Origin of the sequence: Streptococcus sp. FDAARGOS_192 (genome assembly GCF_002073815.2) — a bacterium.
In the GTDB taxonomy this organism is placed as follows: Bacteria; Bacillota; Bacilli; order Lactobacillales; family Streptococcaceae; genus Streptococcus; species Streptococcus salivarius_H.
In genome coordinates, this window is sequence record NZ_CP020431.2 from 1151260 (window position 1) to 1381945 (window position 230686).

Annotated in this window: 185 protein-coding genes, 3 tRNA genes and 1 riboswitch (2 of these 189 running past the window's edge); of the genes, 29 read left to right on the forward strand and 159 right to left on the reverse strand. The window is 40.6% G+C overall.

The features are described from left to right. The 7 genes from A6J31_RS06165 to A6J31_RS06205 all read right to left on the reverse strand — a co-directional run. Positions 1-2374, reverse strand: the 5' portion of a protein-coding gene (locus tag A6J31_RS06165) for an AAA family ATPase (RefSeq protein ID WP_080610714.1). 806 nt of this gene lie to the left of the window's left edge; the window shows 2374 of its 3180 coding nt (coding positions 1-2374); it begins with the start codon at positions 2372-2374; its stop codon lies off the left edge, out of view. Then, positions 2371-3579, reverse strand: coding sequence for an exonuclease SbcCD subunit D (locus A6J31_RS06170; protein ID WP_080610715.1), 1209 nt, complete (start codon positions 3577-3579; stop codon positions 2371-2373). Before A6J31_RS06170 ends, A6J31_RS06165 begins: the two co-directional genes overlap by 4 nt. Positions 3580-3762: 183 nt before the next feature. Beyond that, the gene (locus A6J31_RS06175) at positions 3763-7404 is read right to left on the reverse strand and encodes a mucin-binding protein (protein WP_080610716.1); all 3642 of its coding nucleotides are present in this window, start codon (positions 7402-7404) and stop codon (positions 3763-3765) included. A 457-nt stretch (positions 7405-7861) separates the two neighbouring features. Further along, positions 7862-14017, reverse strand: a complete 6156-nt coding sequence (locus A6J31_RS06180) for a ZmpA/ZmpB/ZmpC family metallo-endopeptidase (RefSeq protein ID WP_080610717.1) — start codon at positions 14015-14017, stop codon at positions 7862-7864. 459 nt (positions 14018-14476) lie between these two features. Continuing rightward, entirely contained in the window at positions 14477-22276 is a 7800-nt protein-coding gene (locus A6J31_RS06185) for a Rib/alpha-like domain-containing protein (protein ID WP_080610718.1), read from the reverse strand. A gap of 416 nt (positions 22277-22692) precedes the next feature. Further along, positions 22693-38919: an SspB-related isopeptide-forming adhesin gene (locus tag A6J31_RS06200; RefSeq protein WP_080610719.1), complete on the reverse strand. Its 16227-nt coding sequence runs from the start codon at positions 38917-38919 to the stop codon at positions 22693-22695. A 528-nt stretch (positions 38920-39447) separates the two neighbouring features. Then, entirely contained in the window at positions 39448-40536 is a 1089-nt protein-coding gene (locus A6J31_RS06205) for a hypothetical protein (protein ID WP_105291378.1), read from the reverse strand. A 432-nt stretch (positions 40537-40968) separates the two neighbouring features. On the opposite strand from A6J31_RS06205, the gene A6J31_RS06210 reads away from it, so the two are divergent. Then, entirely contained in the window at positions 40969-42492 is a 1524-nt protein-coding gene (locus tag A6J31_RS06210; RefSeq protein WP_080610720.1) for an ATP-binding cassette domain-containing protein, read from the forward strand. A gap of 91 nt (positions 42493-42583) precedes the next feature. On the opposite strand, the gene A6J31_RS06215 is transcribed toward A6J31_RS06210, so the two are convergent. From A6J31_RS06215 to A6J31_RS11520, 3 genes are all read right to left on the reverse strand, one after another. Continuing rightward, positions 42584-44452 (reverse strand): ABC transporter ATP-binding protein, encoded by a 1869-nt coding sequence (locus tag A6J31_RS06215; RefSeq protein ID WP_014634796.1) that lies wholly within the window; start codon positions 44450-44452, stop codon positions 42584-42586. Beyond that, positions 44442-46187 (reverse strand): ABC transporter ATP-binding protein, encoded by a 1746-nt coding sequence (locus A6J31_RS06220; protein WP_080610721.1) that lies wholly within the window; start codon positions 46185-46187, stop codon positions 44442-44444. Before A6J31_RS06220 ends, A6J31_RS06215 begins: the two co-directional genes overlap by 11 nt. A 108-nt stretch (positions 46188-46295) precedes the next feature. Next, complete coding sequence (locus A6J31_RS11520) at positions 46296-46451, reverse strand: hypothetical protein (protein WP_192573923.1); 156 nt, start codon at positions 46449-46451, stop codon at positions 46296-46298. Between the two features lie 708 nt (positions 46452-47159). Here A6J31_RS11520 and gshAB point away from each other — a divergent pair. Beyond that, a complete protein-coding gene (gene gshAB, locus A6J31_RS06225; protein ID WP_080610722.1) occupies positions 47160-49424 on the forward strand; it encodes a bifunctional glutamate--cysteine ligase GshA/glutathione synthetase GshB in 2265 nt (754 codons plus the stop codon). A gap of 61 nt (positions 49425-49485) precedes the next feature. Here gshAB and A6J31_RS06230 read toward each other — a convergent pair whose 3' ends face one another. The 29 genes from A6J31_RS06230 to A6J31_RS06370 all read right to left on the reverse strand — a co-directional run bounded on the left by A6J31_RS06230 (position 49486) and on the right by A6J31_RS06370 (position 84033). Then, positions 49486-50082, reverse strand: a complete 597-nt coding sequence (locus A6J31_RS06230) for a hypothetical protein (RefSeq protein WP_070656597.1) — start codon at positions 50080-50082, stop codon at positions 49486-49488. Continuing rightward, positions 50063-51592, reverse strand: coding sequence for a DUF1310 family protein (locus A6J31_RS06235; RefSeq protein WP_080610723.1), 1530 nt, complete (start codon positions 51590-51592; stop codon positions 50063-50065). The genes A6J31_RS06230 and A6J31_RS06235 overlap by 20 nt, the downstream gene beginning before the upstream one ends. A 106-nt stretch (positions 51593-51698) precedes the next feature. Then, positions 51699-52259, reverse strand: a complete 561-nt coding sequence (locus A6J31_RS06240) for a GNAT family N-acetyltransferase (RefSeq protein ID WP_080610724.1) — start codon at positions 52257-52259, stop codon at positions 51699-51701. A gap of 213 nt (positions 52260-52472) precedes the next feature. Then, positions 52473-54878 (reverse strand): glycogen/starch/alpha-glucan phosphorylase, encoded by a 2406-nt coding sequence (locus A6J31_RS06245; RefSeq protein WP_080610725.1) that lies wholly within the window; start codon positions 54876-54878, stop codon positions 52473-52475. A 324-nt stretch (positions 54879-55202) separates the two neighbouring features. Beyond that, a complete protein-coding gene (gene glgA / locus A6J31_RS06250; RefSeq protein WP_060971510.1) occupies positions 55203-56633 on the reverse strand; it encodes a glycogen synthase GlgA in 1431 nt (476 codons plus the stop codon). After that, a complete protein-coding gene (gene glgD, locus A6J31_RS06255) occupies positions 56630-57766 on the reverse strand; it encodes a glucose-1-phosphate adenylyltransferase subunit GlgD (protein WP_014634804.1) in 1137 nt (378 codons plus the stop codon). The genes glgA and glgD overlap by 4 nt, the downstream gene beginning before the upstream one ends. Continuing rightward, positions 57756-58898 (reverse strand): glucose-1-phosphate adenylyltransferase, encoded by a 1143-nt coding sequence (locus A6J31_RS06260; RefSeq protein WP_014634805.1) that lies wholly within the window; start codon positions 58896-58898, stop codon positions 57756-57758. Before A6J31_RS06260 ends, glgD begins: the two co-directional genes overlap by 11 nt. A 190-nt stretch (positions 58899-59088) precedes the next feature. Next, entirely contained in the window at positions 59089-60969 is a 1881-nt protein-coding gene (glgB, locus tag A6J31_RS06265; protein WP_080610726.1) for a 1,4-alpha-glucan branching protein GlgB, read from the reverse strand. Positions 60970-61138: 169 nt separating this feature from the next. After that, entirely contained in the window at positions 61139-63334 is a 2196-nt protein-coding gene (gene pulA / locus A6J31_RS06270) for a type I pullulanase (protein WP_080610727.1), read from the reverse strand. 213 nt (positions 63335-63547) lie between these two features. Then, positions 63548-65962, reverse strand: coding sequence for an FtsK/SpoIIIE family DNA translocase (locus A6J31_RS06275; protein WP_080610728.1), 2415 nt, complete (start codon positions 65960-65962; stop codon positions 63548-63550). A gap of 82 nt (positions 65963-66044) precedes the next feature. Beyond that, the gene (locus tag A6J31_RS06280) at positions 66045-67043 is read right to left on the reverse strand and encodes an NAD(P)/FAD-dependent oxidoreductase (RefSeq protein ID WP_080610729.1); all 999 of its coding nucleotides are present in this window, start codon (positions 67041-67043) and stop codon (positions 66045-66047) included. A 1-nt stretch (position 67044) separates the two neighbouring features. Beyond that, positions 67045-67764 (reverse strand): tRNA (guanosine(37)-N1)-methyltransferase TrmD, encoded by a 720-nt coding sequence (gene trmD / locus A6J31_RS06285; protein ID WP_002886864.1) that lies wholly within the window; start codon positions 67762-67764, stop codon positions 67045-67047. Further along, positions 67754-68272 (reverse strand): ribosome maturation factor RimM, encoded by a 519-nt coding sequence (gene rimM, locus A6J31_RS06290; RefSeq protein WP_070656576.1) that lies wholly within the window; start codon positions 68270-68272, stop codon positions 67754-67756. The genes trmD and rimM overlap by 11 nt, the downstream gene beginning before the upstream one ends. 220 nt (positions 68273-68492) lie before the next feature. Beyond that, positions 68493-68564: transfer RNA gene (locus A6J31_RS06295), tRNA-Glu, on the reverse strand. Positions 68565-68593: 29 nt separating this feature from the next. Further along, positions 68594-68665, reverse strand: a tRNA-Gln gene (locus tag A6J31_RS06300). A 301-nt stretch (positions 68666-68966) separates the two neighbouring features. Further along, the gene (locus A6J31_RS06305; protein ID WP_002884791.1) at positions 68967-69611 is read right to left on the reverse strand and encodes a response regulator transcription factor; all 645 of its coding nucleotides are present in this window, start codon (positions 69609-69611) and stop codon (positions 68967-68969) included. Next, on the reverse strand, positions 69601-70611 hold the full coding sequence (locus A6J31_RS06310) for a sensor histidine kinase (RefSeq protein ID WP_045768527.1): 1011 nt from the start codon (positions 70609-70611) through the stop codon (positions 69601-69603). Before A6J31_RS06310 ends, A6J31_RS06305 begins: the two co-directional genes overlap by 11 nt. Then, positions 70608-71306, reverse strand: a complete 699-nt coding sequence (gene liaF / locus A6J31_RS06315) for a cell wall-active antibiotics response protein LiaF (RefSeq protein ID WP_013990238.1) — start codon at positions 71304-71306, stop codon at positions 70608-70610. Before liaF ends, A6J31_RS06310 begins: the two co-directional genes overlap by 4 nt. A gap of 163 nt (positions 71307-71469) precedes the next feature. Then, entirely contained in the window at positions 71470-72228 is a 759-nt protein-coding gene (locus tag A6J31_RS06320; protein ID WP_080610730.1) for a potassium channel family protein, read from the reverse strand. Between the two features lie 148 nt (positions 72229-72376). Beyond that, positions 72377-74248, reverse strand: coding sequence for a Stk1 family PASTA domain-containing Ser/Thr kinase (gene pknB, locus A6J31_RS06325; protein ID WP_080610731.1), 1872 nt, complete (start codon positions 74246-74248; stop codon positions 72377-72379). Further along, complete coding sequence (locus A6J31_RS06330; RefSeq protein WP_037604753.1) at positions 74248-74985, reverse strand: Stp1/IreP family PP2C-type Ser/Thr phosphatase; 738 nt, start codon at positions 74983-74985, stop codon at positions 74248-74250. The genes pknB and A6J31_RS06330 overlap by 1 nt, the downstream gene beginning before the upstream one ends. 43 nt (positions 74986-75028) lie before the next feature. Further along, the gene (gene rsmB, locus A6J31_RS06335) at positions 75029-76351 is read right to left on the reverse strand and encodes a 16S rRNA (cytosine(967)-C(5))-methyltransferase RsmB (protein ID WP_080610732.1); all 1323 of its coding nucleotides are present in this window, start codon (positions 76349-76351) and stop codon (positions 75029-75031) included. Beyond that, entirely contained in the window at positions 76341-77276 is a 936-nt protein-coding gene (gene fmt, locus A6J31_RS06340; RefSeq protein ID WP_080610733.1) for a methionyl-tRNA formyltransferase, read from the reverse strand. The genes rsmB and fmt overlap by 11 nt, the downstream gene beginning before the upstream one ends. Before the next feature lie 17 nt (positions 77277-77293). After that, positions 77294-79690: a primosomal protein N' gene (locus tag A6J31_RS06345; protein WP_080610734.1), complete on the reverse strand. Its 2397-nt coding sequence runs from the start codon at positions 79688-79690 to the stop codon at positions 77294-77296. Positions 79691-79832: 142 nt separating this feature from the next. After that, on the reverse strand, positions 79833-80147 hold the full coding sequence (rpoZ, locus tag A6J31_RS06350; RefSeq protein WP_080610735.1) for a DNA-directed RNA polymerase subunit omega: 315 nt from the start codon (positions 80145-80147) through the stop codon (positions 79833-79835). Between the two features lie 21 nt (positions 80148-80168). Next, positions 80169-80798, reverse strand: coding sequence for a guanylate kinase (gene gmk, locus A6J31_RS06355; RefSeq protein ID WP_002884259.1), 630 nt, complete (start codon positions 80796-80798; stop codon positions 80169-80171). Between the two features lie 233 nt (positions 80799-81031). Then, positions 81032-82417, reverse strand: a complete 1386-nt coding sequence (gene ftsY / locus A6J31_RS06360; protein ID WP_080610736.1) for a signal recognition particle-docking protein FtsY — start codon at positions 82415-82417, stop codon at positions 81032-81034. Between the two features lie 10 nt (positions 82418-82427). Then, entirely contained in the window at positions 82428-83246 is an 819-nt protein-coding gene (locus A6J31_RS06365) for a Cof-type HAD-IIB family hydrolase (protein ID WP_037603016.1), read from the reverse strand. After that, positions 83239-84033: an HAD-IIB family hydrolase gene (locus A6J31_RS06370; protein ID WP_080610737.1), complete on the reverse strand. Its 795-nt coding sequence runs from the start codon at positions 84031-84033 to the stop codon at positions 83239-83241. The genes A6J31_RS06365 and A6J31_RS06370 overlap by 8 nt, the downstream gene beginning before the upstream one ends. Positions 84034-84214: 181 nt before the next feature. On the opposite strand from A6J31_RS06370, the gene A6J31_RS06375 reads away from it, so the two are divergent. From A6J31_RS06375 to A6J31_RS06385, 3 genes are read left to right on the forward strand one after another with little or no spacing between them, the layout of a single operon-like run. After that, complete coding sequence (locus tag A6J31_RS06375; protein ID WP_060971837.1) at positions 84215-84592, forward strand: GntR family transcriptional regulator; 378 nt, start codon at positions 84215-84217, stop codon at positions 84590-84592. A 4-nt stretch (positions 84593-84596) separates the two neighbouring features. Then, entirely contained in the window at positions 84597-85295 is a 699-nt protein-coding gene (locus A6J31_RS06380; RefSeq protein WP_080610738.1) for an ABC transporter ATP-binding protein, read from the forward strand. An 11-nt stretch (positions 85296-85306) separates the two neighbouring features. After that, positions 85307-86092, forward strand: coding sequence for a hypothetical protein (locus A6J31_RS06385; RefSeq protein ID WP_021143813.1), 786 nt, complete (start codon positions 85307-85309; stop codon positions 86090-86092). A 51-nt stretch (positions 86093-86143) separates the two neighbouring features. Here A6J31_RS06385 and A6J31_RS06390 read toward each other — a convergent pair whose 3' ends face one another. The 10 genes from A6J31_RS06390 to A6J31_RS06435 form a co-directional block, all read right to left on the reverse strand. After that, complete coding sequence (locus A6J31_RS06390; protein ID WP_080610739.1) at positions 86144-87073, reverse strand: ATP-binding cassette domain-containing protein; 930 nt, start codon at positions 87071-87073, stop codon at positions 86144-86146. Beyond that, entirely contained in the window at positions 87066-88151 is a 1086-nt protein-coding gene (locus A6J31_RS06395; RefSeq protein WP_080610740.1) for an ABC transporter ATP-binding protein, read from the reverse strand. The genes A6J31_RS06390 and A6J31_RS06395 overlap by 8 nt, the downstream gene beginning before the upstream one ends. A 9-nt stretch (positions 88152-88160) precedes the next feature. After that, positions 88161-89087, reverse strand: coding sequence for an oligopeptide ABC transporter permease OppC (gene oppC, locus A6J31_RS06400; RefSeq protein ID WP_002886846.1), 927 nt, complete (start codon positions 89085-89087; stop codon positions 88161-88163). Beyond that, positions 89087-90580 (reverse strand): ABC transporter permease, encoded by a 1494-nt coding sequence (locus A6J31_RS06405; RefSeq protein ID WP_080610741.1) that lies wholly within the window; start codon positions 90578-90580, stop codon positions 89087-89089. Before A6J31_RS06405 ends, oppC begins: the two co-directional genes overlap by 1 nt. Before the next feature lie 60 nt (positions 90581-90640). Continuing rightward, positions 90641-92611, reverse strand: coding sequence for a peptide ABC transporter substrate-binding protein (locus A6J31_RS06410; protein WP_080610742.1), 1971 nt, complete (start codon positions 92609-92611; stop codon positions 90641-90643). Between the two features lie 180 nt (positions 92612-92791). Further along, on the reverse strand, positions 92792-94762 hold the full coding sequence (locus A6J31_RS06415) for a peptide ABC transporter substrate-binding protein (protein ID WP_080610743.1): 1971 nt from the start codon (positions 94760-94762) through the stop codon (positions 92792-92794). A 236-nt stretch (positions 94763-94998) separates the two neighbouring features. Next, positions 94999-95982: a phosphate acetyltransferase gene (gene pta, locus A6J31_RS06420; RefSeq protein ID WP_021143808.1), complete on the reverse strand. Its 984-nt coding sequence runs from the start codon at positions 95980-95982 to the stop codon at positions 94999-95001. A 14-nt stretch (positions 95983-95996) separates the two neighbouring features. Next, complete coding sequence (locus A6J31_RS06425; RefSeq protein WP_080610744.1) at positions 95997-96893, reverse strand: RluA family pseudouridine synthase; 897 nt, start codon at positions 96891-96893, stop codon at positions 95997-95999. Continuing rightward, positions 96890-97726 carry an NAD kinase gene (locus A6J31_RS06430; protein ID WP_002884507.1) on the reverse strand — a complete coding sequence of 279 codons (837 nt, stop codon included), beginning with the start codon at positions 97724-97726 and terminating at the stop codon, positions 96890-96892. The genes A6J31_RS06425 and A6J31_RS06430 overlap by 4 nt, the downstream gene beginning before the upstream one ends. Continuing rightward, entirely contained in the window at positions 97698-98372 is a 675-nt protein-coding gene (locus A6J31_RS06435; protein WP_014634828.1) for a GTP pyrophosphokinase family protein, read from the reverse strand. The genes A6J31_RS06430 and A6J31_RS06435 overlap by 29 nt, the downstream gene beginning before the upstream one ends. 95 nt (positions 98373-98467) lie before the next feature. On the opposite strand from A6J31_RS06435, the gene A6J31_RS06440 reads away from it, so the two are divergent. From A6J31_RS06440 to A6J31_RS06465, 6 genes are all read left to right on the forward strand, one after another. Then, positions 98468-99043 (forward strand): CYTH domain-containing protein, encoded by a 576-nt coding sequence (locus A6J31_RS06440; protein WP_002886838.1) that lies wholly within the window; start codon positions 98468-98470, stop codon positions 99041-99043. Positions 99044-99317: 274 nt separating this feature from the next. Continuing rightward, positions 99318-100289, forward strand: a complete 972-nt coding sequence (locus tag A6J31_RS06445) for a ribose-phosphate diphosphokinase (protein WP_002886837.1) — start codon at positions 99318-99320, stop codon at positions 100287-100289. Positions 100290-100292: 3 nt separating this feature from the next. Further along, positions 100293-101405, forward strand: a complete 1113-nt coding sequence (locus A6J31_RS06450) for a cysteine desulfurase family protein (RefSeq protein ID WP_080610745.1) — start codon at positions 100293-100295, stop codon at positions 101403-101405. A gap of 1 nt (position 101406) precedes the next feature. Further along, a complete protein-coding gene (locus tag A6J31_RS06455; protein ID WP_002884733.1) occupies positions 101407-101754 on the forward strand; it encodes a DUF1831 domain-containing protein in 348 nt (115 codons plus the stop codon). 141 nt (positions 101755-101895) lie between these two features. Then, positions 101896-102555, forward strand: a complete 660-nt coding sequence (locus A6J31_RS06460; protein WP_002884205.1) for a redox-sensing transcriptional repressor Rex — start codon at positions 101896-101898, stop codon at positions 102553-102555. Beyond that, positions 102548-103243 (forward strand): gamma-glutamyl-gamma-aminobutyrate hydrolase family protein, encoded by a 696-nt coding sequence (locus A6J31_RS06465; RefSeq protein WP_014634832.1) that lies wholly within the window; start codon positions 102548-102550, stop codon positions 103241-103243. Before A6J31_RS06460 ends, A6J31_RS06465 begins: the two co-directional genes overlap by 8 nt. Positions 103244-103299: 56 nt before the next feature. Here the strand turns inward: A6J31_RS06465 and radC are convergent, their stop codons facing one another. From radC to dnaG, 22 genes are all read right to left on the reverse strand, one after another. Then, positions 103300-103986, reverse strand: a complete 687-nt coding sequence (radC, locus tag A6J31_RS06470) for a RadC family protein (RefSeq protein WP_049554136.1) — start codon at positions 103984-103986, stop codon at positions 103300-103302. A gap of 43 nt (positions 103987-104029) precedes the next feature. After that, entirely contained in the window at positions 104030-105673 is a 1644-nt protein-coding gene (locus A6J31_RS06475; RefSeq protein WP_049554135.1) for a rhamnan synthesis F family protein, read from the reverse strand. Then, a complete protein-coding gene (locus A6J31_RS06480; protein ID WP_060971826.1) occupies positions 105674-106876 on the reverse strand; it encodes a polysaccharide ABC transporter ATP-binding protein in 1203 nt (400 codons plus the stop codon). Further along, a complete protein-coding gene (locus A6J31_RS06485) occupies positions 106876-107682 on the reverse strand; it encodes an ABC transporter permease (RefSeq protein ID WP_049554133.1) in 807 nt (268 codons plus the stop codon). The genes A6J31_RS06480 and A6J31_RS06485 overlap by 1 nt, the downstream gene beginning before the upstream one ends. Next, positions 107683-108621 carry a glycosyltransferase family 2 protein gene (locus tag A6J31_RS06490; RefSeq protein WP_049554132.1) on the reverse strand — a complete coding sequence of 313 codons (939 nt, stop codon included), beginning with the start codon at positions 108619-108621 and terminating at the stop codon, positions 107683-107685. After that, the gene (gene cps2T / locus A6J31_RS06495; protein WP_080610746.1) at positions 108618-109766 is read right to left on the reverse strand and encodes a beta 1-4 rhamnosyltransferase Cps2T; all 1149 of its coding nucleotides are present in this window, start codon (positions 109764-109766) and stop codon (positions 108618-108620) included. Before cps2T ends, A6J31_RS06490 begins: the two co-directional genes overlap by 4 nt. 166 nt (positions 109767-109932) lie before the next feature. Further along, a complete protein-coding gene (locus A6J31_RS06500) occupies positions 109933-111180 on the reverse strand; it encodes a glycosyltransferase family 4 protein (protein WP_080610747.1) in 1248 nt (415 codons plus the stop codon). A 3-nt stretch (positions 111181-111183) separates the two neighbouring features. Further along, positions 111184-112491, reverse strand: a complete 1308-nt coding sequence (locus A6J31_RS06505; RefSeq protein ID WP_080610748.1) for a DUF2142 domain-containing protein — start codon at positions 112489-112491, stop codon at positions 111184-111186. Then, positions 112478-115429 (reverse strand): rhamnan synthesis F family protein, encoded by a 2952-nt coding sequence (locus tag A6J31_RS06510; protein WP_080610749.1) that lies wholly within the window; start codon positions 115427-115429, stop codon positions 112478-112480. Before A6J31_RS06510 ends, A6J31_RS06505 begins: the two co-directional genes overlap by 14 nt. Before the next feature lie 180 nt (positions 115430-115609). Then, the gene (locus A6J31_RS06515) at positions 115610-116830 is read right to left on the reverse strand and encodes a beta-carotene 15,15'-monooxygenase (RefSeq protein ID WP_080611241.1); all 1221 of its coding nucleotides are present in this window, start codon (positions 116828-116830) and stop codon (positions 115610-115612) included. A gap of 29 nt (positions 116831-116859) precedes the next feature. Continuing rightward, positions 116860-117636 carry a glycosyltransferase family 2 protein gene (locus A6J31_RS06520; protein WP_080610751.1) on the reverse strand — a complete coding sequence of 259 codons (777 nt, stop codon included), beginning with the start codon at positions 117634-117636 and terminating at the stop codon, positions 116860-116862. After that, complete coding sequence (locus A6J31_RS06525; RefSeq protein WP_002884228.1) at positions 117626-117982, reverse strand: DUF2304 domain-containing protein; 357 nt, start codon at positions 117980-117982, stop codon at positions 117626-117628. Before A6J31_RS06525 ends, A6J31_RS06520 begins: the two co-directional genes overlap by 11 nt. Beyond that, on the reverse strand, positions 117982-118698 hold the full coding sequence (locus A6J31_RS06530) for a glycosyltransferase family 2 protein (protein ID WP_002884333.1): 717 nt from the start codon (positions 118696-118698) through the stop codon (positions 117982-117984). The genes A6J31_RS06525 and A6J31_RS06530 overlap by 1 nt, the downstream gene beginning before the upstream one ends. After that, on the reverse strand, positions 118699-119667 hold the full coding sequence (locus A6J31_RS06535) for a glycosyltransferase family 2 protein (protein WP_080610752.1): 969 nt from the start codon (positions 119665-119667) through the stop codon (positions 118699-118701). Positions 119668-119684: 17 nt separating this feature from the next. Beyond that, on the reverse strand, positions 119685-120629 hold the full coding sequence (locus A6J31_RS06540; protein ID WP_080610754.1) for a glycosyltransferase family 2 protein: 945 nt from the start codon (positions 120627-120629) through the stop codon (positions 119685-119687). A gap of 5 nt (positions 120630-120634) precedes the next feature. Then, positions 120635-121921, reverse strand: coding sequence for a polysaccharide biosynthesis C-terminal domain-containing protein (locus A6J31_RS06545; protein ID WP_192573924.1), 1287 nt, complete (start codon positions 121919-121921; stop codon positions 120635-120637). A gap of 85 nt (positions 121922-122006) precedes the next feature. Continuing rightward, positions 122007-122858, reverse strand: coding sequence for a dTDP-4-dehydrorhamnose reductase (gene rfbD, locus A6J31_RS06550; RefSeq protein WP_002884247.1), 852 nt, complete (start codon positions 122856-122858; stop codon positions 122007-122009). A gap of 85 nt (positions 122859-122943) precedes the next feature. Further along, a complete protein-coding gene (locus A6J31_RS06555; protein ID WP_002884376.1) occupies positions 122944-124419 on the reverse strand; it encodes a glucosyltransferase domain-containing protein in 1476 nt (491 codons plus the stop codon). 3 nt (positions 124420-124422) lie between these two features. After that, positions 124423-125349, reverse strand: coding sequence for a glycosyltransferase family 2 protein (locus A6J31_RS06560; RefSeq protein ID WP_080610756.1), 927 nt, complete (start codon positions 125347-125349; stop codon positions 124423-124425). Between the two features lie 10 nt (positions 125350-125359). Then, the gene (locus tag A6J31_RS06565) at positions 125360-125695 is read right to left on the reverse strand and encodes a metal-sulfur cluster assembly factor (protein WP_002891474.1); all 336 of its coding nucleotides are present in this window, start codon (positions 125693-125695) and stop codon (positions 125360-125362) included. Between the two features lie 53 nt (positions 125696-125748). Next, positions 125749-126858 carry an RNA polymerase sigma factor RpoD gene (rpoD, locus tag A6J31_RS06570; protein ID WP_105291380.1) on the reverse strand — a complete coding sequence of 370 codons (1110 nt, stop codon included), beginning with the start codon at positions 126856-126858 and terminating at the stop codon, positions 125749-125751. A 3-nt stretch (positions 126859-126861) separates the two neighbouring features. Next, entirely contained in the window at positions 126862-128673 is a 1812-nt protein-coding gene (gene dnaG, locus A6J31_RS06575; RefSeq protein ID WP_105291381.1) for a DNA primase, read from the reverse strand. Positions 128674-128835: 162 nt separating this feature from the next. Here dnaG and mscL point away from each other — a divergent pair, with 162 nt between their 5' ends. Continuing rightward, on the forward strand, positions 128836-129216 hold the full coding sequence (mscL, locus tag A6J31_RS06580; RefSeq protein WP_037611854.1) for a large conductance mechanosensitive channel protein MscL: 381 nt from the start codon (positions 128836-128838) through the stop codon (positions 129214-129216). 156 nt (positions 129217-129372) lie between these two features. Here the strand turns inward: mscL and rpsU are convergent, their stop codons facing one another. The 9 genes from rpsU to A6J31_RS06625 form a co-directional block, all read right to left on the reverse strand. Then, on the reverse strand, positions 129373-129549 hold the full coding sequence (gene rpsU / locus A6J31_RS06585; RefSeq protein WP_002884573.1) for a 30S ribosomal protein S21: 177 nt from the start codon (positions 129547-129549) through the stop codon (positions 129373-129375). 192 nt (positions 129550-129741) lie between these two features. After that, positions 129742-130536 (reverse strand): transporter substrate-binding domain-containing protein, encoded by a 795-nt coding sequence (locus A6J31_RS06590; protein WP_037601831.1) that lies wholly within the window; start codon positions 130534-130536, stop codon positions 129742-129744. 67 nt (positions 130537-130603) lie between these two features. Continuing rightward, positions 130604-131713: an aminotransferase gene (locus tag A6J31_RS06595; protein ID WP_014634848.1), complete on the reverse strand. Its 1110-nt coding sequence runs from the start codon at positions 131711-131713 to the stop codon at positions 130604-130606. Positions 131714-131958: 245 nt separating this feature from the next. Beyond that, entirely contained in the window at positions 131959-132756 is a 798-nt protein-coding gene (locus A6J31_RS06600) for a transporter substrate-binding domain-containing protein (RefSeq protein ID WP_070656491.1), read from the reverse strand. 11 nt (positions 132757-132767) lie between these two features. Beyond that, positions 132768-133580, reverse strand: coding sequence for a transporter substrate-binding domain-containing protein (locus A6J31_RS06605; protein WP_070656488.1), 813 nt, complete (start codon positions 133578-133580; stop codon positions 132768-132770). A 215-nt stretch (positions 133581-133795) separates the two neighbouring features. Continuing rightward, positions 133796-134260: an 8-oxo-dGTP diphosphatase gene (locus tag A6J31_RS06610; RefSeq protein WP_002884748.1), complete on the reverse strand. Its 465-nt coding sequence runs from the start codon at positions 134258-134260 to the stop codon at positions 133796-133798. A gap of 44 nt (positions 134261-134304) precedes the next feature. Next, positions 134305-136296 carry an excinuclease ABC subunit UvrB gene (uvrB, locus tag A6J31_RS06615; protein ID WP_041826694.1) on the reverse strand — a complete coding sequence of 664 codons (1992 nt, stop codon included), beginning with the start codon at positions 136294-136296 and terminating at the stop codon, positions 134305-134307. After that, positions 136286-136906: a hypothetical protein gene (locus A6J31_RS06620; RefSeq protein ID WP_080610757.1), complete on the reverse strand. Its 621-nt coding sequence runs from the start codon at positions 136904-136906 to the stop codon at positions 136286-136288. Before A6J31_RS06620 ends, uvrB begins: the two co-directional genes overlap by 11 nt. A 70-nt stretch (positions 136907-136976) precedes the next feature. Then, complete coding sequence (locus A6J31_RS06625) at positions 136977-137912, reverse strand: CPBP family intramembrane glutamic endopeptidase (RefSeq protein WP_070576784.1); 936 nt, start codon at positions 137910-137912, stop codon at positions 136977-136979. A 198-nt stretch (positions 137913-138110) separates the two neighbouring features. Here A6J31_RS06625 and A6J31_RS06630 point away from each other — a divergent pair, with 198 nt between their 5' ends. Both A6J31_RS06630 and A6J31_RS06635 read left to right on the forward strand, forming a co-directional pair. Continuing rightward, complete coding sequence (locus A6J31_RS06630) at positions 138111-140309, forward strand: ABC transporter substrate-binding protein/permease (protein WP_080610759.1); 2199 nt, start codon at positions 138111-138113, stop codon at positions 140307-140309. Then, entirely contained in the window at positions 140309-141049 is a 741-nt protein-coding gene (locus A6J31_RS06635) for an amino acid ABC transporter ATP-binding protein (protein ID WP_037601657.1), read from the forward strand. Before A6J31_RS06630 ends, A6J31_RS06635 begins: the two co-directional genes overlap by 1 nt. A gap of 73 nt (positions 141050-141122) precedes the next feature. On the opposite strand, the gene A6J31_RS06640 is transcribed toward A6J31_RS06635, so the two are convergent. The 7 genes from A6J31_RS06640 to A6J31_RS06670 all read right to left on the reverse strand — a co-directional run bounded on the left by A6J31_RS06640 (position 141123) and on the right by A6J31_RS06670 (position 145680). Then, complete coding sequence (locus A6J31_RS06640; RefSeq protein WP_002884415.1) at positions 141123-141320, reverse strand: hypothetical protein; 198 nt, start codon at positions 141318-141320, stop codon at positions 141123-141125. A 179-nt stretch (positions 141321-141499) separates the two neighbouring features. Further along, positions 141500-142813 (reverse strand): GTPase ObgE, encoded by a 1314-nt coding sequence (obgE, locus tag A6J31_RS06645; protein WP_002884694.1) that lies wholly within the window; start codon positions 142811-142813, stop codon positions 141500-141502. Positions 142814-142907: 94 nt separating this feature from the next. Further along, positions 142908-143036, reverse strand: a complete 129-nt coding sequence (locus A6J31_RS06650; protein WP_002884629.1) for a DUF4044 domain-containing protein — start codon at positions 143034-143036, stop codon at positions 142908-142910. Between the two features lie 81 nt (positions 143037-143117). Continuing rightward, positions 143118-143849 (reverse strand): pseudouridine synthase, encoded by a 732-nt coding sequence (locus A6J31_RS06655; RefSeq protein ID WP_080610760.1) that lies wholly within the window; start codon positions 143847-143849, stop codon positions 143118-143120. Continuing rightward, positions 143850-144824, reverse strand: coding sequence for a GyrI-like domain-containing protein (locus A6J31_RS06660; RefSeq protein ID WP_080610762.1), 975 nt, complete (start codon positions 144822-144824; stop codon positions 143850-143852). A 13-nt stretch (positions 144825-144837) separates the two neighbouring features. Beyond that, entirely contained in the window at positions 144838-145221 is a 384-nt protein-coding gene (locus A6J31_RS06665; protein WP_080610763.1) for a PaaI family thioesterase, read from the reverse strand. A 93-nt stretch (positions 145222-145314) separates the two neighbouring features. Then, positions 145315-145680 carry an OsmC family protein gene (locus A6J31_RS06670; protein ID WP_080610765.1) on the reverse strand — a complete coding sequence of 122 codons (366 nt, stop codon included), beginning with the start codon at positions 145678-145680 and terminating at the stop codon, positions 145315-145317. A gap of 246 nt (positions 145681-145926) precedes the next feature. On the opposite strand from A6J31_RS06670, the gene A6J31_RS06675 reads away from it, so the two are divergent. Continuing rightward, positions 145927-146292 (forward strand): histidine kinase, encoded by a 366-nt coding sequence (locus A6J31_RS06675; RefSeq protein WP_080610766.1) that lies wholly within the window; start codon positions 145927-145929, stop codon positions 146290-146292. A gap of 115 nt (positions 146293-146407) precedes the next feature. Further along, entirely contained in the window at positions 146408-147298 is an 891-nt protein-coding gene (locus tag A6J31_RS06680; RefSeq protein WP_080610768.1) for a DMT family transporter, read from the forward strand. A 37-nt stretch (positions 147299-147335) separates the two neighbouring features. Here the strand turns inward: A6J31_RS06680 and A6J31_RS06685 are convergent, their stop codons facing one another. The 14 genes from A6J31_RS06685 to A6J31_RS06750 form a co-directional block, all read right to left on the reverse strand. Then, positions 147336-147575, reverse strand: a complete 240-nt coding sequence (locus A6J31_RS06685; RefSeq protein ID WP_014634861.1) for a hypothetical protein — start codon at positions 147573-147575, stop codon at positions 147336-147338. Between the two features lie 223 nt (positions 147576-147798). Then, positions 147799-148446 (reverse strand): phosphoserine phosphatase SerB, encoded by a 648-nt coding sequence (serB, locus tag A6J31_RS06690; RefSeq protein WP_080610769.1) that lies wholly within the window; start codon positions 148444-148446, stop codon positions 147799-147801. 111 nt (positions 148447-148557) lie between these two features. Further along, positions 148558-150282, reverse strand: a complete 1725-nt coding sequence (gene ezrA, locus A6J31_RS06695) for a septation ring formation regulator EzrA (RefSeq protein WP_080610770.1) — start codon at positions 150280-150282, stop codon at positions 148558-148560. 96 nt (positions 150283-150378) lie between these two features. Continuing rightward, entirely contained in the window at positions 150379-152331 is a 1953-nt protein-coding gene (gene gyrB / locus A6J31_RS06700; protein WP_037601635.1) for a DNA topoisomerase (ATP-hydrolyzing) subunit B, read from the reverse strand. Next, positions 152332-152892: an HAD-IA family hydrolase gene (locus A6J31_RS06705; protein WP_037611867.1), complete on the reverse strand. Its 561-nt coding sequence runs from the start codon at positions 152890-152892 to the stop codon at positions 152332-152334. It abuts the gene before it with no gap. An 85-nt stretch (positions 152893-152977) separates the two neighbouring features. Continuing rightward, positions 152978-153673, reverse strand: a complete 696-nt coding sequence (locus A6J31_RS06710) for an LrgB family protein (RefSeq protein ID WP_002886784.1) — start codon at positions 153671-153673, stop codon at positions 152978-152980. Continuing rightward, positions 153666-154040, reverse strand: coding sequence for a CidA/LrgA family protein (locus tag A6J31_RS06715; RefSeq protein ID WP_002884266.1), 375 nt, complete (start codon positions 154038-154040; stop codon positions 153666-153668). Before A6J31_RS06715 ends, A6J31_RS06710 begins: the two co-directional genes overlap by 8 nt. 152 nt (positions 154041-154192) lie before the next feature. Next, positions 154193-154263: transfer RNA gene (locus tag A6J31_RS06720), tRNA-Thr, on the reverse strand. Positions 154264-154320: 57 nt separating this feature from the next. Next, complete coding sequence (locus A6J31_RS06725; protein WP_014634868.1) at positions 154321-154674, reverse strand: arsenate reductase family protein; 354 nt, start codon at positions 154672-154674, stop codon at positions 154321-154323. 34 nt (positions 154675-154708) lie between these two features. Further along, positions 154709-155203: a methylated-DNA--[protein]-cysteine S-methyltransferase gene (locus A6J31_RS06730; RefSeq protein WP_014634869.1), complete on the reverse strand. Its 495-nt coding sequence runs from the start codon at positions 155201-155203 to the stop codon at positions 154709-154711. A 54-nt stretch (positions 155204-155257) separates the two neighbouring features. Further along, positions 155258-156436: a 3-phosphoglycerate dehydrogenase family protein gene (locus A6J31_RS06735; protein ID WP_080610771.1), complete on the reverse strand. Its 1179-nt coding sequence runs from the start codon at positions 156434-156436 to the stop codon at positions 155258-155260. A gap of 18 nt (positions 156437-156454) precedes the next feature. Continuing rightward, positions 156455-157012 (reverse strand): GNAT family N-acetyltransferase, encoded by a 558-nt coding sequence (locus tag A6J31_RS06740; protein WP_080610772.1) that lies wholly within the window; start codon positions 157010-157012, stop codon positions 156455-156457. 12 nt (positions 157013-157024) lie between these two features. Next, entirely contained in the window at positions 157025-158119 is a 1095-nt protein-coding gene (gene serC / locus A6J31_RS06745; protein WP_080610773.1) for a 3-phosphoserine/phosphohydroxythreonine transaminase, read from the reverse strand. A 154-nt stretch (positions 158120-158273) separates the two neighbouring features. Next, positions 158274-159167 carry an ROK family protein gene (locus tag A6J31_RS06750; protein WP_048790227.1) on the reverse strand — a complete coding sequence of 298 codons (894 nt, stop codon included), beginning with the start codon at positions 159165-159167 and terminating at the stop codon, positions 158274-158276. A 115-nt stretch (positions 159168-159282) separates the two neighbouring features. Here A6J31_RS06750 and A6J31_RS06755 point away from each other — a divergent pair, with 115 nt between their 5' ends. Further along, on the forward strand, positions 159283-159678 hold the full coding sequence (locus A6J31_RS06755) for a VOC family protein (RefSeq protein WP_002884456.1): 396 nt from the start codon (positions 159283-159285) through the stop codon (positions 159676-159678). A gap of 43 nt (positions 159679-159721) precedes the next feature. On the opposite strand, the gene A6J31_RS06760 is transcribed toward A6J31_RS06755, so the two are convergent. The 8 genes from A6J31_RS06760 to folB form a co-directional block, all read right to left on the reverse strand. Then, positions 159722-160621 (reverse strand): SPFH domain-containing protein, encoded by a 900-nt coding sequence (locus tag A6J31_RS06760; RefSeq protein ID WP_004183097.1) that lies wholly within the window; start codon positions 160619-160621, stop codon positions 159722-159724. Positions 160622-160930: 309 nt separating this feature from the next. After that, positions 160931-161998, reverse strand: coding sequence for an ABC transporter substrate-binding protein (locus tag A6J31_RS06765; RefSeq protein WP_080610774.1), 1068 nt, complete (start codon positions 161996-161998; stop codon positions 160931-160933). After that, entirely contained in the window at positions 161991-162767 is a 777-nt protein-coding gene (locus A6J31_RS06770; RefSeq protein WP_002884421.1) for an ABC transporter permease, read from the reverse strand. Before A6J31_RS06770 ends, A6J31_RS06765 begins: the two co-directional genes overlap by 8 nt. Then, positions 162764-163558: an ABC transporter permease gene (locus A6J31_RS06775; protein WP_021143764.1), complete on the reverse strand. Its 795-nt coding sequence runs from the start codon at positions 163556-163558 to the stop codon at positions 162764-162766. Before A6J31_RS06775 ends, A6J31_RS06770 begins: the two co-directional genes overlap by 4 nt. Next, on the reverse strand, positions 163542-164696 hold the full coding sequence (locus A6J31_RS06780; protein WP_002884517.1) for an ABC transporter ATP-binding protein: 1155 nt from the start codon (positions 164694-164696) through the stop codon (positions 163542-163544). The genes A6J31_RS06775 and A6J31_RS06780 overlap by 17 nt, the downstream gene beginning before the upstream one ends. 46 nt (positions 164697-164742) lie before the next feature. Next, positions 164743-165645: a UDP-N-acetylmuramate dehydrogenase gene (gene murB, locus A6J31_RS06785; RefSeq protein WP_021143763.1), complete on the reverse strand. Its 903-nt coding sequence runs from the start codon at positions 165643-165645 to the stop codon at positions 164743-164745. 189 nt (positions 165646-165834) lie between these two features. Then, the gene (gene folK, locus A6J31_RS06790) at positions 165835-166326 is read right to left on the reverse strand and encodes a 2-amino-4-hydroxy-6-hydroxymethyldihydropteridine diphosphokinase (RefSeq protein ID WP_014634876.1); all 492 of its coding nucleotides are present in this window, start codon (positions 166324-166326) and stop codon (positions 165835-165837) included. Next, positions 166323-166682 carry a dihydroneopterin aldolase gene (gene folB, locus A6J31_RS06795; protein WP_014634877.1) on the reverse strand — a complete coding sequence of 120 codons (360 nt, stop codon included), beginning with the start codon at positions 166680-166682 and terminating at the stop codon, positions 166323-166325. Before folB ends, folK begins: the two co-directional genes overlap by 4 nt. A 220-nt stretch (positions 166683-166902) precedes the next feature. Between folB and A6J31_RS06800 the strand changes: the two genes are divergently transcribed. Further along, positions 166903-168354, forward strand: coding sequence for an alpha-amylase (locus A6J31_RS06800; protein WP_080610775.1), 1452 nt, complete (start codon positions 166903-166905; stop codon positions 168352-168354). A 141-nt stretch (positions 168355-168495) separates the two neighbouring features. Here A6J31_RS06800 and tnpA (A6J31_RS06805) read toward each other — a convergent pair whose 3' ends face one another. The 10 genes from tnpA (A6J31_RS06805) to A6J31_RS06850 form a co-directional block, all read right to left on the reverse strand. Continuing rightward, positions 168496-168969 (reverse strand): IS200/IS605 family transposase, encoded by a 474-nt coding sequence (tnpA, locus tag A6J31_RS06805; protein WP_013990678.1) that lies wholly within the window; start codon positions 168967-168969, stop codon positions 168496-168498. Positions 168970-169132: 163 nt separating this feature from the next. Then, positions 169133-169933, reverse strand: coding sequence for a dihydropteroate synthase (gene folP, locus A6J31_RS06810; RefSeq protein ID WP_080610776.1), 801 nt, complete (start codon positions 169931-169933; stop codon positions 169133-169135). Between the two features lie 8 nt (positions 169934-169941). Beyond that, positions 169942-170505 (reverse strand): GTP cyclohydrolase I FolE, encoded by a 564-nt coding sequence (gene folE, locus A6J31_RS06815; RefSeq protein WP_002884345.1) that lies wholly within the window; start codon positions 170503-170505, stop codon positions 169942-169944. A 145-nt stretch (positions 170506-170650) separates the two neighbouring features. Further along, positions 170651-172495 carry an APC family permease gene (locus A6J31_RS06820; RefSeq protein WP_004183113.1) on the reverse strand — a complete coding sequence of 615 codons (1845 nt, stop codon included), beginning with the start codon at positions 172493-172495 and terminating at the stop codon, positions 170651-170653. Positions 172496-172561: 66 nt separating this feature from the next. Further along, positions 172562-173824, reverse strand: coding sequence for a bifunctional folylpolyglutamate synthase/dihydrofolate synthase (locus A6J31_RS06825; RefSeq protein ID WP_080610777.1), 1263 nt, complete (start codon positions 173822-173824; stop codon positions 172562-172564). 162 nt (positions 173825-173986) lie between these two features. Next, positions 173987-174235: a KH domain-containing protein gene (locus tag A6J31_RS06830; RefSeq protein ID WP_002884680.1), complete on the reverse strand. Its 249-nt coding sequence runs from the start codon at positions 174233-174235 to the stop codon at positions 173987-173989. Between the two features lie 11 nt (positions 174236-174246). After that, entirely contained in the window at positions 174247-174519 is a 273-nt protein-coding gene (gene rpsP, locus A6J31_RS06835) for a 30S ribosomal protein S16 (RefSeq protein WP_002884675.1), read from the reverse strand. A 162-nt stretch (positions 174520-174681) separates the two neighbouring features. Next, positions 174682-176061 (reverse strand): hypothetical protein, encoded by a 1380-nt coding sequence (locus A6J31_RS06840; protein ID WP_080610778.1) that lies wholly within the window; start codon positions 176059-176061, stop codon positions 174682-174684. A 111-nt stretch (positions 176062-176172) separates the two neighbouring features. Then, positions 176173-177351 (reverse strand): sensor histidine kinase, encoded by a 1179-nt coding sequence (locus tag A6J31_RS06845; RefSeq protein ID WP_002884300.1) that lies wholly within the window; start codon positions 177349-177351, stop codon positions 176173-176175. A gap of 310 nt (positions 177352-177661) precedes the next feature. Then, a complete protein-coding gene (locus A6J31_RS06850; protein ID WP_073689053.1) occupies positions 177662-178399 on the reverse strand; it encodes a LytR/AlgR family response regulator transcription factor in 738 nt (245 codons plus the stop codon). A 213-nt stretch (positions 178400-178612) separates the two neighbouring features. Here A6J31_RS06850 and A6J31_RS06855 point away from each other — a divergent pair, with 213 nt between their 5' ends. Together A6J31_RS06855 and tehB are read left to right on the forward strand one after the other, a co-directional pair. Beyond that, positions 178613-179917 carry a matrixin family metalloprotease gene (locus A6J31_RS06855; RefSeq protein WP_080610779.1) on the forward strand — a complete coding sequence of 435 codons (1305 nt, stop codon included), beginning with the start codon at positions 178613-178615 and terminating at the stop codon, positions 179915-179917. Between the two features lie 779 nt (positions 179918-180696). Continuing rightward, complete coding sequence (gene tehB / locus A6J31_RS06860; protein ID WP_002884191.1) at positions 180697-181575, forward strand: SAM-dependent methyltransferase TehB; 879 nt, start codon at positions 180697-180699, stop codon at positions 181573-181575. An 83-nt stretch (positions 181576-181658) separates the two neighbouring features. On the opposite strand, the gene A6J31_RS06865 is transcribed toward tehB, so the two are convergent. From A6J31_RS06865 to A6J31_RS06875, 3 genes are all read right to left on the reverse strand, one after another. Beyond that, a complete protein-coding gene (locus A6J31_RS06865) occupies positions 181659-182411 on the reverse strand; it encodes a DUF4767 domain-containing protein (protein ID WP_021143756.1) in 753 nt (250 codons plus the stop codon). 95 nt (positions 182412-182506) lie between these two features. After that, positions 182507-183556 carry an LLM class flavin-dependent oxidoreductase gene (locus A6J31_RS06870; RefSeq protein WP_080610780.1) on the reverse strand — a complete coding sequence of 350 codons (1050 nt, stop codon included), beginning with the start codon at positions 183554-183556 and terminating at the stop codon, positions 182507-182509. An 88-nt stretch (positions 183557-183644) separates the two neighbouring features. Continuing rightward, entirely contained in the window at positions 183645-183977 is a 333-nt protein-coding gene (locus A6J31_RS06875) for a hypothetical protein (protein WP_080610781.1), read from the reverse strand. Between the two features lie 127 nt (positions 183978-184104). On the opposite strand from A6J31_RS06875, the gene A6J31_RS06880 reads away from it, so the two are divergent. Both A6J31_RS06880 and A6J31_RS06885 read left to right on the forward strand, forming a co-directional pair. Next, positions 184105-184932 carry an exodeoxyribonuclease III gene (locus A6J31_RS06880; protein WP_002884246.1) on the forward strand — a complete coding sequence of 276 codons (828 nt, stop codon included), beginning with the start codon at positions 184105-184107 and terminating at the stop codon, positions 184930-184932. Positions 184933-185004: 72 nt separating this feature from the next. Next, positions 185005-185484 carry a QueT transporter family protein gene (locus tag A6J31_RS06885; RefSeq protein WP_080610782.1) on the forward strand — a complete coding sequence of 160 codons (480 nt, stop codon included), beginning with the start codon at positions 185005-185007 and terminating at the stop codon, positions 185482-185484. Positions 185485-185523: 39 nt separating this feature from the next. Here the strand turns inward: A6J31_RS06885 and A6J31_RS06890 are convergent, their stop codons facing one another. The 14 genes from A6J31_RS06890 to A6J31_RS06955 all read right to left on the reverse strand — a co-directional run bounded on the left by A6J31_RS06890 (position 185524) and on the right by A6J31_RS06955 (position 201992). Then, the gene (locus tag A6J31_RS06890; RefSeq protein ID WP_080610783.1) at positions 185524-187152 is read right to left on the reverse strand and encodes a hypothetical protein; all 1629 of its coding nucleotides are present in this window, start codon (positions 187150-187152) and stop codon (positions 185524-185526) included. A gap of 106 nt (positions 187153-187258) precedes the next feature. After that, on the reverse strand, positions 187259-188248 hold the full coding sequence (locus A6J31_RS06895; RefSeq protein ID WP_080610784.1) for a helix-turn-helix transcriptional regulator: 990 nt from the start codon (positions 188246-188248) through the stop codon (positions 187259-187261). A 77-nt stretch (positions 188249-188325) separates the two neighbouring features. Further along, complete coding sequence (locus tag A6J31_RS06900) at positions 188326-189351, reverse strand: hypothetical protein (RefSeq protein WP_080610785.1); 1026 nt, start codon at positions 189349-189351, stop codon at positions 188326-188328. Positions 189352-189473: 122 nt separating this feature from the next. Continuing rightward, a complete protein-coding gene (locus A6J31_RS06905) occupies positions 189474-190487 on the reverse strand; it encodes a diacylglycerol kinase (RefSeq protein ID WP_004183144.1) in 1014 nt (337 codons plus the stop codon). Positions 190488-190496: 9 nt separating this feature from the next. Next, positions 190497-192455, reverse strand: coding sequence for an NAD-dependent DNA ligase LigA (gene ligA / locus A6J31_RS06910; protein ID WP_080610786.1), 1959 nt, complete (start codon positions 192453-192455; stop codon positions 190497-190499). 50 nt (positions 192456-192505) lie between these two features. Further along, the gene (locus A6J31_RS06915) at positions 192506-193015 is read right to left on the reverse strand and encodes a QueT transporter family protein (RefSeq protein ID WP_002891556.1); all 510 of its coding nucleotides are present in this window, start codon (positions 193013-193015) and stop codon (positions 192506-192508) included. 90 nt (positions 193016-193105) lie between these two features. Then, positions 193106-194065: a YihY/virulence factor BrkB family protein gene (locus A6J31_RS06920; protein ID WP_013991030.1), complete on the reverse strand. Its 960-nt coding sequence runs from the start codon at positions 194063-194065 to the stop codon at positions 193106-193108. 1 nt (position 194066) lies between these two features. Beyond that, entirely contained in the window at positions 194067-194927 is an 861-nt protein-coding gene (locus A6J31_RS06925) for a methionyl aminopeptidase (protein WP_002884335.1), read from the reverse strand. A gap of 43 nt (positions 194928-194970) precedes the next feature. Beyond that, positions 194971-196251 (reverse strand): CBS-HotDog domain-containing transcription factor SpxR, encoded by a 1281-nt coding sequence (gene spxR / locus A6J31_RS06930; RefSeq protein WP_002884454.1) that lies wholly within the window; start codon positions 196249-196251, stop codon positions 194971-194973. After that, entirely contained in the window at positions 196244-196789 is a 546-nt protein-coding gene (locus A6J31_RS06935; protein ID WP_013991031.1) for a GNAT family N-acetyltransferase, read from the reverse strand. The genes spxR and A6J31_RS06935 overlap by 8 nt, the downstream gene beginning before the upstream one ends. A 65-nt stretch (positions 196790-196854) precedes the next feature. Next, positions 196855-198117 carry a UDP-N-acetylglucosamine 1-carboxyvinyltransferase gene (locus tag A6J31_RS06940; RefSeq protein WP_021143745.1) on the reverse strand — a complete coding sequence of 421 codons (1263 nt, stop codon included), beginning with the start codon at positions 198115-198117 and terminating at the stop codon, positions 196855-196857. Positions 198118-198202: 85 nt separating this feature from the next. Continuing rightward, the gene (locus A6J31_RS06945) at positions 198203-200443 is read right to left on the reverse strand and encodes a DNA internalization-related competence protein ComEC/Rec2 (protein WP_080610787.1); all 2241 of its coding nucleotides are present in this window, start codon (positions 200441-200443) and stop codon (positions 198203-198205) included. Beyond that, positions 200433-201128, reverse strand: coding sequence for a helix-hairpin-helix domain-containing protein (locus A6J31_RS06950; RefSeq protein WP_080610788.1), 696 nt, complete (start codon positions 201126-201128; stop codon positions 200433-200435). The genes A6J31_RS06945 and A6J31_RS06950 overlap by 11 nt, the downstream gene beginning before the upstream one ends. A 108-nt stretch (positions 201129-201236) precedes the next feature. Continuing rightward, positions 201237-201992 carry a lysophospholipid acyltransferase family protein gene (locus tag A6J31_RS06955; RefSeq protein WP_002948862.1) on the reverse strand — a complete coding sequence of 252 codons (756 nt, stop codon included), beginning with the start codon at positions 201990-201992 and terminating at the stop codon, positions 201237-201239. Positions 201993-202121: 129 nt separating this feature from the next. On the opposite strand from A6J31_RS06955, the gene A6J31_RS06960 reads away from it, so the two are divergent. Genes A6J31_RS06960 through A6J31_RS06970 form a run of 3 tightly spaced genes read left to right on the forward strand, consistent with a single transcriptional unit; the run spans position 202122 to position 204144 of the window. After that, entirely contained in the window at positions 202122-203057 is a 936-nt protein-coding gene (locus A6J31_RS06960; protein WP_080610789.1) for a polysaccharide deacetylase family protein, read from the forward strand. 49 nt (positions 203058-203106) lie between these two features. Further along, a complete protein-coding gene (locus A6J31_RS06965; RefSeq protein ID WP_037599202.1) occupies positions 203107-203871 on the forward strand; it encodes a tRNA1(Val) (adenine(37)-N6)-methyltransferase in 765 nt (254 codons plus the stop codon). A gap of 3 nt (positions 203872-203874) precedes the next feature. Next, positions 203875-204144 (forward strand): GIY-YIG nuclease family protein, encoded by a 270-nt coding sequence (locus A6J31_RS06970; RefSeq protein ID WP_080610790.1) that lies wholly within the window; start codon positions 203875-203877, stop codon positions 204142-204144. Between the two features lie 60 nt (positions 204145-204204). On the opposite strand, the gene A6J31_RS06975 is transcribed toward A6J31_RS06970, so the two are convergent. The 3 genes from A6J31_RS06975 to A6J31_RS06985 all read right to left on the reverse strand — a co-directional run bounded on the left by A6J31_RS06975 (position 204205) and on the right by A6J31_RS06985 (position 207284). Continuing rightward, positions 204205-205791 carry a DEAD/DEAH box helicase gene (locus A6J31_RS06975; RefSeq protein WP_004183188.1) on the reverse strand — a complete coding sequence of 529 codons (1587 nt, stop codon included), beginning with the start codon at positions 205789-205791 and terminating at the stop codon, positions 204205-204207. 194 nt (positions 205792-205985) lie between these two features. Further along, complete coding sequence (locus A6J31_RS06980) at positions 205986-206891, reverse strand: magnesium transporter CorA family protein (protein ID WP_049528608.1); 906 nt, start codon at positions 206889-206891, stop codon at positions 205986-205988. 12 nt (positions 206892-206903) lie between these two features. Beyond that, positions 206904-207284 (reverse strand): PH domain-containing protein, encoded by a 381-nt coding sequence (locus A6J31_RS06985; RefSeq protein ID WP_021152428.1) that lies wholly within the window; start codon positions 207282-207284, stop codon positions 206904-206906. A gap of 103 nt (positions 207285-207387) precedes the next feature. Next, a riboswitch (TPP riboswitch) is annotated at positions 207388-207506 on the forward strand. A gap of 79 nt (positions 207507-207585) precedes the next feature. Here A6J31_RS06985 and thiT point away from each other — a divergent pair. After that, the gene (gene thiT / locus A6J31_RS06990) at positions 207586-208164 is read left to right on the forward strand and encodes an energy-coupled thiamine transporter ThiT (protein WP_049528600.1); all 579 of its coding nucleotides are present in this window, start codon (positions 207586-207588) and stop codon (positions 208162-208164) included. A gap of 135 nt (positions 208165-208299) precedes the next feature. Here the strand turns inward: thiT and tnpA (A6J31_RS06995) are convergent, their stop codons facing one another. The 4 genes from tnpA (A6J31_RS06995) to A6J31_RS07010 all read right to left on the reverse strand — a co-directional run bounded on the left by tnpA (A6J31_RS06995) (position 208300) and on the right by A6J31_RS07010 (position 213361). Next, positions 208300-208764: an IS200/IS605 family transposase gene (gene tnpA / locus A6J31_RS06995; protein ID WP_080610535.1), complete on the reverse strand. Its 465-nt coding sequence runs from the start codon at positions 208762-208764 to the stop codon at positions 208300-208302. Positions 208765-209339: 575 nt separating this feature from the next. Next, the gene (locus tag A6J31_RS07000; RefSeq protein WP_002884210.1) at positions 209340-210884 is read right to left on the reverse strand and encodes a peptide chain release factor 3; all 1545 of its coding nucleotides are present in this window, start codon (positions 210882-210884) and stop codon (positions 209340-209342) included. A 349-nt stretch (positions 210885-211233) separates the two neighbouring features. Continuing rightward, positions 211234-211899, reverse strand: coding sequence for a TIGR02206 family membrane protein (locus A6J31_RS07005; protein ID WP_048673838.1), 666 nt, complete (start codon positions 211897-211899; stop codon positions 211234-211236). Positions 211900-211987: 88 nt separating this feature from the next. Next, positions 211988-213361 (reverse strand): UDP-N-acetylmuramoyl-tripeptide--D-alanyl-D-alanine ligase, encoded by a 1374-nt coding sequence (locus tag A6J31_RS07010; RefSeq protein ID WP_080610791.1) that lies wholly within the window; start codon positions 213359-213361, stop codon positions 211988-211990. Between the two features lie 142 nt (positions 213362-213503). Here A6J31_RS07010 and A6J31_RS07015 point away from each other — a divergent pair, with 142 nt between their 5' ends. From A6J31_RS07015 to A6J31_RS07025, 3 genes are all read left to right on the forward strand, one after another. After that, entirely contained in the window at positions 213504-214199 is a 696-nt protein-coding gene (locus tag A6J31_RS07015; RefSeq protein WP_225791563.1) for a hypothetical protein, read from the forward strand. Then, a complete protein-coding gene (locus A6J31_RS07020) occupies positions 214168-214893 on the forward strand; it encodes a hypothetical protein (RefSeq protein WP_080610792.1) in 726 nt (241 codons plus the stop codon). The genes A6J31_RS07015 and A6J31_RS07020 overlap by 32 nt, the downstream gene beginning before the upstream one ends. A gap of 139 nt (positions 214894-215032) precedes the next feature. Continuing rightward, the gene (locus tag A6J31_RS07025) at positions 215033-215548 is read left to right on the forward strand and encodes a hypothetical protein (RefSeq protein ID WP_398584219.1); all 516 of its coding nucleotides are present in this window, start codon (positions 215033-215035) and stop codon (positions 215546-215548) included. A gap of 118 nt (positions 215549-215666) precedes the next feature. On the opposite strand, the gene A6J31_RS07030 is transcribed toward A6J31_RS07025, so the two are convergent. From A6J31_RS07030 to trpD, 16 genes are all read right to left on the reverse strand, one after another. Beyond that, the gene (locus A6J31_RS07030) at positions 215667-216521 is read right to left on the reverse strand and encodes a cysteine ABC transporter substrate-binding protein (protein WP_002884332.1); all 855 of its coding nucleotides are present in this window, start codon (positions 216519-216521) and stop codon (positions 215667-215669) included. A gap of 42 nt (positions 216522-216563) precedes the next feature. Beyond that, positions 216564-217322 (reverse strand): amino acid ABC transporter ATP-binding protein, encoded by a 759-nt coding sequence (locus A6J31_RS07035; protein WP_014632733.1) that lies wholly within the window; start codon positions 217320-217322, stop codon positions 216564-216566. A gap of 1 nt (position 217323) precedes the next feature. Next, entirely contained in the window at positions 217324-218001 is a 678-nt protein-coding gene (locus A6J31_RS07040) for an amino acid ABC transporter permease (RefSeq protein WP_080610793.1), read from the reverse strand. Next, entirely contained in the window at positions 217961-218641 is a 681-nt protein-coding gene (locus tag A6J31_RS07045) for an amino acid ABC transporter permease (RefSeq protein ID WP_002884251.1), read from the reverse strand. The genes A6J31_RS07040 and A6J31_RS07045 overlap by 41 nt, the downstream gene beginning before the upstream one ends. Positions 218642-219196: 555 nt before the next feature. Next, a complete protein-coding gene (locus tag A6J31_RS07050; RefSeq protein ID WP_048674672.1) occupies positions 219197-220243 on the reverse strand; it encodes a D-alanine--D-alanine ligase in 1047 nt (348 codons plus the stop codon). A gap of 138 nt (positions 220244-220381) precedes the next feature. Next, positions 220382-220585 (reverse strand): copper chaperone CopZ, encoded by a 204-nt coding sequence (copZ, locus tag A6J31_RS07055; protein ID WP_004183213.1) that lies wholly within the window; start codon positions 220583-220585, stop codon positions 220382-220384. 69 nt (positions 220586-220654) lie between these two features. Continuing rightward, positions 220655-222883, reverse strand: a complete 2229-nt coding sequence (locus A6J31_RS07060; RefSeq protein WP_080610794.1) for a heavy metal translocating P-type ATPase — start codon at positions 222881-222883, stop codon at positions 220655-220657. A 3-nt stretch (positions 222884-222886) separates the two neighbouring features. Beyond that, positions 222887-223318, reverse strand: a complete 432-nt coding sequence (locus A6J31_RS07065) for a CopY/TcrY family copper transport repressor (RefSeq protein WP_008535337.1) — start codon at positions 223316-223318, stop codon at positions 222887-222889. A 232-nt stretch (positions 223319-223550) separates the two neighbouring features. Beyond that, positions 223551-224498, reverse strand: a complete 948-nt coding sequence (locus A6J31_RS07070; protein WP_080610795.1) for a hypothetical protein — start codon at positions 224496-224498, stop codon at positions 223551-223553. Between the two features lie 2 nt (positions 224499-224500). Next, positions 224501-225943, reverse strand: a complete 1443-nt coding sequence (locus tag A6J31_RS07075) for an AAA family ATPase (RefSeq protein WP_080610796.1) — start codon at positions 225941-225943, stop codon at positions 224501-224503. A 116-nt stretch (positions 225944-226059) separates the two neighbouring features. Further along, on the reverse strand, positions 226060-226287 hold the full coding sequence (locus tag A6J31_RS07080; protein WP_080610797.1) for a hypothetical protein: 228 nt from the start codon (positions 226285-226287) through the stop codon (positions 226060-226062). Between the two features lie 142 nt (positions 226288-226429). Then, the gene (gene trpA, locus A6J31_RS07085; protein WP_080610798.1) at positions 226430-227212 is read right to left on the reverse strand and encodes a tryptophan synthase subunit alpha; all 783 of its coding nucleotides are present in this window, start codon (positions 227210-227212) and stop codon (positions 226430-226432) included. Between the two features lie 3 nt (positions 227213-227215). After that, complete coding sequence (gene trpB / locus A6J31_RS07090) at positions 227216-228424, reverse strand: tryptophan synthase subunit beta (protein WP_002891598.1); 1209 nt, start codon at positions 228422-228424, stop codon at positions 227216-227218. Continuing rightward, positions 228421-229002, reverse strand: coding sequence for a phosphoribosylanthranilate isomerase (locus tag A6J31_RS07095; RefSeq protein ID WP_080610799.1), 582 nt, complete (start codon positions 229000-229002; stop codon positions 228421-228423). The genes trpB and A6J31_RS07095 overlap by 4 nt, the downstream gene beginning before the upstream one ends. Next, entirely contained in the window at positions 228989-229756 is a 768-nt protein-coding gene (trpC, locus tag A6J31_RS07100) for an indole-3-glycerol phosphate synthase TrpC (protein ID WP_037604059.1), read from the reverse strand. Before trpC ends, A6J31_RS07095 begins: the two co-directional genes overlap by 14 nt. Further along, a protein-coding gene (gene trpD, locus A6J31_RS07105) for an anthranilate phosphoribosyltransferase (RefSeq protein WP_080610800.1) crosses the window boundary here: on the reverse strand, positions 229753-230686 show its 3' portion. The gene runs 71 nt beyond the window's last position; only the last 934 of its 1005 coding nucleotides appear in the window; its start codon lies beyond the right edge, outside the window; it ends in the stop codon at positions 229753-229755. Before trpD ends, trpC begins: the two co-directional genes overlap by 4 nt.

Sequence of the window (230686 nt, forward strand, 5' to 3'; positions counted from 1 at the left end):
CCTGAAGCTTAGGAATAGCTTGCTTGTTCACTTCAAGCAGCCAAAGCTGGATTTGTTCTAGGTCATTGGTGAGCGCCCCTTCAGCCTTAAGACTTTGATTTAATTCAGCCAATAGACGCTTCGTTTCTTGGCTGGTCTTTTCTTTAGACTTGGTCAAGCTCTCAAGTTGCCCCTTGATGCCTTGAATGTCGGCATGAAGTTGGTTGTAGGCTTCACTATTTTCCTTAATCTGCTTATTGTAGAGGTCCAACTCCTGCTTCGCAAGGGAAATCCGTTCTTGATAAACCTCTACAGACTCCAGTTCCGGATGAGCTACCTGCAAATCTTTTAAGCGCTCCTTAGCTTGGTCGAGAGCTGCCTTGGCCTCTTGATAGCTCTTAGCCAAATCTGTCGCTTTTTCCTGAGCTCGTCCTAACTCATTTTGATAATGGACACGGTCTGCCTCTTCCTTCTCATAGCGTTTTTGGAGTTCTTGATAATGCTTCTCAACAGCACTCAACAAGGCTTGTCCACGGTCAGCTCCATAGTCCTCTGAAAAATCAAAATCAAACTGTCCCTTAACTTGCTCTTCGAGTTCTTGATAGTGTTTTTCAAGAGTTAACTTAACTTTAGCCACTTGCTCAAGCATATCTTGGCGCTTAGTCTCAACTTCACTCAAGGTAGCCTGGCGATTTGACAAGGTAGCGACTTGCTTTTCTTTTTGAGCTTGAAGTTCCTCCACCTGGTCCATGAGATCCTTCAAGGCCGCTTCATCAACCTGTGTCCCATCGACCTTAGGATGTTCCAAGGAACCACAGACCATACAGGGCTGTCCATCCTCTAATTCTGCCTGCAACTGGGCAATCATGAGCTGACGACGTGAAGCCAAAGTCGTTCTTAACTTCTCTTCCAATTCATTTAAGATTTCTTGAGCTTGGTCACTATCCAAAGATAAGGTTTGATGACGCTTTTCGGTCTTTGCCAACTCCTGATTCAAGCCCTCTATTTCTTTAAGATCCTGAGCCAGTTGCTTATCCACACTGTAGCCCACAGACTGGAGGAGTTTTTCAGCCTCATGCAAACTCTCTAAACCAAGACGATTGGCCTCCAAATCTGACAAGGACTTGTTAAGAGTCTCAATCTCTTTCGAAGCCTGCTGATAGTTTTCCTCCAACTGCTTGTAGTTAGCACTGGACCGTTTGATTTTTTCCTGCTCTTGAGCAAGACTCTGGGCATAGATAATAGCCTCTTTCCATGCTTCCATTTTCTCTTCTTTTTGAAGAAAATCCTCAGATTGGGTTGCAAACGCCTCTTTTTGAGCCTGGACTTCCTTAAAAGCCTGCTCCTGATCACTTAGTGCTTCCTGAGCAATCACAAGGTCCTGTTCTAATTGCAACAACTGCTTCTGATACTGCTTCAAGCTGCTGATGGTTTCCTGCAACCCTTGGGCAAACTGTAATTCCTCCAGATGCGATTTCGCTTCTGCCTGTTCCTGAGCCCCTTCCTCAATTTCTAGACGGTAACGCTCCTTGGCTTGCTCCAATTCTTGGAAAATCTTTGCCACATCTTGAGCACTTTGCAAGCTCTTTTGTAGCTTAGCCAAGTCCTCATGGGCATCCTTCAAGATACTTTTCTGCTCTTTAAGATTATCTTGACGTTGTGCCAAAAGGTCTTCAAGACGTGCCAATTTTTCAGAGGCCGGTGTTTGGGCTAAGACAGCTAATTCTTCCTCAGACCAAACCCGACTGGTAAAATGGCCATCTAGCTGAGCTTGACGCTTCTCCATATCTTTGTTGCTCTGGCGAAGACGCTCTTCCAAACTCTTTTGAAAACGGTCAAAGATACCCGTTCCAAAGATTTTCTTCAAAATTTGAGTCTTGGTCTTGGAATCTTCTTTCAAGAAACGACTGAAATCATTTTGCGGAAGGAGAATAATCTGTTTGAACTGCTCGGCATTGAGACCCAAAATCTGCTCAATCTGGTCACTCACTTCCTTGATTTTATCCCCAAGCTTTTCAATTTCCTGACCACCAATTTTATCCACAATAACCAGTGAAGCCGTTGCTTTTTGAATGGTCGTACCACCACCCCGCTTGGCTCTCTCCTGCTGGAGAACTCGCTCAATGCGATAAAGGTGGTTGCCTTGTTGGAAGTAAAAAGTCACCTTGGTCAAATCATCCTCTGGACCAGCAAAGGTCGACCGCATCTCCTCAACATTACGATCACCACTGGTCGTCGCAAATAAAGCCACTGTCATAGCGTCAAAGAGAGTACTCTTACCAGCCCCTGTGTCACCACCAATCAAAAAGAGGGGAGCATGGTCAAACTGGGTGAAATTGATGACTTCCTTACGATAAGGTCCAAAATTGGTCAATTCTAACTGGACTGGTCTCATTGTCGACTCCTCTCAATCTCCTCAAAAATGCTTTCCACAAGGGCTGTTTGTCTCTCAGATAAGACGTCGCCCCCAGTCACTGTCTGGTAAAAATCAGAGACAATTTCCTGTGGCGACTGCATTTCCAAATCTTTTAAGTGCTGATCGACGGTCAGGCTTTCTTCCCTGACATCACCCAAACGACTGAAAGTGATTTCTACAATATCTGTCCCATAAATCTCTTCCAGACGGGCACGCACATTGATGCCCTCTAATTCCTTACGGCTGGACAATTGAATATCAAAGGCAAACCAGGCCTTTTGACAAGGTTGCTCCTTATAAAATTCAGGTGACATCAAGGTTTCAAAAGGCGCCTGTAAAACCACAATCGGCCGTCTGACCTCTAGAGGATGGAAGGTCTGAGACAAATCACCAGACGCATCCAATTCAAGAATATAGACACCCTTTTCTTCCTTACGCTTGGCTTCCTTGACATTAAAGGCGATTGGACTGCCTGAATATTGCACGCGCTTGGTCGGACTGGCAAAACGCGTATGGATATGCCCTAAGGCCACATAATCGAAAGCCTTGAAAAGGTCACTGGTCACATTGGTAAGGCCACCTACCGTATTGCTAGTTTCAGACAACATCAATTCCCGTAGACTTTGACCATCGCTATCATCCTTCTTAGAAACCGCAAAATGCGTCACCAAAATATGGGCTTTTTCAGGATCAAATGCTTTTTCCATATCTTCAATAATGTAGCCCAAGGCATCACAAATCCCCTGAATTTCCTTATCCTCATCGTCCTTATAGTAAATACGAGCATCAATAGGATCGATAAAAGGCAGCAGGAAAATCTGGCAATCCTCCAACTCAATAGGCTCAAAAGCCTCCTCCAAACGTGTGCTTAAATGAAGGCCCTGAGGTTGAAAGAAGTCACGCCCAAAATGCAAACGTTCAGCTCCATCATGATTACCACTGATAGCATAGACAGGAATCTGTTTCTCCAGTACTAAGCGGGCCAAGGTCTTATTAAAAAGCTTAATCGCATCCACAGGGGGCACCGCACGGTCATAGAGGTCTCCCGCAATGATAACCCCATCCACTTTTTCGCTAATAGCCAAATCCACAATCTGTTGAAAGGCCCACGCCTGCTCCTCCAACAAAGACCAGCCATTGAGGGTTCGCCCCACATGCCAATCTGACGTATGTAAAAACTTCATGACAGTCTCCTCATTCGTTTTGTCTTACTCTATTGTACCTTATCAAGCTAAATACTGCTTAAAAGATTCACAAACCTTGGGAGATTCCGTGAATTTTATCCACAAACAAAAAATCTCTCCCGAGCAATCACACTCGAGAGAGATTTTATTTTTGGATTTTATGAGAGATAAGGTGTGGAAATCTTAGTCTTGGTTTTTACGACGATTCATAGCCGCAAGTCCTGACATGAGTCCCATGACAACAACACCCATTGCTGCAAGGTTATTATCTGACTCACCTGTTACTGGCAATTGTTCATCGCCTTCTTTAGCTTTATCAGAACCATCTGCCTTCTTACCATCTTTATTTCCAGATTTCTTCTTATCTGAACCTTTACCGTCTGAAGCGCCATCAGCTGCTGATCCAGATCCAGAACCCTTAGATCCTTTAGAACCGTTTGAAGTTGCTTTTACAGCTTTAGAAGTTGAGCTTCCAGATTGACCACCATTGCCATTTGAAGGTGTTGAGCCATCTTCGACCTTACGGTAGATGTAAGTTACGACTGTTTGACCTTCTGTCATCTTGTCTGTAGATTTACCTTCTTGACGGATCAATTCATATTTCACACCGTTACGGTAGATGTAACGATCACCATGAACATTAACTTCTGAACCAACAGAGTTAGTGATCACAAGTGGCATCTTGATTTGGTTACCATACTCGTCACGGTAGATAACAACGATAGTACCAACTTCTTTGTTAACTGCCGGTTTAGCAGGTTCTGCATTAACCACCTTGTAAACAACCTTTGTATCTTCACCAGGGTTGCTTGGTGTCACACCAGTCTTATCAGCCTTGTAACCTTTCACTTCAGGAACAAGAGTCATAGCAGCCTTAGTTGGATCGTTAGGATCATTTGTGTAAGTAACTGCTTCAACACCTGGAATTGGATTACCTTTTTCATCAACGGCAATAATCTTACCGAATTTAGTGTAAGTAACAGTCTCAACCTTGCTGTCCATAGTGACATCTTGAGAAGCCACACGACCTTTATCTGCGAAGTAACCGTTTACCATTGGTGTAATCACGATATCAAACTTAGTCTTATCTGCCTTCCATTCACCTGCAGTAAGAATATCACCTGTTACAGAGTCAAGCGTCAATGAACGTTTCCATTGTGCTTTCTGAACACTGTCTGCTGGCAATTTAGCATTGCTATCTTTGCTTGCATAGTGAACAGTGTATGTCACATCTTTAAGGTAAGCATCCTTAGCTGGCCATTTTGGACCGTTTGGTTGGTTAGGATAGATTGGTGTTCCTGGTTCGTGAGCATTGTCTGGATTAAAGTCAAGTGCTACACGTTTGAAGCTTACTGTCCAAGCTTGGTCAACTGTGCTGTCCAAGTCGAATGTTGCACCAGCTGGGTAACCATCTGTTACAAGGACATAGCCAAGGTCTTGATAATGTTTGATACGTTCAGCAGTTGAATAGTTAACCGCTTCGCCAGACTTACCAGCCACAGCAACAGTTTCAAGGGTTGAACCACTTGTTTCATCACGGTATACAACACTTGCTTTTTGGTCATTCTTAACGTAAACGACCTTAGTATCGCTAGACAAGTCACCTGGTGTTGCAGGGACTACCTTAGCAGTGTAACCTGGGATAGTTGGCAAGTTCTTGTCAACTGCAATCATCTTAGTTGGATCGTTAGGATCATTGATGTAGGCAGTATCAGACACACCTGCAATTGGGTTACCATTTTCATCAACAATGACGAATTTACCAAAGGCTTTGTAGGTTACTGTATCAGTTGCTTCTGGAGCATCTGGAGTAACTGTCTTACCACCTGCTACGGCTTTATCGGCAAAGTAGCCATTCACAACAGGAACCTTAACTGTACCGTAAGTATGGCTAGTTTCGTTCCAAGTCACCTTACCAGTCGCTTGGTTATCCTTACCTGCAAAGGTATAGTCAGATTTCACATCTGCAGCTGGTGTTTTATCGCCAGCACCTTGGAAAGTTACAGTTTGTTTGGTCGCCTTAGTCACATCGTTAACGATTGCTACGTAAACGACACGAGTGTCTTCACCTGGATTTGATGGTGATGCAGGGATAACTTTAACAGTGTAGCCAGGAATGCTTGGAAGCGTCTTGTCGATGGCAATCATCTTAGTCGCATCATTAGGATCGTTAGTGTAGGCAGTTGTTGATACACCTGGAATTGGATTTCCATTTTCATCCACAGCGATAAATTTACCAAAGGCTTTGTATGTCACTGTGTCTGTTGCATTTGGTGCATCTGGAGTAACTGTCTTACCACCTGCTACAGCTTTATCAGCATAGTAACCAGTAACAACTGGAGTCTTAACTGTTCCATAAGTGTGAGTCGTTTCAGTCCAAGTTGTTGTATTAGTTGTAGGATCTTCTTTACCATTGAAGCTAAAGTCATTTTGAGTGTTGGCAGCTGGTGTCTTCGTATCAGCACCAGTGTATGTCACTGTTTGACTTGTTGCTTTAGTAACATCTTTAGTGTCTTTTTCCACGATAATGTGGTAACGGTAACCTGGAGCTAGGTATTGACCACCACCATTGGCATCAATTGAAGCGTCCAATCCTTGCGAACCGTTGGCAAATTGAACAAGGTCAACGACACGGCTTTGGTTACGGTCCCAAGTACGTTCTGAACGGATAGTTGCAATACCGTTGTTATAGTCGTATTGACGTTCTGACTTCAAGACATCTACGTAAGCATTAGCTTTAGATTTGTCAGCAGATGCATACTTGATGCGGTATCCTGCTGGTACTGGTGGAAGTTCTGTTACACCAGCATCGTAGATTTTATTGTAAGTCTTACCGTTTGCTGTGATTGTTTCAGTTGAGTTATTGATACGGTAGGTTGAAGATCCAGGGATCTTGTTTCCTGCTTCATCAACATAGTCAATAATACCAAGGTTAGCGTAGTTAACGACAACCATGTAATTACCGTTTGTAATGTAGTCATAAGGTCTCATTACTCCACGGTTATCACGACCAACTTTGAGGTGGTTGATGTAATCAATATTAACAAAGTATTGTTGACGCTCTGGCAAAAAGGCAAGTTTGTAGCCAAGGTTTGTCAAGTCAGGGTTTGTTGAGCCTGCTCCAGCATTTGTCAAAACAGCAACCGCATCTGCTGTACGAAGGCTACGGTTTGATACCGCAAGTCCCATAGCGTTGATGAGATTTTCAGAGTTAAGACTTGCTTCAGCAGCATTCAATTCACTGCTTGTCACGGCCAACTCGCTAGTCGCTACTTTAAGGACGCTATTTACAGCGTTAGTTGTAGACTCTGCACTTGCAGTTTCTGCTGCAGTCGCAACTGAAGCAGCCGCACTTGTTTGTGCTGATACTTGACCAGCAACAGGAGTTTCTGCTACAGCTGTTGAGCTAAGAGCTTGGGCACTTGTAGCTACAGATGAAGCAGTCGCTGTTGCAGACTCAGAGCTCGCTTGTGATGCAGCCTGAGAAGCTACTTCTGAACTAGCTGCTGTTTGACTAGTTGTTGAAGCTGCTTGGCTGTCTTGAGCTGCTGATTGTGGTTGTTCACTAGCCAAGGCCACAGTAGAGACTGAACTTGGTGCGTTTTCTGTTGTTGCTGGAGCTACTGATGTTGTTGGCGTTGATTGCTCCACGACGACATCTGGCTCAGCAGTTGTTTCCATACCTGCGGTAGTTGGTGCTACCGTTTCATCAGCTTGGGCACCCTGTGCATTTGAGAAGATTGAAACTCCCAAAAGTACAGAGGCTACACCAAAGCTGTATTTTCTTAATGAAAAACGTTGGCGTTTATTAAACATATCTCTCATAATAATAAATTTCCTCAATATCCAAATTACTTTATATACAGTTTCCATTTTATACTATAATTATTAAATTGTCAAATATATACTAATAATTGTGTAAAAGTTTAACTTTTATTAGAAAATATTAATTTAAAACTTTTATCTAAGTCCTTTGAAACTTCAAAACGTTCGTGCTTTTATTTAGCACAATTCCCTATTTTGTCAGTTTTATAATTTTTAAAATACTTTTATATCAAAGTGCCTTTTATTAAAAACCTTCGTCACTCTAACGCTATTTTTTAGTTTTGGTGATATTTATTAAAATACAAAATTTTCTCCCTTCAAAAAGAAAATGTTTTAACAGCTTACCCCACATCTCTCTCAATCCCTTGCCAATACTGACCTAGAGGCTCCTACTACCCGCATTCCCAACAGATTCAAAAATCCCTTTGGCATTTACCAAAAGGGATTCTTTCATCTATTATTTGAAAATAGAACTTGTGAAACTATCTGTCTCTTGTAGGAGTTTCTTATAGACAGCTTCTTTGAGTTTTGTCGTATGGCTTGTAGATACAGATTTATTGCCATTATTATCTGTTTTAAGACTTGCAGCGTCTTTGGCGACTGCCGCTTTAAACAAGGCTAACAAATCATCGTAAGAACTTACTGATGTACCATCAATCGTAACTGTCGTCAAACCATGTGACGCTTTTGCTTTCACTTCTTTGAAGTAGGCCTTCTTGAAGTCTTCTAGGGTATTGAACTGACCATCAGAAATCTTGTTAATGATAAAGTCATCACCAAGGGTGTTCTTACCAGCCGCTTTAGCTTCTTGTTTATACTTGTTGGTCGCATAACCTAGGAAGCCTTTTTCATAGCCATAGTAACCCCAAAGTCTGAAGGTGTTGTGCTTGAAGGACATAGCACCTGGAGAGCCCTCGCTGGTATTACCACCATAAATCGCAGACATCATAGGCACATTAACATAGGCAGAAGAGAAGTCCTCAGGTTTATAAACACCATTGCCAGGGCCACGATTGGTCATGAAGTTATTATCCACAAGGTCATCAATAGAGGTCAAGCTAATAGCCTTTTCGCTATCACTTAGAGCACGCACCTTGTCGTATTGGTTTTTACTATTGCCTCGTAGCTGTTTATCGACCTTCTTGAACCATGCGTTATTGAGCTCTTGCTTGCCTTGACTGAGAACTGCTTCTCCTTCAAGTGAATCAAGAAGCATAAGGGTATCATTGTAGCCCTTCATGTAACGGTCAATGGCTTCACGAGAGTTCAACTTGTTTGGATTGGTGTTGTACCACTGGTTACCATCGTTTTCTCTTTCGAAGGCCATGTTAAGTCCCAAAGCACCGTATTCACCCTGGTGACCTTGAGTAGCTGGTGATTGCAACATTCCTTGAGCATAGGCTTCGACGTCTGTTCCTTCACGACGACCAAACCCTCCAAAGTAGGCAATACGGTCATTGATATGAGTCGTTTCATGGGTAAAGGCTGAAGCACCATACTCACTAATCATGTTAGACATGACGTAAGTAACCTTGGCACGATTATCATATGGATTGTCGTAGATGGCAGCATAAGCACCAGCCATAGCTCCATTATCACCGTAGTACTCACCGACTGGTCCATAGATTTCACGGATTGGCGCATAGACTTCTGTACTGTTCTTGAATTGGCCGTAGCGCTCTGGCCAACCTGGCCAACCATGACCCCAGACATAGAAACCTTCCCAGATTGGATTGACAATGTCTTTGAACAATTTGTTTTTAACATTATCTGCTGCCAATCTTTGCCAGAAATCAAGATAGTTAATCTGACGTTGGGCCGCTAGATCAATCTCAGGTTTCAACTTCTCTAGAGTTGTGTTGTACTTGTTAGCTGTTCCATAAGACATGGTGTCATAGGTAGAAATCAAGAACATTTCTGTCTTATCAAGGTTCAACAAAGGCAAAATCATCTTGCGGTGGAGACCACGACTAAGGTTGTCATAAACACGATACTTATGCTCACCAACACCTTCATTTTGAGACGCCTTCTCTACAACGTAGACCTTATCCTTAGCAGCATCGATGAACCAATCATTCATATTGTCGATAGTCGTAAAGAGTTTTCGGTTGTAGTTGAGGAAGTCGGTGAGATCACTAGAAAGGGTACTTTTGGCGAGAACTTCACCGAAGGCATCGTAGGTTCTTGAACCACTGATATTATTTTCTTTAGAGCCAATCTCAATCAAACGGTCAAGGACATCCACATTTTTACCATAGAAATCTGGTTTGAAGAGCATGATTTCTTTGATATTAACATCATCAAACTTCACACCGTAATAACGATTCAAGTAGGTCAAACCTAGCAAGAGGGCCGCTTTATTTTTCTCAACCTTGTCAAGAATCATCTGTTGGGCAGCAGGCGATTGGTTAAGCTGGTGATCTTCATTTTGAACCAGCTTACTCACAAGGTTCGTCAAATTAGCCTTAACAGCCTCAAAGCTTTCTTCCAAGAAGAGGTTCTTGATAGCATTGACCTTATTTGGACCTGTACGACCAAGTTTTTGGTAAATTGGATCAGACTGCAACTCAATCGGTTTCAGGATATCAACGATGCCATTGATAAGGCTTGAGTGGTCTTTTTGAACGATGTTAGGAGTATACTTGATTCCTAAATCAGTGACAGTATATTCCTTAACGTTGCTCAAGCCTTCTGAACTCTCTGAAAGCTTGAAGTAGTCTTTGGTACCATCAGCGTAGTGAACAATAATCTTGTTAGCAGTGCTTAGGTCAGTGACAAAATTACTGTCATTCATTGGTGTCACTGAGAGCACCTCTTTGGTATTCAAGTTATGGTCTTTAGCCAGTTTGTTGGCTTGGTAGACAATATAATCCTTGTTGTAGAATGGCTGGAATTTCTCAATATTCTTGTATGCCTGCTTGTATTCTGGATTATAGTCTTGAATATTGGCAAACTCTACTTGACTAGAAGCGTTATTAAGCGTATTCAACGCGTATGGCTCGCTGACAAAGGTATCAGCTGTAATCTTGTAACCTTCAACACGCTTGTCAGCTTCTTCCTTGGTCAAATGTTTGAGTTTTTTAGGACTCTTAGTATCTTTACCAGTACCATCTTCGGCTGAACTATAGCCAACAACACCAAAGAGATCTTTGATATAAGGACCACCATCTTCATCATTGACATCATTCGAAGCAAAGATTTCTTGGCCCTTGATAACCTTGGCGTAGGTCACGTTGTCTTGAACAGCACCGTATGGCCATGTCTTAGCGACAATACCACCGACATTTCGTGTGTTTTTGACATCAAGCACACCCTTGGCTACCGAATTGGTCACCTTGGCCTTAGTTCCTGACTTCCAACTGTTAAGCATGTAAGTGACAAATGGCACCAGCATACTTGCATTGGCATTTTGAGCTGTAATAGTCGCATCCACATAGGCTCTGTTGACGAATCCCATGTAGTTTGAACCAGCAATCCCACCAACTGTCGAGTTATTACCGACAGAGTCAATCTTACCGATAAAGGCGACATTCTCAATTTTGCCATCTTCATCAATCTTATTGACGATACCAGCCACGTCATTGTTACCAGTAACCGAACCAGTCACCTTAACATCTTCAATCAGACCTTTATTTTTAAGGTTAAATCCAAGAGTCGCGATTTGATTTTGACCAGAGCGATTGATATCTACATTTTCAAAGTTGATGTTCTTGATAGTTCCGCCATTGATAACATTAAACAATGGGTGCTCTAAATCATAGATGGCATAGCGTTTGTCACCATCACTGAGCAACTTACCAGTAAATTCTGTTGTAATGTATGATTTGCCGTTTGGAACGACGTGGCGAGCACTCATGCTTTGGCCAAGTCTAAATTCACCAGATGGATTCGCTTGAATGGCATTGACCAACTCAGCAAAATCATAGTAAACATTGGCTTGACTGGCCTTAGGTTTCTCAATGTAATAGCTATAGGTTTGGGCAAAATGATTTTGGGCATCACGTTGAACCAAATTGTCCGCTTCTGCAGTTACCTTATAAACCGCCTTGCCATCAACCGTTGTTTCTTCGATGGCTTTCACTGCCAAGTAAGTCGTCTTTTGATCTGCAGAAGTCAGCTTCAAGTAGTAATTCGTGAGATCTTGAGGAACAGCTGTCAGACGAGTCTCATCCACTTCTGTTTGATTGTCATACTTGATTAAATCTGTACGTGCAAAATCTTTAAGTTCAACCTTCTTGAGATCAAGTTGGATAGCTTGGTCTGCCAAGACCTGACTCTCCTCACCATTGCCACGATCAAAGGTCATGGTTGTTGTAAGAGTATAAGGCTTGTAATAGGCTAAGTTGGTTAGGTCAGCAGTCAAGGTCGTGCTAGGAATATCAAGCGTTTGAACAACCTGTCCATCTTGCTTAAGGACCGCTTTAATAGTCGTGATAGCTGCTGCACCTGGATTCGTCAAATTATAGCTAAGTTTAGCACTACGACCCAAATCATCCTTATCAATCTGTGTCAGCGTAAGCACTGGTTTTTCAGATACCTTAGTTCCTTTGCGAACGATACGATCTTGGACAGGAACTAGCACTGTTTCAGTGACAGTTGGTTCTTCAGCAGTCTTGTTACCCTTAAAGGTCTTATAAACCTTGGTAATTTTATTTTGCCCTTTTTGTCCTTCTTGGACAACCTGCAAGGTCCCCTTCTCAAGACTATCATCTTCTTGGACAATTTCTTTAAACGGAAGCTCTACAATAGACTCTTCCGTCGTTGTGCCATCTAGAGGTTTACTACCACGACGGATTTTTCTAGGTTGTGGCACCTCAATAACCTTACCTGACACAATAGTCGGCTCACCAACCTTAACACCATCAATGGTTTGGTAAATTTTCTGGATTTCTTGGCTACCTTTTTTACCCTCTTGCTCGACCACTTCTTCATCCACATACTTGCTATCATCAGTGATAACCTCGATAGGATAGTCGATAGCTTGCGTTTCAGTCTCTGTGATACTTCCGACAACTGGAGTATGAACAGGATTCTCAGGTTGGACAAGTGCCTCGCCTTCATGACCGGATTCCTGTGTCCCCTTGGCTTCCAGTTTGCCTGTATACTCTGGATTGGCGGGTTGAACAGCTGCTTCACCTTCGTGACCAACCTCTTGCGTGCCATTAGCACTGATTGGGCCCGTATATTCTGGAGTGGCAGGTTGAACCCATGCTTCACCCTCATGACCAACTTCCTGAGTACCATTGGCACTTGTAGTATCGCTACTGATTGAACCAGTGTACTCTGGATTGGCGGGCTGAACTAGAGCTTCGCCTTCGTGACCAACTTCCTGGGTACCATTGGCACTGATAACACCGGTGTACTCTGGATTGGCGGGTTGAACTAGAGCCTCACCTTCGTGACCTGATTCTTGTGTGCCGTTAGCACTGATTGGGCCCGTATACTCTGGGTTGGCTGGTTGAACGACAGCCTCGCCTTCACGACCAGCCTCTTGCGTACCATTAGCACTGATTGGGCCAGTATATTCTGGGGCGGCTGGTTGAACAAGGGCTTCACCTTCGTGACCGGATTCTTGTGTGCCGTTTGCACTGATTGGGCCGGTATACTCTGGATTGGCGGGTTGAACTAGAGCCTTGCCTTCGTGACCGACTTCTTGAGTACCATTAGCACTGATAACACCAGTATATTCTGGATTGGCGGGTTGAACCAATGCTTCACCCTCATGGCCAACTTCTTGTGTGCCGTTAGCACTGATTGGGCCCGTATACTCTGGATTAGCAGGTTGAACAGCTGCTTCACCTTCATGACCTGATTCTTGCGTACCTTTAGCGCTAATTGGTCCAGTGTTCTCTGGGGTAGCAGGTTGAACTAGAGCTTCGCCCTCATGACCTGGCTCCTGAGTTCCTTTTTTCCAACTGATTCCCTTACTATCCTTATCAGCTGTCCCCTGACTAACTGTATTATCTTCTTTTATTGAAGACTCAAGTCCTTTGATAGTATTCTCCAAAGGTTGTTCAAGCTCTGGCTTAGCTGAGTAACGCAGATAACCGACATACTCATAACCATCAATTGTAATAACACCCTTGGCCAAATCTGCTTCATTTGAAACAGTAAGAGTCTGATTATAGGCCTGCAACTCCTTGTTTTGCAAGGCAAGAACCTCTATGGGAACAAGGAGACTTTGCCCTGCAGCCCCAATCAAGACCAAACCAATAATTTTTTTACGATGTTTTTTTGAAAATAGAAGGACAGCCATGGTCGCTGTTGCCAGTCCTAAACCTGTCGCTGCCCAGTCAGAACTTCCTGTCTGTGGAAGAGTAGCTTGACTGTCTCCTTTTCGTTTATAGACCAGATAAAAAGTATCATCATTTTGATATTCCTTAGGGATAGCATGGACCACTTGCTTCTTCTCTTCAGCTGTCAATTCATTTTCAGTGACATAGGCCATGTGTACCGACGCATCCGAAGTAACCTGGTCCGCCGAAACTGGTTTAGACACGAAAAGACCACCTGCTAACAAGAATGTCCCGATAGCAACTGGCCCTACACCTACTGACAACTTACGAATAGCGTACTTTGTCACTTTTTCAAAAACATGATTTGCTTGTTTCATTCAAAATCTTCCTATATGTTAATCCTTGTACCCCAAGGCACGTCAAAAAAACGAAGACGTTATTGAAAAAACACGCACTCTATACATTTATTAACCTTCTTCCGAAGTCTATCATATCCTTTTTTTAATCTTTAAGCAAGCATTTTCTCTAATTTTTAATCAATATAAAAAAACAGTTATGATGGGTAACTATGCTCTTATGAAAATCAACAAACCTTTTCATATAAGTGTTTTCATTCATATCGCTATTTATAGGAATCTTTCCCTAAAATCTAAGTCACTAATGTCTTTTTGAAGAAGGCCCATCACCTTTCAATTTTTATCTAATTTTTTAATATAAATAAAAAACAGTCTCAAAACAGACACAAAAGAGACCCACCCCTATCGGGATGAGTCTCTTTTTTCGAAAACTGAGATAGTCTAACTAACTATGTTGAGGGATTTAACCTAAGAACTATCTTAGTCTTCTTTTTTACGTTTTCCTGCTAAACCAAGTCCAGCCACTGTCATCAAACCACCTAATAGAGTAGCCAATAATGATGTGTTTTCACCTGTCTCAGGCAAAGCTTGCTTAGTATCAGTTGCAGCTGGTGTTGCTTTTGAAGCGACATGAACTGTATCTGATGCAGGAGCAGGCTTATGCACTGTTGGTGCTGGAGTTGCTTTAGTCTCTTGATTGTCAACCGTTGGTGTATTCTTATCCGCATCTGTACGTGGGGCTTTAACGATGACCTTAACTGGAACTTCGTCCTTAGAACCGTCTGGATAAGTGACAATGACTGTTGCATCTTTTTCGCCCTCAGTTGTTGTGTCAACTGGTGTCTTGTACTCGAATTTAGTGCCTTCTGGAAGATCACCTACGTTGCCAATTGAATCCTTAGCATTTGGTTGATCACCTGGTTTAACCGTTTGATCCTTAGCTACAGGTGTGTTCTTGTCTGCATCTGTGCGTGGATCTTTGACGATTACCTTAACTGGAACTTCATCTTTAGAACCATCTGGGTAAGTCACAACCACTGTTGCATCTTTTTCGCCTTCAGTTGTAGTATCAACTGGTGTCTTGTATTCGAACTTAGTGCCTTCTGGAAGATCACCTACGTTGCCAATTGAATCCTTAGCATTTGGTTGATCGCCTGGTTTAACTGTTTGATCCTTAGCTACAGGTGTGTTCTTGTCTGCATCTGTGCGTGGATCTTTGACGATTACCTTAACTGGAACTTCATCTTTAGAACCATCTGGGTAAGTCACAACCACTGTTGCATCTTTTTCGCCTTCAGTTGTAGTATCAACTGGTGTCTTGTATTCGAACTTAGTGCCTTCTGGAAGATCACCTACGTTGCCAATTGAATCCTTAGCATTTGGTTGATCGCCTGGTTTAACTGTTTGATCCTTAGCTACAGGTGTGTTCTTGTCTGCATCTGTGCGTGGATCTTTGACGATTACCTTAACTGGGACTTCATCTTTTGAACCGTCTGGGTATGTGACGATGACTGTTGCGTCTTTTTCACCCTCAGTTGTAGTATCAACTGGTGTCTTGTACTCGAACTTAGTACCACTTGGAAGATCACCTACGTTGCCAATTGAATCCTTAGCATTTGGTTGATCACCTGGTTTAACCGTTTGATCTTTCGCTACAGGTGTGTTCTTGTCTGCATCTGTGCTTGGATCTTTGACGATTACCTTAACTGGAACTTCATCTTTAGAACCATCTGGGTATGTCACGACAACGGTAGCGTCTTTTTCACCCTCAGTTGTTGTGTCAACTGGTGTCTTGTAATCGAATTTAGTGCCTTCTGGAAGGTCGCCGACGTTGCCAATTGAATCCTTAGCGTTTGGTTGATCACCTGGTTTAACTGTTTGATCTTTAGCTACAGGTGTGTTCTTATCCGCATCTGTGCGTGGGTCTTTGACGATTACCTTAACTGGGACTTCATCTTTTGAACCGTCTGGGTATGTGACGATGACTGTTGCGTCTTTTTCACCCTCAGTTGTAGTATCAACTGGTGTCTTGTACTCGAACTTAGTACCACTTGGAAGATCACCTACGTTGCCAATTGAATCCTTAGCATTTGGTTGATCACCTGGTTTAACCGTTTGATCTTTCGCTACAGGTGTGTTCTTGTCTGCATCTGTGCTTGGATCTTTGACGATTACCTTAACTGGAACTTCATCTTTAGAACCATCTGGGTATGTCACGACAACGGTAGCGTCTTTTTCACCCTCAGTTGTTGTGTCAACCGGTGTCTTGTACTCAAACTTAGTGCCTTCTGGAAGGTCACCTACGTTGCCAATTGAATCCTTAGCGTTTGGTTGATCACCTGGTTTAACCGTTTGATCTTTAGCTACAGGTGTGTTCTTATCCGCATCTGTGCGTGGGTCTTTAACGATGACCTTAACTGGAACTTCATCCTTAGATCCATCTGGATAAGTCACAACGACTACAGCGTCTTTTTCACCCACAGTTGTAGTATCAACTGGTGTCTTATACTCGAACTTAGTTCCTTCTGGTAGATTATTTGGGTTTTCAATCGATTTGATTGGTTCTGGAGTCTCAAGAATAATTACTGTTTGAGTATTGGCAGCAGGTGTGTTCTTGTCTGCATCTGTGCGTGGATCTTTGACGATTACCTTAACTGGGACTTCATCTTTTGAACCGTCTGGGTATGTGACGATGACTGTTGCGTCTTTTTCACCCACAGTTGTAGTATCAACTGGTGTCTTGTACTCGAACTTAGTACCACTTGGAAGATCACCTACGTTGCCAATTGAATCCTTAGCATTTGGTTGATCGCCTGGTTTAACTGTTTGATCCTTAGCTACAGGTGTGTTCTTGTCTGCATCTGTGCTTGGATCTTTGACGATTACCTTAACTGGAACTTCATCTTTAGAACCATCTGGGTATGTCACGACAACGGTAGCGTCTTTTTCACCCTCAGTTGTTGTGTCAACTGGTGTCTTGTAATCGAACTTAGTGCCTTCTGGAAGGTCGCCTACGTTGCCAATTGAATCCTTAGCGTTTGGTTGATCACCTGGTTTAACTGTTTGATCTTTAGCTACAGGTGTGTTCTTATCCGCATCTGTGCGTGGATCTTTAACAATTACCTTAACTGGTACTTCATCTTTAGAACCATCTGGGTATGTCACGACAACGGTAGCGTCTTTTTCGCCTTCTGTTGTTGTGTCAACCGGTGTCTTGTACTCGAACTTAGTGCCTTCTGGAAGGTCACCTACGTTGCCAATTGAATCCTTAGCGTTTGGTTGATCACCTGGTTTAACCGTTTGATCTTTAGCTACAGGTGTGTTCTTATCCGCATCTGTGCGTGGGTCTTTAACGATGACCTTAACTGGAACTTCGTCTTTTGAACCGTCTGGGTATGTCACAACAACTGTTGCGTCTTTTTCACCCTCAGTTGTTGTGTCAACTGGTGTCTTGTACTCAAATTTAGTGCCTTCTGGAAGGTCGCCTACGTTGCCAATTGAATCCTTAGCGTTTGGTTGATCACCTGGTTTAATCGTTTGGTCTTTAGCAGTTGGATCGTTCTTATCCGCATCCGTACGTGGATCTTTGACGATTACCTTAACTGGAACTTCATCTTTAGAGCCATCTGGGTATGTGACTACGACTGTCGCATCTTTTTCACCCTCAGTTGTTGTGTCAACTGGTGTCTTGTACTCAAATTTAGTGCCTTCTGGAAGGTCGCCTACGTTGCCAATTGAATCTTTGGCATTTGGTTGATCCCCTGGTTTAACCGTTTGGTCTTTAGCAGTTGGATCGTTCTTATCCGCATCCGTGCGTGGATCTTTAACAGTCACCTTAACTGGGACTTCATCTTTAGAACCATCTGGGTAAGTCACAACAACAGTAGCGTCTTTTTCACCTTCTGTAGTTGTATCTACTGGTGTCTTGTACTCAAATGTAGTACCACTTGGAAGATCTGAAACATTACCGATAGAGTTCTTAGCATCTGGAGTTTCTCCGATATTTACCGTTTGATCCTTAGCTACAGGAGTATTTACATCAGCCTGAGTTGGATTTGCGGCTACAGTAACCTTAACTGGTACTTCATCCTTAGAACCGTCTGGGTAAGTGACGATGACTGTTGCATCTTTCTCACCTGCAGTTGTTGTATCAACCGGTGTCTTGTATTCAAATGTAGTACCACTTGGAAGATCTGAAACGTTACCAATTGAGTTCTTGGCATCTGGTGTGTCTCCAACTTTAACAGTTTGATCTTTAGCTGTTGGCGTGTTCTTATCCGCATCCGTACGTGGATCTTTAACGGTTACCTTAACTGGGACTTCGTCCTTAGAACCATCTGGGTAAGTCACGACAACAGTTGCGTCCTTCTCACCTGTAGTCGTTGTATCTACTGGTGTCTTGTATTCGAATGTAGTACCACTTGGAAGGTCTGAGACGTTACCAATTGAACCTTTAGCATCTGGTGTTTCGCCGACGTTAACGGTTTGATTTTTAGCTGTTGGTGTATTCTTATCTGCGTCTGTTCGTGAGTCTTTAACAGTTACCTTAACTGGAACCTCGTCCTTAGAACCATCTGGATAAGTTACAACAACTGTCGCATCCTTCTCACCTGCAGTTGTTGTGTCAACTGGTGTCTTGTATTCAAATGTAGTACCACTTGGAAGATCTGAAACGTTACCAATTGAACCTTTAGCATCTGGTGTTTCTCCGATATTAACCGTTTGATCTTTAGCTGTTGGCGTGTTCTTATCCGCATCCGTACGTGGATCTTTAACGGTTACCTTAACTGGTACTTCATCTTTAGATCCGTCTGGGTAAGTGACAACAACAGTGGCATCTTTCTCACCTGCAGTTGTTGTATCAACTGGTGTCTTGTACTCGAAAGTTGTTCCACTTGGTAGATCTGAAACGTTGCCAATTGAACCTTTAGCGTCTGGAGTTTCTCCGATATTAACCGTTTGATCTTTAGCTGTTGGGGTGTTCTTGTCTGCATCTGTACGTGGATCTTTAACGGTTACCTTAACTGGTACTTCATCCTTAGATCCGTCTGGGTAAGTTACAACAACTGTTGCATCCTTCTCACCAGCTGTTGTTGTATCAACCGGTGTCTTGTATTCGAACTTAGTACCACTTGGAAGATCTGAAACGTTACCAATTGAACCTTTGGCATCTGGTGTTTCTCCGATATTAACCGTTTGATCCTTAGCTGTTGGGGTGTTCTTATCCGCATCGGTACGTGGATCTTTAACGGTTACCTTAACTGGAACCTCGTCCTTAGAACCATCTGGATAAGTTACAACTACTGTTGCATCCTTCTCACCTGCAGTTGTTGTATCAACTGGTGTCTTGTACTCGAAAGTTGTTCCACTTGGAAGATCTGAAACGTTGCCAATTGAACCTTTAGCGTCTGGAGTTTCTCCGATATTAACCGTTTGATCCTTAGCTGTTGGGGTGTTCTTGTCTGCATCTGTACGTGGATCTTTAACGGTTACCTTAACTGGTACTTCATCCTTAGAACCATCTGGATAAGTTACAACAACTGTTGCATCCTTCTCACCAGCTGTTGTTGTATCAACCGGTGTCTTGTACTCGAAAGTTGTTCCACTTGGAAGATCTGAAACGTTACCAATTGAACCTTTGGCATCTGGTGTTTCTCCGATATTAACCGTTTGATCCTTAGCTGTTGGGGTGTTCTTATCCGCATCGGTACGTGGATCTTTAACGGTTACCTTAACTGGAACTTCATCCTTAGATCCGTCTGGGTAAGTTACAACTACTGTTGCGTCTTTTTCACCAGCTGTTGTTGTATCAACTGGTGTCTTGTACTCAAACTTAGTACCACTTGGAAGATCTGAAACGTTGCCAATTGAACCTTTAGCGTCTGGTGTTTCTCCGATATTAACCGTTTGATCTTTAGCTGTTGGTTCATACTTATCAGCATCTGTTTGTTTAGCCTTGATTTCAATTGGAACATCAACTGTTTCAGTTGTTCCATCTGGATATGTCACAAGCATTGGCACATTTACCAAACCAGGAGTTGCATTTGCAGAAGTCTTACTTGTGATAGCCCCTGTATTTTCATCAACAGAAACAGACTCAATACCAGCTGGAAGCGTACCAGCTTTGAAAGTTGTACCAGAAGGTACAGACACTTCCTTACCTTCAACATCACGGATAAGCGGAATTTGTGGCTGAGTTGTGTCGCCAGCAGTTACCTCAGATTTGCTGTAAGTAACATCATAAGTTTGATTCTTAGGTGCATTGACAATCAAAAGGTTAGTATCAAGGAAAGCATTGGCATATGAACCCTGATGAACCCCTTCGGTATTACCTTTCCAGCTACGTTGAATAGCATTCAAGTTTGGTTTAACACCACGTTCCATCCATTGCTCAAAGAGGAGCATGCCATTATTTTTCTTGATTTCAGCATTCAATTTCTTAGCCAATTCGACTGAATCAACTGTGTCCTTAATCTTGTAAGAAATTGTATATGAACCAAGTTGCCCTGAAGCTGTTCCAAGGATATTTTTGTCAATATAATTACGAACCTTATCAACATCACTTTGTGATGGGTTAGATTTTGTCGCAATACTAATGGCATCTGTATTACGTGTATCAAGTTTCCCTGATGCATCCATGACAACCTTAGTTTTTTGAACACCACTTACAGCAGAGCCGTCCGCATCAGATTTGTAAATATAAGTTTCATTCAAATCAAGATATGGCAAGAGACTCTTAGGTAATTCTTGTTCAATATAAGGCACAGATTGGAAGGTGTTTGAACTTAAGTTTACGACACCCATAGCCGCAGAAACTTTCATGGTATAAACCAACTCGATAGAGTCTGCCTTCCCATCACTTGTAAAGCGTGGAAGCACTTTTAGAGTTGGTTGTGTATTAACACCAGTACCAGGAGTACCTGTGAAAGCATTTGTCAAACCATTATCTGATGCAGTCTTCTTATCATTGCCTGAGGCAATAAACCATGAGTTATCAATACTTTCACGAACGAGTTTATTCGGAATAACTTTACCGTAGTCCTTACCTGTAATCCATGCAGATGAGAATGACAAAGGTGTATTGGCAAGTCCAAGATCGTTTAGGGTCTTGCCATTTTTCAAGGTAATTGTGATTGGGTGATCATAAGCTGCCCCAATACCACCAGAAGCTACCGTATCATTTTGAATCGGAACAGACCAAACTGAACCATTTTCGTAACTTGTAAATGTTTTTTCCTTACCTTGGTAAGTTGGTTTAATTGTGATTTTTTCAATATTTTCATAGAAGGTTGGATTTTGGAAGTTCAAAATCATATGAGCTCCAAGAGGGAAAGCTTTATCCTTAGCCCATCCACCCGCAAGACGCGTCCATGATGTACCAGTAAGAGAGATGGTACCATCATCATTGACTTTATTAAACTCAACACCAGCGTTCTTAACAACGTAAGGAGGCTCCTTATCAGTTGTGATACCAGTAGTGTCAAACTTATTAGTAATTGTAAGTGATGAATCACTAGGTTTAATAACACCATTTACAGTACTTGGTGATACAATCAACTGTTTCGTAGCGTTTTTACCAGACGCATCTGTAGCTGTTGCTACGACAGTACCACCTGCTGATGGACGTTTGAAGGTGTAAACACCATCTGCCCCGTTAATTGAAACTTCTTGACCATCTACCGTTACTTTAACAGTTGAAGCTGAGTCTGTACGAATAGTGACATACTCGTCACCAGCTTCAATCGAAGTTGATACATTCTTAGTAGATGCTTCTGTTGCAGATGTAGGCGCTGCAGAAGGAACCGCACGACGTGAACGAACGCGTGGTTTTTCTGCTTCAGAAGAATTAGTTGCTGGTGCAGCCTCTGAAGTCGATGCTTGTGCAGTTTCAGAAGCAGTTGCAGACGTTTTACTTGCTGCTTCTGATGTTGCTGCAGCTTGTGATGTAGCGCTCTCCGTAGTTGTTGCAGGCGCTGTTGATGTCGCAGGCGTTTCAACAGCAGCTGGTGCTTCAGCACTTGTTGCAGCTGCCGTAGTTGAAACTGTATTTGTCGCTGCAGGAGTTGTCTCTGCGACTGTTCTAGTCTCGACTAAAGACGCCGTCGTTTCACCCGCTTCTGCTACTGGCGTAATCGGTGCAGCTGTCGTTTCAGTGTTTTCATCCGCTTGTGCAGTTCCACCAATCATAATAAGTGTTCCTAGCAATACCGAACAAACACCGATATTTAATTTACGAAGAGAAAAGCGACTTTTCTTCTCGTTGAATAAATCTTTACCCATAGTTCTCCAAAACAATTGGAATTCTTACTATCCAATTGCCCTTCCTAAAAATTTATTCTAATCCCCTTTCCATTATATTATCAAAAAAATGTAAAATTTCAATATAAAATGTCATCATTTTATTATTTTCTTTTTTTATAATCTTTTCTAATGTAAATATCTACTCACATAAGTTTAGCCATTACAATATTTTTATAACCCGTTATAACTACTTTTTATAAGTTATCCCCTGATTTTAAAATAATTCTATAAGTTTATCCATACTTATTCCTATAACTGATTTAATAATCAGAAAAATATATTTGTCAGATTATTTTTAGACACAAAAGAGACTCACCCCTTATGGGATGAGTCTCTTTTTCGAAAACTGAAATAGTCTAACTAACTATGTTGAGGGATTTAACCTATGAACTATCTTAGTCTTCTTTTTTGCGTTTTCCTGCCAAACCAAGTCCAGCTGCCGCAAGGATTCCTCCGAGAGCCATAGCTGCCATAGACGCATCATCACCTGTTTCAGGGAGTGCTGGTCCTTTAGGAGCTTCTGGTGTAGTTGGTGGTGTCACTGGTGGAACCACTGGAGTTGGAGGAGTCGGTGGTGTTGGTGGTGTTGGAGGAGTTGGTGGAGTCGGTGGTGTTGGTGGTGTTGGAGGAGTCGGTGGTGTCACAATATTGTTGAACTCAGTATCTTCTGGCAATTGAGAAGTTACTGTCAAGACTTTACCGTCTTTAGTTACTGAAACAACGACTGTAGCAACCATCTTATCGTAGGTAACAGTTGCATCGTTACCTTGTACTTCTTCTACTGTGTAGACGTGAGTACCTTCTTCACCACGTTTGTACTCAAGAGCTGAGAACTTGATCTTACCGTTAGCATCATTGCTTACAGTTTCGATCACATTACCCTTGCTGTCTTTAAGTACGAAGCTAAACTCACCAGCTTTAAGTTCACGACCTTCAAGTTTCTTAGTGAATTCAAACTCAACCTTAGTTGGGATATTGACTACACGTTTTTCTGTTGGTTTTTCTGGTTTTTCAACAGATTTCTTAGTTGGGTCGTATTGGTGAACGATTTGTGACGCAGTATTTTCGATGTCTACACCATCTTTAGCAGTGCCTTTGATAGTTGCAGGAATATCGAACTTGTAGTAGCGTCCGAATGCCAATTTGGCAGTATCGATCACTTGTGTGTTTTCTGCATCGCCAAGTGACTTAGTAAGGTCAACTTTAGATGTTGCAGTAATCACACCGTCAACGATTTGGATATCGAACTTAGCTGTCACATCTTCTCCTGTTACAGAGTCGTATGCTTTAATATCTTTAACGTTAACAGTCAAGTTTTCGCTGTCATATTTATCTGTAACACCTACAGATTGGATATTGTGAGCGTCAGTGAAGTTAGTTGTGTCGAGCCATACTTGGTAGACAAACTTATCACCTTTCTTGAGTGTCTTAGTATTGATATTTTCAGCTTCGTTGTTAGCTGTGTTGTCAGCGTAAGGATCCTTATTAGTATCGCCTACTTTATCTTTCAACTCAGCATCATCGTCAACAAGTTTCATACCAGTGATATCGAATTTCTCTTTAGAAACAACGTATTTCTCTGGTTGGAACTTAGGTTTTTCTGGTGGACGAACAGTGTTGTTAAATTCTTTGTCTGCTGGGTCGTTCACTTTAGTGATAAGAGCTTTCGCTTTACCATCATGTGAGACTTCAACAGTAACAAGAGCTTTCATTGAATCGTAAGAAACAGTTCCGTCAGTACCCTTAACTTCTTCTACAGTGTAGTTGTGAGTACCTTCTTGGCCTTTCTTGTACTCAATAGGTGAGAATTTAACGTTACCTTTAGCATCATTGCTTACAGTTTCAAGAGTCTTACCTTCTGAATCTTTAAGCACGAAGCTGAATTCGTTAGCTTTAAGTTCACGGCCTTCCAAACGTTTAGTGAAGTTGAATTCTACTGAAATTGGAACACTGTTAACACGTTTTTCAGTTGGTACGTTTGGTTTTTCAACTTTCTTAGTTGTTGGGTTGTAGTAGTTAACAACTTGAGTTGCTGTATTTTCGATATCCACACCAGCTTTAATATCTTTCTTAACTGTTGCAGGAATATCAAATTTATAGTAGCGACCAAACTCGAACTTAGTAGTGTCGATAACTTGAGTGTTTTCAGCATCGCCAAGTGACTTAGTGAAGCCATCTTTAAGGTTAGCTGTAACAACACCATTTTCAACCTTAATGTCGAATTTAGATGTTACATCCGCACCTGATACTGAATCGTAAGCCTTGATTGCTGATGCATCGACATCCAACTTAGTTTCATCGTAGTCATCAGTGATACCAACAGTTTGGATATGATCCTTGTTGTTAGCGTCAAATTGAGTTGTATCAAGCCATACTTGGTAATAAAGTTTTTGACCTGGTTTAACTGACTTAGTATTCAAGTTTTCAGCTTCGTTGTTTGATGCGTCATCAGCATATGGGTTCGCATTTGTATCTGCGTACTTGTCTGCCAATTCTTTATCATCATCAACGAGTTTAGTACCTGTTACGTCGAATTTCGCTTCAGAAACAACATATTTTTCTGGTTGGAACTTAGGTTTTTCAGGTGGACGAACAGCATTGTTGAATTCTTTATCAGCAATTTCACCGACAGTTGCTACAAGAGCTTTAGCAGTACCATCATGAGAAACAGTGATTGTTACATTCGCTTTCATTGTATCGTATGTAACAGTTGCATCAGTTCCTTTGACTTCTTCTACTGTGTACTCGTGAACGCCTTCTTGGCCTTTCTTGAATTCAAGTTTAGAGAATTTAACGTTACCTGCCGCATCATTGCTTACTGTTTCAACAACTTTACCTGCTGCATCCTTCAACTCAAATGTAAATTCGTTAGCTTTAAGTTCACGACCTTCCAAACGTTTAGTGAAGTTGAATCCGACTTCAACTGGAACGCTGTTTACACGTTTTTCAGTTGGTTTAGTAGGAATTTCTGTCTTCTTAGTTTGTGGGTTGTAGAAGTGAACAACTTGTCCAGCTGTATTTTCAATATCTACACCGCCAGGAACAGAGTCTTTAACAGTGGTTGGGATATCGAATTTATAGTAACGACCAAAGGCAAACTTAGTTGTGTCGATGATTTGAGTATTTGCATCATCTCCAAGTGACTTAGTGAAGCCATCTTTAAGGTTAGCTGTAATCATACCATTTTCAACTTTGATATCGAATTTAGCTGTTACATCTTCGCCTGTAACTGAGTCGTAAGCTTTAATAGCTGAAGCATCAAGATCCAATTTAGTTTCATCGTAGTCATCAGAGATACCAACTGTTTGGATGTAATCCTTGTTGTTAGCGTCGAATTTAGTTGTATCGAGCCATACTTGGTAAACAAGTTTTTCACCACGTTTAACAGACTTAGTATTCATGTTTTCAGCTTCGTTGTTTGATGCGTCATCAGCATATGGGTTCGCATTTGTATCTGCGTACTTGTCTGCCAATTCTTTATCATCATCAACGAGTGAATCACCAGTGATGTCAAATTTCTCTTTGTTCACAACATATTTCTCTGGTTGGAATTTAGGTGTTTCTGGTGGAACCACCTTGTTGTTGAACTCTTTATCGTTAGCGCTTGAAGCGAATCCGCCTGTTGAAGCGTGGTTAACGACTGTTGTGAGAACTTTGCCTTCCTTAGTAACTTCCACTGTTACAGTCGCTTTCATAGCATCGTAAGTGATTGAAGCATCTTTACCAGCTACTTCTTCAACTGTGTAAGTGAATGTCTTACCAAGATCATCTTTGTTGAACAAGAGTTTTTCAAACTTGATGTGACCATCTTTATCGTTGGTTACTGTTTGAAGAACCTTATTGTCTTTGTCTTTCAATACGAAGCTGAACTCACCTGCAGTCAACTCACGTCCTTCAAGTCGTTTAGTATAGTTGAACTCGAGTGGAACTGGAACGTTGTTTTCACGTGTTTGAGTTGGTTTTTCAGGAGTTGTAACTTTCTTATTGAATGGGTTGTATTGGTGAATTGTTTGGTTGGCTGTATTTTCAATATCTACACCGTCGTTAGAATCAATATCTTTAACAACAGCTGGAATATCAAATTTATAGTAACGGCCAAACTCAAATTTAGTTGTATCGATGACTGGAGTAGCATCTGTTGCACTAATAGCTTTAGTCAAGCTTGCTTTAGATGTACCGTAGAGAACACCGTTTTCAACTTTGATATCGAACTTGTCAGTAACATCAGCACCAGTGATACCATCGTAAACCTTGATATCAGCAGCGTTGACGTCAAGCTTATCTTCTTCGTAGTTATCTGTGATACCAACTGTTTGAAGATTGCTTTCTGCTGTGAAGTCACGAGTATCAAGCCATACTTGATAGTAGATCTTTTGACCACGTTTGAGGGTCTTACCATTCAAGTTTTGGATTTCAACTTTATCAGCTGAATCGTCGTCATCAGCAAGTTTGTTACCAATGATGTCGAAGCTTGGTTCTGAAACAACGTATTTCTCTGGTTTGAAGTTAGGAGTTACGTTGTTATCGAAGACACGATCGTCACCACCATAAGCATCTCCACCTACTGTAGCGTAAGAGATAACTGTTGACAATTGATCTCCTACTGAAGGTTGGATAACTTGAACAGTAACATTGACTTTCATGTTATCGTAAGTAACAGTTGTATCAGTTCCTTTAACTTCTTCTACCGTGTAGTTGAATGTCTTACCAAGATCTGCTTTACCGTAGTTGATAGTAGAGAATTTAACTTTACCTTCGGCATCATTCTTAACAGTTTCAAGAACATTACCTTTTTCATCTTTCAATTCAAAAGTAAATTCTTTGTCTTGCAACTTACGTCCGTTAAGTGTCTTACCAAAAATCAACTCGATAGCAGTTGGAACGTTGTTAACACGTTTTTCAGTTGGTTTGTTTGGTTTTTCAACAGTCTTAGTAGTTGGGTTGTAGTAGTTTACAACTTGAGCTGCTGTATTTTCAATTTCAGCACCATCGTAAGCACCGTCAGTAACCTTAGCTGGGATGACAAACTTGTAGTAACGTCCAAATTCGAACTTAGTAGTATCGATAATTTGAGTGTTTTCTGCATCGCCAAGTGACTTAGTGAAGCCAGGTTTAAGGTTAGCAGTAATCACACCGTTAGCGATAGAGATGTCAAACTTGTCAGTAACATCAGCACCAGTCTTACCATCGTAAGCCTTGATATCTGAAGCATTTACTTCCAATTTAGCTTCATCATAATCATCAGTGATACCAACAGTTTGGATGTTATCCTTGTTGTTTGCATCAAATTGATTTGTATCAAGCCATACTTGGTAGTTAATAGTGTCGCCACGTTTAACGGCTTTAGTATTGATGTTTTCTGCTTCGTTGTTTGTTGGATCGTCGGCATATGGGTTCGCATTTGTTTCTGCGTATTTGTTTGTCAACTCTTTATCATCATCAAGAAGCTTAGTACCAGTGATATCAAACTTACCTTTATCTTCCTCAACGAGTTTACCTGTTACGTCAAATTTCGCTCCAGAAAGAACGTATTTCTCTGGTTGGAACTTAGGTTCTTCTGGAGGAGTTACACGGTTGTTAAACTCTTTATCCGCAATGTCGCCTACAGTCGCGATAAGAACTTTAGCTGTTCCATCGTGTTTAACTGTGACTGTTACATTCGCTTTCATAGTATCGTATGTAACGGTTGCGTCGCTTCCTTTAACTTCTTCTACTGTGTAGTTGTGTACGCCTTCGTCACCCTTCTTGAAGCTGAGTGGTGAGAATGAAACGTTACCAGCCGCATCATTACTTACAGTTTCAAGAGTCTTACCTTCTGAATCTTTAAGAACGAAGCTGAATTCGTTAGCTTTAAGCTCACGACCTTCCAAACGTTTAGTGAAGTTGAATCCTACTTCAACTGGAACGTTGTTAACACGTTTTTCAGTTGGTTTAGTTGGTTTTTCAACTTTCTTAGTTGTTGGGTTGTAGTAGTTTACTACTTGAGCCGCAGTATTTTCAATATCTACACCACCAGGTACATCAGCTTTAACTGTTGTTGGGATGTCGAACTTGTAGTAACGTCCGAAGGCGAATTTAGTTGTATCGATAACTTGTGTGTTTTCCGCATCGCCAAGTGACTTAGTGAAGCCATCTTTAAGTGTTGCAGTAATCACACCGTTGTTAACTGTGATATCAAATTTGTCTGTGACTTCTGCGCCTGTTACTGAATCGTAAGCTTTAATCTTAGTAGCATCAAGCTCCAATTTAGCTTCATCGTAGTCATCTGAGATTCCTACTGATTGGATGTTGTCTTTGTTAGCTGCGTCAAATTTAGTTGTATCCAACCAAACTTGGTAAACCAACTTGTCGCCACGTTTCACAGTCTTAGTGTTCAAGTTTTCTTTTTCGTTGTTTGAGGCATCGTCAGCGTATGGGTTCGCATTTGTGTCTGCGTACTTGTCTGCCAACTCTTTATCATCATCAACGAGTTTGTCACCAGTGATATCGAATTTTTCTTTAGAAACAACGTATTTCTCTGGTTGGAACTTAGGTTCTTCTGGAGGTGTGACACGGTTGTTAAATTCTTTGTCCGCAATGTCGCCTACAGTCGCGATAAGAACTTTAGCTGTTCCATCGTGTTTAACTGTGACTGTTACATTCGCTTTCATTGTGTCGTATGTAACGGTTGCGTCGCTTCCTTTAACTTCTTCTACTGTGTAGTTGTGTACGCCTTCTTGGCCTTTCTTGAATTCAAGTTTAGAGAACTTAACGTTACCTGAAGCATCATTGCTTACAGTTTCAAGAGTCTTACCTTCTGAATCTTTAAGAACGAAGCTGAATTCGTTAGCTTTAAGCTCACGACCTTCCAAACGTTTAGTGAAGTTGAATCCTACTTCAACTGGAACGTTGTTAACACGTTTTTCAGTTGGTTTAGTTGGTTTTTCAACTTTCTTAGTTGTTGGGTTGTAGTAGTTTACTACTTGAGCCGCAGTATTTTCAATATCTACACCACCAGGTACATCAGCTTTAACTGTTGTTGGGATGTCGAACTTGTAGTAACGTCCGAAGGCGAATTTAGTTGTATCGATAACTTGTGTGTTTTCCGCATCGCCAAGTGACTTAGTGAAGCCATCTTTAAGTGTTGCAGTAATCACACCGTTGTTAACTGTGATATCAAATTTGTCTGTGACTTCTGCGCCTGTTACTGAATCGTAAGCTTTAATCTTAGTAGCATCAAGCTCCAATTTAGCTTCATCGTAGTCATCTGAGATTCCTACTGATTGGATGTTGTCTTTGTTAGCTGCGTCAAATTTAGTTGTATCCAACCAAACTTGGTAAACCAACTTGTCGCCACGTTTCACAGTCTTAGTGTTCAAGTTTTCTTTTTCGTTGTTTGAGGCATCGTCAGCGTATGGGTTCGCATTTGTGTCTGCGTACTTGTCTGCCAACTCTTTATCATCATCAACGAGTTTGTCACCAGTGATATCGAATTTTTCTTTAGAAACAACGTATTTCTCTGGTTGGAACTTAGGTTCTTCTGGAGGTGTGACACGGTTGTTAAATTCTTTGTCCGCAATGTCGCCTACAGTCGCGATAAGAACTTTAGCTGTTCCATCGTGTTTAACTGTGACTGTTACATTCGCTTTCATTGTGTCGTATGTAACGGTTGCGTCAGTTCCTTTAACTTCTTCTACAGTGTAGTTGTGAACACCTTCGTCACCCTTCTTGAATGACATAGCTGAGAACTTAACGTTACCAGATGCATCGTTGCTTACAGTTTCAAGAGTCTTACCTTCTGAATCTTTAAGCACGAAGCTGAATTCGTTAGCTTTAAGCTCACGGCCTTCCAAACGTTTAGTGAAGTTGAATTCCACTTCAACTGGTACGTTGTTAACACGTTTTTCAGTTGGTTTGTTTGGTTTTTCAACCTTCTTAGTTGTTGGGTTGTAGTAGTTAACTACTTGAGCCGCTGTATTTTCAATATCTGCACCGCCAGGAACATCAGCTTTAACTGTTGTTGGGATGTCGAACTTGTAGTAACGTCCAAAGGCGAACTTAGTTGTATCAATGATTTGAGTGTTTTCAGCGTCGCCTAGTGACTTAGTGAAGCCATCTTTAAGGTTAGCTGTGATCACACCATTGTTAACAGTGATATCAAATTTAGAAGTTACATCGTCTCCTGTTACAGAGTCATACGCTTTAATCTTAGTAGCGTCAAGTTCCAACTTAGTTTCGTCGAAGTCATCTGAGATACCAACTGTTTGGATGTTATCTTTGTTGTTTGCGTCAAATTTAGTTGTATCCAACCATACTTGGTAAACTAATTTTTGACCACGTTTAACAGTCTTAGTATTCAAGTTTTGAGCTTCGTTGTTTGAGGCATCGTCCGCGTATGGGTTCGCATTTGTGTCTGCGTACTTGTCTGCCAATTCTTTATCATCATCAACGAGTTTGTCTCCAGTGATATCGAATTTCTCTTCAGAAACAACGTATTTCTCTGGTTGGAACTTAGGTTCTTCTGGAGGTGTTACACGGTTGTTAAATTCTTTATCCGCAATGTCGCCTACAGTCGCGATAAGAACTTTAGCTGTTCCATCGTGTTTAACTGTAACTGTTACATTCGCTTTCATTGTGTCGTATGTAACGGTTGCGTCGCTTCCTTTAACTTCTTCTACTGTGTAGTTGTGTACGCCTTCTTGGCCTTTCTTGAACTCAAGTTTAGAGAACTTAACGTTACCTGATGCATCGTTGCTTACAGTTTCAAGAGTCTTACCTTCTGAATCTTTAAGGACGAAGCTGAATTCGTTAGCTTTAAGCTCACGGCCTTCCAAACGTTTAGTGAAGTTGAATTCCACTTCAACTGGTACGTTGTTAACACGTTTTTCAGTTGGTTTGTTTGGTTTTTCAACCTTCTTAGTTGTTGGGTTGTAGTAGTTAACTACTTGAGCCGCAGTATTTTCGATATCTGCACCGCCAGGAACATCAGCTTTCACTGTTGTTGGGATGTCGAACTTGTAGTAACGTCCAAAGGCGAACTTAGTTGTATCAATGATTTGAGTGTTTTCAGCGTCGCCTAGTGACTTAGTGAAGCCATCTTTAAGGTTAGCTGTGATCACACCATTGTTAACAGTGATATCAAATTTAGAAGTTACATCGTCTCCTGTTACAGAGTCATACGCTTTAATCTTAGTAGCGTCAAGTTCCAACTTAGTTTCGTCGAAGTCATCTGAGATACCAACTGTTTGGATGTTATCTTTGTTGTTTGCGTCAAATTTAGTTGTATCCAACCATACTTGGTAAACTAATTTTTGACCACGTTTAACAGTCTTCGTATTCAAGTTTTGAGCTTCGTTATTTGAGGCATCGTCCGCGTATGGGTTCGCATTGGTGTCTGCGTACTTGTCTGCCAACTCTTTATCATCATCAACGAGCTTGTCACCTGTGATATCGAATTTCTCTTCAGAAACAACGTATTTCTCTGGTTGGAACTTAGGTTCTTCTGGAGGAGTCACACGGTTGTTAAATTCTTTATCCGCAATGTCGCCTACAGTCGCGATAAGAACTTTAGCTGTTCCATCGTGTTTAACTGTGACTGTTACATTCGCTTTCATTGTATCGTATGTAACGGTTGCGTCTGAGCCTTTAACTTCTTCTACTGTGTAGTTGTGTACGCCTTCTTGGCCTTTCTTGAACTCAAGTTTAGAGAACTTAACATTACCTGATGCATCGTTGCTTACAGTTTCAAGAGTCTTACCTTCTGAATCTTTAAGAACGAAGCTGAATTCGTTAGCTTTAAGCTCACGGCCTTCCAAACGTTTAGTGAAGTTGAATTCCACTTCAACTGGTACGTTGTTAACACGTTTTTCAGTTGGTTTGTTTGGTTTTTCAACCTTCTTAGTTGTTGGGTTGTAGTAGTTAACTACTTGAGCCGCTGTATTTTCAATATCTGCACCGCCAGGAACATCAGCTTTCACTGTTGTTGGGATGTCGAACTTGTAGTAACGTCCAAAGGCGAACTTAGTTGTATCAATGATTTGAGTGTTTTCAGCATCGCCAAGTGACTTAGTGAAGCCATCTTTAAGTGTTGCAGTGATTACACCGTTTTCAACTTTGATATCGAATTTAGCTGTAACATCATCACCTGTCACTGAATCGTAAGCTTTGATCTTAGTAGAATCAAGTTCCAATTTAGTTTCATCGTAGTCATCTGAGATTCCTACTGATTGGATGTTGTCCTTGTTAGATGCGTCGAATTTAGTTGTATCCAACCATACTTGGTAAACTAATTTTTGACCACGTTTAACAGTCTTAGTATTCAAGTTTTGAGCTTCGTTGTTTGAGGCATCGTCAGCGTATGGGTTCGCATTTGTGTCTGCGTACTTGTCTGCCAACTCTTTATCATCATCAACGAGCTTGTCACCTGTGATATCGAATTTCTCTTCAGAAACAACGTATTTCTCTGGTTGGAACTTAGGTTCTTCTGGTGGAGTTACACGGTTGTTAAATTCTTTATCAGCAGGGTCTGTCACGTTTGTGATCAAGGCTTTCGCTGTACCATCATGAGATACAGTAACGGTTACAACAGCAGCCATTTCATCGTAAGTGACAGTTGCATCTGTACCCTTAACCTCTGTTACAGTGTACTTGTAAGTACCTTCTTGACCCTTCTGGTATTTAAGGGCTGTAACAGTTTTACCAGCTTTATTTGTGTACTCTACTGGAGAGAATTTAATCTTACCAGCTGCATCGTTGGTTGCAGTTGCAATCACAACATTGTCGCTATCTTTCAACTCGAATGTGAATTCGCCAGCTTTAAGGTCACGACCTTCCAATTTCTTAGTGAAGTTGAATTCTACTGAGATTGGAACACTATTTACACGTTTTTCAGTTGGTTTGTTTGGTTTTTCAACAGTCTTGCTTACTGGGTTGTAGTAGTTAACAACTTGGGCTGCTTTGTTTTCGATATCTGCACCAGCTACGACATCGTCTTTAACTGTTGCTGGGATATCAAATTTATAGTAGCGTCCAAATTCAAACTTAGTTGTATCAATGATTTGAGTATTTTCAGCGTCGCCAAGTGACTTAGTGAAGCCAGCTTTAAGGTTAGCTGTAAGAACACCGTTGTTATCAGTGATATCGAACTTGTTAGTAACATCTGCACCAGTTACTGAATCATAAACCTTGATATCTGAAGCATTAACAGTCAATTTATCCTTGTCGTAGTTATCTGTGATTCCTACTGTTTGGATGTTGTCTTTGTTAGCTGCATCAAATTTAGTTGTATCCAACCATACTTGGTAGTAAAGTTTAGATCCACGTTCAACTGACTTAGTATTTAAGTTTTCATCTTCGTTGTTGTTTGTATTATCAACATATGGGTTTGTGTTTGTTTCACCATATTTATCTGTCAATTCAGAATCATCATCAACGAGTTTAGTACCAGTGATATCGAATTTCGCTTTAGAAACAACGTATTTCTCTGGTTGGAACTTAGGTTCTTCTGGAGGTGTTACACGGTTGTTGAACTCTTTATCAGCAGCATCTGTTACGTTGGCAACGATTGCTTTAGCTGTACCGTCGTGTGAAACAACAACTTTAACAGTGGCAACCATTGTGTCGTATTTGACAGTTGTATCTGTACCAGGAGTTTCTTCAACTGTGTAGTTGTAAGTCTTACCAAGATCATCGCGACCAAATTTAAGAGTCTTGAAGACAATCTTACCAGCAGCGTCGTTCTTCACGCGTTCAACTTCAACGCCGTCTTTCTTCAATACGAATTCGAATTCGCTAGCTTGAAGTTCACGACCTTCCAAACGTTTAGTGAAGTTCATTTCCACTGGAACTGGAACGCTGTTAACACGTTTTTGTGTTGGTTTTTCAGGTTTTTCAACTGTCTTGCTTACTGGGTTGTAAACGTGAACTGTTTGGTTGGCTGTATTTTCAATATCAGCACCAGCTTTAACAGATTCTTTAACAGTTGCTGGGATATCAAATTTATAGTAACGTCCAAATGCGAATTTAGTAGTATCGATAACAGGGTTGTTTACTTTATCTTTGATAAATTCATCTTTAGAAGTTGCAGTGATTGTACCATTTTCAACTTTGATGTCGAATTTAGCAGTCACGTCTGCACCAGTTACTGAATCGTATGCTTTGATGTCAGCAGCGTTAACGTCCAATTTTTCTGCATCGTATTTATCAGATACACCAACGTATTGGATGTTGTTAGCTTCTGTGAATTTAGTAGTATCAAGCCATACTTGGTATACCAATTTAGAACCGCGTTCAACAGTCTTAGTATTCAAGTTTTCTGGTTCGTTGTTTTTAACACCATCAACATATGGATTTGCATTTGTTGCTGTGTACTCGTTACCAGGTACATCATCGTCGTCATCCATCAACTTGTCACCAGTAATGTCATATTTCTCTTTAGAAACGACAAATTTTTCTGGTTGGAATTCAGGAGGTGTTGGAGGAGTTACTTTGTTGTTGAATTCTTTATCGGCAGTACCGTCAGTAGCATTACCGTTGGCATCAACCCCACCAGTTGAAGATACGTTTGTAACCGTAGTCAATGAATGACCGTTCTTAGCAACTTCAACTGTAACAGTAGCTTTCATCTTATCGTAAGTCATACCAAACTCTTTGTTGGCTGGGATAACTTCTTCTACTGTATAAGTATGAGTACCTACTTTAGTGTTGTCGAATGACAAGTTAGAGAATGAAACATTACCAGCAGCATCATTTTTAACAGTTTCAACGACGTTACCAGCAGCATCTTTCAATACGAAGCTAAATTCACCAGCTTTAAGTTCACGACCCGCCAATTTCTTAGTAAAGTCGAACTTAGTCACAACTGGAGCAACCACATAGTTGTTGAACTCAGTGTCTTCAGGCATTGTAACTGCCGCGTTCAGAAGACCTGTTTGAGCGTCTTTTGTGACATTTACAGTCACAACTGCGTTCATTGAATCATAATCAATGTTTGTATCTGTTCCAGCTACTTCACGTACAGTGTAAGTGTGTGTACCTTCAGTTGCATATGAGATTGAATCAAATTGGATTGAACCATCAGCCGCATTCTTCTTAGTTTGGATCACATTGCCATTTTCAAGCAATTCGAAGGTGAAGGCATTTGCTTCAAGAGTCTTACCTTCCAAACGTTTTGTGAAGCGGAATTGTGCTTGTGTTGGAGATGAAGTGAATGTATTGTTGAATTCTTTGTCGGCTGGAAGTGTATTAACAGCTTTAAGAACATGACCATCTTTAGTAACAGTAATTGTTACTTCAGCTTTCATTGTGTCATATTGAATGCCAGCTTCAGAACCTTGAACTTCTTCAACAGTGTACTTGTGAGTACCAACTTGTGCGTTTGTGAATGTCAAATCGTCAAAGGCGATAACACCATTAGCATTGTTAGTCTTAGTTTGAAGAACAGTTCCGTTGGCATCTTTCAATACGAAGCTAAATTCACCATCTTTAAGAGCACGACCTGCAAGAGCTTTAGTGAAGTCAAAACGAGTCTTAACTGGTGCAACAGCAAAGTTATTGAACTCAGTATCAGCTGGCATTGTAACTGCAGCGTTCAAAAGACCTGTTTGAGCGTCTTTTGTGACATTTACAGTTACAACTGCATTCATATCATCGTAATCAATGTTGGTATCTGTTCCAGCTACTTCACGTACAGTGTAAGTGTGTGTACCTACAGTTGCATATGAGATTGGATCAAATTGGATTGAACCATCAGCCGCATTCTTCTTAGTTTGGATCACATTGCCGTTTTCAAGCAATTCGAAGGTGAAGGCATTTGCTTCAAGAGTCTTACCTTCCAAACGTTTTGTGAAGCGGAATTGTGCTTGTGTTGCAGCAGGTGTGAATGTATTGTTGAACTCTGTATCTGATGGAAGAGTGTTTGTTGCTTTAAGAACGTGACCTTCCTTAGTAACAGTGATTGTTACTTCAGCTTTCATTGTATCGTAAGTCATACCAGCTTCTTTGTTTTCTGGGATAACTTCTTCTACAGTGTACTTGTGAGTACCAACTTGAGTATTGTCAAAGGTCAAATCATCAAAGGCTACAACACCTGCTTTAGTATTTGTTTTAGTTTGAAGAACTTTACCAGTTGAATCTTTCAATACGAAGCTAAATTCACCGGCTTTCAACTCACGACCTGCGAGAGCCTTGCTAAAGTCAAACTTAGTCTTAACAGGAGCTACAACGTAGTTGTTAAAGACTTTGTCATCTGCGCTTGAAGCAAAACCGCCAGCACCACTGTATTTAACAGAAGCTTGCAAATCACCTGTTGCATTTTCAGTAACCGTAACAGTCATGGTTACTTTCATAGCATCATAGTCGACATCCTTATCTGCACCTGGTAATTCGGTAATAGTATAAGTATAAGTACCTACTTTATTAAATGTTAATTTAGAGAAGGTTGCCTTACCATTTTTATTTGTGACAGTTTCTTCCACACCAGGTGCAGAAGAGTTTTCCTTAATCTTAAAGCTGAATTCACCATCTACAAGGGTACGTCCTGCCAATTGTTTTTCAACTTCTGGAGTGACTGTTACTGGTTCTTGCTTCACGTAGTAGTAAACAGGTTGTTTATACGGCGTCAAAGTGTTGAGCAAGTCAACGTTGGTACCTATTTTTATATATGCACCATTTTCTAATTGACTATTTGGTGAAAGGTGTCCGATACCATCTCCTAAGAATGGTACGAATACTGTTTTCTTAGGTGTATATCCCGCTGCTGTTTGGAAGTCAAATGGAACTTCTACTCCATTAGGATGGTTTACACCTTTATTATCTGTGAAAGCAATTGTGTTAAGAGGTGATTTCTTAACATTTAATTCTTGTTTGTTATAATCACCAGGTTTAATAGGTTTAGTTTCTGCTAGCAACATGTAGCCATCAGTGCTCAATGTACCATCAGAACGTTTGCTTTGTTGTTTTGGATCTAGAAGATAAACGCGAACAACTACAGTTCCATCTTCACCTACGATTTCTTTAATACGTTTAATTCCTGCACGCTCAGCGTCCATGAATTTAGTTCCAACTTTGTAAGGACGGCTTACATAACCTGATTGATCGTTTGCATCAGCTGCTTGATAAAGTTTGTATCCATCAAATTGACGCTCTCCAGATGCTGTGAAGTTTTGACCTTCCATAGCTTTAAGAGTGTATCTAGCTAACTCAACTTCATTACCATTTGCTTTATAATCTTGAACAGTTACATCAGTTTTATTGGCGTTAAATGTTGGATTATTTTTATCAACTACTTTATAGTAAGTTGTTTTATTAACTGATACTGGAATCTTGGCATTAGTATCCGTAATCGGACGACCGTTATAAGCTGGTTCTACAACATTGATAATATCTGTTGATGTACGAGCGTTATAAACATCTTGATATAACTTTTGTTCAGCTTCGTTCTTTGGATTTACTAAAGCTTGAATACTTGCACCAACTTCATACCCTAATTGGATGAATGGTTGGTCCGTTTTACCAGGGCCAGCTCCTGTACCTGGATCGTAATCAACTTGCCAAGTCAATTCACCTCTAGATGCAGCTGTAGTTGTCGTGAATTTTTGAATACCACTTGACGCTGTAATCGTTCTAGTTTCTACTACATTACCAGTCGTTTTATCGACCAATTCAACAGTTGTATCTGTTGAAGCATCAAATCTCTTGTATGCTCGAGTATAGTAGTTTGTATTGTAGCGTTCATTGAAACGAGTAAGGTCTACAATACTATAGGTGTAGACATCGCCTTCTTTAGCAGCATATCCTGATGGTACTGTTTGTGAACGAACACTTGCACCATTTGGATCCGTCATCTCAGGTGTAGCAACTTCACCGTCTTTTAAGAAAGTTGCTACAGCAACCGGCTCGTTATTGTGGTCTGTAACAGCACGGCGGTTACGACTACGACTACGACGGCTTGTTTCCAAAGCACCTGCACTTGTCACTTCACTAGCAGCGCGATCAAGTGTTGCACTGCGATCTTCAGCTGCTGCTCTAACTGAGTAAGCACGTGCTGTGACATTTGGCTTAACACTTGTTGCTGCTGCCGCAGTTTCGGCTGCGGCTGTTTCTTCAGCTACTGGAGTGGCTGTTGCAGCAGTACGGTTAGCCGCTGTTGCAGCTGGAGTTGCTGCAGCGGTTGTCGCTGAAGCTGTTGTTTCAACGTTGTTGCTAGCTGCATTTGTAGATGCCGCTGTAGCTGGTTTAGCTGCTTCTGAAGTAGCTTTCTCAGTTGGTTTTGCAGCCTCTGAAGCTGGTTTTGCTGCTTCAGGTTTTGCAGTTTCTGTAGCTTGTTTGTCAGTTGTCTCTGCGGCAGCCTTATCTGTTGAAGCTTCTGGCGTCAAGTTAAATGTTGACGCAGTTGCCTCAGTTGAAGATACAGCTGCAGTAGGATCTGCTTGAGCTGTTGATGCTGTAGACGTCTCAACCAGGTCTGACGAACTTTCGCCCTCAACTGATGAACCAGGGGTTGATGAAGAAGCGTCAGGCGCTGTTACTTCATCAGCCTGTGCAGTATGAGCAGCAAAGAGTGCCGTTCCTAGCAAGACTGAAGCGACACCAAACGAATATTTACGCAATGAAAATCGTTGGCGTCTGTTAAAAATGTCTTTCATTTCAAGTCTCCCTCTGTATGAAATAGTTAGTTATAGGTCACGAGTATACAAGAATCCTATACTTGAACTCATGATTCTATTACATTCTAACATTCTGACAATTCATGGTCAAGTGATTAAGTCAACTTTTTTAAAAAAAAATCAAGTTGTCTGACAATTCAACCGACAACTTTTGCTCGTTTTTTACCCTTACAAGTGTAAAACACTTGATTTTATTTGCTTTATACCGCTTTCATATTTGTGTTTTATTTTCCTTTCATTCCTAACTTTCTCATGAATTTCACGGAAGATGTTAGACTTATGAGAGGATTTAACTAATTTTATTGGCTGATTTCCTCACTTTGATTCTAATTTTCACCTTCTTATTACAAACCATCCGATTCTGTAACACCCTCGATAAACCATTGATATACAATTTAATAATTGTCTTTCACGACCACAGTCACCCACTACATTTTCAATAAAATAAAAAACCCAAGCATCATATACTTGGGTTAATCATCTTATTAGTTTCAGAGGTAAGTTCCTCTATTTTTTTCTGATATGGTTGTCATTCCAAGACTGCAATTCTTGATAGGACTTGACTTTCCCTTCTTCCTGAGTCGGTCTAAATGCCCTAACAGGTAACTCGTAGGCATCCTGCCCCTCAGGTACCATCCAATGGAGCAAGGTATTGAACCAGGTTTCGTTATTGATTTTACTTGGAAGGGTATAGATTCTAGCATGTTTGGTCTTAATCGCTTCATAAGCATCCTTATGCTCTTTGGCAAAGTTGGTACTATCCATATTGAGGCTTCTGTCTTTTTCAGAAATGTAATAAAGAGCAGGCAGACTCGCAATTGGTGTTTCTCTTGGATGATCTAAATCCCTACCATTAGTTGCACCTGTCCACATTTCAAGACCAAAAGGCTCTAAAGTCTTACGCATATCAACATTGGCGTAATCCAATTCCGAGTCCAAAGTATTAGAGTTAGCTGGAATATTCATTTCCTCGATCTTTTGTGTCTTAAGATTGAGGTATTTTTTATTAGAAGCAAAATCAGCTGATGACGCACCAAAAGGCATTTGTAAGTAAGCTTGCTCATTAAGCATGAAAAGCCTTAGACTTGCCTGATTTAAATAATCTTCATCCCCAGCTTTTTTAGCCAATTTCAAAAGGTCAATTTGTTTAGGTTTCTGATTTGGTTTTTCCGTGTCATACATATAGATATTAAAGTAGTCATACTTATAAAGTGTCTCACCCTTGGCATTTTTCTTACCAGATTCACCCCCCTTGTACTCTTGAGTGACTAAGTATTGACCAGCTACCCCCACAATGTTAAACATGTTTCTATCATGACCAGGATTTGGTGTCACTAGTAAAAATTCTTTATTATCCCCGAAGGTTTTCAGGGTGATTTTGAACAAGGGGTCTTCTGCATTGCTGCCGGAATAGACAGTCGTACTCGACTTACTGGATGCAGCTGAACCTTTGGTAGCCTTACTGCTACTATTCACAGCAAAGAAGATAGCCGTCCCTGCGATTATAAAAAGCAATGACACTAAGAGACCTATAAAAACAATTTTTGTTGTCTTATCCCCCTTAGGGGTTGGTTTCTTTACAAACTTATTTTCCATAATAATCTCCATTTTCAGTATTACTTCTAGTATAGCATAGGTGGGGACTATTGATAAGGTGCATCGGCGGTCTAAGAAGGCTGGATTCTTGATTTTCATTTGACAAAAACTCTTTGACAGCGTACAATCGAGACAAGTAACATTCGGAGGTAAATGGAGACATGAACAACTAAGTCTATTCACAATAAACCTGCTTTATTTGATAGATTGTTTTCATGTCTTTTTTGCGCTCTTTTTCTGTAGAAAACTTGTTGATGGTATCCGCGCTTTTTTGCGTCCACACCATCACTATCTCCTAGAGAGCTTTTTAGCTAGATTCAAGACAGTTCTATCTTATAAGGTAGGACTGTTTTTTGACCTTTGATATTGTTTGAAGTAAAAACCTACTTTCCATGAAACAATATCCACAAGCGCTCTGACCTAGGAGGTCCTATGATACAGATTCAACACCTAACCATAACACATACCAAGGATTTGCGTGAACTTGTTCATGATCTAAATCTAACGATAGCTCTAGGCGAAAAAGTTGCCATTATTGGGGAGGAAGGCAATGGAAAATCTAGTCTCCTTGCCCTTCTGGTCCATCCTAAAGCGCATTTTGACCATCTGGCTTACGAGGGAACTATTAATAAAACAGATAGCCCACAGGTCTATATTCCCCAACAGATTTCGGATAGCTTGCAATCTCTAACCCTTAACGACTACTTCTTTGCGGACACTTATGACCTAGACTATGCCACCCTCTATCGTCTGGCTGATGAACTTCATTTTGATAGTGAGCGTTTTGCTAGCAGTCAGCTTATCGCCACTCTGTCAGGTGGTGAGAAACTCAAAATTCAACTCATCCGAGAATTAGCTCGTCCCCACGACATCATTTTTCTTGATGAGCCCTCAAACGATATGGACTTGACTACTATAACTTGGTTAAAAAACTTTATCAAGCACTCTGATAAAACGATTGTCTACATCTCACATGACGAGGACCTACTAAGCCAGACAGCAGATACCATTATCCATCTGGAACTCCTTAAACGTCGTCGACAGGCAAGGACCAGTGTGGAGCACCTCGATTATGATAACTATAGCCAACAACGCACTGATAGCTACCAACAACAGATGCAGCAAGCCAAAACCGAGAAAAAAGCCTATGACAAAGCCATGGCCAAGCATCGCCGTATCAAACAAAATGTCCAAACCACCCTACGCAATACGCATGATAGTACACAAGGACGATTGCTTGCTAAAAAGATGAAAGCAGTCCTCTCACAAGAAAAACGCTACGACCGCCTTGCCCAAGACATGACACAAATGCCTGAAAAAGAAGATAGCATTGAACTATTCTTCTCTCATATTGACCATCTACCTCAAGGAAAATACCTCTTAAACCTGGATGAAAACCAACTAAACATCGCTCCTCACCTGACCATTGACCATCTCAAACTTTCTTTGAAAGGGCAGGAAAAAATTGGTATTGTTGGAGATAACGGCTGTGGTAAATCCACTCTCTTACACTATCTCTACCAAGAACTTAGCCAGAAGACAGACCTGACTATTGGCTATATGCCCCAACATTATGACACTACATTGCCACTGGATTTGTCTCCAATAGCGTTTTTAAGTAAGACTGGCGACAAGTCTGAACGAGAAGTTATAAGCTCCCATCTCGCTAACCTCAACTTTAGTCATGATGAAATGAACCATGCAATCTCTGATTTATCTGGAGGACAGAAAGGAAAACTACTTCTGCTACACCTGGTCTTAGAAAGCCCTCAGCTCCTTATCTTAGATGAACCAACCAGAAACTTTTCACCCACCTCACAGCCCCAAGTTCGACAGCTTTTCGAGAACTATCCAGGGGCGATTCTGACAGTATCACATGATGTCAACTATCTCAGACAAGTCTGCCAAAAGATCTATCACCTAGACTCAAACGGTTTAGAAGAAGTTGAGATTTAAGATATCGAATCTATCGTTTTTGCAAGAAAAGTCTCAAAAGAAACCTTTTCATCACTAAAAAAACTCAGGCAAAACCTGAGTTTTTTTAGTATTAATCAATTTCAAGACCACCAGTATAGAGTCGGTAATAAGTACCACCTTGCTCCATAAGGCTGTCGTGGTCACCACGTTCAATGATACGTCCGTGGTCCATAACCATGATAACGTCAGAGTTAACAATGGTTGAAAGACGGTGGGCAATAACGAAGACCGTACGTCCTTCCATAAGTCGGTCCATCCCCTCTTGCACCATTTTTTCGGTACGAGAGTCAATAGAGGATGTCGCCTCGTCAAGGATAAGAACCGGTGCATTGGCAAGGGCAGCACGCGCAATGGCGATAAGCTGACGTTGCCCATTAGACAAGCCTGCACCGTCATCTGTAAGAACAGTGTCATACCCATTATCCAAGTGTTGCACAAAGGAATCCACGTTAGCAATACGGGCAGCTTCAAGAATTTCCTCGCGTGTCGCATCAGCACGACCATAGGCAATATTTTCAGCGATAGTCCCTGTGAAGAGATGGGTATCTTGAAGCACGATACCAAGCGAGCGACGAAGAGAATCTTTCTCAATCAGCTTGACATCAATACCATCATAAGTAATCACACCAGATTGGATATCGTAGAAACGGTTAATCAAGTTGGTAATCGTCGTCTTACCAGCACCTGTCGCACCGACAAAGGCAACCTTTTGCCCCTTGTCTGCATAGAGGTTAACGTCATGAAGGATTTGTTTCTTACCATCGTAAGAGAAATCAACGTCTTGGAAGACCACATTTCCGACCAACTCGACCAATTCGTAATCGCCATTTGGACGTGGGTGTTTCCAAGCCCAGAGGTTGGTTTTCTTGTCTGTCACAACCATTTGACCATCTACCAATTCGTAATTGACCAAAGTGACCTTACCTTGGTCAACTTCTTCTGGTTCGTCCAGAAGGTCAAAGATACGGTCAGCACCGGCAAGCGCCATAAGAACAAAGTTCAGTTGTTGAGAGACCTGAGTAATAGGTCCGTTGAAAGAACGGTTCAATTGTAGGAAGGCCATGAGACCACCGATAGTCAAGCCACCGACACCATTAAGGGCAAAGAGTCCACCAACCAAGGCTGTCAAAACAAAGGAAACATTTCCTAAGTTCCCAAGAATTGGCATGAGAACATTGGCATAGCGATTGGCCAAGTAAGACGATTCAAAGAGTTGCTCGTTAATCTTATCAAAATCAGCCATACTTTCTTCTTCGTGTACAAAGGCCTTGACCACTTTTTGACCTGACATCATTTCTTCAATGAAGCCATTTTCAATCCCCAAATTCTTTTGTTGCTCACCAAAGTAACGGCCTGATTTGGCTGATACATTTTTGATGACCATAAACATGATGCCTACCATGACTAGGACCACGATAAAGAGGAGAGGACTAACCGTAAGCATTGTCACTGTTACCCCGATAAGGGTAATGGCCGTTTGTAGCAACTGTGGAATGGATTGCTCAACAGCCTGACGAAGGGCATCAATATCGTTGGTATAGATAGACATGATGTCACCGTGTTGGTGAGTGTCAAAGTAGCGAACAGGGAGCTTTTGCATACGAGCAAAGAGCTGATTACGAAGGGAACGCAGAGAATCTTGTGAAATTGTCGCCATGAGGAGTGATGACACGTAGTTGGCAATCACACCAATAAGACAGAAGACACCGACTGAGGTCAAGAAACGCAACAGTGGTCCAAAGTCATGGCTACCAGATTTGAGCATGGGTTGAACATAAACATCAACCAAGGACTGAATAGAAGCCGTCAAATTGACCGTTGCCAAAGAAGCGACCACAATGAGGACAAAGGCGATAGAGAGCGAAAGTTTGTAGTCTTGCCACAAAAAGCGTAGAAGACGTGCTAGAGAGCCCCAATTAGCTTTTTTCTTATTCTGCATCTGCTACTCCTTTCCCTTGTGTTTGCATCTTGTAGACGTCACGATAAATGGCATTGTTAGCCACCAATTCATCGTGGGTACCAATAGCATCGATACGGCCATCATCCATAACAACGATGCGATCTGCATCTTGGATGGATGAAATACGTTGACCAATGATAATCTTAGTGGTGTCCTTAAGACTTGATGCCAAACCTTGACGAATCAAACTATCTGTCTTGGTATCAACCGCTGATGTTGAATCATCCAGAATCAAGATTTTTGGTTTCATGAGGAGGGCACGTGCGATACAGAGACGTTGACGTTGTCCCCCTGAGACATTGGCTCCACCACGTTCAATCTTGGTGTCATAGCCATCCTTAAACTCTTGGATAAATTCATCAGCTTGGGCAATCTTACAAGCTTCAATGATTTCTTCATCTGTTGCCTGTTTATTTCCCCAACGCATATTTTCCTTAATAGTTCCTGAGAAAAGGACATTGGTTTGAAGCACCATGGCAACTTGCTTACGTAAGCTATCCAAATCATAGTCCTTAACATCGTGACCGGCAACCTTAACTTGACCGGCTTCCACATCATAAAGACGAGGAATGAGCTGAACCAAACTTGATTTACCAGAACCTGTTCCACCAAGAATACCGATAACCTCACCAGACTTAATATCTAGAGTGATATCTTTGAGAACATGGGTCTTGTCACCATTTTCATCAGTATATGAGAAATCCACATGATCAAAGCTGATAGAACCATCTGCAACTTCTGTCAAGCCATTTTCAGGTGAAACAATGGTTGATTCAGTATTAAGCACTTCATTGATACGCTCTACAGAGGCCATAGAGATAGACAGCATGACAAAGATCATCATGAACATCATAAGTGAGATTAGGATAGTCATGGTGTAACTGAACATGGAAGTCAATTCACCTGTAGATAGTTTGCCGACAACGATAAGATGAGCACCAAACCAAGAAATCATGAGGAATGATGCGTACATAGACAACATCATGGCTGGGTTAGACATGACAACCACACGAATGGCACGCATGAACATCTTGTAAATACGACGTGAGGCCTTCTTGAATTTGTCCGTCTCTTCCTGCTCTTTAACGTAGGATTTCACCACACGCATGTTAGTGATATTTTCCTTGATACTGTTATTTAGGTTGTCATAAGCCTCAAACACTTGAGTAAAGAGAGGGTATACGATTTTGGTAATAACAGCCAAAACCAGACCAAGGAAGAGTGTTACACCAACGAAAATCCAAGCCATTTCGCCATTAATCAGGAAACTTGCTGCAATGGCAAAAATCAGGTTAAGTGGTGCACGTACACAGATGCGGATAATCATCTGGTAAGAGTTCTGCACGTTGGTCACATCAGTCATCATACGTGTTACCAAACCACCAGCTGAGAACTTATCGATGTTTTCAAAAGAGAAGGTTTGAACCTTTTTGAAAATGGCTTGACGTAGATTCTTTGCAAATCCAGCAGAGGCAAAGGCTGCATATCGTGCCGACTGCATACCGCAGAAAAGCGACAGGAAGGCGCAGACCAACATGAGGCCACCATAGAGCCAAATGTTAGACATGTTAGATTGCTGGACACCTTTGTCCAAAAGATTAGCCATGACAAAGGGAATAGAAATCTCAAACATGACTTCTAGCGTCATGAAGAGGGACGCTAGGATTGAGGGTTTCTTGTATTCCTTTATCTGGGCGATCAGGGTTTGAAACATAATTACCTCCGTTTTTTATTCTTTTTTCTTTTTTTGATATTTTTCTTTTTTGATGCTTTCTTAAGTGATGGCGGACGTCAGCGACCGACTCAGTCGTTCCATGACTAGTTATCGAGCCAAAGTCTCGATAACTCCGCTTCCTATAACTGCTTCTGCAGTTATAGGAATATCATCACGGCGAAAGCATCGCTGTTGGGCAGAGAGAACTGTCGAATCGTGAGCAATTCGAACAAGTGCAAATAGATTCAGGATGAGCCCTACCACGACGAAAAATATCGCCTGCTCTGTGCAGAGCGTGTTTCATGCATCGATAGATATACACCATTTTTGTAATCTATCACGGCGAAAGCATCGCTGTTGGGCAGAGCGAACCGTCGAATTGTGAGCAACTTCGAACAAGTGCAAATAGATTCAGGATGAGCCCTACCACGACGAAAAATATCGCCTGCTCTAGGCAGAGCGTGTTTCATGCATTGATAGATATACACCAATTTTGTAATCTATCACGCTGAAAGCATCGCTGTTGGGCAGAGCGAACTGTTAGTATCTTACTCTGTTTTCAGCAAGACTGAGCAGATTTAGATAACTGTTACCACGGCGAAAAATATCGTCTACTCTAGGCAGAGCAAAGCTTAAAACTAACAGTCTTATGCTTATCATTTATCTATAAAAGAACGGTCATACCCTTTTGAGAGCATACAAAAGCCCCTGAGGGCAGACCCTAGGGATTTTTTCGTTCTCATATATATGTCATTAGTATAGGTTAAATTGAGTAAAATTGCAAGCACAATATCATTTCACTAACATTTGTAAGTATTTTATGATATTTGATAAAAAGATCGCTCTAAAACCTGCTCATTTTTCACAAACTTATCACAAATGTTCGTAAATTACAACTAAACGTAGCAGAAATTTGTTTTCTGTCCCTATTTATAATAGACTAACACTAACATTAGATGAAAAGGTGACTCTATGACTATAAATCAACTGCTTCAAAAGCTGGAGCCTACCAGCCCTATCCTTCAAGCTAACTTTGGAATTGAACGCGAAAGTCTTCGTGTCGATAGACAGGGAAAATTAGCACATACGCCTCACCCTTCTTGCCTAGGAGCTCGAAGTTTCCACCCTTATATTCAAACAGATTTTTGTGAGTTTCAAATGGAGCTCATCACACCAGTTGCTAAATCCACCACTGAGGCTCGTCGTTTTCTTGGAGCCATTACCGATGTAGCTGGACGTTCCATCAGTAAAGATGAACTTCTCTGGCCCTTGTCCATGCCACCTCGTATCAAGGCCCAAGAAATCCAAGTTGCCCAACTGGAAAATGAATTCGAACGCCATTATCGCAACTACTTGGCCGAAAAATACGGAACCAAACTTCAAGCTATCTCAGGTATCCACTATAATATGGAACTTGGGAAAGATTTGGTTGAGGCTTTATTCAAAGAAAGCGACCAGACTGATATGATTGCTTTCAAGAACGCCCTCTATCTTAAGCTGGCTCAGAACTATTTGCGCTACCGTTGGGTGATTACCTATCTCTTTGGTGCTGCACCTGTTGCTGAGCAAGGTTTCTTCGACCAAGAAGTGCCAGAACCCGTGCGTTCCTTCCGTAACAGTGACCATGGTTATGTCAATAAGGAAGAAATCCAAGTATCCTTTGCAAGCCTCGAAGGTTATGTCTCTGCCATCGAAAACTATATCGAACAAGGAGATTTGATTGCGGAGAAGGAATTTTACTCGGCTGTTCGTTTCCGTGGACAAAAGGTTAATCGCTCCTTCCTCGACAAGGGAATCACCTATCTGGAATTCCGTAACTTCGACCTCAACCCCTTTGAGCGTATCGGTATTAGCCAAACTACCATGGATACCGTACACCTACTCCTGCTAGCCTTCCTCTGGATGGATGCCCCTGAAAATGTCGATCAGGCTCTGGCTCAAGGTCACGCGCTGAATGAAAAAATCGCCCTCTCTCATCCTTTAGAGCCTCTACCATCTGAAGCTGAAACTCAAAACATTACGACGGCTCTGGACCAACTGGTGCAACATTTTGGGCTTGGTGACTATCATCAAGGTCTGGTCAAACAAGTCAAAGATGCCTTTGCTGATCCTAGCCAGACACTAGCTGCTCAACTTCTGCCTCATATCAAAGACAAGTCCCTTGCTGACTTTGCCCTTGACAAGGCTCTTGCCTATCATGATTACGACTGGACTGCCCACTATGCTCTTAAGGGTTATGAGGAGATGGAACTTTCTACTCAGATGCTACTCTTTGATGCCATTCAAAAAGGAATCCATTTTGAAATCCTAGATGAGCAGGATCAATTCCTTAAACTCTGGCATAAAGATCATGTTGAGTACGTCAAAAATGGTAACATGACCTCAAAAGACAACTATGTAGTACCTCTTGCCATGGCTAATAAAACCGTGACCAAAAAAATCCTGGCTGACGCTGGTTTCCCTGTTCCCGCAGGCGACGAATTTACCAGTCTAGAACAAGGTCTAGCCTACTATCCTCTTATCAAGGACAAGCAAATTGTGGTTAAACCAAAATCAACCAACTTCGGTCTGGGTATTTCCATTTTCCAAGAGCCTGCCAGCCTTGATAACTATAAGAAATCCCTCGAGATTGCCTTTGCAGAAGATACAGCTGTTCTTGTTGAAGAATTTATCCCAGGAACCGAATATCGTTTCTTTATCTTGGATGGACGTTGTGAGGCTGTCCTCCTTCGTGTCGCTGCCAATGTTGTCGGTGATGGCAAACACACCATTCGTGAATTGGTCGCTCAGAAAAATGCCAATCCATTGCGAGGACGTGATCACCGCTCACCACTTGAAATCATTGCGCTAGGAGACATCGAACAATTGATGTTAACGCAACAGGGTTATACCCCTGATGATATTCTCCCAGAAGGGAAAAAGGTCAATCTACGTCGTAACTCAAACATTTCTACGGGTGGTGACTCTATTGATGTCACTGAGACCATGGATTCCTCTTACCAAGAATTAGCTGCAGCTATGGCAACTAGTATGGGCGCTTGGGCTTGTGGGGTTGACCTCATTATTCCAGATGAAACCCAACCTGCTAGCAAGGAAAACCCTCATTGCACCTGCATCGAGCTCAACTTTAACCCCTCTATGTATATGCACACCTACTGTGCTGAAGGACCTGGACAAGCTATCACTCCTAAAATCTTAGACAAGCTTTTTCCAGAAGTTGCCACAAATCACAACTAAAACTTAAATCTTAGGAGCAAACAAATCACCTTTATCTCGAGATAAAGGTGATTTTGCTTTATTAACCAAACTCTCCTGCTTCTTCCTCAGGATGAGTTTCCATGTACTGGATGTGTTGTATATAGGCATCTTGAGCCTGATTGAAGGCTTCCTGATCACTATAAGGATAATCTATGTAAAAGAGGTCCCGCCAGCCATTAAAGGTCTGACTATTGTAAAAACCTTGAATCTTTGTAGGAAGAAACTCTTTGTTGTAGCTAATCCGCAACTTGAGTAGAGTCTTATCCTGAAACTGAGTGATGATACTGTTGGAGGTTTCTTGGCCTTCCAAACTAGTCCAAACTTTGTTCAGAACAATGTCCTGACTATAGTGGTTAGCCTTGATGCGATTTTTGTCCACTGGGAGCTTCTGGGTAGCCTCTAAAAGGTAGGACACCTCTCCTTGAAAATAAGCCTCAATGGTTAAATCCCCAAGACTTGAGCCATATAATAGGCCATCCTTAATAGCAATGTTTGATCCAAAAAGTCTTTGGCCAGCCACATCAAAGGACATCCCCTCATCCTGCCCGTAGAGCTTGATGGCATAGGCATCCCTTACACGATAGAAATTTTTAGCGACAAGAACACTATCAAGGGTTTCAGTCTTTTTTGTCTCCACCTTGGGGATTGTAGGTTTCTTGGTAAAAGCTGTCAAACCCATTAAGCACAAGATGAGAGCGAATATAATCAAGGTAAGCATTGTAGACCTGGAGCCGGTCTTCAGCTTTAACTTGTTTCCATGTTTCAAGGTCTTTCAAGCCTCCTTTTTTAACAATATCAGCATAGCGCCCACCGTTTAAGACATTCTTGGGATTTTTCCACTTCCTAACCATCTTGCGTCTAATCGCATTGTCAGCAGGATGACGAACGTCAAGATAGGTATGGCTATTATTGAGATAGGCTGGTAGGTCAGCATTCAAGCCCTTAGACAGCCCATAGTTAGCAGAGTCCGTATCGGCAATGTCAGCACCGTCTTCAATCTTATAATGCTTAGGATTAGAGTCGATGCTACCGTCTTTCCTTTTCTTGTAGACATTCCACTCAGAAACAAATCTCCCCGTATCCATATTGACAATAAACTCAATAAAACGGGAATTGCTAACTCCGTAAGGACCCATGACACTGGTCTGAGGTAGCTGAATTTTCATGTTCTGCGGATAGGTAAAGTCTCCCAAGCTTCGATTATGGTAGGAGGCACCTGTCGTGAAATCCAGATGAATCTTCTTGTCCTTACTATAGGCCAGAAGTTTGTCTAAATCTGTCTTGCCCTTGTAGTTGGTCCTAATATAGTCCATAGACTGCTTATCAATCCAAGACCTAAAAAGATGAAGCTTGATACCTAAGTCATCCACCCCAAGCCCTAGATCCGTCTGATAGGTCTCCATAATAGCCTCACGGAAGTAACTATAAAAAGGACTGGTTGGCTCTAGCTTCTTAGAAAATTTATAACCTGACTTCCCTAACTGGAGGAACTGGTACTTGTCCACATATACCTGCATGTGCTCCATAACCAAATTGAGCTTGTCATGATTAGGGAGTTGAGAAGCTTGGAAAAAGGCCGTATAGGTATCTGAGCCCACTTCCTTACTTTCTTGGTCAATGTCCTGTAAAACCTTATCTAACTGGGTCAAGGAAGTCTTTTTCATCTTGCTTCTGACCTGAGCCACATAGGCCGGTTTAATGCCCTGATCCCAGTGATCACGAGCCATAATAGCATCTGCCTTTTGCGAAATCAAGGTTAAGCGTTTCTGATAAGACTCGTCCTCCAAGGCCAGCTTTAAAGCCTTTGATGGCGTCGCTTGAACCACAGATAAATCACCGTAGATATCTGCCTTTAGGACAAGATTTACCTGCATATCATAGGAATGATTGATATGGAGAACGAGATGAATCTTCCCGTCTTCCTTTCTAACAGATAAAGCATCGAGTTGATAGGATTGGATAACCCCAGCCTGACTAAGTGCCAGTCTATCTATATTTTCCAAAGAATCCTGATAAATATAGGAAATCTCAGGGTCTTTGACCTTCTTTACCAAAGAGTGATTTCGCTGTCGATTGAAAACCACAAGACCAAGTATGAGGATTACAGCCAGGGCACTTGCCAGATACTGTAAAATTACTTTCTTCATAGTACTTCCATTATAGCATAGGAGGACAAAATATTCTGAAAACAATTGGCAAACGTTGAAAACAAATGAAAAAACAGGCCGACTAAGACCTGTTTGAATGGATTGTTTATAAATCGCTCAAGCGACGATGTTTGATACTAAAATCAAAATAAGCATTTTCCTGAAGTTTGTGGAATATGTCTCTGTAGGCTTTTTCGTCAAAGTGATCGCCACGATAGAGAATCTCAAAGCTCAAGCCCTCATATTCCAAAAAGGCATTGGAAGTCTTAAAACCATTACGCTTATAGAAATCCCAACGCGCTGCACGTTGGTCAGGATTATCGTTAGGTTCATCCAAGCGCTCTACCTCCAAGACCATAGAACGAGATGGTCCATAAAAGTCTACCAGTTTATCAATAATCTCACTTCCGTAGCCATGACTCCGCATCTGAGGTACGATGGCGAAGAAACTCACATAAAAAACTTTGGCATTGTAGAGAACTGAGGCAAATCCAACAAAATCATCCTCGTCATAAAAGGCAAAGAAATGATAATCATCACGACCATCCAATTTTAAGAAGTCACTTAATGGAATACGTTCTTCTTCTGGAAAAGCCTCGTTATTTAAGCGCTCTACTCTATCTAATTCTGGAAACTCTTTGGTAATTAATTGGCTGCGTAAAGCCATAAATTTCCCCCCTTTTTGATGCTTATACCTATAGGTCATTATAACATCTTGATAAGCAAGTGCAAGTTTCAAGGGCAAAGATAGATCTGCGGGTAAACTCCTACTGCCATGTATAAATGCTACTTGGATTTCTACGTCACCTCTCTTCGTAAGAAATAAAAGACAACGACCATTTCTAGTCGTTATCTTTTTTTGTGATTCATAAGCTATCGCCTATTTTTTCAATTCCCAAATTTCTTTAGCATACTCTGTAATCGTATCATCTGAAGTGAATTTATGAGATTTAGCAATATTAGCCAAGCTCATACGTGCCCACTTGTCATGATCACGATAAAGCGCATCGATTTTCTCTTGAGCTTCTACATAAGCAGCGAAGTCTTCCAAGAGGAAGTACTCATCGTTGTGGGTGATGAGGGCTTCGTAAATTTCAGTACCTTCAGCTTGAGCATTTGGAATCGTACCGTTAACAAAGGTATCAACGACACGACGAATGACTGGGTTATTTTCATAAACTGCACGAGAGTAGTAATCGTGACGTGCATAGTGTTCATAAACTTCGTCCTTGTCCATACCAAAGATGACAACATTCTCATCGCCTACTTCGTCCTTGATTTCAATGTTGGCACCGTCAAGTGTTGCCAAGGTAATAGCACCAGTCATCATGAATTTCATGTTTGATGTACCAGATGCCTCTTTAGAAGCCAATGAGATTTGCTCAGAGACATCTGCTGCTGGAATGATAAGTTCCGCAAGGCTGACACGGTAGTTTTCAAGGAAGACCACTTTAAGTTTTCCTTGAAGGCTTTCATCATTGTTAACAAGGTTGGCAACTTCGTTGATGAGTTTGATAACAGATTTAGCAAAGTGATAACCAGGGGCAGCTTTGGCACCAAAGATGAAGACACGAGGTACCATGTCTTTATCTGGATTATCTTTAAGATCCCAATAAAGTTTGATAATGTGAAGAAGGTTAAGCAATTGACGTTTGTAAGCGTGAAGACGTTTCACTTGAACATCAAAGATAGCATCTGTAGACACTTCTACGCCTGTTGTTTCCTTGATGTAGTCTACCAAACGTTGTTTAGCAGTCTTCTTAACTTGATAGAACTGGTTCAAGACTTCCTTGTCATCCAAGTAAGTTGTAAGATTTTCAAGCTCATGGATGTCGTTACGCCAACCGTCACCAATCACGTCATCAATGGCTGCTGAAAGTTCTGGAGCTGCAATTTGTGTCCAACGACGTTGAACGATACCATTTGTCTTGTTATTGAATTTTTCAGGATAAATAGTATAGAAATCGTGAAGGGTATCTTCTTTAAGTAGTTCTGTATGGAGTTTGGCAACCCCGTTGACTGAGTGACCACCAATGATAGCCAAGTTAGCCATGTGGACTTGGTTATCCTTAACGATACGTGTGCGTTCGATAACATCTGCAGCAACGCCACGTCCAGCCATTTCAGCGATGTAACGGTTGTCGATTTCCAAGATGATTTGGTAAACACGTGGAAGGACACGTTTGAAGAGCTGTTGATCCCATTTTTCAAGGGCTTCTTGAAGAATAGTATGGTTAGTGTAGCTCATAGTCTTAACAGTCGCATTCCAAGCATCTTCCCATGAAAGACCATACTCATCAAGGAGGAGACGCATGAATTCAGCTGGTGCAACCGCAGGGTGCGTATCATTGATGTGAACAGATACTTTTTCGTGGATATCTTTCAATGGCAAGCCCATCTTGAGGTAAGATTTGATGATTGTTTGGAGACCGGCACTTGTCATGAAGTACTCTTGAACCAAACGCAATTCTTTACCTTCAATTGTCGAATCATCTGGATAAAGAATAGCAGTAATATCTTTCACACGACGGCGTGCTTCCAAAGTTGGGTAATCCAACTCGTATTCTTCAGGAATTTCAACATCCCAAAGGCGAAGGTTGTTAATCACACCATTTTGGTAACCAATTTGTGGCACATCGTAAGGTACGGCACGAAGGACTTGAGCGTTCTTATAAGTTGGAACAAAACGACCATCTTCATTGCTTTCAAGGACAACATCACCGAAGAGTTTTACATCGACAATATCGTGGTCCTTACGTGTTTCCCAAACATTTCCTGTTGAACCAAACCAACCATCTGGTAGTTCCACTTGGTAACCATCCACAATACGTTGTTTGAAAAGTCCGTAACGGTAACGAAGACCATTACCAAAACCTGGATAACCAGTAGTCGCAAGTGAATCCATGAAGGCAGCAGCCAAACGACCAAGACCACCATTACCAAGTGCCATGTCATGCTCAGCTTCTACAACTTCACGGAAGTCAATATCAAGTTCTGCGAATCCCTCTTTAACAAGGTCAAGAATCCCAAGGTTGAGAAGGTTAGTTTCCAACATACGACCTGGAAGAAATTCAATCGAGAAGTAGTAAGCAATCTTTTCTTGATTGTCTGAAAGTGCATGGTTACGTTCAATCCATGTATTTGTGTAATATTTACGGATCAAACCAGCCAAGGCAGTAAAAATCTCCGTTGGTGTGGCCTTGGCAACTTTAATCAACTGCTCTTGATGGAGAGTATCCTTAAAGTCACGGATGAATTGTTCTTTTGTTAAATTTTCGAGTTGCATAGAAATCCTTTCTTACTACTTCCTTATCTTCAATACACTTCTTACAGGTATCTTTCAGATAAGAGGGAACTGGAAATTTTACTCAAACTTCCAAACCTTGCCAGACAAGATTCGAAACAGACATTTCAAAATCTTTATTTACAAAACTGTCAAAACAGTCAATTATATTATAACATGATTAGAGTTATTCTTCTATTCAGACTTTTAGATGCTTTCTCTATAATCTCTACCAAGCAAAACTTAGGGGCTAAATAATTTTAGAAGCGTTTTCAAACGCTTTACACGAAGATAACTTTTCCCTCGCGAGAAAAGTTATCTTTGGAATTATACTAATTGTTTGTACAAATCAACATATGCCAAACTTGCTGTATCCCATGAGAAGTCACGTGTCATCGCATTGTGTTGGAGTTGTTTCCAAGCATCAGCGTTGTTTTCATAAACATCGAGAGCTTTTTCAAGGGTTTGAACCATCCAGTAACCTGAGAAGTTACCAAATGAGAAGCCTGTACCTGAGCCCGTTACAGGATTGTAAGGTTCAACGGTGTCACGAAGACCACCAACCTCACTAACCACTGGCAAAGTACCATAACGCATAGACATCATTTGTGAGAGCCCACATGGTTCAAAGGCTGAAGGCATAAGGAAAATGTCACAACCAGCATAAATTTGTTGAGCCAACTCTAGGTTGAAAGTAATGTTGGCAGACATTTTTTCTGGGTAAGCATGACCAAACCAAGAGAAAGAATTCTCATAGTCGCTATAACCAGTACCCAAAAGAACAATCTGAACATCATGTTGCAAGATATTGTGAAGTTCGTTAACCACCAAATCGAAACCTTTTTGGTCTGTCAAACGTGACACAATACCAATCAATGGAACGTCTTCTCGAACTGGAAGACCAACACGCTCTTGAAGCGCTGCCTTGTCTTTGGCTTTACCTGACAAATCATCCACTGAGAAATGATAAGGAATGTGAGTATCTGTTTCTGGATCAAGGAGGTCCGTATCGATACCATTAACAATACCAGATAACTTACCAGATTCCATGCGCATGATTTGATCAAGGCCTTTACCAAATTCAGGTGTTTGGATTTCACCAGCATATGATGGTGAAACTGTTGTGACACGGTCTGCGTAAAGAACAGCTGCTTTCATCCAGTTGAGGCAATCATTCCAACGAAGGGTACCATCAGCATAACGCTCGTAACCAACACCGAAAATTTCCCAAAGCATACCACTGTCAAATTGACCTTGGAATTCAATATTATGGATAGTGAAGACTGTCTTAATACCTTGGTAAGCTTGGATCCAATGGTATTTTTCCTTGAGAAGGAATGGAATCATGGCTGTGTGGTAGTCATGAACATGAAGAATATCTGGAATAAAGTCCACTTTTTCCATCAACTCAAGGGCAGCCATTTGGAAGAAACCAAAACGCTCACCATCATCCCACTCACCGTATACCGTACCACGGTTGAAATACTGCTCATTATCAATGAAGAAGAAGGTCACACCATCACGGACAATTTTCTTGATGCCGACATATTGACGACGCCAACCAACATTTGTATAGAAGAAGCCAAGGTCTTCAACCTGATCGCCAAATTTAGCCGAAACCACATCATAATAAGGGAGAATTACGGCAACTTCGTGACCATTTTTAACAAGAGATTTAGGAAGGGCACCGATAACGTCACCTAGGCCACCTGTTTTAGCGAAAGGCGCACCTTCAGCTGCTACAAATAAAATTTTCATCGTACAATATCCTCTGTTACAACGCTACCTTTTTTGATGACAACTGGGTTGTTTTCTGTACCGCGAATAGTAACACCTTCAGCAATTTCAACACCTTTATCCACAATCGCATACTCAACTGTAGCGCCTTTAGCAACTTTAACACGTGGGAAGAGAACTGAGTGGCTCACGCTTGAACCCTCTGCCAAATCTACATTACGTGAAACCACTGAGTGTTCCACTTTACCACGTACAATAGAACCAGATGCAAACTGAGACACTTTAACTTCAGAAGAAGTTGCATAGTATGTTGGCTCTTCATTTTTTACTTTTGTATAAACTTTTTGGTTTGGTGCAAAAAGTGAATAGAATTTTTGTGATTCCAACATATCCAAGTTAGCATCAAAGTACGCTTTCACTGAGTGGATATTTGAAAGGTAACCAGTGTACTCGTAAGCAAAAGCATTTTCAGCAACTGCCAAATCACGAAGTACATAACGAAGCTTACGTGGTTCTTCTTTAGCTGCTTCTTCTTCCAATTTTTCAATCAAGAATGGTGTATCCACAACAAAGATATCTGTAGACATATTGTAAACTTCTTTATCTCCACCCTGGAAGAGTTCATGGCCAAGCACTTTGTCAGATTCATCAATTTCCAAAATGCTGTTTACATCTGAAATGAGTTCTTTCGGAAGTTTTTTGTAGACAACAGTAACTTTTCGCTCTGTTGTATTGTGAAGGTGGAAAACTTGGTTAAGATCAATATTGACCAAAACATCACTGTTAAGCGCTACCGTTTGGTCTGACCCTGAACGTTTAAGGTAAGTCAAAATTTGACGATAGTATTCTTCATCAACCGTTGAACTTTCAACTGGAGTGTTATAAATACCAAGGTAGTAGTGGCTGAGGAGTGTTGACAAGCCCCACTCACGACCTGAACGAATGTGGTCGAAAACAGAACTGATGTTTTCATTTTGGAAGATACCAAAGACGCTACGGATACCAGCGTTAGCCAAGTTAGACAATGGGAAGTCGATGAGGCGATATTTTCCACCAAATGGTAGGCTGGCAATAGGACGGTGCTCAGTCAAACCATCCATGTCATGGAATCCTACGGTATTTCCTAGAATTGCAGAATATTTATCAATCTTCATCTTTTGGTACCCCCACTACTTCATTGTATCCTACGACTTGCACTTCTTCTGTACCGTCAATTTCCACGCCATCAGAAATGTGTGCCCCTTCACCGATAATCGCACGTTTAATTTTTGCACCTTTACCGATAACTGCACCACTCATAATCACTGAATCTTCAACGACCGCACCTTCACGGATTTGGGCACTTGTTGAGAGCACTGAATGTTTAACAGTTCCATCAACCAAACAGCCATCAACAACGAGTGAGTCTTCAATTTCAGCATGTTCACCAAAGAAGTTTGGTGGAGCAATCATGTTACGTGAATAAATTTTCCATTGACGGTTACGGCTATCCAAGGCATTTTCAGGAGAGATATACTCCATATTTGCTTCCCAAAGGGATTCGATAGTACCTACGTCTTTCCAGTAGCCTTCAAATTCATAAGCATAGACGCTTTCACCTGTTTCAAGATAGGCAGGAATAACGTTCTTACCAAAGTCAGACATATCAACGGCACTCTTTTCAGCTGAAACCAACATATTGCGAAGACGTTTCCAGTCAAAGATGTAAATACCCATTGATGCCTTAGTAGATTTAGGATTTTCAGGTTTTTCTTCGAACTCGACAATACGGTTATTAGCGTCTGTGTTCATGATACCGAAACGGCTAGCTTCCTTAAGTGGCACATCAAGAACTGCTACAGTAAGACTCGCGTTGTTGTCTTTGTGTGCTTGGAGCATGTCATCATAGTCCATCTTATAAATATGGTCACCAGACAAGATTAAAACGTATTCAGGATTGATGCTGTCGATATAGTCAATGTTTTGGTAAATAGCGTGGCTGGTACCTTCGAACCAACGATTACCTTCACTAGCTGAGTAAGGTTGAAGAATTGATACACCAGAGTTAACACCATCCAAGCCCCAACTTGAACCATTTCCGATATGGTTGTTCAAAGCAAGTGGTTGATACTGTGTAATGACACCAACATTGTTAATCCCTGAATTGGCACAGTTTGACAAACCAAAGTCAATGATACGGTAGCGTCCACCAAACTGAACGGCTGGTTTGGCAATACTTTGGGTCAATTTTCCAAGACGAGTTCCTTGCCCACCAGCAAGGATCAAAGCCAACATTTCATTTTTCATGAATAGTCCCCCTCATGATTTTTAGTTTCATCCCAAAAAGGATGACGAGATAATCAGTCGAAACTGATTATGACAATTAAAGTAAGTTTTTCACTAATAGTAACAGTTCGAAAATCAAAAGCATCTTAGAATTGTGATTTTCTATCTATCACCCCGAAAAACAAATCGTGTACACGTTTAAGTCTACCCTTTATTTCAAACGACGTTTTACACGCCAGATACTTGCTCCTAGAGCAGGTAGGGTGAAGCTAAGGGTATTTTCATAGTCCTTCCACTTCGCTTTTTGGGTACGGGTTTCAGGATTTCCTTCTTTCCAAACGCCACCGAATTCTTCCATCTCAGTGTTAAGCACTTCTTGGTAGATACCAGCTACTGGCAATCCAATAGTGAAGTTTTGACGTTCCACTGGAGCTAGGTTGAAGACACAGACGAGGAAGTCACCCTTATCGCCTTTATCATCTTTACGAATGAAGGAAAGAACACTTTCAGCACGGTTATCCGCATCGATAATCTCAATACCATCGTAAGAATCATCAATCTGCCAGAGAGATTTATGGTCCTTGTAGAAAGCATTCATATGGCTAGTAAAGGCCTGCATCTTCTGGTTCATCTCATCTTCAAGATTACCCCATTCGAGTTGATAATCAAACTTCCACTCCAAGAATTGACCAAACTCAGAACCCATAAAGAGCAATTTCTTACCTGGGTGACAGAGTTGGTAAGCATAGAGGTTACGAAGACCAGCAAATTGATTATAGCGGTCACCCCACATCTTATGCATCATACTCTTCTTACCATGAACCACTTCATCATGTGAGAAAGGTAGAACATAGTTTTCATTGAAGCAATACATGAAACTGAAGGTCATCAGATTGAAGTCATACTGACGGTAAACTGGATCTTCTGCGTAGAATTTGAGGATATCGTTCATCCAACCCATATTCCATTTGAAGTCGAAACCTAGACCACCTTCTTCAATCGGTTGTGTGATTGGCGTTGCCGCAGTTGATTCTTCCGCAATCATCATGACATCTGGATAACGGTTTTTAATTTCACGATTGAGCTTTTGAAGGAAGCCGTAACCTTCCAAGTTACGATTACCACCATCCTTATTAGGCATCCATGGACCCTCATCATAGTCCAAATAGAGCATGTTAGATACCGCATCCACTCGGATACCATCGATATGATAATTTTCAATCCAGTAAAGAGCACTTGAGATAAGGAAAGACTGAACTTGATTTTTTCCTAAGTCAAAGTTAAGTGCGCCCCAACGATAGTTATGAGCTCGATCATGATCCTGATATTCGAAAGTTGGTGTACCATCGAAGTAGGCCAAAGCATCGTCATTCTGTGTATAGTGACCTGGGACCCAGTCTACCAAGACACCGATATTATTCTGGTGACATGCTTCTACGAAATCTTGAAATTCTTCTGGTGTGCCATAGGTATGCTCAAAAGCAAAGTAACCCATAAGCTGGTAACCCCAACTCATCCCAAGAGGATGAGCCATGAGTGGCATGAATTCCACGTGGGTATAGTTCATCTCAACCAAATATGGAATCAACTCTTCTTTCAATTCTTTGAAAGTATAAGGTTGACCATCCTCTTTTAGTTTCCAAGATGATGCATGAGCTTCATAGATATTAACCGGACGTTTTTGGAAACCAAAGCGTTTACGACGACCCATCCAAAGGCCATCCTTCCACTTCTTAGTTTTCTTCTTACGAATCACAGCTCCTGTTCCAGGACGAGGCTCTAAGTAAGTCGCAAAAGGATCCATCTTTTCGACGACTTGACCTCCCTTACGTTTCACCAAGAACTTATAGAGTTGTCCTTCTTGAGGGAGAGCTGAAGTCGCCTCCCAAACACCGATATGGTTTTTGGTCATATCCAGAGGTTCATCAAACCAACCTGTGAAATCTCCAATTACCTGAATCTGCTCAGCATGAGGGGCCCACACACGGAAGACAAATCCTTCTTCTCCCTCTAATTCATGCACACCCAGATAATTCTGAAGGTGGAAGTTCTCACCTGTTCCAAACGTGTACATGGCTTCATCGAGATTCATACCATCACTCCTTCCTTAAATTAGCCTTGATAGATTTAACTATCAAGAAATTAAAACATTGAAATATATGTAAATACACTAGAAAACCCTTCAGACCGATAGGGCTTACAAGTAAACAAAACCACTTATGTAAGCGTTTACTGTATTATAACATTTTTTGCTATTCTTGTCAGTAAATCTCCAAATCTTTTTTCATATTGTTGAATACCAAAGTTTCACGTAATTTTCCTGAGATGTGCAATTCAACAATACCTGAATCGTACTCCGCTTTTGCGACATAGAGATTATCGTAAATATCTGCATAAGAACGATATGACAATTCTGGTACGGTTTGCTTACGCTCAATTAATTTAGCAACTTTAGCAACCAAGTCTTTCTTAAGAGTCACTTGATTCCAATCCACCCTATTAACCTCATCAGGGGCATTGTAGCTATTCATAGCACGCTTGACATCCGCTTCCGTGTAATTGCCATCTTCGCCTGTGGCAACCATCTTAGTGCGCTGGAATTCTTGTCCCAATTGCATGAAACACATCCCCTGCATAGTCAGATTGAGGGCATTTGCCAAGTAGATACGTTTCTCAATATCCTCTGGCGAATCATGTGGATGCAAATGGTGCATCAAATCATTCAAATTGTAGTTGTCATGCGCTTCGATATAGTTAAGGACCTGACCTGGCATGAGGTAGTTTACAAAACCACGGCTACCAAGCAGACTCTTGGCAATCTGGTCTTCCAATGGTGCTCCAGACACATAGCCATTGCTGATATGTCCATAGACCTCTGCTCCCTTAACCGCATCACGCGCATTGTCATTGAAAAATCCGATTCTAGGCATCAAGGCTGCATTATCCTTCTTGGCCTTTTGGTCTACAGGAAGTCCAATTCCCATATCCCATCCTTCACCATAAAGAAGAATCCTAGGATCAATATCATCCATGGCTGAACGAATAGCATTCATCGTAGCAACATCATGTAAGCCCATAAGGTCAAAACGGAAACCATCCACTCCAAATTCTTCAGCCCAATAGGTCAAAGAATCAATCATATACTTACGGTACATTTCCTTTTCACTGGCTGTCTCATTTCCACAGCCTGATCCATCTTGGAAAGACCCATTGTCATGCATACGGTAGTAATAAGCCGGCACAGATAGTTGGAAAGGAGAGCTGTAAGATGAGTAAGTATGGTTATAAACCACATCCATGATAACCCCTATTCCTGCCTCATGGTAGGCCTGAATCATTTTCTTAAGCTCTAAAATTGGTGCCACGGGATTCTTTTGATCAGCAGCAAACTGACGATCCGGAACATTGTAATTTTCAGGATCGTACCCCCAGTTGCAGAGAAGCTTCCCACCTTTATCGTAGGTTTTATGGTGATCAAAGACCGGTTGCAGTTGGACATAGTTGTAGCCCATACGTTTGAGGTAATCAAAACAAGTCACATCTCCATGGGCATTTCTAGTCCCTTTCTGACAAGCACCTAGATAGGTTCCTCTATAGGACTTCTTAACCCCAGACGTCTCTGAAATCGAGAAGTCACGGAGGTGCATTTCACAGATTACGGATGAGCAAGCATTTGCCTTACGCCAGCTCGCTTTTTGCTTAGTAACCTTTTCATACCCTCTTGGGACAAGTCTCTTAGGATTGACCACCAAACTTTTTTTATTATCTAAGCTAAGGGCAATACTGTAGGGGTCTCTCGTATCCTGATAGAAGCTCTCCTCATGGTACACACGAAATTGGTAGGCTACCCCATCTAAGTCCTTTTTGACAGTGGCACTCCAAACACCGTGAGTATTCATCTCATGACGGTCCTTATTGATACTGGTTCCTCGGCTCATCTTAATGATCTTAGGGTTTTTACTGCCCTTTTTAAAAAGCAAGAGCTGCACACGACGAGCTATAGGTGACCAAAGGCGAAACTCTGTAGCCCCTTTTTCATACTTATGACCTAACCATCCTTGAAAGCCCCACTTCTGGTCAAATTCCTGTCTTCGGAGAGCCATATCAAAGGCATGCTGGTCGCGACCTTCGAAACTATGGCTAGTCAAGGCTGCCTGTTTAGAATAATAAACAGTTGGATCACCTTCAACTATCCAAATAGCATTGGGAGCATCCCCTAGGAAGCGTCGGACACGGTAATCATGTGTTTGCCTCGACCAGTCTTCCGTTTTGACCAAAAGATTGACAGAATCAATAAAACGATTGGAGGGAGAAGTAACCTGACCAACAAGGCCAAAATCATCTTCACGTGAAAAATGGGCTTCTTCGCCCCAATAACCATCTAGCCACTTCCACATACTGTATCTGGAATAGTCGCCATGCATACTATGAAAATGAACGGTTAATAAATTGTCCATTTTTTACTCCTTAGTTTTTATTACTCACTTTTTCTCCTATTATAGCAGAAAATGTTCGTTTTGTAAGCGTTCTTATGGAATATTTTGCAATTTTTTGGTCTATTTTGAACATAAAAAAAGAATGAGAAAATAAATGGCAAAACACTCATTTTTCTCATTTCTTTTGTCGATTTTAATTCCTTTAGAACTAGGCTTGAGACTCTTTCCAGTCCATTATTCTTGAGTCATCAAAACCTTACGTGGTTTGGTACCTTCAGCTGGTCCGATAACGCCTGCTTCTTCCAACTCTTCCATCAAACGAGTGGCTCGGTTGAAACCAACTGACAGACGACGTTGAATCATGGAAGCACTTGCTTTTTGTGTTTCAAGGACCAAAGCCTTGGCCTCTTCAAAGAGTGGGTCACCTTCTGAGCTACCACCATTGGCAGAGGAACCTCCACCAAAATCATTTTCAGAAACTTCACCAGGATCAAAGCTCTCATCATAGTCAGCTGAAGCCTGATCCTTGATAAAGGTCACAATACGTTCCACGTCATCATCAGAGATGAAGGAACCTTGTAGACGAACAGGGTGGTTCTCATCAATCGGTTTGAAAAGCATATCCCCACGTCCGAGTAGCTTTTCTGCCCCATTTTCATCTAAAATGGTACGACTATCTGTTCCTGAAGACACCGCAAAGGCCACACGAGATGGCACATTGGCCTTAATCAAACCAGAGATAACATCAACCGACGGACGTTGAGTGGCGAGAATCATGTGAATTCCCGCAGCACGCGCTTTTTGTCCCAGACGAATGATGGCATCTTCCACTTCCTTACTGGCTACCATCATCAAGTCAGCCAACTCATCAACGATAACCACAATTAAAGGCAAGGGAATCTGTTTTTCTTGCGACTGGGCATTCCAGTCTTCAACCTTGGCATTGTAGCCAGCAATGTTACGCACACCAAACTTACTAAAGAGTTCGTAACGATTTTCCATCTCATCTACCACTTTTTGAAGAGCCTTAGCGGCCTTACGTGGGTTAGTCACTACAGGGATAAGGAGATGAGGAATATCATTGTAAACCGAAAGTTCAACCATCTTCGGATCGACCATGAGGAACTTAACCTGATCTGGACGAGCCTTCATAAGAATACTAGAGATGATACCGTTAACCGCAACCGATTTACCAGAACCTGTTGATCCAGCGACTAGCAAGTGAGGCATCCGACCCAAATCAAAGCTACGAGCCGAACCGTCAACCGCCTTACCGAGAGGAACTTCCAAGAGCTTATTAGGATCCGTCTTGGACTGTTCCCAAAGTTCACGGAAAGAAACCGTCGCAATCTCTGAGTTAGGCACTTCGATACCAACCAAAGATTTTCCAGGAATGGGTGCCTCAATACGAACATCTTTCGCAGCTAGAGCCAGAGCTAAGTCATCAGCTAAATTTGAAATGCGATTGACACGGACCCCAACAGCAGGCTTGACCTCATACTTGGTCACTGACGGCCCAATTTCAGCCCGCTCAACCTTGACATCAATATTGAAACTCTTGAAGGTATCTTCTAAGATTCGAATATTCTTACGAACGATGTTCTTCTCTTTAGATTGACTCTTAGGCTTATCAGGTGCAAAGAGATCTATATGAGGTAATTTATACTGCAGGAGTTCCTTAGGCGTGAAATCAACCTCGACAGGAGCATCATCTCCCTCAACCACCATAGATGGCGGAAACTCCTCGCTTGGCACATCCTCTGGATAAGGTGCATAATCTTCTTGGAAATCCTCATAATCCTCTGGAGGCAGATTATCATAGTAGTCCTCAGAGGCATAATCACTGATTTCAGGTTCAGGTGCAAAAATCTCAGCTTCTTGTGGCAAGGCCTCTGCGGCATCATCTAAGATTTCTCCCGTCTCCTCGTCGACAGTTAAATCAGCCAGACGCTCGGCTTCGGCACGTTCTTCTGCTTCACGTTCTTTCTGAGCCTGACGTTCTGCCTTCTTCTCCTGACGCTGAGCCGTCCGTTCCAAACGCTTTTCAGCCCCTTTCTGCCAAGCTTCCTTAGCATACTCCATGATATCCAAGACATCCCAAGGGCTAAGAATGAAAGCACCCAGGAGAATGATCAATACACCAATCATGAAGCTACCGATATTTGAAAAGAGGAAAGAAATAGGCTGATACAAAAGAGCCCCTAGCATACCACCACCCGCAAAACGAGCGACTTGCACACTCACAAGTTCCCCAAAAAGCAAGTCCTTGGTACCAGGGAAAATATCCAGACCACTCATGCGTTCTAGACTAAAGAGATAGGCGTGAAACTCCAACAAGAGCCCCGCAAAGACCATCCAAAATCCTGTGACATAGTTACTGTGTTTACGTAACCATTTAAAGCCAAAGAGATAAACATAGATAGCAAAAATTAAAGGGTAAGCCATACTCCCCACAAATACTCGAAAGATATTATAGAGGGTAACCCCAAAGAAACCCAATCGAAAGACTGGGAAAATTAAGACAAAGGCAAAAAAGAAGGTCCATAGCATTCGCTTAATCGCCTTCTGTCTGTCTAATTCTGCTTTTGTAAGACGCTTCTTACCGTTCTTAGAAGCCGCCCCTTTTTTCGTTTTTTTCGTTGTAGCCATAGGTGTATTATACCACGTTTTTAGACATGAAAAAAGAGAGACAAGTCTCTCCTTAGATTAAAGACAAAGTCTTCTTTTGACATTATTCTTCAATTAACGATGTTGAGTGAACCGGACGATTCTTACCATCTGGATCAATATATTGAATAGCTTGGTTGATAGCGATAGGAGCTTCACCCATTCCCACAGCAATCAAGTCAATCTTACCTTCATATTCTGCTGCATCACCAATAGCATAAACACCTTCTTGTGAAGTTTCAAACTGTGCATTAACCGTAACGCTAGAGCGTTTGAAGTCAATATTCCAGTTACGAAGGTTTTTATTGTTGGTTGAGAAGCCAAAGCTAACAATAAGGGCATCAAGCGGCAATTCCACAACTTCATCTGACTTCACTTTTTGAACAGTCAAACTTTTGGCAAAACCATTTTCACCCTTGATTTCAAGGGGTACATAAGGCGTCATCACATTAACTGATGATTGATGAAGAAGCTCTACACTATGCTCATGGGCACGAAAAGCATCACGGCGGTGAATCAAGGTCACACTTTCAGCAATGCCATCCAAGTGATTGGCCCAGTCAACAGCTGAATCGCCACCCCCAGCAATCACAACCTTCTTGCCAGCAAACTGGTCCAGGCTATGCACATTATAGAACAAGTTATTATCCGCATAATCTTCTTCATTGTCCACACCTAAAGGACGTGGAGCGAAGGCACCATTTCCACAGGCAATGACGATAGCCTTAGACAAGTGTTGGCCCTTGCTAGTAGTAATTGTGAAAATACCATCTGTCTTTTCAAAGGTTTGAACTTCCTCTTTCAAATGAATGCTGACACGGTCTTCAAAACGCTTAAGCTGAGTCAAGAGGTTTTCTGTCAATTCCGCACCTGTTGTTTGAGGAAAGGCAGGGATATCATAGATTTTCTTCTCAGGGTAGAGAATGGCAGGCTGTCCACCAAGCTCTGACAGACTCTCAATAATATTAACAGTCATGCCACGTAGACCGGCATAAAAGGTAGCCCAAAGTCCTACTGGTCCACCACCGATAATGGTAATATCATAAATCTTTTCTTCTGACATTTTATTTTCCTTCTGCTTTTATCTCTTCTAAAATCTGACGTTCTTCATCCGTAAAGTCATAGTTTTCCAAAAGATCTGGTCGACGCTCCCAGGTCTTACGCAAACTCTGCTCCATACGCCAACGTCGAATATTGACATGGTGGCCTGACAAGAGCACATCTGGCACCTTCATGCCGCGAAACTCAGCTGGGCGAGTGTACTGTGGAAATTCCAAAAGCCCTGATGAGAAACTATCGTCCTTATGACTAGCTTCCTTACCCAAAACCTCAGGAATCAAGCGAACAGTAGCATCTACAATAGTCATAGCAGCCAGCTCTCCCCCAGTCAAGACAAAGTCTCCCAAGGAAATCTCGTCTGTCACCAAAGTTTTGATGCGCTCATCATAGCCCTCATAATGGCCACAGATAAAGACCAATTCCTCTTCCTGCGCCAATTCTTCTGCATAGGCCTGATCAAAGGTACGACCAGCAGGATCTAAGAGAATAACGCGAGGCTTAGTGACATTTAGCTTGTCAAAGGTATCAAAAATTGGCTGGGCACGAAGCAACATGCCTTGTCCGCCACCGTAAGGTTCGTCATCTACATGACGAGCCTTCTCCGCATTTTCACGGAAATTGTGATAGTTGATTTCTAGAAGCCCCTTATCCTTTGCCTTACCAACAATGGAATGCTCTAAGGGAGCAAACATATCTGGAAATAGGGTCAAGATATCAATCTTCATCGTCTAATCCTTCCATGAGCTCAACCTCAATACGGCCAGCTGCGACATCAACATCGAGAACTACAGGTGGGATATATGGCAAGAGCAAGTCTTTCTTGCCTTTACGTTTCACTACCCAAACATCATTAGCACCCGGTTGGAGAATCTCTTTGACCTGACCAATCAAAGTATCACCTTCATAAACATCAAGGCCAATGATTTCATGGTAGTAAAATTCACCGTCATCAAGGGCTGTTAGATTTTCCTCAGCAATCTTAAGACTGCAGCCTTTATACTTCTCTACATCATTGATATGGTAAAGTCCTTTAAACTTAACGATATCAAAGTTCTTATGTTTACGGTGACTCGCAATCTCGACATCCATGATGTAATTATCTTTGTCATCAAAAAGGGCTAGGACACTCTTCTTCTTAAAACGCTCATCCTCAAAATCTGTTACAGACAAAACACGAAGTTCGCCCTGCAAGCCCTGTGTATTCACAATCTTTCCAACGTTATAGTATGTCATTGCATTTCCTTATTATCTGTTTTCTTATTCAAATAAAACCACGACTCGACCAACTGCTTATCATCATATGACAGCCATCACAAAACAAAGTTTTTTCTTCGGGTCGAGGTCTCGTTATTTATGATTTTAAAGTGGTATAAAATGTCTGACCTAGGCCAGTCAACCCCTCTATTTTATCAAAAAGGACACAAAAAAACCAGCTTTCTCTAGCTGGTACTTATAGTCCGTACGGGATTCGAACCCGTGTTACCGCCGTGAAAAGGCGGTGTCTTAACCCCTTGACCAACGGACCATAATCTGTGTCTCTACCCTCAGGTAGAACTGGGGTAGCTGGATTCGAACCAACGCATGAGGGAGTCAAAGTCCCTTGCCTTACCGCTTGGCTATACCCCAAAAGACTCTTATTATTCTACAGAAAAACTAGTAGGCTGTCAACACTTTTTTAAACTTTTTTCAAAAAAAGCAACCGGAAATACCGATTGCTAGGAGTTAGGAGATTTCATCATCTAAGCGAACTTAGATAGATGATATGAGGTCGCTTCAACCTCATATGAAAAAAGAAAAGTTTTAGGATGGTTTAATTATATGTTTTGCTAGAAATAAAGTCAAAGAATTTGACTCGCAAAATCCGAGTTAGGGTTAATAGTTATGATCCCCCTCCCTGACCCCTAGATAACAAACTTAGTTGATAGCTTTATTCATCATCCTGCGAAACCAAATGATGTCTAAAGGCATAAACGACAGCCTGAGTACGGTCATCGACATTAAGTTTTCCAAGGATATTAGACACGTGAGTTTTAACGGTCTTCAATGAAATAAATAGCTCATTAGCAATAGTTTGATTGTCATACCCCTTAGCCAGAAGGGCCAAGATATCACGTTCACGTGCCGTCAAGTCGTCGTGTAGGTCCGGATGACTATCATGGTATTTAATCTTATTGTCCACCTCAGTTTCGATAGCTTCTTCACCACGGTAAACCTTTCGGATACTATTGAGTATCTCTGCCGCACTACTAGTTTTAAGCATATAGCCTTTGGCACCAGCTTCAATGACTGGATAGATTTTTTCATTGTCCAAATAGCTAGTCAAAACCAAAATCTTGGCTTCAGGCCATTCTTTGAGCAATTCCAAAGTCGCTTGAACACCATCTAATTCAGGCATGACAAGGTCCATAACGACGACATCTGGACGCAGTTCCAAGGCAAGATCGACACCCTCTCGACCATTCCCTGCCTCTCCAACGACTTCGACATCTCCTTGGAGATTCAAGAAACTCTTAAGGCCCAAACGGACCATCTCATGGTCATCGACCAAAATCACATTTATCTTATTCGACATTGTCTTCTCCTCTTAATATGGGCACACGAACATCAATAGATGTCCCCTTACCTTTAGCAGATAGGAACTGCACAGTTCCTGCCATTTCATCGACTCGCTCTTGGATATTTTTCAGGCCATAACTCATCTCGTCAGTCGACGCATTTAAATCATAACCAACACCATTATCCAACATTTTCAATTGAATTTCCTGACTATTTTGATAGAGATAAACCTCTATCTGGCTAGCCTTGGCGTGTTTAAGGGTATTAGAGATAAACTCTTGGGCAATCCTAAAGAGATTATTTTCAATACGCTTGGGCACTTTCTTAACCATATCCTTGTAGACGACATGGATATTGGATTTATCGGTTAATTCCTTAAGAATCATCTGCAAGCCTTCTTGCAAGGTCTTGTTCTCAAGCTCTGTCGGACGAAGATGCAAAAGCAAGACACGCATATCATTTTGAGCGTCTGTAAGCATAGCCTCAACCGCCTGGATTTGATTATGCAAATCTTCCTTACTTAGCTGATCCGCCATCTGAGATACACCAGATAAGATCATACTAGCCGCAAAAAGTTCCTGACTAACGGTATCGTGAAGGTCCCGAGCAATACGACCTCTCTCCTTCTTGATAATATCACGACTTTGTAGAGCTTGGGCATTCTCAGTTTTCTGCAAGTCCTTAGTCAATTTACGCATCTTATGAGACAGGCGCATCATATTCTTGTCTAACTCAATATCTCCCTGACGTTTGACTGGTTGATTATTGATAATGCGGCGTAAATCCTGATTGACTGAACGCATACTGTTATCATTGGCAATGGCCCAGAGAATATAAAGCAAAATGAGCAAACTCAGAACCACAAAAAACATGTTAAAAAGGAAGTGGAAGGCCTGAGACAGATTGCCGAAAACCAGTGAAAAGTTGAGGTTAAAGCTATCCATCACTACAAGGGTAACGCCAACCAAAACAACCACCGAGTAAATCAGGATTAAAAATAGGTACTGTTTCTTCATTTGCGACGTACCTCCACTGGTCCAGCTCCCACATTGAGAATCAATTTAACCGTCCGATGAGCATGCTCATACTCTGCCCCCTGCAAGGTCAAACTTTCATAACGAAGGTCGTATTCATCTTCATTAAAGAAGGTGACAGAGCTATAGATTGCTGATATGTTGAGTTTAACGGAAACATCAATTGGTACCAAGATAGTCGTCGGTCCATAGAGTTTCTGCAAAATCACGACATTATCTCGCCCCGAAACAATAACCTGGGTCAAATCAATCACATCTGTCCCAAAAAAACGGATGATATTGATATCGTCAAAGTCATAACGATCACTGACAGGTTCCATACGAGTCCCAATCCACTGATTTCGGACAGCTCGAGGATTCAAATTATCTTCTTTGAATTGGATGAGGGCGTAGCGATTCTTTTTCTTAACCTGTGAAAAATGGTTTATCATGACATAGGCCACACCCACTAGGATAGCAAGCACCACATAGATATTCCACATGGAAACCAGAAAAAGTGAGATCAAACAGATGGTCAAGACAAAATCACTCTTGGACTCCTTGTTAAAAAAGCGAACGGCCAACAAGGTCAATACCAGAATGAAAATAAAACTGGTAATATCATTATTAAAGATGGTGATCAGGCCCAGAGTCAAAAGCAGGGCTTCCACCACTAAGAAAAAATTAAATTTGGTCATAAGGACCTCTCAAATAAAAGTATACAGGCTTCATTCTATCAAATTTTAAGGCAATTGACAAAAAGACCCAGTTTGAGCACCGACTAAGCAAGATAGAAAAGGGGCCGCAGAAAGCAAAAAAAGTGCCTCCATTACAGGAAACACCGTCTTTCATTCAAAAATCTTAATCGTCAGTTTTGTCCATTTTACTATTTACGAGTTGCACCGTACTTCTGATTTCCTCCAGTATGACACGCTGCTCTGCCAACTCCTTCTCAATCTCAGCCAATTTTCTTTCAGTCTGACGACCTGACCGCACAAAAATATTATTGAGAGAGCTTGTTAACAAGCCCAGAGTGGCAATCCCACTAAACATAAGAACGACCGCAACGGCCTTACCTACCAATGTTCGAGGGACGATGTCTCCATAACCTACTGTGGTAACCGTTGCTACAGACCACCAAATAGCATCAATAAAATTATGGTGCTCTACTCGGGCAATGACAGCACTACTGATAAGGATGATAATACTATTAACCGAAAGCAGAAAATAAAAGCCATTTCTGCGATTAATGCGATTGGAAATGTGCTTGAGCTTACTACTCAAACCAATTAAGCGGGAGAGTTTGGCCAAACGAGCAAAGCGTCCCACCCTTGAAAAACGAAGGAAGGTAAAGACTTCATTGTAGGGAATGATAGCCAACAAGTCCAAGACATGCGTTTTAACAAAAATTCGCTTACGAGGTGCCAAGGAGAAACGAATCGCATAATCAATGGCAAAGATGAGCGTTATAGACTGATCTATCACTCTGAAAGGTCGCCTTCCAATTGAAATTAATCCAACCAAATCAAAGATAACCAAGCCAATGGAAATCAGGGCCAGGACCGTCATGACGATATCGTAGGTGATGATATACCTTCTCAGTTTTCTACGGTTTCTCATAGCGTCTCTCCTATATGTGATGTCTTCATTATAAAAGAATCTCTGACCCCTGGCAAGCAGGCTTTTTAAGCTATCGACAAGAACTCTAGATAACAAAAAAAGAGAGATGAAATAACCTCTCTTTTTTTGTTACCTTAGTTATTTAAAACTACTGTAGCTCTGTGTGAGTAGCCTCTGTCGAGGTTTCAGTGCTTGAAGTTGTACTGTCAGTACTTGAGCTCGTGGATGACGAGTGTGTCGTACTGCTTGAGCTTGACTGTAGACTTGAACTTGCTGTTGCAACCGAAACATAGAGAATCACTGAACCATCAACGCTTGTACCAGCTTGTGGATCTTGATAAAGGACCTCTGTACTGCTAGGAACCTTATCCTTGTCTAACTTGGCACCAGTATTATAGTCATGATACTCGATACTACTACTTGAGATACTCTTACGATTCAAGGTTTGAACCGCTGTTGAAACCGTCAAACCAGTCACATCAGGCATGGTAACTGTCTTAGGAGTTGCCACACGGAACTTAATCTTGGCCTTACTATCCTTAGGATTGAAAGACTTGTTTTTCCCTGGACTTTGAGATAGGATTTCTCCCTCTTCAGCACTGTCGTCTTCGACATGCTGAATATCAATTTGGTCCTCAGAAACGCCATAATTCGAAGTTAAGTCCTCAATGGCATCTTTGTAGTTTTTACCTTTGTAGTCTTTCAACGCAAAACCTTTACTACCAGAAGAAACATAGACATCAATGCTTGATCCCTCTTTTCGTGTGGTTCCAGCTGTAGGATCAGTCTTGATGACCTTGCCTGTATCGACAGAGTCATCTTCCACTTCCTTAACTTCTCCTACCTTAAATCCAGCACCCTCAATTTTAGTCTGAGCTGTGGACAACTCTTGACCGACCACATTAGGCACCTGGACATTATCAGGATTGGTAAATACCAAATAGGCAAAGATGATAATACCAATAAAGACAAGTCCTAGGAAAACCTTGAGTAAGGTTGAGAAGAAATTCTTCTTTTTCTTCTTAGCTGGTGTCGTTTTCTTCCTCGGTTGTTTACTTGGAGCAGGTGTAGGCTCTGATGGCTCAGCAGCAACGGCCTTTTTCTCAAGGCTTGCTGATGGAACTGGATCAACCTTCGGTAAGGTCTTGGTATCCGTCATATCATCAAAGACTACCTTGGCATCGCGTCGATGACTAGGATGCAAACTCGTTACCAAGTCACGGCTCATTTCCAAAGTACTATTATAACGATTTTCTAGTTTTTTGGCTGTTGCTCGAATAACCACGTTTTCCAAGGCTTGGGGAACGTTACGGTTCTCTGCCAAAATCGATGGGAGTGGCTTTTGGAAATGTTGGAGTGCAATGGTTACAGCACTATCGCCATCGTAAGGAATATGACCTGTTAACATTTCAAAAAGCATAATACCCATAGCATAGATGTCGCTTTGGATAGTTGCTTTCGATCCACGAGCCTGCTCTGGTGAGAGGTAGTGGACAGACCCCAACATAGAGTTAGTTTGAGTTAGACTAGTCTCTGCAAAGGCAACCGCAATTCCGAAGTCTGTAACCTTGGCTGTACCGTCCTTAGTTAAAAGAACGTTTTGTGGCTTAAGGTCACGGTGGATAATGCCCTTTTGATGGGCAAGAGTCATGGCGGAAAGAACCTCCCCCATGATACGCACAACATCTTGGTTAGAAAGTGGCGCATGGTCTTGAATATATTTCTTCAAGTCCGAACCATCTACATACTCCATCACCAAAAACTGCTGGCCGTCTTCTTCGCCAATATCTCGGATAGCAACGATATTAGGATGACTGAGTTCTGCCATGGCACGCGCTTCACGCTGGAAACGCGCCACAGCCACCTGATCCGTTTGGTAATTGGTACGTAGCACCTTAATAGCTACTCTTTCATTATCCAGAATCAGGTCGTTAGCCAGATAAACATCCGCCATACCACCACGCCCGATAGACTTAAGGATTCGATAACGTCCAGCAAACAATTTGCCAACTTGGATCATTATCCTTCCTCACTTTCTATTTTGATGAGAGCAACGGTAATATTATCATGACCACCAGCCTCATTGGCTGCAGCTACCAAACGACTCGTTTTTTCTTCGACGAAACCAGGGCTGTTGACAATATGAACAATCTGTTCAACTGAAATCATATTGGTCAAACCATCTGAATTAGCCAAAATATAGTCTCCTGGTTCCAATTGTTGGACACCAAGGTCAGCCTCAATCGGAGCAGCTTGCCCAATAGATTGCGTAATGATATTACGTTGTGGGTGAACCGCTGCTTCTTCTTCAGTCAACTGACCAGCCTTGATAAGAGCATTGACCAAAGAGTGGTCGTTCGTCAATTGCTTATACTCACCATTACGGATAAGGGCAATACGTGAATCCCCGACATGGGCGAAAATCACAGCATTATCAACAAAGGCAAGAACCTCGATAGTTGTTCCCATTCCCTTATATTCTTCGTTTTGGCCAAGCTCATAGATTTTACGATTTTCTGCATCAATAGCAGCAATCATCCAATCACGAATTTGACTCAACTCACGAAAATCAGTGTTAATCCAGTCACGACCAAGGTCAGTTACTGACATCTCACTGGCAATATTTCCAGCACGGTGTCCACCCATTCCGTCTGCAACAACGACAAGGGTAACACCAGCTTGGTTGACAAATTTATTAACAAAATCTTGGTTGTTTGACCGTTTTTGGCCAATGTCCGTTAATAATGATATTTCCATAGTTTTCTTTCTGACTTGCGTCAGCATTTCCTCCTCTGTAACCCTAAGCTTTTTTACGCAACTGTGCGATGAAAAAACCATCAGTTAGATACTGTTCGGGGGTAATTGCCAAACAGCCATTGACCACGATGTCTTTACATGGATGGTCTAAGGCAACTTGCTCAAAATCAGGATGGCTCTCAAGAAAGGCTTGAATCACCTCTTGATTTTCTTCTGCTATGATGGTGCAAGTACTATATGTTATTATACCACCTTTTCGTAGGGTTTGACAAACGCTGGATAGGATCTCCAACTGCACAGCCTTAAGGGACTCAAAGTCTTGGAGGTCCTTGTTATATTTGATGTCAGGTTTCCGACGAATGAGTCCAATCCCTGAACAAGGAGCATCCACCAAAATCTTGTCAAAACTATCAGTCGGAAAGACTTGATGTACCTGACTAGCATCCAGTTTCTGTGTCTTAACCTTATCAGCTAGGCCAAGACGTTGGGCATTTTCTTCGATAAGGGCAAGCTTATGATCATAGAGGTCAAGCGCCGTCACATGTCCACCCGTCAAATAAGAGGCCATATGGACAGTCTTACCACCAGGTGCCGCACAGGCATCCAGGATTTCTTCCTCGCCTTGAATCCCTAAAGTTGGTGCAACCAGTTGACTGGTCTCATCCTGAATGGTCAACAAGCCCTCTTTAAAATAATCTGTTCCAGCAAAGTAACCTGAAGACTTAACAAGCCCGACTGGTGATAGGACTGAACGATCAGCCCCAGTGGTCTCCGCTATCTCTTTCAAACGTGACGCATCCGTTACACGTACACTAGCCTTATTTCTCACAAAGAGGCTTTGGAAAATAGCAAGGGCACGGTCTTCCCCGTACTGGTCGATAAGTTTTTTAACCAACCACACAGGTAGAGAATACTGAACGGAATAGCGTTTATTGACACGTTTAATCTGGCTTGGATCTGGCAAAGGCTGGCTAGATAGTTTACGAAGAACCGCATTGACCAGCTTCTCAGCACCCTTTTTATTGCCACGATTTTTAGCAATAGAAACCGCATCATTAACTACCGCATGGGCTGGAATCTTATCTAAATAGGCCAACTGATATAGACTCAAAAGTAATAAGTCATAAACCCAAGGTTCAAGCTTATCGCGGTCCTCAATAACATGGGCTAGAATCCACTCCAAAGTAATCTTACGAGCCACGGTCCCATAGACAATTTCCGTCACCAAGGCCTTGTCCTTATCTGTCAGCTGCGACTTGCTCAGATGTGCATTGAGAGCAATATTTGAGTAGGCCCCTTCCTGGAAGACTTCTTCTAAGATTTCAAGTGCCTGTCCACGAGCTGTTTTTTTCCAATCATTGGCCAAATGCATCACCTACTTCAAGATTGCGTCCGACCCCATTAAGGAAATCAGCAATAGCCATACGAGGTTTTCCAGCAGGTTGAACTGTCTTAAGCGAAATAGCTCCTTGGCCAGTCGCAACTACCAAACTCTTCTTGGTTTTTTCAATAATATGACCAGCCTGTCCTTGACCTTCTGCCAAATCCGCTTCATAAATTTTGAAACGTTTGCCATCAAGCAAGGTATGGGCCACAGGCCATGGGTACATGCCACGGATTTGATTGAAAATGTCTCGTGCGGACTTGTTCCAATCAAGGCGCTCCTCTTCTGGACTAATATTTGGTGAAAAAGTTACCTGACTGGCATCTTGAGGGACAGGTTTGATTTCTCCGGCAATGTAGGCAGGCAAGGTCTCAAGCAAGAGGTCACGACCCAAGACTGCCAATTTTTCAAACATGGTACCGACATTATCCTCGTCAAGAATTGGCAAGGCCTTTTGGCTAACCATGTCACCAGCATCCATTTCCTTGACCATTTCCATAATCGTCACACCAGCTTCTGCATCACCATTGATAATGGCATAATGGATAGGCGCCCCACCACGGTATTTTGGCAAGAGTGACGCATGGACGTTAACCGCAAAATCCATGCTATCAAGCAACTTACTTGGCAAAAATTGTCCATAAGCCGCCGTAACAATCCCATCAGCACCAAGTGCCATAAGCTGTGCCATTTCCTCAGAACCTGACAACTTTTCAGGTTGATAAATTGGCAAGTCATGCGCCAAGGCTACTTCCTTGACCGGTGTCATGCGGATTTCTTTTTTACGGCCGACAGCACGGTCTGGTTGCGTCACCACAGCAACAATATCATAATGCTCATCGGTCAAAAGTCCTTCCAGCACTGTCGCTGAAAAGGCAGGCGTTCCCATAAATACTAATTTTGTCATATTCTTCCTTTTCTAGATTAGGTAAAATTCTGAGGTTCGTGATCAATAATCAAACGCAGGTCCTTGTTCTCAGGCTCCTGAGTCATGTCAAGGACCCTATTAAGCGTTTCTTCCAAGTTATCCTCAAAACGGTATTTGATAATAATCTGATAGTGATAAAGGTTATGTGTTCGGGCAATTGGCTTAGGTGTAGGCCCTAGGAAGGTCACCTTGTCTGACAGGTGCTCTCTTAAATAAGCCATAACCTCATAGCTCTTCCGAACCACAAACTCTTCATCCTTGTGAGAAAGCGTAATCCCTACCGTATAGAAATAAGGGGGATAGGCCAACTGACGTCGAATCCCCATTTCATAGGCGTAGAAACCTTCATAATCCTGTTGCTGTGCAAACCGAATGGCATAATGACTAGGATTATAGGTTTGAATAATAACTTCCCCTTCCTTGTCAGCACGACCAGCACGACCAGCCACCTGAGTCAAGAGTTGGAAGGTACGCTCAGCTGAACGAAAATCTGGTAAATTTAGCGACGTATCTGCATTCAAGACCCCTACCAAGGTAACATTTGGAAAATCCAAGCCCTTGGCAATCATCTGAGTTCCAAGCAAAATGTCGGCCTTACCACTTCCAAAGGCCTCCAAGAGTTTCTCGTGAGCCCCTTTCTTACGTGTCGTATCAACATCCATACGAATCACTTTGGCTTCTGGCAAAAGTTCCGTCAATTGGTCATAAGCCTTCTGTGTCCCAGTCCCATAATAGCGAATCTGACGACTCTGACAGTTAGGGCAGACATGTGGTATTGCTTTTTGAAAATCACAATAGTGGCAATTCATGGTCTTAGTATCCATGTGCAAGGTCAATGAAATATCACAGTTGGGACAATCATCCACATAGCCACAGTCACGACACATGACAAAAGAGGAATAGCCACGACGGTTCAACATTAGCACAACTTGTTCCTTACGTGCCAAACGTTCTCGGATTTTCTCTAAGAGAGGTGGCGTAAAATCACTCGCCTCTTGACGGCCCACAAAGTCCTTAAAGTCCACCACTTCCACCTGAGGAATTTTGGCATTAGGATTAGCCCTCTGAGTCAACTCAAGAAAATGGTAAACCCCTTTCTGAGCTCTCGCCCGTGTCTCAATAGAGGGTGTTGCTGAACCAAGAACAAGCACGGCTCCATGACTCTTAGCCCTAAGCAAGGCCACATCTCTAGCATGGTAGCGAGGATTAGACTCCTGCTTATAAGTAGCCTCATGTTCCTCATCGATAATGATAGCTCCGATATTGTCCAAGGGAGCAAAGATAGCCGAACGTGCTCCTACCACAACCTTGGCCTGGCCAGATCTAACCTTACGCCACTCGTCAAATTTCTCACCGTCTGACAAGCCTGAATGCATAATCGCCACCAAGTCCCCAAAACGCGAAATGAAACGATTGGTCATTTGGGGTGTCAAGGAAATCTCTGGTACCAAGACAATAGCCGTTTTCCCCATAGCCAAGGTCCTCTCGATAAGATGCAGATAGACCTCTGTCTTACCTGATCCCGTTACCCCTTCCAATAAGAATGGTTTGCCACCTTGGCCGATTTGGCGCGTCATTTCTTCAACCGCATGCGCCTGTTGAACATTAAGCTCAAGAAAATCCGTCTTCTCTACCTTTTCAAAGTAGCTGTCGGCACGATTGACCTCAACTTCAGTGATGACCAAGGCACCAGCTTCGATGAAAAACTTAACCACATCTCGTGAAAAAAGCTTGTGGAGGTCTGCCAACTTCCCTGCCTCACTCTTCTCTAACAAGAAGTCACGCATCTCCAAACGTCTCTTAGCCCGTTGTGAAATTGCCAAAGTCTCGAGAGTGCCCTTTTGAACACTATAGTGCTTCTCAGTCTTAATGTTCTGCTTATCCTTAGCAAGGTAATCAACCGTTACACGCCCAGACTGGACCAGACGAGGAATGGCTTGACGCTGCTCCTCTGACAACTGCGAGAAAAGAACATGATCCTGCCCCTGAAGAAAAGTCTGTTTATCTTCTTCACCTAGTTTATCAGTCGCCATGATAACCTTATCGTACTGAGAATTAAGGAGACCAGGTAGCATTGATTTCAAGATAGAAATCTTATAGGAAAAGACCGTATGTCGCATCTGATCAGCCAAGTCCAGTTGATCCTGATTAAGGACTGGCTCATAATCTAAAAGCTCAGCAATAGGTTTTAATTCAGGAAAGTCTCTTAAATCCTCCTGCTCCTCGAAGCCAATAACAAAGCCTTGCAATAGACGATTTCCTTTACCGAAAGGTACATGCACTCGCATACCGATGGCGATTTGTGCTTGCATAGCTTCAGGGATAAGGTAACTATAAGGCCTGTCCGTCTGCATCAGAGGAACGTCTACAATAATTTGTGCTACTAAAACCATAAATTTCCTCCTGTCACTTCCTTAAGACCAGTATCTTTCAAGCTCAAGAAAAGCTGAGTTCTTGATTATCATCATAAAGAAGGAAGCTGAGACACTATGCCTCAGCTCCCCTCTCCTCATAAACCAAAGCATGACTTTGATTTTAGATTTTATCGCCTTCTTCTTTTTCTTTAGCGATTTGTTCTTTGATTTTACGTTCTTCTTCCTCAGCAGCAAGACGTGCTTGGATCACTTTCAAACGTGCTAATTCACGTTTAGATTCTGGATCTGGGTGAATAGTCACATTTCCAGTTTCAATTTCTTCAAGGGCTTGAAGGGTTGGTTTTACTGACGTAAACTCTTGAGTTGGTTCAGCACTAGCAGCCAATTCATGGGCACGTTTGGCTTGCAAAATAACCAATGAATATTTTGAAGGCACTTTATCCAAAAGTTTGTCAATAGAGGGTTTCAACATCATAATTCTATACCTATTTCTAATTTATTTGTCTGATAATTTCTTTTCTGAAATCATATTACGATAGCGGCCAATCACACGGTCAACGCGGAAGTGTTCTGCTTCAATAACACGTTTAACACGCTCAGCAGCTAGAGGCACTTCGTCATTAACAATGGCATAATCGTATTCGCTCATAAGAGCAATTTCTTCACGCGCACGCTCGATACGTTGAGCAATAACTTCCTCAGAATCTGTCCCACGACCAACCAAACGTTCTTGAAGCTCGTTTAAATCCGGTGGTGTCAAAAAGATGAAGACAGCATCTGGGACCTTTTTCTTAACCTGAAGGGCACCTTGAACCTCGATTTCAAGGAAAACATCAATACCTTTATCCAAGGTTTCATTGACATAAGTCAAAGGTGTTCCGTAGTAGTTACCTACATACTCAGCATATTCCAACATTTGACCATTACGAATAAGCTCTTCAAATTCCTCACGTGAACGGAAGAAATAATCCTTCCCATCAACTTCACCAGGACGCTGGGCACGTGTGGTCATTGACACTGAGTATTCAAATTTATGGTCAGGTGTTGAAAAAATTTCCTGACGAACAGTTCCTTTTCCGACACCAGAAGGTCCTGAAAAAACAATCAAAAGTCCACGTTCAGACATGTCTTCTCCTTAAACTAAGATTAAAAATCTTCTTATGACTCACCTTAAAAAAGAGAAAGCAATCATCTCCTTTTACGGCTTAGGGGTTGTTCAGTGATTAAGTTACAGCTCACTTTTCAAAGCATGCGTTTTTCCTTACTATTTTACCAATAAAAGTGACTTTTTTCAAGGTGAGGACACCATTAAAAAGAGTGAATTCCTTTTCCCAGTACTCACTCTTTTTAAATACTCTTTTAAACCAAACCAGTCAGGAGACCTTGCATGAATTCTTCTGAATGGAACTCACCAATATCATCAATTTTCTCACCAAAACCAATTAATTTAACTGGAATATCCAACTCTTGGCGAATAGCTAGGACCACACCACCCTTGGCACTACCATCCAACTTAGTCAAGACAAGACCTGTAAGAGGTGTAATTTTTGAAAATTCCTTGGCCTGACTAAGGGCATTTTGACCTGTTGAAGCATCCAAGGCCAAGAGGGTTTCATGAGGTGCTTCTGGAACCACACGCTTAATAATACGACCAATCTTTTCAAGCTCTGCCATAAGGTTGTCTTTATTTTGCAAACGACCCGCAGTATCAATCATAAGGACATCAACTCCTTCAGCAAGAGCCTTTTCCATACCATCAAAGACCACTGAAGCTGGGTCAGCCTTCTCAGCACCAGTCACTACTGGCACATCAACACGACGTCCCCACTCAACCAACTGAGCGACAGCTCCCGCACGGAAGGTATCAGCAGCTACCAACATAACTTTTTTGCCTTCTTGTTTGTATTTATGCGCCAACTTACCGATAGACGTTGTCTTACCAACCCCGTTGACACCAACGAAAAGCATGACTGTCAAACCATCTTGGAAATTAATCTGCTCCTTGTAGACATCATCCTTCTCGTAGATATCCACAAGTTTTTCGATAATCAAGCGTTGCAAATCTTCAGTCTTTTTGACATTTTCAAGGCGGGCTTCATAGCGCAAGTCTTCCGTTAATTGCGTTGCAACATTAACACCAACATCGGAAAGAATCAGCATTTCTTCCAATTCTTCGAAGAACTCCTCATCAACTCGACGGAAATTCGCGAAGAATTCATTCAAACGGGCAGCAAAACCTGTACGCGTCTTCTTAAGGGTACGATTGTATTTTTCTTGTTCTGTTTCAGTTTTTGAAGCCTGAACTTCTTCAGGTTTTTCCTCAACTTTACGAGTTTGAACAGCCTCAAAAGTAACCGTTTCACCTTTTTCTGCAGCAGCAGCTACCTGAGCCTTTTTAGCATAGTAATCAGCCATGACATCTGCGAAGTGGTTATCCACAGCGACTTGGCTTTCTTCTGACTCTGATACGCCCTCTGCTGCGCTTGAGGCCTGATCATCAACAGATAGGTCCTCATCAGACGCTACTTCACTTTCTTCTGTCACTGTAGATTCGCTTTCTTCAACAGATTCTGTAGACGAAATCTCTTCTACTTGAGTCTCTGACTCACTGAGCTGTTCTGTTTGACTTTCACTTGTTGACAAGTCTTGATTATCAAGAGCCTCAGTTTCTGAAATTTCCTGATTTGCTACAGTTTCCTGTGATTGGTTTTCCTCTTGTCCAAATAATCGATCAAATAGACCCATTTGGTTCTCCTTATTTCTCTAGAATATACTTGTGGATGGCCTCAGCCACTCCAGATTCCTCATTAGTTTTTGTCGTTACTGCCTTGGCAACAGCCTTAACCTTAGGAACAGCATTTGCCATAGCCACACCTAGACCAGCCCACTCCAACATGGTCAAGTCATTTTCCTCATCTCCCATAGCCATAACCTGACTTTTATCAAGGGCAAGATAATCAGACAAAAGTTTCAAGCCTACAGCTTTATGAACCCCTTTCGGCATGACTTCTAGGATAATCTCACGAGACTTAAATACCTCAAACGCTTGGTATAGATGGTCAGGTAGTTTTTGAATTTGGGCATCCAAAAACTCTTCCTCACAGACCGTAACTACCTTATTATAGACGATATTTTCAGGAATGTCATCAATACTCTCCACATCAACGAAGGTCAAGGTAGGATTAGCCTGACGATAGAGAGAATGATTGCCTTTACTCGGAACACCATAGACAATGCCATCACTGATAACATCCATAGGAAGCCCTAGAGGTTCGAAGACAGCATAAATCTGCTTTAAATCTTCTCGACTCATCTCTTTCTTTATGAGGATATCCCCATTATTACGCTGAACCAAGCCACCATTGAAGGTCACACTATAGTGCTTATCATCTAACAAGCCCAAATCTTCCAAGATATGAGTAATAGCTGGTAGAGGACGACCAGTCGTAATGACCACATGAACCCCCTTAGCTTCTGCCGCCTTCAAAGCAGCTCTATTTTCAGCTGTTACTTGCTTATCCTTAGTAAAGAGGGTTCCATCTAGGTCCAAGGCTAGTAATTTAATCTCAGACATCTGAGCCCACCAACCCTTCCATGTAGTCAAAGACTGCACCATCTTTATGGTGACCAATCACCTCATCTGCCACTGCCTTAATCTCATCACGCGCATTTTCCGTAGCAACTGCACGTCCAGCAAAGGTCAACATCTCCATATCGTTGAGGTTATCACCAAAGGCTACAACATCTGAAGCCTGACGTCCCAACTCTTGACAAAGATGGTAGAGACCAAAGCCCTTGTCCACCCCTTTAAGGATAATATCCATGGAATCAAAGCCAGTTGTCACAGCTGTCATATCCTCAAAAATTGTGTTGAGGTAGTCACCACGTTCCATAATGGTATCTCCTTGGAACTTAGCAGTCACCTTGAAAATATCATCTGTGACCGCTTCAAGGTCCGTTGCCATAACATTTTCATAGTAACGTTCCATAGCCTTAAGATAGGCTGGATCTGCATCGTTTGGTGCGTAGGCACCACGACGGCCTGACAAGAGAATCCCCTCGCAAGTTGGCAAGGCTAGGGTTGTATCTGCAATTTCCAAATAATCCTTAGGTTCTAGCTTGGACTCAAACAGGACCTCACCCTTGTACTGAACCAGGGCTCCGTTTTCTGCAATAATAGCAATACGGTCCACAAACCCATCAAAGAGCTCTTCCAAAGCCAAGAGAGCTCGGCCAGAAGCTACGGTAAAAACGTAATCTTTAGCTTCACAAGCATCCAAAAGGTTATCCAAACGTGCTTTGTCATAGGCACCAAGATGGTCTAGAAAGGTACCATCCATATCTGTTGCTAAAATTTTCAAAATAATCTCCCTTCAGGTCGAATATACTTGCCCCTATTGTACCAAAAATAGGAACATAAGTTTGGGAAAAGCCAAAGAAATTAGAGAAAATATGGCATTTTACTTGCAAATTCATTATTTTAGTTGTATCATTACGGTAGTACAAAAATAATACTATTATACTTTTAGAAAGGAGTCTCTTATGGCTTGGACATTTGATGAAAAATCGCCTATCTATCTCCAAATCGCTTATCGCGTCAAACTGAAGATAGCTTCCAAGGAATTGAGTATGGGACAACAACTCCTACCTGTAAGGGAATTTGCTCAGGAAGCCGGAGTCAATCCCAACACCGTACAAAGAGCCTTCCAAGAACTTGAAAAAGAGGGGCTGGTCTATTCTGCCCGTACCTCTGGTCGCTTTGTTACTGAAGATGAAAAACTTATTGATCAAAAACGACACGAGATTGCTCAAAGTCTCATGAAAAACTTTGTCACTGAGATGACAGCCATTGGTTTTAGCTCACCTGAAATCAAAGCTATCATTACTGACTACATCGAACAAACAGGAAAGGACTTATAGACCGATGACTGATATTGTAACTCTAACAAATCTCACCAAAACCTATAATGGTATTCCAGCTCTTAGAGATGTGACCATGTCTATTCCGTCAGGTAAAATCATTGGTCTTTTAGGACCAAACGGTAGTGGTAAAACAACTCTCATCAAGATTTTGAACGGCCTCCTCCAACCAACTTCTGGTTTAGTAACCATCAATGGATTACAACCGTCTCCTGTCACCAAGGCACAAGTAGCATATCTGCCTGACACAACCTATTTAGATGAAAGTAAGACTATCCAATACTACTTGGACTTCTTCCAGGATTTCTACGCTGACTTCCGCTACCCTCTTGCCTTGCAACTCTTGGAGGATTTAAAGCTTCAGCCTGATTTGCGCCTTAAAGACCTTTCAAAAGGTAACAAAGAAAAAGTTCAGTTGATTTTGGTTATGAGTCGTGAAGCTAAACTCTATCTCCTCGATGAACCTATTGGTGGTGTCGATCCTGCATCACGTGACTACATTCTTAAAACTATCATCAACCAATACTCTGAAGATGCTTCAGTTATCATTTCTACCCATTTGATTGCTGATATTGAATCTGTCCTAGATGAAGTTGTCTTCTTAAAATACGGTCAGATTGAACTTCAGGGTGATGCTGATAATATCCGTCAAGCCCATGGCAAATCTATCGACAAACTCTTTAGAGAGATGTTCCACAATTAGGAGGTATGAGTATGTTTTGGAAATTAGTTAAATATGAATTACAATCGGTCCGTAAGTGGTATCTTGGAATCTATGGTATTGCTATCTTACTCTCTATCCCCTTGGGTTTAATGCTTCGAAAATCTATTTTTGTAACTGAACAGAGCCACCAAGAACCTAGTCTACTCTTCTTTGCTTTCTTCACACTGATGGTTTTTGCTACCATTATTGTATGGGGAACTATTTATATAGCGACAATAGTCCTCATTGTCAGACGCTTTGCAAAGACTGTCTTTGGGAGAGAAGGTTATCTAACCAATACGCTCCCAGTTTCTGCCCACCAATTAATCTTGTCTAAACTCTTGGTAGCCTTTATTTTAGATATCATTTCATCACTCGTTATACTCCTTTCGATTGGAATTATAGCTGCTTTCTGCCTTGATATGAAAGATATCCTCCTAGCTACCAGCTACTTTGGCCAAATCCTAAAAGAGATAGGTGCTTTCTACCTCTTCATCCCTTCTACAATCTTGTCAATGATTGCTGGTATCCTTTTCTATTACCTCTGTATTAGTATCGGAAACCTCTTCAACACTAACAAAGTTCTTATGGGATTTGTCGCCTTTTTCGCCATTCAGGCTATCCTATTCTTTATTGGTTTCTTCTTTGGACTCGGTGCAGCCTTGACCGGAGATGCAACATATACTGCAATTAATAACTCGTCATATATCATTAGTCTAGTTCAGTCTCTCATTCTCATCGCGGCAAGTTACTTTGGTACCTACTATATCATGACCAAACGCTTAAATTTGGACTAAAGAAAAACCGTGTTCCTTTTGGAACACGATTTTTTTTTGCATTGAAAAGACTTATTTACTTTGTTCTTTACGATAAGTCTCAATCTCGGCCTTGTTACCCCAAACGAAGTGTCCTGGACGTAGTTCAACCATCTCTGGTTTATCAACAGAATAGTCGTGTTGGTTTGGATCATAAACCTTCAAGACTTTCTTACGTTCCAAGATTGGGTCTGGAATAGGAACAGCAGACAAGAGTGACTTGGTGTAAGGGTGGATAGGATTGTTGTAGAGTTCTTCTGTCTCAGCAACTTCCACGATTGTCCCCTTGTAAATAACAGCGATACGGTCAGAAATGAAACGGACCACTGACAAGTCGTGAGCGATAAAGAGATAGGTCAATCCCAACTCTTTTTGGAATTTCTTAAGCAAATTCAAAACTTGGGCACGGACTGACACGTCAAGGGCTGAGATTGGTTCGTCGGCGATGACCAAGTCAGGTTGCATAACCAAGGAACGCGCAATCCCAATACGTTGACGTTGTCCCCCAGAAAATTCGTGAGGGTAACGTGTCAAGTGCTCCTCAAGAAGTCCCACTTCTTTGATGATTTGCTTGATTTTAGCTTTACGATCTTCCTCATCTTTATAGAGATGGAAGTTATGCAAGCCCTCAGACAAGATATAATCAACTGTTGCACGTTCATTCAAACTAGCCGCAGGGTCTTGGAAAATCATCTGAATACGACGGATAAGGTCGTTTTTCTCAGAGTGAGATAAGTGCCCATTGATTTTCTTACCGTCAAAAATAATCTCACCATTACTTGTATCATTCAGACCAATAATGGCACGACCGATAGTAGTTTTACCACTACCAGACTCACCAACGAGGGAAAAGGTTTCACCCTTGTTGATGAAAAAATTAGCATTGTGGACAGCAACGAATTTCTTGCTTCCTTCACCGAAGGAAATCTCCACATCTTTTACTTCAACTAACTTCTCAGGCATTGCCTTCCTCCTCATCTCCTAAATGTGCAAATCCCATATTAGCACGGATTTTTTCATGTAGATTTTGGATAACCGCAGGTTTTTCAACTTTTGGTGCATCCTCATGTAAGAGCCAGGTCTTAGCCCAGTGAGTATCTGAAACTTGGAATTGTGGTGCTTTTTCCTCGAAGTCAATCTGCATAGCATAGTCTGAACGCAAGGCAAAGGCATCCCCAACAACTGGTGTATAAAGTGATGGTGGTGTCCCTGGAATTGAGAAAAGCTCACCCTTATCATCGGCCAACTGTGGCAAGCTTGAAAGCAAGCTCCACGTGTATGGATGACATGGCTCATAGAAAATTTCCTCAACAGTTGCGTATTCAATGATTTCACCAGCATACATAACAGCAACCTTATCAGCGATACTTGCTACCACACCAAGGTCATGGGTAATGAAAATCACTGAGAAACCGTACTCATCTTTGAGTGATTTCAAGAGGTCGATGATTTGAGCTTGAATGGTCACATCAAGGGCAGTTGTTGGTTCGTCACAGATAAGGACATCTGGATGACAAGCCAAAGCAATGGCAATAACGATACGTTGACGCATCCCACCAGAGTATTGGAAAGGATACTCATTGAAACGTTTTTCAGCATCAGGAATACCAACCTTGTCCATGTAATCAATGGCCATTTTTTTAGCTTCTTTGGCTGATTTTCCTTGGTGTTTGACAATGACTTCAACAATTTGGCTACCGATAGTCTTAATTGGGTCAAGACTGGTCATAGGATCTTGGAAGATAGTCGCAATCTTAGCCCCACGAATAGGTGCCCAATCTTGGTGACTCTTAAGCTTAGTCAAATCTTGACCGCGATAATCAATCGAACCACTAGCGACACGACCATTTTCTTCAAGCATCCCTGTGAAAGTCTTAGTCAAAACTGATTTACCTGAACCAGACTCACCAACCAAGGCTAAAACTTCACCTTCAACCAAATCAAGGGAAACTCCTCGAATAGCTGTCAAAACACGGTCACGAACGTCAAATTCCACGACGATATCGCGAGCCGATAATATTACATTTTTATTTTCTGTCATATTGGACTCCTATCTATGCGTACGTGGGTCGCTGGCATCCGCCAAGTTTTGACCGACAATAAAGAGAGCAAGGGAAACGAGAATCAAGGTAGTCAATGGAATCCAGAAGAGATAAGCATTAACTGTAACGTTCTGTGCATAGTCTGAAATCAAACGACCAAGACTAGGCGTCGTAACGGGAAGCCCCAAACCAAAGTATGAAAGGAAGGCTTCGTAAGAGATAAATCCTGGCAAGAGTTGACTAGCCATAGTTACGATAACTGACACAAGTTGCGGCATGATGTTTTTAACCACAATCTTAGCAGTTGGCGTTCCCAGTGTACGAGAAGCCAAGTTGTACTCCAAATCACGGTAACGCATGATTTGAATACGAATGGTATAAGCAATACCAATCCAACCTGTGACAGTCATGGCAAAGATCATATTCCAGAAACCAGCACCCAATGAGTAAGTCAAGACGATAACTACAAGGAGGGCAGGAATATTTGAGATGATGTTGTAGATTTCCATCATAATCATATCGAAGGTCTTAGAAATCCCCCAAACAGCACCTACAAGCAAACCAATGACAACATTAAGGAAGGTAGCGATAACAGCAATAAGGATAGAATTACGAGCTCCAAACCAAACACTATCAAAGAGGGACTTACCATTACTGTCAGTACCGAACCAGTATTGAGCGTTTGGATGTACATAACGCAAACTGAAATCATTTACTTTTGAGACATCATTGAAGTCAAATTTAGAGAACATTGGATAGATGAAACTCATCAAAACGATGGCAATCAAGATACCCAACATTACTACTGTTGATTTCTTTTTAAAGAATTGACGCATCACTGATTTCCAGTAAGAATAAGCTGGTGCATCAATTGTTTCAGAGGCAAAATCATCGCGCTTTACAAATTGGAACTTACTTTTATCAATTGAAGCCATTATTTACCTCCTTTAGATGTCAATTTGATACGTGGGTCAATTATAGTCATAAGGATATCACCCACAAGCAATGAGAAGATGGTGAGGGCTGTGAAAATAAATACAAGACCCACAACCATAGCGTTATTTGAAGCACGGACAGAGTCAATCAACATTTTACCCATACCAGGGAAGGCGAAGATTGTTTCTGTCAAGGTTGCCCCTGTGATAACACTAACGATAGATGCTGGGATTCCTGAAACCAAGGAAACCATAGCATTTTTGAAAATGTGTTTATTCGAAATTTCTTGTTCTGACAACCCTTTGGCACGTGCAAAACGAACGAAGTCTTGTGATTGCAAGTCGATCATGTAACGACGAATCCAAATAGCAAGACCTGGTGTTGACAAGAGACCGAGAATAACAGATGGCAAGACGTATGAACGCCAGTCACCTGCACCCAAGATAGGGAAGGAATCTGGAAGACCAATCTCAGAACCAATCAAACGAATGATATAAACCAAGGCGATGGTTGGTAGTGAAAGCAAGAAAGTCAAGACACCTGTTGATACACTATCAAAGAGTGTGTTTTTAAAGCGTGCCATGTATGATCCCAATGGAATTGCCAAGGCATAAGACAAGACCAAACCAATCAAACCTGCAATGGCAGAGCTTGTCACCATTGATGGGTATTGGTAGCGACTCTTGGTTGCTGTGTATGGGTCATTTCCATAGTAAGAACGATCTCTCGCATCAGCCTGACTTGGTGATTTATAAGTACGAGAGTAGATATCTACTGAAGATATCTTCTTACCAGTAGGGAAGTTGACCTCAGAGCTTTGTGTTTGCCCTTGGCCTTGCGTAATAACATCAAGAACACCTTGCTCAGCATAAGTTGGGTAAGAGGTACCAAGGTTCATCTTCACAAAGTTTTGGTGAACAAATGGGAACTGACCGTTAAAGTAAAGCAAATATTTATGCTTAGTTCCTGAACCGACAACTGACCAACCGATAGCTGGATCATTTTCAATACGGATGTAACGCTTCAAGTTTGGATTTGTTTTATCTTTAACCCATCCAGTATTGTCAAATTCAAAGAGGTGCGTATAGAAGCCAAACACACGTTCAAGCACTGGCACATCACGTGTTGCATAGAATTGTTTACTTTGCTTGAATTGATGCAAACGCCAGCCACGTCCTAAACTATCCACATATTTTTGGTAGATAGCCTTATTTTCTTTTGTTGGCTTAGTGGTTACCGACTTGTCAACTGAGCTAGCTTTCTCCTGCAACTCTTTGGTGTCGTAGTACTCGATATAACCCATACGCTCATAGATTGTATTTTCATAGTTAGCCTTAGAATCGGCTGTCTTTGCAATCTTGTTGTAGTTAGGGTCCTGTCTGAAAATCAGACGCCTCGGCACCATGGTATAGATAATCGTGTAGGTCAAGGCCGTCACGACAAATATTGACAATAGAGAACGGAGGGTTCTCAATAAAATGTATTTTTTCATGTCTCTTCCTTTAATTCCAAAAGAACTTTCCCAATCTAATGAGAAAGTTCCATCGTCCTTTTATTTAACGTGTTTCTCAAGGTCTTTTTGAGCTTTTTCGTTGGACTTAGACTTTTCTTTAAGCCAGCTTTCACGGGCTTTATCATAGTTTTTCTTAGTGACAACATCTTTTTGAGGCTCAAGGTACTTGAAGTATCTGTCAGAACCCTTAGGTCCTACTTGAGAGTAGGCTCCTGAGAATGGTGTCAAACGAGCTACCATTGGAGCTGCACCCTTGTTAACCATAAGTGGCATGAAGAGTGAGCTATCTTCCAACCAAGCTTGTGCCTCTGCATAACGTTCATAACGTACGTTGAGGTTGCTTGTTTCCTTAGCTGCATTGTCAACCAAAGCATCAAAGTCTTTAAGACCTACTTGAGCTGCTGCTGCACTGTTAGGATCGTCAAATCCCATGTAAGTTTTTGTGTTCTCACTAGCTGTTGTCTTGAAGATATCAAGGAATGTTGATGGGTCTTCATAGTCAGGTGCCCAAGCAACTGAAATATTGATATCCCAGTCTTCTGCTGCTGCGTTAGCTGCATACAAAGTACTGTTAAGAAGATCATCTTGAGACATTTGATGAACGTCTACAACAACATTTTCTTTACCAAGTGTCTTTTCAACAGATTGTTTCAAAGATTGTGCACGTGCTACAGTTGGTTTCGCAGCTTGGTCAACTGGAAGGTCCAAGTGAATTGGGAATTGAACACCTTGTGCTTGGAGGGCTTCCTTAGCTTTATTAAATTCAGTCTTAGCCTTATCAGCGTTGAAGAGACCATCTTGACTGTCTTTAAGGTTAACCCCAGACCACTCATCACCATATGAAGCCATCTTTTCAGTTACCAAATCACCGAATGACTTGTCACCAGCATAAACAAAATCAGGTTTTACAAGAAGGTTACGAACTGCAAGGGCTGCACCTTTTTCACCATTAAGTTGTGCTGAATAAGCAGTACGGTCAATAGCGAAGTTAACTGATTGACGGAAGTCCTTGTTAAGAAGAGCTTTCTTAGTTGAATCTTTCTCAGCATCAGTCTTCTTAGATGTATGGTTGTAAGACTGACGGTCAATATTAACACCAACCCCACCAATATCTGCAGATGGTTGTGTATAGAAGATATTATCTTTATATTGTTTTTCTACTGAATCAAAGTTTGAGCTTGTTGGATATAAACGTGCTTGACTATAAGCGCCATCAGTGAAATTACGGACAAGTGATTCTTGGTCAGATGCATCGTAGAAAGAAAGTTTGATGCCATCAAAGTGAACATTCTTCTTATCCCAATAGTTTTCATTTTTAGTCAACTCAATAGATGATTTAGCTGTCAATGACTTAAGGATGTATGGACCATTATAAAGGATAGATGATGGATCTGTTGATTTACCAAAGCTATCCCCTTTTGACTTAAGGAACTCTTCGTTAACAGGCCAGAAGAGAGAATAAGTCATCTTAGAATTCCAGTATGGTTCTGGTTGTTTAAGAGTGTACTGAAGAGTGTAGTCATCAAGTGCTTTAACACCAACTTTAGAGAAGTCTTTATCAGTACCATTGAAATAATCAGCAAGACCTACTACAGAATCTTTTGCTAAATAGATTGACTCTGTCTTTTTATCAGCAGCGTGTTTAAGACCTGTTACGAAGTCTTTAGCTGTTACTTCCGCATACTCTTCACCGTCTGAAGTATACCATTTAACTCCCTTACGAAGTTTGTAAGTATAAGTCAAACCATCAGCTGAAACAGTCCAATCCTTGGCAATAGCAGGTACCAAGTTACCATATTTATCGTTTTCCAAAAGACCATCGACACCATTTGTCACAGCATCAGTTGTTGAACCTTTATTGGAAATAAGATAATCCAACGTTTCAGGATCAGCAGTATAAATATAGTTATAAGTATTGCTTGAAGTGTTTGATTTTGATGAACAAGCCACTAAAACCCCAACACTTAGGAGGGAAACACCCGCAAGGGCCAACCATTTACTTTTTTTCATAAGCATTCTCCAAAAAATCTTTTTTATATGCCTACATTATACCATAAAAAATAAGATGAGTACAATTTTCAGAATATTTTGTCTTATACTGACTTTCTCACATTTACAAACCAAGAAAACACTAGAGTTAAGCCCTTTTTGGACAAAAGAAAAAGGCAAACTGCCTTTTCCTCAAGAATATTATTTAACGTGTTTCTCAAGATCTTTTTGAGCTTTTTCGTTAGATGCTTTCTTTTCTTTAAGCCATTTTTCACGACTTTGTTCATATTCTTTCTTAGTAACTACTTTTTCTTGTGGTTTCACATATTTGAAGTAGTCTGATGAGTTCTTATCACCCACTTGCATGCTAGCACCCGTAAATGGTGTCAAGCGTGAGATAACTGGTGCTGCACCGTTACCAACAGTCAATGGAATGACAAGCGAGCTATCTTCCAACCATGCTTGAGCTTGGGCATATCGGTCGTAACGAGCGTTGAGGTCTGTTGTTTCTGAAGCTGCTGAATCAAGCAAGGCGTCATAATCTTTAAGACCTACTTGGGCTGCGGCCGCATTGTTTGGATCATCATAACCCATGAAAGTCTTGGTATTTTCACTTGAAGTTGTCTTAAAGATATCAAGGTAAGTTGATGGATCTTGATAGTCTGGACCCCAAACAACACCGTTTGAAATATCCCAGTCTTCTGCTGCCGCATTAGCCGCATTAAGGGTTGCATTTTGCATGTCATCAGATGACAACTGGTTGATATCGATAACTACATTTTCACTACCCAATGATTTTTCAATGGTTTGTTTCAATGATTGAGCTTGAGCAACATTAAGTTTAGAACTTTGATCAACTGGAAGGTCTAAGTGAATTGGGAATTGAACACCTTCACCTTGAAGAGATTCTTTGGCTTTGGCAAACTCAGTCTTAGCTTTTTCCGCATTGTAGAGACCGTCTTGACCATCTGCAAAATTGACACCAGACCATTCATCACCGTAAGTGCTCATTTTCTCTGTCACAAGGTCACCAAAGGTCTTATCCCCTGCACTGACAAAATCAGAAGGAACAAAGAGGTTACGTAGAGCAAGAGCTGCCCCATCTTTACCATTAACTTGAGATTGATAAGCTGTACGATCAATAGCGAAGTTGATTGATTGACGGAAGTCTTTGTTTAGAAGAGCCTTCTTAGTTGATGTCTTTTCAGCATCTGTCTTCTTCGCTGAGAATTTATAGCTTTGACGATCAATATTCACACCAATAGCTGCTGTAGACGCACCTGGTGCTGTGTAATAAATATTATCTTTATATTTCTTTTCTACTGACGCATAGTTAGAGCTCATAGGGAATACACGTGCAATGCTGAGAGCACCATCTGAGAAGCTACGCTCTTGAGCTTCCTGGTCAGAACCATCATAATATGACAATTTGATAGCGTCGAAATGCACGTTCTTCTTATCCCAATAATTCTCATTCTTAGTCAACTCGATAGATGATTTAGCTGTCAAAGATTTAAGAAGGAAAGGACCATTATAGAGGATAGATGTTGGGTCTGTTGACTTACCAAAATCTTTTCCTTTGTTCTTGAGAAAGTCTTCATTAACTGGGAAGAGCAAACCATAGGTTGTCTTAGAGTTCCAGTATGGTTCTGGTTTTTTAAGGGTATATTGCAATGTGTGATCGTCGATTGCTTTGACACCTACATTTGAGAAATCTTTATTGGCACCAGAGAGGTAGTCAGACAAGCCTGCAATAGAATCTTGTACCAAATAGAGGGCTCCAGCTTTGGAATCAGCCGCATGCTTAAGACCAGTCACAAAGTCCTTAGCAGTCACATCAGCATACTCTTCACCATCTGAAGTGTACCATTTAACACCCTTACGGATTTTATAGGTATAGGTAAGACCATCTTGAGAAACTGACCAATCTTCAGCTACAGAAGGAACAAGGTTCCCATATTTATCAGCTTCCATAAGACCATCTACACCATTAGTTACAGCAGTCTTAGTAGGTCCAGTATTTGACGTGATATAGTCCAATGTTTCAGGATCTGAGTTATAAATATAACCATAAGTCGTTCCACTAGTGCTTGACTTAGATGAACAAGCCGCTAAGGCACCTACACTGAGGAGTGCCACACCCGCAAGGGCTAACCATTTGCTTTTTTTCATAAGATTTCTCCCAAAAATAAAATTTTACTCTTTCATTATAGCATAAATAATCAAGAATAACAGTCGTTGTCAGACTATTTTGAACAAGTATTGTACATGATAAAACACGATAAACTCAATAACCCCTTGTATTCCCTAGGTTTCTAGCCACCTCAATCAATTTATTTTTAATCACTCGTCATGCATAAAACAAAAAGGTCTAACACCTTGGTTAAACCTCTGTTTTTAAGTTAAAATTAGCCATTAAGAGCTTGAGCAGCTGTGATAATCGCCAAATTGTAAATATCTTCAGCACTAGCCCCACGAGAAAGGTCGTTAACAGGTTTATTAAGACCTTGCAAGATTGGACCGATAGCTTCGAACATTCCCAAACGTTGGGCAATCTTATATCCAATGTTACCTGCTTGCAAACCTGGGAAGACAAAGACATTAGCATGTCCTGCTACGTTACTATCTGGAGCCTTAATCGCTGCTGTTGCTGGAACAAAGGCTGCATCAAACTGCAACTCACCATCAATAGCCAAGTCAGGACGCATTTCTTTAGCAATATTTGTTGCCTCTACTACCCTGTCAACTTTTGGCGATTTAGCAGAACCTTTTGTTGAGAAGCTAAGCATGGCCACTTTAGGATCAATACCAAAAACTTTAGCTGTTTCAGCAGTATTAATTGCAATTTCTGCCAATTCTTGAGAATTTGGCTCAATATTGATCGCACAATCAGCAAACACCAAGCGATGATCGGTATTTTCACGGTTCATAAGGAAAACACCTGATGTACGTGAAATGCCTGGTTTTGTTTTGATAATTTGAAGGGCAGGACGTACCGTATCCGCTGTTGAGTGGATAGCACCTGAAACCATTCCATCAGCAAGACCAAGTTTAACTAACATAACACCGAAATAGTTCACATCACGAAGCAATTTCTCTGCATCTTCGACTGTTGCTTTTCCTTTACGGATTTCAAGAAATTTTTCCTTCATTTCCTCAAAACCTTCATAGGTTTCAGGATTAATAATCGTATAGTTAAAGTCTGCAAAACCAAGATCGCTCAAGATTTTGTGAACCTCAGCTGGGTCTCCCAAAATAATAGGATCCACCAATCCTTCAAATTTCAAACGGGCAGCAGCACGAACCACACGGTCGTCGTTACCCTCAGGGAAGACAATCTTAACACCTTTCCCTGCAATACGTTCACGAAGTTCACCAAATAGACTACGCATAAAAAAATCCTCAATCAATCTTTTTTAGTTTGTAAGTTCATGATAACGGTTTCAAAATCATCTGTCAAGGAAGATGCATGGACCATCTCTTTTTTGGTGAAAGGATCAATAAAGGCAAGACGATGACAATGCAAGGCTTGGCGCTTAATACCATAGTCTAGGGACCCGCCATAAAGGTCATCTCCCAAAAGAGGCAAACCTAAGTGGGCAAAGTGAACACGAATCTGGTGCGTACGTCCAGTATGAAGATTGATATCAACCAACTTCACTCGACCATAATCAGCTACCAAGTGATAGCTCGTATGGGCATATTTCCCCGATTTATGAACCCGACGTGTAATAATAGAATCCACATCACGCGCAATCGGTGCAATGATTTCTCCCTGCTCCTCAAGTTTGGTATCACCTTCAACCAAGGCATAGTAATGTTTCTTGATAGACTTCTGCTGCAACTGCTTATCCATACGTGCGTGGGCATAACCATGCTTAGCAAACAGCATGAGACCAGATGTGTCCTTATCCAGGCGTGTCACGATATGCACACGCTGATTAGGATAATTGTTGCTAACGAAGTGATGCTTGACGAAATTAGCCATAGTATTGTCATGATTAACACTTGGAATACTAGCATAGCCATAGGGTTTATTAATCACCAAGAAGTTATCATCCTCATAGACGATATCCAAGTCAAAAGGAATTGGCTTCAAGGTTTCATGCGGTGCCTCGTCCGGGATTTCAATGGCAACCACATCTCCTTCATGGACAGGATAAGTCGCAAACTGCTCCTCGCCATTGACCCAAATATGACCACCTTCAAACTTAATCTTGGCCAGAAGTCCTTTTGAAATATCGTGCTCCTTCAAAAAGGTCTTAACTCGACATGAACGTCCTACGGTAAATTCATATCTCATTCTTCCATGTCTCCAATAAAGGAATCACGTACGCGTTCCCAAAAACTTGTGTGACTGGCACTAGCAACAAAAGAAATCTTTCGTTGGTCGATTGAAAATTCTACCTTTTTCACATTACGGTTGGTATAGGTTTTATTATCAACGGATAGAGTGTAACTTCCCATTCGGGTAGGATAAACGGTAATCTTCTCGTGCTTGGGCACAATAAGGGGACTTCCTAAGGTCCGGTACACACGATTATTAAGACTGGCAATCTCTGTCAGTTGCAAGGCTTCAATAGTGGGATGAAGGACCGCACCACCCAAGGATTTATTGTAGGCCGTTGATCCTGTAGGCGTCGACACTGACAACCCATCTCCACGGAAGCTCTCAAATAAGACATCATTAAGGCAAACATCTGCTGCCATGGTTTTCTCATTACGCTTGATGGCTGCTTCATTGAGGGCAATCGACGTAAAAGAACGACCATCAGCCAGGGTCAATTTGACATTCAAAAGAGGGTAAGAAATCTTTGCACCACTATCTTTTCGAAGCGTCTCGATTAATTGATCCACTTCACTGTCCAAATAATCCGTATAAAAGCCTAAATGACCCGTGTGAATCCCTACAAAACGCACACGCGCAAGCTCTTTTTCATACATATGAAAGGCCGATAGCAACATGCCATCACCACCAATTGAGATGACCACATCTGGATTTTTCTTGGTCAAATAAAAATCAGGATCATCTCGAAAGGCATTAAAAAGTTTCGAGGCAACACGCCTACTTTGGGGTTTGCCATTGGCAATAATAGCTACCTTCATCTCATCCGAAGAGGTCTTCATCTGTGTCATCACTATTTCCTACACTATCCTTCAAAGTTCTATTAATTGGATCAAAGAGCAACTGGGCTTCTCTAATATCATCACGTATCTTCCGCATTTCTTCGTCAAGCTCATAAGCCATACGGGCCGTAGTTTCCAAGCGAAGTTTAATCTCCTCAGGAAAATTTCCCTGATATTTGTAATTAAGGGAATGTTCAATGGTGGCCCAAAAGTTCATGGCCAAAGTCCTAATCTGAATCTCTGCAAGAATCTCCTTACGACCATCTATGGTGTCAACGGGATAAGAGATAATAACATGATAAGAGCGATAACCCGAATTTTTACGGTTTCTGATATAGTCTCGCTCTGAAACAATAGTCATATCACTACGATGACGAAGCAAAGCCAAAACCTCATCCACATCATCGACAAATTGGACCATGACTCGGAGACCAGCGATATCCTGCATATCTTGAGCCAAATTTTCAATCGAAAGGCCACGAAGGGCGATTTTCTCCTCAATGGAAGCCACTGACTTCACACGTCCGGTCACAAATTCAATAGGCGAGTGACGATTTTGCTTACGAAATTGTTTACGAATGCCTCGGAGCTTGATTTTGAGCTCACCTACGGCCTGAATATAGGGGTCTAGAAATTCTTCCCAATCCATGGTCAAGATAGGACTCCTCCTTGTCAAAAGCTTTAGTTTTTTATAAAATAAATACAATCTGTTATATTATACCACATTTGAAAGCACAAGGGAGGACACACATGAACCATTTAGAGATAGAGTACAAGACTCTACTCACCAAAGACGAGTACAATCGTTTAGCGATGCTTTTCTCCCATGTGACACCTGTTACGCAAACCAACTACTACATCGACACTCCTCAGAGTGACATGAGAAATAAAAAGTTGTCTTTGCGTATTAGGACACTTCCCACTCATGGTGAGCTGACCTTGAAAATCCCTGAAAAAGTCGGGAACATGGAGTACAACGTTACCATGGATTGTGCGGATGCTAAGGCTTTGACTAAGTCGCTGGACTTTCCTGATTGTCAAATCAAATCCATTCTTTTAGAACGCGGGGTTAAACTAGAGGACCTAACCATCCTCGGACATTTGACCACAACTCGTCGCGAGTACCAGACCAACATCGGCCTCATGGCTCTTGATGTCAATGTCTATGCTGACAAGAAAGATTACGAGCTTGAACTAGAAGTTTCGGATGCTGAGAAAGGTAAAGACGACTTTGATGCCTTTCTTAAAGAAAATAATATTGACTTTAAGTATGCCAAGAGTAAGGTTGCACGCTTTGTAGCTACCCTCAAACGAGACAAAGACTAAAATTTAGACAAGGAGTTGGCTCCTTGTTTTTTTTATTTTAAACACATGTAGCTTCAAATGCCACAAGTATTTAGAACTTCAGAGGGTAATAGATTTCTCTGAAAACGCATACAAAGGCGTTTTATCTAGCAAAGGTTCGGTATTTTTCACTAATATCATACTTTGATGGCTGAAATTTCTGCTTCTTTTTGCTAAAATAGAACTATCTGTAGTTTTATTACAATAGCCCTAACTGGGCTTAGCATCTTATTTTTTTAAAGGAGTCACCATCGTCATGGTACATCAAAAAGCAAACCCACAATTGAAATTGTTCTCGCTCAGCTCAAACCCAGAAATTGCTGAAAAAATTGCTGAGGCTACTGGATTGCCACTTGGTAAAGTATCTTCACGTCAATTTTCTGACGGTGAAATCATGATTAACATTGAAGAGTCTGTTCGTGGGGACGATATCTATATCATCCAATCTACTAGCAACCCTGTTAACGACCACCTTTGGGAATTGCTCATCATGATTGATGCCTGCAAACGTGCCAGTGCTAACTCTGTCAACGTTGTTATGCCTTACTTTGGTTATGCACGTCAAGACCGTATCGCTGCGTCACGTGAACCAATCACTGCTAAATTGATTGCCAATATGCTAGTTAAAGCTGGTGTCAATCGTCTCTTGACGCTTGACCTTCACGCTGTCCAAGTTCAAGGATTCTTCGATATCCCAGTAGATAACCTCTTCACAATGCCTTTGTTTGCTGAATACTACAACAAAAAAGGATTCACAGGAAGTGATGTTGTCGTTGTTAGCCCTAAAAACTCGGGTGTTAAACGTGCTCGTAGCTTGGCGGACTACCTTGATGCACCAATCGCTATCATTGACTACGCTCAAGATGATTCAGAACGTGAAGAAGGCTACATCATCGGTGAGGTTGAAGGAAAAACAGCAATCTTGGTTGATGATATCCTTAACACTGGTAAAACGTTTGCTGAAGCTGCTAAAATCCTTGAACGTGGTGGCGTTAAAGACATCTATGCAGTAGCTAGTCACGGTCTCTTTGCAGGAGGTGCTGCTGAAGTCCTCAACGCTGCCCCAATTAAAGAAATCTTGGTGACAGATTCAGTTGCAACTAAAGAAAAAGTTCCTACAAACGTTAAATACATTTCAGCAAGTAAGCTAATCGCTAACGCTACTACTCGTATTTTCGAACGTCAACCACTTAGCCCACTCTTTGCTTACACTGCAAACGAGGACTAAGCTATGGTTTATTTGGACAATGCGGCAACAACTCCTTTAAATACTGCTGCTATTTCAGCTATGACACATGTCATGACTGAAACCTTTGGGAATCCATCCAGCCTCCATGCTTACGGTCGACAGGCTTCTAAGGAACTTCGTGAAGCCCGTGAAGAAATGGCCAAACACTTTGGAGTCCCTGCTCGTAAGCTTATTTTCACTTCTGGTGGGACTGAAGGAAACAATACAGCTATCAAAGGTTACGCCCTAGCCAATCAATCTAAAGGTAAGCACCTGATTACAACTGCTATTGAACACCACTCTGTCCTTCACACCATGGCCTACTTGGAAGAGCGTTTTGGTTTTGAAGTAACCTATATTCAACCAGAAAATCAAGTCATTACTGCCCAACAAATCGCTGATGCCTTACGTGACGATACCATTCTGGTTTCTGTTATGTATGCCAATAATGAGACTGGCCAATTACTTCCTATTAAGGAAATTGGTGACTTGCTTGCCAATCACCAAGCTGCCTTCCACGTCGATGCCGTTCAGGTAGCAGGAAAGCTTTCTATTCACCCAGAGGAACTTGGAGCCGATTTTCTCTCTATTAGTGCCCATAAATTCCACGGACCTAAAGGTGTCGGCTTGCTCTATCATAACGATTTGCATTTTGACAACCTACTCCACGGTGGTGAGCAAGAAGAAAAACGCCGTGCCAGTACTGAAAACCTGGTCGGGATTGCAGGTATGACCGCAGCTTACAAACAAGCTAGCGACCACTACCAAGACAATTACCAGCATGTTGAAACGATTCGTCAGGCCTTTCTAGATTCCCTTACCATTCCTTATGAAATCAATGGTGGAGGACCTAGCCTACCTCACGTCATCAACATCAGTTTTCCTGATAAGGAAAACGGCCCTCTCTTAACCTTGTTAGACCTAGCAGGCTTTGCTGTCTCAACAGGTTCTGCTTGTACTGCTGGAACTGTTGATCCAAGTCATGTCATCCAGGCCCTCTATGGCAAGGATTCTGACAAGCTAAAAACAGCCATTCGCATTAGTTTATCAGAGGAAAATACCGCTGAAGAACTCCAGGCCCTAGCAGAAAAACTTAATCAAATCATAGGAGACTAACATGGCATTTGAAAAAAGCATTCATTTGACTGACTGTAAGTACCGTTACACCATCAGTCCTAATGTCAAAAAATTCACTCTACGTGATACGACTTTTGTGCAAAATAAAATCGGAAACTACGAGTTGCACCGCCTTCTCGAAAAAGTGCCTAACTCAGGCGAAGGTTTCCCACTCAAAATCACTATTAACAAAGACTTGACAGGCTTCAAATTGTCTATCACAGACAAATCTGGCCTTCGTAACGTTAATATCTTTAAAAATGAAGATCACCACATCTTGCAAGAGAAATTCTACTTCTTGATGCAGAGTTTGGTTGATCGTAACGTTTTCGAGCAAGAAGAAGTCTAAATTTTTTCTTACTACATAGAAATAGCCTATCCATGTGATAGGTTTTTAATATCGCCTCATCTACACTATTTTGTTGCAATCTTCACAAACTTTTCTTAAAATATAAGAGAATCATACTAATTAAAGAAAGGAAAGCGATCAATGACATTTGAGAAAAACATCCCAAACGCCACTGCCAAACGTCTCTCTCTCTACTATCGTATTTTCAAACGATTCCATCGTGAAAATATCGACAAAGCAAGCTCTAAACAAATTGCTGAAGCGATTGGGATTGACCCTGCTACTGTTCGTCGTGACTTCTCCTATTTTGGTGAACTAGGTCGCCGTGGTTTTGGTTATGACGTAAACAAGCTGATGACATTTTTCGCTGAACTCCTAAATGACAATGCGACTACCAAGGTACTCCTCGTAGGTGTTGGTAATGTCGGGCGTGCCCTCCTCCACTACCGTTTTCAAGAGCGTAACCGCATGCAGCTGGTCATGGCTTTTGATACAGACGATAATGAATTGGTTGGAACTCAAACTGAGGACAAGATTCCTATCTATGGGATTTCCCAGATTAAGGACAAGATTGCCCAAGAAGATATCAAAACAGCCATCCTGACAGTGCCATCAGTTAAGGCCCAGGAGGTGGCTGATCTTTTGGTTGATGCTGGAATTGAAGGCATTCTCTGCTTCTCTCCGGTCAACCTCAATCTTCCACGCCATGTGGTGGTTCAATATGTAGACTTGACTAGCGAACTACAAACCCTACTCTATTTCATGAAAGAAGAAGAAAAATCGAGGAGAAACAATGACTAAACCAATTATCGGAATCACTGCCAATGTAAGGCCTAATCCAGCCCATGAAGACATCAACTGGTCCTATGCCCCATCTGGCTTTGTAGAAGGAGTTCAAAGAGCCGGTGGCCTAGCAATCCTACTACCAGTATCCGATCCTTCGGAAGCCAAGACCTACATCTCCATGATTGATAAGCTTATCCTGATCGGTGGGCAAAACGTTGACCCTAAATTCTACAACGAAGAGAACCATGCCAGTGAAGATGACTTCTTCCTCGAACGAGATATCTTTGAAATGGCACTCATCGAGGAAGCCACTAAGCAGAAGAAACCCATCTTTTCAATCTGTCGCGGTACCCAACTCATGAATGTCGCACTAGGTGGTAGCCTCCATCAAGATATTGAGCATCACTGGCAGGACAAGCCATCTGATTACCTCTACCATGAGATGATTGTTGATGAGAACAGTAAGTTGGCAGAAATCTACGGAAGTGAAACCTCTATCAACTCCTTCCACCATCAAAGTATCAAACACTTGGCCTCTGACCTTCGTGTCATTGCGCGTGATCCTGAGGACAACACAGTCGAAGCTGTTGAGTCAAATAGTCCAGACCTTCGCTTTCTTGGTGTACAGTGGCACCCAGAGCTTCTCCTAGACAAACGTGAAGAAGACCTCAAACTCTTTGAATACGTCGTTAACGAACTTTAAAAGCAACTGAGACTGCACTCAGTTGCTTTTTCTTGTCTTTATTCCATCGGCTCAATCTAAAGCTCAAAATCCTCCCTCTCCTCACGAAAGGAATAATAGGTCGATTTGCCAACAATCAGATGATCAAGCAGACAAATCCCTAAGTCATCACAGGACCGCTTAATCTTTTGAGTAAAATCAATATCATTACGACTAGGATAGGCTTCCCCCGAAGGATGATTGTGAACCACAATCAAAGACGTTGCCATCAGATGACAGGCATAATGTAAAATCTCACGTGGCTCAGCAATCGAACGACGGACCCCACCAATAAAAACCGTCTTTTGCTGAATAATACGGTTCTGCGTATCCAAATAGATAGCCACCAGATGCTCCTGAGGCTTGTCCCCAATATCCAACATCATACGACGAGCCACCTGCTGACTGGACATAATCTGCTCAGAACGAGACAACTCAGCCTTCTCAATCCGCTTAGCCAACTCCACCATAGCCTTGAGCTCAATAGACTTCACACGCCCAATACCAGGAATCTCCTGAAGCTCATTCAAGGACAAACGAGACAAATCCGCCAAACTCGTCATCCCTTTCAAAATACGATTGGCCATAGATAAGACCGACTCAGACTTGGTCCCTGTCCGCAGCACTATCGCCAACAGCTCCTGGTCCGATAAAACCTCTGCTCCCTTCTGCAAGAGTCGCTCACGAGGCAAAAGCCCCGCCTCCTCAGATACAATACTATACATAAGAAAAACCTCCTACTTACCTATTCGTAAGTGGGAGGGGAAGTTAAACAGCTGAAGATTTTTTTAAACCTAACTTCTTTAACAAGGCTTTTCGATATGCTGAAAATTTACTCTTTAAGGTCAGTGGTTCTGCCACCTGTGACATTTCAATAAGATGAATCTTATACCGTTCTGCAAAAGATATTTCCTCTGAAGTAATAATACGATAATCAATTCCTACATCCCAGGCTTTTCGATAGAAAAGATAAGGGAGAGTATTTTCGTCAAAGTCATAGAAAATATGCTCATCCTTTAGAATAATGTTTTCCAGAAAATCTTTTGACAGCCACATAAAACCTTGAAAAACATGAAGCGAATGATTGATTACTTTTTGACATTCGTTAGTTAATTTAACTGTCTGTTCTTGATTTAAGGCACCAATTGCATCGGTCCAATAAAGTTCTTTTGACAAATCAGCAAAAACAAGTCCAACCTCTGGAAAATGATCAAAGATTGATACTACCTTCTCTTCATCTGAAAGCATATCCACTAGAGCATGTCTTGTAGTTTCATCAACAAGTTTGCCCTCATTTCCAAAGTCTTCTGTGTGAAAATGCCCAACAAAGTCATACTCGCTAAGCTGAGATGCCAAGGATACTAAGGCATGGTAATGATTATCAAATCTTTGAGAGACTAGCTGAAATCTATCTTTATCAAAGCTATTTAATAAGGTGTTCTCAACGATATTTTTATCCAAATGGCTTGATAAAGTGAAATAATAAAAGGCAGATAACTTTTTATCAGAGAAAACTTTTAGTCTCTCAAGGTCACTAATATGTACATGGATAGCCGAATGATAGCCTTTCCCACTTACCGAATGAAATGAGGGTTCGATGATTTTTTCATCTAAAATGACTAAGCTATCTGGCGAATGGTAGCTGTTAAGATGGGACTTAATTAGTGCTACTGGATATGCCGATAGCTTAGTAATATAGTCTAAAAGTAGTCTTCCCTTTTTTTCATTGTCAGTAAATGCTTTTAGTTTAATGAACGGTACCTTATGTTCAAGTGTACTTATCGGTCTATAGTAAGAAAAATCAGGGTGAATTAAGTCTTCTGCCTCTGCATCAATAGTATTAAAGACAGCATCATAACGATACCCCGCCTCAAGAAGAACACTAGTAACCCTAGTTTCATAATTATCAATAACATCTTGAACATCGGTAAAAGTCTTTATAGAAGTCCAAAATTGTTGAAAGGTTTCTGAATCGACAACATGTTTTTTGAAAGATATAAAATAACTTTGCAGATGCTCATCGAAATATTTGGTCTTTCTAAAATTCGTCATCCCCCAAAAATCAACATTCTGTCGTTGTTCAAATCCTTCAACTATGTTAGACAAATCCCAAAGAGGACCAAAGCAAGTATCATTCATGAGTGTAACCGAATCGAAGTCTGTTAAATGTTCGAATCCAACATGAGCCATACCATCTCTCCAAGCTGCAAAATCAAAGCCCAGATTCTCTCTCTGGATAACTTCATCTATGCCAAGCTCTTTGAGAGTTAATGTTGCCGATTCCGTTAGTTGACTATTTGAAATCACAATAAGTTTAGAAAAAAGTGGTCGAAGTTGCTCCAATTGGTAGAGCACATGACCACTTAATTCGTCGTACTTATTATAATGAACATACAATAAGAGACGTTTCATTTATTCTTGAATCTCCCATTTTCCATTTCTCTGAACCATACCAGTTGCAGAATCTTTAGCAGACTTATCATCATCTTCAATATCAGTTCGATTCAAGAGAATAACTGGTGAGTTATCTGAATCAGCAAAAGCAATCATCTGATCGTCCTTATCTCGAACAGAAACCTGAAGCTTAAGCTTAATGTTATTAAGATGGGCAAGACTACATTTATATGTGAGTGTTTTTCTTCCAGAACCACTCGTTTTATTGTCCATGGAATTGTCATTATAAATCCAGATACCACGGTCAATATCTGTCAATGAAAAGGCAATATAGGTCTCAATATCCTCATTGACATCATATGAAATCTCAAATGAAATATCTTGATCAGGACTGATAATATTATCATTCAAGAGTTTTACTTGTAAATCAGTGATTTTAGGATTTTCAACAACAACGTCATCGTTTGAAACCTTTTGACCAGCAGCATTATCAAAGCTATATTGGTTAGCAACTTCATCTGGGTCACCTACAACTTTGACTAAACCATGTTCAATTAAAACTGCTTTATTACAGTATTTTTTAACTGCTGACATGTCATGGGTAACTAAGATAGTTGTCTTTCCAGATTGCTTACGTTCCATGAAATAGTCATTACACTTACGTTGGAAGGCCTCGTCACCTACGGCTAAGACTTCATCCAAGATAAGAATATCACCTTGAGCCTTGATAGCAACTGAAAAGGCTAGACGAACCTGCATACCACTTGAGTAGTTCTTCAACTTTTGATTCATGAAATCATGAAGTTCAGCAAAGTCTACAATGTCATCATACATGGCATCTACTTCTTCTGTTGAAAAACCAAGCATGGCACCATTCATATAGACATTCTCACGACCAGTTAATTCCGGATTAAACCCAACCCCAAGCTCAATGAAAGATACCAGCTTACCATCAATGGTAACCTTACCTTTTTCTGGGACATAAATCTCAGAAATAATTTTTAGAAGTGTTGATTTACCAGAACCATTACGTCCAACAATTCCATAGAAATCACCCTTTTCAACTTCAAATGAAATATCTTTTAAGACATGTTGTTCAGTATACCCTTTAATTCCTTTAAAGCGATTGACTAGAGTCGTTCTCAAACTCTGACTCGCCTCAGTTGGTAATTTAAAATACTTACTTACATGATCTACTTTTACAGCAATATTATTTGACATTATAGAATCTCCGCAAATCGTTTCGCATTTCGATTAAAGACAAGGAAACCAATGATAAAAATCACTACAGGAATCGCATAAGGAACAAAAGCAATCAACTTATTGTTAATAATATCCCATCCTCTTGGGTTAACTGGGTCAATGATAAAATGACGCATATCCTGTAAAATCTGGGCAATCGGATTAAGCATCATAATCTTTGCAACAAACTCTTGATTTCTTTGAAGAAGGTAAGTGATGGAATAGATAATTGGGCTCGCATACATACCAGCTTGAAGTACTACTTCCCAAACTGGACCAATATCACGGTATTTAACAAAGAGTGCTGATAGAATAAAAGCAACTCCCATTGCCATCAATAGCACCTCAATAAAGAGAGGAATGATAACCAAAGTATTGAAACCAATCGGAACATGGTTAATCAAGGCAAATACGAAAACAACCACTAGGTTAATCAAGAAATTAATCGCTGCTCCTAGCACAGATGAGATAACGATTGTTTGCTTTGGAAAGTTAAGCTTACGTAAGAGATCCCCTCGTGAAACAATGGAAAGCATCCCCATATTGGTAGCCTCTGTAAAGAAGCCCCAAAAGATCATAGCCAAAAGCAAGCCTACTGCATAGTGTGGTGTCCCATCATCAAATCTCAAGAAACGAACAAAGACAAGGTACATAATTGTAAACATCATCAAAGGTTTCAAAATAGACCAAAGATAACCAATGAAAGAACCTTGATAACGCAATTTAAAATCCGTTTTAATCAGTTCCTTAAGTAAAATCCTATTTTTCTGACTAAAGAAATTCATTTAGTCCTCCTTATACATGAATTTTGTCAAAATCAAACTCGTAAATACAAAGGTATGAAAAGCCCTGTTTTTACGATAACCATATGTTTTCAAACGATGATAACGCTCTCTTAACCCTTGATCCATAATAGTCACAAAGTTTTCAACCAACTCCCTACTTTTAGTATCCAGTGGCAAAGAAAGAAGGTTTTCTGCCTGACTCTGACTAGCCTTGATCAACTTCCAGTATTTATTAAATAAAGTCTGAGGTCGAATCCAATTCTGCATACGTTTCCGAAGAGTTCTAGCACCTAAAACATTATCTGCGTGCTGACGGTAAAGCTCTGTTGGCTGATCAATATAGACCAGATGACCAAATGCTGAAGCAAGCAAACCTAAATACCAGTCATGCATCAGAAGCTCATTAGGTTCCTCGCCAGTCCATAATTCGGCTAGAGCATGATTAATTAGCGACACACCTCCAGTAACGGTGTTTTCTGTCATTTCTTGAACCAACTTAGTATTAGCATGGTCAGATTGAGTACGAATCATACTCTCATGAAGCACCTCTAAATCTTGGTTCACAACCTTTAAATCCGTGTATACCAAAAGTGGTTTATCAGATGGGTATCTACTCGCTTCCTCAAGCTGAAGAGATAGCTTCTCAGGTAACCAAGTATCATCCTGGTCCGAGAAAAGATAGTAGTCAGATTCTTGATACTTCAAAAGCGTAAAGAAACTCTTTATTACACCTAAATTTTCAGTTTGATCAGGATTGATAAAAGTAATGCGATCATCTTGTAAAGCGAAACGTTTGATAATCTCTCTCGTTTTATCTTTAGATCCATCATCACGAATTAACAAGGTCCAATCCGTATAAGTCTGTTGCTGAATACTCTCTATTTGCTCTGCTAAAAAATTCTCGCCATTATAAGTAGACATGAGAATAGTTACTTTCATGATAAAAATAGCTCCTCGTATTCACCCACGATTTTTTCCCAGGTGTAATTTTCTTTCATATTTGCTTTAGCAGCATTTCCCAAGTCCTCAAATGACACTTGACCATCTACAGAATCGATAAGCTGAGACAAATTCCCATCCTCTTTATTCCAATACAAGGCAGTCTCTTGAGCAACCTGATGGTTAAAGTCTACATTATAGATAAGGTTGAGGTCCGTTTGAGCCAAGGCCTCTAATAAGCCCGGATTCGTTCCACCTACTTCGTGTCCATGAATATAAGCAAAGGCTTGGTTGCGAATATACTTAAGCAAATCCTGATCATAGACAGTACCCACAAACTTCACACGTTTATCTTTATCAAATCCTGTAATCTGTCGTAGTTCATCAAAGTAAGCATTTCCTTCATGATTACAGATAATAACAAGATCACGCTCTGTAGAGGACTTCATAAATTCACGAATCGCAGTTTCGTAATTGTTTTCAGGAACAAATCGACCCAATATCAAATAGTAATCTTTTTCTTGAGTCTGCCATTTCTGATACCAATCTCGAACAGGGTCATCCTCAGTAGTCAAAGTCGTCTTAGATAAATCAGTTCCATAAGCAATGAAAGTCGTGCTAGCCCACGGATAGGTATTTTGAATATAGGTCTCAATACCTCGGTTATCAGAAATAATTAAGTTCGCATACTTTGTCATCTCTTTTTCAGAGTATTTGAGATAGCTTTGAACAGGCTTAGACCACTTAGCACGTTTCCATTCCAAACCGTCAGGATTGACTAACAAAATCCCACCAATAGACTGAATTTTCTTGGCAAAATGAACAATGAAGGCACCAATGGTATTTCCTAAAATATAGAAAATTGGGGCTTGAATTCCCTCTTTTTTAATAAGTTTCAAGCTATAATTGATAGCCATCATATCGTAAGCTATGACACGCGCAGGACCTAGCTTTGGAGGATTGACCGTAAAACAATCCGCACCTTTATAGTCAAAATGGTTACCAGTACTTTCGTCAGATAAGCAAGCCACGTGATAACGTATAGCAGGTGATACCTTATGAGAAATCAATTTTTCAACAAATGTCTCGAAACCACCATATTGAGCAGGCAAACCTCTACTACCTATGATAAAAATATCCTTCAAAGTTTACCTCCATTCGTCACATCTCTCAAATACACAGAATTATACATAGTAGCTTTTATTATACCATTTTGGAAGGTATTTTGCATGATTGGACAGAAAGAGTAAAGCAAAAAGGCCCTTCGAAAATGGCCTTTTCATTCTTAATCATAGATAACGAGATTTTACCTTAATTCATCTTTTTAAGCTGAAATAATTTTTTTACAGCAGATTTCACACTCTTCGTTAGTGCTTTTCGGCTGTTGAGAAAATCTACATCTTTCTGATTTACTTTCTTATAACGCAATTCATCATCCTCAAGTTTTTCAGTAATATTAGCATAAACACTCTCCAGAGAGTATCTCTCTTTCAAACCAGGAACAGCTTGTACTGCTTCAAGTTTCTCTTGGTCAAATCCACCAAGGACCTCTGAAATCATGCTAGTTAAGGTATCCAAGTCACCCAAAGGGTAGATATGACCTTGCTCATTCATATACTCGAAGGCTGATTTATGTCCCGCATTATCTGATAAAATCGTTGGAATACCATTTAAAACAGACTCTACATAAACCAGACCAAACGTCTCCATACTCGACGGGAAAACAGCTAAATCCTTATCAGTAATCTCTGACCAAGGATCATCTAAATATCCCATAAATGAAACATTTTTCAAATTATGCTCTACAATATAATCATCACAGAGTTGTTTATAATCCTCATCCCAAGCACCTAAAAATACAAGTTCAGTGCCTGCTAGATTAAGCGTTTGAAAAGCTTTAATCAACTCAAGCTGATTCTTTCTCTGAGTCAAGCGACCAACTGAAACGATACGATGGTGGTCGTTGGATTCAGTTCCCAGCCCTTCTTTAGGTTCAATTTGAGTATAAGGTGCAAAGGAATAAATCTTCCTATTTGGAAAATACTTTTGTAAATCCTCTGTCAACGCTCCTGTGACAGCAAAGATTTCATCAGAAAGCTTATCTATAAAGTCAAGTTTTTCTTTGTAGTAACCGAACTCCCCCTCAGGAAATTCATGAATCAACCAAAAATGTTTGACCTTCTCAAAAGTTGCAGCAAGTGCACCTTGAAAAACATTGACTGTATTACTAATAACAAGGTCTACCGTGTTTTCCACAATAATATTTCGAATATCTTTAACATTCTTATTATAAGATTTCACTCGCAAAAAATGATTGCCTGGCGAACCACCTGGTGCTTCTTCCCACCACCATTTGACAGCTGAAAGACCATAGGTTTCAATCCCTGCTTTCTGAAGTTCTACTTGATATTCCTCTTGAGATGGAACCTTGTAATCAGGAAAAACGTTTAATACACGATATCCTTTTTTTACAAGAAATTTCATAAGATTGACTATCGAGATTTCAGCACCATTATCTAGAGTTCCTGTTGGAGAAATAAATAAAATTGTTTTAGTCATAAATTATGCAAATACCCCCCAGTAATGGAAAAGAATCAGATACATAGCCACTAAGAAATTAGCAATTAAAGTCAGAGTTGCTATCTTCAATTTTTTCTGTCGAGATAAATCAATCTTAGCTGTGTTGGCGACTAGCGGCAACAAAAGAATGATAAATGGCGTGAAATAACGTCCTTGAGCACCAACCGATATATTAGCTCCCCGACCAAGAACAACTGGTGTCCACTGCATATACATTACTGTAACAGCAGCTAGAACCTCTAGTAGAAAGAGAATCCAGGATGCATTAGCAAAGTCTTTAGTGAAGAAATCCTTCTTACTTGACAAGAATAAAATTGTAAGAACGATGATATCAATAAATATTAACCACAGTGGCATTTGTAAAGTAAGGTTACCAAGATAACCGAACATTCCAAGTGACAAGATACCATTCAAATTGTCATTCAACTCCGGATTAAAGAGCGTATTACGCAAAACTTCGCCATAATGACGTAGACCGCCCTGATTCTTCATTAAGAATTGCAGAACCACCACGACACCTACTACAAAGAGAAGGTAGAAGACTACTTTATATTTTGAAATAAAGGTCTTAATAGCTTGCACTGGACGATTTAGAAAAGCAAGAACACCTTCAAACTCTAGTGGTACAAACGGAATCAATCCCAACAATAAAACGTTATTTGGCTTAGTTGCTAACAGTAAAATCGCAAGACCTATCACCTGGATAATATTACGATTGGTAAAACGTTTAGAATAGGCAAGATTGGTGATAAAACCGAGAGCCAACATCACTTCCAAATAGTTCATCACATCATAAGAAAGTGACGAAGCTTGCTGAACCATAATAGGTAGCAGCGAAATAAACATTAGGGCTGTTTTCCCATACTTGAAATAACGTATTAAAAAGTAAATTCCTAATATATAGGCCAGTGCATTAAAAATGCGTCCCATATAGATGATCATACCGACTGTAGCACTAATCCAACTTCCAATCGTCATCCCTATCAACTGTGGAATAAAGGAGATTGTTTTTAAACTCACACCGAATTGAAAAGGTTCTTTACTCATATCAATCTTTTGAGCAAAAATCTGTTTATATTCCGCTAACTTAACCTTATCATTACTTGGAATCTCATCCATCCACTTAAAAGATGTTTCGGTTGGTTTATGGAAAGTTTCCCAAGTCATTCGTGCATGGTTTGTTTCGTCTGGTACACGATTAATTGGAAATACAAACATAAATGAGAAAATAAAAATCGTCGCTAAGATGAAAAATAAATTTTCAACTTTTATCTGTTTAATTCTGTTCAAAATAAGTCACCATTTCATCTTTCTTGCTTAACGTACAGTTTTCAAGAACAGCCCGATAAGCAGCATCTGCAATTTTCTGTCTTAATTCTGGAGATAAAACCAAGGCTTCAAGCTTGTCGAACCACTGGTCATCAGTAGCTAACAATCCTGTTTCACCATCAACAACCGCATCTGAGAAAGCTCCTATATTGCTCGCTACTGTCGGCACCTTCACCAAGGCAGCTTCAATCCACTTAATCTCTGACTTCGCACGGTTAAAGATAGAATCCACAAGCGGTGCTAGGTTAATATCAACCTCACTAATCAAGGCAGGCAATTTATCCCAGTCCACATAATCGTGAGTTACAATTTGATTTTCAAAGGGCTTCATATCTTTTGGGATATCCAGAATCCCGACAATATGTAATTGGACATTGCTATATTTTGTAAGCAGTTGCTTAATAGCTGGTTTAATCAATTCAAAATTTTCATTGTGACTAATTGAACCAGAGAAATAGCCAACCTTAACAATATCAGATGTTTGAGAGTAATCTTTGATATATTGACTACTAATAGCGATTAAGTCATCAGAAGCCAAGTTGCGATTAAGTAAAACCTTACTTTGGTACTTATACAACTCCTCCTGCAATTGGTTAGTCGAAGTAATGGCACCATCACAGTTTTCCAGCATATAGCCATAATTTCGAACACCAGCATCATAGTTTCCTTTTTCAACCGAATTAAGTCCTTGCGTATAACTCAATTGGTCTGTATAAACCGTATCAAAAACCAGATCATCAATATCAAAGAAAACAGGTTTTCCATATTCCTTAGCCAAATGACAGAGACGCAAAAGTTCCGGTGAGATTGGTGAGCGGTAGATAATGATGTGACTAGCATTTTGAGCCATCGATAATTGGAAATCAGATAGGTTAACAACTTTGACTGCAAAGCCATGCTTGCGTAATTGCTCTGCCTTGTTCAAGACACGGTAACGGGTACATTGCGGAATAATATTTTCAACCCCATCAATCAATAGAATATATTGATCACGTGGAACAGCCTTAAATTTATTCACAATATCTTCCAGAATTGACACTGGATAATCAGTTTTTTCTGCAACAAAGTCTAACAAGTCAGGGACTTCTGAATCACGATCCAGACCTTGCCACAAGAACTGGTCTTCATCATAATTTTTCAGAGCCGTATATTTTACCAAAGGACTACCTGCTTTGAGCATCTTAAGTGGGTGGATATACATGGCAGAATCTTCGTATTCTTGCACGACCGCATCGAAACGATAACCTAAATCAGCAAAATGCTTGGTAAAACGTGTCTCATGTCGACCAATAGCCTTATCACGAGAATCTGTATCCGTCAAATGTGTCCAGTACTCATAAAAGTCATCATCGTTTAGCATGAGCTTTTCAATAACTAGGAAATAAGACTGAAGATGCTTAGGAATGTAGCCATAAGGATTCTCTTTAGTAACATCTTCTTGCTCTTCTCCAAAGGAAATTCCCCAGAAATCTAGTTGCTTATCGGCCATTTCCTGGAATACTTGAGACAAATCTCTCATCGGACCAATATTTGTATCATTCACCAAGAGGAGCTGGTCATAATCTTTAAGCTTATCTTTACCAAAGGCAAAGATTCCTTCTCTAAAGGCCGCAGTATCATATCCCTTGTTATCACGAGTTAAAACCCTACCATAGGTCTCAAGGGTATTAATATCATCATCGTGAAGCTGTCCATTGACAACTACAATAACATCATCTACCAATGGAGCCAAGGCTTGCAAGAAACGTAATTTGTATTCTTGAAGACGAGCTTCAGACTCAAAAATAACATAAACCAACGCTTTCTTACCATTATGTGACAAAGCAGAACGTTGACTATTTCTGAGACGTCGTAACTGGCGAACCTTAAGTGGTGTCATTCGACGACGTAGCTGTATCACTTTGACTTTTAAAGCTCTCAAATAATTTTTAATAGCTTTTGGATTCTTAGCAATTACTCCTGCTGTCTTTATAGGTGTAATTAGTGCGTTCCCCAAACGATATGACAGTGAACCTCGGATCAGCTCCATCTCTTTATGGGCATCCTTCAATTGTTTAGATTGTGTATACTTTCTTCGTTCAAGTTGATCACGCTCTTTTTTCAAGCGATTAACATAGTCTGTCACATCATCGTGATGATTTATCAAATCATCTATACGACTCTCCAAAATCATTAAATTTTCGCAAACAGCTTGATAGATTTCATGTGGTAACTTATCGAGATACTTCTCGAGAACTTCAAGATAGATTTCATAATGGTAGCGTACTGAATCCCTTTTTGAAATCGAATCTTTTTCAAAAACACGATAATTCAATTTTGTATTAGGTTGGTAAACAGCCTTCGCCCCATTATTGACAATAAGGTTCAAGAAAAAATCATAGTCCTCGAGTTTTTTCCCTGAAAGTTTTTCATCATAATAGGCACCCTTTAATATGGCTTTGTTTATTAAAGAACAATTTGAAATATAGTTCGATACCAATAAGCTATGTAATTCAAATTCCTGAGCTTTTAGATAGACTTCATTTTTTTCAAAATTGAATAGATCACAATACACTATATCCGCTTGATGATTAATTGCACATTCATATAATTCTTCTACATAAGTTTCATCCAAAAAATCATCACTATCTACAAATAAAAAATAATCCCCATTTAAAAGATTAAGTCCCTTATTTCTTGTTCTCACGACACCAATATTTTCATGAGACTCAAATGTCGTCACGAAAGGTGACTCTTGCAGAACTTCCTGAATAATTTCTGAGGAGTTATCTGTCGAACCATCATCAAGAACAATTAACTCAATATTTCGATAAGTTTGGTTAAAAATACTTCGTAAACATTGCTCAATATAATTTTCATGGTTGTAACATGTTACAACTACTGATATTAAATTAGTCATTTTTCCATCCATTTTATGTAAGAAAATATTAATTAGTACATAATAATTAATATTAATTCCAATCTTTCAAAGAAAGAACAACTATCTTATTTTGAAAGTGTACACCACTCTAATTATACTATAGTTTGAAGAAAAAATCCCCTTACTACAGACAAAGAAAAAAGCAGAATAACTCTGCTTTTACTTTATAGCTTTAGACCGTTTAAAATGAATATAAATGTCATTCAAAAAATAACAAGTAATAATGAATAGACTAAGCATTATAGGTAAATACGTTCTGGTGCTAGAAGCATAAAGTGTAGGTGAAAATGAAATCAGCAAACGTCCAATTAAACCTATCCCGAATAAGTATATAATCCATAACCTATCTGAAACTTTAGAAAGAGTCCATAGAGAATACATCAGTATCATAAATAAAATGATGTAATAAATCACCGCTCCAAAATAGACAACATTGTAATCAAAGGTGCCACTCTCTCTAGCAACTTTACTAACACTAGAAAGTGTAAATAAAATATTTCTCCACTCAAACTTCTGACTTAAAATAGCAAATAGGGTGAAAGATGACAGAATCAGTGAAATAAAATTCTTTTTATAAAACGATAAAACTACTAAAACTATCAAAAATACAAAAATAAAGCCGAAAGATACTGAAAATATACCATCGCTAGTTTCTAAAATTCCTAACCCTATTTTTTGGAATGGGTTCAAGTGGACAAAATTGGGAAACCAAGATTCCACATTTTTTTCAAACCTCAATGTGTTTCCAGGAGAGAATTTTGCAGAGAGAATTCCTGTCAACGAAACCAAGCCATACAATATATTTCTGTACCTAAATGTAATGACTTTCCAATCCCTTATTAATTCGAAAACAATCCATAAAAAAGCATAGACTGCTAACTGTTCATTCATAATAGCAAAAACAAAAGATAGGAACGCTAGACATTGAACCCACCACTTATCTGAATAACGATAATACAGAGAGAACAAAAGAAATGATGCTGGAAATACATAATTAATATATGTAGGAATAGAACCTGCACTTAAAAATTCACTTGCTGGAAGAAAAATAAAAATGAAAAGTCCAGGTATCCAAGGTAAATTAGGGCAAAGTTTCTTACTAGGTAAAAGCAAAAAGAAACTTGCAATAATAGAAGCAATTATAAATAACTTATCGTGTACTGAAAAGAATAACGTTGCGGATTCAATCAGTAACCGGCTACTCCATGTAAGATAACGATTAATTCCAAATTCAAGGTAATTATGGTGAAATTCCTTTGCATAATTTAAAAATGCTGTTTGATCCCCTACAGGTGTAATTTTGTTATTAATATAATACTGAAAACCATACAGTATAGAAATAATTAAGATGTAACAATAAAATCTACTTTTACTTTTCATTTTCTCTCTCAAACAATAACGATTCATACTTACCCATTCGTCTTCTGACTCTTCACATATTGTTTCATAAGGATATTTGCTATCCATTTTGGCCAAAAGAGTTGGTACATATACAAATCTTCTTTACTACGAGTATTATCAGCAATAGTCTTAGATGTCTCAGATTCCTCATGAATTCGGTGGCACATTAGCTTATCTGACACATAAACAAAACGTCCCTTGTATTCACTAATCTTATACCAAGCATACCAATCAAGGCTGACCTTCATTCCCTCATCAAAATAGAAATTCTTCAATTTTTCAAGATTATAGGTGACAGCTGGACAACAAATTGGATTACCAAAAGCCATCACACGATTGCGCCAGAAATGGCTACTAGGAAAAAGATTCATGGTTTTTAGCATCAAAGTTTTAATCTTTAGATTGGTATTTGCAGGAATCTTTAGACCATTTTTTTCCTCAAAATAATCAGAATATCCGATTAGAACATCACTAGTTTTTTCCATCTTGGCCAATAATTTTTCTGCATAACTTGGCTCATAATAGTCATCCTGATGGGCGATAGTAGCATATTTTGTTTCTACAAAAGAGATAGCATTATTCCAATCCTTGCCAATCCCCCCACCTTGTTTAGTATAAAATGGGATAGCATAACGCTGACAAAGTTCCTTAATCGAATCCAGTGGCGTTGAACTATAACAGATAATTTGAGATTGAAGAGTTTGATTTTTCAAAGATTGAATACAGACTTCAAGATAATCACTTTCTCCATAAGCACAAATTACCCAAGTATGATTATCCTTCATTCTTTTCCTCTTTCTCTTCTACATGACTTTTTAGAATAGATAATTCTTGAACTAAATGTTTAATCTGCTCTTTTTGTTTCGATAAAGTCATGGTTTGTAGGAAAGCGATGACCAACAAGAAAAAGATAGCAAGCGACAACAAAAAATTCGAAGTCAGTTCAAATCCAAGTAATCCTGCAAAATAAACTGGAATAACATCAAAAATCGAAATAACAATCATTACCAGACTGATGACAATCCACATGAAGGCCTGTTCAAATAAGATATTATTCTTATTGATATTTCTAATGACTAAATAAAGGAAAAAGATTGAAGCTACCAACATCACAATAGATAAAACTGACATTATTCACTCTCCCTCATAAAGGCTGCGATAACAATCGACGAACACACTTCAAGCATATATCGAATGGATTTAATTGGCGTAATAGAAGAAACACCACCAGTACGTTCAAACATATTTGCTGGTCGTTCAACAACTCGATATTTACGTTTCAAAATATGAACAATAGTTTCTGGTTCTGGATACTTGATTGGATAACGCTTAGCGAACTGTTTAATAACAGCTTTATCAGCCAAACGGTAACCCGAAGTTGTATCTAAAACTCTTTGTCCAGTTGTCCATTTAATAAGATTGGAAATAACACTAATTCCGAAGCGTCTCATAAAAGTTGTTTGAAATTCAGACTTAACATCACCAACAAAGCGAGAACCAATAACTAGGTCTGCTTCATTTTTTCGAATTGGTTCTAGCAAATCTGACAAGGATTCAATATCATGCTGGCCATCGCCATCAAATTGAACTGCTACATCATAGTCATGCTCTAGTGCATATTTGTAGCCTGTTTGAACCGCACCACCAATCCCAAGATTCATTACGAGATTAACAGCATTAAAATGATTCTCTTCCAGAATTTGTTTTGTCTTATCTGTTGATCCATCATTGATAACAACATAGTCCAAATCAAAATCAACTTTCTTACGGTAATTCAAGATACTTGTTACCGTGTCGAAAATACTTTCCTCCTCATTGTAGGCAGGAATTATCATTAAAACTCTCAACTACTTCTCCTTTCCTTTACAGTAAAACCTCGAAAACAGTGAAACTAATCTCAAATGTTCTAAAGTTCTAAAAACCATTACAGAAATAACTGTTTGAATTCGTTCTCCAGTTATCTCAGATGATAATGGTGTTAAATTTGAATCAATATTTTCTTTAGAAACCCATTCTTTAATTCTTCTATATTGATCCATAAATGACGAACTTGAAGCGGCTCTTCCAGAAAAGAGTAAGTACCAAATGTAATATCGTTTTATAAAATAGCGAATATATTTTGAATCGCCAGCAACTTTAAGCAAGTGACTCAAGAAATACACAATATCTATATTCGGATTAAAACCTCTTTGAGATGTATTTGAGATACTCTTCTCGTTAAAAAACCAATTATAGCCGTTATAATCAATTATTTTAATTTTTTCTGTTAAATTGTAGGCAGTCAATGTAAAGACAACATCTTCACCTATTGGATAATCAAAGAACTGAATATTATTATCTATTAAAAATGAAGTTCTATAAATACGTGCCCAAGGAGCAACGACTATATACTTAGACCATTCAGACTGTGTTAAATCTTGCTTAAAAAGTGTCTTCATTTCCTGATTAACACGCTTATAACCCCCAAGAACAATATCTAGTTGTTCTTGATCTATTGCATTATAAAAACGCTCTAAATAATCTGAATCAACAAAATCATCATTATCGATAAATACAATGTACTTCCCATTAGCAAGTTGTATACCTTTATTTCTGGTTTTAGCAACTCCCTCATTTTCTTTATCAATTACTCGGATAAAATCATTAACAGCCGCATACTTTTTAATAACTTCTAAACTATTATCTGTAGAACCATCATTTAAAAGAATAATCTCAAAATCTGTAAATGATTGATTTAGAAGAGAATCCAGACATTGTTTAATTCCCTCTTGCGCGTTATATACAGGAATTATGACTGAAACGGTTGGATTAGACATATTATACTTTCTATCTATTATTTTTTATAAAATTTCAGAAGGTAAGAAAATAACCTTGTTGAGATATTAATTCCAAAAATCGAAGTAAAGATACCTGTCATTTTAAATGATTTGTTATTTATATGACTGGAATTTTTCAACAAATATTTATATTGAATTAATAAGTTGCGTATTTCTTGGTTAAATAGATATGGCTTAGCATAAGGTAGAATCGAAATATAAGAAATTGTAAAATAGGTATTTAAGGCTTTACGTTTAACTTCAGATAATGACTTTTCATCAGATAAACCTCTACTAATTCCCTCAAGAGTATCTAAAACATTTCTTTCTTTCACTACATTTGTTAAACTTCCAGCTCTGTTCTGACGATACATATACTGAGTGCTAGTAATTACAGAAAAACTTTCCATCATTTTCATTATTGATGAACAATACAAACTATCTTCAGAGACTAAATCCTCAGGAAAACTCAACCCCTTATTAATTAATTTCTTAGAAATACATTTATTCCAATTAGGGCCATTAAATAAGCCATAATTAGTAGCTTCACCTAAGTCTTTTAATCGAGATATCGGGGACTCTTTAATTTCGTTATCGTAGTAATAACTATAACCGAAAATAATAACATCTACAAGTTTTATAGTAAGCTCACTAACAATCTGTTTTAAAAAATGACTATCACTCCAAAAATCATCGCCATCTAAAAACAAAATATAATCACCCGTAGCTCTCTTCATTCCAGTATTACGTGCCTTCGAAGCACCACCGTTAGATTGGTGAACTACATTAATTTGCTTAGATTGTTTCAATAGTTCATCTGCTACTTTACCTGTCTCATCAGTTGAACCATCATCTACAATTATAATTTCATAATTATCATATGTTTGTTTAAGAATACTCTCTACACAGTTTTCTAGATAATCTGCCACATTATAGGCTGGAATAATGATAGAAAATTTCATGTCAATTATTTTTTCCTTCTAAAGATTGTATATGGGTTTGTTACAAAATAAATTACTAGTGAAGCAAGTAGCCATGCTATCATTGCACAAAGAAATGATAGTGAGGCTCCAAAAATTTCAAATTTTGACACTAGAGGCTTGGCAGTTAAGATTGACACAATATAACCCACAATAAAGGAAATAACCAAAAAATGTTGCTTCCTAAATATTGTCAAAATATTATCACATACAGTTGAAAAAGTACTTGCAATTCCTCCAAGCAACAAGACGATAAAACTCGTCTGATACTGTTTAAGGTTAGTCCCGTATACAATATCCAAAGCTGGGATGGCTATAAAAGCACCAATTAGAAATATTAATGTGCAAGTTCCAAATAAAATCTTGAAGAGATTATTCTTGTAAGTGACAAAATGAGAAATCTTCTTTTCTTCTAAAAAGACTGCAAGTTGTGTAATCATTGGTCTAAGAAACACAATCATAAGATTCATGGCAAAAATTGGTGTAAACAAAATACTAAAATCTCGCTGAACACCATTTCCAATCATACCTTGATTAAAAATATCATTCAAAGCATATTTAGGCTGATTATAAATTGAGACCAACAAAAAAGCATTAATAAATAAAGGTAAACAATCTTTCAATACATTGATAATATTACTCAACCTAACACTCTTAAGATTTAAGCGATGGAAGACTTTTGAATTAGGATAATCGAATAGAGCAATAAAAATAAATGAACTGATGGTTTGTGCGATCACTGACCACAATAGATTTTTAGAGATAACTAAAGTTAAAGCAAACACAATTGTTGAAATGGTATTTCTCAGGAAAAGAGACCTCCCTGCAATATCCAGACGTTCTTTCTGCTGAAACAATCCTTGAAAAACATCTGATAGGGCTTCACTAACTCGGAAAAAAGATACCCAAAAAATTATCCCTATATTTGAGTGAGTATTAGTATTAAAAATTAAATACGTCACTAAAAGAAGAACCATTGCAACATTAGAAATGATTCTTGTGACAAAATAGGTGTCAAAAGAATACTTTTCTCTTATATCTGTCGCTTGGAAATCTCTGACTTGAAAACTTGCTACAATAACAAAGAGATTCGCAATTGCATAGGCAAAACTATAGATATCCGCTGAAGCACTATTTAAAGCCCGTGTAACAATAAAAAGAAGTATAACTGAAACAGCAGCTGAAGACATACTTCCTAAAATATTCCAGAAAAAAACCTTTTGGGCAGTTACTTTTTTCAAATATTTCACTCTCTTTCGATAACTATATTCCATTAATTATATCATATTCTAAATGAAAAAAGAGAGAACAGCATGACACACGTTCTCTCTTTGAACTTAAAAAGCTCATTAAGTATTCTTATTTCACTTCTTGTTTGTAAAACTCTTTCAAAGCATCTTGCCATGTTGGGATGACAAATCCTGTAGCCTTAGCCTTAGCCAAACTCATTGTTGAGTTAAGTGGTCGTTTAGCTTTAGCTGGGAATTGGCTTGAATCAACAGGTTTCACTTCAACATCAGTATCTTTGAGAATTTCGACCGCAAAGTCATACCAAGTTGTATCTTCTGCTGCATCATTTGACAAGTGATAATAACCATATTCCTTACGGTTTTCAGCCAAATAAGTCATAAATTCTGCCAAAGTACGTGTCCAAGTTGGGCGGCCATGTTGGTCATTAACAACTGTAAGTGTCTTGTGAGTCTTAGCAAGGTTTTGCATAGTGAAGACAAAGTTCTTACCATAGTTACCAAATACCCACGCAGTACGGATAATGTAGTAGTTAGTCACATGTTTTTCGACTAACTCTTCACCCATGCGTTTTGTACGACCATACTCTGTCTGTGGATCTGGTTTATCATCAACTTCCCACTCTTGACCGACAGGTTTTTCACCATCAAAAACGTAGTCCGTTGAAATATAAACCAGTGTTGCACCATGTTTTTCAGCAGCCTTAGCGACATTTTCAGTACCTGTCACGTTGATAGCATAGTCAAGCTCTTTACCTTCATCTTCAGCAGCATCAACAGCTGTGTAAGCAGCACAGTGATAAACCAAGGTTGGTTTTACTTCCGCAAAAACTTCATCTACTTTGGCAGCATCAGTGATATCCATTTCTGCCACATCTACTGCTACATATTCTTCGTTACGTTCGTCAAGAAGGTGGCGAAGCTCAGTTCCGAGTTGGCCATTTGCACCTGTTACTAGAATCATATTTTTCTCCTTGTAATTTCCAATAATGTCAGTTTCATTTTAACAAAAAAAGCAGAAAAAATCTGCTTTCATAAAATATAATTTATCATTTCATCACTACAAAGAGTTCATTATCTTTGGTATAAACATCATACATTTTTGTTGTTTCTAATTGTTTATACTCTGAATTTACTGTTGTTGCATCAAATGGTTTAAAATCAACGTTTAATTTTGTGATTGCATTAAATCTCATCGTCATATCCCAAGAAACATTAGTATTAGGCATAATTAAACTACTAATCATTGGATAGACCGAGATCGCATTTTCATAAATAGGCGAATTAGCAACAAAACGATTAATATTGACCACATTATTTTTATCATTCAAATACTTATTCAAACTATTTCCTAGCATAGCACTCTGAACTTCAAATGTATTATTCTGTTGCTTTAAATTGCTTACATAAATAAATGAAAAAGCAAGGAAATAAAAGACGAGTAAACTTGAAAATACTGATTTTAAAACATTAATAATCTTATTTCGATTGGTTATTCCCAAAGAAACAACTAACACAATCGAAGAAAAGACTCCTAGTCCGTACTCATATCTAGGTCTCAACAAATAAAATTGTTCTGAAAGTATTAAATAGCTTCCATAACTCAAAATACTTCCTAAAGCAAGCCAAGCAAACGTAAAAGCTAAAGATACAATTTTCTTTTGCTTGCTACTACTAATTATATTAAATACTAACAAGATAAGTATTACTAGAAATAAAAGAATCCAGACTTTTGTGCTTTGAAGATAAATATTTTTCAGATACCCTTTAGCATTTGCTAGCATAATACTAGGAAGATGTAATAAACTTGGGATACTTCCTTGGTCAGCAAAAATCGGTGGCTTAATAGTAATTTGTATTTTATATAAAACCATACCCCCAACATAGGATAAAATCGAACATACTAAACTCTTTATGTTCAATTTACCACTATAGACTACTTCTAAAAAGAGAAGTGTTAGCGTCATGAGAATATAAATTCCCGACGATGCTTGGTATGAGTTACACATAAGATAAATACATACAACCGAACATATACTAAATAGTTTTCTAGACTCCCAAAAGATAAAAGGAAGAATTGACACTAAAATACTTAGTGACATAAATGGGTTGTCAAACCTAAAGCTCAAAGGCTCTAAAAACCAAGGATTTATTCCAATTACAGTTGAGGCTAAGGCTAAAACTGGAGTAACCTTTTTCGATGGAAACAATACAAACAATAATATCGTACTTGCAAACGTTAATATAAAGGCTGAGATAATATTTGTTGTCAGGCCAGGATCCGTTAAATGAGTACCACCTTGAATAAGACGTGCTGAAAATTCACTCAAATATCTGGAGTAATGTTCAGAGAAGCCCGTATAACCCAGAACTTGACGACCAATATCGTCAATATAGGGGTACTCAGCTAAACTGATGTTAATATTAACTAAAAGATAAACACCTAAGATAAGAGATAAAACAAATTTATTCCTCTTAATATAGCCTTTTAAATTATTAAATACTCCTAAAAACTCTTCAATCATTCTTTAGCCCTTCTCCTTAACAATATAAACTGGTCGTTTCTTGGTTTCTAGGAAAATCTTTGAAATATAGTTCCCGATGATACCCAAGGCCAGAAGTTGGATTCCTCCGATAAAGAGGATGATTGAGACAAGGCTTGCCCAACCTGCAACACTCCCACCTATAGTTAGTTTTCGGATAACGACAAAGAGAATTCCAACCAAGGAGATTAAGAATGAGAAGGTTCCTGCCCATGTGGCAAGTTTCAAGGGTACTTCTGAGAAGTTAATAAAGCCATCAAGTGAGTAACTCAATAGGCTCCAGAAAGACCAAGAAGTCTCTCCTGCCACACGTTCACGATTTTCATAAGAGACGTAGGCCACATCAAAGCCGACCCAAGAAAAGAGCCCTTTTGAGAAGCGATTGACTTCCTTGAGCTCAAGGATTGCATCAACGACTTGACGAGTCATCAAGCGGAAATCACGTGCCCCATCCACCATTTCGGTATCAGAAACTTTATTTATCAACCAATAGAAGACCTTAGCAAAGAGTGAACGAATAGGTGGCTCACCCTTGCGGTCAGCACGTCGTGTTCCGACAACGTCGTAACCTTCTTGGATTTTGGCATACATCTCGATAAGAAGTTCAGGTGGATCTTGAAGATCGGCATCCATAACTGTGACATAGTCACCTTGGGCTGCTTCAAGTCCTGCAAGTAAGCCTGCTTCCTTCCCAAAATTACGAGAGAAAGAGATATAGTGAACATTCTCAAATTGCTTTGAAACCTGTCTCAAAACTTCCAAGGTGCGATCTTTTGAACCGTCATTGACAAAATAGTAGTTGAAAGCCAACTGATTGGCCATTTGTCGCTCAACTGCTTGACAGGCTTCTAGGAAAGGATGGATAGTCTCTTCCTCGTTGTAACAAGGGACAACGATAGCCAGTGTTTTCATAAACCTTCTCCTAACGAATACCTAGAGCGATACGAGCGTAGCGACTCATCTTTTCAATAGTCCATGCTGGTGTCCAGACCAACTTAACCTCAGTCTTAGTGACTTCAGGTACTTCTTTCATAGCGTCATAGATTTGGTCTGTCAAAAGATCTGCCAAAGGGCATCCCATAGTCGTCAAGGTCATATCGATTTCAGTATAGCCGTCTTGTTGGAAACGGATATCGTAAATGAGGCCTAGGTTGACAATATCAATCCCCAACTCTGGGTCAATGACCATTTCTAAGGCTTCCAAGATACGGTCTTTGATTTTTTCAATTTCTTCTTCAGTGTATTTCACTTCAGACATAGCTTTTCCTCCAAAATCAGGACCTAACAATCAGGCCCCTTCCATTTACTATCTTAGTCTTCAATAAAGTCTTTAAGTTGTTTGCTGCGGCTTGGATGGCGCAATTTACGAAGGGCTTTAGCTTCGATCTGACGAATACGTTCACGAGTAACATTGAAGACTTTACCAACATCTTCCAAGGTACGCATCTTACCATCATCAAGACCGAAACGGAGACGAAGAACATTCTCTTCACGGTCTGTAAGGGTATCAAGCACTTCATCCAATTGTTCACGAAGAACGACACGAGTTGTGTAATCTACTGGATTTTCGATAACTTCATCTTCGATAAAATCACCCAAATGGCTGTCATCCTCTTCACCGATAGGTGTTTCAAGTGAGACTGGTTCTTGAGCAATCTTAAGGATTTCACGAACCTTATCTGGTGTCATATCCATACGCTCAGCAATTTGCTCAGGTGTTGGGTCTTGTCCCAACTCTTGCAAGAGGTTACGTTGCTCACGTACCAATTTATTAATGGTTTCAACCATGTGAACTGGGATACGGATGGTACGTGCTTGGTCTGCGATGGCACGTGTGATTGCTTGACGAATCCACCATGTCGCATAAGTTGAGAATTTGAAACCTTTAGAGTAGTCAAATTTATCAACGGCTTTCATAAGCCCCATGTTACCCTCTTGAATCAAGTCCAAGAACTGCATGCCACGTCCAACATAGCGTTTAGCGATTGAAACTACCAAACGAAGGTTAGCTTCTGCCAAACGTTGTTTAGCTTCCAAATCACCATTTTCAACAGCGATAGCCAATTCTTTTTCCTCTTCGTTACTCAAAAGAGGCACTACCCCAATCTCTTTGAGATACATACGAACAGGGTCATTGACCTTAGCAGAGTTTGAACCAAGAAGCTCCTCGTCTGTAAGCTCTTCTGGTTTTGGTGCCTCAACAACATATTTAGATGAAGGATTTCCATCTTTATCAGTGATAGAGATACCACCATCTGTCAAACGCTCCAAAAGGTCATCAATCCCATCAGCATCTAGAACAAATGGGATAACTAGTTTTTCTGTGACTTCATCATCAGTTGCTGTACCAGCTTTTTTGTGGTTACGAATGAAATCAGCGACTTGAACGTTAAATGCTGTATTTTGTTTTTTATTTGCCATGTATTACTCCATATCTCGTTTTTGGGCGATGAGCATTTGCAGAGCTTCCACCGCTGCATCCACATCACCGTGGTTACTTGATTCTCTTATTTGTTTACTTTGCTTACGGAAGTCCTGTTCCCTCAGAAAATGATTTCTACGCTCTTCAATAGCCTGGACTTCCTCTAAATTGGTTTCAGGCGGCAAAATCTCCTCTAAAACCTGATAATAGGCTGTTTGTACTTCTTGAGAAAGTAGAGACAAGGCTACCGTATCAATTTGACCGTCTTGCTTCAAAATCTGAAAGAGTTCTTCTAACTCAGGTGTTTGGAAGAAAAAGTCATCTCGCATACGATAGTCGTTTAAAATCATAGGATGATTAAGCATGCGATGGAAGAGTTGATTTTCCGCGCGACGAAGACCTGTAATCTTAGGTGTAGAAGGTAGTTTGACCGTCCCTCTAAATCCTGATGCTGAAGACTCATAAGCACTATTACTAGCAGCTGATAATTGAGCCGTCTGCTGATTTCTCATGGTCAACCGTTCGTTATTGACCGCTTGCTCGACTTGGAAAAAATCAAAGTCTGGCAAAAGGTCAGCCACCTTGGAAATGTAAGAATTTTGTGCCGTTACAGAAGGTGACTTAGCAATAATCTTTGCAATCTGCTCGACATAGGCAATCTCCGCTTGAAGATTGTCTACATTAGCAGGCTTGAGCTGTCCAATCCAAAATTCCACATCTGAAATGCGGGACTCAACCAAGAGTTTGCCCAAAGCCTCTTCGGAAGTTTTCTGTAGATATTCATCGGGGTCCATATTGTCTGGAATTTTAACAATATCAACTTGAAAATCCGATAACAGTTCCAGAGACTTGGCAATCGCATTTTGCCCAGCCTTATCACCATCATAGGTTAGAACAATTTTTTTAGTTAGTTTGCGAAGACGATTGACATGCTCAGGAGTCAGAGCCGTTCCCATAGAAGCCACTGCATTCGCATGACCAGCTCTATAGGCAGCAATAACATCCATGAAGCCCTCCATCAAATAGACTTCATGAGTCTTCTGAATCACTGGCTTAGCCTGATCTAAGTGGTAGAGTTCATAGGATTTATTGAAAATGCGAGTAGCTCTGGTATTTTTGTACTTAGCTTGCCCTTGTTCAATATCCTCCTTAGTCCAAACACGTCCTGAAAAACCGATTGTTTTTCCAAACTCATTTTTGAGCGGAAACATGATTCGATTTTTAAAAGTGTCGAAAAGACGATTACTTTCAGAAAGATTAAAAAGACCTGATTCTGTCAGCACCTCTTCATCGTATTTTTTGGAAACAGACTGATAGAGATAATCTGGTTCGTCAGGGGATAGACCAATCTGAAAGGCCTTAAGTAAATCGTCAGTCATCCCACGTTCATAGAGGTAGGCACGCGCTGCTTCTCCTATCTTAGTCGTCATGAGAACAGCATGGTAAAACTTAAGCGCATCCTCATGAAGATCATAAAAAGCTTGATTAGGAGAATTTTGCTGCTTGGCTTGTCTTGGCGCATCTATACTAACTGCGATACCTAGCCGATCTGCCAGAACCTTGACACTTTCTTGAAAAGAAACCTGACGATATTCCTCTAAAAATTTAAAGACATCCCCAGACTTTCCGCAACCAAAACAATGGTAAAACTGTCTGTCCTCAATAACGTTAAATGAGGGGGTTTTCTCCTTATGGAAGGGGCAGAGACCCAGGTAATTGCGACCTGCACGATTAAGACTGACAACTTCGCCAATTACGTCGACGATGTTGGTACTGCTCTTAATATCTTCTATTAAAGCTTTATCAATCACCATCTAATCGCCCCCTATCTTACCATAATTGCATTACCCCTAATTATAACACGATGAAAAATGAAAGTAAAATAAAATTGATTTTTCATGAGCAAATACCTTGTCAAGATTTACAAAATCGGATAAACTATTAAAAGTAAATAAAAGAAAGGATTCATTGTCAAAATGATTAAAGAACTTAAAGACTTTTTGTTCAAGGGTAACGTCCTTGATCTTGCTGTAGCCGTTGTTATGGGGGCTGCTTTCAACGCTATCATCACTTCACTTGTAAGTGATATCATCACTCCACTTATCCTTAACCCAGTTGTTAAGGCTGCTAACGTTGAAAACCTCTCTAAATTGTCATGGAACGGTATCGCATACGGTAGCTTCTTGAGCGCAGTTATCAACTTCATCATCGTTGGTACTACTCTCTTCTTCGTTGTTAAAGCTGCTAGCAAAGCAACTGCTCTTAGCAAAAAAGAAGCTGAGGATGCTGCTGAAGCAGCAGGTCCATCACAAGAAGAATTGCTCGCTGAAATCCGCGACCTTCTTGCAAACAAATAATCTTTATTTGTTCAACTAAAGACATATGAAACTTAAGACGTCTGAAATCTCAGACGTCTTTTTTGGTATCTCACGATTACTAACCGACTTCTTTATTCGATGAAAAGAAAAAAACTTGAGAAGACTCAAGCTTTTTTCTGTTAATTTCATTCTTAATTAGAATTTTTTACGTTTGCGAGCTGCCTCTGATTTACGTTTACGTTTTACAGAAGGTTTTTCGTAATGTTCACGTTTACGAGCCTCTTGAAGAGTACCAGCTTTAGTCACAGAACGTTTGAAACGACGAAGAGCGTCGTCAAGTGATTCGTTTTTACGTACTACTGTTTTTGACATTGAATTCACCTCCTCAAGATAATGTAACATTTTACACGTTCTATTCAAGTATACAAGACTCGCCTTTTTCTGTCAAGAAATATATTTAAGTTTAGGAATTTTTGCTATTACAGTTGACTTCTAAGTCTACTAAAACTATCCAAGTTTTTTCCTATACAAAAACTAGAGGAGGCATCTCCCCTAGCTACTGATTTATTCAACTGCTGTGTATTTAGAAGCATCCTTGATGTACTCGTCGTAAGTACCATCTGCTTTCAATTTCTTGACGACTTTGTTGACTACTTCTTTCAATCTTTCGTTGCCTTTAGCCATAGCGACTGCTTTTGCATCGCCATCATCAACTTTGAGGGCAACGCTTGCCAAAGCCAAATCTGAATTTTGTGCCACGTAACCTTCTGCTACTGGTTTTTCAAGGTCAACAGCATCAACTTGGCCAGATTTCACCTCGTTAATCGCCTCACCCATTGCTGTAAGTGATACGACTGTTGAATCTTTCAATTGTTTCTTAGCAAGGCCTTCTTCAATGGTACCTTTTTGAACTGCTACTTTCTTACCTTTGAAAGCATCAAGACTTGAGTAAGTAGACTCTTGATCTTTGCGAACGATGATAGCATTTTGTGTTTCGTAGTAAGGATATGAGAAATCAAAGGTTTTCTTACGTTCGTCTGTTACTGAGATACCTGAAATAGCAAGATCAGCCTTACCTGATTGAAGGCTAGAAAGGACATTGTCAAAGCTCATTGTTGTAACTTCAAGCTTAACACCGAGTTCATCAGCGATAGCTTGTGCCAACTTGATATCTGAACCAACTACTTGGTCTTTACCATCTACCAAAGTTTTGAACTCAAATGGTGCATAGTCTGGGCTGACAGCCACGACAAGTTTTTTATTTTCTTTAATGGATAAGTAAGCATCCTTTTTTGACCCACAAGCTACTAAAGTCACAGTAGCAAGGAGAGCCATAGCCCCAAGGAAAAGTTTTTTCATTTTCATAAGAAACTCCTGTATAAATATAATTTTTGCTCGTTTATTTTACTTAAAATTAGTGGTATTGTCAACATTTATTAAGAAATTGCGACAATTTTTCTAAGCCCTTTTGAAGAACTTCCTTGTCACAGCAATAACCGATGCGGACATGAGACTCCTTGTCAAAACGGTTACCTGGAACCACAAGAACACCATAGTCCTGAAGAAGCTCCAAAGCAAAATCTTCGATAGGACGATTCACATCTAGTTTGACGAAAGATGTGGAAACACTGGCAGGTCTAATCCATGACGCCTTAGGTTCCTTGGCAATCCATTCATCCATAAGAGCTAGATTTTCCTCTACAATCTGACGATTACGCTCTAGGATGGCTTCTTTATTTTCCAAGACAAGGGTAGCCACCATATCATCAAAGACACCCGCACAAATCATCGTGTAGTCACGGTAGTCACGCAGAATGTCCGCCACCTCTGTGTTAGAAGCAACCCAACCCACACGAATACCAGGAATGGAATAAGTCTTTGACAGACTATTGACGGCAATGCCCTTTTCATACAAATCTACAATAGAAGGCGTAGGCTGGTCAAAACTGCGATAGACCTCATCTGAGAAGATATAGGCGTCTACTTCTTTAGCGATAGCCACTAGCTCCTCGAGGTAAGCAGCGTCCATAAGGGCACCGGTAGGATTGTTGGCGTTGTTAATACAGATCATTTTGGTATTAGGACGAATGAGACGGCGGAGTTGGTCCAAATCAGGCAACCACCCCTTGTCCTCTTCAACCTCCCAGAGATCCACGTCTGCTCCTAGCGACTTAGGAATGTCATAGAGCTGTTGATAAGTTGGATACATGGAGATGACATGGTCCTCAGGCTCAATAAGCGCATAAAGGGCTAGCATCGTCGCTCCTGTAGCCCCATTGGTTTGGAGGATATTATCAACCGGCATGTTCTTGTATAAGCTAGCCACTTGAGTCTTAAACTCTGGTGACCCTTCAATCCAGCCGTAATCCATCTTTTTCTTTAGTAGTTGGGCAAAAAAGGCGTCTTTATCAAGGCCTGACAGGTCAAATAATTCTTCCATTGTGAGGGCCTTAATTGAAACTCCTGCGATATCATATATGGCAGATTTTTCATGGACATTAAGCCATTCTTCAACACCAAAACGTGGTAGCTTCATAGTTTCTCCTTGCTTTTCTTAAGCACTCTATACGATGTCATTTGTCTATTTTGACAGACTTACCTACTTTGATAATAACTGTTTTTAACAGAGAATTCAATAAAAAATGGGGTATTGCCCCATTTTAGATTTAAGAATTTTTGGAGACTCCTCTTAGGTGAACAAAGCCATCACCAAACGAAACTTTTCACTGTTGATGAAAGCACCTGAATTTTACTCTTTTCAGGTGCTCGGGAGTTTTAAATTTACTTACTTTGTTTGTAGGTTGATGCTTCTTTCAACCATTGGTCAAATTTCCCAGAGTCCTTAGTCTCTTTGATGACGGCATTGATTTCTTTAAGCAAGTCATCCGAACCTTTACGTGTTGCGACGGCATAAGCATCTGTGCTATCTGACTTGAGATTAAAGTTGGCAAGGGTTAAATCGTCATTTTGAGCGATATAACCTTCTGCAATGGCCTTCTCAAGTACAACTGCTTGAAGCTGCCCTGATTTGAGTTCGTTAATCATTTCACCATTTGAAGCCAGTGATACCACACTTGCCTTAGGGATTTGTTTCTTAGCAACGGTTTCTTGAACAGACCCTTTTTGCGTACCGACCGTTTGTTTTGCTAGACTATCAGTGCTTGTGTAGTCATTTACCTTGTCTTTTTTGACAATCACTACATTTTCTGACGTATAGTAGCTGTCTGAAAAATCATAAACCTTCTTACGTTCGTCTGTCACCGAAATCCCTGCAATGGCGATATCGGCTTTACCACTTTGTACGTTAGCAAGAACATTATCAAAAGACATCACGGAAAATTCAACCTTTACGCCGAGTTTTTCACCGATAGCTTTGGCCAACTCGATGTCTGCTCCAACTAGCGTATCTTTGCCGTTAACCAATGATTTGAACTCAAATGGTGCAAATTCTGATTCTGTTGCCACGACAATTTTCTTCTTTTCCTTAATCGTTTTAGGACTTACTCCCTGACTTCCGCTACAAGCAACTAGAAAGCAGGTAGCGACTAGAGCTGTAAGGATAAACCAAAATTTCTTCATATAATAACTCCTTATTTGCTAGAACTCTTAAGTGAAAGAGTGTAGGCATCTTGAACATAGCTGTCAATCTTACCTTCTTTTTTGAGTTTAGCGATAACCTTATTAACCTTTTCTTTTAGCTTATCGCTTCCTTTAGGCATTGCTACGGCATAGGCATCTTTTGAATCAGACTTGAGAGCAATGTCTGACACAGCTAGGTCGCTATTTTGGTCTACATAACCTTGTGCAATTGCTTTTTCAAGAACTACTCCTTCAACTTGACCAGACTTCAATTCATTGATAGCTTCACCAGGTTGTGCCAAGGAAACCACATTAGCATCTGACAAGTTGGCTTTGGCGATATTTTCTTGAATAGACCCTTTTTGAACGGCTACAGATTTTTTAGCAAAATCACCGGTTTGTTTGTAAGTTCCTGTCGCATCTTTTTTGACAACAAGAACCGTTTCAGACTCATAGTAAGTATCCGAGAAGTCGAAAATTTTCTGACGTTCTTTAGTGGCTGAGATACCAGAAATGGCAATATCTGCCTTACCAGATTGGACGCTGGCTAGGACATTGTCAAAGGACATTTCAGAGAATTTGACTTTCACACCAAGCTCATCTGCAATGGCCTTGGCAATTTCGATGTCTGCTCCAACAATAGTATCCTTACCATCTTGGATTGTTTTAAACTCAAAAGGAGCAAAGTGGGGATTAAGAGCGACAGTCAAGGTCCCCTTATCTTTAACTTTATCTAAAGTGTTAGTCGATGAAGAACAAGCCGCTAAAGCTGTCAAAGCAAAGACACTAGCGAGTCCCAATAAAAGTTTTTTCCATGGTTTCATAATCAATCTCTTTTCTATATTTATTAACTATGTAAGTATAATAATGTATTATTATTCATTTGTCAATGGAAAACTAGACTTTTATTGATTATATTTTTTATTTTTATTAATTTTTTGCTAGTCAATCACTCGGAATTTCCTTTATTTTAAGCCATTATATGTATTTTTTTAATGATAAAAAACTATTCATTCGCTTGAATAAATAGTTCATTTTATTACCAAAATTCTCGGATAAAGTCATTTTCGAGTCGCTCCCGATAGAAAAGTTCTGAGAGATTGTCTTCTTCAAAGACACGTAGTAGATTGAGCATGTCATAAGCTAAATCCATATTAGCTACCTCCTCTCGAGCAACCCAACGAACTTCGCCTTCTTCTGTTGAATGGAGTTTTCCTTCAAAATCCGAAGTTCTATAAAGGAATACTAGATAACGCTCATCATCTGTCGTGTAAAAATGCTTCATACCAACTAATTTAGGGTTTTTGATGGTCAAGCCAGTTTCTTCTTTAACCTCACGGATAACTGATTCTACCAGACCTTCATGTGCTTCGATATGGCCACCAGGTAGGGCTGCTCCCGACCAGTAATAACGCTTTGGATCGCGGATTTGCATGACAATATTTCCACGGCCATCTTCGATGAGACACATATTAGTTAAAATAGTTGCTTGTGAACGTGACATATATTTCCTTTCTTACTTATAATGCCTAAGTGATGTAACTAGCCTTAATCCATACTCTTCAGCTCAAGAACCATATCACGGATTTGAGCCGCCAACTCGAAGTCAAGCAGTTCTGCCGCTTCGTGCATTTGTTTTTGAAGTTTCTTGATGGCTTCTTGGCGTTCTTTCTTGTTCATAGCACTGTAGTCCACAGTATCCTCTGCCACTTCTGCTTCATTGACCTTGGTAATCGAAATAAGGTCCCGAATTTCTTTCTTAATCGTTTGCGGAGTGATACCGTGTTCCTTATTATAGGCCATCTGGATTTCACGACGGCGAGCTGTTTCATCCATGGCCTTCTGCATAGACTCCGTAATCTTATCCGCATACATGATAACGTGCCCTTCACTATTTCGGGCAGCACGTCCAATCGTTTGGATAAGCCCACGTTCATTACGAAGAAAACCTTCCTTATCAGCATCCAAAATAGCAACCAGACTAACCTCAGGAACGTCAATCCCCTCACGGAGAAGGTTAATCCCAATAAGAACATCAAAGACACCCAAACGCAAGTCACGGATAATCTCAGTACGCTCCAAAGTCTTAATATCAGAATGCATATATTTGACCTTGACACCCATTTCCTTGAGGTAGTCCGTCAAGTCTTCAGCCATCTTCTTAGTCAAGGTTGTTACAAAGACACGCTCACCTTTTTCAGTACGGGCATTAATCTCACCGAGAAGATCGTCCATTTGACCCATAGTTGGACGCACTTCGACTTCTGGATCAAGAAGCCCTGTCGGACGGATAATTTGTTCAACGACGGTCTCAGTCTGCTCCATCTCATAGTCACCTGGTGTCGCTGATACATAAACAATCTGATGCACATGACTTTCGAATTCTTCACGACGAAGGGGACGGTTATCAAGAGCTGACGGTAAACGGAAGCCGTAATCAACCAACATCTTCTTACGAGCTTGGTCTCCGTTATACATTCCCTTAATCTGTCCCATGGTCATGTGACTTTCGTCAATCATGATGAGGAAATCTTCTGGGAAGAAATCAAGTAAAGTAAACGGTGGCTCGCCTTCTTTTCGACCATCCATGTGGCGCGAGTAGTTTTCGACACCGTTGGTGTAACCCATCTCACGGAGCATTTCGACATCGTATTCTGTCCTTTGACGGATACGTTGAGCCTCGATGAGTTTCCCCTCGGCTTCAAATTGCTTAACCTGAGCCTCCATCTCTTCCATAATATTCTTGATGGCTTCTTCCATATGCTCTTCATTGGTCATAAAGTGAGTAGCCGGGAAAAGAACAAGGTGCTCAACTTCACCGAGATTACGTCCGGTCAGACTCTCAATCTCACAAATGCGGTCAATCTCATCACCGAAAAATTCGACACGAAAGGCGTGCTCATCACGGCTGGCAGGAAAAATTTCGACCACATCGCCACGCACACGGAATTTCCCACGTTGGAAATCAATATCGTTTCGCTCAAACTGGATATCAACTAGGTCATTTAGCAGCTTGTCTCGAGAAATCTCTTGGCCTGGTCGAAGGCTGACTGCTGAATCAGCATATTCTTTGGGCGAACCCAAACCGTAAATACAAGAAACAGAAGCCACAACGATAACATCATTACGCTCAAGGAGGGCCGACGTTGCTGAGTGTCGTAGCTTATCAATTTCATCGTTTACAGAGCTATCTTTTTCGATATAGGTATCTGATGATGGTACATAGGCCTCTGGCTGATAGAAATCGTAGTAGGAAACGAAGTATTCCACAGCATTGTCTGGGAAAAACTCCTTGAATTCTCCGTAAAGCTGACCTGCCAAAGTTTTATTGTGGGCGATAACCAAGGTTGGTTTATTCACGCGCTGGATGACCTGACTCATGGTATAGGTCTTACCTGTCCCTGTCGCTCCCTTTAGGATTTGAGCCTTCTCCCCACCTTCGATATTATCAACCAAGGCTTCAATGGCCTGAGGTTGGTCCCCAGAAGGTTCATATTTAGAAACCAAATGAAATTGGTTGTCTTCTTTTCTATCTATCATGGTTTTTCCTTTCATTTATGTAATCATTCATCTCTTGGTCGGAGAAAAATTCTCCTTCTGCGATAGGAATATGTATCATTCGTGTCTCAGCGACGTATTTGCGCTTTCTTCGTGTCTGATAACCGAGTTTTTTATCATATTTCAAGGCCGTTTTACTATCTTTGAAAAAAATGTATAAAACTCTATACCTCTTCCTTTCCCAAGACCTTATATTCCCGAAATCATCGATACGTTTTAGGATATAGTATATAGTTGATGAGTGTTTGGCATCATCCATTGGCGTTGACCAGTCCTTCATAACCAAGTCAATTTCAGACAGCGGAATCTCAAAGGTGACCCGCCCACATAATCTTCCATAATAAATAAAGGTATCATTGTTAATTTCCAAAATTTTTTTATGACCTTTAAGTCTCACAATACCATCAACTAAGTTAGTCAAAGCATGAAGAAATATTAGTAAAATGAGGAAGGCAACACAGTTATCCACAAAATTCCCAAAACGATAATCATCTATAAGAAACCAGCAGAATAAACCAGTGTAAGCGATAAGAAGTATAAGTCCATAGACAATCTGTACCCAAATCATACCTCGCTCAATCTTAACTATCATCTCTTCCCCTTTTCCAAACTTTCTTCTATTTTAACACAGAAGTAAAAAGACCGAGTCTTTGAACTCAGCCTTAAAAGTTTTCTTTCTTTAATTGTAATCGAAGAATGATGATACCTACCACCAGAACCACACAGGTAACGATATTCCCTTCTAGGCCAAAGGCTCCACCTGACAACCAATCAGGCACACCTGTCCTGGCCTGAAAGTGCAATAAGCTGCCGCCTGCATTCTGTCCACTAACTGACACACCAACTAGATTTCCTTGCGCAAAGTTCCAAGCACCATGAAGAGCCGCTACACCCCAGATATTATCTGTCTTGAGCATGTAAAGAGCCATGAGAACACCCACTAGAACAATACTGATGAGAGACAAGGCGGTAACTCCTTGATTTCCCAAGTGTAGCATTGAAAAGAGAGAACTTGAAATAGCAATTCCCCAAGAAAGGTTCAATCTATTAGTCACCGTCTGAAGCAACCAACCACGTGTCACCAGTTCCTCGGTTCCACCTTGGATAAACCAGAAAGGTATTAGGGAAAGTATGTATAAGAGGGTTTTCTGCGAAAAGTCTACCTTCACAAATTCTAAACCGCCTAGTAAATAAGTCCCAAGGAAACTAACTAACAAGAGCAAAGATCCAAGTCCCCAACCTTTAAGCAAGTTCAACCAAATATGACCCTTGAAAAATCCAAGTGTACGAATGGGACGTTTTTCAACAACTTTAACCCAGAAAAAGATAGCTAAGGCAGTAAAGGCAAAGGCTCCCAACTGAAAATACAAGGTTGAAAATATTTTATAGTAAATCGAATGTATATCCTGGAACTGAATGTTGCCATTTAATACTAAGAACGAAAGAACAATAGCCATTGGAATTCCCACAACAATCCCTGATAGAAATCCACTTATAAGGAAATAACCAAAGGCAATAAAACAGGACAGCATAATCATCAGCCAACTTGGGACTTTATCATATAGGCTAGTATATTTCTCAAGCATACGTTTCTTCATTTTTTAGCTCCTGTAACAAATCTTACATGTATTCGATTACAGTGTAACTAATTGACACAAGCTTGTCAAATTCTTCTAAAACTCTTCTCATATCTAACGAACTTTGTTACATTTCCTAACATCAAACTCCAAGAAGTTTGATAACAAGACCTTTTTTTGATAGAATAGGAAGGTATTTTATAAAGGAGACTTTTTATAATGAAGAAAAAACTTCTGACACTCTTCTTGAGTGTCATGTCAGTTTTCTTTGTTTTCGGAGCTAAGGCATCTGCCGAGACTATCTCAGTCGTTTCAGATACAGCCTATGCCCCATTTGAATTCAAAGATTCTGATCAGACCTACAAGGGTATCGACGTTGATATCATCAACGAAGTTGCCAAACGTAAAAATTGGGACGTTAACCAAACCTTCCCTGGTTTCGATGCAGCTGTCAATGCTGTTCAATCAGGCCAAGCTGACGCCCTTATGGCCGGTACTACTGTTACCGACGCACGTAAGAAGGTCTTTACTTTCTCAGACACTTATTACGACACCTCAATTGTTATCTACACACGTAGTAGCGATAAAGTCAGCGACTACAAACAATTGAAGGGTAAAACAGTCGGTGTTAAAAACGGTACCGCTTCTCAAACTTGGCTTGATAAAAACGCTAGCAAATATGGTTTCACAGTTAAAACTTTTGATACTAGCGACTTGATGAACAACAGCTTGGATTCTGGTTCTGTTGACGCAGCTATGGACGACACACCAGTTGTTAAATACGCTATTGGTCAAGGAAAAGACTACGCTATCAACATTAAGCCTGAATCTATCGGTAGCTTCGCTTTCGCTGTTAAAAAAGGTGGAAAACACGAAAATCTTATCAAAGACTTCAACGAAGCTCTTAAGGAAATGAAGAATGACGGCACCTACGACAAAATCATGAACAAATGGTTGGGTGACTCATCAAAATCTTCTTCATCAAAACCTTCAGCAGATCTTAAATTGACTGGTGATACCAACGCAAAAGCCACTCCTGCTAAGGAAACCTACACTATCTCAATGGACTCATCTTTTGCTCCATTCGAATACCAAAATGGTTCAGGTAAATATGTAGGTATCGACGTCGATATCATCAATGCCATTGCTAAAAACCAAGGTTTCAATGTCAAATTGACAAACCCTGGTTTCGATGCATCACTTAATGCTGTACAATCTAGCCAAGCTGATGCCGTATTGGCTGGTATGACCATCACTGATGCTCGTAAACAAATCTTTGACTTCTCAGATCCTTACTACACATCAAACATTCGTTTGGCTGTAGCTAAAGGAAGTAAGGTTAAATCTTACAAGGATCTTAAAGGTAAGACTGTAGGAGCTAAAAATGGTACGTCATCTTACTCATGGTTGGAAGACCATGCTGGTGAATATGGCTTTACTGTTCGTGCTTACGATGAAGCTTCTACTATGTACGACAGCTTGAACTCTGGTTCAATCGATGCTCTTATGGATGATGAAGCCGTTCTTCTATACGCTATCCAACAAGGGCGTAACTTTACAACACCAATTGAAGGTATTGCTACTGGTGAAGTCGGCTTTGCTGTTAAAAAAGGTGCTAATCCTGAGTTGATTGAAATGTTCAACAATGGTTTGGCTGCTATCGTGAAAGATGGTACTTACGATAAGATTATCAATAAATACCTCGATAGCAACAAATCAAAAGAAGGAAGCTCAAAAAAAGCTACCGATGAAACAACCATCGTAGGCTTGATCAAAAACAACTACAAACAACTCCTCCAGGGTCTTGGAATTACCCTTGGATTGACTCTTCTTTCATTTGCTATTGCCATGATTATCGGTGTTATCTTCGGTATGATGGCAGTTGCACCAAACAAGACACTTCGTGTGATTTCGCAAGTCTTTGTTGACGTGGTTCGTGGTATCCCATTGATGATTGTTGCAGCTTTCATCTACTGGGGTATTCCTAACTTGATTGAAAATATCACTGGTCACCAATCACCAATCAATGATTTTGTGGCAGCGACAATTGCCCTCTCACTTAACGGTGGTGCTTACATTGCCGAAATTGTACGTGGTGGTATTGAAGCTGTTCCTATTGGTCAGATGGAAGCTAGCCGAAGCTTGGGTGTCCCTTACAATACAACAATGCGTAAGGTTATCTTGCCACAAGCGGTTCGCTTGATGTTGCCAAACTTCATCAACCAATTTGTTATCTCATTGAAAGATACGACTATCGTATCAGCTATCGGTTTGGTTGAACTCTTCCAAACTGGTAAAATCATCATTGCTCGTAACTACCAATCATTCCGTATGTATGCGATCTTGGCCATCCTTTACTTGGTCATCATCACATGCTTGACGAAATTGGCTAAACGACTAGAAAAGAGACTTAAATAATGGCTGAATTGAAAATCGATGTGCAGGACTTGCACAAATCATACGGCGACAATGAAGTCCTTAAAGGCATTGACGCCAAATTCTACGAAGGTGACGTTGTATGTATCATCGGTCCTTCAGGTTCAGGTAAATCAACCTTCCTTCGTACCCTTAACCTACTTGAAACAGTGACATCTGGTAAAGTAGTCGTTGATGGCTATGAATTATCAGATCCTAAGACAGACCTTGACAAAGCCCGTGAAAATATCGGGATGGTCTTCCAACATTTCAACCTCTTCCCACACATGACAGTCCTTGAAAACGTAACATTTGCACCTGTTGAACTTGGACGTATGAACAAGGAAGAAGCTGATAAATTAGCTATGGATCTTCTTGATCGTGTTGGACTTGCTGACAAAGCCGATGCTACACCTGATAGCTTGTCAGGTGGACAAAAACAACGTGTGGCAATTGCGCGTGGTTTGGCAATGAATCCTGATATCATGCTCTTTGACGAACCGACTTCTGCCCTTGACCCTGAAATGGTTGGAGACGTTCTTAACGTTATGAAAGAATTGGCAGAGCAAGGTATGACCATGATTATCGTTACTCACGAAATGGGATTTGCTCGTCAAGTTGCCAACCGAGTAATCTTTACTGCGGACGGTGAGTTCCTCGAAGATGGTACTCCAGATCAAATCTTTGATAACCCACAACACCCACGTTTGAAAGAATTCTTGGACAAGGTTCTAAACGCCTAATTATCAAAACAGTTACTCTTGCTAGAGTAGCTGTTTTTGATTACCATTTTGGATAAGAAAAACAGAGCAAGTGCTAGACTTGCTCTGTTTCTTCATTTAGTTCAGGGTGTTTTGCTGCTTCTTCCCTTGCCAAGCGCTCACGCTCAAGACGGAGTTTTCGGTTAGGATTTAAGCGCGTAAAGAGTTCTTCAAGTTTCTTTGGATTCCAAACATCGGCCGCAGAAACAAAATTTCCATCTTTATCCCTGAAGGATATCGGTTTATCTCCCATTGTAAACCTCTTATTTCAATAATTTATTGTATTCAGCAGATATTTATATCACACTTAGCCACGCCACACAAGGCGGTCGAGTATACCGACTTTACGTAGTTAGTGAGGTGGATAGGCAGTCCGCTATAGCGGCTGCCGTAGACTATCAAGTGCTTCAGCACTTAGAGAGTCTTTCAACGTCAATCCACAAACTCAAACTCGAAGTTACCGATACGAACGATATCGCCATCCTTAGCACCACGTTCACGAAGCGCTTCATCAACTCCCATACCACGCAATTGACGTGCAAATTTCATGATAGATTCGTCACGTTCCATGTTAGTCATGACAAAGAGTTTTTCAAGTTTCTCACCAGAAAGTACCCATGAAGCATCGTCGTCACGGCTAATTTCAAATGGACGTTCATCCTCGTTAAAGCCGTAGTAAACTTCTTCTTGTTCCATATCGTCTTCGCTATAAAGCAAGAATTCATCAGTCTCATCAAGCAACTCTGCAGTAGCTTCCAAGAGATTTTCCAAACCTTGGTGAGCCAAACTTGAAATTGGGAAAATTTGTGGCAACTCATCAAATTCATCATAGTTAGCAGCCAATTTTTCCTTAAACTCTTTCAAGTTCTCCTCAGCCCCGGGCATGTCCATCTTATTAGCCACAATGATTTGTGGACGTTCCATCAAGCGAAGGTTGTAAGTTTCCAACTCTTTGTTAATTTGAAGATAATCCTCGTAAGGATCACGCCCTTCACTCGCTGACATATCAATCACATGAAGGATAACACGTGTACGCTCAATGTGGCGAAGGAACTGTGTTCCCAAACCAACACCCTGGCTAGCCCCCTCAATCAATCCTGGAAGGTCAGCCATAGCAAAACTCTCCCCTGACTTGGTACGAACCATCCCCAAGTTAGGAACAATTGTCGTAAAGTGATAGGCACCAATCTTTGGTTTTGCTGCGGTTACCACACTGAGAATCGTTGATTTACCAACGGATGGGAAACCAACCAAACCAACATCAGCCAAAATCTTCAATTCCAATTGAAGTTCACGTTCTTCACCTGGTTCACCATTTTCAGCGATTTCAGGAGCAGGGTTACGAGGTGTCGCAAAACGAATATTTCCACGTCCACCACGTCCACCGTGAGCAATGACAAACTCTTGTCCATCCTCAACCATATCAGTAATAACCTTGCCTGTCTCAGCATCACGAACTGTCGTACCAGGCGGGATGCTAACGATGAGGTCTTCAGCACCTCGTCCGTGCATTCCCTTGGTCATCCCTTTTTCGCCATTCTTAGCCTTGAATTTACGATTATAACGGAAATCCATAAGGGTACGCAAACCTTCGTCAACCTTGAAAATGACTGAGCCACCCTTACCACCGTCACCGCCCCAAGGACCGCCATTGGGTACATATTTCTCACGACGGAAGGCAACCATCCCGTCACCACCACGACCAGCTTTGACACTAATCTTGGCTGTATCTAAAAACATACTCATCTATATTTCTCTCTTTCTGATTTGTATGCCATGTACAAATTCAATCACAAACGAAAGAATTTCCGACATACACAAAAAAACGCTTGATAGCGTCTTAAAGGACAGCTGCGACTGCTTGGAAAATCAATGCCCCAACTGTTACTAATAGCATAATCAAAACGACCAATACTGTTAGACGTTCAAAAAATGATTTCTTACGTGGTCCGTTATCTCCAAATGCCACTTGAATTTACCTCGTTTTTTCTTCTAATATTTCACAATAATAGTAACAAAAATCTGCCTATTTCGCAACTCTTAGACTAGCTTAAGCCAAAGGAATTCCAAAAACCGTTAAAGCTTCCAACTCCTCCTCGGTCAAACGTCGCCAAGCACCGACTTCTAAATCATTGGGCAGGCTTAAAGGCCCCATACTTAGACGTTGTAACTCTGTCACTTCCTTACCACAAGCTGCTACCATACGCTTAACCTGATGAAATTTCCCTTCAGCAATGGTAATCTGAACCAGGCTAGTCCCAGTAGCCCTATCTACTGAAATAATCTCTAGTTTAGCTGGTTGGCAAGTGTGATCTTTGAGTTCAATTCCTTTTTCAAAAGCCAGAATATCCTCCTGATCCATGATTCCATCAACCTTAGCCTGATAAATCTTATCAACATGTTTCTTTGGAGACAGCATGGCGTGAGCTAAATCACCATTATTGGTCAAAAGCAGGAGACCGTGAGTATCAATATCCAAACGTCCAACAGGAAAGACCTGCTTATGTCTAGCTGTATCATCCAGTAAATCAAGCACTGTCTTGTGACGAGCATCCTCCGTCGCTGAAATGACACCATGAGGCTTATTTAAAAGATAGTAAACAAAGGTCTCGTGTGTTAATGCTTGACCTTGAAAAGCAATCTGGTCTTGATTTTCATCAATCTGAGTCTTGGGTGACGTCTCCACCTGACCATTTACAGTCACTTGTTTCTTTTTGAGAAAGGTCTTGACTTGACTGCGACTACCAACACCACAATCAACCAAAAACTTATCCAGACGCATCTATACTTCCTCCTTTATTGGAATCCAAACTTCCATTTCATAATCTTCAGCCTGACGATTTCCTGGTGGATAAACCTCTACAGTTGGCTGATTAATCATTTCAAAATGTTTCTTAGCATAATGAAAACTCTCCCAAACAGCTGCGGTTGAAGGCCCTCTAAGTTTAAAAACCGCATAAGTAGCCGGTGCAAGAGCAATCATTTCCATACTATCATCCTCACCAGCCAAGGCTGTTACATAAGTCTTACGACTGCCATCATTGATCCGAATACCATAAGTAGGAACAGCCAAATCATCTTGTTCTGCCAAAAAGGGCACCCAAAGAAAGTCTGTTGGCTTACCTAGTTCCTCGCCTTCAAAAGCCATCCCTGAAAAACTCAAAAAACCCTTTCGAACAACCTTCACATCATAACGAACAGTTACTAAATCCAGCTTTTGAATCACCTTTTTCAGTTTTGTCAGTTCAACTGGAACCTCATCTGCTAGAACATAGGAAATCTTTTCTACAAAAGCTTCTTTTTCAGCATTACCAGAACCTATAGGAACCAAGACCCAATCTTCTGCTGTAACACTTTGGTCTTCGCAAAGGTAGGTAAAGTGCTTTCCTCCTTCGTTAAAAGACACATCAGCTAAACGAAAAAGAGGTTCAGGCAAATCGACAACCACCATCTCAAGCCCCTTTGCTTGAAACAAGAGCTCTTGATCCCTTAAACGCACTTTCATAGCCAAGCTATCACTATCAATAGAAAAGCTGTTATCCAAGTCCATTACAGACTGAAAGAAGGCCTGGTGTAACCCTGAAAAAGTCCAGACAGCATGCCAACGACACATCATCTCATAATCATCAATGGTCACAAGAAGAGAGAGCTCCTGCTGGTCTGACGCATAAGAATAGGCTTGAACGCTCAATTGGTCTGGTGTCAGGTAGTCATTAACAAACACCGCAAAGTCATCCATGGTTTGAAAATCTGACATAAACGCTCCTTTTCTATTCCTCGACCGACCCTGTCACATACATGGTAAATGTAGCCCTTGTAAGAATTTTATTTTCCTGATTAGTAATAACAACTTCAACCACCTTAGTCGTCTTGCCATTATGAACACACAGGCCTTCAATTTTGAGTTGGTCAGACAAATGCCCTGCCTTGAGATAATTGATATTAGACTGAAGCGTCACTGCATAATCACCAGTTGAAATGGCCACGAGCCCTGCGACCTGATCACAAAGCGTAAACAAATAGCCCCCGTGAGCATTACCAAAATAATTCAGGGACTTCTCGACTACCTTAGTTGTCACAATGACATGTCCCGTTTCAAATAGTTCTTCTTGAAAATTCTCAAACACACGGATTTCATGTAGTTTGTCTTGCATAGCAAGCCCTCCTATTGTTGCTCATTCCACACCTAGTGAAATGACACGTCTTTATCTACTAGTATAACACGAAGTTCATAAAGGATAGTAAGCTTATTTGGCTAAGCTAATATCAACCTGAATATCTTCACGAAAAAGCTTCTTCACTCGGCAAAAATTATCCACAAAAGCCAAGAGTTCTTGCTCATTTTCCAAAATCAGATCCTCAGGTAAATGAATGGTAAGGGTGAAATGGTCTTCTTCATAGTTGGAATCAACCTGAATAGCAAACTCCTCGATTCCCTGATACTTGGCAAAATAACTCTGTAGACACATGGTCACACAGGAAGCCAAGGCAATATTCACCAAACTCATAGGTGTTTCCCCATCTTCCGTATAGCCAAAAAGTTCCACAGGTGCTCCATAACCCTCTGAAAGCGAATGGAAACGTTTGTCACCTTTAATTGTTGTTTGATACATCATATCACCTCAATCTTTTTTTATTATTATAACAAAGAGAGCCTTAAGGACCGAGCTGAACGCTTTTAAATATCTATCAAAAGAAGAAAAAGCGTAAGGGCTTTTAGCTCTTATTTTCCAATAGATTAGCCTTGTACAACACTGATATTACCAAGGAATTACAGTTGGGTAAAAACGACTGGAAGCGCTTTTAAAATTTCGTTTTTTCATTTAAAATGAATTTACTAAGAAAAAAGGGAGACTATTATGAAAACATTTTCTAAATTAACTTTAGCCTCTGTCTCAGTTCTTGCCTTGTTGACCTTAGCAGCATGTGGCAACTCTAAAGACAAAACTGACTCGTCATCTTCAACACCATCATCAAGTAAGGTGACCAAAGAATCTTCTTCAACTGATTCAAGTGCTTCAGTAAAAGTCAACAAAGACGGATCAACTGAGGTCAGCGACGGAAACGGTAACTCAGCAAAAACAAACGGTAATAATACTGTCGAAGCCAACGATAGCGAAGGTAACAGCGCAACAGTTGGTCAAGATGGCTCAGTCGACGTTAATAGCCAAGACGGTACAAATGTCAAAGTTGGATCAGACGGGACTGTCTCAATTGGTAACTAAATAAGATAAAAAAGGCTAGCTCTTCTGCTAGTCTATTTTTTAGGTTTAGATTGATGTAAACGCTTCCTGAAAGTGCTATAATAGGCGTGGAAATCCAAATTCAGGAGGTGAGACAATGAAAAATAAAATCATCTTGGGATGTTTGGCTGCAGCGACTTGTGAGATTCTCTTTGGGCTCAGTTTTATCTTTACCAAATCTATCACAGCACAGGTCAGTGACCTGGCTTTGATCTCTTGGCGCTTTGTCACCGCCTTCCTTTTTATCAACCTTTATTTTCTCATCAGTCGACGTCGGATAAACATTAACGGTAGAAATCTTAAACCTCTGACACGTATTGCCATCCTCAATCCAATAATCTATTTTATCTGTGAAACGATTGGCATTCGTATGACGACTGCTTCTGAAAGCGGAGCCTTCCTCGCCTGTATCCCAGTCGTTGCCCTTATCATGTCCAGCCTAATTTTAAAAGAATGGCCTAGCCGTTGGCAAGTGGTCGGTGTCATCACAACCCTTGTCGGTATTATCATGGCTGTCTTTGCTGCTGGCGGTTCTACTCACTTCTCCCTTGTTGGCTACTTGATTCTAGGGCTAGCAGTCATCTCCTACGCCCTGTATTGCGTTGATGTTGAAAGGGCAAGTCAATTCACCAGCCTTGAGATTACCTATTTTATGCTTGCCAGTGGTTGCCTGACATTTGGACTCTTTGCACTCAGCCAAGGCTTTCTAGCTGGCTACTTAAAAGAACTCTTACTTCTTCCTTTGACCAATCCAAAATTTACAATCACTATCCTTTATCAAGGCTTGGGATGTAGTGTTCTGGGCTATTTGCTATCAAATTTTGCCATCGCCAATATCGGGGTTAACCGAACAGCTTCCTTCATTGGGATTTCGACAATTATATCTATTCTAGCTGCTGTTGTCGTCTTAGGAGAACCCTTCTCGCAGCTACAAATTTTTGCAGGCATTTTAGTCGTCCTGGGCGTCTATGTGGCCAATAAAAACTAAAACTCTCGGGAATTAATCTTCCGAGAGTTTTTTAGTCTTAATCAAGCTCTGTTTGAATCAAAACGACGAGTTCTTCCTCATTAGGAATACTGCTAACCGCAGTCGGCTCAGGTAAAGGCTTATCTCCATACCCTTTAATAATATGTGATAAAAACACAGATGCTTTCGTCATGGCAAGAGGCAAAGAATCTGCCCTAATGCTACGACCAAAGTCAGGAAAACTAATTTGATAACCTTCCTCAATCGTGTGAAAAATCGCTGGATATTCGTATAACATGTCTCTTCCCCCATTTCAATACTAGACCCCTCTATGATAGGATGAGTTTGAGGATAAGTCAAATGAAAATCGTTATATTGGGAAATCAAACCATTTGAAACAAGGCAGCAAAGTTAAAATAAGGCTTAGTCCGTATTCAACTTGAAAAAGTGGCACCGATTCGGTGCTTTTTTGCTGCACAAAGAGTCCCTTGGAATTATCCAAAGGACTCTTTTTATCTGTTCTATTTCTTAACCTCATCCAAAATCTTAATCACCTTATACAAATCTGGTTCTGTGATTTGGTAAGGCGCTTGTTCACGGACAATTGGTTTGGCACAAAAGGCGATGCCGATGCCAGCTGTCTTAATCATAGGCAAATCATTAGCACCGTCACCCATAGCAATGGTTTGCGAGAGTTCGAGACCATTTTCTGCTGCCCAATCTTTGAGTTTGGCTACCTTGACATCTTTGGTGACAATGTCACCATAGACCTTACCAGTTAAGACACCATCAACCACCTCTAGGTGATTAGCCTTAACATAATCGATTCCTGCTTCAACTGCTAGTCTATCCACAGTCTCATGGAAACCTCCAGAAACCAAGCCTACCTTAAAGCCACGGGCGTGGAGTTCATCTACAAGTTCCTTGGCTCCCTTGTTGAAATGAATACGAGCGTAGACCTTGTCAAATATACTCTCTGGTAATCCCTTGAGGGTCGCCACACGCTCATTCAAGGCCTGTCTAAAATCCAATTCTCCACGCATGGCACGCTCTGTGATTTCAGCAACCTTTTGACCAACGCCTGCTTCTTCTCCCAATAAATCAATAACTTCTTCTTGGACTAGCGTAGAATCTACGTCCATAACTAATAAACCTTTAACTTCTGACATAATTACCTCGATTCTTCGATGTCTATATAAGCCTTCACTAGATTTAATTCAAATATGAAATGAAAAACGGACCTTACAAAAAAATCTGGACCGCAGTCCAGAATCTTTCTCTTACATACGAATTTGTTCGCGTGTCTTCTCGTAAGATGATACAAAACGATCTGTCACACCTGGTTCAACTGTTTCCAAGGCATAAGAGATTTCTTCCAAAGATGCATCATAATCATGATCAACCTCAAACAATTTAAGTGCATGCTCAAAGCTACTTTGAACAGCAGGTTCGAACGAACGGTAGCGGTTTGAGTATTGCAAGAGTTGCTCAGTCAAGGTTGCATTTTGAACAACCAAGTAAGCAGTCTCTTCCAAATGATCAATGGCGTTTTTAGATGTTTCTGTCAAACGCATTACCGCATCAATATTAATACGGCCACGGCTGAGTTCGTCCATAAGGGCCTCAATTTGAGCACTTGTTGAGAAGAAGACACTCAAGAAGGATTGAGGAATACCTGGCAGGTTACGTTTTTCCATGTAACGCTTGATAACATGCAATTTATTAACATAAACATCAAGCTCTTCACGTGCTTTAGCTTCGTTTTTCTCAATAGCCTGAAGATTTTCAAAGACCTCAACCTGACCATTTTCAACAGCTGACAAGGTATTAAGACTCTTTTCAAAGATTTTCTCAAGTTCTGAGAATGGTTTCACCTGAGTTTCAAAGTTTTCAAGGGTTGGAAGAACAGCTGTCTCCACACCTGAAATATCAGATGCAAAGCTACGAACATCTGCCGCATAAGTTTCATCGAAGATGTAAGTCAACATGAGACGCTCAAGCTCTTCTTGAAGTTTCTTGTTGTTTTCTTTAGCATGCTTGAGATAATCTGGCAAAACTTTCTTTTGACGCATAACAACCTTGTATGAGGCAATTTCACGTTCAAAAATGCTATACAAGTTGTCAATTTTTTCTTGAATCTCAGCGTTTTCTTCTTCCGCACGGTCTAAATCAAGAGAAACCAACTCACTTGAGTTTGAACGGATAGCTTCACGAATTTCTTGGAAGCGACGTTCGATATTTTTCTCAGGGAAGTGATAATTTTGCTCAATCAACTTGCGATAGCCAGATTCCAAATCATCCAACTGATCTGGGAAATCATCTTCCAACTTAGCTACAATAGCAGGAATTTTCTCTGAAATTTGACCCAATGCAATAGTGTGCTCTTCTGCACGATCCAAGATAGTAGATGCTTCAACAGGGTCACCTGATGAGTTAAGAGTCACGAATTCTGCAAACTCAGCTTCAATGTTTTTAAGCTGTTTATTGATTTCGGTCATGGTAGAACCGAAATTATCAGAGTTTTCCTCGATTGAGTTTTGCAACTCTTCGTACAAGTCTAGTGCATGCTTAACACGAGCACTGTTCTTTTCTTCTTGTTCTTTCAAGGTTGAGAGCGCCTCGCGGATAGACTTGATGTCTTCTTCCACAAGATCCAACTGACTCTCAATGTTATTAATTTCACCACTAGCCTTGAAGAAATGGAAGGTATCGTTCATATTTTCAGCTTCGAAAATATGATTTTCAATATCTGCGAATGAATTTGTCGAGATATCTATCCATTTCTGATTCCATTCACGGAAGGTTGTCTGACTTTGTCCAATCAAGTGAAGCTTTTTGACTTCTTCAATTTCTTCATTAACTGGCAAGTCAAATAATCTTTGCTTGCGTTCTTCAAGCTCTGCAATCCGCGAATCATTTCGTTTTCTAATAAGAATACCGACTAAGTAAGCGATAATTACGAGCATAACTACCACTACAATCAGTAAAACAATTCCGCTAGACATAGTTTCTCCTTAATCGTCTATTATGTTCATAAATGTAGAATAACATTACGATTATATCATAGTTATCCTAGCATTGCACCCTTTTCTAAAAGAATATTAGATATCTAGAGTACTGTAAACGGCATTTTCTTCGATAAATTCGCGGCGAGGTTCAACCTTGTCTCCCATCAGCATATCGAAAATCTTATCTGCTTCTGCAGCATCATCCACAGAAACACGTGCCATCAAACGATTTTCAGGATCCATGGTTGTTTCCCAAAGTTGGTGGTCATCCATTTCACCCAAACCTTTATAACGTTGTACCGTAGGTTTTGAACGTCCCACACTATACTTTTCAAGAGCAGCACGCAATTTGTCTTCTTGATCGGCACCAGGTTGGATGTATTCTTTAATCTCAGAACCAACCTTAACCCCATAAATTGGTGGTTGAGCGATGTAGACATAGCCTGCTTCCAAGACTGGACGCATAAAGCGGTAAATCAAAGTCAGAAGCAAGGTACGGATGTGAGCCCCATCGACATCGGCATCGGTCATGATGACCAACTTGTGGTAACGTGCCTTACTGACATCAAATTCAGCTCCAAAACCTGTTCCCATAGCTGTGAAGAGAGAACGAATTTCTTCATTGGCTAGAATCTTATCCATGCTAGCCTTCTCAACGTTCAAAATTTTACCTCGAATTGGCAAGATAGCTTGGAATTCACGGTTACGCCCTGACTTAGCAGAACCACCGGCTGAGTCCCCTTCGACAATGAAAAGTTCATTCATTTCGGCATTGTTTGATGAACAGTCTGCCAACTTCCCTGGAAGGTTAGAAATTTCAAGCCCTGACTTCTTACGTGTCACTTCACGGGCACGCTTAGCGGCGATACGGGCCTTAGAAGCCAAAATCCCTTTTTCAACAATCTTCTTAGCAATAGCAGGATTTTCCAAGAGGAAGCGACTCAGAGCTTCACTGAAGAGGCGATTGGTAATCTTAACCACTTCAGAGTTTCCAAGCTTGGTCTTGGTTTGACCTTCAAACTGTGGGTTTGGATGCTTGACAGAGATGATAGCAGTCAACCCTTCACGAACATCATCCCCAGTCAAATTATCATCTTTTTCTTTGAGAATCTTATTCTGACGCGCATAGTCATTAATGACACGCGTTAAGGCTGTACGGAAACCTTGTTCGTGGGTACCACCTTCATGGGTGTGAATGTTGTTAGCAAAACTCATCACCGTTTCATGATAGCCAGTTGTGTATTGCATAGCAACTTCAACCGAAATACCATCCATCTCACCATCAGTGTAGATAGGTTCGTCAAAGATAACATCCTTGTTTTCATTGATGTATTTCACATAAGACGTGATACCACCTTCGTAGTGATAATGTTTCTCTTGTTCGAGACCCTCACGCTTATCTGTGATAGAGATACGGAGCCCCTTATTCAAAAAGGCTAGCTCTTGGATACGTTTAGCCAATTTTCCAAAATCAAACTCGGTTGTTTCTTGGAAAATCTCTGGGTCTGGCGTAAAGTGGACAGTCGTACCATGTTTCTCTGTTTCACCAATTACTGCTAAATCTGCTACCACGACCCCACGTTTATACTCTTGGAAGTGGATATGGCCATTTTTATAAACCTTAACATCAAGTTGTGTTGAGAGGGCATTAACGACCGAAGAACCAACCCCATGCAAACCACCAGAGACCTTATAACCGCCTCCGCCAAATTTACCACCAGCGTGAAGTACTGTAAAGACCGTTTCAACTGCAGGACGGCCAGTTTTTTCTTGGATATCGACTGGAATACCACGACCATCATCGACAACGGTGATAGAATTGTCCGGCTCAATAAAGACCTGAATATGAGTGGCGAAACCAGCCAAGGCCTCATCGATTGAGTTATCGACAATCTCCCATACCAAATGATGCAACCCTTCTTTTGAGGTTGATCCAATATACATACCTGGGCGCATACGTACCGCTTCAAGCCCCTCTAAGACCTGAATCTGGCTGGCATCATATTCTTGCGCTTTTTCTTCAAGATTTTTTAATTCATCAGTCATCTATGTCACAATCTCCAATAATGATTTGTGGCCATCAACAAGCAAGGTATCCAGACCCGCTGCTCGACCAGCCTCTATATCTATCTGGCGGTCACCTATGACCAAGCCATGTTTAATATCGTATTTGTTAATTAAATAAAGAAAACTATCTGGACTAGGCTTTCTAGCAAAACCATTTTCAGAAGTTACAACCTCCGTAAAATAAGGGGCAATCTCTGCCTTATCAAGGATGTCTAGCACCAAGTGATTACGGTGGCTAACCAAGAAATTACGCCCACCTTCTTCCACTATCTTAGCGAGGATAGCCTTAGCCCCCTCAAAAAGTACAGGCTCTTGCAAATGCTTAGCTTCCTCCTGTTTGTATAGGGTTCGAAAATCGGCTATATCGGGAGCAAATTTCGCGATAGCTGTGCTGGTTGATACCTTAAGGGCATCATAAATTTCTTGGTGCTCTGCCGTCCGACCAAATTGCTCTAAAGTTGCTAGAAAGGCTTGGGTTGATACCTGGTAATTATCCAACAAGGTACCACCCAAATCCCAGATATAATCTCCATAATTCATAACCTTAATTATACCATAAAAGGTCAGATTTTGCTTGTTTTTCACAGCTAAAAAGGCTTGGATAAGCTATCCAAACCTTAATTTTTTATTTCAGAATCAAACTTGCCACAATGGGACTAATAAAGACATATAGAATCCCTGTTACAGCAATTGAAAGACCACCCATGGCACCTGCAACCTGACCATATCTGAAGGCAGCTCCGGTACCTACGGCGTGTCCAGTTCCTCCGAGTGAAAGTCCGATAGCAACTGGATCTTTAATGCCAATCATTTTTAAGAAGACAGGACCCAAGACAGAGGTTAAGATACCCGTAATAACAACGACAACCAAGGTTACTGTCGTAATCCCCTGCATTTTTTCCGAAATTCCTACAGCCATGGCAGTCGTTACAGACTTAGGAAAGAGAGAGATGGCTAGGAAATAATCCATCCCAAAAAGCTTAGCAATCAGGGCCGTATAACTCGTATTTAAAACACAGGCAACAGTTGATCCAATTAGAATACTCTTATAGTGATGGCGCATGAGGTGTAGATTTTTATAAAAAGGAACTGCTAGCGCGACTGTTGAAGGAATAATCAAACTGTTAAGGTAAGAACCACCTACATAGTAATCCTTGTAGGAAATACCTGTATAGTGCAAAATGACAATAATCAAGGCAGTCGATACAAGAAGAGGCGTTGTTAAAGGATTAGGAAAACGGCGATAAATCAAAAGCCCTATTGTGTAAGCTAGTACAGAAAGTGTTAGCCCAAACAAGGGTGTATTAAAAAAATTAGCCACGTTTAACCTCCTCGTAATCACCTTCAAAATGTTTTTTGATGAAACCGACAACTACTGCAATCACTACAATATTAAGAACCAAGGCTCCCATAATAATCAAAATAATAGGGACAATATTCGCTGAAATAGCATTCCATCGTTCCATAATACCGACACCTGCTGGCAAAAATAGAATAGTCATATTGGCAATTAAAAACTCTGCTACTGCATGAATATGACGTAGACGAATCCACTTAAGCTGAAGAGCAATAAGAAGCAAGAACAGGCCAATAATGCTTCCAGGAATAGGTAATTTGAAGAATGTTGAAATAGCTTCACCAATAACGGCAAACAAACAAATCAACATGAATTGAACGTAGTATTTCACGACTTGCCTCCTAGGTTTAATCACCTATTAGTCTACTCCTTTTTTTTTGAATTTCAAGAGTTTTCAGTAAATTCTTTTGAAAAATTGAGAGGTATAAATCAGCCTCTTTGAATATAAAAAAATCCAACCCTAAGGCTGGACTTTATCACAGATGCCACCACCGAGAATTGAACTCGGAACGGAGCATTACCATTGCTCTATTATACCATTTAACTATAGCGGCAACTGTTTTAATCTTACCATACTTTTATTTCCTGTGGCAAGATTTTTTGCTTATTTTTTATAAATTTAAGTCTTGGTAAGGTGTACGGTAACCAACCTGTAAAACCTTACCATCTTTAATCAAGATAGGACGTTTAATCAACATACCATCTGAAGCCAAGAGTTCAACAGCTTCATCAAGAGATAGGGTTGGCAACTTATCCTTTAGACCTAGAGAGCGGTAGGATTGACCACTCGTATTGAAGAATTTCTTAAGTTCTAAATCTGACCCTACCAAAAGCTCTTTTAAAAATTGAGCTGAAGGTGGATTTTCCTTAATATTAATAGATTCAACATCTAAACCTAATTGATCGAGTTCTGCCTTTGCCTTACGACAAGTGCTACATTTGGGATATTCATAAAAAGTGTACATAATTTTCTCCTTTTTTCTAGCATAAGATATCTATCTAAGGATTGTCAAACCTAATGCCTTCTAAATGAAGTAAGAAACGCTTGGCGTCTTCTCCTGCGGCGTAATTTCCTATATGACCACTACTAGGAAGAACCCGATGACAAGGGATCAGAATCAACCAGGGATTCTTACCAACAGCAGTTCCTACAGCCTGAGCTGATTGACATGAAATCACTTTACCAATCTGACTATAAGTTATGCTCTGCCCCGCAGGAATGTCCCGTAAAGCTAACCAAACCTTTAGCTGGAAGGCCGTCCCTCTATCAGCTAGAGGCAGTTTATCTGGATTTGGATGTTCTCCTTTAAAATAAGCCTCTAACCAATTCTTGGTCATTTTCAAGATAGGATTTGAGGTGTCTACTAACTCCTCTTCCTTGATACCTGCCTGAAAATGTTTTTGCCCCTCCAACCAAATACCATAAAGCGCTTGGTCACTTGCCACCAAGCACAAGCGTCCAATAGGAGATAAATAATACTGACGATAAAGCATGTCTTTATTATAACAAAAAGACAGGAATCTCTTGTTCCTGTCAATTAACTCTTATTATTTACCTTTAATCAAACGCACACGAACGATATTGTCACTAGCTTCAAACTTAGCAACCAATTCATCAATCTTAGATTTGTCTGTTTCATCAAGGTCAAGAAGTGTATAGGCATAGTCACCCTTAGAACGGTTGATGATATTATCGATATTGATATTAAAATCAGAAACCGCAGTAGAGATACGAGCCACAATATTAGGCACGTTTTTATTAATCAAAGTGATACGGTATGGGGCACTCAAGGCCTGTTGCACACGTGGGAAGTTAACAGAGTTAACAATTTCACCTGTTTCCATGAAACGACGGATGGTTTGACCAGCCATAATCGCACAGTTAAGTTCTGCTTCACTTGTTGATCCACCAACGTGTGGGAAGACAGTCACCTTAGGTTTGTTAAGGAGGTCTTTTGTACCAAAGTCGGTGATATAGCGTTTAACCACACCTGTTTCCAAAGCATCAAAGAGGGCATCGTTATCTACCAACTCTGCACGGGCAAAGTTAATGATAGTTGTCCCTTTTTGCATGAGGTTAAAGGCATCCGCATTGAAAGTACCTTTTGTATCTGGTGTCAATGGAACGTGAACAGTGATATAGTCACAGTTTTCAAAAATCTCTTTAAGATCAGAAACACGTTTTACATGGTGAGAGATATTCCAAGCAGCTTCAATAGAAACATATGGGTCGTAACCATAGACCTTCATTCCCAAACGGTAAGCATCATTGGCAATACGTGCACCAATAGCACCGAGCCCGATAACACCCAATGTCTTACCAGCAATCTCGCTACCTGCAAACTGTTTCTTACCTGCTTCAATTTGTTTAGGAACATCATCACCACTAAGTGTGTTAACCCAAGCATTGGCCGCAATATAGTCACGTGCTGAGAGTAAGATAGAGGCCAAAACAGCTTCTTTAACAGCGTTGGCATTGGCACCTGGAGTATTGAAGACAACAATCCCTTTTTCAGTTGCTTCGTCAACTGGGATATTGTTAGTACCTGCACCAGCACGCGCAATAGCTTTCAAGTTGTCAGGAAAAACAGTGTCATGGAGATTTTGACTACGAATGATATAGGCATCCGGATTTTCCGCTAAATCACCATCAATTTGGAAATGATTTCCAAGTTCCTTCAAACCAATCTGGTTAATATTGTTATACGTTTTTACACTAAATACCATAATTTTATTCCTCTTAAATCAATGTATCCCGTGGTGAGCTGCTTCATCAAGTTCTTGATAAAAGGCTTGCTCTCGCTTAGTTTTGATTTTCTGATAAGCAAGACGTTCACCATCAATAGGAACCTTGCCACAATAGACATAGCCAAGTTTCTCCAAAATATGCTGCATGACAGTATTCTTTTCATGCGTATCGCAACGGAAATCATGAGCATCCGTTCCCTCAATAAGACCTTGAATGAAGGTTTGAGCAATGCCCTGACCCGAAAATTCACTTAAAACGGCGATTCTATGAAAAGTAATGTAGCGCTTATTGTGGTGTTTCCAGTCCCCATCATAGATTTTGTCGTAAGCAGGGTCTCCATCAACAATCACCGCAGCATAAGAAACGATTTGACCATCAACAATTCCTACATAGGCCTGCCCATTAAGGACATCGTCAAAGATAGTTTCTTCAGTAGGGTAACCATCAGCTCCTTGCCATTGAGTACTCCCCACTTCTGCTAAAGCAGTTCTAGCACTCTCAATCACAGTCATGATAGCCCCAATTTCATTTGGGAAGGCTTGTCTAATTTCCATCTCTTTACCTAATTATTTATTTTCGGCTTCAAATTTCTTCATAAAATCAATCAAGTCAAGCACACCTTGTCGTGGGAAGGCGTTATAAACACTGGCACGCATACCACCCACTGAACGGTGCCCCTTGATATTCTTGAAACCAAGAGCATCTGCTTCTGCTACAAATTTAGCATCCAAGTCTTTACTTGGTGTTACAAATGGGATGTTGCAGACAGAACGATCCTTGGCATCTTTGACAGGATTTGTGTAGAAATCAGATGACTCAATGTAGTCGTAGAGAAGACCTGATTTCTCACGTTGAATTTCAGCCATCTTGTCCACGCCACCAATTTCATTTTTAACCCAGTCAAAGACGAGTTTTGAAATATAGATGTTGAAACATGGTGGTGTATTGTAAAGTGATCCTGCTTCAGCTTGAATACGGTAATCCAACATGGCAGACAATTGTGGTTGGTCGTTAAGGAAGTCTTCACGAACGATAACAACTGTCACCCCAGCAGGTCCAATATTTTTCTGAGCACCAGCATAGATAAGGGCAAAGTCCTCAACATTGTAACGAGCAGCCAAAATATTTGAAGACATGTCAGCTACAATTGGCACACCATTAGTATCAGGCAAATCGTAGATAGATGTTCCTTCAATGGTATTGTTCGTTGTCAAGTGAACATAAGCAGCTTCTGGATCAATTGTTGCTGGGTCAAAACTTGGGATATGATCGTAAACAGTTTCTTCTGAAGAGGCCAAAAGAATTGGTTCAAAAGGAATAGTTTTTGAAAGTTTAACAGCTTCTGTATAAGCTTTTTTACCCCATGAACCACCTACAAGGTAGTAAGCTTTCTTACCTTGAGCGAGGTTAAGTGGGACCATTGTAAATTGTGTTGAAGCGCCACCTTGCAAGAAAATAACCTTATAGTTATCAGGAATGGCCATAAGCTCACGAAGTGTCGCTTCCGCATCTTTAACGATTTTGTCAAATTCTGGAGAACGGTGGGACATTTCTAGCACGGACATACCGGAATCTTGATAGTTAAGCAATTCAGCTTGGGCTTTTTCAAGCACTGGTTTTGGTAATGTAGCAGGTCCTGCTGAGAAATTATAAATTGTCATAAAGACACCTCCAAAATTTTAATGGTCCTATTATAGCGAATTTTCTGAATATTGTAAAGTGTTAACAGTAAAAAACGAACGGGATTAACCGCTCGCCTCAAAAAAGTTAGGTATTTTATGTATATTCTTATCAGTAATTGATTTTAGTATCCGTTTATTTTTGCTTAAGAAAATAGGCTGCCCCAATTAGATTAGCTCCATTATGATGATGACAAGCAACAATCTCGGGACGTTTAATAATTTTACCGATAAAGTCAATCTCATGGTGAACCTTATCAAACTGGCGGTTGACCTCCTCGATAAGTATCGGCTGAGCTGAAATACCACCTCCAATAACAAAGGTTTCCACATCAAAGATGGTTTGAAGATTCAAAATGGTAATGGCTAGATTACGGCAATAGCTTTCAAAAAGCGAATAGACCGTTTTATCTCCTGCATTTATGGCCTTAAATGCGGCTAAACCATCCTTTAAATCTGAGTTACCTAGCACTTCATTTACCTCGGTAATTAAACCGACAGCCGACAAAGTCATGCCTCGCATCAATGAAGGATCAACTTTTTCCATTTGAACTGGTAAAAGAAAGGTCAACTCCCCCGCTTGAAAGTGGCTTCCTTGAAAAAGTTTACCATTAATAATAAATCCACCACCTAGACCTGAACCCAAAACAAGGGCTGCACCATTGGTCACTCCTTGCAAATGACCTGTGGCTAGCTCTGCTAAGGCCGCTGCTTTACCATCATTAAGAGCCATTACAGGCAGATGGTACTTGGCTTCGAGGACCTCTTTAATACGAAAGCCGTGGAAGAACCTCAATAAGCCACCATGATAAATCACACCTTCCTCAGTATCAACTGTCCCTGGAACACTAATTGCTAAACCTGATAAGTCTACTTTAACTGAAGTAACTATCTGATCAATCACGTCAATAGCTTGTTCCAAGGTTTGTGGGGATGACTGCGTCGGCAGATTCTTTTCAATGGCGAACTGCTCCGAAACAAGTGCTGACTTCACCTGTGTTCCCCCAAAATCAATCGCTAAAATCGTCATAAGCATCCTCCACAGATTGTTTTTCGTCATTATAACACAAAAGAGCAAAAACTAGAAAAAACGGTTCCAAAATGCTATCATAAACTTACACAATTAGATAAAAGGAGTATCTCACATGACTAAATTTCTACACACTTGTGTCCGTGTCAAGGACCTAGAAGCCTCACTTAAATTTTATAAAGAGGCACTTGGTTTCAAAGAAGCTCGTCGAAATGATTTTCCAGAATATAAGTTCACCCTTGTCTATTTACAACTCGAAGATGATCCTGATTATGAGTTGGAATTAACCTATAACTACGACCATGAAGCTTATGATCTCGGGGATGGATATGGTCATATCGCCGTTGGTGTTGATGACCTAGAAGCTACACACCAAGCTCACAAAGAGGCTGGCTACACTGTTACAGACCTCTCAGGTCTTCCTGGTAAACCAAAAATGTACTACTTTATCACTGATCCAGATGGCTATAAGATTGAAGTTATCCGTTTGACGCAATTCCTAGAAAAATAAAACAAAAAAAGTCAGATCGTATAGATCTGGCTTCTTTTTGTGCTTAATTTTTATTATCTGTCTTTAAGGCTGACAAAATTTGGGTACGAATATCATCCACACCGTTTGGATTATTTGGTAGGAATAAGGTTTGATTGCCTTTAGCCGCAAAAGTATTAAGCGTATCTAAGTATTGGTTAGTCAAAAGAATAGACATAATCTGCTCTTCAGACATACCCACATTGGCCTCTTTAAGTTCTGCGATTGATTCAGCCAATCCATCAACGATAGCCTTACGTTGTTGGGCAATACCAACCCCGTGAAGACGATCTTTTTCAGCTTCAGCTTCAGCTGCTGTGACAATCTTAATCTTATCAGCTTCTGCCAATTCTTGAGCTGCGACACGCTTACGTTGAGCAGCATTGATTTCGTTCATAGACTGTTTAACTTCAGCATCTGGTTCAACTTTGGTAATCAAGGTCTTAACAATGATATAACCATAAGTTGTCATTTCTTCAGCCACTTGGTGTTGAACCTCAAGGGCAATTTCATCTTTCTTCTCAAAGAGTTCATCGAGCGTCAATTTAGGAACTGATGAACGGAGAGCATCCTCAATGTATGATTTAATTTGAGCTTCTGGACGCATGAGTTTATAGTAAGCATCTGTAACATTTTGCTCATTAACACGATATTGAGTAGCCACATTCATCATGACAAAGACATTGTCCTTTGTCTTAGTCTCAACCACAATCTCACTTTGAAGCAAACGTAATTGAATACGAGCGGCAATTTTATCGATACCAAATGGTAAACGCATATGAATCCCACTCGTTGCAATTTTTTGATAACGCCCAAAACGTTCAACGATAGCCACTGACTGTTGACGTACAACGTAAAGCATACTGATGAGAATTCCCAAAATAATCAGGAATGAAAACAGTAAAAAGAGAAGTGCTGCTTGCATGTTAAGTCCTCCAAAATAAACATTAAAATTTTCTTTGCTTTATTATAGCACAGTGATACAATTTTTCAAGAAAAATAGCATAGCTCGTTCGAAATAGTGTAAAAGAGACACTTTCTTTATCGCTTATATGTCAGCACTCTTGAAAACTTGGAAACTCCTGTTAATCGAGAGAGTTGTACGCAACAGGCGAGACTTTTCGATATAAGAAAAAGGCTGAAACGAAATCGTTTCAGCCTCTTAGTATTTTCGAAAATAAAATCGTTTGAAGAATCATTCTAGATGGCATCCAAAACTCAAATCTCAAAAGACTTACTTACGATACATTTTAACTTGAAGGTAAATATCGTTATAGATTCCGAGCCATTTTTGTCCTAAGTTGTTATAGACTTCAAGGTTTTTAATGGTTGATTCTGATGGATAAAAGGCTTTATCATCAGTAATACTCTTTGGAAGCAAAGCTTTAGCTGCTTGGTTAGGTGTGGCATAACCGATATATTCAGCATTTTGGGCTGCATTTTCCGGTTTAAGCATGAAGTTGATAAAGGCATAAGCCTCTTTTTCATGCTTTACAGTCTTAGGAATCACCAGATTATCAAACCAAAGATTTGAGCCTTCAGATGGGACAACATAACGTAGGTCCTCATTTTTATCAAGCATCTCACTAGCTTCCCCTGAGAAGGTTACTCCAATGGCCGCATCACCTTGAACCATGTAGCCCTTCATCTCGTCACCAACAATAGCCTTGATATTTGGTGTTAGACTATTAAGTTTAGTTTCAGCCAAACGTAATTCAGTCATGTTCTTCGTATTCAAGCTATATCCCAGGCTATTGAGTGAGAAACCAAGGACTTCACGCGCACCATCAACTAGCATAATCTGGTTTTTGTAATCTGGTGACCAAAGATCATCCCAGTGCTGTGGTGCTTTTTTCACCAATTTTGAATTATAAACAATACCGACAGTTCCCCAGAAATAAGGGATGGAATAGTCATTGTGAGGGTCAAAACTAAGCCCTTTAAAGCTTGAACCAATCTGGTCAAAACCTTTGATTTTAGATTTATCCAACTTCACCAAAAGGTCTTCCTTAACCATTTTATCAATGGTATAGTCTGACGGTACAGCGATATCGTAGGTTGTTCCGCCCTGCTTAATCTTGGTATACATGGCTTCATTGGAATCAAAGGTTTCGTACTGAACCTTGATGCCCGTTTCTTTTGTAAATTTGGTCAGGAGGTCTGGGTCAATATAATCACCCCAGTTATAGATAACTAATTTGTCCGACACATTTCCTGTACGACTCTGCATGTAGGCAGAGATACCCCAAAGGAAGAAGATAATGGCTAAGATACCTGCCAGAAATTGATAGAGTCTACGCATCCTGCTCCTCCTTCTCCTTGGTAATCGCATAGTAACCTATCACTAAAAGAATAGAGAATAGGAAAACAACGGTAGACAAGGCATTGATTTCCAGAGAAATCCCTTTACGTGCACGTGAGTAAATTTCCACAGCAAGTGTTGAAAAACCATTCCCCGTTACAAAGAAGGTTACTGCAAAGTCATCCAATGAATAGGTAAAGGCCATGAAATAACCAGCAATAATACCAGGTGTCAAGTATGGCAACATAACCTCACGTAACATCTGCCATTGAGTGGCACCTAGGTCATAAGCGGCATTCACCATATCTCGATTCATTTCCTTGAGACGTGGCAACACCATGAGAACCACGATTGGGATTGAAAAGGCAATGTGACTCAATAAGACAGATACAAAACCTAGTTGGAAACCAATCAAGGTGAAGAGAATCAAGAAACTTGCACCAATCATAACGTCCGGTGCAACCATGAGCACGTTATTTAGAGATAAAATCCCAGTCTGCTGCTTCTGTTTACTCTCGTAGATAAAGATAGACCCAAAGGTACCAATAATCGTTGCCAGAAGAGCGCTAAGGAAAGCTAAAAAGAAGGTTTGAGCCAGGATTAACATAAGTCGGCTATCTGAAAACATGCTCTGATAGTTATCCAGAGTAAAACCTGTGAAACTATTCATATCGCCACCACTATTGAAAGAATAGGCGATTAAATAAAAGATTGGCAGGTAAAGGATAACAAAGACAAGAGCTAAATAGAGATTTGCAAATTTTTTCATTGACGTCTCTCCTTTGTTAACCACATTGTCGCAATCATAGCAGCAATAAGAACAACACCAATGGTTGCCCCCATTCCCCAGTTTTGTGTCGTGAGGAAATGCTGTTCGATAGCTGTCCCTAGGGTGATAACTCGGTTACCACCAATCAAGCGTGTCAGCATAAAGAGGCTGAGACTAGGAATGAAGACCGACTGGACACCAGAGCGTACCCCATTAAGCGATAAGGGAAAAATAACCTTGGTAAAGGTCTGCCAATCATTGGCTCCCAAATCTTTACTTGCATTCACAATATTTTCATCCAAATCATCCAGTGCATTGAAAATCGGTAGAATCATAAAGGGAATTTCAATGTAACTAGCTACGAAAATAAAGGAGAAATCCGTAAAGAGGATTTGCATGGGTGCAATCCCAAAGAAACCGAGAAAGGCATTGATACCGCCTTGTTGACCAAAAATCCCCATAAAAGCATAGGCTTTCAGAAGGAGATTGACCCAGGTTGGCAAAATGACCAACATCAACCAAAGTTGCTTATGCTTCAGTCTGGTTAAAAGATATGCCGTCGGATAAGAGATAATAAGCGTTACCAGAGTAATGATGGCTGCATAAAGAACCGAGTTAAAACTCATCCTTAAGTAAGTCCAACTGGAAAAGAAGGTGCCATAATTATCCAAAGTAAAGTTGCCACTGATATCAAAGAAAGACTGATAGAGTAGCATGAGCACTGGAGCAACCACGAAGAGTAGGAGCCAAAGGAGGTAAGGTACCGAGAAGAGGCTAGCTGTTTTCTTCATAGCGCTCCTCCTCAATGGCATTAATCAAGCCATCTTCATGTTCTTCCACTTCCACATATTCTTCAATACGTGCATCGAACTCTTCTTCTGTCTCATTAAGACGCATGATATGAATATCCTCAGGCGTAAAATCAAGACCGATAATCTCACCCTCAATCGCCTTACGGGTTGAATGAATCATCCATTCATTGCCAAGATTGTCATAGGCAATGATTTCATAGTGGACCCCACGGAAGAGCTGAGTTTCCACGCGAACTTGCAATTTGCCTTCCTCAGGAAGTGTAATCTGCAAATCTTCAGGACGAATAACCACTTCGACAGGTTCGTTAGGACGCATTCCTCCATCAACAGATTCAAAACGTTTCCCATTGAACTCAACCAAATAGTCCTCAATCATAACACCTGGTAGGATGTTAGATTCTCCAATAAAGGTTGCAACGAAGTGGTTAATAGGTTCGTCATAGATATCAACCGGAGTTCCTGATTGAACAATTTCACCATCGTTCATAACAAAAATCCAATCCGACATGGCCAAGGCTTCTTCTTGGTCGTGGGTTACAAAGACAAAGGTAATCCCTAGACGTTGCTGCAATTCGCGCAACTCGTATTGCATTTCAGTACGTAGTTTCAAATCCAGTGCTGACAAGGGCTCATCCAAAAGGACCACACGTGGTTGGTTAATAATTGCTCGGGCAATGGCAACACGTTGACGTTGACCACCTGATAATTTTTGAATTGAGCGTTTTTGATAACCATTGAGTTGAACCATCTTTAAGGCTTCTTCTACACGCTCTTCGATTTCCTTTTTAGGCACCTTTTTCAATTTAAGGGCAAAAGCCACATTGTCAAAGACATTCATATGTGGAAAGAGGGCATAAGATTGGAAAACGGTGTGGACATCCCTTTTATTGATAGGAATATCATTGATACGCTTTCCATCCAAAAGGACGTCACCACTGGTCGCATCTAAGAGACCTGCAATGATGTTCAAAATTGTTGATTTACCAGAACCAGAAGCCCCAAGTAGGGTATAAAACTTACCTTCTTCTAATTCAAAGTTGATGTCTTTTAAAACTTGTGTGCCACTGTCTTCAAACACTTTTGAGACGTTTCGAAAGGCAATAATCGGATTAGTCAATTGTCATAAATCCTCCATGGATAGCAAATATAGGGATAGGGTTTTATTAGTTTAATTTGTCGCCAATGATACGTACTTCAGGGTCTAGTTTAACACCTGAATTTTCCTTAACCTTGGCGATAACATCTGCAATAAGGTCTTCATAATCTTTAGCTGTTCCGTGATCAACATTGACCATGAAACCAGCATGCTTAGTTGACACCTCAACACCGCCGATACGATGTCCCTTGAGGTTAGCTTCCATAATCAGCTGACCTGCAAAGTGACCTGGTGGACGTTTAAAGACCGAACCACATGAAGGGTATTCAAGAGGTTGTTTAAGCTCTCGCAAGTGATTAAGACGGTTCATCTCATTCTTGATTTGCTCGTAGTCTCCTGGTTTGAGGTTGAATTTAGCTGAAATAACCACTTCTCCTGTTTCTTGGAGCACTGAACGACGATAACCAAAGCGCATATCTCTTGCGTCAATCGTACGAATATCACCGTCTTTTGTAAGAACCTGAGCAGAAACCAAGATATGGGCAATCTCGCCACCATAGGCACCAGCATTCATAAAGACGGCACCACCAACACTACCTGGAATCCCCGCTGCAAATTCAAAACCAGTCAAACTTTGAAAACGGGCTACCTTGGTTGTCGCAATCAAGTTAGCTCCCGCTTCAGCTTCAATTTGATAACCATTAACTGCGATACCATTGAGCCTGTCAAACATAATCACAAAACCTCTGATACCACCGTCACGGACAATCAAATTACTGGCATTACCAAGCACCATCCAAGGAATGTCATGCTTATTAGCAAATTTGACAATACGAGAGAGTTCATAGCGGTTTCGTGGAAAGGCCAAATAATCTGCTGGACCACCAACCTTGGTATATGTATAACGTTTTAAGGGTTCGTCGAAACGAATATCAATCCCCACTAAATCTTCTTTAAGTTCATCTAACATGTTATTTTCCATACTTTTTCTATACATTGTTTTCTTTGTAGGTATCGTGATAGACTTCCCCATATTACTATCACTACCTAAAAATGAGTGAGTATTTTTCCCTAAAAATTAGAAGAAAAATACAGCAAAAAGCCAAGTTTAATTATAGCAAAAATTCCCCATCTTGACGACAAGGAATTTCACGCAAAGCTAGTCCATAAGCTCCAATTTACGGACATCACTAGTGTTTAATTGACTCAAATAATTTTTGTAAGCTTGCCCAGTTTTAGGGTCAACCAAATCATCTGCTATCTCTACTAAGGGCACCAGAACAAAAGCTCTCTGACTCATATATGGGTGGGGCACTTTAAGGTGCTCAGTCTCCCAGATTTCCTGCCCATATAGAAGAATATCTATATCTACCGTCCGAGGCCCCCAATGCTCATGACGAACGCGATCAAGGTCTTTTTCAATTTGCTGACATGACCTTAGTAAGGTCTCTGCTGGCAACTTCGTCTCTAAAGCCAAGGCAAGATTCAAAAAATCAGCCTGATCAGTCAGTCCCCAGGCAGCCGTTTCATAATAAGAGGATACCGCTTTAACTTCCGTCTCAGGTAAGTCATTCAAGGTCTTCACAGCTTTTTGAAGATAGCCTTGACGGTCTCCCATATTAGATCCCAAACTCAAATAAACTCTTGTCATCGGCTACGCTCCAATTCGATACCAACATTCTTATAATGCCCATTAATTGGTGGATTTTCCTTAGTAATTCGAACTTTAATAGATTGAATTGGTGGAAACTGTGCAAATAAATCCTCACAAATCGCACCAGCCAAACGCTCAATCAAAATATACTTTTTATCTTCCACTTGTTTTTGCACGGCTTCAAAAACCAATCCATAGTGAACCGTATCATCTAGATTGTCACTCTGTGAGGCCTTAGTTAAATCAACAGCCAATTCCAAATCTACCACAAAAATTTGTCCCAGGGTCTGTTCCTCAGCAAAAGCCCCATGATAGCCATAAAAACGGCAACCATTTAAAATAATTTTATCCATAGTTTCTCCTTAAGACGACTATACTCCTCTTTATTCTAGCACAAAACAGTTGAAAAGTTGGTCTCTAATTAGTATGATATTTTAGACAGATCTGAAGTTATTGTGTTTACGCTTATGCAATCGGTTGCATAATTCTTCTGATTTGGTAAAATATAGGCACAGGAGTTAAAAAGACTCCTGATTACAAGCAAGACTATCTCAACTAATAAGGAAAAAAACTATGACTAATCAAACCGCAATGCAATACTTTGAATGGTATCTCCCAAGTGACGGACAACACTGGAACAATTTGGCTGAAGATGCCCAACATTTAGCAGACCTAGGCATCAGCCACGTTTGGATGCCACCTGCTTTTAAAGCTACCAACAAAGATGACGTTGGTTATGGAGTCTATGACCTCTTTGACCTTGGAGAATTCGACCAAAAAGGAACTGTCCGCACCAAATACGGCCTTAAAGAAGAGTATCTCAATGCTATCAACCAACTCAAAGAAGTTGGTATCGTACCTATGGCCGACGTTGTGCTTAACCACAAGGCCGCAGCTGATAAACTCGAGACCTTCGAAGTGGTCGAAGTTGACCCAGAGGACCGTACCCAAGAAATCAGCGAACCATTTGAAATCGAAGGCTGGACACACTTCACCTTTGACGGACGCAATAAGGCCTACAACGATTTTGAATGGCACTGGTACCACTTTAACGGAACTGACTTCGATGCTAAACGTAATAAAAGTGGTATCTATCTTATCCAAGGTGACAACAAAGGTTGGGCAGACAACGACTTGGTTGACAATGAGAATGGTAACTTTGACTACCTTATGTATGCTAACCTAGACTATAAACACCCTGAAGTTATCGAAAACATTTATGAATGGGCAGATTGGTTCGTTGAAACAACAGGCGTTCAAGGCTTCCGCATGGATGCTATTAAGCACATTGATTCTTTCTTTATGCGTAATTTTATTCGCGATGTCAAAGAAAAACAAGGTCAAGACTTCTATGTCTTTGGTGAATTTTGGAATGGTAACGAAGAGGATAACAATACCTATCTTGAAAAGATTGAAAAACGTTTTGACCTCGTTGATGTTCCCCTTCACAACAATCTACACAAGGCTAGCTTAGATGGTGCCGATTATGATTTGACGACAATTTTCGATCATTCCTTGGTCAAAAATCATCCTGAACACGCCGTAACCTTTGTAGACAACCATGACACACAACGCGGACAAGCTCTAGAATCTACTGTTGAAGAATGGTTTAAACCAGCTGCTTATGCTCTCATTCTTCTCCGTGAAGACGGTCTTCCTTGCCTATTTTATGGTGACTACTATGGCATTGAAGGTGAATTTGCCCAAGAAAACTTCCAAGAGGTCCTAGATACCTTGCTCTACGCTCGTAAAGACTTGGCTTACGGAGAGCAAACAGACTACTTTGATGATCCAAACTGTATCGGGTGGACACGCTCTGGCAACGAAGGTGGCGCTCCATTAGCTGTAACAATCTCTAATGATGCTGCTAACAGCAAGTCTATGGAAATTGGTAGTGATTGGGCCGGCCAAACCTTCTATGACATTCTTGGAAACTGCTCTGATACTGTAACCATTGACGAAGACGGATGGGGAGACTTCCCAGTTTCTGAAAAATCTGTCAGCGTTTGGACAATTCAAGACTAAGAGTCAAAACCACCCGTGAGAACGGGTGGCTTGCTCTTCGGCTGAAAGCCTCTGCTACCGGCCGAGGCCTAAAGGCCTACCGAATGGTTTCCCTTCAGCACCACCTTTGCTAGCTGACCCGTCTAGCGGGTCTCTTTAAGATTACTTTCTTTTATTCTTCTCACCTGTAAACGGATCATACTCCTCAAACAGACTAAGCTGATCTGCTACCACGTCTTCTTGTAATTGATTACGAATATATTCTTCAATTCGCTTCTGATTTCGCCCAACCGTATCAACATAAAAGCCTCGACACCAAAATTTGCGATTCCCATATTTATACTTTAAATTTGCGTGTCGATCAAATATCATTAAGCTACTTTTGCCCTTTAAATATCCCATAAATGAAGAAATACTTAGTTTCGGTGGTATACTCACTAACATGTGAATATGATCTGGGCAAGCTTCTGCTTCATGAATTTCAACACCTTTTCTTTCACATAATAATCGTAAGATTTGACCAATACTTGCTTTGTATTTCCCATAGATTATCTGACGTCTATATTTTGGGGCGAAAACAATATGATACTTACAATTCCATGTAGTATGTGCTAAACTATTATTATCCTGTCTCATCAGGGGTCCTCCTTTAGTATATTAGTTAGTGGTCGGGAAACCTTATCTAATATAACACTTTAGGGGGACTTTTTTTGATACATCGCTAAAAGCTTTTCGGAACCACTAGCACAGCTAGTGGTTTTCGTAAGACAAAAAAAGCTCGATTGAGCTTTTTTTAGTATCATAAAATCCCTGAAACAGTCTTAACAATATCACGATTGGCATCAACATTATGCACACGGACAATCTGACAGCCCTTGCTAACAGCATAGCCAGATAGAGCAGCCGTTCCCTGATCACGGTCCTTAGCTTGGGTATTTCCACCTAGTAGGTAGTCCACAACACGCTTACGAGAAATCCCAAAAAGAACAGGATAGCCCAAGGCAACGACCTTGTCCAAACCTTTTAGCAGGTCAATATTATGTTGGACATTTTTCGCAAAGCCAAAGCCTGGATCAATCCAGATATTGTCCTTGGCCACACCTGCTTCCAAGGCGGCCTGGGCTCGTTGACTGAGGAATGTACAGACATCTTCTGTGACATCATTGTATACTTCTTCTTTTTGATTATGCATGAGAATAATCGGCACATTCTTTTCAGCTGCTAAAGCTAGCATCTGACCATCATAGAGTCCAGCCCAGACGTCATTTAGAATATCTGCCCCTGCTTCAAGAGCAGCTCTGGCAGTGGCTGTCTTATAGGTATCAATACTGATGAGCACATCATATTTTGCCTTGATAGCCTGAATTACTGGCACGATACGAGCAATCTCTTCTTCCTCAGTGACAAATTCTGCTCCAGGCCTTGTGGATTCACCACCCACATCGATAATGCTAGCTCCTTGGGCAATCATACGCTCAACTTGATCCAACGCATCCTCTACAGTGTCAAAATCGCCACCATCTGAGAAAGAATCAGGGGTGACATTCAAGATTCCCATAATACAGGCCTTACCTGCAATCTCATGTTTGCCTATAAACATCTTAACTCCTAAAAATCACGCATCAATGAAAGAATTTCCTTGCGTTCTTCACGGTCTTCTTTATAAAGGCCCTTAGCGACAGTTGTGATTGTCTTACTTCCTGGTTTCTTAATGCCTCGCATGGTCATGCACATGTGCTCTGCTTCAACCATGACAAAAACTCCTCGAGGATTCAGAGCTTCTTCAAGTGCTGTAGCAACTTGATCCGTAAGACGTTCTTGCAACTGCGGACGACGAGCAGCTACTTCAACCGCACGCGCTAATTTGGAAAGTCCTGTCACCTTGTCTCCACTTGGCAAATAAGCCACATGGGCCTTACCATAAAATGGAACCAAATGGTGCTCACACATAGAGTAAAAAGGAATATCCTTGACAAGGACAACTTCGTCATGGACTTCTGAAAAGACAGCTGTAAATTGATCCTTAGGGTCTTCATTTAGACCTGAAAACATTTCAGCATACATCTTAGCCACACGTTTTGGTGTGTCCAAAAGTCCCTCACGCTCAGGATTTTCACCTAGAGCTTCCAATAGTTGATAGACTGCTTGTTCTACTTTTTCTTGATTTGCCATAATTTCCTCTTGCAACGTTATAATACTATCTATTATACCTTATTTTGCTGGATTTTTCTTGCAAAAAATAAGATTTCCTAGCTACCTAAATCTCAAAAAAAGCGAAGACCACCTTTCATATAGAGGTTATCTTCGCTTATATTTTTTAGTCTTTCAAGTGGTAAGAATAAGATGAAACCACAATATTCTCACGCCATTTGAGATAATATTTCAATCGTAAACTCATTTGGTTGTGAAGCATGGTTTGCCATGATTTTTTAGGCACAAACTGAGGAATCATGACTGTCAAAGTCGCATTATCCTTCTCAGCTTGAGTGGCGACCTCGTCCACATACTGAATGGTCGACTGAGTGATTGAGCTGTACGGTGATTGGATATGAACCATCTCAATTTCAGGGAAATATTTTTTAAACTCTTGTTCAGTTTCCTTGTCCTTGTTCTCAGTATCCTTAGTAGATACATGCATGGCGATAACCTTGTCACCAATAGAACGTGCATAGGAAATAGCTCCGATATTAGCCTTGGTAACATTCCCAACGAGGATAAGAACAATATTTCCTTGATAATGGTGTTCTTCTACCGCTCCATCAATACGCAACTGTTGAGCAACACCATTATAGTGTTTTTTAATCTTAAGGAACATCCACATCAAGATTGCAATAATTGGGAAGAATGGCCAGATATCTCCTAAACGGAAAAGGAAGAGAATGAGAACAATAGCATAACAAATGAGGGCGCCCAAGATATTAGCTAAAGAGTGTTTCCAGAATCCCTTACCATATTCACGAATCCAATGGATAACCATCCCCGTTTGAGAAAGAGCAAATGGAATGAATACACCGATGGTATAAAGCGGAATCAACCGTTCCGTATTTCCTCGGAAAATAAACAAAAGGGTAATGGCACCAATTGCAAGTGTCAAGATCCCATTAGAGTATCCCATACGTGCCCCTTTTTCAAGGTACATGTGAGGCATGTATTTATTTTTCGCCATATTAAAGGACAACATCGGAAAGGCTGAAAAACCTGTGTTAGCTGCTACTGCAAGAATCATGGCAGTAGAGAATTGGAAAACGTAAAATAGAATACTACCAATCCATGACTGACCGAGAATTTCTCTAGCCATTTGTGACAAGATGGTTACTCCTGCATGAGGTGTAATACCTGTCCACCAGTTGAGGAAGGTGATTCCCGCAAACATAGCCCCCAAAATGCTAGACATAATAAAGAGGGTTGAAGCTGCATTTTTGGCCTTAGGTTTCTTAAAGAAAGGCACCGCATTAGAGATAGCTTCTACCCCTGTCAATGAGGCAGAACCTGAAGTAAAGGCCCTTAAAATAAGAATCAATGATACACCTGTAATTGGTTGTCCTAAATGTGCTGTGGCTGCGTAAGGCATATGACCCGTTAAAATTTGAAAGAAACCAAATCCCAACAAGAAGAGCGTCGAAACAATGAAGAGATAAACTGGTATCATCAAAGATTTTGCCGATTCACGCATTCCCCTAAGGTTCATAACCATCAAAACAAGCACCAAAATCATTGATATTTCAAGATTGAAAGGATGCAGGAAGGGAAGGGCTGAAGTAATGGCATCTGCACCTGAGGCCACTGAAACAGCAACCGTCAACATGTAATCGACCAAAAGACTACCACCAGCTATCAAGCCAAACTTAGGAGACAGATTTTCCGTCGTTACCATATAGGCGCCACCACCTTGAGGATAGGCTTTGATAACCTGTCTATAAGAAATGGTAAGACTGGCCAAAAGGACGAGAACCAAAAGCCCAATAGGGATTGACCACCAAATAGCCGCACTAGACACAGCTGTCAGAACCAAGACGACCTGCTCTGGACCATAGGCGATAGATGAAAGTGCATCACTCGACAACATGGCCAAGGCCTGAATCTTGGACAATAAGTGTTCATCACCACTATCATCATGAGTTAAAGGTTCACCGATTAAAATGTTTTTCAGACGTTGAAACATTGCGATCTCCTTACTTTTAAAACATACGAGGGCTATTATACGCCCCTAAATGTTATCTTTCAAGTCTTAACCATCACTTTCCTGCTCTAAAACCCATTTTCTGACCTGAGAAATGAAGTATAGAGATCCCGTTACCACATAAAGTTTCTTATTGTCAGTCGTCATATGTTCTTTAATCCATGTTTTGAAGTCTGGTACCTGCTTATAGGCCTCTGGGTATTTATCTAATTTAACACTGTTTGGATAGTCAAAACTCGTTACAGTCAAGTCACCAACCGATTTTAGTTGGGCAAGCATACCGTCAATAGGCTTGGTATCAATCGCTGCAAAGAGAAGTTCAATCTCCTTATTGGCATACTCTGATTGCAACAAGTCAATCAAAACTTTAACACTCTCATTATTATGAGCACCATCAATCATGAGATTAGGTCTTAAAAATTCTGTTCGACCTCGCCAATGGGCATGAGCCAGGGCATTCTTTATGAGTTCAAGAGTTACTTTAGGATAATCTTTTTGAAGCAATAAAGAAGCCATGATAGCCAAGCTAGCATTTGCCACTTGGTGTTGACCGGCCATAGCCAAGGCTATATCATCTAACCTTTGCTCTCCATAGGTAAAATCAAAGGAATGGCTTGACCCTTCAGCTGTGAAATCTCTCCCCAGCTCATAGGTCTTAGAACCTTCTTCACGCGCCTTCTTCTCGAAAACATCTCGAACATCAGTACGGTCAGTCGCATAAATAAAGGGAGCCCCATTCTTCAAAACACCAGCTTTTTCTGCTGCAATTTCAGCATGGGTATTTCCCAAAATAGCCTGATGATCTAAACCAATCGATGGACACAGGACTGCCAAGGGCTTAAAGAGATTAGTCGAATCATGAAGACCACCCATTCCCGCTTCAATGAATGCGATATCCACAGGATGGATCTGACCAAAATAGAGGAACATCAAGACTGTGATAATTTCAAACTCTGTCGCATTTTCATGCTCTGTCTCTTTTGGTAGACGTTCAACCACAGGCTTCACACGATTAACCAGGTCAAGTAAGTCCTCTTCTGAAATCATCTGACCGTTAAGAGAGATTCGTTCCTTGAAGTCAATAATATAGGGTGAGGTAAAAGTTCCAACCTCATATCCCGCCTGGGTAAAAATGGTTTGTAGGGCATTGACTGTAGACCCTTTGCCGTTTGTTCCCACGATATGCACAGCCTTGAGATTATCTTGTGGATTTCCCAACTCTTTAAGCATCCAAGCCATACGCTCCAAGCCAGGCTTGATGCCAAATTTTAATTGTCCATGAATCCAATCCAACGCTTCCTGATAAGTCATAACTACTCCTTTTTTAGGCTAATGCTTCAACTTAGTCATTAAGCTGACCTCTAAACTAGATTTCTAGTTTTTCCTTGAGCTTAATGCTTTGACGCTCTTATTATACCAAAGACTTCTAGGTATAACCAAAATATGCAAAAAAGGCAACCCTAGGGTCACCTCTTAAGCTTTCTCTTTTTCGTCAATAACAAGACGAACTTTTTTACCTTGAGTAGGTACCGAATAGACAATCGCTCTTATCGCCGTAATAGTACGTCCTTTTTTCCCGATAACACGCCCAATATCGGCTGGGGCAAGATCAAGATGGTACTCCAAAAACTCAGGACCGTCAATAATTTTGATGGTCAACTGATCTGGTGAAGCAATTAAAGGTTTAACGATAGCGATAATAAGATTTTCAATGGTATCCATAGGCTAAAAAATTATTTTGAGAATTTTGATTCGTGGAATTTCTTCATAACGCCTTCTTTTGAAAGGATGTTACGAACTGTATCTGAAGGTTGTGCACCTTTAGACAACCACTCAAGAACACGTTCTTCTTTAAGTGTTACTTGGTTTTCTTCAACGAGTGGGTTGTAAGTACCAACTGTTTCGATGAAACGTCCATCACGTGGAGCACGTGAATCTGCAACGTTAATACGGTAGAAAGGTTTTTTCTTAGAACCCATACGAGTCAAACGGATTTTTACTGCCATTTTTAATATCTCTTTTCTTTAGTTTTTTATTATGGTGGGGGCACTTATCGCCCCTCGACCTTAACTAGTATACCATATCATTTTTATGTGTCAAGAAAAAAACTTGACAGACTTAAAATTTCTACAAAAAAAGTTAGAGTCAAACTCTAACTTCCTTTTCGACTATTTCTTAGCTGTAGTCTTATGATTTTTTTCATAAGCTACCTTTGCTTCAGCATATTCAGCTTCTAAACCCTTAGCAGCTGCCTTCGACACTTTCTCGTAAGTATCACGACTGGTCAACTTGCCATCCTCGTTGTAGGTAGAAACAACCAAGGTATCTTTATTTACAGTATAAGACTTGGTGCGTTTCCCTTTACGGTAGAGTCGGTAGTTATCTACGTTATCCGAAATATAGTAATCTACTAGATTCTTATCTGCATTAGGATAAAGTTGCGAGACAACTTTAGTCAACTCACGTTTAAATTCTGAAACTTCTTTAGTATAGGTGATCGATTTATTCCACTGATCAACAACTTGATATTCCTTCAAATAATCTGAAGCTGTAAAAGTAGGCTGATCCTCCTCACCTTTTTTATAGAAGTAAGAATGTGTTTGTAAATTATTAGACTGATCAACTTTAAGGAAAGAGACGTAAATTTCATCTTTATCTTCATGTTCTTTCAGAGCATTGGTTAACTTTCCAGAATTTTCGTCCAAGACCTTAGACGATTTTAATTCCCAAGTCCCCTCAATGTTCCCCGAAGCATTACGCCAAAAACCATATACACCACCGACGAGCAACATCAAAACAACAGCAACAAGACTAGAAATCAAGGCTCCTTTGCCCCAATTTTTGGCCTTTTGCGATTTTTGATTAGCGTTTTGAATCGTTTCTAGAAGACGAACCTGACTTTCCAATCTCTTTTCTAGTTTGGCAACTGTCTGTTCTTCCTTAGATTTAGCTTTAGCAGCTAATTTTTCAGCCTTTTTCTTATCACGAGCAGCTTGACGAGCAAGCTTCTTAGCTGCTTTTTCTTCCTTTTGATCAAGTTTTGTCAAATCCTCAGACAATCCAAGATGCTGTGCTTGGTTACTGAAAACTGGAATAGATTGATTAGGTTCATTCGAGGTATTAACAGAATGATTTCCTGCATCTGGACGGGTTGGCGCATAACTTGCCAAACGCTCCTTAGCCTCTGCGACGCGTTTGCGTTGTTCCTCTTCTTTTTGAATATCCTCAGCCTGACGGCCCGACTGAATGGTTCTTACTTGACCAACAGTCTCTTGAGATAGGGCCTTCCTCTTTTCTTGGGCCGCATTTGCCATAGCCTCTTGCGCGTTGTCACGCTCTTTCTGAGACTGGGCTAGTGCTCTGGCAGTTGCGGTTCCTTCTTCAAACTGTTGGTCAGCTGATGATTCTCCTTGATCAGCTACTTGGTGAGCCTCTGCACCTTCAGAAAGAACAAACTCTCCTCGTTCCAAGGCTTCTTTAAAGTCGATTGGTCTTGGTTTTCGGCCATTCACAGCCTCAAAGTACTCTAACCATTCGTCTTTCAACATAATAAATCCCCCTGAATTAAAAAACACATGATTAACTTCCCTATTTTACCATACTTTTTAACATAAAAATAGGGATTAACAAGAATTCTAAAAATTCTTATTAAATCCCCATTAATCTTCTTTTGGTGTAATAGACAATAATTGGACAAAACGGTGTTGTGCTGATTCCGTTTCAAGCGTGACATTATCGTATCTAAAGAGAATCTCTTCGATATTTGCCAAGCCCAATCCTCGACCTGTTCCTTTTGTTGAAAATCCTCTTTGTTTCAAAGGAGCTACATCAATAGAAGCTTCCTTAGTTGAATTCTCAACAACAATAACGGATTGATTTTCCATCTTAAAGATAGCGATAGATAATTTTGGTTCATCTGCTAATACAGTAGCTTCTATAGCATTATCACAAAGAATGGATATGATTGTAATCAAGTCGAGTGGACGCATATCTGTGAAGAAGACGCCCTCTTCAACCTCAACATGACATTGAATACCTTTATCAAAAGCTTCGGCTACTTTAGATGACAACAGACTCTTAAGCGGCATGTTGGTCACACGAGTTAATTTTGCCAAATCAAACTTTTGCTGCTTCAAATCTGATGCAGAATCTTTCAAAACACTATCATAAATCATCTTGATTTGGTCGATGTCTTTCATCTGAATGGCTTCATTAAGCGAAATCATGACATTAGTATAGTCGTGACGGAAACTGCGTAACGTTTCGTAAAGACTTTCGACTTGTTCAGAATACTTCTCTAGGTCATCCAAGTGACGACGATTTTCTTTTCTTCGCTCATTTTCAAAGTACTCATCTGCGTATCTATTGACACTGTAAACAGCATAAAGAATCGCTATATAGCCAATCAAGGTTATAATATGGCCAGCATAGTACAAATCAAAGAAACGCGAAGCCACAACTACGGAATAGTTCATAATCACATAACTAATCAAAACAAAGTTAGTGAAAAACATTATCCGACCAAATTTGCGATCTCGCTCCAAGACCCTCAAATATTTAAAATCAATATTAAGAAGTTTGGAAAGAGCGACAAATGTTGGAATAATTAAAAGGTCAAAGAAAATGAAATAAAGATAACTTTTGTTAAGGAAATCCGATGTGATACCAAATCCCGGCATCAAAAAGTAGGCATAACCATTAAAAATCAAAAGATAAAGAACAAGAGGATAGAAAGCATAAAATGCCAACATATTGGTGGTTCTTTCCTTGCCATAGAAATAAGCATAGAAAAGAAGGTAGAACGGTGTCATAAAGGACAAACCGACATTATATGACATCCCCAGTATCCCCCCTATACATTCAACTAAGAACGCAATAGGAATAATCATACGTGGTATCTTGACCAAGCTGGTCTTTTCGTAAATCCACTGTATGACGATGAAATGCAAAAGATATTCTAATGCAATTTGCAAATTGAGCATCATTTAATGGTTAGCCACCTCCTTCTAGTAATCTTAAATAAGCAGTAAAAAACCACATTACTATTTTAGCACACTTCCTGCTATTATATGAGATAAAATTGAATAATTATCTCGAATTTCAGAAAACTTTCAATAATGATTAGAGAAGAAGGGGAAAATCTGAGCCTTAACGATTTTTCAATCGTTCCAAAAGTTCCTTTTTACGTGTCCGCGATAGGAGGCATGACTCGTCTCCCTCAAAGAAGACCATATTAGCCGTACGATCCACACTTGTCACATTACTCACATTGATAACAAAAGAGCGATGCGTTTGGAAGAAAATATCATCCAATTTCGCTACTTCTGCAATTTTTCCATAGAATTCTACTAGGTTTGACTTGGTGTGAGCGATCAACTTATGTGGCACAGGGGCTGTTTCAATGTATAAAATGTCATCATAAGGAATATTAACATCATTTTTATCCGTTTTTACCGTTAGACTCTGTGCCTTGGTTTCTTGTTCAACCTGCGAATACGCAAAATCTAAAAGTTCTACCAAGGCTCTCTTAAGATCTGCATCTTCCATGGATTTATCAACAAAGTCCAGAGCTTGAATCTTATAACGGAAGGTCAAGGGCATAAACTCAGAGTAGGCCGTAACAAAAGCGATTTGTGCTTTCAAGTCTTCCTTACGGATTTCAAGCCCAATATCTAGTCCCTGCTTCGTTTGATTTTTAAGGTCAATATCCAAAAGATAAACCATGGATTTACCCGAACCTCTATCAGCATCTAACAATTCCTGACCTTGCTCATAAAAGGTAATCCCATCAACAACGGCCTTCGACTCCTCAACTGCTTCGTCCAATAAACGACTAACACGATGACGCTGCAAGGCATCATCTTCAAGGACGATAATAGAAAGCATCTTATTTCCCTCTTTCTTTCTAATATACTTTAATATACCTATTTAACATTTTATCATAATTAATCGGATAATATTCCTTTTTTTACAGCATAAAGTCTTTTTAACTCACCTCATTTCATTTATAAAACAATTGTTATCTACTTGTCACTTTATCTTCATTTTTAGATGTTATCATGAGAGCTGTTTTTGTTTTATATTAAAAAGGAGAAAGTTATGTTACGTTCTTTTAAAACGCAAGGGACTAAGACAAAGACTATCTTAACCCTTGCAACTGTCGGTATCATTAGTGCTTTTCTTGTGGGAAATCCTCAGCATGCCTCTGCGGATCAAACCTATGTTTCAGATCCTAACCAGGCTATGACATTTTCTGAACTTGAAACAGCTACAAATACCAATACCATCACTCAAACAGGTGTATCTAGTGAAACACCTACTACTGTGTCACATACCTCTGTGGATGATATTCATACACATGAAAATGACTATGAACAAACGCCCACAAATACTCCGACTTTTGAGGAATTGAAACAAGATAGTCAAACAGCTAGCAGTACTGTCGACAGCCAGACTGGTAGCAAAACCTATGAGACTAGAATTCCGACAAATACAGATAGCAATCATAAGGCTGTAGAAAATCACTCTGAACCAAAGACCGAAACTGTCGCTCAAGCACAAACCTGGTCAAAAGATGGTGCTACATGGGTATCAACAGAAATTAACAATGGTAACGTTCATAAGATTCTATCTACTTATATTCCAAAACCATTAACACCTTCTACAAAGCCCACGACAACAGCTACTCCAAAACCTAAACAATCAACTCCTGCTGTTAGTCAACCTAAAAAACCAGCCACAGTCGCTAACAAACCTACAACACAACCTAAGAAACCAACGGCTGTTGTAAACAAACCAGCGCCTTCTACAACGACACAACCTAAAAAGCCAACAACGACTGTCACTAAACCTACAGCTCCTAAAGCTACTCCTATCCAACCTGCTAAGCCAGTGGACCGAGTTGCTCAAGTATGGCAAAAGAATAACGAACTGGTAAAAGAGAATTACGACACTCCTCACTGGTCAACTAAGGAAGCAACAGTCTTCATCAATGCTAAAAATCCTGAAATCGTGAATGCCTACAAACAAGCTATCACTTCTTGGAATAACACTGGTGCCTTTAATTTCTTGCTCACTAACGATAAACAGAAAGCTAACATCATTGCTGATGAACGTTATGAAGGTAATGTAGCAGCTCCTCTTGGGGTTACCTACTCTACTTACTACCTCCCAACTAAGCAATATAGTAACGCTACTGTTTACTTGAACACCTTCCATGTTCAAAACAATTATTATCAAAAGAATGGTGGAAAACTCCTTAACACTGCGCAACACGAATTAGGCCACTCAATTGGACTTGAGCACAACAGTGCTGTTGCCTCTGTAATGGAACCCAAAGGTGGTAAGACAAGTATCCAACCAGTTGATATTAACAATGTTAAGAAACTCTATAGCAAGATTTAAGTTCTTACACCATCACTACAATTTATAAGCAGACCTATCAGGTTCTGCTTTTTTGATACAAGTGAGATGACCATTCAAGACCAGAAAATGACTGTTCATGATTTTTTCTTACATATTTTAAAAATATGTAAAGTTTTCTCCGTTTTTTTTGGTAAAATAGAAAATGTAAAGAGAGACCGGATGAGTTAGAAAACTCAACTTTGTTAGTTTTTGCTCATTATTCTCATAAACAGAATAAAAATAGTCTAGGAACCCTTCTTAACATTTATACCTATCTTCCCCAAACACTTTTCCCCCATTCCTAGATTTCCAGATCTCTCCTAATAAAGAACGTCTAGCAACAGCAGCTAGGCGTTTTTTATTGTATCTAAAGCACATAGGCCTTGATATTAACCTAGTAGATTAGTAATCGTTCAAAATAATTCTCACAAAATTACCATTCAAGATCAGAAAATGACTGTTCATGATTTTTTCTTACATATTTTAAAAATATGTAAGTTTTCTCTGATTTTTTTTGGTACAATAGATAATGTAAAGAGAGACCTAATGAGTTATAGATAAATGTTTTATCATTTAAAACTTATTGTTCTCATAAATGTTTTCTAAATAGTCTAGGAACCCTTCTTAACATTTATACCTATCTTCCCCAAACACTTTTCCCCATTCCTAGATTATCAGATCTCTCACAAGAAAATCGTCTAGCTCACCCGGCTAGGCCTTTTTTCTTTTTCCATACTTTTGCTATAATAGAGCCATACCGTTTGAAAGGAACTCATAAAATGACTATAGATCAGCAACTTCTTTGCTACAAACGTTTACCAAACTGGACAGCTACAACACTTCCAGAAATGGTGACGCAAAAACACAATACTAAGGTGGGAACTTGGGCTAAATTGACCATTCTATCGGGATCTCTTCACTTCTACGAATTAGACGAAGAGGGAGAGGTTACTGCAGAGCACCTCTTTACCTCCGAGACAGAGATTCCTTTTGTTGAACCACAAGCTTGGCATCGCATCGCTGCTGCTTCAGATGATTTGGAATGCTATCTTTCTTTTTACTGTAAACCTGAAGACTACATGGCTAAAAAGTATGACACTAAGGCCCACTCCGAGGTTCTTGAAGCAGTCCAATCTGGCCATATCAAACCTGGTCGTACCCTTGACCTAGGCTGTGGTCACGGTCGTAACGCTCTTTATTTGGCATCTCTTGGGCATGATGTTACAGCCGTTGATGTTAATAACGAAGCTACACAACGCATCCAAATGATTGCAGATGAGGAAAATTACAATGTTAGAGCTGGCTACTACGATATCAATGCTGCTGCTCTTCCTGAGTCTGAAACCTTTGATTTCATCCTCTCAACAGTAGTCTTTATGTTCCTTGATCCCGATCAAATTCCGGCTATTATCAAGAATATGCAAGAGCGTACTGTCGTTGGTGGTTACAATCTAATTGTCTGTGCCATGGATACCGAGGAACACCCTTGTACCATGCCTTTCCCATTTACATTTGAAGAGGGGGAGTTGAAAAATTATTATAGTGACTGGGAGTTAGTCAAGTATAATGAAAATCTTGGTCACCTTCACCGTTTGGATGAATATGGCAATCCCATCGCCCTTCAATTTGCAACCATGTTAGCTAAGAAGGTTAAATAAGAGCGAATAACTGAAGACGAGCTGAGCACAGCTTGACTCGTCTTCAAAGTAAAAACTAGGAATCCAGTCGGATTCCTAGTTTTTTAATTGTTTACAATGTCTGCATATCCTGATTTAAGGTCTGCATTTTCTGTTTCTTTGACATAATACACACCACCATTGGTAGTTGGTGAATAAAGAACAAAGGGAGTTCCATCTTTTTTGATGGTAAAGAAATAACGGTGAACAGATACATTTTCCCATCTCTCGTAAACGGAAACAATGGTATACTCAGCACTGCTATTACCATTTGCAGCATATGTAGCATCCACAGTCTGGTTATGGTCCGACATCCAACGGATAGGCAAAGAAGAAGCCTCATTGGTGATTTCTTTGTATCCAGGCTGATTCATCTGATTGCCCCAAGAAACCATCAAACTAGCAAGTTGACTAGCTTTGTCATTGGTCCAACGTGGATTTTCAGTATAGGCTTCCTTAGCATGGTTAGCATCAGGTGTGTCAATACTTGCACTGCTAGATTCACTTGTCTTCGGATTTTCGGCCAATGAAGTACTTGATGTGGCACTAGCCTTCTCTGTCGATGAAAATATCGAGCTAGCCACTGTGGCAGATGACTTGGTCTGTTTGACGTTCTTCATTGAACTAGAGACTAGAGTCAAGCCAATGCCAACTACGATTGCTACTAGAGCCCCCAGAAGAATATAGATATAATTATAATTTTTCGAGATTCCAATAAGGCCAGACTGATAAGCTAATTGTAATTCATCAGGTTTCGGTTTACGCCCCTGAACTTGCTCAAAACGACTTATCCATTCTGCTTCTGACAGCTTTCGCATAATTTTCCTCTTCTCTTTATCAATTATCTTCCATCCTATCATAGAACAGTGATGATGACAATAGTAGAGAGAACTTGAGGTTTACCTTCAAGCTATTAACCTTTATTTTCAAAATAACGACGAACAATCGGCGCCACTTCTTCACCATAAAGTTTAATAGCCTTTAGAACGTCTTCATGTGGCATAGAACCAATCGGGAGATGAAGCATGAAGCGATCTAGCTGTAAATCCTCAATAAGACGAATGATTTTTTGAGCAACGCGAGCAGGGTCACCAACGAACATGGCTCCGTTGGGTCCAACACTAGCATAGTACTGCTCTTTAGTCATTTCAGACCAGTGTGGGCGATCTTTAGCAATGTTATCCACCGTTTGTTTCGTTGGATAAAAATAATTTTCTATCGCTTGGAAATTATTTTCTTCAATCCAACCCCAAGAATGAGCAGCCACCTTAAGTTGTTCATCCGAATAACCATTTCGAGAACCAATTTCCTTATAAACCTCAACTAATTTTGCAAAGGCCTTTGGATTTCCTCCAATTGTAGCATAGGCAATTGGCAGACCTTTTTCCGCAATTTGAATGGTCGACTCAATGTGACCACCTGTCGCTACCCATATTGGAAAATCATCTTGGACTGCTCGCGGATACACAGGGCGATTGTCAACAGACTGAGTATGCTTGCCTCGCCAGGTTAAATTCGTCTGCTTTTTCACTTCCAGAAGCATGTCTAGTTTTTCATTGAAAAGTTCATCGTAGTCTGACAGGTCATAGCCAAAAAGTGGGAAACTCTCAACAAAGGAGCCTCTACCCGCCATGATTTCTGCACGGCCATTTGACAGAGCATCAATGGTTGCATACTGCTGATAGACACGAACCGGGTCAATAGATGACAAAATGGTTACTGCACTAGATAAACGAATCTTCTTGGTATTCACAGCACCTGCTGCAAGAACAATTTCCGGTGCCGACACTGCAAAATCTTCACGGTGATGCTCTCCAATCGCATAAATGTCTAGTCCAACTTGATCCGCCAATTCAATTTCTTCAACGAGTTCTCGAATACGTTGGTCATGAGAGATAGGTTTTCCAGTTGATTCTAGAAGGGTTGTTTCTCCAAAAGTTGAAATGCCAAGTTCAATCGTCATAAATCTTTCCTCCAGTAATTCTTTTATTTGTTATGAGAACAACATTATCACTAATTAGTGATAATTACAAATGAAAAAGCCTAAAACTCTATTTTCCAAGAAAGGCTAATAGGGTTAGGCAGAAAAGAAGAACTAAAACACCCATGACCACTAGGAGACTAAGCTTATAACCCAGAGGATTTTGAGGATTTAAACTAGTTCCAAGACCAAATCTACGAAGAACAAATAAAGGTTCTGAGGGAGATTGCTTAAGGTTGTAGCCTAAGAGATACCTTAAATAAAGCAGGAAGTAGAAACTCAACCCCGGTAAAACGACCAGAGGAAGCACTAGCCCCTGTGACCACCAAATCATGATTGTAAGAATGATTTGTAGCAAAAAGAGAACCCAAAACAAACCATAAATGCGTGTTTGTTTTTTCATTGATTGTCACCTCTCAATCTAAGATAAGTATACTCCTCCTAGCTTCCCTTATCAAACCCATAACTCGCCTGACACCTTATTTTCTGCTACAATAGAAAGGAAAGATTCAAAAAAGGAAACTGTACACATGAAATTAATTTCTTGGAATATTGATTCACTAAATGCCGCCCTTACTAGTGATTCTGCACGCGCTCAATTATCACGCGCTGTTATCGACACCTTGGTCGCTGAAAATGCAGACATCATTGCTATTCAAGAGACAAAACTGTCTGCTAAAGGTCCGACTAAAAAGCATTTGCAAATCTTGGAAGACTACTTCCCTGACTATGACAATACTTGGCGTTCATCTGTTGAACCTGCCCGTAAAGGTTATGCTGGAACCATGTTCTTGTATAAAAAAGAACTGAATCCAGTCATTACCTATCCTGAAATCGGAGCACCTTCAACCATGGACTGTGAAGGGCGTATCATCACTCTCGAATTTGACAATTTCTTTGTGACACAGGTCTACACACCAAATGCTGGTGATGGCCTCAAACGTCTGCTTGAACGTCAAATCTGGGATGAAAAATATGCGGATTACCTAGCTGAATTGGACGCTCAGAAACCAGTGCTTGCGACTGGTGACTACAATGTTGCCCACAAGGAAATCGACTTGGCTAATCCTTCAAGTAATCGCCGTTCACCAGGCTTCACAGATGAAGAACGTGCTGGTTTCACTAACCTCCTTGCCAAAGGTTTCACAGATACCTACCGTCACCTCAATGGCGATGTTACAGGAGCTTATACTTGGTGGGCCCAACGTAGTAAAACATCTAAAATCAACAATACAGGCTGGAGAATTGACTACTGGTTGACTTCAAATCGTATTGCCGACAAGGTCACAAAATCAGACATGATTGACTCTGGTGATCGTCAAGACCACACACCTATTGTCTTAGAGATTGATTTATAAAATAACTCTAGACCTAAATCACAAAAAGAGTAGACCTGCTACTCTTTTACTATGCCCAATTAAGGAGAAATTATGAAAACCAAACTTAATACCACTCAAAAGCTCGTTCTGTCAGCTATTATGATGGCTCTTTACATCGCTATCCTCTTTGTGTCTCAAGCCATTTCCTTTGGTGCGGTTCAGATGCGTCTGGCCACCGCTTTATATGGATTAACCTACATCTTCCCATTTTTGGTATTCCCTATCAGCATTGCCAATGCTATTGCTAACTCTTTTGGCGGATTGGGCTTGATTGATGTGGTCGGCGGCTTCTTTGCTAGCTTTTTGGCAACTGGTAGCATCTACCTCATCCGTAAAGCTAAGTTATCTAGCTGGTTGATTATTCTCCCAATCCTACTCGTTCCTGCCTTAGTGGTACCAATCTGGCTTAGTGCCTTACTCAAACTTCCTTATTTTGCTCTCGTTATTAATCTCCTCCTAGGACAATTAGTTCCTTCAATCCTGGGTGCTGTTCTTGTCCGAGAGTTGATCAAACGTGGTTACAAAGACTGACCAAAACAAAAATATCTCTGCAATGTGCAGAGATATTTTTTAGTAATGATATGCTTTTTTGTAAGCTTCTTTTGGTGTCAATTTGTCACCAGAGATAAGCAAACGGTAGTCAACATTAGTAGGATCTTTTTGATACTCATCAACCCAATCTTGATTCATTTCAAGATAAAGATTATAAGTTCCCAACTCAGTCGAAACAGTACCTACCTTGTAAAAATCTTTATAACGCTTTTGGTTATCCGTTTTTTTCAATTTTTCATATCGATAATAAGTTCTGGCAAAGTCAGTGAACTGGTATTCTTTCTTATCTTTTCCAGAGCCAGTTGTAACCTCAATGGTGCCCTTGTTATTTGTTAAATGTAAATCATAATCATAATCATTGTGACTATTCACTTGGAAGACACCTGAAGTGATGTCACTATCATCAGATAATGTTTGAATATCAGCGAACTTCGCAGCCTGCCAAGAAGTAGGGACTCCTTCATATTCACCATCACTCTGTAGACCTAGAAGTGACCAATAATGACCGAGATAGAAGGTATTAGACTTCTCACGATCTGTCACCAGTTCACCTACCATCTTAAGATTTTCAGCACCCAGACGGTATGGGTTAGAGAGATAACCAAAGACTGGGAAGAAATAAATGATGACTGTAAAGGTCAAGAGGGTCTTCATATTAATCTTATTGATAGCCCAGAAGAAATAAGCAGCTGAGAACAAGAGAGCGTAAGCAGCACCGTAGCTGAACTTATGCGCATGGGCAATCAAAAGTAAAATGAAGAAGATAGGTTGAATAGGACGGACCTTGTGATAGATGATAGAGAAAACATCCTCCTTGTCTTCCTCAGATTTGAAAATCAAGGACAAGACAATGGTCAATAGCACAAAGAAAGCACCAAAGCTGAAGCCAACATCATTTGGTCGGAAGAAATAAGCCAAGATGGACATATCCATTACCAAAAGCCAGACAGATGCAAATTTGATCATGTTGTTACCAAATTTTGCAGCCGTTTGACTAGGTGCCTTTAAAGGTACCTCGAAAGCTTGTGCAAGTGCTCTTTCTTTGGCTTGGCGTTCAGCCTCTATTGCTGCTTTCATTTCCTTAGTACGGCGTTCCTTTTGGAACAAATGGGCAACCTTGGTCGGTTCATCTTCCCTTGACTTGGTAATACTCAAAAAGAGTAAATATTGCATGGCAAAGATGAGAGCTGTGTTCCCACCGTATTCTAGGAAGGAACCATTCCAAATACTAGAAACAACTGTAAAAACGATATAACCTCCAATTGAGATTAAAACCGTCAAGAGCAAATGAATCCAACGATAGCGGTAAGTGTATTTATCAGTTGTATCTCGTCTCAAAAACGTGTCACGTGGGTAAAGATACCAGATAACGAAGATAAGTTCAATGGCTTGAACTGCTGTTAGAAAACCAACGTAGTTGAAGCCAAAAACGGCTGCTACCACATTGATGAGATAGGAAATAATGGCCAAAACTCGCAGACTGGTGCGCTTAGACAAGAGTCCAATACTCATCAGGGTGATAGTTGAGAAGGCAGAAAAACCAACGCCCATCTTATTATCAAAGATAAACACATTGACAAAGGCAAAAATCAAGATTCCTAAAAGAGTTAAGACTTGTTTTTGCATTTCTTTTTTCTTTTCTTTCATATTTTCCCTCCTTATGGAAATGATAACGTTTCCGTACTCCTATTTTAACACAATTGTACTATTTTTGTCAGATTTAAAAAGGCATTCGGATAACCGAAGGCCTTTTTCATTTGTTATCTATTGATTCAATCTTGAGGAACACAAAATCCCCATCAAAGCGTTGAATATACTTTTGAAAACCTAATAAACTAAAGGTTTCAATCTCATAACGGACCTGATCAACACCATCACTAGTGCTTTCTTCAAGCAATTTTAGTTTTGGAATATCGGATTCCAAGACATCACGGTAAAGTCCTTTATACTCAAAGGTAATTCGAGCCCACTCGTTACCAGAAAGCATTGAGAAAGCCTGATAACGTACCTGCTCATCTGTAATAAGACGTTCTTTTTGTTCTGGACTGAGCGTGAAAGCCAAATCATTTTCGGATTTATGAATGGTCTGGAAACGATCCACACGGAAATAACGGATTTCAGAGAACTTATAATCACAAGTAAGGTTGTCATCCAGTTTGTAAGAAATACAGTAGAAATAGTGGTTGTCAAAAATGACTGAAATTGGAAAGACCTTATATTCCTCCACTTTTTCTCCTGGCTTACGGTAACTAAATGACAATGGACGTTGGTCCACTATGGCATCGAAAATAGCTGAAATAGCTGGTAAGAGTGACTTATCTTGTTCCTGATAAATCTTAAGTTCTTGATAACTATCCAGTTCTAGCTCAGTCAATCGCTTGATACGTCTGCGCTCCTTGTCGTCTACAGCCCTCTCAACAAAGATGTTGATTATCTCTGCTACTTCATCCTTTCGAAGAGCTCGACTCTCTAAAAGAATCTTAGATAGGATAACTGCCTGATTGTATTTAAGGTTACCGTAGCCTTGTTCATACTGAGCATGATAGGAACCGTATTTTCTGGAATACTTAACCTTCATATTTGGACGGAGTTCAGTCAAGTTCTCCTTGAGCTCACTCACATCCTCTTTAAGCGTACGCTCACTAATGCCAAAGCGAGCCAGGTAGTCCGTTTTCGAAATGTCATTTCCCTTTTCTAATTCGGACATAAAGTACAAGAGACGTTTGGTTTTTGATGCTGTCATTATAAAATCCCCCTTTATAATCAAACCTCTTATTACTAAAAAATTGCTGTCTAGTTATTAATTATCATAGATAGTCATCACCAGTGGCCACGATCCACAGAATTATAGCTCAAATAATAGTCCTTTTTCTTTTCGTTATACTCAAAAGAGAGTCTTAACAATTGTGCTTTCTCAATAGGACTATTCTGATCAGTGTAATTAAGATCAACTGACTTATGCATGATTCCTGATGAATGGACCTTTATACTTCTCCAAGCACCTTTTGCCTGAGGATGTTCCCTAATGACCTCAGACAAGGATGTTGTTGGACCAAAATAAGCTTGGTCTTTGGTACGTAAGCTATTTATCTGCTCCTCAGTCCAATTACTGCTATAGTTATCAACTTCAGTGACGCCATCAAGTGGATAAGTCGCTGTTCCACCATCATAAACAAAGCGTCCCTTTTCGTCCTTCACAAAAGAGAGATCAATATACTCATTACCATCTCCACGTTCGTATCTCACCTTGAGACCACTTGATTCCATTTCGACGTAATTGCCCTTACCATGACTTTTAATAATCGAACGTAAGGTATCAACCTTGGGTTTCAGATTTTCAAAATCTTCTTCCGTCCAATTATAAATCGCAGACTTATCTTCGTAGTTTTTTGGATCATCACTATCGGGTTTCTCCTCATCAAGATCTGACTGAGACACTTGCTGAATCAGCCTATATTTCTTCATAGCCCCTCGATAGACAGAACCACCTAAAGTTGCAAAGAAGGATAATCCAATCAGGGCAAGCACGATTGCGGTAAAGAGAAATCTACCTCGCTTCTGTCCCATTCTAAAGAGAATGATAGCAAGGACAAAACAAGCCACAATTACAGCCAGATACAGAATTATCGGCTTATACCTCCAAGATAAGAAGACCGACATCCAGCTCACACTTAAGAGTATCAATGGCAAAACAAAGGTCAAAAAGAAATGTCGCTTTTCAGCTTTTTCCTCCTGAAAAGCAGATTCAAACTCTGGCCCTTGATTACTAAAAGCCGACTCGAAAACCTGATCACCATTCTTTAGATGATCATCACTTAAATAACGTTTACTTTCTTTATTAAACATCTACTCCTCTAAATATTCTATATAACAATTTCCCAGTTTTTTCTATTGTAACAAATGAAAACGTCATTTTCTACAGATATACTTAAAAAGCAACCTGTCTTAGGTTGCTTAAAGGTTTTACATTAGTCATTCTCGATTTTTTCAGCTTCTGTACTGAATTTTTGTGCAATGGCTTCGAGGGCCAATTCATCTGTATCTGGAAGAGTGATGGCATCATCTGAAATCTCATCAATATTAGCATAGAATTCAATGTGATTTTTAAGGTTTTGAAGCTGGATAGGTGCATCACCACCGTATTCACCATCTAGGTTAATCATCATACGATCTTTCCCCTGAGGCTCAATATACAGCGAACTCGTTTTGATATAGGAAATTCTCTTGTCGTAGATGTGTTTACCACCTTGGAGAACCTGACGAATAAGGTCTACCAATTCAAAGAGGTTGGCTGTCTTAACCATGATTAGTGTAAATTTACCATCATCCAGTTTAGCATCTGGGGCAATCGTTTCAAAGCCACCAACTGAATTGGTCAAGGCAACGAAAATCATGGAAAGGCCACCTTCAAAGACACCCTCATCATGCGTAATGCGGACAGGAACCTTCTTAACTTGTGGCAACAACTCCGCCCCCTTAACAAGGTAAGCCAAATAACCAAGCACTGTCTTTAAGCGGCTAGGCACACTATAAGTTAGTTCCGTAAAGGAACCCGCAGCTGCAATATTGATGAAGTATTTATCAGCATAGGCACGACCAATATCCATTTGAAGGGTTTGATTTTTAGCAATAACCTTGGCTGCTTCAACAGGATTTCCTCTTGGAATCTTTAAAGCGCGTGCAAAGTCATTTGTTGTCCCCGTTGGAATAACCGCCATTTGTGGGCGATTTTTGAGTGGGGCAATCCCAGAAACAACCTCATTGATTGTTCCATCGCCACCTGCAGCAATGACTAAGTCAAAGCCTGCTTTAGCCGCACGAGTGGCCTCATTTTTTGCTGAGTTCTCATCTGGTGTTGTTTGAAAGGCTGATGCTTCAAAGCCAGCGCCTTCCAGAATATCTAAGACCTCAGCAACATTTTTTTTCATAATTTCTTGTCCAGATGTTGGATTATAAATTAAGCGGGCACGTTTTTGTTTCATATTGAACTCCTATAAATCCAGCAACCAAGCCTCATCTTTTACTTCAATTCCTAGGCTTTGTGCTTTTTCCAACTTACTTCCGGCATCACTACCAGCAACTACTAAATCTGTTTTCTTAGAGACAGAACCTGTCACCTTAGCACCCAGAGCTTCAAGTTTTGCCTTTGCTTCACTACGTTTAAGATGCTCCAATTTTCCTGTCAAAACAACTGTCTTTCCAGATAGGATGGCATCATCTGCTACCTTTTGCCCAAGGTAGGACAAATTAACCCCATAGGTTTCCAGTTCTTTAAGAAGAACCTGAGCTTCTTCCTTGGCAAAATAACGCTGGATGGACTTGGCAATAACCTCTCCTAAACCATCTACAGCAGCAATTGCCTCGACATCTGCGCTTGCTAACTCTTGTATACTTCCAAATGCTTCTAGCAACTGCTTACTAACTTTGGCACCGACATGACGAATACCCAAACCATAGAGCAATTTCTCTGCAGAATTTTCTTTTGAGGCTTGAATGGCTGCATAAAGTTTCTCAGCAGACTTTTCCTTGAAACCTTCCAAATGGAGAAAATCCTGACTGTTCAAGCCATAGATATCAGCTACATCTTTAACCAATTCAGCTTTAAAGAGCTTTTCAACCACTGAAGGTCCCATACCTGCGATGTTCATGGCATCACGAGAGGCAAAATGGATGAGGCCTTCCTTAATCTGAGCAGGACAAGAAGGATTAATACAACGTAGGGCAACTTCATCTTCAAAATGTAAGAGACCACTGCCACAAGATGGACATTGCGTCGGTACTTCCATCGGTTCTTGCGTTGTACGCTTGCTTTCTACTACACGAAGTACTGCAGGGATAATATCACCAGCTTTGTAGACAATAACGGTATCCCCGATACGAATGTCTTTTTCAGCAATATAATCCACATTATGAAGAGTAGCACGACTAACCGTTGTCCCTGCTAATTGCACTGGAGTTAAATTAGCAGTCGGCGTTACTACACCCGTACGACCTACCTGCCAGTCCACTGAGAGAAGTTCTGCTTCCTTTTCCTCAGCAGGGAATTTATAAGCAATGGCCCAACGTGGTGCCTTAACTGTAAAACCTAGCTCTTCTTGCATAGCCAAACTATTGACTTTGATAACAACACCATCAATATCATAAGCCAAGTCATCGCGATCCTGTCCAACAGCTTGAATAAAGTCCCAAATCTCATCCATCGATGATGTGACAATACGTCGTGGATTAACAGAGAAACCTAGTTCTGCCACTTCATTCAAGACATCATTTTGTGTGAGACGCTCCGTTGGACTCGCTTCCTGATAAAGGAAAGTCGCTAAACGACGCTCTGCAACCACTTTAGTATCCAACTGACGAAGGGTTCCGGCTGCTGCATTACGTGGATTGGCAAATTCGGCTTCACCATTCTCCTGACGCTGGATGTTGATGCGTTCAAACTCAGCCCGTGGCAGGTAACACTCTCCACGAACGGTAATATTAAGCGGCTGGTCCAACTTGAGAGGAATATCTGAGATACGCTTGACATTTTCAGTGATATTTTCACCGATAGAACCATCACCACGTGTAGCACCTACCTGGAGAACACCATCCACATAGGTCAGCGAGATAGAGAGACCATCAATTTTAAGTTCAGCCATATAATCAGCATTAGGAAATTCGGCCTTCACTCTCTGATCAAAGGCATCCAGTTCTTCTCGTGAAAAAGCATCCTGCAAACTATAAAGCGGATACTCATGTTGATATTTTTCAAAACCATCAAGAACCAGACCTCCCACACGATGCGTAGGACTATCTGCTTGAACATATTCAGGGTGCTCAGCCTCCAAAGCTACTAGCTCTCGATAGAGCTTATCATAGTCTGCATCTGACACCGATGGATTATCTTCCGTATAATACTCTTTTGCATACTGGTTAAGTTTAGCAACCAGCTCTTTCATTCGTTTTTCCATAGGAACATTTTAACATAAAAGCAGAAAAAAACGCCTTTACAGACGTTAATTTAGGAAACAAAATCAATGACTTTGGCCAATTTCTTAATAAGAATTGCACCAACCAAAAGTGAAGCCAATTCTCCCATAGCAACAGTGAACCAAGTTGCCCAAAATGGTGCTTGAGTAACTAGGGTCAACTCAGCCGCAATCGTCACCATGAAGAATGAGAAGTAAAAGGCAAAGAAAACATGAGCCTTGTCAAAAAGGCCACCCAAAATGTCTTGGTTTTTAAAACGATCAAAGAAATAAACGCCTGAACCAACAAAGACCAATGTTGATAGGCTTCCAACAACCACATCAATCATGTTAAAGCTAAAGAAATTAGCAATCACACAGCCCAAAGTAACGGCAATGATATACTTGCGATTATAAAATCCTAAAAGATTGAACATTTCTGCAATTCGGAACTGGTAGGGACCGTAGGAAATTAAGTTAAAGGGTGGCACGACAGTCAAGACCACATAAAGGGCTGCCACAATAGCAATATGTGTTAAATCACGAACAGTTTGTTTTTTCATTTTTCCTCCATAATCAATGTTTTTTATTAGTTACGAAAAATCAATAATCCCGTCAAAAGAGCCTGGATCTCACCAAGCTCTTTTTATCATCTAGGAATCATCCTCATGTTTTTTGTGTTTTTTGCTGTCACTACCATCTCCAGAAAAGCTCTGAATAATAGTAATCACATCTCCTCTTCTACTTTTTAGTTCACCTTGTCTAAGTTCTTGATAGGTCGCATTAAAGACGGCGCCCAAAATCAAAATCCTGGCCAAAAAGATGAACCAAAGCATGAAGACGAAAATCATAATGGATCCAAATAACTTGATGTCAACTAATCGACTCAAGGTACGAATCACGTAGGTTCCAAACAAGTTACTTAAATAACCAATCACTAAAGTCGTAAAGATAGTCCCTGGCATAACGTAACGGATTTTTCGAATCTTCACATTTGGAAGCACGAAATAAAGCACCATCATTCCCAGGAAGACAACTGCAATACTCAGAGGTTGAATACTATTTAGAATAAGCTGGGTCATCTTGGAACCAATAGGATAGGTCTGATTGATAACTCGAAGGACCGACTGAATAATTGTGGACAGCATTAGTGCAAAGGTGAGCAGGAACAAAATAACCAGACTCATGAAACCACCGATAATGTGACTAATAAAGACATCACGATGTTCTGAGGCACCATATACCTTGTTAATCGCCTTTTGAAGTGAAGACAAGGACTTAATCATAGTCCAGAATCCCGTCAAAGAGGCAACTCCCAACAACTGTCCAGAAGGTGTCGAGAAGATATCCTGAACAACGTTGGCTGCAGGTGCATAAAACTGCTTAGGAAGATGCTCATTCATAAACTTCAAGAGATCTGTCGTATCAATATTCAGATAGGGAAAGACATTGGCCGCAATGACAATGAGCGGAAAAACCGTCAAAATGAGATAGTAAGCCACTGCGATAGTTGAAATGTCTATCTCTGCACTACGATAATGCCTAAGATAAACCTGCAAAGGGCGCCACTGGAGTTTATCCAAGAGACGGGCCATTAAGCCTTGTCGTTTCATATTAGTAAGTTCTTTCTTCGCCTTGAGAAGTCAAAATTACTGGACCATCCTTAGTAATAACAAATTGGTGTTCATATTGACAAGAAAGTCCACCGTCAAGAGTTTTGTGAGCCCAACCCGTTTCAAGGTCCGTATCAATTTCCCAAGTACCAGTGTTAATCATTGGCTCGATAGTCAAAACCATTCCTTCTTTGAGACGGAGACCTCGTCCAGCCACCCCATAGTTTGGCACCATTGGTTCTTCGTGCATTGTTGGCCCAACTCCGTGTCCAACCAAATCACGAACAACACCGTAACCACGACTTTCAGCGTATTCTTGGATAGCTGCCCCGATATCACCGATACGGTTACCGACAACCGCTTGTTCAATACCAAGGTACATAGCCTCACGTGTTACTTCCATAAGTTTTTTCACTTCGTCAGATGGCGTTCCAATCGCATAAGCCCAACATGAGTCAGCCAAACCGCCAGAATATGATTCCGTGTATTTTTTAACCTGAGCAACATTGTCAAAGTTCAATTTTGACACATCAAGGACTGACTTATCAATAGGTTCTGACAAGACCATATCAACTTTCAAGAGGTCACCATCTTTCAAAATATAGTGACGTGGAAAGGCATGTGCCACTTCGTCATTAAGGCCACAGCATGTCGCATAAGGGTAATCCATAATGCTTCCCTCAACTCCAATCTGAAGGGGAAGAACATTTTCTTCTTTACAACGACGACGCACATACTCTTCTACTTCCCACATGTCTACTCCTGGTTTCAAGAGGTCACGTAGACCAATGTGAATGCTAGCAAGAAAATCCCCTGCCCTATCCATCGCTTCAATTTCACGTGCTGATTTTAATGTAATCATTGTTTTCTCCGTTTTCTTTATATCTTTTATTTTTTATTCGTTCCTAAGTTTTCTTAACCACAACGACTGATTTGCAGACGGTATGATTTCCGTGAGTAACCATAAGGTCCAGATGCGCTCTACGTCTGGTCTCAGCGATAATACTTGGTGTAATCGTCACCTTGTCATCGATCTGAGCTGCCTGAAGAAAGTAAAACATCATCTCTTCAATCACAAGACCATTTTGCTCCTGCTTTTCCATGATACGATAGACAACCTCTTTAACCATCTCTGCAAGAACACCCTGAGTGAGGTTCCCAGAATTGTCAATCATAGTGGGCTCTACCTCAAAGCTGAAAGCATGCTTGTCCTGATTTAGGTTAGCTATCATTTGATCACTAAAGGTGTGCAAGTTGCCACGATTATTGTCCTGAAGTTCTTCCAAAACCTGACGACGAGTGATAACACCTAGATAATGTTTTTCTTCGTCCACAACAGGAATGATATCAAAGTCTTCAAAAATCATCTTTTGGGCAACAGTTGCCAAACTAGTCTCAAGTCGTGTCACCGTCGGCTTTGTCATGATTGCCTTAAGCATGGTCGTCGGTTGCTGATTAGACACATCCCGCATGGTCACAATCCCAATCACTTTTTCAGACTCAGATAAAATTGGAAAACGTACCAAATTGGTCCGTTTAACCAAATTCTGAAAATCCCTGACCGTCATTTCTGGAGTCATGTAGTTGTAGTCTTCTCGTCTGGTATAGACTTGAGCTACAGTCTTGATGTCTGTTTTGATGCGGACATTCGAAAGTGCCTGGTTAATCATGGTTGCCACGGTAAAGGTATCGTAAGTTGTTACCATAACTGGAAATTGCTTCAAACGAGAAAGCTCTTTTACCCTATCGGAAACCTGAAAGCCCCCCGTCACTAGAATAGCATTATTGTGTTCTAGGGCAAGCAATTGAATATCCTCACGGTCCCCAACAATAAGAAGGTCTCCCTTGGTTAAATAACGGGTGATATTCTCAATAGTCATGGCTCCAATATAGAACTTACTGAAGACACGTTCCAGACCTTCATGACCAGAGATAACCTCAGACTCTGTAATCTCTGCAATCTCCGCAAAGGTCAGCCTGTCAAGGCGAACTTGGACTTTCTTTTCAATTCGAACCGTCCCACTCCGAGGACGAGTCTCAACCAGCCCTCGATTTTCAGCTTCTTTAATGGCTCGATAGGCAGTTCCATCAGAAACCTGTAAGTGATTCGAAATACTACGCACACTAACACGCTTACCGATTGGCAAGGCCTCAAGATAATCTAGAATTTCTTGATGTTTACTCACAGTTCTCCTCCTTCTCAAAGCGGAGATAATCACGCATGGTACGAGTGTATCGGTCTGCTCCCTTAAAGCGGGACACAAGCTTAAAGCCAGATTTTTCCGCTACACGAATCGATGCCTTATTTTCCAAATGGGCAATAAGAATAATACGGTCCATTCCCATAGCTGTCAAAGCCAAATCTGACAGACAGGTAACCGCCTCAGTCATTAGACCTCTCCCCCAGTATGAGGCATTCAAAAAATAGCCAAGCTCTGCAGTCCGTTTCTGGACATCAATCTTTTCAAAACGAACAACGCCAATCATCTTATCTAACTCTTTATCTACAATGGCCCATACACCTAGAGGTTCCTTCATGAAATAATGAACCAAAAGGCAATCCGTTTCATGCTGTGTTTGAGTGGCAGGAAAGAAAAATTGTAGATTCTGAGGATTTGATACAATTTCATGTAAATCAAAACGATCCAAAAAGATGAGTGGTCTAAAAGAAAGGCGCTCCGACTCAAAAAAGGCAAAAGCACCCAGACTAGTCCAAATATCCATGATAGTATTATAACACAGTTTTAAAAATGGAAAAAGGCTCAACCACTAGGGGTTGAACCTTAGACTTAATCTTCAATCAAACGAATATCTGCACCAAGGTCAGAAAGTTTCTCAATGATATTTGAATACCCGCGAAGGATAAACTCAATATTGGTAATTTCAGTTTGACCTTCTGCCATAAGACCCGCTGTAACAAGTGCCGCACCCGCACGCAAATCACTAGCTTTTACTGGTGCACCTGAAAGTTGCGTTGGACCATTGTAAACAATTTGTCCACCGAGTACTTGAATATCAGCACCCATACGAGCCAATTCAGGAACGTGATTCACACGTTTTTCATAAATTGTATCTATGATTTTTCCGCGACCACTTGCTTTCAATAACAATGGTGTCATAGGTTGTTGTAAATCTGTTGCAAAACCTGGATAAGGCGACGTCTTAATGTCAACAGGTTTTAGATCACCTTGCTCTTCCACAAAGATGGCATCTTCTTCAACGGTCATACGAACACCCATTGCTTCAAGTTTAGCAATAAAACTTTCAAGGTGTTCATAAAGAACATTTTTAACCTTAATTCCCTTACCGATAGCCGCAGCCATAGCAATGTAAGAACCCGCTTCAATACGGTCTGGAATGACCTGGTGACGAGTGCCATGTAAGCTTTCTACACCGTCAATCGTGATGACTTCTGTACCAGCGCCACGTACACGCGCTCCCATATTGTTAAGAAGAGTTGCTACATCAATAATCTCAGGTTCACGCGCCGCATTTTCAATAACCGTACGACCGTCAGCCTTAGCCGCTGCCAACATGGTATTGATAGTCGCTCCAACACTGACCGTATCCATGTAGATATGAGCACCCTTAATGCGTTGACCAGCATCAGTCGCAATACGCATAGACTCTGCTTCATAGGAAATGCTTGCACCCATCGCTTCAAACGCCTTAAGGTGAAGGTCAATAGGACGTGGTCCCAAATCACAGCCACCAGGCAAACCTACTGTTGCTTGACCGTAACGTCCAAGCAAGCTACCGTAGAAATAGTAAGAAGCACGAAGGCTGTTAATCTTACCAAATGGCATTGGCATATCCTTGACGCCTCGTGGATCAATTTCAAGTGTTTCGCCATCACGCTTAACAGAACCACCCATTACTTCTATAATTTCAATGAGGTTATCGACGTCGCTGATTGCTGGCACCCCATCAAGAGTAACCACTCCATCAGATAAAATGATGGCTGGAATCAAAGCAACAACTGAATTTTTAGCCCCTGATACTGTAACTTCTCCCTGAAGTTTCTTACCACCATTGATGATAATTTTACGCATACTGTTCAATCTTTCTTATACTGGAATATTAGCCTTTACATTCTACCATAGATTGAGGTGCATGACAAATTAAGAACGCTAACAATTATCGGACAGTTTCACTTGACCACTTAAACCACCCTTTAAAACGGATAGCACCGTTCTGGTCTGTTCGTAAAACCTTAATGTGACGTTCCTTAAAACGCTTCAAAGTTTCATCATTTGGATGTTTATAGCGATTATTCTCACCAGCTGAAACAAGGGCAAGGGAGGGCTGCAACTGGTCCAAAAACGCTTCAGACGATGACCCTTTTGAACCGTGGTGTCCAGCTTTGAGGATGCCTGCTTTTAAATTGGGATAACTGGCCATCAGTTCCTCCTCTCCTTCCTTTTCCAGATCACCCGTAAACAGAAAACTGCTTCCTAATAATTTTCCATAGAGCACTATCGAATCATTATTACCACCATCACCAACTTTATTTGGATAAAGAACCTGTAGCTTGCTTCCCATCATGGGTAAGTTGTCTCCAGCCTTTAGAGTACGAACTGGGCGTTTTAAAGTCCTAAGTCGTTTCACAAAACTAGGCTTAGTCAAAGCTCCTTGACTGACACAGATTTCCTTAATCTTAAACCGCTTGGCTACTTCTTCCAAATCACCAATATGGTCTGTATCCGTATGAGTCAGGACCATATGGTCAATTTGAGACACTCCCCTAGCCTGTAGATAGGGAATCAAGGTTTTCTCCGCATTGCTCGTCTGACTAGCCTCTTGCCATTTTTCCTTTAGGCCGAAAGTCACCTTGCCACCCACATCAATCAGGATGGTATCGCCTTTCATACTCCTCAGAAAAATACTATCTCCCTGACCAACGTCAACCATAGTCACCTCATTGGTTAAAGGATGTTTGACCCAGACCATCAAAAGACCAAAAATCATCAAAAGGCAAATCCTAAACTGAGGCTTTTTCCAAAAATCAAAGAGCAGAACCAATACAGCTATCATCAAGCCAAACTGAAACAAACTAGGTTTCCCTAGAATCAAAGGCTGGCCTATCCAGGATTGTATCCAAGTCAAAAAGGTCTCCATCCATTCAAAAAGTGGGTTGATTTGAGAAAAGATTACCAACCCTGAAAGGACAAAGAAGACCGTCAAGACAGGTAAGAGAAAGCTATCAAAGACTATCGAAAACATCGCTGTCAGAATTAAACTCACCGGTTGAAAGGTCCCATAATAGTAAGTTAGAAAGGGCAAAATCCCAAGACTCAATACCAAGCTCGTACAGATTGACTTTTTAAGAGATGACATCTCCTCAAAATCAAACAAACACAACAAAAAGGCATAGGAACAACTTAAAACACCTCCCACTGTCAAAAGAAAATGAGGTAAAAAGAGAAACATTAGAAGCAAGGTTATTCCCATATTGTCCAGTTTTTTAATACCAAACTCAGCCAACAAACTTTGAATCAAGGAACGTAGGACAGAAGCTGTCCAACCTGTCATTAAGCCATAGCATAAGGAAAAAGGCAGCAAGATAATAAATAGATAATCTTTAGGAAGGCCCAAGCGTAGGAGTCCGTAGCGAAACCATCCCAGAAAAAAGCCCACTTGCATCCCCGAAAGTGCGAATAGATGAATAATACCTAAGCTTGTGTAAAGCTGACTTTGCTCATCAAACTCCTTGTCCAAATACCCAAAGAGCAGACCTGTCATATAGTGTCTCATAGGATTAGGAAAATGCGTCTGAATATGAACCAAAGCCCTCCTCCTCAGTTGATGGAAAAAAGCTAGGGGAGATGTGTTTTTTTGAGACACCACATGATCCAAGCGCTCAATCTGAGCCATTCGATAAATGCCTTGACTGGCTAGATAAGACTGATAATTAAACCCTTGAAAATTACGTTGACCAGTTACTGGGGATAACTTTATTTTCCCTTTTAATACCAAGGTTTGACTAGTAGTCTTAAAAAAATACTGCTCCTTCTCAGATTTGAGTCGGTAAAAAACCTGATAGGTTTGTCCCTTTGCCTTTCCAATAGCTGATAATTGCTCACCATTAACCGATAGCGTATCAGCAACCAGAGTCACTTGATTGATTGCAGTAGGAGCTTGTTTATCTTGTATGGTAGCTCTGTGTTGCAAGAATAAAAAGTAAATCAAAAAGAAACTACCTACAAGCCCCACCAACTTTAGGGCTGCCTTATTCTTCCAATGATGCTTCAAAAAACATCCTAAAAGAAAAGACAAAACCCCAATAGCATAAACATTAGTGACAAAAATCGTAAAATAAAGGGCAGCTATTAACAGAGCCAAGGAAAAAAGATTGATGGGAGCTTTTTTAAGCCACATAGAGGGACTCTCTGATTTTATCTAAAGTTTTATCACCAATCCCTGAGACATTTTTCAAGTCATCTACGGATTGAAAACCTCCATGACTTTCACGATAGGCAATGATATCCTCAGCACGCTTAGCGCCAATTCCAGAAATGGTTTGTAACTCCTCTGAAGTCGCTGTGTTTAAGTTGATTTTGCCATCCTTAGCACTAGTTTGCCCTCCTTTGTCAGAGACCTGACCAGTTCCTGATTGACCAAGAACAGAAAGGTTTTCATCCTTAGTTGCCACATAGATAACCTCTTCGTCTGACAGGCTTGCAGCTAAATTAACACTCTTAGCATCCGCATCCTCAGTCATTCCCCCAGCAGCTTTGATGGCATCAGTCACCCTAGCGCTTGCTTTTAAAGTATAAACACCCGGATTAGCCACAGCCCCCTTAACATCTACCGTTACTTTTGACTTCTCCTTTTTACTTCCTTCAGTCTTTGACTGGGAAGACGCCTCAGAAAGAGACTGTGAACTTTGTTTAGAGGAGGAGGTTGACAAAGCTGTCACATCTGTATAAGACGTCTCCGCCTCCATGCTGTTGCCGGCACCACAAGTCATCCATAGAAAGAAGCAAAAAATCATCATCAGTACAGCGATGACACTCACAAACAGACGATTATCTTTGACATAGGCTAGAATCTTTTCCTTCACGCTATTCTCCTTAATTGATATATTTTCTTTCATATTCGTAAAAAACTTGAAAAATATATCAAAAAGAAAAAAAACTCCATCAGATCTATGTCTGACAGAGTTATTAGCCTATTTCTGTGTTTCTTTGGCACGGTGTTTTTCAGGATTCCAAACAAAGCTAGCTACATATGAGAAAGCCATGGTCAAAAGTACCGCAATGATAGCCACAATACCGAGAGGTACTCGGTAAATATAAGTCAAAGGATTGGGTTTCTTGCCTGTTTGATAGCTCAAAGCTTCCTCATCAAGGCGATCAAATTCAGACTGGATACGACGAGCAACCTCTTGAATATTTTCGTCATTCAAACGCTTCAAATCTGAAATATCAATAGGATTACCATAGTTCATATCCACACGTTCACCTGTCAAGAGTCCCTTGAGTTCACGAGGTCCTTGATAGACAACCGGCATAATCTTAACCTTGGCCATCTTAGCGATAACCGCAACCCCACCCTTAACATCAGATGAATGGCGGCTACCACTTGGGAACATAATCAAACTACGATTACTCTTCTTAAGCATGTTAACAGGGTACTTGATAGCTTCCTGACCAGGATTTTCACGGTCAATTGGGAAGGCTCCGCACATGCGGATCCACCAACCAAAGATACGACTCTTGAAGAGTTCTTTCTTAGCCATGAAAATAAACTGCTTAGGACGAGCTGAAAAAGCCATATAAACAGGGTCCCACCAAGTTCGGTGCGGAGCAACCAAGATATAGTTTTCGTCCTTGTTCAATAATTTATCGCGATTGTGGTAATGGGCATTCCCATTGATAATCCATAGAAGGAAGACAACAAGCCCACGTAAATAAGCGTAAAACACGTTTTTACCTCTTTTTCTACAAGTTTTTTACTATTATACCAAAAAAAGGAGTGCTTTTTCATCGAATTTCTTTGTAAAACAATTGAAAATGTTGTGGCACTTTCTAATATATTGAGCTATAATGTAACTATGAAAAAATGTATTGAGATTATAGGGAAAAACAGGAAGGCACTTAATCTATGCCTCATTATTGCTAATCTGGCCGTACTGGCTATTCTAGGCTTTGCCTTGTCACAACGCCACAGCTCTAAAGCTGAACAAGTAGCCAAGGCTGAAAAGACTGAACAAGTCGCTAATAGCACAAGCTCATCTTCAGAAAAAGCTAAAGAAGATGATAAAACACAACTCAAAAAAAGTAGTAACCATAGCATTGAAGCCTCTGACTATGCCTACGACGTTACTGCTGTTAATAACACTATCCGTGGTGTATCTCAAGATGTTGACGGTAAGGTTGTCTTTTTAACCTTCGATGACGGAATTGATCCAACACTGACCCCACAAGTCATGAGTATCTTGAAAGAATACGGTGTTCATGCCACATTCTTCCACATTGGGAATACTATTACTCAAGAAAACGCGGACATCCTCAAACGTCAAATTACAGAAGGGCACGCTATTGCTAACCATAGCCTTAGTCACAACTTTAACCTACTTTATCCTGGGCGCGTTCCAAATCAAAGTCAAATTGTTTCTGAGGTTAACCAAACCAATGCCAATTTCCAAGCTATCTTAGGCAAGGACTTCAAGACAAGAATTTTCCGTTATCCTGGTGGTCATATGTCATGGCAAGGTCTAGAAAGTACTGACCATGCTCTCGCCAAGGAAGATATCCAGTGGATTGACTGGAACATGCTCTGTGGAGATGCAGAACCACTCTCTGTTCGTCCAACCACATCTGAAAGCATGATGGCTTATATGGACGGTTCACAGAAATATTTCCCTGAAACTACTGTTAAAGTTGTACTAATGCACGATACAGCTGGTAAGGAGCTGACTGTTCAGACCCTTCCACAAATTATCGAATATTTCAAAAATCAAGGATATACCTTCGGTGTCCTAGAGTAATCACTCGCAACAGTTCCTTTGGGAGCTGTTTTTTGTTACAATAAAAACTATGACAAATCCAATTTTAAAAGATGGAGAACGCATTGACCAGCTCTTCTCCACAGATGTGAAAATCATTCAAAATAAGGAGGTCTTCAGCTACTCTATTGATAGCGTCCTCCTCTCTCGATTCCCAAAAATTCCGAAGAAGGGGTTAATCGTCGACCTCTGTTCGGGAAATGGTGCCGTTGGCCTCTTTGCTAGTACACGCACTGAGGCACCAATTACCTTGGTTGAGCTACAAGAACGCCTGGCTGACATGGCCAAACGTTCCGTCACTCTCAACCAACTAGAGGACCAGGTGACTGTTGTTAATGACGACCTAAAAAATTTGCTTGACCATGCTCCACGATCTCAGGTGGACCTTATTCTCTGTAACCCACCCTACTTTAAGGCGACTGAAACATCCAAGAAGAATCTGTCCGAGCACTACCTCTTAGCCCGTCACGAAATCACGACCAATCTAGAAGAAATTTGCCAGGTCGCTCGTCATGCCCTCAAATCTAACGGACGTATTGCCATGGTGCATCGTCCTGACCGCTTTTTGGATATCATCGACACCATGCGCCAGTATAATCTCGCACCTAAACGCATCCAGTTTATCTATCCTAAGATGGGACGTGAGGCTAATATGCTCCTGATTGAAGCCATTAAAGACGGCTCGACAGATGGCTTGAAAATCCTTCCACCTCTCTTTGTGCATAAGGAAAATGGTGATTATACTGACGAAATCTTTGAGATTTACTTTGGAAAAAAGACTGAGGGTGAGTCCTAGACGATGATAGAAAAGGATAGCAAGGCCTACATGTATGTGGTTGAGTGTGCCGATGGCAGCCTCTATACAGGCTATACCACAGACGTCGAACGCCGCCTCAAAACCCATAACGCAGGCAAAGGCGCCAAGTACACCAGAGCCCGCCTACCAGTTAAACTCCTCTACTCAGAAGCCTTCGCCAGCAAACCAGAAGCCATGAGCGCCGAAGCACTCTTTAAGAAAAAAAGCCGAGAAAAAAAACTAGCTTATATCAAAGAACACACGGAAAAATAACCGTGTGTTTTTTTGATATTAATTGAAAAACGCTCTATTTTCATAGAGCGTTTTCATTGTTTATTTATCACCCTTGTTACGGATAACAAAGCCGTTTTTCTTTTCGCTTGAGGTACGGTGTGGGCGTTTGTTGCCACGGTTTTCGAAGTCACGGCTATTCTTCTTAGACTTGCGTTTAAAGTCACGACGGCCACCGTCTCGGTCATCGCGGTTACGGTCGCCACGGTATCCACCACGACGATTGTTATCGCGACCACGGTTGCCACGGCCACCTTTGCCGCCTTTACCACCAAAGCCACCACCTGATGGTTTGAATGGCAATGGTTTTTCACGTGCAATTTCCACTTCTGGCATTGTCTCTGGGTCTTGAACGGTCAAGCTCAAGATGTAAAGTGCCAATTCTTCAGGAGTGAATTCCTGAGCCAATTTAACCGCATCACCTTTGAACTTGTCAAAGTTAGAACGGATAGCTTCATCCGCAAAGTCGCGTTCGATCTTCTTAAGAGCAACTTTCTTCTTAGCTTGGAAAGCTTCTTGAGCTGTTGGTGGCTTAAGACCTTTCATGCGTTTCTTAGTCAAGTTTTCGATAATTCCCAAGTAACCCATTTCATTTGGTGCTACGAAAGTAATAGATTGACCTGATTGGCCTGCACGTCCTGTACGTCCAATACGGTGAACGTAGCTTTCTGGATCTTGTGGAATATCGTAGTTGTAGACGTGAGTGACACCTGAAATGTCAAGACCACGCGCCGCAACGTCTGTCGCAACCAGGATATCGATTTGGTCGTTTTTGAAGTCACGGATAACACGAAGACGCTTGTTTTGGTCAAGGTCACCGTGGATACCTTCTGCACGGAAACCACGAAGTTTCAAACCACGTGTCAACTCATCCACACGACGTTTGGTACGTCCAAAGACAATTGACAATTCTGGTTGGTCAACGTCCATAAGGCGAGTCATGGTATCAAACTTCTCTTGTTCCTTCACTCGGATAAAGTATTGGTCAACGTTAACATTGGTCAATTCTTTAGCCTTGATTTTCACATGCTCAGGATCTTTCATGAACTGCACGCCAATACGTTTGATGGCATCAGGCATAGTTGCTGAGAAAAGGAGAGTTTGACGTTCTTCTGGTACTCGGCTAATGATAGCTTCAATGTCTTCAAGGAAGCCCATGTTAAGCATTTCATCCGCTTCATCCAAAATCAAAGTCTCAATGTTATTGAGTTTAAGAGCCTTACGTTTGATAAGGTCAAGGAGACGACCTGGTGTCCCTACAACGATGTGGGCACCTGAACGGAGGGCCTTGATTTGTTTTTCAATGCTAGAACCACCGTAGACTGAGCGAACTTTAACGCCTTTGTCACGACCAAAACGGAAAAGCTCTTCTTGAGATTGCACTGCCAACTCACGTGTTGGGGCAATAACAAGGGCTTGGATTGTATTTTCTTCTGTACGAATTTTATCTAGGGTAGGCAAACCAAAGGCAGCTGTTTTACCAGTACCAGTTTGGGCCTGACCGATAACATCCTTACCTTCAAGAGCGAGTGGAATTGTCAACTCTTGGATAGGTGATGGTTTTTCAAAACCGGCAGCTACAACAGCTGATTGGATATCTTCTGATAGGTTTAAATCTGTAAATTTCAAAGTATTCTTCTTTCTATTTGAAGGCGGTGCGAAGCCACCTTATGAGACTTGGTTGTGTAGTAGATTAACTACCTGTATTTAATAGTCGTTTATTTTAACAACTCATCTAGTCTATCATATTTAGAAATAAAAAGACAGAAAATAACGTTTTAAAACCGCCTCCAATTTGAGAAGACGGTTTCACTCACGAATTATTATTTATGGACCAACCAACGCAGGTAGCGGGCCAAGACCAAACAAAGAATCACACTACCGATAACGATGAAAATCCAGGCTGGACTAACCGTCATAAACGGTAAAGGAACATTCATCCCAAAGAAACCTGTAATAACGGCAAGTACTCCCAAGAGTACCTCAATAATGGTCAGATTACTCAAGTTGTTGTTCAGATTATTATTTAGGATATTATTATAAGAACCTGACAGTTGCTGTAAGACCTTAGAAATGAGGTCCGTCATGGCTACTAACTGTCTAGCTTCAATCATAGCATCATCAAACTGTTCTTTTTCGACCTCGTTGAGACGACGATAAATGGCGTGCCCCTTGATGTGTTCCAATAGAAGACGGTTTTGTGTAGCGGCAGCCACCAAATAGACCATGCCTGTTTCCAAATCTGAAAGGTCGTAAAGATTCTTACTTGTCGTAGTCTGCCTTAGACGTCGACTAACCTCATCTTTTTGCTGATCCAAACGTTCAATGACGGGATAGTAGGCATTTGAAATCATCTCAAGTCCTGCAAAGAGCAATTTATAAATGGATAAATCCTCATGGTTATCCACATAGTCTTCCATTTTGCTGATTACATAAGCATTATCCTCGTTACTAATGGTCACCAAACGCGTATCTTGTACAATAAAGGTCAGAGGAATGGTTTCATAGTGTTCCTTGTCCTTTTCAAGCGCCAGAACATTATAGATAAAGGTGATTGTGCCAGTCTCACGGTTGTAATCCATGTGGGCTCGTTCATTTTTATCCAAGGCATACTCTATGGTTTCTTGGTCAATATCATACTTGGTATAAAGGTAGGATTGCTCAGAAATAATATCTGAGTCAATATTAATCCAGTGACGCTTATAACCCAGTTCTTTTTCAATAAACATTTTTCTTCCTCATTACTCTAGCACTGCTGCTGCCAAAGCTTGTTGGATTTCAAAGACATTATTATCACTCTTAAATTGAAGGACCTCTGCAGGCTCAAGTGCTGATGAAATCCAAATCTTAAGTTCAGCATCTAGGTCAAAGTGGCCCGAGCTCTCTACAGTGAAACGAGAGATTGAGTGATAAGGGATAGACTTGTAAGAAGTCTTCTTCCCTGTAACACCTTGTTTATCGACTAAAATCAAGCGTTTCTCTGTAAAGACAATCAGGTCACGAACAAGGACATAGGCTAACTCCACTTGTTCACCTGGAATTAAGATACCCTCCAATTGACGCTCAACCTTATCATTATCTTTTTTAGATGCATTGCCAAGCAGTCCTGAAAAAAGTCCCATAGTTATTTCTCCTTTTTTATTGTAAAGATAATCCTTGCTTTAACTATACCACAATTTTAGGATTTCAGACACTTGCAGAAATGGGTTTCTGGTAGTACAATTAAGGAGTCACAAGAGGAGCAATTGCTGAGAATGGCTAGCTTGAATTTTTTTCAAGACTTGCCTAAACTCTTACCACCTGATCAGGTTAGAACCTGCGTAGGGATGTGTCTCAAAATAGATTGAAATAGAAGAACTTCTATGACAACGTTTTGATGTGGCAAAAATAGCCAATCAAGACGATTGGTATAGGAGGTTTTTTATGTCGAAAACAAGTATTCGACCAATGATTGAGGTTGCCCTTTTTGCAACCATTGCTTACATTCTCGACTTGGTTACTCAACCCATGTCCATAGGTCCTTGGATTTCCCTTTCCTTTAAGATGGTGCCCATCTTTCTCCTCAGTTTTCGCTGGGGCTTAAAAGCTGGTGCTATGGGCGGTCTTATCTGGGGGCTACTTCAAGTTGTTACAGGGCAAGCCGCCGGTGGTTGGCTGACCTTGACACAAGGTTTTCTGGAATACTTTGTCGCCTTTAGTCTGATTGGTATCAGTGGTGTGGTCAAACCAGCCCTTGATAAAGCCATTAAACAAGACAATAAAGTCAAGTCTCTGATGCTTATCACTTGGGGGATTCTGCTTGGTAGCTTTGCTCGTTACCTCATTCACTTTATAGCCGGTGTCATCTTTTGGGGAAGTTATGCCCCTAAGGGACAAAGCCCTTATCTCTATTCACTCATTGTCAATAGCTCATCTTTCCTAGGAGAAACATTGGCCAGCCTCATTGTTTTCTTCGCCCTGCAACGATTCCTAGGCAGATTACTCAATACGGAAAAATCATAACCACCCGTCTAACGGGTGGTTTGATCAAGGGCTATAAGCCCATACTACCAGCCAGCGCCTAAAGACGCTGGCTTTCACTTTGTTCAAGCCTTATTGCTTTTGACTCGTCACAAGCCTCTCAAAGAGGCATTCGCATTACTTACCGTTATCCCTAAAGGGATTTTCATATTCTTTAACGCTTAATTTGTCCAAAGCGATATCATGCTTCTCTTGTTCCTGGATATATTTCTTAATTGTGGCTTCATTAAGTCCTACCGTACTTACATAATATCCTTCTGCCCAAAAATGTCTGTTCCCAAATTTATATTTTAAATTGGCGTGTTTATCAAACATCATTAAGGCACTTTTACCTTTTAAATATCCCATAAAACTAGCTACACTCATTCGTGGTGGTATACTTACTAGCATGTGAACATGATCTGGCATTAAGTGGCCTTCTATTATTTCAACGCCTTTATATTGGCATAGTCTATGAAAAATCTCTCTAAGACTACTCCTATATTGATTATAGATTATTTTTCGTCTATACTTAGGTGTAAATACAATGTGGTACTTACACATCCATTTTGTATGTGATAAACTGTGAGCTTTTTGCGCCATAGTCTTAACTCCTTTCGTTTTACAATTGGCTTGAACACCTATATTGTAACTCGTTTGGAGTGTTTTTGTTATGACGGTATAACCTTCGATGCGCACCCGCATAGCGGGTGGTTTATTTGTTTCGCACCTTCGGAGCGAAACGGACTTAAAGTCACATAATAAAAGAAACCATAGGACAGTCTTAAGTGGCAGTCCTATGGTTTTTCTTGTTTATATAAGATATTATGACATGAGAAAACGGAAACGATACTTTTCCGTTTTCGAGTTAGTAAAGGACTTAGCCACGCTCTAATAGGACCTAGCGTAAGTATCAGTACTAAGATGTTACGACACGAAGTCAGACGAATCGATATTATTCGTCTGACGTAGTTAGTGAGACGGCTAGCTAGCCACAAGATAGTGGCTAGCGGCAAAAGATGAACGATTTACATAAACTATACATAGTATAGTATTACGACATGAGAAAACGGAAACGATATTTTTCCGTTTTCGAGTTAGTAAGGGACTTAGCCACGGTCCTAAAGGACGTGGCGTAGATTGCTTAGGCTATGAAATAGCCAAGCAATCTTAGTACATTACATCTTCTCTTCCAATGTCACATCTGGATATTTATCCGCAAACCAACGAAGGGCAAAGTCATTTTCAAAGAGGAAGACTGGTTGGTCAAAGCGGTCTTTAGCCAAGATATTTCGGCTTGATGACATGCGTTCATCAAGGTCCTCAGGTTGGATCCAACGCACAGTCTTTTTACCCATTGGTGTCATAACAACTTCGGCATTGTATTCATTTTCCATACGGTGTTTGAAAACTTCAAACTGAAGTTGACCAACGGCACCAAGCATGTATTCACCTGTTTGGTAGTTGGTGTAGAGCTGGATGGCTCCTTCTTGCACCAATTGTTCAATTCCTTTGTGGAAGGACTTCTGTTTCATGACGTTTTTAGCAGAAACTTTCATGAACAACTCTGGCGTAAAGGTTGGTAGTGGCTCAAATTCAAATTTGTTTTTACCTACAGTAAGGGTATCACCAACCTGATAAGTTCCTGTATCGTAAACCCCGATAATATCTCCAGCCACGGCATTTTCGACATTTTCACGAGACTCAGCCATAAACTGAGTGACGTTAGAGAGCTTAGCTCCTTTACCAGTACGGGTTAGGTTAACACTCATACCACGCTCGAATTCACCAGACACGATACGAACAAAGGCAATACGGTCACGGTGACGTGGGTCCATGTTGGCTTGGATTTTGAAAACAAAACCAGAGAAATCCTTGTTAAGAGGATCAATCTCATCGCCATCAACTGTCTTGTGGCCATGTGGTTCTGGCGCAAATTTGAGGAAGGTATCGAGGAAGGTTTGAACCCCAAAGTTTGTAAGGGCAGAACCGAAGAAGACCGGCGTCAATTCACCAGCTAAAATCGCTTCCTCAGAGAATTCATTACCCGCTTCTGTCAAGAGTTCAATATCTTCTTTAGCTTGCTCATAGAATGGGTTGTTGGCAAAAAGAGTATCACCATCTTCAATCTTGGCAAAGCGCTCGTCACCTTTATAGAGCTCCAAGCGTTCATTATAGAGGTCATAAAGTCCTTCGAAGGCTTTACCCATACCGATAGGCCAGTTCATTGGGTAGCTAGCAATACCAAGCACTTCTTCCAACTCTTCCAAGAGGTCAAGTGGCTCACGTCCATCACGGTCCAATTTATTCATGAAGGTGAAGACAGGAATCCCACGGTGTTTGACAACTTCGAAAAGTTTTTTGGTTTGGGCCTCAATACCTTTGGCTGAGTCAACGACCATGACGGCAGCGTCAACCGCCATAAGGGTACGGTAGGTATCTTCTGAGAAGTCCTCGTGCCCTGGGGTATCTAGGATATTGACACGTTTGCCGGCATAGTCAAACTGCATCACAGATGAGGTTACTGAGATACCACGTTGTTTCTCAATATCCATCCAGTCTGATTTAGCAAAGTTTCCAGTTTTCTTACCTTTTACAGTACCAGCTTCACGGATTTCACCCCCAAAGTAAAGCAATTGTTCAGTGATTGTTGTTTTACCAGCATCGGGGTGAGAGATGATGGCAAAAGTACGGCGTTTTTTGATTTCGTCTTGGATACTCATAGTTTTCTTTCTTCTTTGAAAATAATCTTTTTGTTACTTTTCCTTAGTGGTATGGATGTCAGCAGCTTCTTTGTAAATCTCAGAAACTCCATGTCCCAGAGCTACTAATAGCAATAGGTTTTTTACCAGAACGAAAAGCAAGATCGTTGTAGCACTTCTTTCAGAAAATTTCTGTCTTTTGAAAGCTACATTTGTTGTCGAGGCTTGCGATAATTCTCGCAGGCACAGCTCTTTTATTATATCCAAATTACAGTGTGAAAGCAATTCTGAAAGCGTTTTGTGTTAGAATAAAACAAATAAAATGAAAAAACACGCTATCAACTTTCTGATAGCGTGTTTCTTCATTTATTTAATATTTGTCTTCAAAATGCTCCAGACCTTTTTTCATGATTATCATGAGAATAATCAGAGCTCCTGAAACGGCAAGATATTTGACAAATAAGGGAGTTCCCATAATAAATGGCGTGTGTTTAAGCATGCCGTAGTTTCCACCGATAGTCTGATTAACTATTACCAAAGCTAGATTCAATAATAAGGTAGCCACCACAATCAGCCACTGGCTGATGGGATGAGTTTTATAACTATTAAAAATGACATTCAGGCTATTGACCAGTAGGGCATAGTGGCCAATTAGGAAAGAAAAGCCTGTGATATGAGGAAACTCATAGGGATCAAATACTGGATAAATCAATGCACAGTAAGTCCCGACAACTCCCATAATAGCAAAATAGCTCTTTATCTTACTATTTTTCAAGAGGAGAACAGCAAACATTGCCATGCGGCAATGGTAAAGGGGGAGACTAATATAAAGAGGAAAGCCCTGCCAGAGGTACCAAGTGTATAGGGCAAAGAGTTGAATGGCTTGGATAATGAGAAAGGTCCAACGCCACATATTATTCTTATACCAACGCCAGCTCAAGTAACTCAGAAGTACCATTGACAAAAGCATAAGCAAATAATAGGGCAAAGGTATCTGGGGTGGATGAGTTTGGGTGGTTGTCAAAAATTCCTTCATTCTCTTCTCCTGCTGAAATTACTATGCCTGCTATTATATCAAATTTCAGGGTAAAGCAAAAACCTGCTTGGAGAGCAGGTTAGAGAACTTAATTCTTAGCTTGGAGTTCTTCCACGACCTTGGCTAGGTTCATAGAGTTAGAGCCCTTAAGCAAGATTTGATCGTGCTCGCCTAGGCTTTCTTTGATTTGTTTGACCATAGCGTCAAATTGGTCTTCGTCAGCTGTTTTCTTGAAATAATAAACATGACCAAGAGGGAACATTTGACTAGCAAGTTGTGATAATTCTGCAATGTCTTCACCGTAGAAAATCACCGTATCAATAGCATCTGGTGTCAGACTTAGAATCATCTGTGTGTGAAGTTGAACAGACTGTTCACCGAGTTCTTTCATATCAGCTAGGACAGCAATTTTCTTGCCTCCTTCATTCTTAGGAATGGCTGAGAAGGTCTCCAAAATGAGCTTCATGGCTGTTGGATTAGCATTGTAGACGTCGGAAAGAATATCAGCACCATTAGCTGCTTTTTTCCATTCGGTACGATTTTTTGTGAGTTGCAAGTTAGCAAGAGCTGTGAGGATATTTTCCTCAGTTATACCCAAGTGTTTTGCGACATAGGCAGCAACCATGGCATTTGTGGCATTGTATTTTCCAGTGACTGGCAAGGTAACTTGTCCATCTAGGAAGTTAGTTGAGAAGGTGAGGTGGTCCTTGAATTCTGTCAAGTCAGAGACTGTAAGCTCTGCACCATCCCCAAAGCGTACCACTTCAAGATTGCTTGGCAAGAAAGGATCTACGATTGGATCACTTGGCACAAGCAAGAGGCTACCTTCAGGCATACCGTCTTGCATTTGCATTTTACCTTGGGCAATCTTGTCACGGCTACCGAAGAATTCCAAATGAGCCTCTCCGATTAAGGTAACAACGGCTGTTTTTGGCTTCGCCAAGGTTGACAAGAGGTGAATGTCTCCCATGTGGTCTTGTCCCATCTCAAGGACGATTTTCTCTGTATCATCAGGCATGTGGAGGGCTGTATAAGGAAGACCAATCTCGTTGTTGTAATTTCCTTGAGTTTTGTAAGTACGATAGGTTGTTGCCAAGATATCATGAATCATGTCCTTGGTTGTTGTCTTACCATTAGAACCAGTCACAGCAATAACATCAACCTCAGTCTTTTCAAGATAGTAGGCAGCTAGTTTTTGGAAGGCTTCAAGAGCGTCATCAACTAGGATGTGGGCTTGATCGGCCGGTAATTCTTTTTCTGTGAATGTCGCTAGAGCACCATTGTCAAAGGCTGTTTGGATAAAATCGTGCCCATCACGCGCACCTTTTAGTGGTAAAAAGAGGTCACCCTCTGTAATCTTACGGCTATCAAACTCAATCTGGTTAATGGTAACATCTTCATAGGCTGTGACATCATTTTTAGCGCCAACAACCTTGGCAATTTCATGTAGTGTCAGTTTCATCTTAAAATCCTCTGTTATATTTTTACAAGTCTGGCAAGAAATAAGATTTTCTTGCCTACAATCACTCCCAATTATATCACAAATCAGGCCAGCTTTTGCTTGGGAGATGAATTTGTTACAATGGTTGATGAAAGGATTAGGCATGGCAAAGAAAAAATTAATCAACCTCTCTAAAGAAGAGGAAAATATAAATGGCGACTGCCAAAGTATCGAAGAACTTAAAGGGTGGCGCTTTAATTGGAGAAAGATCATCCTACTAGAACCAACAGCTGAATTGATTATTTTAGTGCTACTGGCACTGCTGTATGGTGGCTTTTATTATTATGATCATTATACAGTCAATGAAGATAACATATATGGTCTCTGGCAGTCTGATCATCATAAGTTAGCGATTTCCTATAAGCATATTCGGAAACGAGGAAATATCGACTGGCAAGTCATACAGGATGGGAAGTATATTATCCATGCTGCTAGAACTCGCCCGGTCAAACGGCTTAATGACGGAACTCTTCACATGGAGCTCTACACTGTGGAAGGCTACCTGACAGACCTACCCACCAAGGACGGCTTCAGCTATATGGATTTCTATCTTCGCAAAAACAATTATCTTACCTATGATGGTGAGTCCTACAAGCGTATCAATTCTGGAAACAAGTCCATCACTTGGAAAGATGGGTCCACCAGCCCTTATGGTGAACGGAAAACAACTATAGATGAGGTTTTTGAAGCCCTCTATTTGATACTTATGGGGATTTGCTCAGTTCTTATCATTACAGAGGCTCGGCAAAAGAGGAGAGAAAAACTAAGTGAGACACCAATCAAAAAGAAAATACGCTGACCGAAAGAAACTCAACCGAAAATATCATTCACAAAAAGCATATCGAAAAGAACAAAAACGTAAAACGGGATGGCGAGCACTCTGGGATAAATTTACAGACCGTCTAGTCAATGTGTTTATGATATGTTTCCTACTCATGATACCGATTTTCATCGTTTATATGATTTTCTTTGACGATGGGGTTTCTAAAGATGGTATCTACGGTCTATGGCAATCTGAAAATCATAAGCTTGCCATATCATATGAAGATGGTTCAAAGGGAAGTAAGCGTGATTGGGATATTGTTCAAGACGGAAATGTCCTCATCAAAAATGCACGTATCGATGATATTAAACGCTTAGAGGATGGGACCCTCTATATTGAAGTTTATGCTAAGGAAAGTCTGTTTTCAGACCTTCCCACAAAGAACGGCTACAATTATTTGAATATGTATGTCCGTAAAGACGATTACTTGACCTATGATGGCGAATCCTACAAACTGATTGATGATGAAAACAAGAGCATTACCTGGAAAGATGGTTCAAAATCCCTTTATGGTCAACGAATAACCTTGTTTGATCGTCTGAAACCTTATATCGTATTTGGAATTATTGGTTCTATGATTTTGTATGCCATTTTTGTCGATTGGAGAATAAAAAGAAATCTAAAAAGGAAAAATAGGCTAAATGAGGCATCAAATAAAGAAAAAATATAGTGATCAACAGGAAATTGATAGAAAAGATTATTCACAAAATGAATATCGAAGAACACAAAAGTACAAAACTGGATGGCGAGCACGTTGGGGTGAATTCAAAGACCGTTTAGTCAAGATTTTGAGGATTTGTTTTCTATTCATGGTACCTATAGTCACCATCTATCTTAGATGCTTTTATGATGGTATCAGTGAAAATAGTATCTACGGGCTATGGCAGTCTGAAAATCACAAGCTTGCTATTTCCTATAACGAAGGAGGAAAAAGTCGTAAGTACGATTGGGAAATTGTACAAGATGGAAAACTCCTTATCAAAAATGCTCGAACTCAGAAAATTAAAGGTCTTAAAGATGGAACCATCTACATTGAAGTTTACGCCAAGGAAAGTCTGTTCTCAGACCTTCCCACAAAGAACGGCCATAACTATTTGAATATGTATGTACGGAAGGATCATTATTTGACTTATAATGGGGAGTCCTACAAAAGGATTGATGATAGGGACAAAACCATTACTTGGAAAGATGGCTCTACCTCGGTCTATGGTGAACGCAAAACTTTTTTTGATTATATTGAACCATTTCTTTTTTGGGGAATGATGGGAGCCCTTTTCTTGTCATGTATTGTCATTTGTTGGAGAAACATAAAAAGCAAAAAGTGAGAAAAAATCACCCTAAAACAAGTAAAACCACCCCTGCTTCTAGCTGAGCTAGATAGCCACGGGGTGGTTTGTTTTATTCTTATTAAGCAAGACTCGCCTCTTACGAAGGCTGTCAGTCTTATTTCACTTCGCCACCTTCAACCACGAGGTCATCAGCTTTAGCTGCATCACCGTAAGTTGGACGAAGTGTTTTTTCATAATCTTTGTGGAAGAAATTCTCTTTACCAAGTTTCTTAATGTCTTTATTGATAAAGTCAAGGAGTTCTTTGTTACCTTTTTGAACGGCTGGGGCAATGGTATCTGGGTTACCAAGTGATGTGATTCCTACTTCATAACCTTTATTTTCTAGAGCCCAAGCAAGAACTTCTGTATTATCAGTTGAGAAGGCATCGCCACGACCATCAAGGAGGGCTTGGTAAGCATCGCTATATTGGTCATACTTTTGCAATTTGATATTTGGGTAGTTCTTTTCAAAGTAAGTTTCAGCAGTTGTTCCCTTAGTAACAATCAAAGTCTTACCTTCAAGTTCTTTAACGTCCTTAATGACCTTGTCTTTAGGTGACACCACACCGATTGAGACTTTCATGTAAGGAAGGGCAAAGTCCACTTGTTTCTTACGTTCATCAGTTACTGTAAAGTTGGCAAGGGTAATATCTACCTTGTTTGAAATCAAGAACTCTGCACGGTTGGCCGCATCTACTGAGACGTATTTAGGTTTAACACCCAAGTCTTTGGCCAAACGGTTCCCAAGTTCAATATCGTAACCTTGGTAAGCACCCTTGTTATCCACATAACCAAAAGGTTTCTTATCCGCAAAGACGGCGATACGGAGTTCACCACTCTTCTTAATTTCTTCGATGGTACGTGCTTTGGCTGTTGATTTACCAGAGCTACTGTTACTTGAGCAAGCAGTCACTGCCACCAAGGCAAAGACAAGGGCTAATAGGGCAAAAATTTTCTTTGTTAATTTCATAAATATCTCCTAAAATATTATATTTTTACTAAAAACAATGGGTTACAAATAGGCACCAAACTGACTGAAATCAAAGACATTGAGGAACTCTTGAGCCCGTTGTGTCTTTGGATGATTGAAGAATTCTTCAGCAGTACCTTCCTCGGCGATGACTCCCTTATCCATAAAGATAATACGGTCAGCGATGGCACGCGCAAACTGAAGCTCATGGGTCACAATCAACATGGTCCGTCCTTCTTGAGCGAGGTCATTGATCAATTCCAGAACCTCACGAACCATCTCAGGGTCAAGCGAAGCCGTCACCTCGTCAAAGAGGATAACTTCAGGATGCATAAGCAGGGAACGGACAATGGCCACACGCTGCTTTTGACCACCTGACAGTTGTCGAGCGAAGCTATGCTTCTTGTCCAGAAGTCCCACACGGTCCAAAAGTTTCTCGGCCTCCGCAATGACTTCTTCCTTATTACGCCCTTGAGCTTTGACTGGCCCCAAAATCAGATTTTGCAGGATGTCCAAGTGTGGAAAGAGGTCATAACTTTGAAAGACCATTCCAATTTTCTGACGGATCAGGTGGAAATCCTTCTTACTGCCAGTGATAGACTTGCCATCCAGGAGAATATCGCCTCCTTGAATGGTCTCCAAACCATTAATGCAACGTAGCAGGGTCGACTTCCCACAACCTGAGGAACCCAGGATAACAACGACTTCACCTTGTTTAACATCCAAGGAGATGCCTTTGAGAATCTCATTGTCCCCAAAGGACTTTCTCAAATCCTTGATTTGTAAAATGCTTTCTGTCATCTTAATTCCTCCAACGATTTTCAAGATAAGTAGACAGCTTAGATACTGGGTAACAAATGGCAAAATAAAGAATCAAAATCGTGCCATAAATCCAGAAAGAAGCTGTTGGAATAGTCAGGCGGTTACTGTCGATAATCTGCTGACCAACCTTGGTCACCTCAACCACCCCAATCAAAACCACTAAGGACGTGGTCTTAATCATCCGTGTCACTAGGTTAATAGCCTGAGGCAACAAACGACGCAAGACTTGTGGAATAATCACATAGGTATAGAGTTGCCCATTGGTCAAGCCAAGGGCTCTTCCACTCTCAAACTGGTGTCTAGGTAGCGACGTGATTGACCCACGCACCAAATCACCCATCTCAGCCGTTCCCCAAAGGGTGAAGACGATAATAGCCGATAGCTCGCCTGAGATATTGATGTTAAAGTTCCTAGCCAGACCAAAATAAACAATAAAGAGCAAGACCAACTGGGGTATGATACGAATAAATTCCAGATAAATACGTGACAAGAAACGAACAATCTTAGACTTCGAAGTCATGACAATCCCAAAAAGGGTTCCTAGTACAAGGGACAGAAGAACTGAGACAATGGAAATTCCAATAGTTACGCCTAAACCTTGTAAGATACGTAGGAAATTATTCCCCTGAAGAAGAACCTGAAAGCCCGAATCCTGCATAGCGTAACCTCCTTTCAATCCAACTAAAGACTAGAGAAATCGGCAGCAACATCAAGAGATAAGCCACCACCAACATGCCTAGAGCCACATCGGTTTCATAGTAAAGACCAATCAAATCCTTGGCCACATACATCAGATCCGCCAAGGCTACCGCTGAGAATACTGACGTTTCCTTGATAAGGAAAATGACGTTAGCACTAAATGACGGAAGCGCCACAGCCACTGCCTGAGGAAGGACCACATAGCGAAAGACTTGGAATGGCGTCAAACCAATAGACAAACCCACTTCATGCTGGGTCTGACTAACAGCCTCTAGACCACTTCGGAAGGACTCCGCCATATAGGAACCACCCAAGAAAATCAAACCTACCACAGCACAAGCCTCTGACGATAGAACCAAACCTATACGGGGCAAGCCAAAGTAGAGAAAGAAAAGCTGAATCAAGAGCGGCGTATTACGAGATAACTCAATATAAGCCGTCGAAAGCTGACTCAAAATCGGCACTCGGTAATGACGAATAACACTCACCACCAAGCCCAAAAGGAAGGAACCAAGAATCCCCAGAACGGCAATATGTAAGGTTAAAAAGAATGCCTTCTGATAAAAGGGCAAATATTGTTGAACAATGGACCAGTCCAAAACTTACCTCCTCATTTAAGATACAAAGGGCGTAGAAAATTCCGTAAGGCAAATAGGAAACTGACGACGTGTGCTGGCACACTATGAAGTTTATCTTTTGCTCTAGGAATTTAGCCTGTGTTCAATTCTACAAGATACAAAAGGCGTAGAAAATTCCGTAAAACAAATAGGAAACTGACGACGTGTGCTGGCACACTAGGAAGTTTATCTTTTGCTCTAGGAATTTAGCCTGTGTTCAATTCTACAAGATACAAAAGGCGTGGAAAATTCCGTCAACACTTGCTGACTGCCATCTACTTCTAGCCCTTTGACCTTCACTCGCCTCTGATAATCATTGCGATACGCAAATCTTCATCAAACACGAACGAATTGCTTTATTTCATTTGAAACGTTAGATTTATTCTACCACCTGTTAGATTATTTGGATAATATGTATTTTTTATCGAGGTGATAAAGAAAAGATATAAATAAAATCTAGATTTCTGTAAAGAAAAAAACACCTTAGTCTCAGAGATTTATCCGAGACTAAGATGTCTGTGTTCTAAATCATAGTGCTTAAATCAAATGGCTTTCACGTTTATCAAACATTTCTTGTCCCAAGGCCACCAATTCCTTGATAAGGTCTGAGTAAGAAAGTCCCATATTTTCCCAAAGAAGTGGGTACATTGACCATTGGGTGAAACCTGGCATGGTGTTGAGCTCGTTAAGGTAGATGGCTCCATCCTCTGTCAGGAAGAAATCACAGCGGGCAAGACCACAACCACCGAGAGCACGGAAGGCCTTAGCCGCATAGGCACGCATTTGCGTCATGACTTCTGCAGGCACGTGAGCTGGGATGTCCATGGTAATCTTATTGTCGATGTACTTGGCTTGATAGTCATAAAAAGCCACGTCTTTGACCACTTCACCTGGATCTGTTGTCTTAACATTTGTATTGCCAAGGATACCAACTTCGATTTCTCGGGCAACCACACCTTGCTCAATCAAGATACGGCTATCATATTTGAGTGCTAAATCAATCGCTGCACGAAGCTCTGCTTCATTTTCAGCTTTAGAAATCCCAACAGATGACCCCATGTTAGCAGGTTTGACAAACACTGGGAAGGTTAATTTTTCAAGTGTCTCTGCTACTGCTGCTTCCAAATCTTCACCCTCGATGAAGACTGTGTAGGCAACCTGAGGCACACCAGCAACTTCAAGAATATGCTTGGTCATAATCTTGTCCATAGCCACACTTGAAGAAAGAACATTAGTACCCACGTATGGCAATTTGAGGGTTTCGAGGAAACCTTGGATAGAACCATCCTCACCCATTGGACCATGAAGAACTGGGAATACCACAGCGCCTGCTTCATAAATATCGCTCGGTTTGATAGCCTGACTAGCCACAACTGTGTCATTAGTCATGAGCTTCTCGTCATCACCTGGTGTTTCTGTAAATTCTTGTGTTTTAATAAAATCACCAGACTGAGTGATAAAGTAGGTTTTAACCTCAAATGCGCTGTAATCCACCGCACGCATAACACTCTCAGCTGAGAGTACAGACACTTCACGTTCTGCTGAACGTCCACCGTAGAGAAGGATAAGGATTTGTTTAGACATAGGTATACCGTTTTCTTTTCTTGATTTTCTAGTCTCAATTTTGAGAACATAATTACCTTAATCATATCACAAAAGAGAGGGATTTTCAAAAAGATTATGGGCAGAAAAAAACAGCCTGATAGCTGTTTTTTTCCTGTCTTAAATTTCATCACCAAGTTCGAACTTAGTGCCTTTGAGGGCACGTTTGAGAGACCACTTCCATGGCTTACCTTCAATAGTGACTTGTTTGTTTTCGAGGTCAACTTTAACATTCTCAACGCCTTTGACAGCAGAGAGTTTTTCGGTAACGGTGTTGACACAGCCTTGGCATTTCATTCCTGTAATGTTATATGTTTTTGTCATTTTTTTCTTCCTTTTCTTTAATTTTTTTGATACACAGCTTAAGTGGCGGGAGTTTTAAGTAACTGACGCTTAGACTTTGCGACGTTTGAGTCGTAGGGCATTGAGAACGACTGAGACAGAGCTAAAGCTCATGGCTAGTCCTGCTATCATTGGGTCAAGGAGCGGGCCACCAAAGAGGTGGAGGACACCCATGGCCACTGGGATAGACAAGATATTGTAGATAAAGGCCCAGAAGAGGTTCTCTTTAATCGTTGTAATCGTCGCCTGACTAATTTTCAAGGCCTTAACGACATCCATGAGGTTGGGTTTCATAAGAACCATATCGGCACTTTCCATGGCAATATCTGTCCCTGATCCCATGGCAATACCGATATCTGCAGTCGCAAGGGCTGGGGCATCATTGATACCATCACCAACCATGATGACTGATTTTCCTTCTGCTTGAAGGTCGCTAATCACCCTAGATTTTTCTTGCGGAAGCACTTGACTGATAACACGCTTGATACCAACCTTTTGAGCGATGGCTTGGGCTGTTTGGTCATTATCACCAGTCAACATGATGACTTCCTTGCCCATTTGATGAAGAGCTGCCACCATATCGGCACTATCTGCTTTAACCTGATCAGCTACACCAAAGAGTCCGATTAACTTACCATCTTCAGCTAGGAAAATAGGGGTTTGACCATCAGCCGTCAAGCGTTGGAAATCAACTTGTGCTGAAGTCAAGTCGACTTTTTCCTCAGCCATAAGGGTTTGATTCCCAGCTAGATAAGTCTTGCCTGCATAGCTGGCAGTAAGACCTCGTCCAGTCAAACTTGAAAAGTTATCCATCTCTAACAAGTCCAAGTTAGCATTTTCTGCTGCCACAAGGATAGCTTGACCTAAGGGGTGTTCAGACTTAGCTTCCAAGGATGCCAAAAGCTGTAAGGCTGCTCCACTATTGTCATAGGTATAGCTAGAAACCAACTGAGGTTTACCCTGAGTAATAGTTCCTGTCTTGTCAAAAACGAGGACATCAGCCTTGTGAGCTAGTTCAAGCACATCCCCACGTTTATAGAGAATACCGTGTTCGGCACCAAGGCCTGTACCAACCATGATAGCTGTCGGTGTCGCAAGACCCAAAGCACATGGACAAGCAATAACCAAGACACTAACTGCTACTGTCATAGCGAAGGTAAAGGTTTGTCCCATGACAAAGTACCAAAAGAGACCTGAAACAAGTGCGATAGCCATGACAACAGGAACAAAGACCGCTGACACTTGATCGGCAATTTTGGCAATCGGTGCCTTGGTTTGTTGGGCATCCTCAACCAATTTAATGATTTGGGAAAGCAAGGTGTCCTTACCAATCTTTTCAGCCTCATAAATCAAGCTACCTTGACCATTAATAGAACCTGCAAACACTGGCTTACCCGCAGTTTTTTCAATAGGAAGGGACTCACCTGTTAGCATGCTCTCATCAATCGCAGAGCTACCAGAAATTACCTGGCCATCCACGGCTATCTTTTCCCCAGGTTTGACCACAATATGGTCACCAAGAACAACCTCATCCACAGGAAGCTTGACTTCCTTACCATCCCGAAGGACGGTTGCCTCCTTGGCTGACAAGTGCATGAGTTTCTTGATAGCTTCTGAAGTTCGACCTTTAGACAGGGTTTCAAAGTATTTTCCTAGAGTAATCAAGGTCAAAATAACAGCCACTGACTCAAAATAAAGTTGGTGGGCGTGATGGGCATGCCCCAATGAAATATGGTAAGTACCATAGAGACTATAAAGAAAGGCTGCCGATGTTGCCAAGGCTACCAAGGCATCCATATTAGGATGACCCTTGGCCAAAGTACGAAAACCATTACTATAGAAGGAACGACCCAACCACATGACTGGAACTGTCAAAACTAGCAGCACCAAGGCATAAGTCAAGGCTGCATGGTGAGGAGACAAGAAGTTTGGCACAGGTAGACCGACCATTGGCCCCATAGCTAGATAAAAGAGAGGAATGGTGAAGACCGACGACCAAATAAGTCGCTCACGCACCTTGTGAATCTTGTCTTCTTCACGTTCTTCCTGGCTTTTGGCTGTGTCTGGATTGTAGACTTCAGCCTCATAGCCAGCGTCAGCCACAGCCTTTTCAATAGCTTCTGTACTAACCTTATCCCCAGCGTAATCCACAGACATTTTTTCAGTGGTTAGATTAACCACAGCCTTGTCCACACCATCCAACTTATTAACAGCATTTTCAACATTGGCTACACAGGATGCACAGGTCATCCCATTAACCACAAAGGTTTCTTTTGCCATTTCCTATATCACCTCCATATGATGCCCACAAGCACATTGGCCAGGCACACAGTCACAAACCACCTGATCCACAGGTTCTTTTGCTGCAAGCAAGGCCTGTAACTTATCCACATCGGCTTGGGTCATCGGCGTCTTTGCCATGAGTTGACCCAACAAATCGCTATGTTTGGTCAAACAAATCTTGTCAAAAACAGCTTCTAAAGCCTGAAAATTCGCCTCATCTTCCCCCAAGCTAGCTTGATAGATAAACCCTCGTCCTTGACGCTGACTGGTTAGATAACCCTTGTCCGCTAAACGTCCAAGCAAGGTCTTAACTGTCGAAGCCGACCAGTCTAGCTTCTTAGATAGAATCGCTATAATCTCTGAAGAAGTCGCCTGCCCCTTAGCCCAGAGCACTCGCATGACTTCCCATTCCGCAGATGAAATTGTCAGCATGATAGTTCCTTTCTGAATGTTATTATTTGTTTACGTTTGTAGATTTATTTTAACACTATCGCAAAAGTGTGTCAAGAGTTTTTGTCTACATTTGTAGATTTATTTTTAAAAAAATAAAAACACCTCTATGTGCTGACCCCAGAAAAGTAAGACAGAGATAGTTTAACTTTTTTGGTATAGTTCACTAAGAGATGCTTAAGAGGGATATTTCAGATTTACAATATTATTAAATTTAAAAGGAATTACAAACTTCATTAACCTTTTTTTTATATAATTTAGACATAAAAATATAATTATTTAATAATTTTGATGAAGAAAACTCGTTCAAATTATCACTAAGAATATTAGCTTCTTTCAATACATAAGGAAAGAATTTTATACAATCTTTTCCTTTAAAATAATATCTAAAAAATTCAAAAAATGAGTTGGGATAATTAATCTCTAGACTTTCAAACTGATTTCTTATTTTGTCATATAAGTTCCTATCAATTGATTTTAACTCCTGTTTCAGATATTTTTCAATCCTATCCTGAAACGTATCTCCAACTATTTTAGGATTTTTTCCAATTAAACATCCTATTATATCTAGATGTTTCACAAAATAGGCATATTTCTGTATTTCCTCCGTAGGTAACTCAAATGTGGTTTTATGATTTTTATGTAATTCTCTAATAATACGTAACTTAGAGCAGGTGATTAAAGGATCTAATAAATCTGAGCTATTTGACGTTAAAAAATTAACAATTTCTTCAACTTTTTCTGGTCTTACTTTGTGCGAAATTAGCACAAACCTTATAACATTTTCTTCAAATATATAATTTTCTAACTCGTAGTAATCATAATAAAAGATATGACTATCAGAACAATTTGATGAACACAAAAAATCATAATCTCTATCAATTAATAAACGAATATCCTGAGTCTCTTTATTATTCGAATAGTATTCTAAAGCAATTTTCTTTCCAGATTTACTCTCCTCTATTTCTGATGTTTTTATTTCAAAATCGAAATTTATTTTATTAATACTGAAGTAGTTTTCTAAAGCCTGTTTGTCTGTATCACCTTCAACTATTAATATTTTTTGTGGTCTAGAAAAATCAAAATATTCTTCAGCATTCACATCATTCTCAATCGTATCAGGAATTCCACTACCAAGCTCAATAGTATTAACTGACATCATTCTTACACCTTTCTAACTACTAATGAATCTACCGACCTATTAATAATATATGGAGAATGCGTGGCTGATAAAACTTGAAGATTGGATTTTTTTAACAAATTTTTCAATAGTTTATTTTGCCACTTTACATGAAGAGATAATTCTGGCTCATCAATAATTACTAATGCTGGAGTAGTTTTAGGTAATTCAATTGCAGAGTAAACTAAAAATGTTATTAACTGCTTTTCTCCCGTTGAGAAATCTGAAAATTTATTAATTTGAGTTCCAACTTTTTGAAACTCAAATTCATTCAATTCTGTTTTGATTAATTTTAATTTATTACCAGAAAAATCCTTTAAATTTTCTGATATATAATTGTAACTAGTTAATTCTTCCGTTATTTTATTATTATATTTCGAATACTCCGTCTGAAGATCCTGAATTACTTGCATAAGAGGCAGGGCTAGCACGGCTTCGAATAATCTGTCGCGATCCTCTGCATTTACATTATTATCATTACTTCTTATTTCATCTAAAAGTTGAATATTTTTTTCATACTGAGATGAAATTTCCTGTAATGTATCGGTAGAAATATTCAGTTCCAAGATATCGTTGATACTTTTCAATTGTTCTAATGTCTTGATATTTTTTGTGAAACTAGATACTCTAATATTCCCTAAAGATTGGCCCATTTTCATCATTGTACTTTTGGTGAAATCTCTAAAAAGAATGTCAAGGCTATTTGATGAAACTTCATTTAACGTCCTTGAATATTCTTTCAATATTTCCTCAATATCAGAATTTGACATTCCTATTACTCTTCTATCACTTATTCCAAATTTTTTCTTTTTCTCACGTTGTTCTCGTTGTAGTAAAGCCATTATTGGACTATCATATAAGCTAGAATAATAAGACTCTATATCTAAATCAATACGCCTATATGTTGGAAAGTATAACAACGATTTGTTTATCTCTTTTAGTTTCTTACTAAAATCATCATCTTCATCTATCAAATCCATTAAATTTACTATACTTACTTTTTGTCCAGAAGGTATCAACTGATTTTCGGGTCCTTTTTCTTCAAACAATGTACTTGATGTACGATTCTGTTTTTTTACTATCTTTTCTAAGATAATTATTTTTTTCATCTTTGATACCCTTAAGTTTACTATCAAAGATTGATTTTCACTTTTATATCTTATTTCAATTTTCTCTCCATTTTCGTCTGAAGATTTCTTTACAAAAATACTTTTCATATATTCAAAATCAGAATCGAACTTTATTTTAATAGTATTATACTTTAAATCTGAAACTGAATAATTACCAGTAAGACTATTATAAATAGTATTCAATATTGTTGTTTTTCCATTACCATTATCACCAGTAATAATAACTGACCTCTTTGAAAAGTCTATATTAACTAATTCATTTCCAAATAAATTAGTTATCTGCACTTTACTTAACATTTATCATTCCTCGTATCTTATTCTTAGCTTTTTGATATTGATATCTTAAACTAGCATTTCACTACAAACTGAATAAATTTAATAATTAATTATTGATGAAAAACAATTAACTCCCCTTAATCAAGAACAAAATAAACCATGTACCAATAACCATCGTCCCACAATTCAAAATCACTTACCGTAGCATATAAAATTGGTAAACCTTCAGTATCAACATTTCTAAAACTAATCTCACTTCCAATGTTAAGAATTCCGTCCTCTACCACCCAGCTTGGTTGTTGAATACCAGTTTGACTGTGTGCTTTTATTGAATAATAAGTATTATCACCAACTGTTATTTCCATAATTTTCTCCATACTCATTTTTTACAGATATATTCCATCATAATAATAAAGATCTTAATCTTAACAACATGAGTTTTTCATAAGAATAGTGATCAACTATAATATGCTAGAAACACTCCCCATTTCTGGAGAGCATCATCTTCTATTTTTCAAAATGTGAACCGAATGTAACAAATTCAGCGACTTCTTCTTCCTTACCGTCGTGAAGGTCACGGACAATTTTTGATCCCACGATAACACCGTCTGATACGGCGTTAAAGCGTTTAATGTCTTCCTCTGTTGACACACCAAAACCTGTGAGAACTGGAATGTCTGCATGGGCAGTCAAGTTAGCCAAGTGTTTGTCAAGGTCATCACGGTAATTACCAGTCTTACCTGTAACACCATTGATGGCAACGGCATAGATAAAGCCTTCTGCACCATCAATCAACTGCTTCTGACGGTCAAGTCCTGTAGTCAAGCTCACCAGAGGCACGAGAGCAATATCACTGTCTTTCAAATAAGGGGTGATAAAGTCAGCGTGTTCATCTGGCAAATCAGGAATAATGAGCCCCTTGACAGATGTATCTGCCAGGTCCTTAACAAAGGCTTCAATACCATATTGATAAACTGGGTTGATGTAGGTCATGATAACCAAAGGCACCTGTGTTTTTTGTTCCTGAAGCTTCTTGATAATAGCTGTCAAAGTCACATCTTTAGCCAAACTACGTTGTCCTGCAAGTTCAATAACGGGACCGTCAGCCACTGGGTCTGACCATGGAATACCCACCTCAATAGCTGAGACACCACTATTTTCCAAGAGAGCGATAGTCTCAAAGAGTCCGTCTAGGCCTTTAGCGTGGTCACCCGCCATGATATAAGGCACGAAAATACCGCGTTTACTGTCTTTGATAGCTTGTAGGTGTTTTGTTAGTGTTTTTGTCATGGTTTATTTCCCTTCTGCTTCAGCTTCGAAACGTTCTTTAACCTGCATAACGTCCTTGTCCCCACGACCTGAGAGGCAGACGATAAGGCTTTGGTCTGGCGACATCTTAGCTGCCACTTTTTGCGCAAGGGCAATGGCATGGCTAGACTCAAGAGCTGGGATAATACCTTCCAAACGTGACAGAAGTTTGAAACCTTCGAGAGCTTCTTCATCTGTAATAGAGTCGTAAGTCGCACGGCCGATTTCGTTGAAATAACAGTGCTCAGGACCAACCCCTGGATAGTCCAGACCAGCTGAGATAGAGAAGGCTTCCATGATTTGACCATGAGCATCTTGGAGGACATCCATAAGCGCTCCATGAAGAATACCTGGACGACCTTTGGCAAAGGTTGCGGCATGTTTTTCAGTATCAAGCCCCAAACCAGAAGCCTCAGCACCATACATGGCTACCGATTTATCATTAACAAATGGGTAAAACATACCGATAGCATTTGAACCACCACCGATACATGCCATCACAGCATCAGGCAGTTTACCGCCAGAAATCTCTGCGTATTGACGTTTGGCTTCACGACCAATGACAGATTGGAAGTCACGAACAATTTCTGGGAATGGTGCAGGACCAAGGGCAGATCCCATGATGTAGTGAGTATCCTCGATACCTGCAACCCAAGCACGAAGGGCAGCATTTACAGCGTCCTTAAGCACGCGCGAACCATCTGTAACACTGAAAACTTTGGCACCAAGCAACTCCATACGGAAAACGTTAAGCGCCTGACGTTTAACATCTTCCTCACCCATATAGATTGTACAGTCCATGTCGAAAAGGGCTGCGGCTGTTGCTGTTGCAACACCGTGTTGACCTGCACCAGTTTCGGCGATGATTTTCTTCTTGCCCATTCGTTTGGCAAGCAAAACTTGACCAAGGGCATTGTTAATCTTGTGGGCACCTGTGTGGTTAAGGTCCTCACGTTTAAGATAAATTTGCGCTCCACCAATATGATCAGTCAAACGTTTAGCGTGGTAAAGAGGCGTCTCACGGCCCACATAGTTTTTGAGGAGATCATCCAATTCCGCTTGGAAACTTGGATCTTCCTTGGCCTCACGATAGGCCTTGTCCAATTCAATAACGGCTGTCATCAGCGTTTCAGGAACGAACTGACCACCGAATTTTCCATAAAATCCTTTTGCATCAGGTTGTTGATATGTCATGCTTTCACTCTTTCTATAAATGCTTTAATCTTATCTAAATCTTTGTGACCATCTGTCTCGACACCTGAGGACACATCTAAGGCATAGGGATGAAAAGTTTCCTTGGCCTCTGCCACATTGTCCACAGTCAAGCCACCAGCGATGAAATAGTCCTGTTCAATCTGTTTGTCCGCCAAGAGTTGCCAGTCAAAGGTCTGACCACTACCAGCAATAGGAGCATCAAAGAGAAGATAATCCGCCTGGCTCTTAACTTGAGACTCACTATCTGAAATCTGAATAGCTCGAATAACTGGTACTGATATCTCTGGAATCAGAGTCTCATCAAATGTTCCATGAATCTGAACGATATCTAAGGGAACCTGACTAATCGCTTCTTCCAGTTCTTCAAGACTAGGTGAAACAAAGACACCGACGATTTTTGTCTGGCCTGTCACCCCTTTAGCCAGCCCGTGAGCTTGTTCAAGACTCACTTGACGCTTGCTTTTGGCGAACACAAAGCCAATGTAGTCAGCACCTGCTTCAACTGCAGCTGCTACTGCTTCTGGTGTCGACAGTCCACAAATTTTAACCTTTGTCAATTTGCAACTCCTTGACCTTTTCAGCCACATTGTCAGCCGTCATAAGGGCAGTCCCTACCAAAATCCCATTAAAATATGGGGCAACAAGGGCAGCATCCTGACCTGTGAAAATAGCCGACTCAGAAATATAAACAGGCTTGTCCTTGAAATGCGTTGATAACTCAAGACTGGTATTGATATCTGTCTCAAAAGTGACCAAATTACGGTTGTTAACGCCAATAATCTCAGCACCAATACGATGAGCCACTTCCAATTCTGGTAGATTATGCGTTTCAACCAAGACTTCCAAGCCAAGGCTAGTCGCAAAATCATAGAGCTCCTTGAGACGAGCTTCTGGCAAGGCCGCTACAATCAAGAGAATGACTGTCGCTCCCGCATTACGGCTACGCACAATCTGTTTCTCATCAATAATGAAGTCCTTAGCCAAGGTTGGAATAGCCACCTGTGACGAAATTTCTTTCAAATAGGAAATATCACCCTTGAAGAAGACCTCATCTGTCAAAACAGAAATCATGGCTGCCCCATTTTCCTCATAGGTCTTAGCCTGAGCTACAATATCCACATCTAGGTTAATATCACCCATACTTGGACTAGCTTTTTTCACTTCAGAAATAATTTGCAGCTTGTTTTGATTTGACTTGAGAAAATCATAAAGACGGTAGGTCTGACGTAAGGGCTGCAAGTCTTCCATGACCAACTGGGCCACTTCTTTTTCTTTTTGTTCTAAGATTGTTGGGAGAAAGGCTTTACTCATACTTGTACCTCTTGGAGTTGGCGAAGTTTCTCTAGGGCTGAGCCGTCCGCAATCAATTGACGAGCAAGCTCTACACCTTCCTTAATAGTCTCAACCTTACCATTGGCAAAGAAGCCAAGACCTGCATTAAGCACTGTTGTTTCAAGATAAGGACTATCTTCATTTTTCAAGACACTAAGGAGAATCTCTGCATTTTCCTTGGCATCGCCACCTGTGATGTCAGACAACTCAACCTTTTCCATACCCAAATCTTCATAAGTGAAAGTGTGCTGGCTGATGTGACCATCTTCTAAAAGGGTGTAGGTGTTAGTGCCATAGAGGGCAGCTTCGTCCATATTGTCAGGACCTGTGATAATAACCGCACGTTTACGTCCCAACTGTTGAATAGCATTAGCAACAATTTCTTGTAATTCCACACGATAGAGCCCCATGAGTTGTGTCTCAAGGTCAAGCGGATTAGCCAGTGGCCCAACCAAGTTCATAATCGTTGGAATCCCAAGAGCTTGGCGAGCTGGACCGATAAAACGCATAGCTGGATGCATGGTTTGAGCAAAGATAAAGGCCAAACCAACCTCATCAAGTGCTTTAGATAGGGTTTCTGGTGATGCCGCAACGTTGATTCCAAGGGCTTCAAGCACGTCAGCTGAACCAGATTTAGAGGAAATCGAACGGTTACCAGCCTTGGCCATACGAATACCGCCTGCTGCTAGGACAAAGCAAACAGTAGTCGAAATGTTGAAGCTATAAGACTGGTCCCCACCAGTTCCACAGTTACACATAGCATCTGTGAAAATCTCAGGCAAGACAGTCGCATGTGATTTGAGGGCACGCACGATACCTGTGATTTCATCTGCTGTTTCCCCCTTAGTCTTAAGCCCCATAAGGAAGGCAGCAATTTGGCTTTCTGAGACTTCATTTTTGAGAATGCGG

What these genes read in the sequence shown, in the direction of transcription:
- A6J31_RS06170 (WP_080610715.1), bottom strand. Translation starts at nt 3,579, where the DNA reads ATGAAGTTTTTACATACGTCAGATTGGCATGTGGGGCGAACCCTCAAT.
- A6J31_RS06175 (WP_080610716.1), bottom strand. Translation starts at nt 7,404, where the DNA reads ATGAGAGATATGTTTAATAAACGCCAACGTTTTTCATTAAGAAAATAC.
- A6J31_RS06180 (WP_080610717.1), bottom strand. Translation starts at nt 14,017, where the DNA reads ATGAAACAAGCAAATCATGTTTTTGAAAAAGTGACAAAGTACGCTATT.
- A6J31_RS06185 (WP_080610718.1), bottom strand. Translation starts at nt 22,276, where the DNA reads ATGGGTAAAGATTTATTCAACGAGAAGAAAAGTCGCTTTTCTCTTCGT.
- A6J31_RS06200 (WP_080610719.1), bottom strand. Translation starts at nt 38,919, where the DNA reads ATGAAAGACATTTTTAACAGACGCCAACGATTTTCATTGCGTAAATAT.
- A6J31_RS06205 (WP_105291378.1), bottom strand. Translation starts at nt 40,536, where the DNA reads ATGGAAAATAAGTTTGTAAAGAAACCAACCCCTAAGGGGGATAAGACA.
- A6J31_RS06210 (WP_080610720.1), top strand. Translation starts at nt 40,969, where the DNA reads ATGATACAGATTCAACACCTAACCATAACACATACCAAGGATTTGCGT.
- A6J31_RS06215 (WP_014634796.1), bottom strand. Translation starts at nt 44,452, where the DNA reads ATGCAGAATAAGAAAAAAGCTAATTGGGGCTCTCTAGCACGTCTTCTA.
- A6J31_RS06220 (WP_080610721.1), bottom strand. Translation starts at nt 46,187, where the DNA reads ATGTTTCAAACCCTGATCGCCCAGATAAAGGAATACAAGAAACCCTCA.
- gshAB (WP_080610722.1), top strand. Translation starts at nt 47,160, where the DNA reads ATGACTATAAATCAACTGCTTCAAAAGCTGGAGCCTACCAGCCCTATC.
- A6J31_RS06235 (WP_080610723.1), bottom strand. Translation starts at nt 51,592, where the DNA reads ATGAAGAAAGTAATTTTACAGTATCTGGCAAGTGCCCTGGCTGTAATC.
- A6J31_RS06240 (WP_080610724.1), bottom strand. Translation starts at nt 52,259, where the DNA reads ATGGCTTTACGCAGCCAATTAATTACCAAAGAGTTTCCAGAATTAGAT.
- A6J31_RS06245 (WP_080610725.1), bottom strand. Translation starts at nt 54,878, where the DNA reads ATGCAACTCGAAAATTTAACAAAAGAACAATTCATCCGTGACTTTAAG.
- glgA (WP_060971510.1), bottom strand. Translation starts at nt 56,633, where the DNA reads ATGAAAATTTTATTTGTAGCAGCTGAAGGTGCGCCTTTCGCTAAAACA.
- glgD (WP_014634804.1), bottom strand. Translation starts at nt 57,766, where the DNA reads ATGAAGATTGATAAATATTCTGCAATTCTAGGAAATACCGTAGGATTC.
- A6J31_RS06260 (WP_014634805.1), bottom strand. Translation starts at nt 58,898, where the DNA reads ATGAAAAATGAAATGTTGGCTTTGATCCTTGCTGGTGGGCAAGGAACT.
- glgB (WP_080610726.1), bottom strand. Translation starts at nt 60,969, where the DNA reads ATGAATCTCGATGAAGCCATGTACACGTTTGGAACAGGTGAGAACTTC.
- pulA (WP_080610727.1), bottom strand. Translation starts at nt 63,334, where the DNA reads ATGGACAATTTATTAACCGTTCATTTTCATAGTATGCATGGCGACTAT.
- A6J31_RS06275 (WP_080610728.1), bottom strand. Translation starts at nt 65,962, where the DNA reads ATGGCTACAACGAAAAAAACGAAAAAAGGGGCGGCTTCTAAGAACGGT.
- A6J31_RS06280 (WP_080610729.1), bottom strand. Translation starts at nt 67,043, where the DNA reads ATGTCAGAAGAAAAGATTTATGATATTACCATTATCGGTGGTGGACCA.
- trmD (WP_002886864.1), bottom strand. Translation starts at nt 67,764, where the DNA reads ATGAAGATTGATATCTTGACCCTATTTCCAGATATGTTTGCTCCCTTA.
- rimM (WP_070656576.1), bottom strand. Translation starts at nt 68,272, where the DNA reads ATGACATACTATAACGTTGGAAAGATTGTGAATACACAGGGCTTGCAG.
- A6J31_RS06305 (WP_002884791.1), bottom strand. Translation starts at nt 69,611, where the DNA reads ATGTCGAATAAGATAAATGTGATTTTGGTCGATGACCATGAGATGGTC.
- A6J31_RS06310 (WP_045768527.1), bottom strand. Translation starts at nt 70,611, where the DNA reads ATGAAGAAACAGTACCTATTTTTAATCCTGATTTACTCGGTGGTTGTT.
- liaF (WP_013990238.1), bottom strand. Translation starts at nt 71,306, where the DNA reads ATGACCAAATTTAATTTTTTCTTAGTGGTGGAAGCCCTGCTTTTGACT.
- A6J31_RS06320 (WP_080610730.1), bottom strand. Translation starts at nt 72,228, where the DNA reads ATGAGAAACCGTAGAAAACTGAGAAGGTATATCATCACCTACGATATC.
- pknB (WP_080610731.1), bottom strand. Translation starts at nt 74,248, where the DNA reads ATGATCCAAGTTGGCAAATTGTTTGCTGGACGTTATCGAATCCTTAAG.
- A6J31_RS06330 (WP_037604753.1), bottom strand. Translation starts at nt 74,985, where the DNA reads ATGGAAATATCATTATTAACGGACATTGGCCAAAAACGGTCAAACAAC.
- fmt (WP_080610733.1), bottom strand. Translation starts at nt 77,276, where the DNA reads ATGACAAAATTAGTATTTATGGGAACGCCTGCCTTTTCAGCGACAGTG.
- A6J31_RS06345 (WP_080610734.1), bottom strand. Translation starts at nt 79,690, where the DNA reads ATGGTTTTAGTAGCACAAATTATTGTAGACGTTCCTCTGATGCAGACG.
- rpoZ (WP_080610735.1), bottom strand. Translation starts at nt 80,147, where the DNA reads ATGATGTTGAAACCCTCTATTGACAAACTTTTGGATAAAGTGCCTTCA.
- gmk (WP_002884259.1), bottom strand. Translation starts at nt 80,798, where the DNA reads ATGTCTGAACGTGGACTTTTGATTGTTTTTTCAGGACCTTCTGGTGTC.
- ftsY (WP_080610736.1), bottom strand. Translation starts at nt 82,417, where the DNA reads ATGGGTCTATTTGATCGATTATTTGGACAAGAGGAAAACCAATCACAG.
- A6J31_RS06365 (WP_037603016.1), bottom strand. Translation starts at nt 83,246, where the DNA reads ATGTCTGAGATTAAATTACTAGCCTTGGACCTAGATGGAACCCTCTTT.
- A6J31_RS06375 (WP_060971837.1), top strand. Translation starts at nt 84,215, where the DNA reads ATGGCTTGGACATTTGATGAAAAATCGCCTATCTATCTCCAAATCGCT.
- A6J31_RS06380 (WP_080610738.1), top strand. Translation starts at nt 84,597, where the DNA reads ATGACTGATATTGTAACTCTAACAAATCTCACCAAAACCTATAATGGT.
- A6J31_RS06385 (WP_021143813.1), top strand. Translation starts at nt 85,307, where the DNA reads ATGTTTTGGAAATTAGTTAAATATGAATTACAATCGGTCCGTAAGTGG.
- A6J31_RS06390 (WP_080610739.1), bottom strand. Translation starts at nt 87,073, where the DNA reads ATGCCTGAGAAGTTAGTTGAAGTAAAAGATGTGGAGATTTCCTTCGGT.
- A6J31_RS06395 (WP_080610740.1), bottom strand. Translation starts at nt 88,151, where the DNA reads ATGACAGAAAATAAAAATGTAATATTATCGGCTCGCGATATCGTCGTG.
- oppC (WP_002886846.1), bottom strand. Translation starts at nt 89,087, where the DNA reads ATGGCTTCAATTGATAAAAGTAAGTTCCAATTTGTAAAGCGCGATGAT.
- A6J31_RS06405 (WP_080610741.1), bottom strand. Translation starts at nt 90,580, where the DNA reads ATGAAAAAATACATTTTATTGAGAACCCTCCGTTCTCTATTGTCAATA.
- A6J31_RS06410 (WP_080610742.1), bottom strand. Translation starts at nt 92,611, where the DNA reads ATGAAAAAAAGTAAATGGTTGGCCCTTGCGGGTGTTTCCCTCCTAAGT.
- A6J31_RS06415 (WP_080610743.1), bottom strand. Translation starts at nt 94,762, where the DNA reads ATGAAAAAAAGCAAATGGTTAGCCCTTGCGGGTGTGGCACTCCTCAGT.
- pta (WP_021143808.1), bottom strand. Translation starts at nt 95,982, where the DNA reads ATGCGTAGTCTATTTGGTGAACTTCGTGAACGTATTGCAGGGAAAGGT.
- A6J31_RS06425 (WP_080610744.1), bottom strand. Translation starts at nt 96,893, where the DNA reads ATGAGATATGAATTTACCGTAGGACGTTCATGTCGAGTTAAGACCTTT.
- A6J31_RS06430 (WP_002884507.1), bottom strand. Translation starts at nt 97,726, where the DNA reads ATGACACAGATGAAGACCTCTTCGGATGAGATGAAGGTAGCTATTATT.
- A6J31_RS06440 (WP_002886838.1), top strand. Translation starts at nt 98,468, where the DNA reads ATGAACCATTTAGAGATAGAGTACAAGACTCTACTCACCAAAGACGAG.
- A6J31_RS06445 (WP_002886837.1), top strand. Translation starts at nt 99,318, where the DNA reads ATGGTACATCAAAAAGCAAACCCACAATTGAAATTGTTCTCGCTCAGC.
- A6J31_RS06450 (WP_080610745.1), top strand. Translation starts at nt 100,293, where the DNA reads ATGGTTTATTTGGACAATGCGGCAACAACTCCTTTAAATACTGCTGCT.
- A6J31_RS06455 (WP_002884733.1), top strand. Translation starts at nt 101,407, where the DNA reads ATGGCATTTGAAAAAAGCATTCATTTGACTGACTGTAAGTACCGTTAC.
- A6J31_RS06460 (WP_002884205.1), top strand. Translation starts at nt 101,896, where the DNA reads ATGACATTTGAGAAAAACATCCCAAACGCCACTGCCAAACGTCTCTCT.
- A6J31_RS06465 (WP_014634832.1), top strand. Translation starts at nt 102,548, where the DNA reads ATGACTAAACCAATTATCGGAATCACTGCCAATGTAAGGCCTAATCCA.
- radC (WP_049554136.1), bottom strand. Translation starts at nt 103,986, where the DNA reads ATGTATAGTATTGTATCTGAGGAGGCGGGGCTTTTGCCTCGTGAGCGA.
- A6J31_RS06475 (WP_049554135.1), bottom strand. Translation starts at nt 105,673, where the DNA reads ATGAAACGTCTCTTATTGTATGTTCATTATAATAAGTACGACGAATTA.
- A6J31_RS06480 (WP_060971826.1), bottom strand. Translation starts at nt 106,876, where the DNA reads ATGTCAAATAATATTGCTGTAAAAGTAGATCATGTAAGTAAGTATTTT.
- A6J31_RS06485 (WP_049554133.1), bottom strand. Translation starts at nt 107,682, where the DNA reads ATGAATTTCTTTAGTCAGAAAAATAGGATTTTACTTAAGGAACTGATT.
- A6J31_RS06490 (WP_049554132.1), bottom strand. Translation starts at nt 108,621, where the DNA reads ATGAAAGTAACTATTCTCATGTCTACTTATAATGGCGAGAATTTTTTA.
- A6J31_RS06500 (WP_080610747.1), bottom strand. Translation starts at nt 111,180, where the DNA reads ATGACTAAAACAATTTTATTTATTTCTCCAACAGGAACTCTAGATAAT.
- A6J31_RS06510 (WP_080610749.1), bottom strand. Translation starts at nt 115,429, where the DNA reads ATGACTAATTTAATATCAGTAGTTGTAACATGTTACAACCATGAAAAT.
- A6J31_RS06515 (WP_080611241.1), bottom strand. Translation starts at nt 116,830, where the DNA reads ATGAAAAGTAAAAGTAGATTTTATTGTTACATCTTAATTATTTCTATA.
- A6J31_RS06520 (WP_080610751.1), bottom strand. Translation starts at nt 117,636, where the DNA reads ATGAAGGATAATCATACTTGGGTAATTTGTGCTTATGGAGAAAGTGAT.
- A6J31_RS06525 (WP_002884228.1), bottom strand. Translation starts at nt 117,982, where the DNA reads ATGTCAGTTTTATCTATTGTGATGTTGGTAGCTTCAATCTTTTTCCTT.
- A6J31_RS06535 (WP_080610752.1), bottom strand. Translation starts at nt 119,667, where the DNA reads ATGTCTAATCCAACCGTTTCAGTCATAATTCCTGTATATAACGCGCAA.
- A6J31_RS06540 (WP_080610754.1), bottom strand. Translation starts at nt 120,629, where the DNA reads ATGAAATTTTCTATCATTATTCCAGCCTATAATGTGGCAGATTATCTA.
- A6J31_RS06545 (WP_192573924.1), bottom strand. Translation starts at nt 121,921, where the DNA reads ATGGAATATAGTTATCGAAAGAGAGTGAAATATTTGAAAAAAGTAACT.
- rfbD (WP_002884247.1), bottom strand. Translation starts at nt 122,858, where the DNA reads ATGATTCTAGTAACAGGTGCAAATGGCCAACTCGGAACTGAGCTTCGC.
- A6J31_RS06555 (WP_002884376.1), bottom strand. Translation starts at nt 124,419, where the DNA reads ATGATTGAAGAGTTTTTAGGAGTATTTAATAATTTAAAAGGCTATATT.
- A6J31_RS06560 (WP_080610756.1), bottom strand. Translation starts at nt 125,349, where the DNA reads ATGAAAACACTGGCTATCGTTGTCCCTTGTTACAACGAGGAAGAGACT.
- A6J31_RS06565 (WP_002891474.1), bottom strand. Translation starts at nt 125,695, where the DNA reads ATGTCTGAAGTGAAATACACTGAAGAAGAAATTGAAAAAATCAAAGAC.
- rpoD (WP_105291380.1), bottom strand. Translation starts at nt 126,858, where the DNA reads ATGGCAAATAAAAAACAAAATACAGCATTTAACGTTCAAGTCGCTGAT.
- dnaG (WP_105291381.1), bottom strand. Translation starts at nt 128,673, where the DNA reads ATGGTGATTGATAAAGCTTTAATAGAAGATATTAAGAGCAGTACCAAC.
- mscL (WP_037611854.1), top strand. Translation starts at nt 128,836, where the DNA reads ATGATTAAAGAACTTAAAGACTTTTTGTTCAAGGGTAACGTCCTTGAT.
- rpsU (WP_002884573.1), bottom strand. Translation starts at nt 129,549, where the DNA reads ATGTCAAAAACAGTAGTACGTAAAAACGAATCACTTGACGACGCTCTT.
- A6J31_RS06590 (WP_037601831.1), bottom strand. Translation starts at nt 130,536, where the DNA reads ATGAAAAAACTTTTCCTTGGGGCTATGGCTCTCCTTGCTACTGTGACT.
- A6J31_RS06595 (WP_014634848.1), bottom strand. Translation starts at nt 131,713, where the DNA reads ATGAAGCTACCACGTTTTGGTGTTGAAGAATGGCTTAATGTCCATGAA.
- A6J31_RS06600 (WP_070656491.1), bottom strand. Translation starts at nt 132,756, where the DNA reads ATGAAGAAATTTTGGTTTATCCTTACAGCTCTAGTCGCTACCTGCTTT.
- A6J31_RS06605 (WP_070656488.1), bottom strand. Translation starts at nt 133,580, where the DNA reads ATGAAACCATGGAAAAAACTTTTATTGGGACTCGCTAGTGTCTTTGCT.
- A6J31_RS06610 (WP_002884748.1), bottom strand. Translation starts at nt 134,260, where the DNA reads ATGTCACGTTCACAAGCAACTATTTTAACTAATATGTGTCTCATCGAA.
- uvrB (WP_041826694.1), bottom strand. Translation starts at nt 136,296, where the DNA reads ATGATAGATAGAAAAGAAGACAACCAATTTCATTTGGTTTCTAAATAT.
- A6J31_RS06620 (WP_080610757.1), bottom strand. Translation starts at nt 136,906, where the DNA reads ATGATAGTTAAGATTGAGCGAGGTATGATTTGGGTACAGATTGTCTAT.
- A6J31_RS06625 (WP_070576784.1), bottom strand. Translation starts at nt 137,912, where the DNA reads ATGAAGAAACGTATGCTTGAGAAATATACTAGCCTATATGATAAAGTC.
- A6J31_RS06630 (WP_080610759.1), top strand. Translation starts at nt 138,111, where the DNA reads ATGAAGAAAAAACTTCTGACACTCTTCTTGAGTGTCATGTCAGTTTTC.
- A6J31_RS06635 (WP_037601657.1), top strand. Translation starts at nt 140,309, where the DNA reads ATGGCTGAATTGAAAATCGATGTGCAGGACTTGCACAAATCATACGGC.
- A6J31_RS06640 (WP_002884415.1), bottom strand. Translation starts at nt 141,320, where the DNA reads ATGGGAGATAAACCGATATCCTTCAGGGATAAAGATGGAAATTTTGTT.
- obgE (WP_002884694.1), bottom strand. Translation starts at nt 142,813, where the DNA reads ATGAGTATGTTTTTAGATACAGCCAAGATTAGTGTCAAAGCTGGTCGT.
- A6J31_RS06655 (WP_080610760.1), bottom strand. Translation starts at nt 143,849, where the DNA reads ATGCGTCTGGATAAGTTTTTGGTTGATTGTGGTGTTGGTAGTCGCAGT.
- A6J31_RS06660 (WP_080610762.1), bottom strand. Translation starts at nt 144,824, where the DNA reads ATGTCAGATTTTCAAACCATGGATGACTTTGCGGTGTTTGTTAATGAC.
- A6J31_RS06665 (WP_080610763.1), bottom strand. Translation starts at nt 145,221, where the DNA reads ATGCAAGACAAACTACATGAAATCCGTGTGTTTGAGAATTTTCAAGAA.
- A6J31_RS06670 (WP_080610765.1), bottom strand. Translation starts at nt 145,680, where the DNA reads ATGTATCAAACAACAATTAAAGGTGACAAACGTTTCCATTCGCTTTCA.
- A6J31_RS06675 (WP_080610766.1), top strand. Translation starts at nt 145,927, where the DNA reads ATGAAAACATTTTCTAAATTAACTTTAGCCTCTGTCTCAGTTCTTGCC.
- A6J31_RS06680 (WP_080610768.1), top strand. Translation starts at nt 146,408, where the DNA reads ATGAAAAATAAAATCATCTTGGGATGTTTGGCTGCAGCGACTTGTGAG.
- A6J31_RS06685 (WP_014634861.1), bottom strand. Translation starts at nt 147,575, where the DNA reads ATGTTATACGAATATCCAGCGATTTTTCACACGATTGAGGAAGGTTAT.
- serB (WP_080610769.1), bottom strand. Translation starts at nt 148,446, where the DNA reads ATGTCAGAAGTTAAAGGTTTATTAGTTATGGACGTAGATTCTACGCTA.
- ezrA (WP_080610770.1), bottom strand. Translation starts at nt 150,282, where the DNA reads ATGTCTAGCGGAATTGTTTTACTGATTGTAGTGGTAGTTATGCTCGTA.
- gyrB (WP_037601635.1), bottom strand. Translation starts at nt 152,331, where the DNA reads ATGACTGATGAATTAAAAAATCTTGAAGAAAAAGCGCAAGAATATGAT.
- A6J31_RS06705 (WP_037611867.1), bottom strand. Translation starts at nt 152,892, where the DNA reads ATGAATTATGGAGATTATATCTGGGATTTGGGTGGTACCTTGTTGGAT.
- A6J31_RS06725 (WP_014634868.1), bottom strand. Translation starts at nt 154,674, where the DNA reads ATGTACACTTTTTATGAATATCCCAAATGTAGCACTTGTCGTAAGGCA.
- A6J31_RS06730 (WP_014634869.1), bottom strand. Translation starts at nt 155,203, where the DNA reads ATGCTTTATCGTCAGTATTATTTATCTCCTATTGGACGCTTGTGCTTG.
- A6J31_RS06735 (WP_080610771.1), bottom strand. Translation starts at nt 156,436, where the DNA reads ATGGTATTTAGTGTAAAAACGTATAACAATATTAACCAGATTGGTTTG.
- A6J31_RS06740 (WP_080610772.1), bottom strand. Translation starts at nt 157,012, where the DNA reads ATGGAAATTAGACAAGCCTTCCCAAATGAAATTGGGGCTATCATGACT.
- serC (WP_080610773.1), bottom strand. Translation starts at nt 158,119, where the DNA reads ATGACAATTTATAATTTCTCAGCAGGACCTGCTACATTACCAAAACCA.
- A6J31_RS06750 (WP_048790227.1), bottom strand. Translation starts at nt 159,167, where the DNA reads ATGACGATTTTAGCGATTGATTTTGGGGGAACACAGGTGAAGTCAGCA.
- A6J31_RS06755 (WP_002884456.1), top strand. Translation starts at nt 159,283, where the DNA reads ATGACTAAATTTCTACACACTTGTGTCCGTGTCAAGGACCTAGAAGCC.
- A6J31_RS06760 (WP_004183097.1), bottom strand. Translation starts at nt 160,621, where the DNA reads ATGCAAGCAGCACTTCTCTTTTTACTGTTTTCATTCCTGATTATTTTG.
- A6J31_RS06765 (WP_080610774.1), bottom strand. Translation starts at nt 161,998, where the DNA reads ATGCGTAGACTCTATCAATTTCTGGCAGGTATCTTAGCCATTATCTTC.
- A6J31_RS06770 (WP_002884421.1), bottom strand. Translation starts at nt 162,767, where the DNA reads ATGAAAAAATTTGCAAATCTCTATTTAGCTCTTGTCTTTGTTATCCTT.
- A6J31_RS06775 (WP_021143764.1), bottom strand. Translation starts at nt 163,558, where the DNA reads ATGAAGAAAACAGCTAGCCTCTTCTCGGTACCTTACCTCCTTTGGCTC.
- murB (WP_021143763.1), bottom strand. Translation starts at nt 165,645, where the DNA reads ATGTTAGATGAACTTAAAGAAGATTTAGTGGGGATTGATATTCGTTTC.
- folK (WP_014634876.1), bottom strand. Translation starts at nt 166,326, where the DNA reads ATGACAAGAGTTTATTTGAGTTTGGGATCTAATATGGGAGACCGTCAA.
- folB (WP_014634877.1), bottom strand. Translation starts at nt 166,682, where the DNA reads ATGGATAAAATTATTTTAAATGGTTGCCGTTTTTATGGCTATCATGGG.
- A6J31_RS06800 (WP_080610775.1), top strand. Translation starts at nt 166,903, where the DNA reads ATGACTAATCAAACCGCAATGCAATACTTTGAATGGTATCTCCCAAGT.
- tnpA (WP_013990678.1), bottom strand. Translation starts at nt 168,969, where the DNA reads ATGAGACAGGATAATAATAGTTTAGCACATACTACATGGAATTGTAAG.
- folP (WP_080610776.1), bottom strand. Translation starts at nt 169,933, where the DNA reads ATGTTTATAGGCAAACATGAGATTGCAGGTAAGGCCTGTATTATGGGA.
- folE (WP_002884345.1), bottom strand. Translation starts at nt 170,505, where the DNA reads ATGGCAAATCAAGAAAAAGTAGAACAAGCAGTCTATCAACTATTGGAA.
- A6J31_RS06820 (WP_004183113.1), bottom strand. Translation starts at nt 172,495, where the DNA reads ATGTTTCAACGTCTGAAAAACATTTTAATCGGTGAACCTTTAACTCAT.
- A6J31_RS06825 (WP_080610777.1), bottom strand. Translation starts at nt 173,824, where the DNA reads ATGACTTATCAGGAAGCGTTGGATTGGATTCATGGACAATTAAAATTT.
- A6J31_RS06830 (WP_002884680.1), bottom strand. Translation starts at nt 174,235, where the DNA reads ATGGATACCATTGAAAATCTTATTATCGCTATCGTTAAACCTTTAATT.
- rpsP (WP_002884675.1), bottom strand. Translation starts at nt 174,519, where the DNA reads ATGGCAGTAAAAATCCGTTTGACTCGTATGGGTTCTAAGAAAAAACCT.
- A6J31_RS06840 (WP_080610778.1), bottom strand. Translation starts at nt 176,061, where the DNA reads ATGTTGAAAGACGAATGGTTAGAGTACTTTGAGGCTGTGAATGGCCGA.
- A6J31_RS06845 (WP_002884300.1), bottom strand. Translation starts at nt 177,351, where the DNA reads ATGTCATATAATGTCGGTTTGTCCTTTATGACACCGTTCTACCTTCTT.
- A6J31_RS06850 (WP_073689053.1), bottom strand. Translation starts at nt 178,399, where the DNA reads ATGCTTTCTATTATCGTCCTTGAAGATGATGCCTTGCAGCGTCATCGT.
- A6J31_RS06855 (WP_080610779.1), top strand. Translation starts at nt 178,613, where the DNA reads ATGTTACGTTCTTTTAAAACGCAAGGGACTAAGACAAAGACTATCTTA.
- tehB (WP_002884191.1), top strand. Translation starts at nt 180,697, where the DNA reads ATGACTATAGATCAGCAACTTCTTTGCTACAAACGTTTACCAAACTGG.
- A6J31_RS06865 (WP_021143756.1), bottom strand. Translation starts at nt 182,411, where the DNA reads ATGCGAAAGCTGTCAGAAGCAGAATGGATAAGTCGTTTTGAGCAAGTT.
- A6J31_RS06870 (WP_080610780.1), bottom strand. Translation starts at nt 183,556, where the DNA reads ATGACGATTGAACTTGGCATTTCAACTTTTGGAGAAACAACCCTTCTA.
- A6J31_RS06875 (WP_080610781.1), bottom strand. Translation starts at nt 183,977, where the DNA reads ATGAAAAAACAAACACGCATTTATGGTTTGTTTTGGGTTCTCTTTTTG.
- A6J31_RS06880 (WP_002884246.1), top strand. Translation starts at nt 184,105, where the DNA reads ATGAAATTAATTTCTTGGAATATTGATTCACTAAATGCCGCCCTTACT.
- A6J31_RS06885 (WP_080610782.1), top strand. Translation starts at nt 185,005, where the DNA reads ATGAAAACCAAACTTAATACCACTCAAAAGCTCGTTCTGTCAGCTATT.
- A6J31_RS06890 (WP_080610783.1), bottom strand. Translation starts at nt 187,152, where the DNA reads ATGAAAGAAAAGAAAAAAGAAATGCAAAAACAAGTCTTAACTCTTTTA.
- A6J31_RS06895 (WP_080610784.1), bottom strand. Translation starts at nt 188,248, where the DNA reads ATGACAGCATCAAAAACCAAACGTCTCTTGTACTTTATGTCCGAATTA.
- A6J31_RS06900 (WP_080610785.1), bottom strand. Translation starts at nt 189,351, where the DNA reads ATGTTTAATAAAGAAAGTAAACGTTATTTAAGTGATGATCATCTAAAG.
- A6J31_RS06905 (WP_004183144.1), bottom strand. Translation starts at nt 190,487, where the DNA reads ATGAAACAAAAACGTGCCCGCTTAATTTATAATCCAACATCTGGACAA.
- ligA (WP_080610786.1), bottom strand. Translation starts at nt 192,455, where the DNA reads ATGGAAAAACGAATGAAAGAGCTGGTTGCTAAACTTAACCAGTATGCA.
- A6J31_RS06915 (WP_002891556.1), bottom strand. Translation starts at nt 193,015, where the DNA reads ATGAAAAAACAAACTGTTCGTGATTTAACACATATTGCTATTGTGGCA.
- A6J31_RS06920 (WP_013991030.1), bottom strand. Translation starts at nt 194,065, where the DNA reads ATGAAACGACAAGGCTTAATGGCCCGTCTCTTGGATAAACTCCAGTGG.
- A6J31_RS06925 (WP_002884335.1), bottom strand. Translation starts at nt 194,927, where the DNA reads ATGATTACATTAAAATCAGCACGTGAAATTGAAGCGATGGATAGGGCA.
- A6J31_RS06935 (WP_013991031.1), bottom strand. Translation starts at nt 196,789, where the DNA reads ATGGATATTTGGACTAGTCTGGGTGCTTTTGCCTTTTTTGAGTCGGAG.
- A6J31_RS06940 (WP_021143745.1), bottom strand. Translation starts at nt 198,117, where the DNA reads ATGCGTAAAATTATCATCAATGGTGGTAAGAAACTTCAGGGAGAAGTT.
- A6J31_RS06945 (WP_080610787.1), bottom strand. Translation starts at nt 200,443, where the DNA reads ATGTGGCTTAAAAAAGCTCCCATCAATCTTTTTTCCTTGGCTCTGTTA.
- A6J31_RS06960 (WP_080610789.1), top strand. Translation starts at nt 202,122, where the DNA reads ATGAAAAAATGTATTGAGATTATAGGGAAAAACAGGAAGGCACTTAAT.
- A6J31_RS06965 (WP_037599202.1), top strand. Translation starts at nt 203,107, where the DNA reads ATGACAAATCCAATTTTAAAAGATGGAGAACGCATTGACCAGCTCTTC.
- A6J31_RS06970 (WP_080610790.1), top strand. Translation starts at nt 203,875, where the DNA reads ATGATAGAAAAGGATAGCAAGGCCTACATGTATGTGGTTGAGTGTGCC.
- A6J31_RS06980 (WP_049528608.1), bottom strand. Translation starts at nt 206,891, where the DNA reads ATGTTTATTGAAAAAGAACTGGGTTATAAGCGTCACTGGATTAATATT.
- A6J31_RS06985 (WP_021152428.1), bottom strand. Translation starts at nt 207,284, where the DNA reads ATGGGACTTTTTTCAGGACTGCTTGGCAATGCATCTAAAAAAGATAAT.
- thiT (WP_049528600.1), top strand. Translation starts at nt 207,586, where the DNA reads ATGTCGAAAACAAGTATTCGACCAATGATTGAGGTTGCCCTTTTTGCA.
- tnpA (WP_080610535.1), bottom strand. Translation starts at nt 208,764, where the DNA reads ATGGCGCAAAAAGCTCACAGTTTATCACATACAAAATGGATGTGTAAG.
- A6J31_RS07000 (WP_002884210.1), bottom strand. Translation starts at nt 210,884, where the DNA reads ATGAGTATCCAAGACGAAATCAAAAAACGCCGTACTTTTGCCATCATC.
- A6J31_RS07005 (WP_048673838.1), bottom strand. Translation starts at nt 211,899, where the DNA reads ATGAAGGAATTTTTGACAACCACCCAAACTCATCCACCCCAGATACCT.
- A6J31_RS07010 (WP_080610791.1), bottom strand. Translation starts at nt 213,361, where the DNA reads ATGAAACTGACACTACATGAAATTGCCAAGGTTGTTGGCGCTAAAAAT.
- A6J31_RS07015 (WP_225791563.1), top strand. Translation starts at nt 213,504, where the DNA reads ATGGCAAAGAAAAAATTAATCAACCTCTCTAAAGAAGAGGAAAATATA.
- A6J31_RS07025 (WP_398584219.1), top strand. Translation starts at nt 215,033, where the DNA reads ATGGTACCTATAGTCACCATCTATCTTAGATGCTTTTATGATGGTATC.
- A6J31_RS07030 (WP_002884332.1), bottom strand. Translation starts at nt 216,521, where the DNA reads ATGAAATTAACAAAGAAAATTTTTGCCCTATTAGCCCTTGTCTTTGCC.
- A6J31_RS07035 (WP_014632733.1), bottom strand. Translation starts at nt 217,322, where the DNA reads ATGACAGAAAGCATTTTACAAATCAAGGATTTGAGAAAGTCCTTTGGG.
- A6J31_RS07040 (WP_080610793.1), bottom strand. Translation starts at nt 218,001, where the DNA reads ATGCAGGATTCGGGCTTTCAGGTTCTTCTTCAGGGGAATAATTTCCTA.
- A6J31_RS07050 (WP_048674672.1), bottom strand. Translation starts at nt 220,243, where the DNA reads ATGTCTAAACAAATCCTTATCCTTCTCTACGGTGGACGTTCAGCAGAA.
- copZ (WP_004183213.1), bottom strand. Translation starts at nt 220,585, where the DNA reads ATGACAAAAACATATAACATTACAGGAATGAAATGCCAAGGCTGTGTC.
- A6J31_RS07060 (WP_080610794.1), bottom strand. Translation starts at nt 222,883, where the DNA reads ATGGCAAAAGAAACCTTTGTGGTTAATGGGATGACCTGTGCATCCTGT.
- A6J31_RS07065 (WP_008535337.1), bottom strand. Translation starts at nt 223,318, where the DNA reads ATGCTGACAATTTCATCTGCGGAATGGGAAGTCATGCGAGTGCTCTGG.
- A6J31_RS07070 (WP_080610795.1), bottom strand. Translation starts at nt 224,498, where the DNA reads ATGATGTCAGTTAATACTATTGAGCTTGGTAGTGGAATTCCTGATACG.
- A6J31_RS07075 (WP_080610796.1), bottom strand. Translation starts at nt 225,943, where the DNA reads ATGTTAAGTAAAGTGCAGATAACTAATTTATTTGGAAATGAATTAGTT.
- A6J31_RS07080 (WP_080610797.1), bottom strand. Translation starts at nt 226,287, where the DNA reads ATGGAAATAACAGTTGGTGATAATACTTATTATTCAATAAAAGCACAC.
- trpA (WP_080610798.1), bottom strand. Translation starts at nt 227,212, where the DNA reads ATGACAAAAACACTAACAAAACACCTACAAGCTATCAAAGACAGTAAA.
- trpB (WP_002891598.1), bottom strand. Translation starts at nt 228,424, where the DNA reads ATGACATATCAACAACCTGATGCAAAAGGATTTTATGGAAAATTCGGT.
- trpC (WP_037604059.1), bottom strand. Translation starts at nt 229,756, where the DNA reads ATGAGTAAAGCCTTTCTCCCAACAATCTTAGAACAAAAAGAAAAAGAA.